General features: G+C 63.4%; 195 protein-coding genes, 1 tRNA gene and 1 pseudogene (2 of these 197 only partly in view). 117 read left to right on the forward strand and 80 right to left on the reverse strand.

From position 1 onward, the window contains the following. On the reverse strand, positions 1–391 hold the beginning of the coding sequence (rsmI, locus tag KEC45_RS04515) for a 16S rRNA (cytidine(1402)-2'-O)-methyltransferase (RefSeq protein ID WP_252171529.1). Its footprint begins 470 nt before the window's first position; the window shows 391 of its 861 coding nt (coding positions 1–391); it begins with the start codon at positions 389–391; the stop codon falls past the left edge of the window. Between rsmI and KEC45_RS04520 the strand changes: the two genes are divergently transcribed. Next, complete coding sequence (locus KEC45_RS04520; protein WP_368389962.1) at positions 375–1,589, forward strand: penicillin-binding protein activator; 1,215 nt, start codon at positions 375–377, stop codon at positions 1,587–1,589. The genes rsmI and KEC45_RS04520 overlap by 17 nt on opposite strands. Before the next feature lie 158 nt (positions 1,590–1,747). Further along, the gene (infC, locus tag KEC45_RS04525; protein ID WP_062182544.1) at positions 1,748–2,284 is read left to right on the forward strand and encodes a translation initiation factor IF-3; all 537 of its coding nucleotides are present in this window, start codon (positions 1,748–1,750) and stop codon (positions 2,282–2,284) included. A gap of 8 nt (positions 2,285–2,292) precedes the next feature. Here infC and KEC45_RS04530 read toward each other — a convergent pair whose 3' ends face one another. After that, positions 2,293–2,997 carry an NRDE family protein gene (locus tag KEC45_RS04530; RefSeq protein WP_252171530.1) on the reverse strand — a complete coding sequence of 235 codons (705 nt, stop codon included), beginning with the start codon at positions 2,995–2,997 and terminating at the stop codon, positions 2,293–2,295. Positions 2,998–3,085: 88 nt separating this feature from the next. On the opposite strand from KEC45_RS04530, the gene KEC45_RS04535 reads away from it, so the two are divergent. The 3 genes from KEC45_RS04535 to KEC45_RS04545 are packed head-to-tail and all read left to right on the forward strand — an operon-like array spanning position 3,086 to position 4,719. Continuing rightward, entirely contained in the window at positions 3,086–3,637 is a 552-nt protein-coding gene (locus KEC45_RS04535; RefSeq protein WP_252171531.1) for a DUF4287 domain-containing protein, read from the forward strand. 11 nt (positions 3,638–3,648) lie between these two features. Next, positions 3,649–4,257: a TetR/AcrR family transcriptional regulator gene (locus KEC45_RS04540; protein ID WP_252171532.1), complete on the forward strand. Its 609-nt coding sequence runs from the start codon at positions 3,649–3,651 to the stop codon at positions 4,255–4,257. A 24-nt stretch (positions 4,258–4,281) separates the two neighbouring features. Next, positions 4,282–4,719, forward strand: a complete 438-nt coding sequence (locus KEC45_RS04545; RefSeq protein ID WP_062182536.1) for a hypothetical protein — start codon at positions 4,282–4,284, stop codon at positions 4,717–4,719. Between the two features lie 41 nt (positions 4,720–4,760). Here KEC45_RS04545 and KEC45_RS04550 read toward each other — a convergent pair whose 3' ends face one another. The 3 genes from KEC45_RS04550 to uvrB all read right to left on the reverse strand — a co-directional run bounded on the left by KEC45_RS04550 (position 4,761) and on the right by uvrB (position 8,919). Further along, positions 4,761–6,269 (reverse strand): S10 family peptidase, encoded by a 1,509-nt coding sequence (locus KEC45_RS04550; protein WP_252171533.1) that lies wholly within the window; start codon positions 6,267–6,269, stop codon positions 4,761–4,763. A 98-nt stretch (positions 6,270–6,367) separates the two neighbouring features. After that, positions 6,368–6,709 carry an addiction module antidote protein gene (locus KEC45_RS04555; protein WP_368389967.1) on the reverse strand — a complete coding sequence of 114 codons (342 nt, stop codon included), beginning with the start codon at positions 6,707–6,709 and terminating at the stop codon, positions 6,368–6,370. Between the two features lie 23 nt (positions 6,710–6,732). Next, on the reverse strand, positions 6,733–8,919 hold the full coding sequence (gene uvrB / locus KEC45_RS04560) for an excinuclease ABC subunit UvrB (protein WP_062182527.1): 2,187 nt from the start codon (positions 8,917–8,919) through the stop codon (positions 6,733–6,735). 88 nt (positions 8,920–9,007) lie between these two features. Here uvrB and KEC45_RS04565 point away from each other — a divergent pair, with 88 nt between their 5' ends. The 11 genes from KEC45_RS04565 (at position 9,008) to KEC45_RS04615 (ending at position 19,353) form a co-directional block, all read left to right on the forward strand. Continuing rightward, complete coding sequence (locus tag KEC45_RS04565) at positions 9,008–9,523, forward strand: DUF3617 domain-containing protein (RefSeq protein ID WP_062182524.1); 516 nt, start codon at positions 9,008–9,010, stop codon at positions 9,521–9,523. 166 nt (positions 9,524–9,689) lie between these two features. Next, positions 9,690–10,283, forward strand: coding sequence for a hypothetical protein (locus tag KEC45_RS04570; RefSeq protein ID WP_252171534.1), 594 nt, complete (start codon positions 9,690–9,692; stop codon positions 10,281–10,283). Between the two features lie 406 nt (positions 10,284–10,689). After that, positions 10,690–12,456, forward strand: a complete 1,767-nt coding sequence (locus tag KEC45_RS04575) for a tetratricopeptide repeat protein (protein ID WP_252171535.1) — start codon at positions 10,690–10,692, stop codon at positions 12,454–12,456. Positions 12,457–12,487: 31 nt separating this feature from the next. Beyond that, positions 12,488–13,687: a serine hydrolase gene (locus KEC45_RS04580; protein WP_252171536.1), complete on the forward strand. Its 1,200-nt coding sequence runs from the start codon at positions 12,488–12,490 to the stop codon at positions 13,685–13,687. A 46-nt stretch (positions 13,688–13,733) separates the two neighbouring features. Beyond that, complete coding sequence (locus KEC45_RS04585) at positions 13,734–13,970, forward strand: acyl carrier protein (RefSeq protein WP_003039428.1); 237 nt, start codon at positions 13,734–13,736, stop codon at positions 13,968–13,970. A gap of 169 nt (positions 13,971–14,139) precedes the next feature. Then, a complete protein-coding gene (fabF, locus tag KEC45_RS04590) occupies positions 14,140–15,399 on the forward strand; it encodes a beta-ketoacyl-ACP synthase II (RefSeq protein WP_252171537.1) in 1,260 nt (419 codons plus the stop codon). A gap of 239 nt (positions 15,400–15,638) precedes the next feature. Beyond that, complete coding sequence (mltG, locus tag KEC45_RS04595) at positions 15,639–16,580, forward strand: endolytic transglycosylase MltG (protein ID WP_252171538.1); 942 nt, start codon at positions 15,639–15,641, stop codon at positions 16,578–16,580. Positions 16,581–16,610: 30 nt separating this feature from the next. Next, a complete protein-coding gene (locus KEC45_RS04600) occupies positions 16,611–17,747 on the forward strand; it encodes a kelch repeat-containing protein (RefSeq protein ID WP_252171539.1) in 1,137 nt (378 codons plus the stop codon). A gap of 4 nt (positions 17,748–17,751) precedes the next feature. After that, complete coding sequence (locus KEC45_RS04605) at positions 17,752–18,504, forward strand: alpha/beta fold hydrolase (protein WP_252171540.1); 753 nt, start codon at positions 17,752–17,754, stop codon at positions 18,502–18,504. Positions 18,505–18,729: 225 nt separating this feature from the next. After that, positions 18,730–19,215, forward strand: coding sequence for a 2'-5' RNA ligase family protein (locus tag KEC45_RS04610; protein WP_252172017.1), 486 nt, complete (start codon positions 18,730–18,732; stop codon positions 19,213–19,215). Between the two features lie 61 nt (positions 19,216–19,276). Next, a tRNA-Met gene (locus KEC45_RS04615) sits at positions 19,277–19,353 on the forward strand. A 240-nt stretch (positions 19,354–19,593) separates the two neighbouring features. Here KEC45_RS04615 and KEC45_RS04620 read toward each other — a convergent pair. Further along, complete coding sequence (locus tag KEC45_RS04620; RefSeq protein ID WP_238586693.1) at positions 19,594–20,559, reverse strand: LacI family DNA-binding transcriptional regulator; 966 nt, start codon at positions 20,557–20,559, stop codon at positions 19,594–19,596. 94 nt (positions 20,560–20,653) lie between these two features. Here KEC45_RS04620 and KEC45_RS04625 point away from each other — a divergent pair, with 94 nt between their 5' ends. The 10 genes from KEC45_RS04625 to KEC45_RS04670 all read left to right on the forward strand — a co-directional run bounded on the left by KEC45_RS04625 (position 20,654) and on the right by KEC45_RS04670 (position 40,316). Further along, entirely contained in the window at positions 20,654–22,177 is a 1,524-nt protein-coding gene (locus KEC45_RS04625; protein WP_252171541.1) for an MFS transporter, read from the forward strand. Between the two features lie 301 nt (positions 22,178–22,478). Beyond that, positions 22,479–25,886 carry a TonB-dependent receptor gene (locus KEC45_RS04630; RefSeq protein ID WP_252171542.1) on the forward strand — a complete coding sequence of 1,136 codons (3,408 nt, stop codon included), beginning with the start codon at positions 22,479–22,481 and terminating at the stop codon, positions 25,884–25,886. Between the two features lie 72 nt (positions 25,887–25,958). Next, on the forward strand, positions 25,959–27,509 hold the full coding sequence (locus KEC45_RS04635; protein WP_252171543.1) for a tryptophan halogenase family protein: 1,551 nt from the start codon (positions 25,959–25,961) through the stop codon (positions 27,507–27,509). Continuing rightward, positions 27,506–28,990, forward strand: coding sequence for a tryptophan 7-halogenase (locus tag KEC45_RS04640; RefSeq protein ID WP_252171544.1), 1,485 nt, complete (start codon positions 27,506–27,508; stop codon positions 28,988–28,990). Before KEC45_RS04635 ends, KEC45_RS04640 begins: the two co-directional genes overlap by 4 nt. Further along, complete coding sequence (locus tag KEC45_RS04645; protein ID WP_252171545.1) at positions 28,983–30,029, forward strand: cupin-like domain-containing protein; 1,047 nt, start codon at positions 28,983–28,985, stop codon at positions 30,027–30,029. Before KEC45_RS04640 ends, KEC45_RS04645 begins: the two co-directional genes overlap by 8 nt. Positions 30,030–30,061: 32 nt before the next feature. After that, positions 30,062–32,092 carry a glycoside hydrolase family 97 protein gene (locus tag KEC45_RS04650; protein ID WP_252171546.1) on the forward strand — a complete coding sequence of 677 codons (2,031 nt, stop codon included), beginning with the start codon at positions 30,062–30,064 and terminating at the stop codon, positions 32,090–32,092. Between the two features lie 843 nt (positions 32,093–32,935). Next, complete coding sequence (locus tag KEC45_RS04655; protein ID WP_252171547.1) at positions 32,936–35,290, forward strand: TonB-dependent receptor; 2,355 nt, start codon at positions 32,936–32,938, stop codon at positions 35,288–35,290. Between the two features lie 85 nt (positions 35,291–35,375). After that, positions 35,376–37,064, forward strand: coding sequence for an amidohydrolase family protein (locus KEC45_RS04660; protein ID WP_252171548.1), 1,689 nt, complete (start codon positions 35,376–35,378; stop codon positions 37,062–37,064). Positions 37,065–37,156: 92 nt separating this feature from the next. Beyond that, complete coding sequence (locus KEC45_RS04665; protein ID WP_062182480.1) at positions 37,157–38,791, forward strand: amidohydrolase family protein; 1,635 nt, start codon at positions 37,157–37,159, stop codon at positions 38,789–38,791. A 106-nt stretch (positions 38,792–38,897) separates the two neighbouring features. Continuing rightward, positions 38,898–40,316, forward strand: coding sequence for an amino acid permease (locus KEC45_RS04670; protein ID WP_062182477.1), 1,419 nt, complete (start codon positions 38,898–38,900; stop codon positions 40,314–40,316). Positions 40,317–40,326: 10 nt separating this feature from the next. On the opposite strand, the gene KEC45_RS04675 is transcribed toward KEC45_RS04670, so the two are convergent. Then, the gene (locus tag KEC45_RS04675) at positions 40,327–40,782 is read right to left on the reverse strand and encodes an Lrp/AsnC ligand binding domain-containing protein (protein WP_062182474.1); all 456 of its coding nucleotides are present in this window, start codon (positions 40,780–40,782) and stop codon (positions 40,327–40,329) included. 210 nt (positions 40,783–40,992) lie between these two features. Between KEC45_RS04675 and KEC45_RS04680 the strand changes: the two genes are divergently transcribed. Further along, positions 40,993–41,289 carry a hypothetical protein gene (locus KEC45_RS04680; RefSeq protein ID WP_252171549.1) on the forward strand — a complete coding sequence of 99 codons (297 nt, stop codon included), beginning with the start codon at positions 40,993–40,995 and terminating at the stop codon, positions 41,287–41,289. 213 nt (positions 41,290–41,502) lie between these two features. Here the strand turns inward: KEC45_RS04680 and KEC45_RS04685 are convergent, their stop codons facing one another. Continuing rightward, positions 41,503–42,381, reverse strand: coding sequence for a LysR substrate-binding domain-containing protein (locus KEC45_RS04685; RefSeq protein WP_252171550.1), 879 nt, complete (start codon positions 42,379–42,381; stop codon positions 41,503–41,505). Positions 42,382–42,561: 180 nt separating this feature from the next. Between KEC45_RS04685 and KEC45_RS04690 the strand changes: the two genes are divergently transcribed. Further along, on the forward strand, positions 42,562–42,879 hold the full coding sequence (locus tag KEC45_RS04690) for a cupin domain-containing protein (protein ID WP_062182466.1): 318 nt from the start codon (positions 42,562–42,564) through the stop codon (positions 42,877–42,879). Further along, the gene (locus KEC45_RS04695) at positions 42,876–43,784 is read left to right on the forward strand and encodes an MBL fold metallo-hydrolase (protein WP_252171551.1); all 909 of its coding nucleotides are present in this window, start codon (positions 42,876–42,878) and stop codon (positions 43,782–43,784) included. The genes KEC45_RS04690 and KEC45_RS04695 overlap by 4 nt, the downstream gene beginning before the upstream one ends. On the opposite strand, the gene KEC45_RS04700 is transcribed toward KEC45_RS04695, so the two are convergent. The 6 genes from KEC45_RS04700 to KEC45_RS04725 all read right to left on the reverse strand — a co-directional run bounded on the left by KEC45_RS04700 (position 43,762) and on the right by KEC45_RS04725 (position 52,574). Next, positions 43,762–45,843: a beta-glucosidase gene (locus tag KEC45_RS04700; protein WP_252171552.1), complete on the reverse strand. Its 2,082-nt coding sequence runs from the start codon at positions 45,841–45,843 to the stop codon at positions 43,762–43,764. The genes KEC45_RS04695 and KEC45_RS04700 overlap by 23 nt on opposite strands. 1 nt (position 45,844) lies before the next feature. Further along, entirely contained in the window at positions 45,845–47,260 is a 1,416-nt protein-coding gene (locus tag KEC45_RS04705; protein ID WP_252171553.1) for an MFS transporter, read from the reverse strand. A 76-nt stretch (positions 47,261–47,336) separates the two neighbouring features. Further along, positions 47,337–47,996, reverse strand: a complete 660-nt coding sequence (locus KEC45_RS04710) for a TetR/AcrR family transcriptional regulator (protein ID WP_252171554.1) — start codon at positions 47,994–47,996, stop codon at positions 47,337–47,339. A 73-nt stretch (positions 47,997–48,069) separates the two neighbouring features. After that, on the reverse strand, positions 48,070–49,446 hold the full coding sequence (locus KEC45_RS04715; protein ID WP_252171555.1) for a sulfatase: 1,377 nt from the start codon (positions 49,444–49,446) through the stop codon (positions 48,070–48,072). Next, complete coding sequence (locus tag KEC45_RS04720; protein ID WP_252171556.1) at positions 49,446–51,701, reverse strand: TonB-dependent receptor; 2,256 nt, start codon at positions 51,699–51,701, stop codon at positions 49,446–49,448. Before KEC45_RS04720 ends, KEC45_RS04715 begins: the two co-directional genes overlap by 1 nt. Before the next feature lie 225 nt (positions 51,702–51,926). Further along, on the reverse strand, positions 51,927–52,574 hold the full coding sequence (locus KEC45_RS04725) for a DUF4198 domain-containing protein (protein ID WP_252171557.1): 648 nt from the start codon (positions 52,572–52,574) through the stop codon (positions 51,927–51,929). Positions 52,575–52,757: 183 nt separating this feature from the next. On the opposite strand from KEC45_RS04725, the gene KEC45_RS04730 reads away from it, so the two are divergent. From KEC45_RS04730 to KEC45_RS04745, 4 genes are read left to right on the forward strand one after another with little or no spacing between them, the layout of a single operon-like run. Further along, positions 52,758–54,857 (forward strand): TonB-dependent siderophore receptor, encoded by a 2,100-nt coding sequence (locus KEC45_RS04730; protein WP_252171558.1) that lies wholly within the window; start codon positions 52,758–52,760, stop codon positions 54,855–54,857. 45 nt (positions 54,858–54,902) lie between these two features. After that, positions 54,903–55,211 (forward strand): hypothetical protein, encoded by a 309-nt coding sequence (locus KEC45_RS04735; RefSeq protein WP_252171559.1) that lies wholly within the window; start codon positions 54,903–54,905, stop codon positions 55,209–55,211. After that, on the forward strand, positions 55,208–56,770 hold the full coding sequence (locus KEC45_RS04740) for a PepSY domain-containing protein (RefSeq protein ID WP_062182442.1): 1,563 nt from the start codon (positions 55,208–55,210) through the stop codon (positions 56,768–56,770). The genes KEC45_RS04735 and KEC45_RS04740 overlap by 4 nt, the downstream gene beginning before the upstream one ends. Next, entirely contained in the window at positions 56,767–57,054 is a 288-nt protein-coding gene (locus KEC45_RS04745) for a DUF3325 domain-containing protein (protein WP_062182439.1), read from the forward strand. The genes KEC45_RS04740 and KEC45_RS04745 overlap by 4 nt, the downstream gene beginning before the upstream one ends. A 4-nt stretch (positions 57,055–57,058) precedes the next feature. Here the strand turns inward: KEC45_RS04745 and KEC45_RS04750 are convergent, their stop codons facing one another. Next, a complete protein-coding gene (locus KEC45_RS04750; protein ID WP_062182436.1) occupies positions 57,059–57,709 on the reverse strand; it encodes an NUDIX domain-containing protein in 651 nt (216 codons plus the stop codon). A 101-nt stretch (positions 57,710–57,810) separates the two neighbouring features. Between KEC45_RS04750 and KEC45_RS04755 the strand changes: the two genes are divergently transcribed. Both KEC45_RS04755 and KEC45_RS04760 read left to right on the forward strand, forming a co-directional pair. Then, positions 57,811–58,875 carry a bifunctional nicotinamide-nucleotide adenylyltransferase/Nudix hydroxylase gene (locus tag KEC45_RS04755; protein ID WP_252172018.1) on the forward strand — a complete coding sequence of 355 codons (1,065 nt, stop codon included), beginning with the start codon at positions 57,811–57,813 and terminating at the stop codon, positions 58,873–58,875. Between the two features lie 52 nt (positions 58,876–58,927). Next, positions 58,928–60,313, forward strand: coding sequence for a nicotinate phosphoribosyltransferase (locus KEC45_RS04760; RefSeq protein ID WP_062182430.1), 1,386 nt, complete (start codon positions 58,928–58,930; stop codon positions 60,311–60,313). Between the two features lie 82 nt (positions 60,314–60,395). On the opposite strand, the gene KEC45_RS04765 is transcribed toward KEC45_RS04760, so the two are convergent. From KEC45_RS04765 to KEC45_RS04785, 5 genes are all read right to left on the reverse strand, one after another. Next, entirely contained in the window at positions 60,396–60,644 is a 249-nt protein-coding gene (locus KEC45_RS04765) for a DUF1153 domain-containing protein (RefSeq protein ID WP_062182428.1), read from the reverse strand. Between the two features lie 171 nt (positions 60,645–60,815). Further along, positions 60,816–62,366, reverse strand: coding sequence for an alkyl hydroperoxide reductase subunit F (gene ahpF / locus KEC45_RS04770; RefSeq protein WP_062184150.1), 1,551 nt, complete (start codon positions 62,364–62,366; stop codon positions 60,816–60,818). A 126-nt stretch (positions 62,367–62,492) separates the two neighbouring features. After that, positions 62,493–63,056 carry an alkyl hydroperoxide reductase subunit C gene (gene ahpC / locus KEC45_RS04775; RefSeq protein ID WP_062182425.1) on the reverse strand — a complete coding sequence of 188 codons (564 nt, stop codon included), beginning with the start codon at positions 63,054–63,056 and terminating at the stop codon, positions 62,493–62,495. 145 nt (positions 63,057–63,201) lie between these two features. Further along, the gene (locus tag KEC45_RS04780; protein ID WP_152682393.1) at positions 63,202–63,495 is read right to left on the reverse strand and encodes a hypothetical protein; all 294 of its coding nucleotides are present in this window, start codon (positions 63,493–63,495) and stop codon (positions 63,202–63,204) included. A gap of 195 nt (positions 63,496–63,690) precedes the next feature. Then, positions 63,691–64,446 (reverse strand): helix-turn-helix transcriptional regulator, encoded by a 756-nt coding sequence (locus tag KEC45_RS04785; RefSeq protein WP_152682392.1) that lies wholly within the window; start codon positions 64,444–64,446, stop codon positions 63,691–63,693. A gap of 156 nt (positions 64,447–64,602) precedes the next feature. Between KEC45_RS04785 and KEC45_RS04790 the strand changes: the two genes are divergently transcribed. The 10 genes from KEC45_RS04790 to KEC45_RS04835 all read left to right on the forward strand — a co-directional run bounded on the left by KEC45_RS04790 (position 64,603) and on the right by KEC45_RS04835 (position 78,396). Next, positions 64,603–65,295: a helix-turn-helix domain-containing protein gene (locus tag KEC45_RS04790; protein WP_083435839.1), complete on the forward strand. Its 693-nt coding sequence runs from the start codon at positions 64,603–64,605 to the stop codon at positions 65,293–65,295. 220 nt (positions 65,296–65,515) lie between these two features. Continuing rightward, positions 65,516–67,492, forward strand: a complete 1,977-nt coding sequence (locus KEC45_RS04795; RefSeq protein ID WP_252171560.1) for a serine hydrolase — start codon at positions 65,516–65,518, stop codon at positions 67,490–67,492. A gap of 179 nt (positions 67,493–67,671) precedes the next feature. Next, positions 67,672–68,718 (forward strand): DUF1611 domain-containing protein, encoded by a 1,047-nt coding sequence (locus KEC45_RS04800; protein WP_238586688.1) that lies wholly within the window; start codon positions 67,672–67,674, stop codon positions 68,716–68,718. After that, complete coding sequence (locus KEC45_RS04805; protein WP_252171561.1) at positions 68,715–69,872, forward strand: hypothetical protein; 1,158 nt, start codon at positions 68,715–68,717, stop codon at positions 69,870–69,872. Before KEC45_RS04800 ends, KEC45_RS04805 begins: the two co-directional genes overlap by 4 nt. Beyond that, positions 69,869–70,948, forward strand: a complete 1,080-nt coding sequence (locus KEC45_RS04810; protein ID WP_252171562.1) for an alpha/beta hydrolase — start codon at positions 69,869–69,871, stop codon at positions 70,946–70,948. Before KEC45_RS04805 ends, KEC45_RS04810 begins: the two co-directional genes overlap by 4 nt. Before the next feature lie 46 nt (positions 70,949–70,994). Then, positions 70,995–72,620: an amidohydrolase family protein gene (locus KEC45_RS04815; protein ID WP_252171563.1), complete on the forward strand. Its 1,626-nt coding sequence runs from the start codon at positions 70,995–70,997 to the stop codon at positions 72,618–72,620. 4 nt (positions 72,621–72,624) lie between these two features. After that, on the forward strand, positions 72,625–74,064 hold the full coding sequence (locus KEC45_RS04820; protein ID WP_252171564.1) for a serine hydrolase: 1,440 nt from the start codon (positions 72,625–72,627) through the stop codon (positions 74,062–74,064). A 20-nt stretch (positions 74,065–74,084) separates the two neighbouring features. Beyond that, positions 74,085–75,095, forward strand: coding sequence for a dipeptide epimerase (locus tag KEC45_RS04825; RefSeq protein ID WP_252171565.1), 1,011 nt, complete (start codon positions 74,085–74,087; stop codon positions 75,093–75,095). Positions 75,096–75,121: 26 nt separating this feature from the next. Next, positions 75,122–76,408, forward strand: coding sequence for an amidohydrolase family protein (locus tag KEC45_RS04830; RefSeq protein ID WP_252171566.1), 1,287 nt, complete (start codon positions 75,122–75,124; stop codon positions 76,406–76,408). A 2-nt stretch (positions 76,409–76,410) separates the two neighbouring features. Continuing rightward, positions 76,411–78,396 (forward strand): serine hydrolase, encoded by a 1,986-nt coding sequence (locus tag KEC45_RS04835; RefSeq protein ID WP_252171567.1) that lies wholly within the window; start codon positions 76,411–76,413, stop codon positions 78,394–78,396. Positions 78,397–79,136: 740 nt separating this feature from the next. Here KEC45_RS04835 and KEC45_RS04840 read toward each other — a convergent pair. The 8 genes from KEC45_RS04840 to KEC45_RS04875 form a co-directional block, all read right to left on the reverse strand. Then, positions 79,137–81,845 carry a TonB-dependent siderophore receptor gene (locus KEC45_RS04840; protein ID WP_252171568.1) on the reverse strand — a complete coding sequence of 903 codons (2,709 nt, stop codon included), beginning with the start codon at positions 81,843–81,845 and terminating at the stop codon, positions 79,137–79,139. Positions 81,846–82,216: 371 nt separating this feature from the next. Further along, the gene (locus tag KEC45_RS04845; RefSeq protein WP_062182393.1) at positions 82,217–83,620 is read right to left on the reverse strand and encodes an efflux transporter outer membrane subunit; all 1,404 of its coding nucleotides are present in this window, start codon (positions 83,618–83,620) and stop codon (positions 82,217–82,219) included. Then, the gene (locus tag KEC45_RS04850) at positions 83,617–84,789 is read right to left on the reverse strand and encodes an HlyD family secretion protein (RefSeq protein ID WP_252171569.1); all 1,173 of its coding nucleotides are present in this window, start codon (positions 84,787–84,789) and stop codon (positions 83,617–83,619) included. The genes KEC45_RS04845 and KEC45_RS04850 overlap by 4 nt, the downstream gene beginning before the upstream one ends. Before the next feature lies 1 nt (position 84,790). Continuing rightward, complete coding sequence (locus tag KEC45_RS04855; RefSeq protein WP_252171570.1) at positions 84,791–86,455, reverse strand: MFS transporter; 1,665 nt, start codon at positions 86,453–86,455, stop codon at positions 84,791–84,793. 163 nt (positions 86,456–86,618) lie between these two features. Next, a complete protein-coding gene (locus tag KEC45_RS04860) occupies positions 86,619–87,572 on the reverse strand; it encodes an ornithine cyclodeaminase family protein (RefSeq protein ID WP_252171571.1) in 954 nt (317 codons plus the stop codon). Further along, positions 87,565–88,692, reverse strand: coding sequence for a dipeptidase (locus KEC45_RS04865; RefSeq protein ID WP_062182384.1), 1,128 nt, complete (start codon positions 88,690–88,692; stop codon positions 87,565–87,567). The genes KEC45_RS04860 and KEC45_RS04865 overlap by 8 nt, the downstream gene beginning before the upstream one ends. Then, positions 88,682–90,061: an amidohydrolase family protein gene (locus KEC45_RS04870; RefSeq protein ID WP_252171572.1), complete on the reverse strand. Its 1,380-nt coding sequence runs from the start codon at positions 90,059–90,061 to the stop codon at positions 88,682–88,684. The genes KEC45_RS04865 and KEC45_RS04870 overlap by 11 nt, the downstream gene beginning before the upstream one ends. An 84-nt stretch (positions 90,062–90,145) precedes the next feature. Then, the gene (locus tag KEC45_RS04875; RefSeq protein ID WP_252171573.1) at positions 90,146–92,281 is read right to left on the reverse strand and encodes a TonB-dependent siderophore receptor; all 2,136 of its coding nucleotides are present in this window, start codon (positions 92,279–92,281) and stop codon (positions 90,146–90,148) included. A gap of 299 nt (positions 92,282–92,580) precedes the next feature. On the opposite strand from KEC45_RS04875, the gene paoA reads away from it, so the two are divergent. Genes paoA through paoC form a run of 3 tightly spaced genes read left to right on the forward strand, consistent with a single transcriptional unit; the run spans position 92,581 to position 96,374 of the window. After that, positions 92,581–93,222, forward strand: a complete 642-nt coding sequence (gene paoA, locus KEC45_RS04880) for an aldehyde dehydrogenase iron-sulfur subunit PaoA (RefSeq protein WP_252171574.1) — start codon at positions 92,581–92,583, stop codon at positions 93,220–93,222. Further along, positions 93,219–94,169, forward strand: coding sequence for a xanthine dehydrogenase family protein subunit M (locus tag KEC45_RS04885; protein ID WP_252171575.1), 951 nt, complete (start codon positions 93,219–93,221; stop codon positions 94,167–94,169). The genes paoA and KEC45_RS04885 overlap by 4 nt, the downstream gene beginning before the upstream one ends. A 3-nt stretch (positions 94,170–94,172) precedes the next feature. Then, positions 94,173–96,374 carry an aldehyde oxidoreductase molybdenum-binding subunit PaoC gene (gene paoC, locus KEC45_RS04890; RefSeq protein ID WP_252171576.1) on the forward strand — a complete coding sequence of 734 codons (2,202 nt, stop codon included), beginning with the start codon at positions 94,173–94,175 and terminating at the stop codon, positions 96,372–96,374. Positions 96,375–96,390: 16 nt separating this feature from the next. Here the strand turns inward: paoC and KEC45_RS04895 are convergent, their stop codons facing one another. Further along, a complete protein-coding gene (locus KEC45_RS04895) occupies positions 96,391–96,969 on the reverse strand; it encodes a nucleotidyltransferase family protein (protein WP_252171577.1) in 579 nt (192 codons plus the stop codon). A 57-nt stretch (positions 96,970–97,026) separates the two neighbouring features. Here KEC45_RS04895 and KEC45_RS04900 point away from each other — a divergent pair, with 57 nt between their 5' ends. Beyond that, positions 97,027–98,022 carry an XdhC family protein gene (locus KEC45_RS04900; RefSeq protein ID WP_252171578.1) on the forward strand — a complete coding sequence of 332 codons (996 nt, stop codon included), beginning with the start codon at positions 97,027–97,029 and terminating at the stop codon, positions 98,020–98,022. Here the strand turns inward: KEC45_RS04900 and KEC45_RS04905 are convergent. The 5 genes from KEC45_RS04905 to KEC45_RS04925 form a co-directional block, all read right to left on the reverse strand. Beyond that, positions 98,019–99,089, reverse strand: coding sequence for a tetratricopeptide repeat protein (locus tag KEC45_RS04905; RefSeq protein ID WP_252171579.1), 1,071 nt, complete (start codon positions 99,087–99,089; stop codon positions 98,019–98,021). The genes KEC45_RS04900 and KEC45_RS04905 overlap by 4 nt on opposite strands. 189 nt (positions 99,090–99,278) lie before the next feature. Beyond that, on the reverse strand, positions 99,279–101,042 hold the full coding sequence (locus KEC45_RS04910) for a VWA domain-containing protein (protein WP_252171580.1): 1,764 nt from the start codon (positions 101,040–101,042) through the stop codon (positions 99,279–99,281). A gap of 112 nt (positions 101,043–101,154) precedes the next feature. After that, positions 101,155–101,691, reverse strand: coding sequence for an RNA polymerase sigma factor (locus KEC45_RS04915; protein WP_252171581.1), 537 nt, complete (start codon positions 101,689–101,691; stop codon positions 101,155–101,157). 151 nt (positions 101,692–101,842) lie between these two features. Further along, the gene (locus KEC45_RS04920) at positions 101,843–104,200 is read right to left on the reverse strand and encodes an EAL domain-containing protein (protein ID WP_252171582.1); all 2,358 of its coding nucleotides are present in this window, start codon (positions 104,198–104,200) and stop codon (positions 101,843–101,845) included. Between the two features lie 74 nt (positions 104,201–104,274). After that, the gene (locus tag KEC45_RS04925) at positions 104,275–104,688 is read right to left on the reverse strand and encodes a cupin domain-containing protein (RefSeq protein ID WP_252171583.1); all 414 of its coding nucleotides are present in this window, start codon (positions 104,686–104,688) and stop codon (positions 104,275–104,277) included. A 273-nt stretch (positions 104,689–104,961) separates the two neighbouring features. On the opposite strand from KEC45_RS04925, the gene leuC reads away from it, so the two are divergent. Continuing rightward, on the forward strand, positions 104,962–106,374 hold the full coding sequence (leuC, locus tag KEC45_RS04930; protein ID WP_252172019.1) for a 3-isopropylmalate dehydratase large subunit: 1,413 nt from the start codon (positions 104,962–104,964) through the stop codon (positions 106,372–106,374). Here leuC and leuD read toward each other — a convergent pair. Beyond that, positions 106,371–106,955 (reverse strand): 3-isopropylmalate dehydratase small subunit, encoded by a 585-nt coding sequence (leuD, locus tag KEC45_RS04935; RefSeq protein ID WP_252171584.1) that lies wholly within the window; start codon positions 106,953–106,955, stop codon positions 106,371–106,373. The two genes, leuC and leuD, sit on opposite strands and share 4 nt — an antisense overlap. A gap of 191 nt (positions 106,956–107,146) precedes the next feature. On the opposite strand from leuD, the gene KEC45_RS04940 reads away from it, so the two are divergent. Together KEC45_RS04940 and KEC45_RS04945 are read left to right on the forward strand one after the other, a co-directional pair. Next, positions 107,147–107,653 (forward strand): MarR family winged helix-turn-helix transcriptional regulator, encoded by a 507-nt coding sequence (locus tag KEC45_RS04940; protein WP_062182350.1) that lies wholly within the window; start codon positions 107,147–107,149, stop codon positions 107,651–107,653. Between the two features lie 67 nt (positions 107,654–107,720). Continuing rightward, positions 107,721–108,296, forward strand: a complete 576-nt coding sequence (locus KEC45_RS04945; RefSeq protein WP_252171585.1) for an NADPH-dependent FMN reductase — start codon at positions 107,721–107,723, stop codon at positions 108,294–108,296. Here the strand turns inward: KEC45_RS04945 and KEC45_RS04950 are convergent. Continuing rightward, positions 108,293–108,751 carry a MarR family winged helix-turn-helix transcriptional regulator gene (locus KEC45_RS04950; protein ID WP_252171586.1) on the reverse strand — a complete coding sequence of 153 codons (459 nt, stop codon included), beginning with the start codon at positions 108,749–108,751 and terminating at the stop codon, positions 108,293–108,295. The genes KEC45_RS04945 and KEC45_RS04950 overlap by 4 nt on opposite strands. 145 nt (positions 108,752–108,896) lie before the next feature. Between KEC45_RS04950 and KEC45_RS04955 the strand changes: the two genes are divergently transcribed. Genes KEC45_RS04955 through KEC45_RS04980 form a run of 6 tightly spaced genes read left to right on the forward strand, consistent with a single transcriptional unit; the run spans position 108,897 to position 115,574 of the window. Beyond that, a complete protein-coding gene (locus KEC45_RS04955) occupies positions 108,897–110,531 on the forward strand; it encodes a long-chain-fatty-acid--CoA ligase (protein WP_252171587.1) in 1,635 nt (544 codons plus the stop codon). 25 nt (positions 110,532–110,556) lie between these two features. After that, entirely contained in the window at positions 110,557–111,687 is a 1,131-nt protein-coding gene (locus tag KEC45_RS04960; RefSeq protein ID WP_252171588.1) for a lysophospholipase, read from the forward strand. A gap of 1 nt (position 111,688) precedes the next feature. Next, the gene (locus tag KEC45_RS04965) at positions 111,689–112,669 is read left to right on the forward strand and encodes a phosphotransferase family protein (RefSeq protein WP_252171589.1); all 981 of its coding nucleotides are present in this window, start codon (positions 111,689–111,691) and stop codon (positions 112,667–112,669) included. After that, a complete protein-coding gene (gene eno, locus KEC45_RS04970; protein ID WP_062182336.1) occupies positions 112,666–113,964 on the forward strand; it encodes a phosphopyruvate hydratase in 1,299 nt (432 codons plus the stop codon). Before KEC45_RS04965 ends, eno begins: the two co-directional genes overlap by 4 nt. After that, a complete protein-coding gene (locus KEC45_RS04975; RefSeq protein ID WP_252171590.1) occupies positions 113,961–114,881 on the forward strand; it encodes a 2-hydroxyacid dehydrogenase in 921 nt (306 codons plus the stop codon). The genes eno and KEC45_RS04975 overlap by 4 nt, the downstream gene beginning before the upstream one ends. Then, the gene (locus KEC45_RS04980; RefSeq protein WP_062182333.1) at positions 114,882–115,574 is read left to right on the forward strand and encodes an alpha/beta fold hydrolase; all 693 of its coding nucleotides are present in this window, start codon (positions 114,882–114,884) and stop codon (positions 115,572–115,574) included. Positions 115,575–115,683: 109 nt separating this feature from the next. Here KEC45_RS04980 and KEC45_RS04985 read toward each other — a convergent pair whose 3' ends face one another. Further along, positions 115,684–116,736, reverse strand: coding sequence for a cobalamin-independent methionine synthase II family protein (locus tag KEC45_RS04985; protein ID WP_062182329.1), 1,053 nt, complete (start codon positions 116,734–116,736; stop codon positions 115,684–115,686). 86 nt (positions 116,737–116,822) lie between these two features. Here KEC45_RS04985 and KEC45_RS04990 point away from each other — a divergent pair, with 86 nt between their 5' ends. Next, positions 116,823–118,388, forward strand: a complete 1,566-nt coding sequence (locus tag KEC45_RS04990; protein WP_062182326.1) for a long-chain-fatty-acid--CoA ligase — start codon at positions 116,823–116,825, stop codon at positions 118,386–118,388. 445 nt (positions 118,389–118,833) lie between these two features. On the opposite strand, the gene KEC45_RS04995 is transcribed toward KEC45_RS04990, so the two are convergent. The 7 genes from KEC45_RS04995 to KEC45_RS05025 form a co-directional block, all read right to left on the reverse strand. Continuing rightward, on the reverse strand, positions 118,834–119,427 hold the full coding sequence (locus tag KEC45_RS04995; RefSeq protein ID WP_062184131.1) for a VOC family protein: 594 nt from the start codon (positions 119,425–119,427) through the stop codon (positions 118,834–118,836). Between the two features lie 19 nt (positions 119,428–119,446). Next, positions 119,447–120,064: a glutathione S-transferase family protein gene (locus tag KEC45_RS05000; protein WP_062182324.1), complete on the reverse strand. Its 618-nt coding sequence runs from the start codon at positions 120,062–120,064 to the stop codon at positions 119,447–119,449. A gap of 61 nt (positions 120,065–120,125) precedes the next feature. Further along, on the reverse strand, positions 120,126–121,037 hold the full coding sequence (locus KEC45_RS05005; RefSeq protein WP_252171591.1) for an SMP-30/gluconolactonase/LRE family protein: 912 nt from the start codon (positions 121,035–121,037) through the stop codon (positions 120,126–120,128). Positions 121,038–121,048: 11 nt separating this feature from the next. Continuing rightward, the gene (locus KEC45_RS05010) at positions 121,049–121,696 is read right to left on the reverse strand and encodes a carboxymuconolactone decarboxylase family protein (RefSeq protein WP_062182318.1); all 648 of its coding nucleotides are present in this window, start codon (positions 121,694–121,696) and stop codon (positions 121,049–121,051) included. Between the two features lie 10 nt (positions 121,697–121,706). Next, the gene (locus KEC45_RS05015; RefSeq protein WP_062182315.1) at positions 121,707–122,102 is read right to left on the reverse strand and encodes a nuclear transport factor 2 family protein; all 396 of its coding nucleotides are present in this window, start codon (positions 122,100–122,102) and stop codon (positions 121,707–121,709) included. Positions 122,103–122,111: 9 nt separating this feature from the next. Next, on the reverse strand, positions 122,112–122,999 hold the full coding sequence (locus KEC45_RS05020) for an SDR family oxidoreductase (protein WP_062182312.1): 888 nt from the start codon (positions 122,997–122,999) through the stop codon (positions 122,112–122,114). Continuing rightward, positions 122,996–124,291, reverse strand: coding sequence for an MFS transporter (locus KEC45_RS05025; RefSeq protein ID WP_062182309.1), 1,296 nt, complete (start codon positions 124,289–124,291; stop codon positions 122,996–122,998). Before KEC45_RS05025 ends, KEC45_RS05020 begins: the two co-directional genes overlap by 4 nt. Before the next feature lie 107 nt (positions 124,292–124,398). Here KEC45_RS05025 and KEC45_RS05030 point away from each other — a divergent pair, with 107 nt between their 5' ends. Beyond that, positions 124,399–125,166, forward strand: a complete 768-nt coding sequence (locus KEC45_RS05030; protein WP_062182306.1) for an SDR family NAD(P)-dependent oxidoreductase — start codon at positions 124,399–124,401, stop codon at positions 125,164–125,166. A gap of 28 nt (positions 125,167–125,194) precedes the next feature. Here the strand turns inward: KEC45_RS05030 and KEC45_RS05035 are convergent, their stop codons facing one another. The 3 genes from KEC45_RS05035 to KEC45_RS05045 form a co-directional block, all read right to left on the reverse strand. Next, the gene (locus tag KEC45_RS05035) at positions 125,195–125,905 is read right to left on the reverse strand and encodes a glutathione S-transferase N-terminal domain-containing protein (RefSeq protein WP_062182303.1); all 711 of its coding nucleotides are present in this window, start codon (positions 125,903–125,905) and stop codon (positions 125,195–125,197) included. After that, the gene (locus tag KEC45_RS05040; protein ID WP_252171592.1) at positions 125,902–126,339 is read right to left on the reverse strand and encodes a nuclear transport factor 2 family protein; all 438 of its coding nucleotides are present in this window, start codon (positions 126,337–126,339) and stop codon (positions 125,902–125,904) included. The genes KEC45_RS05035 and KEC45_RS05040 overlap by 4 nt, the downstream gene beginning before the upstream one ends. Positions 126,340–126,410: 71 nt before the next feature. Continuing rightward, positions 126,411–128,675 carry a TonB-dependent receptor gene (locus KEC45_RS05045; protein WP_152682389.1) on the reverse strand — a complete coding sequence of 755 codons (2,265 nt, stop codon included), beginning with the start codon at positions 128,673–128,675 and terminating at the stop codon, positions 126,411–126,413. Positions 128,676–128,797: 122 nt separating this feature from the next. Between KEC45_RS05045 and KEC45_RS05050 the strand changes: the two genes are divergently transcribed. Next, positions 128,798–129,304: a DUF3237 domain-containing protein gene (locus KEC45_RS05050; protein WP_062182295.1), complete on the forward strand. Its 507-nt coding sequence runs from the start codon at positions 128,798–128,800 to the stop codon at positions 129,302–129,304. A 1-nt stretch (position 129,305) separates the two neighbouring features. Next, positions 129,306–130,031: a glutathione binding-like protein gene (locus KEC45_RS05055; protein WP_062182291.1), complete on the forward strand. Its 726-nt coding sequence runs from the start codon at positions 129,306–129,308 to the stop codon at positions 130,029–130,031. A gap of 871 nt (positions 130,032–130,902) precedes the next feature. On the opposite strand, the gene KEC45_RS05060 is transcribed toward KEC45_RS05055, so the two are convergent. Together KEC45_RS05060 and KEC45_RS05065 are read right to left on the reverse strand one after the other, a co-directional pair. Continuing rightward, positions 130,903–131,607, reverse strand: coding sequence for a glutathione S-transferase family protein (locus tag KEC45_RS05060; RefSeq protein ID WP_062182288.1), 705 nt, complete (start codon positions 131,605–131,607; stop codon positions 130,903–130,905). Positions 131,608–131,611: 4 nt separating this feature from the next. Then, a complete protein-coding gene (locus KEC45_RS05065; protein ID WP_238586684.1) occupies positions 131,612–132,781 on the reverse strand; it encodes a CaiB/BaiF CoA-transferase family protein in 1,170 nt (389 codons plus the stop codon). Positions 132,782–132,894: 113 nt separating this feature from the next. On the opposite strand from KEC45_RS05065, the gene KEC45_RS05070 reads away from it, so the two are divergent. Further along, the gene (locus KEC45_RS05070; protein WP_062182285.1) at positions 132,895–133,794 is read left to right on the forward strand and encodes a hydroxymethylglutaryl-CoA lyase; all 900 of its coding nucleotides are present in this window, start codon (positions 132,895–132,897) and stop codon (positions 133,792–133,794) included. On the opposite strand, the gene KEC45_RS05075 is transcribed toward KEC45_RS05070, so the two are convergent. Continuing rightward, positions 133,791–134,702 carry an EamA family transporter gene (locus tag KEC45_RS05075; RefSeq protein ID WP_252171593.1) on the reverse strand — a complete coding sequence of 304 codons (912 nt, stop codon included), beginning with the start codon at positions 134,700–134,702 and terminating at the stop codon, positions 133,791–133,793. The two genes, KEC45_RS05070 and KEC45_RS05075, sit on opposite strands and share 4 nt — an antisense overlap. A gap of 210 nt (positions 134,703–134,912) precedes the next feature. Between KEC45_RS05075 and KEC45_RS05080 the strand changes: the two genes are divergently transcribed. Further along, positions 134,913–135,935, forward strand: coding sequence for an acyl-CoA dehydrogenase family protein (locus tag KEC45_RS05080; RefSeq protein ID WP_252171594.1), 1,023 nt, complete (start codon positions 134,913–134,915; stop codon positions 135,933–135,935). On the opposite strand, the gene KEC45_RS05085 is transcribed toward KEC45_RS05080, so the two are convergent. Further along, entirely contained in the window at positions 135,932–137,062 is a 1,131-nt protein-coding gene (locus KEC45_RS05085) for an acyl-CoA dehydrogenase family protein (protein WP_252171595.1), read from the reverse strand. The genes KEC45_RS05080 and KEC45_RS05085 overlap by 4 nt on opposite strands. A gap of 49 nt (positions 137,063–137,111) precedes the next feature. Further along, a complete protein-coding gene (locus KEC45_RS05090) occupies positions 137,112–137,861 on the reverse strand; it encodes a helix-turn-helix transcriptional regulator (protein WP_062182271.1) in 750 nt (249 codons plus the stop codon). A gap of 139 nt (positions 137,862–138,000) precedes the next feature. Between KEC45_RS05090 and KEC45_RS05095 the strand changes: the two genes are divergently transcribed. Both KEC45_RS05095 and KEC45_RS05100 read left to right on the forward strand, forming a co-directional pair. Continuing rightward, positions 138,001–140,451, forward strand: coding sequence for a TonB-dependent receptor (locus KEC45_RS05095; RefSeq protein ID WP_252171596.1), 2,451 nt, complete (start codon positions 138,001–138,003; stop codon positions 140,449–140,451). Positions 140,452–140,465: 14 nt separating this feature from the next. Continuing rightward, a complete protein-coding gene (locus tag KEC45_RS05100) occupies positions 140,466–141,365 on the forward strand; it encodes an oxygenase MpaB family protein (protein ID WP_238586683.1) in 900 nt (299 codons plus the stop codon). Here KEC45_RS05100 and KEC45_RS05105 read toward each other — a convergent pair. Both KEC45_RS05105 and KEC45_RS05110 read right to left on the reverse strand, forming a co-directional pair. Then, the gene (locus KEC45_RS05105) at positions 141,362–143,065 is read right to left on the reverse strand and encodes an amidohydrolase family protein (RefSeq protein ID WP_083435832.1); all 1,704 of its coding nucleotides are present in this window, start codon (positions 143,063–143,065) and stop codon (positions 141,362–141,364) included. The genes KEC45_RS05100 and KEC45_RS05105 overlap by 4 nt on opposite strands. Before the next feature lie 22 nt (positions 143,066–143,087). Further along, complete coding sequence (locus tag KEC45_RS05110) at positions 143,088–143,711, reverse strand: helix-turn-helix domain-containing protein (RefSeq protein WP_062184122.1); 624 nt, start codon at positions 143,709–143,711, stop codon at positions 143,088–143,090. Positions 143,712–143,853: 142 nt separating this feature from the next. Here KEC45_RS05110 and KEC45_RS05115 point away from each other — a divergent pair, with 142 nt between their 5' ends. The 8 genes from KEC45_RS05115 (at position 143,854) to KEC45_RS05150 (ending at position 155,202) form a co-directional block, all read left to right on the forward strand. Then, positions 143,854–145,833, forward strand: coding sequence for a serine hydrolase (locus KEC45_RS05115; protein WP_062184119.1), 1,980 nt, complete (start codon positions 143,854–143,856; stop codon positions 145,831–145,833). After that, positions 145,833–146,837, forward strand: coding sequence for a dipeptide epimerase (locus tag KEC45_RS05120; protein WP_062182262.1), 1,005 nt, complete (start codon positions 145,833–145,835; stop codon positions 146,835–146,837). The genes KEC45_RS05115 and KEC45_RS05120 overlap by 1 nt, the downstream gene beginning before the upstream one ends. Positions 146,838–146,919: 82 nt before the next feature. Then, the gene (locus KEC45_RS05125) at positions 146,920–148,062 is read left to right on the forward strand and encodes a dipeptidase (protein ID WP_252171597.1); all 1,143 of its coding nucleotides are present in this window, start codon (positions 146,920–146,922) and stop codon (positions 148,060–148,062) included. A 4-nt stretch (positions 148,063–148,066) separates the two neighbouring features. Then, positions 148,067–150,247: a TonB-dependent receptor gene (locus tag KEC45_RS05130; RefSeq protein WP_252171598.1), complete on the forward strand. Its 2,181-nt coding sequence runs from the start codon at positions 148,067–148,069 to the stop codon at positions 150,245–150,247. Positions 150,248–150,270: 23 nt separating this feature from the next. Continuing rightward, positions 150,271–151,311 (forward strand): DUF1611 domain-containing protein, encoded by a 1,041-nt coding sequence (locus KEC45_RS05135; RefSeq protein WP_062184114.1) that lies wholly within the window; start codon positions 150,271–150,273, stop codon positions 151,309–151,311. After that, positions 151,308–152,447, forward strand: coding sequence for a hypothetical protein (locus KEC45_RS05140; protein WP_062182253.1), 1,140 nt, complete (start codon positions 151,308–151,310; stop codon positions 152,445–152,447). Before KEC45_RS05135 ends, KEC45_RS05140 begins: the two co-directional genes overlap by 4 nt. Beyond that, complete coding sequence (locus KEC45_RS05145) at positions 152,444–154,015, forward strand: serine hydrolase (RefSeq protein ID WP_062182250.1); 1,572 nt, start codon at positions 152,444–152,446, stop codon at positions 154,013–154,015. Before KEC45_RS05140 ends, KEC45_RS05145 begins: the two co-directional genes overlap by 4 nt. Beyond that, positions 154,012–155,202: a dipeptidase gene (locus tag KEC45_RS05150; protein WP_062182247.1), complete on the forward strand. Its 1,191-nt coding sequence runs from the start codon at positions 154,012–154,014 to the stop codon at positions 155,200–155,202. The genes KEC45_RS05145 and KEC45_RS05150 overlap by 4 nt, the downstream gene beginning before the upstream one ends. Here KEC45_RS05150 and KEC45_RS05155 read toward each other — a convergent pair. Together KEC45_RS05155 and KEC45_RS05160 are read right to left on the reverse strand one after the other, a co-directional pair. Then, positions 155,199–156,536 (reverse strand): sigma-54 dependent transcriptional regulator, encoded by a 1,338-nt coding sequence (locus KEC45_RS05155; RefSeq protein ID WP_062182245.1) that lies wholly within the window; start codon positions 156,534–156,536, stop codon positions 155,199–155,201. The two genes, KEC45_RS05150 and KEC45_RS05155, sit on opposite strands and share 4 nt — an antisense overlap. After that, entirely contained in the window at positions 156,533–158,329 is a 1,797-nt protein-coding gene (locus tag KEC45_RS05160; RefSeq protein WP_062184116.1) for an ATP-binding protein, read from the reverse strand. The genes KEC45_RS05155 and KEC45_RS05160 overlap by 4 nt, the downstream gene beginning before the upstream one ends. Positions 158,330–158,566: 237 nt before the next feature. On the opposite strand from KEC45_RS05160, the gene KEC45_RS05165 reads away from it, so the two are divergent. From KEC45_RS05165 to KEC45_RS05205, 9 genes are all read left to right on the forward strand, one after another. Continuing rightward, entirely contained in the window at positions 158,567–159,895 is a 1,329-nt protein-coding gene (locus KEC45_RS05165; protein WP_062184111.1) for a dicarboxylate/amino acid:cation symporter, read from the forward strand. Between the two features lie 48 nt (positions 159,896–159,943). Continuing rightward, a complete protein-coding gene (locus KEC45_RS05170; protein ID WP_152682386.1) occupies positions 159,944–163,036 on the forward strand; it encodes a TonB-dependent receptor in 3,093 nt (1,030 codons plus the stop codon). A gap of 1 nt (position 163,037) precedes the next feature. Then, positions 163,038–163,973, forward strand: a complete 936-nt coding sequence (locus KEC45_RS05175) for a DUF4886 domain-containing protein (protein ID WP_062182238.1) — start codon at positions 163,038–163,040, stop codon at positions 163,971–163,973. 389 nt (positions 163,974–164,362) lie between these two features. After that, on the forward strand, positions 164,363–165,121 hold the full coding sequence (locus KEC45_RS05180) for an SDR family oxidoreductase (protein WP_062182235.1): 759 nt from the start codon (positions 164,363–164,365) through the stop codon (positions 165,119–165,121). A 27-nt stretch (positions 165,122–165,148) separates the two neighbouring features. After that, entirely contained in the window at positions 165,149–165,574 is a 426-nt protein-coding gene (locus KEC45_RS05185) for a hypothetical protein (RefSeq protein WP_193749170.1), read from the forward strand. A gap of 28 nt (positions 165,575–165,602) precedes the next feature. Further along, a complete protein-coding gene (locus KEC45_RS05190; protein WP_062182229.1) occupies positions 165,603–166,061 on the forward strand; it encodes a carboxymuconolactone decarboxylase family protein in 459 nt (152 codons plus the stop codon). A gap of 107 nt (positions 166,062–166,168) precedes the next feature. After that, positions 166,169–166,753: a glutathione S-transferase family protein gene (locus KEC45_RS05195; protein ID WP_062182226.1), complete on the forward strand. Its 585-nt coding sequence runs from the start codon at positions 166,169–166,171 to the stop codon at positions 166,751–166,753. Positions 166,754–166,833: 80 nt separating this feature from the next. After that, positions 166,834–168,057 carry a bifunctional alpha/beta hydrolase/OsmC family protein gene (locus tag KEC45_RS05200; RefSeq protein WP_062182222.1) on the forward strand — a complete coding sequence of 408 codons (1,224 nt, stop codon included), beginning with the start codon at positions 166,834–166,836 and terminating at the stop codon, positions 168,055–168,057. Between the two features lie 89 nt (positions 168,058–168,146). Continuing rightward, positions 168,147–168,896 (forward strand): SDR family oxidoreductase, encoded by a 750-nt coding sequence (locus KEC45_RS05205; protein WP_062182218.1) that lies wholly within the window; start codon positions 168,147–168,149, stop codon positions 168,894–168,896. Between the two features lie 3 nt (positions 168,897–168,899). Here the strand turns inward: KEC45_RS05205 and KEC45_RS05210 are convergent, their stop codons facing one another. From KEC45_RS05210 to KEC45_RS05225, 4 genes are all read right to left on the reverse strand, one after another. Further along, on the reverse strand, positions 168,900–169,322 hold the full coding sequence (locus tag KEC45_RS05210) for a DUF1810 family protein (protein ID WP_062182215.1): 423 nt from the start codon (positions 169,320–169,322) through the stop codon (positions 168,900–168,902). A 10-nt stretch (positions 169,323–169,332) separates the two neighbouring features. After that, positions 169,333–169,617, reverse strand: coding sequence for a GNAT family N-acetyltransferase (locus KEC45_RS05215; protein WP_062182212.1), 285 nt, complete (start codon positions 169,615–169,617; stop codon positions 169,333–169,335). 98 nt (positions 169,618–169,715) lie between these two features. Continuing rightward, positions 169,716–170,378 (reverse strand): FMN-dependent NADH-azoreductase, encoded by a 663-nt coding sequence (locus KEC45_RS05220; RefSeq protein ID WP_062182209.1) that lies wholly within the window; start codon positions 170,376–170,378, stop codon positions 169,716–169,718. 11 nt (positions 170,379–170,389) lie between these two features. Then, positions 170,390–171,841 carry a PLP-dependent aminotransferase family protein gene (locus KEC45_RS05225; RefSeq protein ID WP_062182206.1) on the reverse strand — a complete coding sequence of 484 codons (1,452 nt, stop codon included), beginning with the start codon at positions 171,839–171,841 and terminating at the stop codon, positions 170,390–170,392. 274 nt (positions 171,842–172,115) lie between these two features. On the opposite strand from KEC45_RS05225, the gene KEC45_RS05230 reads away from it, so the two are divergent. From KEC45_RS05230 to KEC45_RS05250, 5 genes are all read left to right on the forward strand, one after another. After that, entirely contained in the window at positions 172,116–174,062 is a 1,947-nt protein-coding gene (locus KEC45_RS05230; protein WP_193749169.1) for a ferritin-like domain-containing protein, read from the forward strand. A gap of 28 nt (positions 174,063–174,090) precedes the next feature. After that, on the forward strand, positions 174,091–174,840 hold the full coding sequence (locus KEC45_RS05235) for an SDR family NAD(P)-dependent oxidoreductase (protein WP_062182203.1): 750 nt from the start codon (positions 174,091–174,093) through the stop codon (positions 174,838–174,840). 196 nt (positions 174,841–175,036) lie between these two features. Further along, on the forward strand, positions 175,037–175,684 hold the full coding sequence (locus KEC45_RS05240; RefSeq protein ID WP_062182200.1) for a response regulator transcription factor: 648 nt from the start codon (positions 175,037–175,039) through the stop codon (positions 175,682–175,684). A gap of 85 nt (positions 175,685–175,769) precedes the next feature. Then, positions 175,770–176,162 carry a response regulator transcription factor gene (locus KEC45_RS05245; RefSeq protein WP_238586681.1) on the forward strand — a complete coding sequence of 131 codons (393 nt, stop codon included), beginning with the start codon at positions 175,770–175,772 and terminating at the stop codon, positions 176,160–176,162. Between the two features lie 17 nt (positions 176,163–176,179). Further along, positions 176,180–178,189, forward strand: coding sequence for a PAS domain-containing sensor histidine kinase (locus tag KEC45_RS05250; protein ID WP_062184102.1), 2,010 nt, complete (start codon positions 176,180–176,182; stop codon positions 178,187–178,189). Between the two features lie 41 nt (positions 178,190–178,230). Here KEC45_RS05250 and KEC45_RS05255 read toward each other — a convergent pair whose 3' ends face one another. Beyond that, on the reverse strand, positions 178,231–179,202 hold the full coding sequence (locus KEC45_RS05255; RefSeq protein ID WP_062182197.1) for an alpha/beta hydrolase: 972 nt from the start codon (positions 179,200–179,202) through the stop codon (positions 178,231–178,233). A 241-nt stretch (positions 179,203–179,443) separates the two neighbouring features. Here KEC45_RS05255 and KEC45_RS05260 point away from each other — a divergent pair, with 241 nt between their 5' ends. From KEC45_RS05260 to KEC45_RS05270, 3 genes are all read left to right on the forward strand, one after another. Continuing rightward, positions 179,444–180,226 carry an alpha/beta fold hydrolase gene (locus KEC45_RS05260; protein ID WP_062182194.1) on the forward strand — a complete coding sequence of 261 codons (783 nt, stop codon included), beginning with the start codon at positions 179,444–179,446 and terminating at the stop codon, positions 180,224–180,226. 119 nt (positions 180,227–180,345) lie between these two features. Beyond that, positions 180,346–180,861: a hypothetical protein gene (locus KEC45_RS05265; RefSeq protein WP_062182192.1), complete on the forward strand. Its 516-nt coding sequence runs from the start codon at positions 180,346–180,348 to the stop codon at positions 180,859–180,861. Further along, positions 180,861–181,343, forward strand: a complete 483-nt coding sequence (locus tag KEC45_RS05270; protein WP_062182188.1) for a DUF421 domain-containing protein — start codon at positions 180,861–180,863, stop codon at positions 181,341–181,343. Before KEC45_RS05265 ends, KEC45_RS05270 begins: the two co-directional genes overlap by 1 nt. A gap of 11 nt (positions 181,344–181,354) precedes the next feature. Here KEC45_RS05270 and KEC45_RS05275 read toward each other — a convergent pair whose 3' ends face one another. Continuing rightward, a complete protein-coding gene (locus KEC45_RS05275; RefSeq protein WP_062182185.1) occupies positions 181,355–183,283 on the reverse strand; it encodes a patatin-like phospholipase family protein in 1,929 nt (642 codons plus the stop codon). A 150-nt stretch (positions 183,284–183,433) separates the two neighbouring features. Here KEC45_RS05275 and KEC45_RS05280 point away from each other — a divergent pair, with 150 nt between their 5' ends. Next, positions 183,434–185,491 (forward strand): transglycosylase domain-containing protein, encoded by a 2,058-nt coding sequence (locus tag KEC45_RS05280; protein ID WP_238586680.1) that lies wholly within the window; start codon positions 183,434–183,436, stop codon positions 185,489–185,491. Positions 185,492–185,500: 9 nt separating this feature from the next. Here KEC45_RS05280 and KEC45_RS05285 read toward each other — a convergent pair whose 3' ends face one another. The 4 genes from KEC45_RS05285 to KEC45_RS05300 are packed head-to-tail and all read right to left on the reverse strand — an operon-like array spanning position 185,501 to position 192,345. Further along, positions 185,501–186,694, reverse strand: a complete 1,194-nt coding sequence (locus KEC45_RS05285; RefSeq protein WP_252171599.1) for a DNA alkylation repair protein — start codon at positions 186,692–186,694, stop codon at positions 185,501–185,503. Continuing rightward, positions 186,627–188,027: an efflux transporter outer membrane subunit gene (locus tag KEC45_RS05290; protein ID WP_252171600.1), complete on the reverse strand. Its 1,401-nt coding sequence runs from the start codon at positions 188,025–188,027 to the stop codon at positions 186,627–186,629. The genes KEC45_RS05285 and KEC45_RS05290 overlap by 68 nt, the downstream gene beginning before the upstream one ends. Beyond that, entirely contained in the window at positions 188,020–191,184 is a 3,165-nt protein-coding gene (locus tag KEC45_RS05295) for an efflux RND transporter permease subunit (RefSeq protein ID WP_062182182.1), read from the reverse strand. The genes KEC45_RS05290 and KEC45_RS05295 overlap by 8 nt, the downstream gene beginning before the upstream one ends. A 6-nt stretch (positions 191,185–191,190) precedes the next feature. Continuing rightward, on the reverse strand, positions 191,191–192,345 hold the full coding sequence (locus tag KEC45_RS05300) for an efflux RND transporter periplasmic adaptor subunit (RefSeq protein WP_062182179.1): 1,155 nt from the start codon (positions 192,343–192,345) through the stop codon (positions 191,191–191,193). 111 nt (positions 192,346–192,456) lie between these two features. On the opposite strand from KEC45_RS05300, the gene KEC45_RS05305 reads away from it, so the two are divergent. The 7 genes from KEC45_RS05305 to rplA all read left to right on the forward strand — a co-directional run bounded on the left by KEC45_RS05305 (position 192,457) and on the right by rplA (position 197,846). Further along, entirely contained in the window at positions 192,457–193,092 is a 636-nt protein-coding gene (locus KEC45_RS05305; RefSeq protein WP_062182176.1) for a TetR/AcrR family transcriptional regulator, read from the forward strand. A gap of 83 nt (positions 193,093–193,175) precedes the next feature. Continuing rightward, positions 193,176–194,528: an MFS transporter gene (locus KEC45_RS05310; protein WP_252171601.1), complete on the forward strand. Its 1,353-nt coding sequence runs from the start codon at positions 193,176–193,178 to the stop codon at positions 194,526–194,528. A 158-nt stretch (positions 194,529–194,686) separates the two neighbouring features. Further along, positions 194,687–194,884: a preprotein translocase subunit SecE gene (secE, locus tag KEC45_RS05315; protein ID WP_062182171.1), complete on the forward strand. Its 198-nt coding sequence runs from the start codon at positions 194,687–194,689 to the stop codon at positions 194,882–194,884. Positions 194,885–194,918: 34 nt separating this feature from the next. Continuing rightward, positions 194,919–195,455: a transcription termination/antitermination protein NusG gene (gene nusG, locus KEC45_RS05320; RefSeq protein ID WP_037516051.1), complete on the forward strand. Its 537-nt coding sequence runs from the start codon at positions 194,919–194,921 to the stop codon at positions 195,453–195,455. Positions 195,456–195,508: 53 nt separating this feature from the next. Next, on the forward strand, positions 195,509–196,438 hold the full coding sequence (locus tag KEC45_RS05325) for an acyl-CoA thioesterase II (protein ID WP_238586678.1): 930 nt from the start codon (positions 195,509–195,511) through the stop codon (positions 196,436–196,438). Between the two features lie 273 nt (positions 196,439–196,711). Further along, complete coding sequence (rplK, locus tag KEC45_RS05330) at positions 196,712–197,143, forward strand: 50S ribosomal protein L11 (RefSeq protein WP_037516054.1); 432 nt, start codon at positions 196,712–196,714, stop codon at positions 197,141–197,143. A 4-nt stretch (positions 197,144–197,147) separates the two neighbouring features. Beyond that, entirely contained in the window at positions 197,148–197,846 is a 699-nt protein-coding gene (gene rplA, locus KEC45_RS05335; protein WP_056373862.1) for a 50S ribosomal protein L1, read from the forward strand. A gap of 270 nt (positions 197,847–198,116) precedes the next feature. On the opposite strand, the gene KEC45_RS05340 is transcribed toward rplA, so the two are convergent. From KEC45_RS05340 to KEC45_RS05350, 3 genes are read right to left on the reverse strand one after another with little or no spacing between them, the layout of a single operon-like run. Beyond that, positions 198,117–198,764, reverse strand: a complete 648-nt coding sequence (locus KEC45_RS05340) for a heme exporter protein CcmB (RefSeq protein WP_062182169.1) — start codon at positions 198,762–198,764, stop codon at positions 198,117–198,119. Next, positions 198,761–199,345: a heme ABC exporter ATP-binding protein CcmA gene (ccmA, locus tag KEC45_RS05345; protein ID WP_252171602.1), complete on the reverse strand. Its 585-nt coding sequence runs from the start codon at positions 199,343–199,345 to the stop codon at positions 198,761–198,763. The genes KEC45_RS05340 and ccmA overlap by 4 nt, the downstream gene beginning before the upstream one ends. Further along, positions 199,342–199,770, reverse strand: coding sequence for a metallopeptidase family protein (locus tag KEC45_RS05350; protein WP_252171603.1), 429 nt, complete (start codon positions 199,768–199,770; stop codon positions 199,342–199,344). The genes ccmA and KEC45_RS05350 overlap by 4 nt, the downstream gene beginning before the upstream one ends. A 51-nt stretch (positions 199,771–199,821) precedes the next feature. Between KEC45_RS05350 and KEC45_RS05355 the strand changes: the two genes are divergently transcribed. Continuing rightward, positions 199,822–200,109, forward strand: coding sequence for a 4a-hydroxytetrahydrobiopterin dehydratase (locus KEC45_RS05355; protein WP_062182160.1), 288 nt, complete (start codon positions 199,822–199,824; stop codon positions 200,107–200,109). Between the two features lie 671 nt (positions 200,110–200,780). Then, entirely contained in the window at positions 200,781–202,181 is a 1,401-nt protein-coding gene (locus tag KEC45_RS05360; protein ID WP_062182157.1) for an amino acid permease, read from the forward strand. Between the two features lie 75 nt (positions 202,182–202,256). Here the strand turns inward: KEC45_RS05360 and KEC45_RS05365 are convergent, their stop codons facing one another. The 5 genes and pseudogenes from KEC45_RS05365 to KEC45_RS05385 all read right to left on the reverse strand — a co-directional run. Continuing rightward, positions 202,257–202,466, reverse strand: coding sequence for a helix-turn-helix transcriptional regulator (locus KEC45_RS05365; protein ID WP_252171604.1), 210 nt, complete (start codon positions 202,464–202,466; stop codon positions 202,257–202,259). Beyond that, positions 202,466–202,990: a DUF2975 domain-containing protein gene (locus tag KEC45_RS05370; protein ID WP_062182151.1), complete on the reverse strand. Its 525-nt coding sequence runs from the start codon at positions 202,988–202,990 to the stop codon at positions 202,466–202,468. The genes KEC45_RS05365 and KEC45_RS05370 overlap by 1 nt, the downstream gene beginning before the upstream one ends. 90 nt (positions 202,991–203,080) lie before the next feature. Beyond that, a complete protein-coding gene (locus KEC45_RS05375) occupies positions 203,081–203,398 on the reverse strand; it encodes a DUF2218 domain-containing protein (protein ID WP_062182147.1) in 318 nt (105 codons plus the stop codon). Next, complete coding sequence (locus KEC45_RS05380; RefSeq protein WP_252172020.1) at positions 203,398–203,952, reverse strand: PadR family transcriptional regulator; 555 nt, start codon at positions 203,950–203,952, stop codon at positions 203,398–203,400. The genes KEC45_RS05375 and KEC45_RS05380 overlap by 1 nt, the downstream gene beginning before the upstream one ends. A gap of 246 nt (positions 203,953–204,198) precedes the next feature. After that, positions 204,199–204,570, reverse strand: a pseudogene (locus KEC45_RS05385) (acetyltransferase); the annotation flags it as partial. Between the two features lie 372 nt (positions 204,571–204,942). Here KEC45_RS05385 and rplJ point away from each other — a divergent pair. Beyond that, complete coding sequence (rplJ, locus tag KEC45_RS05390) at positions 204,943–205,458, forward strand: 50S ribosomal protein L10 (protein ID WP_062182141.1); 516 nt, start codon at positions 204,943–204,945, stop codon at positions 205,456–205,458. Between the two features lie 58 nt (positions 205,459–205,516). Then, on the forward strand, positions 205,517–205,888 hold the full coding sequence (gene rplL, locus KEC45_RS05395; protein WP_062182138.1) for a 50S ribosomal protein L7/L12: 372 nt from the start codon (positions 205,517–205,519) through the stop codon (positions 205,886–205,888). Between the two features lie 121 nt (positions 205,889–206,009). Here rplL and KEC45_RS05400 read toward each other — a convergent pair whose 3' ends face one another. Further along, a complete protein-coding gene (locus KEC45_RS05400; protein ID WP_252171605.1) occupies positions 206,010–207,071 on the reverse strand; it encodes a hypothetical protein in 1,062 nt (353 codons plus the stop codon). 287 nt (positions 207,072–207,358) lie between these two features. Here KEC45_RS05400 and KEC45_RS05405 point away from each other — a divergent pair, with 287 nt between their 5' ends. Beyond that, positions 207,359–208,387 (forward strand): phosphoribosylglycinamide synthetase, encoded by a 1,029-nt coding sequence (locus tag KEC45_RS05405; RefSeq protein ID WP_062182131.1) that lies wholly within the window; start codon positions 207,359–207,361, stop codon positions 208,385–208,387. After that, the gene (locus KEC45_RS05410; RefSeq protein WP_252171606.1) at positions 208,384–209,244 is read left to right on the forward strand and encodes an NTP transferase domain-containing protein; all 861 of its coding nucleotides are present in this window, start codon (positions 208,384–208,386) and stop codon (positions 209,242–209,244) included. The genes KEC45_RS05405 and KEC45_RS05410 overlap by 4 nt, the downstream gene beginning before the upstream one ends. Here KEC45_RS05410 and KEC45_RS05415 read toward each other — a convergent pair. Next, positions 209,165–210,607 (reverse strand): carotenoid oxygenase family protein, encoded by a 1,443-nt coding sequence (locus KEC45_RS05415; protein WP_252171607.1) that lies wholly within the window; start codon positions 210,605–210,607, stop codon positions 209,165–209,167. The two genes, KEC45_RS05410 and KEC45_RS05415, sit on opposite strands and share 80 nt — an antisense overlap. 86 nt (positions 210,608–210,693) lie before the next feature. Between KEC45_RS05415 and KEC45_RS05420 the strand changes: the two genes are divergently transcribed. The 10 genes from KEC45_RS05420 to KEC45_RS05465 all read left to right on the forward strand — a co-directional run bounded on the left by KEC45_RS05420 (position 210,694) and on the right by KEC45_RS05465 (position 226,351). After that, positions 210,694–211,305, forward strand: a complete 612-nt coding sequence (locus KEC45_RS05420) for a TetR/AcrR family transcriptional regulator (RefSeq protein WP_252171608.1) — start codon at positions 210,694–210,696, stop codon at positions 211,303–211,305. Positions 211,306–211,383: 78 nt separating this feature from the next. Next, a complete protein-coding gene (locus tag KEC45_RS05425) occupies positions 211,384–213,168 on the forward strand; it encodes a sensor domain-containing diguanylate cyclase (RefSeq protein WP_252171609.1) in 1,785 nt (594 codons plus the stop codon). Between the two features lie 301 nt (positions 213,169–213,469). Beyond that, a complete protein-coding gene (locus tag KEC45_RS05430) occupies positions 213,470–213,877 on the forward strand; it encodes a DUF350 domain-containing protein (protein ID WP_252171610.1) in 408 nt (135 codons plus the stop codon). Positions 213,878–213,891: 14 nt separating this feature from the next. Then, positions 213,892–214,296 (forward strand): hypothetical protein, encoded by a 405-nt coding sequence (locus KEC45_RS05435; protein WP_252171611.1) that lies wholly within the window; start codon positions 213,892–213,894, stop codon positions 214,294–214,296. A 6-nt stretch (positions 214,297–214,302) separates the two neighbouring features. After that, complete coding sequence (locus KEC45_RS05440; RefSeq protein ID WP_252171612.1) at positions 214,303–215,448, forward strand: glutathionylspermidine synthase family protein; 1,146 nt, start codon at positions 214,303–214,305, stop codon at positions 215,446–215,448. 4 nt (positions 215,449–215,452) lie between these two features. Beyond that, positions 215,453–215,869, forward strand: coding sequence for a potassium channel family protein (locus KEC45_RS05445; protein WP_062182110.1), 417 nt, complete (start codon positions 215,453–215,455; stop codon positions 215,867–215,869). A 72-nt stretch (positions 215,870–215,941) separates the two neighbouring features. Next, on the forward strand, positions 215,942–216,610 hold the full coding sequence (locus tag KEC45_RS05450) for a DUF4197 domain-containing protein (RefSeq protein ID WP_252171613.1): 669 nt from the start codon (positions 215,942–215,944) through the stop codon (positions 216,608–216,610). Positions 216,611–217,011: 401 nt separating this feature from the next. After that, positions 217,012–221,190, forward strand: coding sequence for a DNA-directed RNA polymerase subunit beta (rpoB, locus tag KEC45_RS05455; protein WP_252171614.1), 4,179 nt, complete (start codon positions 217,012–217,014; stop codon positions 221,188–221,190). Positions 221,191–221,245: 55 nt separating this feature from the next. Further along, entirely contained in the window at positions 221,246–225,529 is a 4,284-nt protein-coding gene (gene rpoC, locus KEC45_RS05460) for a DNA-directed RNA polymerase subunit beta' (RefSeq protein ID WP_062182100.1), read from the forward strand. A gap of 120 nt (positions 225,530–225,649) precedes the next feature. Beyond that, positions 225,650–226,351, forward strand: a complete 702-nt coding sequence (locus KEC45_RS05465) for a TonB-dependent receptor (protein ID WP_252171615.1) — start codon at positions 225,650–225,652, stop codon at positions 226,349–226,351. Positions 226,352–226,446: 95 nt separating this feature from the next. Here KEC45_RS05465 and KEC45_RS05470 read toward each other — a convergent pair whose 3' ends face one another. Together KEC45_RS05470 and KEC45_RS21855 are read right to left on the reverse strand one after the other, a co-directional pair. Continuing rightward, a complete protein-coding gene (locus KEC45_RS05470) occupies positions 226,447–226,716 on the reverse strand; it encodes a PspC domain-containing protein (protein ID WP_252171616.1) in 270 nt (89 codons plus the stop codon). Next, the gene (locus KEC45_RS21855) at positions 226,685–226,813 is read right to left on the reverse strand and encodes a hypothetical protein (protein ID WP_274520253.1); all 129 of its coding nucleotides are present in this window, start codon (positions 226,811–226,813) and stop codon (positions 226,685–226,687) included. The genes KEC45_RS05470 and KEC45_RS21855 overlap by 32 nt, the downstream gene beginning before the upstream one ends. A gap of 241 nt (positions 226,814–227,054) precedes the next feature. Between KEC45_RS21855 and recF the strand changes: the two genes are divergently transcribed. Beyond that, positions 227,055–228,164: a DNA replication/repair protein RecF gene (recF, locus tag KEC45_RS05475; RefSeq protein ID WP_252171617.1), complete on the forward strand. Its 1,110-nt coding sequence runs from the start codon at positions 227,055–227,057 to the stop codon at positions 228,162–228,164. Positions 228,165–228,176: 12 nt separating this feature from the next. Here the strand turns inward: recF and KEC45_RS05480 are convergent, their stop codons facing one another. Further along, entirely contained in the window at positions 228,177–229,061 is an 885-nt protein-coding gene (locus tag KEC45_RS05480) for a DMT family transporter (RefSeq protein WP_252171618.1), read from the reverse strand. Between the two features lie 83 nt (positions 229,062–229,144). Between KEC45_RS05480 and KEC45_RS05485 the strand changes: the two genes are divergently transcribed. Continuing rightward, positions 229,145–229,639 (forward strand): Lrp/AsnC family transcriptional regulator, encoded by a 495-nt coding sequence (locus KEC45_RS05485; protein WP_252171619.1) that lies wholly within the window; start codon positions 229,145–229,147, stop codon positions 229,637–229,639. A gap of 127 nt (positions 229,640–229,766) precedes the next feature. Here KEC45_RS05485 and KEC45_RS05490 read toward each other — a convergent pair whose 3' ends face one another. After that, positions 229,767–230,686: the 3' portion of a TonB-dependent receptor gene (locus KEC45_RS05490; protein ID WP_252171620.1), read on the reverse strand. The gene runs 865 nt beyond the window's last position; only the last 920 of its 1,785 coding nucleotides appear in the window; its start codon lies beyond the right edge, outside the window; it ends in the stop codon at positions 229,767–229,769.

The following is a 230,686-nucleotide window of genomic DNA, read 5'->3' on the forward strand; positions in this document are numbered from 1 at the left end:
ACAGCGTGATAGCGGCAATCGCGGCGCAGGGGCCGGGCAGGGTCGTCACATGCCGTCCCGCCGCACGCGCATCCCGGACGAGCTTGTAGCCGGGGTCCGAAATCAACGGGGTGCCGGCGTCCGACACCAAAACGACAACTTCTTGCTCCATTCGCGCAACCAGCGCGGCGCGGGTGCGTTCGTCGCTATGATCATGATAGGGGGTCATCGGAACACGCAAACCCAGATGCGACAGCAGTTTCGCGGTCACGCGCGTATCCTCTGCGGCGATCACGCCAGCGGAGGCGAGCGTTTTGGCGGCACGCGGGGTGATGTCGCCAAGGTTGCCGATGGGCGTCGCGACGATATAGAGACCGGGCAAGGGAGAATCTGAGATGTTCGAATCTGGCATGACGCTGAAAATGGCAGAAACTGTCGCCCAGCGCCAAAATAATGCACCGGCCCGCCGCCAAATGTTGCGCGGGCTGGGTGTGGCGGCGATGGCGGGTCTGCTCGCGGCGTGTCAGGTCGTGCCCAAGTCGAACGGCCCGGCGACCCCGCCGCCGCCGACAAACCCGGACGACAATGTCGGCCCCGGCCTTCCCACTGACACCGATCGCCATCGCGTTGCGCTACTCGTCCCGCAAACGGGCCCGAATGCTGACGTGGGTACGGCGATCGCCAATGCGACGACGCTGGCGCTGCTCGACTCGCGCACCGAACGCGTGCGCATCACCACTTATGACACCGCACTCGGCGCCGCCGCGGCGGCGCGGCAAGCGGTCGCCGACGGCAATAAGCTGATCCTCGGCCCCCTGCTCAGCGAAGACGTCACCGCAGTCGCGCCGGTCGCACGCGAAGCGAAGGTGCCGGTGCTAAGCTTCTCGAACGACAGCAGCGTTGCGGGCAACGGCGTTTTTATCATGGGCTTCGTTCCCGGCCAGTCGGTCGAACGCGTCGTCGCCTTTTCGCGCGCCAAGGGGCATCAGCGTTTCGGCGCTCTCGTTCCCAAGAATGTTTATGGCGACCGTTCGGCCGCAGCGTTCCGCGCTGCGGTGGCCCAGGCGGGCGGCACGCTCGTCGCGGTGGAAAGCTATGACCGCAGCGCGACCGCGCTGACGGGCGCGGCGCGGCGGATCGCCAACGCCGGCGCGATGGACGCGGTGCTGATTGCCGACAGCGGCGGCAATGCGATCCGCGCCGTTCCCGTGATCAAGACGACGGGGAACAAGCAAATCCTGGGCACGGAACTCTGGAACACCGACGCGGCGCTCGGCAGCAGCGCGGTGATGCGCGGGTCGTGGTTCGCCAGCGTCTCGGACGGCCTCTACGGCCAACTCGCGACCAAATATCGCACGCGCTTCGGAAAGGCGCCGTATCGGCTCGCGAGTCTCGGTTACGACTCGGTGCTGTTGACGGTACGCATCGCGCGCGATTGGAAACCGGGTACCAATTTCCCGGCGAACCGCTTGCTCGCTGCCGACGGTTTCGGCGGTATCGACGGCATTTTCCGCTTCAGCAATCGCGGGATCGCCGAGCGTGCGCTCGAGGTTAGCGAGATCGGCGCAGGCGGCTTCCGCGTCGTCGATCCCGCGCCGACAAAATGGTAGTGGCAGAGCAGCCACAGTCGGCCCGAAAAGCGTTATAAGGTGAGCGGCGCGCCCTTTACGACGGCGCTTTGATCACTATATGACCACCACGCGTGTTTTTGCGTCGATGCTGCACGCCTATTTTAAACGACCCAGGAGATACAGCTATACCACCGCCCATGACCCGTCGCCCAATGGCACCGATGCCGCCGAAAAACGGCCCGCGTTACAATGAATTCATCTCCTCTCCGAAAGTTCGTGTGATCGACGAGGAAGGTGAAAATCTGGGCGTAATGCTGACGGCCGAAGCGATCGAGCAGGCGGCCGAGGTGGGTCTCGACCTGGTGGAGGTCTCTCCGAACGCCGATCCGCCGGTGTGCAAATTCCTCGACGTCGGCAAGTTCAAATATGAGGCGCAGAAGAAGGCGAACCTCGCACGCAAGAGCCAGAAGACGCAGGAAATCAAAGAGATCAAGATGCGCCCGAACATCGACGATCATGATTTCGATGTGAAGATGAAGAAGGTCTTCGACTTCCTTGAGGAAGGCGACAAGGTCAAGATGACCATGCGCTTTCGCGGCCGCGAAATGAGCCACACGCAGCTTGGCCTCAACGTGCTTCAGCGTGTTGCCGAACTGACCGCCGAGATCGCGAAGGTCGAAGCGCACCCGCGTACCGAAGGCCGTCAGATGCTGATGGTGATCGCGCCGAAATAAGCGCTGGCTCAGCCGATACGAAATTCGAGGGCGGTCGTTCCAGCGGGACGGCCGCCCTTTTCGTATCGCCGCTCGATCATCCGGACGTCGCCGCCCGCCGAAACCGCGACGAGCGTCGAAGCGCGCGTGCCATAGACGTCGCCGCGCAGGAACAGTGCGGGGTCGTCTTCTTTCATCAGCGTATCAAGCAGGCTCTCCGGCTCGGCGCCCGCTGCGACCACGGCCTCCAGCGCGAGGCGCAGACGCTCGGCGCGCGGGCAGGGGGCGTCGACCGGCTCGTTGGCGAGCGCGTGGACGCCGGACTCCAGCGGGATGATCAACGGGACGGGGCGATTGGTCAGCAGCCGCGCGCCGCCGTCCACCGTGAACAGGTTGAACGCGTTGAAGCGCGGCAGGTCGTCGGCCGCAGGGTCGGCGAAGCGCCCTTCGCCGCGCAGCAGGTCGACCACCAGCGCGCCGCGCGACTCCTTGTCGGGATCGGGCATGGCGCCCCGCACATTGGTCACGACAACGACGCGGCCGCTGGGGCGGTGGACGCCAAGCCAGGTGCCGCCGGCCTGAAGATCGCGGCCAGCGATGATCCCGCTGCCGTCGCCCCATTCCGCGAGCGGCGCGGCGGGGCGCGCGTGGAACTCGTCGCGATTGCCGATGAGAATGAGGGGCCAGTCGGGATGGGCTTGGTGGGCGAGGGCGACGACACACATTGCGCGCATATCGGGGCTTGCCATCCTCTTGCCAAGTCTCTTGACAAAATCCTTGGTTGAATGTTCAATCAACTCATCTTGACGAGGGAGGACGCCGATGGCCGACGAATTCGAGAAGATGGGCGAAAGACTCCGTGCCAAGACTGGCAAGGGGCTGGACGAATGGGTCGCCGCGACGCGCGCGACCGGCATTTCCGGCCATATGGCACTGGTGAATCACCTCAAATCCGAACATGGCCTCGGGCACGGCTACGCCAATATGATCGTCCATGCCGCGAACGCGTCGTCATCGCTGTCGCAGGACGGCGACGCGTTGGTCGAAGCTGCGTTCGACGGCGCGAGGGCGCATTGGCGTCCGCTATATGACCGGCTGATCGCGCTCGTTCAGGGTTTCGGCGATGATGTCGAGTTGGCGCCAAAGAAGGGCTATGTCAGCCTGCGTCGCAAAAAACAGTTCGCGCTGCTCCAGCCGTCGACCAAGGATCGCTTCGACATTGGCCTCGCGCTGAAGGGCGAGGAACTGACGGGAAAGCTCGAACTTGCGGGGAGCTGGAACGCGATGGTCTCGCATCGCGTCCGTATCGCCGCCGACGAGGCAGATGACCGGGTAGCAGCCTGGCTCCGCGCCGCCTATGATCGCGCCGGATAGGAAGGGGCATCATGAACGCAGCCGACACGCGTCACCGCATCCTGATGACCGCGATGGAGCTGTTCTGGGAGAAGGGCTATCTCTCGACCTCGGTCTCCGACATATTGTCGCGCAGCCAGGTCCATTCGGGCAGCCTCTATCATTTCTTCCCGGGCAAGCAGGACGTCCTCGTCGGCGTACTCGAACTTTATCGCGACGGGATCGACGAGATGCTGCTGGCGCCGAACTGGGAGGGTGTGGACGATCCGATAGAGCGCATTTTTGCGCTGCTCGCCGGCTATCGCACGCATCTGATCGTCACCGACTGCACCTATGGCTGTCCGATCGGCAGCCTCGCTCTCGAGATTCACGAGCCCGACCCGGTGGTGCGCGACCTGATGGCGGCCAATTTCACCAACTGGTCCACCGCGATTGCCGGCTGCTTCGACGCTGCGGCAGGCCGGCTGCCGAAGGACGCCGACCGCAAGGCGCTCGGCGAATTCGTGCTGACGGTGATGGAGGGTGCGGTGATGCAGGCGCGCACATACCGCGACATCGGTTATTTCGATCGTAACATTGCTGTATTACGCGACTATATCACATCGTTGATGGCGACGGCAAAGGATGAAAGCTTCGCCTGATCTTTCTGGAGGGGGGAGACTGTTATGACGGAAGTTCGCAAAACGCCGTGGCACCTGTGGGTCGTCGGCGGAGTGTCGCTGGTGTGGAACGCTTTCGGCGCGCTCGACTATACAATGACGAAGATGGGCAACGCCGAATATCTCGCAGGATTCACTCCCGAGCAGCAGGCCTGGTTCGCCAGCTATCCCATCTGGGCAAATATCGGCTGGGCGCTCGGCGTCTGGGGATCGGTGCTCGGATCGGTGCTGCTTCTTGTGCGCAGCCGCCACGCGGTGACGGCCTTCCTGCTTTCGCTGGTGGGGCTTGCGATCAGCTGCATCTATCAGTTCGGTATGCATTATGCCGACCTGATGCGCATGTTCGGCACTTTTCCGATGATTTTCACCGCGATCATTTGGGCGATCCTGATCGCGCTCTATGTCTATGCGCGGCGCCAGGCTGCGGCGGGCATCCTGCGCTGAAACAAAAAAAGGGGGCGTTCGGCGACGCCCCCTTTTGATCCTTAGCGCGCCCGAATGAAGGCCCGGATATCCGCCGACAATTTATGGCGGTCCTCGTCGCGGATATACATCATGTGACCCGCCCCATAATAGGTATATTGGATGCGGTCCTGGGGGATGCCGGTGCGCGACAGCGCATATTCGGCGGCGAAAAAGGGCGTCGCGAAATCATAATAGCCCTGTGCGACCAGCACCTTCAGCCCCGAATTCTCGCGTAGCGCCTGCCCGATATAGGGCGCGACATTCAGATAGGAGTTGCTGTCGCGGTCGCCGATCCGCCAGTCCCATTGACCCCCGATCCGGCCGATCGATTGATATTCGCGGTCGGTCTTGAACCCCAGCCCGTCGCGGCTCCAGCTATTGATCGCCGCGGTATAGCTTGCGTCGATGCCATAAAAGCTTGGATCATTGTCGGGGCTTTCGCCCGCGCTGTCATAATCCTTGCCCGTGTAGCGGCTGTCGAGCCGGCCGACGGTCAGCCCGCGGTCGCGCAGCAATTCCTTGTAGAAGCGGCTGGGCGTGACGCGCAGGTCGGCATTTTCCAGGAAGGTTTCGGACAGGCCGGTAAAGCGCGACAATTCGCGGCGGATCGCGGCGCGTTCCTCTCCCTGCAATTTCTGGCCCTTGAGCAGTGCGGTGGCATAGGGGCCGATCGCCCATTGCCGTGCTTCCTCGGCAAAGGCTTCGGGCGACGAAGCCGTCGCCTTGCCGTGATAGAGGGCGGTCACGGCCATCGAGGGCAGATTGGTGATCGGCGACAATTCATTGCCCGGCGTATCGGCGCCCGCGGCAAAATCGAGCACGGTGGAGATCAGGATGATCCCGTTCAGCGCGACATCATTATATGTCTCGTTCATCAACTGGTTGGCGACCGCGGCCGAACGCGTCGTGCCATAGCTTTCGCCGCCAAGATATTTGGGGCTGTTCCAGCGGCCATTGTCGTTGAGCCAGCGGCGGATCACCTCGGCAACCAGCTTTGCGTCCTGCGTGACGCCGTAATAATCCTTTGGGTCCGCCTTGCCGATCAGGTGCGAGAAGCCGGTACCCGGCGGGTCGATGAACACGACGTCGGTGACATCGAGCAGCGCGTCGGGATTGTCGACGATCGGATAGGGCGGAGCGCCGTCGTCGGTGCCATTGCCGGGGATCGCCACGCGCTTGGGCCCGAACGCCCCCATCATCAACCAGACGGTGCCCGACCCCGGGCCGCCGTTGAACAGGAAGGTAATCGGCCGATTGGGATCGCGCGGTTCCTTGACGTATGAAGTGGTGACGACCGCGACTTCGGGCACGCCGTCCTTATTCTTGATGATCGTCTCGCCGATCGTTGCGGCATAGTTGATCCGCTGTCCGCCGAATGTCCCCGACAGCTTGGTGGTGCGAACCTGCGGTTCATAATCGGTGGGCTTTTCGGCCTTGGCCTTCTCGTCGGCAGGCTTGTCCTGCGCGTAAAGGGCGGCGGGCGCGGCGGCGGCAAGCGCCAGGGCGATAAGCGACAGACCTGTTTTCATTGATGGTTCTCCCCGTTGCGGGGCGGACCCTAGGCAGCCGAAACGGCGGGGGCAAGGACGCTTATCGGAAAACGTATACGTTTTGTCGAAGCATGGGATCAGGCAACCATGGGTTGTACCGATAATTGCAGGCCAAGCGCGTCAAGAACTGCTGTCAGCGTCTTCAGCGTGGAATTTCCGTTCTTGGAAAGCGCGTTGTAGAGCGCTTGTCTTCCGAGTCCGGTTTGCCGTGCGATTTCGGTCATTCCCTTCGATCGCGCAACATCCCCTAGCGCGCTGGCGATGTGCTTTGCATCATTTCCCTCCATCGCCGCCTCTAAATAATAGTGGATGTCCTCAGCGGCTTCGAGATAGTCCGCCGGGTCAAAGGGAGTGTTCCCCGTGCCATCATTTGCTTCCTTTGTCAGCGCCTTGGCTTTGACGCTAGGAGTTGGGGCCAGGGATTAATCCAAACCGGAGTAGCTCACCGCCCCCATTTGGTCTTGCTCTGCTTCCCAAAACGCCCCTTGCGTGTCCCCGGCTTGCCCTCGTTCGAGCGCCCGACGCGCGGCGCGACTTGTTCGTCCGCGGGCAGGCCGAGTTCATCGGCTTCGAGCTTGCGGATTTCGTCGCGCAGTCGGCCCGCTTCTTCGAATTCCAGGTCGGCGGCGGCGTCGCGCATCTTCTTTTCGAGCTCCTGGATGTACGCGCGCAGATTATGGCCGACCATGTGCGCGGGCTTGTCGTCGCCGATGTCGATCGTCACCTGATCCTTCGACGCGACATGCGCGATGATGTCGCCGATGTTGCGCTTGATCGTCGTCGGGGTGATGCCGTGCTCCGCGTTATACGCTTCCTGCTTTTCGCGGCGCCGGTCGGTCTCGCGCATCGCGCGTTCCATGCTGCCGGTGATGCGGTCGGCGTAGAGGATGACGCGGCCGTCGACATTGCGCGCCGCGCGGCCGATGGTCTGGACGAGCGAGGTTTCGCTGCGCAAAAAGCCTTCCTTGTCGGCGTCGAGGATCGCCACGAGCCCGCATTCGGGAATGTCGAGGCCCTCGCGCAGCAGGTTGATCCCGACCAGCACGTCGAACACCCCGAGCCGCAGGTCGCGGATGATCTCGATACGCTCGAGCGTCTCGACGTCCGAGTGCATGTAGCGGACCTTGAGCCCCGCTTCGTGAAGGAATTCGGTAAGATCCTCGGCCATGCGCTTCGTCAGTGTCGTGACGAGCGTGCGGTATCCCGCCGCCGCGGTCGCCTTTGCCTCGGCGATCAGGTCGTCAACCTGCTCCTCGACCGGCTTGATAAACACTGGCGGGTCGATCAGGCCGGTGGGGCGGATCACCTGTTCGGCGAAGACGCCCTGCGTACGGTCCATCTCCCACGTCCCGGGCGTCGCCGATACGCTCACTGTCTGCGGCCGCATCATGTCCCATTCGGCAAAGCGCAGCGGACGATTGTCGATGCAGCTCGGCAGGCGGAAACCATATTCGGCGAGGGTGATCTTGCGGCGATGGTCGCCCTTCGACATCGCGCCGATCTGTGGGATCGTCTGGTGGCTCTCGTCGACGAAGAGCAGGGCGTTGTCGGGCAGATATTCGAACAGGGTCGGCGGCGGCTCGCCGGGCAGGCGGCCGGTCAGGAAACGGCTGTAATTCTCGATCCCCGCGCAGCTACCGGTCGCGGCAATCATCTCCAGGTCGAAATTGGTGCGCTGTTCAAGCCTTTGGGCTTCGAGCAGTCGTCCTTCGGCTTCAAGTTCCTTTAGCCGCTCAGCAAGCTCGTGGCGGATCGCCTCCGACGCCTGCTTCAGCGTCGGGCCGGGGGTTACATAGTGGCTGTTCGCATAAACGCGGACATAGTTGAGATTTGCGATCTTCTTGCCCGTCAGCGGGTCGAATTCGGTGATTTCCTCGATCTCGTCGCCGAAGAAACTGACGCGCCACGCCATGTCCTCATAGTGCGAGGGGAAGATTTCGAGGCTGTCGCCGCGCACGCGAAAATTGCCGCGCGCGAATGCCTGATCGTTGCGTTTATATTGCAGCGCGACAAGCTTGCGAATGATTTCGCGGTTATCGGCGACCTGACCCTTCTTCAAATCGAAGATCATTGCCGAATAGGTTTCGACCGAGCCGATGCCATAGAGGCACGATACCGAGGCGACGATGATGACGTCGTCGCGTTCGAGCAACGCACGCGTCGCCGAGTGGCGCATGCGGTCGATCGCCTCGTTTACGCTCGACTCCTTCTCGATATAGGTGTCGGACCGCGGCACATAGGCCTCTGGCTGGTAATAGTCGTAATAGCTGACGAAATATTCGACCGCATTGTTCGGAAAGAAGCTCTTGAACTCACCATAGAGCTGCGCCGCCAGGATCTTGTTCGGCGCGAGGATCAGCGCCGGGCGCTGCAACTCGTCGATGACTTTCGCCATGGTGAAGGTCTTGCCCGAACCGGTGACGCCGAGCAGTACCTGATCGCGCTCCCCGTCGAGCGCCGTCGACACCAGTTCCTTGATCGCCGTCGGTTGGTCGCCGGCGGGCTCATAGTCGCTAACTAACTCGAATCGTTTGCCGCCTTCGACCTTGTCGGGGCGTGCCGGACGGTGCGGGACATAACCCTCGGCCGTATCGATTTCATCGAGCGATGTACGAATCTGAATTGCCATTGCTGCCAATATGGTATCGATGGGGCGGGTCCACAATCGCAATGAATCAAAACAGAACCCCCGAATGAATAGTCACAGGAGACAGGGTATGAAGAAATTTCTGACGGTAGCCGCCATTGGCGCGCTGGTCGCAGTGGCCGGTTGCAGCGGCAAGAGCGAAAATGCGAGCGGTCCGGTGAAGCGCGAAGCGGGTAACTGGAAGACCGACGTCAAGCTGGTGAAGTTCGAAGTCCCCGGCATGCCCGCCGAAATGAAGGACGGCATGGCGAAGATGATGGAAGGCGCCAGCGGCATGGACCAGTGCTTCACGCAGGAACAGGTCGACAAGGAAGATGTCGCGGCTGAACTCGCCAAGGGTCCGGGCAACGGCGGCGAGTGCAAATGGTCGAAGAAGGACGTCGCCGGCGGCAAGATCGACGTCGCGGGCACCTGCACGGCCAACGGCCAGACCGTCGACATGGCGATGGTCGGCACGATGGCAGCCAAGAAGACCGACGTCACCATCACGACCAAGGGCAAGGTCCCGACCGGCGGCGATATGGAAATGGTCATGCAGATGACCAGCACCCACACTGGTCCCTGCAAAACGCCGACCACGACGTAAGTCGGCGCGCCTTTTAGGAAAAATTTTGGAGCGCCGGTGGAAACCGGCGCTCCTTTCATATAGGTTGCACCTAGAGGGGGGTCGCAACCATGCTCTGTTATATTATTATGAGGGCCGCCTTCGACGGTAACGGGCATCGCGCGTTGCATATCGGTGCTGCCTGAACTTGACCGCTTGGCTCGATCGTCGTGCCACTCCGTTGCTGCTCGGCCTTGCTGCCGGGCTGCTTGCGGTAGCCGCCGGATTGCTCGCCGGAGCGGACGCTGCCGAACGCGCGGGACTAGCGGCACGATGGACCGCGCGGGCGGGACTGCCGCTGTTTCTTGTCGCCTTCCTTGCATCGACGCTCATGCGTCGCTGGCCTGGACCAGCGACGCGCGCGCTACTGCGCCGGCGACGGCAATGGGGGTTGGGCTTCGCGCTGGCGCACACGATTCACCTCGTCGCGCTCGGCATCAACGTCATCGTCTATGCGCCGGGGCGGACCTGGCAATCGCTGATCGGCGGCGGGCTGGCCTATGTCGTCATCTATCTGATGGCGCTGACCTCGACCGACGCCTGGCAGAGGCGGCTCGGCAAATGGTGGAGGCATCTGCACCGTTTTGGCGTCTATTATATATGGTTCATCTTCACCGCGAGCTATGCTGGGCGTGCCTTTGGCGCCGATCCGGAAAAGCGTGTCGTCGGCATTGTCTTTGGCAGCGTCATGGTCGCCGCGCTCGCGCTGCGGCTCTGGCCCGGACGGCGTGTCATGCGATGAGCGGTGAAGCGTATCGACTTGCCGGGCGACAGAACAGGTGGGGCTGTCGGGTCGCCCGGCGAAGTCTAAAAATGAGACCTGAGGGGGATCGAAGGGTGCCAGGGACCAGCTCGCACCTTTCGCCTTTTGGCCTCACACCGCATCATCGTAGGAATGACGCGATGGAGGAAAGAATGCCACAGTTTCGAAGCTGCGGCAGTTACAAGGGGTCACATGCCACGATGTTGCCATTTGATAACCAATTCTTAACCGGCTTTCGCGTTTTTCCTCGCAGATTGGCGCGGTGCTTTTCTTCTGATATGGCGTTCAGGCGCCTTGTTACCGTTACGTAGAAGTAACAATGGGTGGCCGCGCCAGTCGATTGGCGTATCTACCGCACCGCCCGCGAGGGGTATTTGAGGGTAGCATGGACCAGGCGAAAACGAACGAGATACAGGACCCCGCCGAGGTCGACCGGATCATCGCGGCGGAGCTTGAGAGCCTGCTCGATTCTCCGATGTTTACCCGCTCGCCCGTGCTGTCGCGCCTGCTGCAGTTCCTGGTCGAGCACCGCCTGCGCGGCGGACGCAGCTCGCCCAAGGCTTATGCGATCGCGACCGAGGCGCTGGGCCGCAGCGAAGATTTCGATCCGGCCGTCGACAGCTATCCCCGGGTCATGGTGGGGCGGCTGCGCAGCCTGCTCGATCGCTATTATGCCGATACGCCGTGGGTTCACCGCCTTCGCGTTCCCCAGGGCAGCTATGAAGTCGTCGTCCAGTATCGCTCGGCGCCGCCGGCAGCGCGGTCGGCGGAAGAACCATCGGCCGACGATGACGTCAAGACCGCAGGCGCCGTCGCCGGAGGCGCGGGCCGCGCGGCGGTTCCCGGCGGCGCCCGGCGCGCGCCGGACCGCGGTGCTCGCTTCGGCCGCTGGATTGTCGTCCTCATCCTTCTCGCGCTCGCGCTTTTCACGCTCTGGACGCTCCGCGGCGAGGCCGACCGGTTGTTCGTCGGCGATCCGGTACCGGTCCCCTTGATCGAAGTCAGCGCGCCCGTCGCAGGAAACCTGCCGGAATCTCGCGCTTTGGCGCGGGCACTCGACGGAAAATTGCGCGATGGGTTGCGTCGTTTCGACCTCGTCGACCTTTTGAGTGCGAAGGCGCCGGGCAGCGCGGCCGTCGGCAAAAGCGATTACCGGCTCGATACGTCGATCGTCCGCACGGTCGAGGGCAATACCGACGTCACGCTTGTGCTCAACCGCGTCGCGGATCAGCGCGCCATCTGGTCGCAACAATTGCGCCTGACGCCGGATGAAACGCCCGAATTCGTCGCCATCGAGCCGCTCATCGCGCAGCTTGCTGGGGACTATGGGGTCATCGTGCGCGATCAGGTTCAACGTCAGCCCGACAATTTCTCACCTGGCTTTCCGTGCCTCGCGCAGTTCAACCGGATGCGCCAGATGCGCAATGTGGCGAACGCGAAACCCGTCGACGCGTGTCTCCGCGCGACGGTCAAGGCCAACCCGCGCGATCCGGTCGCACTCACGGCGTTGTCGCTCGTGCGTTTCGGAGACTGGCAGCCCCAACGCACGACGCCTGCGGGGCGCGAAGCCTTTGCGGAAGCCCGGGCACTGGCGCAGCGTTCCTATGAAAGCAGCCCCAATTCGTCTGCGGGCCTGTTCGCAATGGCGCGCGCCAACTTCTATGCGGGCAACTGTGCCGGCGGCAACGCGATGGGCGACGCTGCGATCACGCTCAATCCCTATGATGCCGACATGTCCGGGTTTCTTGGGTTGTTCAAGATGACGTGCGGGATGGGAACCGAGGGCGAGCTGCTGCTCCGCCGGTCGCTGCAGCTCGATTCCTCCTATCCCGGCGTTCCCGCGGTCACGCTCGCCTTCACCCTGTCGCAGCGCGGCGAACAGGAGGAGGCGCGCCAGATCCTCGATCATATGCCGTCGCCAAGCAATATGGAGCCGCAATATATGATGGTGCGGGCGATCGTGCAGGCACGGCAGGGACAGGTGGCGGAAGCGCGTGCTCAGTGGCTGCGCCTGCTCGCCTATACACGCCAGCCCGCCAGTGCGACGCCCGAACAGGTGCTGGGCCGGTTCATCATCACCCCGGTCGTGATCCAGCGTGCCGCGACGGCGCTTCGCGAATCGGGCGTGGTTCCCGCGCCGGCGGCGCCTTGACGCTGCGCCGGGCGCTGCGCAAAATGCCGCCATGCTTTCGCTTCTAGCCCTGCTGACATCGGTCGCGTCGCCGGCCCCCGCCGCGGTGGCGGTGCATTTTGACCGCGAGGGAAAGGTCGAGGCGCGCGTCGCCGAGGGGCTCGCCGACCGGGCTAGCGGCCGCGCGGTCACACCCGACGACCCCGTCCGCGTGGCGTCGGTTTCGAAACTCGTCGTGGCGCTCGGCGTGTTGCGGCTGGTCGAGGCCGGTAAGCTGGATCTCGACCGCGACGTGTCGGATTATCTGGGCTGGCGGCTCCGCCACCCCGCGTGGCCCGACCGCCCGATCAGCCTTGCGCAGTTGCTGGGGCATCGTTCCGGCCTAAACGACGCCACCAATTACGCGCTGCCACTGGACGCCGACCTGGAGACCGCGCTCGCCGACCCCGCGGCGTGGGACAAGGCACGTCCTCCCGGCGGCGATTTCGCATATGCCAATTTCAATTACCCCGTCGTCGCGGCTGCGATCGAGGGGGCGACCGGCGAGCGTTTCGACACGGCCATGACGCGGCTCGTGTTTCGCCCGCTCGGTCTCGACGCCTGTTTCAACTGGCCGACTTGCAGCGACGCGGCGGTCGCACGCGCTGTCATACTCTACGATGCCGACGGCAATGTGGTGCGTGACGATCTGAAGGGAGCGCGGCCGGCCTGTCCGGTCGTGCCGGCGGCGGACGGCCGCTGCGACCTTGGCACCTATCGCCTCGCACGCCACGGCGCGGGGTTCAGTCCGCAGGGCGGGCTGCGTATCTCGGCGAACGGCCTCGCGCGCATCGGCATCATGCTGCTGCGCCGCGGCGACGGGTTCCTGAAACCCGAAAGCCTCGCCCGGCTCGAAGCGATGGCGCCGGTTCGCCCGACGAGCGGCGAGGGGACGGGCGGCGTTTTCTGCGAATATGGCATAGCTATGCACAGCACGGGCGGCCCGGCGCTGCGCGATCCTGCCTGCCGCGACGGCCTGTTCCGCGACGGCCGTCTGCGCCTCGGTCATTCGGGCGATGCCTATGGATTGCGTTCGGGTTTGTGGTTCGACCTTGAAGCCGGCGATGGCATTGCCTATTTCGTCACGCAGGTGCCGGAGGGGCAGAAAGGGACACGATCGGCTTACAGCGCTGCGGAGGAAGTCTTGGTCGATACGGCGCTTCGCCGCACGGCCGATGCCAGCCCTCTTGCCAGTCCCGCCCACGCGCACTAGGGCAATTTTCAACATTCACGACATAGTCAGAAAAAAGGAACTGTGCATGAGCGATTCGGCCGAAAAGGTTAAAAAGATCGTCGTCGAACATCTGGGCGTCGAAGCCGACAAGGTCACCGAAGAAGCAAGCTTCATCGACGATCTGGGCGCCGACAGCCTCGACATCGTCGAACTGGTGATGGCGTTCGAAGAAGAATTTGGCGTCGAAATCCCCGACGATGCGGCGGAAAAGATCGCCACCGTCAAGGACGCGATCGACTATATCGAAGCGAACAAGGGCTGATTTGGCTCTGTCCGGCCTGGCCGGACGCGGCGGCGACGCCGCCCACGCGTTTCCGGCTTCCCGGTCCCGAGCGTTCGCGCGCAGTGGCCGGGAAGCTTTTTTTATGGATATGCGTCTTCTCAAATGACGCGGCGCCCTGCGGGGGCAGGGGCCGATGAAAGGAATGACTATGCGCCGGGTTGTGGTGACGGGTTTGGGTTTGGTGACGCCGCTGGGCGCCGGTGTGGAAACCACATGGGCCAATCTGCTCGCGAGCAAATCGGGCGCTGGCACGATCACCCATTTCGACGCGTCAGACCAGAAGTGCACGATCGCGTGCGAGGTGAAGGGTCCTGACCATGAATATGGCTTCGATCCCGGAAAGCGCGTCGACCATAAGGTGCAGCGCCAGGTCGATCCCTTCATCATCTATGGCATCGACGCCGCGGGACAGGCGATCGAGGACGCGGGCCTCGAAGATATGTCCGACGAAATGAAGCTGCGCGCGGGCTGCTCGATCGGCTCGGGCATCGGCGGCCTGCCGGGCATCGAAAGCGAAAGCCTGTTGCTCGCCGAAAAGGGGCCGGGCCGCGTTTCGCCGCACTTCGTCCATGGCCGCCTGATCAATCTGATCTCGGGCCAGGTCAGCATCAAATATGGCCTGCAAGGCCCCAACCACGCCGTTGTCACCGCCTGTTCGACCGGCGCGCATTCGATCGGCGACGCCGCGCGCATGATCCGCGACGACGATGCCGACATCATGCTTGCGGGCGGCGCCGAAGCGACGATCTGCCCGATCGGTATCGCGGGCTTCGCGCAGGCGCGTGCATTGAACATGAGCTATAACGACCGCCCCGAACAGGCCAGCCGCCCCTATGACAAGGACCGCGACGGTTTCGTGATGGGCGAGGGCGCGGGTGTCGTCGTGCTCGAGGAATATGAGCATGCCAAGGCGCGCGGCGCGAAAATCTATGCGGAAGTCGTCGGTTATGGCCTGTCGGGCGATGCCTATCATGTGACGGCGCCGCACCCTGAGGGCTCGGGCGCGTTCCGCTCGATGGAAATGGCGCTGAAAAAGGCGGGCATGACACCCTCGGACATCGATTATATCAATGCGCACGGCACCTCGACGATGGCCGACACGATCGAGCTCGGCGCGGTCAAGCGCCTGTTCGGCAACGAAATCGCCAATGTGTCGATGAGCTCGACCAAGTCGGCAATCGGCCACCTGCTTGGCGGCGCGGGCGCTGTCGAGACGATCTTTTGCATCCTCGCGATCCGCGACCAGATCGTTCCGCCGACGCTGAACCTCGACAATCCCGACGAGGGTACCGAGGGCGTCGACCTGGTCCCGCACAAGGCGAAGAAGCGCGAAGTGAAGGCCGCGCTCAACAACAGCTTCGGCTTCGGCGGCACCAACGCCAGCGTCATCGTCAAGGCGATCGACTGAGCCAAAAAGCAACTTCGTTATTCCGGCGAAAGCGGGAACCCAGTGAGCAAAGCTTGCAACCGGGTATCCGCTTTCACGGGAATGGCGAGGTAAGAGGGCGCTGTAAAAGCCTCTTTCCTACATTGCGCGGCCATGCTCTATCACCTTGTCGCAGGGTCGGCCTAAAGTGACAAAGGAGACATTCCGGGCGCGCGCGTCCGTATCTTTTGTCTCCTTTAGGAGCCGAATAGGAGAAAAGCGTGCATCCGTTCCGCTGGCTAACGATCACGATCCTGGCCCTGCTCCTCGCCGCTTGCTCGGGCGGCGCGCCCAAGGATGCGGAAATCGTCATCCCGCCGGGCGCGAGCATCGCGAAGGCGGGCGAAATCCTCGAAGCCGCCGGCCTCGTCTCGGCGTCCAGCTTTCGCAATGAAGCGCGCTTCTTCGGCTCGGACGATCCGATCAAACCCGGCGAATATAAGATCGAAAAGGGGATGGACGCAGGCGACATTCTCGAACTGTTCCAGTCGGGCAAGACGATCCAGCGCATGGTCATGATTCCAGAGGGCATGCCCTCGATCATGGTCTGGGAACGGCTGATGGCCGAAAAGCGGTTGAAGGGCGAAATCCCCGTGCCGGCAGAGGGCAGCATTCTGCCGAACAGCTATGCCTTCACCACCGGCGAAAGCCGCGCCGCGGTGGTGAAGCGGATGCAGGACGCGATGGACAAGGCGTTCAACGAACTCTGGGCGAAGCGCACGTCGCGCACCGCGGTCAAGGACCGCAACCAGGCGATGACGCTCGCCTCGATCGTTGAAAAGGAAACCGGCGTTGCCGCCGAGCGCCGCACCGTCGCGGGCGTCTATACCAACCGCCTCGCCGTCGGCATGCGGCTGCAGGCCGACCCGACGATCATCTATCCGATCACCAAGGGTAAGCCGCTGGGGCGGCGTATCCTCCGCTCCGAGATCCAGGCGGTGAACGGCTACAATACTTACAGCATGATCGGCTTGCCACAGGGCCCGATCGCCAACCCCGGCAAGGCTTCGATCGCCGCGGTGCTCGATCCCGAGGCAAACGATTATCTGTTCTTCGTTGCCAAGGGTGACGGCGGGCACATCTTCGCGCGCACGCTCGCCGAGCATAATGCCAATGTGCAGAAATGGTATGCGCTCCGCCGCGAGCGCGGGGAGATGGAATAGCCGCCCGCTGGCGGTTCATGGGAGAGGGCGATGCGAAATCTTCCGTTCTATATGCTGCTTTCGCTGGCGATGACCGCCTGCATGGCGAATGGCGGCAGCGCGGCCAAACAAGCCGGCGGCGTCCATATCGAGAGCGGTCCCCGGCTGGGCGCACCACGCGCGACGCATCAGTTGGTTTCGACCGGAAAGGGCCAATTGCTCGCGATCGGCGGCTGCGTGCGCGCAGGCTGCGAAGCGGGGCCGGCGAGCGCCACCGTCGATATAATCGATGCTTCGACCATGACGGTTTCCGGCACCGGCCACCTGCTCGCCGGGCGTATCCAGCCTTCGGCGGCGGCGCTGCCGGATGGGCGCGTTCTCGTGCTCGGGGGATGGGTCGGGGGCCGCGTTTCGGCGACGACCGAAATTTTCGACCCCGTGACCGGCAAGTCGACCGCCGGGCCGACCATGGCAGGCGCGCGCAATGCGCCCGCGGTGATCCGGCTCGCCGACGGCCGGATCCTCATCGCGGGCGGCTATGACGGTGTGGATGTGCGCGCCGATGCCGAAATCTTCGACCCTGTCTCGGGACGCATGACGGCCATCGGTTCACTCGGAACCGCGCGGAGCGGCGCGACGGCGACCCTGCTCGCCGACGGCCGGGTTCTCGTGACCGGCGGCGGGCGCCCCGATCGCGAACCGCGGCGCGCGCTGGCGAGCGCCGAGCTGTTCGATCCCGATACGCAGCGCTTCCTCCCTGCCGGCGCGATGGCGCAGGGCCGATACAAACATGGCGCGGTTCGATTGGCGAATGGCGACGTCCTTGTGCTCGGCGGCTCGGACGAGCGCGACTATGGCGGCAAGCTTCGCTCGGTCGAGCGCTTCGATCTCGCCACCGAACACTTTGTCGCCGCCGGCAATCTGGCCGATCCGCGCTTCAAGATCGCCGACGGCCTGTTGCTGCTTCCCGGTAACCGGGTTCTCGTCGCGGCAGGCGACAGCGCGCCAGAGATTTTCGACGTGGCCGGCGGCACCGGCACGCGGCTCGATTATGATCTTGGCGGGCAGTGGAATTATATGACGCTGGTCCGCGCCGACGCGCACACCGCGCTGCTCGCGGGTGGCTATCGCGAGGGGCGGATCGAGCCGACCGACCAGAGCTGGATCATCCATTTGTCGAAGGGCTGACATCATGCCGACCGCCAAGCTGTTCCTCCATGGCGTTCCCGACAGCCCGCTCATCTGGCGGCCGTTGCTGGCGGCGCTCGACCTCGGCGATACGCCGGTTGCCGTTCCTGCCCTCCCGTGTTTCACGGGTCCCTTGCCGGCCGGTTTTGCCGCGACGAAGGAAGCCTATGCGGACTGGGCGGTGGGTGAGGCGGAGGCGTTGGTGGCCGTACACGGCCCGATCGATATCGTCGGCCACGACTGGGGCGCGCTGATCGCGCAGCGCGTCGCGATGCTGCGTCCTGACCTGATCCGTAGCTGGGCGGCATCGAACGCGGTGATCGATCCCGATTACCGCGGCCATCGGATCGCGCGCATCTGGAACACGCCCGTGCTCGGCGAGATCTTCATGGCGCTCAGCAAGGCCGACAAACTCGCCGAGGGGCTGGCGGCGCAGGGCATGCCCGCGGACATCGCGCGCGAAGAGGCTGAGCAGTGGAAGAACAAGGACAAGCGCCGCGCGATCCTGAAACTCTATCGTTCGGCCAATGGACTGAGTTTCGAGCATGACTGGGCGCGCGACATCGATAAGCTCCCCGCAAACGGTGCGCTGGTCTGGGGCGAGGGTGACCCCTATGTCGAACTGGCGGTGGCGCGGCGTTTCACGGCGAACACGGGCACCGCGCTGACGGTTATCGAAGGGGCGGGGCATTGGGCGATTGCCGAGCGGCCGGTGGACGTCGCGGCGGCGCTCCGGGCTTTCTGGGGCGGGCTTTAGGAATTTGCCGGTTAATCGCTTTGGGCAATCATTCTAAGCCGATTAATCGATTGGAGCGCGCCGAGCGTTTCGGGCATTGGTTGTGGCAACGAGAAAGGGCGTCCCATGGACGACGGCAAATCTCCCCCGAAACTGCCTCGTCCATCCCTTCTCGTATCAGCCGGCCCGGGCTTCCCCCCTCCCTACCGGACCGCTGGCGCCGTGCCCATCATCGTGACTGCGACGATGGGTGCGGCGGACCAGCGTTTTTTCGACAATCTGCGCGCCGCGCATTTTCCTCCCGAGCGCAATCATCTCGCGGCACATATCACGTTGTTCCATCAGCTACCGCCATCGTGCCTCAACGAGCTCGACCGGCTGATTCATTGCATCGCCGCCGACACGCCGCCTCCGGCAGCGAGTTTGCGCGAAATCTATTCGCTTGGCGGCGGTGTCGCCTTTCGCATCGACAGTCCGGACCTGTTGGCGATCCGTCAGCGCATCGCCGATCATTTCGTCGGAGCATTGACGATGCAGGATCGGGGAACGCCGCGGCTCCACATCACAGTCCAGAACAAGGTGCCGGCGGCCGCGGCGAGGGCATTGCTGGTGGAACTGGCCGCCGATTTCCGGCCGCGTGCGCTGACCATAGCGGGACTCGCCGCCCATCATTATCTCGGCGGCCCGTGGCAACCGGCCTTCGCACGGAATTTTCGCGGAGCGCGCACATGATATTGACCAAGGGCGGCGCCCTGCCTATAGGCGCTGCTCGCCCGTCGCGGCGACCCTTCGGGGCGGAGTAGCTCAGCCGGTTAGAGCAGCGGAATCATAATCCGCGTGTCGGGGGTTCGAGTCCCTCCTCCGCTACCAAAAATCAATTTTTATCGCTTTGTTGGCGCAGCTCAAAAATGTGTTGAGTGCGAACTTGTCCAAGAAGTCGGGTTTTACAGCGGATTTTTCTGCCTAGATTTTAAGGCTTCAAAGAAAATGATGCATCTTCAAATATTTACGTGAAGCCGCGATCCCTCCGACTGGTGTGAATCGGGAAATTCGCGTGAATTTGGAACTTGATCTCGTGGTCGTCGCTCAAACCTAGACAGAGGCGGCTGGTCACGCGCCGCAGGACTCGCGGACGATCAGGTGAGTCGGCAGATAGTCGAGAAACTGTTCGGAATGTGCGTCCATCACCTGTGATACCAGCCGTCGGCCCGCCTCCAGCGTGTCTTGCTGGATCGTCGTCAGTGCCGGGGTGCTCAGCCGCGCGAGCAGCATGTCGTCATAGCCGACGACCGAGACGTCCTTGGGGACCGAGAGGTTGGCCTTGCGCAATGCGCGAATGGCGCCGAGCGCGATGAGGTCGCTTGACGCGATGATGCCGTCGAACTTGCGCCCGCGCGCGAGTAGCTGGCTGAGCGCGCGTTCGGCGGACTCGAAGCCGAAATCGACACGAATATCGAGCGCGGGATCGGCTTCCAGCCCGTTTGCTTCCAGCGCTTCGAGATAGCCCTGGCGGCGCTGCATCGCCTCTGGGTCGCTGCTGCCGAGGAAGGCGATGGCTTTACGGCCCAGTCGCGCGAGGTGAAGCGTCGCGCGGCGGCCACCGAGCACATTGTCCGACCCGACCGAGCGATATTTCTGCCCCGGCAGGTGCGCGCCCCATACGACAAAATTGCTATTCGTGTCCGCAAGCTGGTTGAAGCCGTCGTGGAGCATGCTCTGGCCGAGGAAGATTACGCCGTTGGCGCGACTGGTGGTCATCACCGCCATCAGGTCGTCGACGTCGCGCGGTGCCGTGTGGCTGACAGTGAAATCGCAGTCGCGCGCGCGCGCCGCCTCGCCGATACTGGCGAGCAGTTCGAGGAAGAAGGGGTGCGAGAGTGGCAGCGGGCGGCCGTGCATATGCGGCGTGACGACGACGATCGACCCTTCGGATCCCACCGGCGCCGCGGGCATGTAGCTGCGGAACGGATAATTATGCTCGCGGGCGAGCGCCCAGACTTTCTTCTTGGTATTCAGGCTGATCAGCGGATGGTCGTTTAGCGCGCGCGATACGGTCGAGATCGACACACCGGCCATCCTTGCCAAGTCTTCCAATCTCGTATTGTTGGTGCTCATAATGATGCCATCCGTGCCTGACGTCGGGATGCGATAGCACAGGAAGGGGGAGGTAATGCAAGATTTGCATGCCGACGCCCCGCCAAAGAGCGGGGATGGGGCTGCGTCGCGCGGCTTTGCTGCGACGAATTTGCACATCTGGAATATGTGTTTTGCATTGTTTGGCATCCAGATCGTCTGGGCGCTGCAGAATGCGAACACGACGCGTATCTTCCAGACGCTGGGCGCCGATGTCGCGGCGCTTCCCGTGTTGTGGATTGCGGGACCGATCACCGGGCTGATCGTCCAGCCGATCGTCGGCCATCTCAGCGACCATTCGCGCTCGCGCTTCGGCCGCAGACGTCCGTTTCTGATTATCGGGGGGATGCTCACCGCAATCGCGCTGTTCGTCATGCCCAATGCGGCGACATTATGGGCGGCTATCGCGGCGCTGTGGTTGCTCACCGCGTCGATCAACATCGCAATGGACCCGTCGCGTGCGTTGGTCGCCGACAATCTGCCGCACGCGCAGCGGGCCAAGGGTTATGCGGTACAGGTCTTTTTTATCGGCACTGGCGCGGTCTTTGCTTCATCGCTGCCGTGGATGCTGGTGAACTGGTTCGGGGTCGCGGGCACCGCGGAGGGCGGCGCGCTGCCGCCGTCCGTGCGCTATGCCTATTATATCGGTAGCGCGTGCCTGTTGCTGTCCGTGCTGTGGACCGCCCTGTCGACGCGCGAGCAGTCTGCGACCGGGTCGGTTGCTACGGAAGATCGGCCGGCGGCCCCGCCCGGGCCGATCGTTCGCTTCAGCCTCGGCGGCTGGACGCCGGCGCTGGCCGGCGCGGCGCTGCTACTGCTTGCGCTTTTACTGCGCTGGCAATGGGAGGTAATCGTGCTCGCATCCGCCGCGCTGCTGGGAGGCGTCGCCCAACTCGCGGTCGGCCGTCGACGGGCCCGCGGCGACCGCTCGCTCGGACTGCTCCAGATCGGCGAGGATTTCCAGCGCATGCCGGCCCCGCTGCGGCGGCTGGCGGCGGTGCAATTCTTTACCTGGTTCGGCTTGTTCGCGATGTGGATCTATGCGGCGCCTGCCGTTGCGCAGCGGCATTTCGGAGCCACCGATCCGACCTCGGCACCCTATGCCGTCGCCGCTGATTGGGTGGGCATCCTGTTCGCGACCTATAATGGTGTCGCCGCGATCGGCGCGCTCGCGCTCCCGGCAATATCGGCGCGGATCGGCGAGCGCGCGACCTATGCGTTGTGCCTGCTCGGTGGCGCGACGGGAATGGCGGGGCTTGTCCTGGCGCCAGGGCTGGAATGGCTGTGGATCGCCGCGGCCGGTATCGGCGCCGCCTGGGCGGCCATCCTGTCGCTGCCTTATGCCATCATCGTCAACGCCGTGCCGCCGGGCAAGGTCGGCGTCTATCTCGGCATCCACAATATATTCCTCGTCATTCCGCAGCTGGTTGCCGCGATCTGCCTCGGTCCCATCGTCCACCATCTGTTTGGCGGCGAGCCGGCGCTCGCCCTGGCACTGGCGGCCCTTTTCCTTGTGTTGGCCGCGCTCGCTGCGCTGCTTATTCCGCGCGCGGAATCCTGACGATATCGGGCGCAGCCAACGAAAAGACGAATTTCCTGAAGTCATTTGTGCAAATAATTGCATAAAGTAATTGCGATGCAAACGTATGCGGATGGCACGCGCATCTAGGCCCATTGCACTGGATACGCGAATTAAAATCCTGATATATCGTCATTTTATTGAGCATATTTGATCCTCGAAAAGAGTCTTGCCATTTGTGCAACAATACGCAAAACCATGCAAATGGTCGGCGGGCGTTTCCGCTTTGCACCGCTAAAAGGAAAAGCCCCGCAAAAGGGGTGTCCGTGGGAAGGGGAGAGCGATGAGGCTCAAGGGATTCGCGAAAAGTCGTGGGCGCATGCTGTCGGGTGGCGTCTCGTTGTCGGTATTGACGGTCGGCCTGTTGATGACGTCGCCGGCGATCGCGCAGGACGCGCCCGAGGGCGCTTCGGGCAATGACGAGATTGTGGTCACCGGTGTGCGCGCCGCGCTGGAGGATGCTGCGGGTCGCAAGCGCGATGCGCTGACCGTCGTCGATTCTGTGACAGCGACCGACATCGGGGCCTTTCCCGACAAGTCGGCGGCCGAGGCGCTGCAGCGTATTCCGGGCATCACGGTCAACCGCCTGCAATCGGCCGATGACTCGACGCACCCGTCGGGAGAGCCGACTGACGTACTCATCCGCGGCCTGACCAACGTCCGCACCGAAATCAACGGCCGCGACAGCTTCTCGGCCGACGCCGCGCGCGGGTTGCAGTTCAACGATATCGCGCCCGAGCTGCTCGCCGGCATCGACGTTTACAAGAACCAGACTGCCGACATGATCGAGGGCGGGATCGCAGGCTCGGTCGATCTGCGCACGCGCGTGCCGTTCGACCAGAAGGGGCTCGTCGTCACGGGAACCGTCCGAATCAATTATGGCGATCGCTCGGGGCGCTGGACGCCCGAATTCTCGGGGTTGATCAGCAACACCTGGGACACCGCGATCGGTCGCTTCGGCATTCTCGCCAGCTACGCGCAAAGCCATGTCGTCACGCGGACCGAGAGCGTGATCATGGACAAGATCGATACTTATTGCACCGCGGGTTTCGGCGCGGCGGGTCCCGATGGCGTCGTGCGCGCCACGCCCGGCGCAGATGGCAGCCTGGGTTGTACCGCCAATCCGTTCGGCGGAACCGGCTGGGCCTATGCGCCCGACGGCATCCGCTATTCGCAGGTCGATTATGACCGCAAACGGCGCGGCATCGCGGGCGCACTGCAATATGAAAATGAAACGGGCAGCTTGCGGGCGACGATCCAATATATCGACTCGCATTACACCAATGCCTGGCTTGAACGCGCCAGCCACGCCATTCTCGACGGCAACTATTTCGGCACGCGCGCATACAACCCGCGCACCGGATCGCTCATCGCGGGAAGCAGCGGGCTGACTTTCGGCCCCGACGGCATGCTGACCGGAGGAATCCTGACCCAGCCGCACGGCAGTTTCAGCGGTACGACAGAGAGCGTGCAGGCGGCGATCAATGCGGGTTCGGCAGTGCTCGGCCAGCCGTTCGTCAATTATTGCGGACCGGGTCCGGGCGGCAATTGCGCGACGCAGCGCGACGGGCTGTATTTCCAGAACGAGGCGCGCAACTTCGACCATCGTGAAGGAACGCGCGATCTGTCGGCAAATATCAGCTGGGACGCGAGCGACCGGCTGCACTTCGATCTCGACGCGCAATATATCGATGCGTCGACCTATAATAACGACATATTGGTCGCGACCGGCTCGATGGCCAATTACGATTATAGCGTGAACGGCGACGGCACTCCGCAGGTGACCTTGCTCCCCGGATCGAACGTCAATTACGCCCAAGGCGGTCTCGCCAATGCGCACAATTACTGGATCCCGTTCATCCAGGGCCATGTCGAGGACAATGACGCCAACGAACTCGCGCTGCGCGGCGACGCCGAATATGATTTTCCCGACAGCGACTGGCTAGATTCCCTGAAGGTCGGCGTGCGTTATGCCGATCGCAAGCAGACGGTGCGCTATTCGACGTTCAACTGGACGCCGATTGCCGCCAGCTGGAACTGCAACGGTCCGGGCTTCAACGCCGACAATACGACGGGCGGCGCTTATCCGACCAATACAGGCAATTGCGGCGGCAACGCCGGTCATGCGCCCTTCCAGGGCTATGGCGCGGGTATCTGGGAATCGCAGAGCCTCGGCGACTTCTATAACGGCAGCGCCTACCCGAATGGACCGCTCGTCTTCCTTAATCGCGACACGCTTCGGGATTTCCCGCGCCTGATCCAGTCGCTGAGCGGTGCAACCACCGGGTCGCCGCTCGGCACGGGCTATACCGCGATCTGCGATCGCCCGGAGGCGACCGTCGACGAATGTTTCACGCCCGGTGAAAAGCTGCGCGTTCGCGAACAGACCGAAGCCGCCTATGCCATGATCAAATTCGGCGGCGGCGACAAGCTGATGCTCGGCAGCGTCAATCTGCAGGGCAATGTTGGCCTGCGCGTGGTGCGCACGAAGATCACAAGCACCGGTAGCGTTGCGTTCCCTGCCGCGAACATCTTCGACAATCTGGTACCATGCAACACGCCGCTGACCGGCAACAACGTCGTCAATCCGCGCTGTTATCTGACGCCGGAGATCATCGCCTTCGCCAACGGCGCCGCGGCGGAAGATCGCTATAAGACGACGCGCACAGACTGGCTGCCGAGCCTGAACCTGCGCTTCGGTTTCGATGATAAGACCTTCGTTCGCTTCGCTTATTCGCGGGCTATCTCGCGGCCGCAAATGGGTTTCCTGCGCAACACGCTCGCGATCAATGCGCCTGTTATCAATACGACCGCCGATTCACCCTATGTCGTGTATAATTCGCCGACCGCGGCGCACACGCCGGCGAATGTCACGGGCTATAATTTCGTGTTCCTGGCCAATTCGGGCAATGCGGCGCTGAAGCCGCTGCGCGCGGACCAGTTCGACCTGACCTTCGAGCGCTATATGGGTTCGAACAGTTCGATCACGGCCGGGGTCTTCTACAAGAAGCTGACGAACGCGATCTCCTTTGGCCAGTTCGGCCGCGACGTCTCTAACGGGACATCGACCCAGACGGTGCAGATCAGTGGGCCGAGCAATGTCCGGAAAGGTGGCGAGATCTGGGGCGGCGAAGTGGCCTATCAGACCTTCTTCGACTTCCTGCCTGGCCTGCTCAGTGGGCTCGGCATGCAGGCCAACTATACCTATGTGCATCAGTCTGGGATCAACAACTCGAACCTGTTCACTGCTTCGTCGAGCGGCGACGTGGGCGCGTTCGGCGCGGGCCAGCAGTCGCTGGGCGGTACCGGGTACGTCCTCGACTCGCACAAGCTCGCAGGAATATCGAAGCACACGTTCAACCTCGTCGGACTATATGAAAAGGGGCCGGTCGGGCTGCGTGTCGCCTACAACTGGCGGTCGCGTTACCTGACACAGAACCTCGACTGCTGCATCGGCTTGCCGGTGTTCCAAAAGGCGGCTGGCTTCCTCGACGCTTCGCTGCGCTTCTCGCCGACGAAGTGGTTGGAGCTTTCGGTTGACGGCACGAACCTGCTCAACACGACGACAGTCTATGAACAGCAGGTGTTCGGCGACTCCCCGCAGACGCCGGGGGCGGCGGCGAAATATTTCGACTCGGCGTGGAGCCGCGTCGACCGCCGCTTCCAGTTCAGTGCGCGCGTGAAGTTCTGATCCTCCACTGGGACGCGGCCGTTCCCTTGCGGCGGCCGCGTCTTCGTTTCCAAAGGGAGTAAGGAACCGCTCATGGCCGCGCACGCACCCTATCGTATCGTCATTTTGGGCGGCGGCACCGCAGGCTGGATGTGCGCATCGGGGCTGTCGGGCCTGCTGGCGGCGGCCGATTATGACATCACGCTGATCGAGAGCGACGAGATCGCCACGGTTGGCGTGGGTGAAGCGACGCTGCCGCATATCAAGACCTTCAACGACATGATCGGCATCGACGAAGCCGAATTCATGCGCGAGACGGCCGGCACCATCAAGCTGGGCATCGAATTCGTCGACTGGTTGCGCCCCGGGGTGCGCTATATTCACCCGTTCGGTACCTTCGGCGATCGCTGGACCAACGCTGACTTCCAGCATCATTGGGCCCGCGCGCGGCTTGCGGGAACCGACAGCCGGTCGTTGCAGGATTACAGCTTCGCGGTCGCGGCGGCGCTTGCCAACGGTTTCGAGCACCCGAACAGCGATCCGAAATCCATCCGCTCGACCTATAGCTATGCCTATCATTTCGATGCCGGGCTGTACGCCGCTTATCTGCGCAAATGGGCGACCGCGCGCGGGATTCGGCGGATGGAGGGCAAGGTCGTCGACGTCGTCCGCGACGCCGAAAGCGGCGATGTCGCGAGCCTGACCCTCGCTTCGGGCGCGGAGATTTCGGGCGATCTATTCATCGACTGTTCGGGCTTTCGTTCGTTGCTGCTGGGGCAGACGATGGGCGTGCCGTGGATCGATTGGAGCGAATGGCTGCCGTGCGACCGTGCGTTCGCGGTGCCTTGCACGGGCGTCGATCCGCTCACGCCCTATACGCGCGCGACCGCGCAGCGCGCGGGTTGGACCTGGCGCATCCCGCTCCAGCACCGGATCGGCAACGGCTATGTCTTTTCAAGCCGCTTTTGCAGCGAGGAGGAAGCCCGGCAAACCGTGCTCGGCGCCATCGACGGGGATGCGCTCGACGAGCCGCGCCTGCTCCGCTTTCAGGCGGGGCGCCGGCAGGTGGGCTGGGCGGGCAATTGCATCGCCGTCGGGTTGGCGAGCGGATTCCTCGAGCCGCTGGAGTCGACCAGCATCTTCCTTATCCAGGCGGCGACGATCGACCTTGCCGGCTTGATACCGCGGCGTGGCGAAAAGATCGATCCGCGCATGGTGCGCGAATTCAACCGGCTATTCGCTGTCCACTACGACCGCACGCGCGATTTCCTCGTCCTCCACTACACCGCGAACGAGCGTGTCGGCGAACCGATGTGGGATCATGTGCGCAACATGCCGCTGCCCGACAGCCTCGCGCACAAGATGGCGCTGTTTCGCGAAAGCGCAGCGGCGCCCGAATATCGGCTTGGCCTTTTCTCGCGCGACAGCTGGCTGTCAGTGCTCGAGGGGCAGGGCGTTCTGCCGTCGGCGGCAAATCCGCTAACCCATCGTCTGTCGGCGGCAGATTTGCAGGCACGGCTCGACGATCTGGCGGAACGGATCGCGGTCAACGCGGCCGACATGACGCCGCACGCCGAATTTCTTGCAACCTATTGCGCGTCGGAGGCCAAGGCGCGGCCCGGTATCCCGGCGAACGCGGCATGAGCGCGGTGCGCGATATCACCTTGCTCGGCCGCGATGCGCCGCTGTGGCTCGCTGCGGCAGCGTTGCGGCGCGCGCTGGCGCCGGCGGGGGTAACGGTCAGGGCGGTGGCGCTCCCCGATGAAAACGGCCCGGCCGATCTCTACGCGACTCTCCCCGCGATCGAAGCGCTCCACAACCAGATCGGAATCGACGAGGCGGCGCTGCTGCGCGGAGTACGCGGCGCCTTCACGCTCGGCCAGAATTTCGTCGATGCGAGTGGGGCGGGGCGGGCGCCCTTTCTCCACAGCTATGGCGCGTTCGGCACCGGTATCAACGGCGGCGATTTTTTTCCGCACTGGGTGAAAGCGCGCCGACATGGGCTGGGCGTCGGGCTCGACGATTTTTCTCTGACGGCGACCGCGGCGCACAATGGCCGCCTGTTCCTCCCCGACGAGGCCAGCGAGATCTATGGGCGTAGCGACTATGGTTATCACCTGCCGGCTGCGGCTTATGCGAAAAGCCTGAAGGCGATCGCGCGGCACTTGGGCGTCGAGATATTCGAGACAACCGGCGTAATGGTCGAGCGCGGCGACGACGGGATCGTTGCGCTATTGCTCAATGATGGCGGCCGGGTTGAAAGCGCCTTGTTCGCTGATCTGACGCGCGAGGGCCTGCTGCGGGAGGCAACTGGCAGCGCGTTCGAAGCTTGGACTATGCCCGGCGACCGGATGCTGACCGCGCTAGCCCCGCGCTCTGCTGCGCTGCCAGTCTGTGCCGAGATTCGCGCGGGCGTGGACGGTTGGACCGGCCTGTTCCCGAGCCTGACCCACATGCATGTCGCGCATGTCTTTTCGGGCGCTGCGACAAGCGACGATGCGGCGCTGCAAGCCGCAGCGACGACGAGCGGGCTGACCTTGGATGCGGTGACGTTCCGCACGTGCACTTCCGGTATGGCGAGCGAACCATGGGTAGGTAATGTCATCTGCCTTGGTGAGGCGGCCTGTTCGTTCGACCCAAGTCACGGACTGGCGTTGCACGGGCTGCAACTGAGTATCGTGCACCTGCTCGGCGTTTATCCGGCCGAAGGTAACAGCTATGTGGCACGGCGCGCCGAATATAACCGTGTCATGCGCTCGCACTTCGCGCGCGTCGCCGATTTCCAGGCCGCGCACCTTACGTTGCAGGATTATGCCGGTCCTTTCTGGGATACGGCGCGTACGTTGCCGATTTCGGCCGAGCTGGCGCATATGATCGATTTCTTTCGCGCGCGTGGCGAACTGGCGCCGCAAGAAGACGAAAGCCTGCCACCGGACAGCTGGCGCGCGCTGTTCATCGGACATGGCATTGCCCCCGAAAGCTGGCGTCCGGCGGTCGACCGGGTGCCGCCGCATGAGGTGAATGTCCACTTCCGCAAGATGCTGGGCTTTGTGCGCGAACAGGTGCTGCGCCAGCCGACGCACGACGCCTATCTCGCACCCATCATGCAACGCCCGCATGGTTGAGCCCGCGCGTCTCGGTGCCGCAGCCGCCCGGCGATCACCGCTCGACGCGCTGCCGCACGTAGCAGCGCGGGGCGCGCCGGCGCCCGCCGATTTTGCCGCGCTCGTGGCGACCGAAACACCCGTCGTCATCAAGGGGCTTTTCGACGGCTGGGTCGCACTGGCGGCCGGGCGACATTCACCCGGCCGCCTCAACGCCTATCTTGCTGGCATGGACTGCGGCGTAGCCGTACCGGTAATGGAAGCGCCCGCGCGTGCCGACGGACGCTTCGCCTATCGCGCAGACATGCGCGAATTCACCTTCACCAAGCGCCAAGCGCCGCTCCGCGATGCGCTGGCGCGGATCGAGGGGCTGATCGGGCAGGAGAATGCGCCGACCGTCGCGATCCAGATGCTGCCGCTCGCCGATGCGCTGCCCGAATTCGTGCGTCAGAATCCCCTGCCGTTGCTCCCCGCAGAGGTTGGTCCGAAGCTATGGCTCGGCGGCGCGGTGAAGACGCAGACGCACAATGACCGCGACCATAACCTGGCATGCGTGATCGCGGGACGGCGGCGGTTCACGCTGTTCCCGCCCGAGCAAGTAGCCAATCTTTATGTCGGTCCGCTCGACAATCCGCCACCGCTGTCGCTCGTCGATCCTGAAAATCCCGATTTTGATTGCTTTCCGCGTTTTCGCAAGGCGATGGCTTCGGCGCGCGCGGCGTGGCTCGAACCCGGCAATGCGATCTTCATCCCAAAATATTGGTGGCACCATGTCGCGTCGCTCGATCCCTATAATGCGATGGTCAATTATTGGTGGGGCGACACGGCCCGGGGGATCGAAAGGCCCAACGACATCTTCCTCGCGGCGCTGCTCGCGCTCAGGGATCTGCCGCCGGGCGAACGCACCTATTGGCAGGCGATGTTCGACGCGCATGTGTTCGGCGATCCCGACGCCGCATCGGGACATATCCCCACGCCCATCCGCGGAGCGCTGGGGACGATGAGCCGCGAAGAACGCGCGGTGCTGCGCCGGCAATTGATTTCGGCTTTCCAGAAATAGTCCACGCCTCCCCAGCAAAAGAGAAGAATGAGATGATTCCTAGAACGTCCCTATTGTTCGGCCTGTCGATGCTGGCGATCGCATCGCCCGCCGCAGCGCGCGAATGTACGAAATCGCCGGACAAGCGGCTCGAACTGTGCGTTTCGGTCGTGAACGGCGAGGCGCTTTATGAAGTCAAACGTGGCGATGTGACTGTGATCGCGCCGTCGCGACTAGGACTGCGCTTTGCGGGTGAGGCCGATCCGCGCTTTACAGCGGTTGGGAATGCGAAGCGGTTGTCGGTCGATACGACGTGGGAACAGCCATGGGGCGAGCAAAGGCTGATCCGCGACAACCACAACGAGCTGTCGGTAACGCTGGCAGGAGACACAGCGCTGAACAAGGCGGTGGGCGTCATCTTCCGCCTGTTCGACGACGGATTCGGCTTCCGATACGACTATGCGGCTATTCCGAACGGAAAGGCGGTATCGATCACTGCCGACGATACGCAATTCCGCACCGTCGGCGCCTATCAGGCTTGGTGGTATCAAGGGCTCGGCCAGGAACGCGACGAATATCTCTATACCCAGACCGACGCGCGCCGAATTACTCTCGCCGAAACGCCGCTGACCCTGAAAGGCGACAACGGCTTGTATCTGAGCTTCCACGAGGCGGCGCTCGTCGATTTTCCCTCGATGCTGCTCGAGGGCAATGGCGCCGGCACCTATGGCGCTTGGTTGATGCCCTGGCCCGATGGGGTGCTGGCGAAGAAGACTGGGCCGTTCGCGACGCCTTGGCGCACCGTGCTCATCGGCGAAACACCCGGCGTGCTCGCGGACAGCCGCATCACGCTCAACCTCAATGAACCGAGCCAGCTTCCCGGCATCCGCAAATGGTTCAAACCCGGAAAATATGTCGGCATCTGGTGGGAAATGCACCTTGAGAAGTCGACCTGGGGCAGCGGGCCGACGCACGGGGCGAACACCGCCAACGTGAAACGCTATATCGATTTTGCTGCCAAATACGGCTTCGACGGCGTGCTCGTCGAGGGATGGAACAAGGGCTGGGACGGCGACTGGATCGCAAATGGCGACAAGTTCAGCTTCACCGAAGCCTATCCCGATTTCGACCTTCCCGAGATCACGCGCTACGGCAAGGCGAAGGGCGTGAAACTGATCGGCCATCACGAGACCGGTGGAGCGATCGAAAATTACGCGCGCCAGCTTGATGCGGGATTGAAGCTCTATGCCGATAATGGCGTGTCGCTGATCAAGACCGGCTATGTCCGTCACAGCGGGACGATCGTCGACGGCGAGGGCGAGCAGCAATGGTTCGCGGGCCAATATGCGGTGCGTCACCATCTCGAGGTCGTGAAGCGCGCCGCGAAACTGCATATCGCAATCAACACGCATGAGCCGGTGAAGGATACGGGACTGCGCCGGACCTGGCCGAACTGGGTGAGCCGCGAGGGCGCACGCGGGCAGGAATTCAACGCGTGGGGCAATCCGACGAACCCGCCCGAGCATATGACGATATTGCCCTTCACGCGGATGCTGGCGGGACCGATGGATTTCACGCCGGGCATCTTCGACATAGCGCGGAGCGGCAAGGAGTTGACGCGGCGGGTGCAGTCGACGCTGGCGACCCAACTCGCCGAATATGTCGTCCTCTATTCGCCGATCCAGATGGCGGCCGACCTTCCGGAAAACTATGAAGCGCAGCCGGGCGCCTTCCAGTTCATCCGCGACGTGCCCGCCGACTGGGAGCAATCGAAAACGTTGCAAAGCGTAATCGGCGATTATGTGGTCGTCGCGCGCCAGCCGCGCGGCGGGGGCGACTGGTACATGGGCGCGATCACTGACGAGGAAGCACGCAAGATCACGCAGCGGCTCGATTTCCTTGCACCGGGCAAACAGTATGAAGCGCAAATCTATGCCGACGCTCCGGGCGCTGACTATCGCACCAATCCGTCGGCGCTGACGATCCGCAAGCGCAAGGTGACGAGCACCGACGATCTCGATCTGGACATGGCGCCCGGGGGCGGAGTTGCGATCCGTTTCAAGCTGCTGGGTCCCCGTCGATAATTCGGTGGGGCTGTAATCCGGGCCGCCGGAAAAGCTACGCTCGATAACCGATCCACGGAAATCTTGAAGCAAGGCCGCTCGGCCGAAAATATGCCTGAAGGCGATTTGGCTAAAATCCCCGGTTCTTTCCCATATCGTTGTCGATGGGGCAGTTGCTGCGAACTATAGCCCTTATCTCGCGGCCCTTGATTAAAATTGGGAAGCGTTAGGACTTGTTTGGTCGCGGTAAACGCGAGAATTATCGCGAGCATATTGGGTTCACATTTGCGGACGGCCGGGGCTTTTGTCGTGGCGCAAGTCGCCATGCCTCATAGCGGGCGTGATGACGCTCGGCCGTGAAGCTTAGTATTCTATGAATTGATCGGTGCTGCTTTCGGGACTTTATGTCCAAGATGAAGCGGGCGTTTGCGGTCGGGCCTCATTTTTGGTCGCTTCATCTTCGCGTGCGACGGGCCCGTCTGTGCAGCGGTGCGATCCGAAGATTATTCATTCCACATGCGATAATCGGATCATTTTATCATAGGCTATTTATTGTCCTTCTCAGGCTATGGCATTTCCTCTCTTTGATGGGGCTATGTCCCTGATGTCGAATCGCCATATTCTCGATTATTTTCATGTGGATATATCTGATTCTTCCATCGTCTCCGGGAGCGTCGCCGTGGGATGGCCGCTTACAATGCTGTAAGCCCGATGCCCCCTGTCGAAGATATGACGAATAATACGCCAAAACTCGAATAACCTTCGATATTGGGGCGGAAAAACCACGCACCTTCGGGGGGGCGGATGTTAGCATCCAAAAATTGCAAAAAGGGGTCCAAGGCTAAAAAAAAAGGGGAAGATTGAATGCGTAAGCTTGGAATAAATGTTCGTAAGCGCGCTTGGGCGGCGCGCACTGCGCTTCTTATGTCGGGCATCAGCCTATTGGCCGCCTCGCCGGCCATGGCGCAGGAGGGGCAGAGCACCGAAGACGCAGAGGGTGCACATCAGGCCGAGGATACGACCCATACTTCGGGCGGCGAAATCGTCGTGACCGCGCTGAAGCGAAACACGCGCTTGCAGGATACGCCGTTGGCCATTTCTGCGGTGACGGGGGACTCGCTTGAGCGGGCCGGGACGACCAGCTTTACCGAGTTGACGCAAAACACCCCGAGCCTGCGGATTGTCGACAACGGGCCGGGCAACCGCCGCGTCATCCTGCGTGGTGTCGTCGGCGCCGGCGAACCAACCGTGGGCGTCTATTATGACGAGTCTCCGGTTGCTGGATCGGTTGGGACCACCAGCGACGCGGCAAGCAGCACGCCCGATTTCCGCGTTTTCGATGTCGAACGGGCAGAGGTGTTGCGGGGGCCGCAGGGCACCCTTTACGGTTCGGGTTCGATGGGCGGCACGGTTCGCATCATTTATGAAAAGCCGAAGACGGATCTTCTGGAAGGGGCCGCCAGCGTCAATCTTTCGGCCGTAAAGGGCGGAAGCCCCGGCGCGAGCGTCGACGCCATGATCAACTTGCCGATCGTTTCCGATAAGTTGGCGCTGCGCGTCGTTGGTAGCTACCAGCAGTTCGCGGGCTATATCGACAACAGCTATTATGGCACGAAGGATATCAACGACGGATACAGCTATAGCGGCCGCGCGTTGCTGCGTTTCACCCCGACCGATGATCTGACGATCGATCTCGGCGCCTACTACACGAAGGTGTCGACCGATGCGTCTCGTTGGTTTTTCGAAACAGGCGAGCGTCATACGACCAACGCGCGTTCGGAATCGGGCAATTATGACGAAAACCGGATTTACAGCGGTACGCTTCGCTATGACTTCGGATCTGTAGCGCTGACTGCCGTTTCAACCTATTTCGATCGTGACCGCATCGTGGTCGGCGACGTGAGTGACAATTTTAATGGCCGGAACAACGCGGCCGGTTGCGCACGCTATCTGCTCGGCAATACCGCGGGAGTTTGCACACCCGGTCAGCTCAGTTCTTATCTTGACCTGACCAACGCCATCCTGTTCTCCAGCCTTTATCAGCCGCAAAGCGTGAAAAACTGGTCGAACGAGGTGCGCCTCTCATCGACCGGCAGCGGCCCGTTCAACTGGACCTTTGGCGGCTTCCTCGAGGATCGCAAGTCGAAGGTGCGCTCGACGCTGCTAAGCGCCAGCCCGCTTTCGGGTGAACTCAACCCGTTCGTTCCTGCGAACATCTATTATGACCGCACCATCAACGACCACCTAAAGCAAAAGGCTTTGTTTGCGGAGCTGTCCTATAAATTCTTCGACAAGTTGACCGCTACCGTCGGCAGCCGCTGGTATGAATATGACAAAACTGTCGGCGGTATCGTCCAGCAGGGGCAGATTCACTACGCCTCCGTGCCGTCAGCATACACCGAGGCGCAAACCACTGAAAACGGCTTCGTGCATAAGTTCAACCTGTCATATGAATTCAGCCGCGACCTGATGATCTATGCGCAGGCGGCCGAAGGCTTCCGCCCGGGCGGGGTCAATCAGGCCATCGGACTGCCGGTCGCCTTGACCGGATATAGCGCCGACAGCCTCTGGAATTATGAAGTCGGCGTCAAAAGCCAACCGATCCAGGGCGTGTATCTGAATCTGACCGGCTATCAGATCGACTGGAGCAACATGCAGGTATCGGCACGTACGGCCGGGACAGGGTCGGTGTTCGGCCTGATCTCGAACGTTGGTGCCGCGCGCATCAGGGGCGTCGAGGCGGAACTGAATGCCACGCCGATCCAAGGCCTCTCGTTGATCGCCAACGTCGGCTACACAGATGCAAAGCTGTCCGAGGATCAGGTCAGCAGCATCGTCGTCGCTGCCGGCCGCAAGGGTGACAGACTGCCCTTCGTGCCCAAGTGGAACGTCAGTGCGTCGGCCGAATATATCTGGGGTCTGAGCGATACGCTTGAGGGTTCGGTGCGGATCGACGGCAGCTATGTCGGCTCATCCTATTCGACGCTTGCCGCCACCGACGTATTCCGCCGCAAGGTCGACGATTATGGCGTCATCAATGCGCGTATCGGCGTCCAGGCACCCGACGGCAACTGGAGCGCGCAGCTCTATGTGAACAATCTGTTCGATGCACTTGCGATCACGACGAAATCGACCAGCGCCAATACCGGCGGCCTGACAGTCACCCACGGAACGCCGCCGCGGACCATCGGGCTCAACCTCATCAAACGATTCCGTTGATGACAGGTGGGGCGCGGCGGGCATCCGCCGCGCCCCACCATTTATGCCGATTTTCGATTTAGGGGTTTTCAGGGGAGAGCTTACAATGGAAAGATTGCGCTTGGCTGCGTGGCGGACGCTGATGGTTGGGACCGCCGGCCTGTTATGTTCCATTCCGACCGTGTCGGGGCAGACGCAGGATGCCGCACCCGCCGCCGAACCGGTGAAACCGCGGGCGGGAGCCGTCGCGGCGCCAGCACGTCAACCCGGCGAAGGCGCAGGCCCGTTTCGTAAAATGGTCATCCGTGGCGTTACGCTGATCGACGGCAGCGGCGCGCCGCCCCGCGGGCCGGTCGACGTCGTGGTCGAAAATAATGTCATCACGTCGATCGAGGCGGCAGGTACGCCTGGGCTGCCCCTGGTATCGGGTCGCGCGCCGCGCGACGCGGACTATGAACTCGACGCGACGGGCATGTTCATGCTCCCGGGTTTCATTGACATGCACGTTCACGGGTCGAGCGACGACAAGGCGCCCGACCTCAGCTATTCCTACAAGCTGTGGCTGGCGCATGGCGTCACCTCGGTACGCGGCGTCGACCTGGCGCCGTTCGAAATCTCGCTCAGCGAACGCGCGCGTTCGGCACGAAACGAGATCGCGGCGCCACGCATCTTTTCCTATCATCGTCCCGGAACGGGGCGCGGCTGGACCGGAGGGGCGACAAACACTCCCGAAAAGGCGCGCGAATGGGTGCGCTGGGCCGCCAAGGCCGGGATCGACGGCATCAAGGTCACCGCCGATCCAAACCAGCCGCCCGAAGTGCTGGAAGCGATCTATGACGAAGCGAAGAAGCAGCAGATCGGAACCGTCGCGCACCTCTCGCAGATCGGTGTCGCGCGGATGGATGCCAAGCATGCCGGCGACGCGGGGCTTGGAACCGTCACTCATTTCTACGGGCATATGGAATCGCTGCTGAAGGAAGGCCCGGTCCAGAACTGGGATCCCAGCTATAATTACATGGACGAGCAGGATCGCTTCAGCAACGTCGCCAACCTGTATCGCGAAAGCTTCGAACCCGGCACGGATGAGTGGAGGGACTATCTCGAAAGCCAGAAGAAGAACGGTGTCACCTTCGATCCGACGATGACGATCTATGCGGCGTCGCGCGATCTGATGCACGCGCGCAATGCCGATTGGCACGGAAAATATACGATGCCGCAGCTGTGGAATTTCTTTCAGTCGTCGCGCGAAAATCACGGTTCCTACTTTTTCGACTGGACGACCGAGAAGGAAGTGCGCTGGCGGAATTTCTACAAGAAATTCATGCATCTGATCAACGACTACAAAAATATCGGTGGACGCGTGACCGCCGGTTCGGACTCGGGTTTCATCTTCAAAACCTATGGTTTCGGCTATGTCGAGGAACTCGAACTGCTTCAGGAGGCCGGATTCAATCCGACGCAGGTTGTACAGGCCGCGACGCTGAACGGCGCGCTCACGCTGTACGAACCTAAGGGAAATGTGGCGCCGCCGATCGGCACGGTGCGCGTCGGCAAACTTGCCGATATGGTGCTGGTGAAGGAAAATCCGCTCCAGAACTTCAAGACGCTTTACGGCACCGGGGCTCTGCGCCTCAACGAGCAGACGCAGCGGCTCGAGCGTGTCGGAGGGGTCAGCTACACGATCAAGGACGGTATCGTCTATGACGCGAAAAAGCTGCTCGCCGACGTCGCCGAAATGGTGAAGTCCGAAAAGCGGCGGATGGGGCTTCCCGAAGAGGGCGTTCCGCTGCCCTGACGCGATAGCCGGAGCGGCGGCGTAAATGCCGCTCCGGTTAGCGAACCGCAATGAGTGCAAAAACGATCAATCGAAACGGGGAAACGGGTCCAATGAAGTTGAAGATAACCAAAATCGCGCTGGCGGCGGCGTTGCTCGCCGTGCCTGCGACCGCGCATCAGGCCGGCGACAAAAAGGCGGCCGCTACCGCCGAGGTCTTCCCGGTCAGCGCCGGCGCACCGGCGCGCAAGCCGGGCGAAGGGGCTGGACCGTTTCGCAAGATGGTGATCCGCAATGCCACGATCATCGACGGGACCGGCGCGCCGCCGCGCGGTCGCTTCGACATCGTCGTCGAAGGCAACCGGATTTCCTCAATCAAGCAGGCGGGCTGGCCGGGGTTGCCTTCTGCGGCCAACCGCGCGCCGAACGATGCCGATTATGAAATCGATGCGACCGGCATGTACGTGCTTCCCGGGTTCACCGACATGCATGTCCACCTGCCCGGCGCCGACAAGGCACCCGATGCCAGCTATGCCTACAAGCTCTGGCTCGCGCACGGTGTGACGACGGTCCGCGGCGTTCCGCTGGGCGCGCCTGCGGTTGCCAGCCGCGAGAAGGATCGCTCGGCACGCAACGAGATCGTGGCGCCGCGAATTTTCAATTACCAGACGTTGGGTGCGGGCTGGACAGGTGGCGTCGTCGACACCCCGCTCAAGGCGCGTGAGTGGGTGCGCTGGGCTGCCAAGAACAACATCGACGGCATTAAATTCTTCAACCGCGAGAATGAGACGCCCGATGTTTTCTCGGCTGCTCTCGATGAAGCCAAGAAGCTGGGCCTTGGGACGACCGCCCACCTCAGCCAGATTGGCGTGGCCAATTTCAATGGACGCCAAGCGGGCGACGCGGGGCTCAATACGATCACGCATTATTACGGGCATATGGAATCCCTGCTGAAGGACCGGGCGATTCAGGATTTCCCGTCGCATTACGACTATAACAACGAGCAGGATCGCTTCGGCGAAGTCGCCGAAATCTGGGATCAGGTTTATGGTCCCGGCACGAAACAATGGCAGGAATATCTGGAGGCGCAAAAGGCGAACCACGTCACATTCGATCCGACATTCAATATCTACGCCGCATCGCGTGATCTGATGCGTGCGCGCAATGCCGACTGGCACGCCCGCTACACGACCCCGCAGCTCTGGAATTATTTTCAGTCGACCCGCGACAATCACGGCTCCTATTTCTTCGATTGGACTACCGAGAATGAATTCGCGTGGAAGAAATTCTACGGCCTCTTCATGCGTTTGATGAACGATTACAAGAATATGGGTGGCCGGGTTACGGTCGGCACCGATTCGGGCTTCATCTGGAAGGTCTATGGCTTCGCCTATGTCGAAGAACTGGAATTGCTGCGCGAAGCCGGTTTCTCGCCGCTTGAGGTTGTCCGTGCCGCGACGATGATGGGCGCGAAGACGCTGTACGAACCGCGTGGCGAAACCCCGCCGATCGGTGCAGTGAAGGCGGGTATGCTCGCCGATCTCGTGATCGTCCCGGAAAATCCGCTGCAAAATCTGAAGACGCTTTACGGGACAGGGTTCCAGCGCCTGAATTCCGAAACGAACAAGCAGGAGGTCGTCGGCGGGGTGAAGTTCACCATCAAGGACGGGATTGTCTACGACGCAAAGCAATTGCTCGGTGACGTCGCGGCGATGGTCGAAAGCGAAAAGACCAAGCTGGGCCAGTAGACGGCTTTTCTCCAAAATACCGGCGCCTGCCTGACCGATTTCGGCGGGCACGGCGCCGGTCACCGATATTGACCCCCGACCATGGCTGATCGGGCAGGGGACCTTCATGTCTTTCTTTACCAGACGAAAATCGATCGAAACGGTCGCGGCCGTGAACGAAGCGCAACGCCTGCACCGGACACTGGGGTGGGGGCACCTCGTTGCACTGGGCGTCGGGGCGATCGTGGGCACGGGAATATATACGTTGATCGGCGTGGGCGCCGAGCGCGCCGGTCCGGCCGTTCTTCTCGCTTTCATCGTTGCCGGGCTGGTATGCGTGTGCGCCGCTCTGGCTTATGCGGAACTCGCAACGCTGATGCCTGTTTCGGGTAGCGCCTATACCTATAGCTACGCCGTGATCGGCGAAGGCGTCGCCTGGGTTATCGGCTGGAGCCTTGTCCTCGAATATTCGGTCGTGTGCGCCGCTGTGGCTGTCGGATGGTCGGGCTACGCCGTCGGCTTCCTGCAAGCCGCAGGAATAGACGTCCCGCTCGCGCTGGCGGCGGGACCCCATGCCGGGGGTGTCATCAATCTGCCGGCCGTCCTTATCGTGGCGGGTGTGGCGGGCATGCTGCTGGTCGGGACCCGCGAAAGTGCTTCGGTGAATGCCTTCCTTGTCGTGCTGAAGCTTGGCGCGCTCGCCGCCTTCATCCTGCTCGCCCTGCCGGCATTCGATGCGGGGAACTTCAAACCCTTCATGCCTTATGGTTTCGCTGCACATGAGGTGGACGGACAGGTGCGCGGTGTTATGGCAGCGGCGGCGATCATCTTTTTTGCATTCTACGGCTTCGATGCCGTGTCGACGGCGGCAGAAGAAGCGAGAAATCCCGGGCGCGACCTCATCATCGGAATCGTGGGGTCGATGATTGTGTGCACGATCGTCTATATATTGGTCGCCGCAGCGGCTGTGGGCGCGATGCCATTCCTTCAATTCTCGCAGTCGGGCGAACCGCTCGCGCACGTCTTGCGCACGCTGGGCCACCCCGGGGTCGCGACGCTGATCGGCGCGGTTGCGGTCATTGCCTTACCCACGGTGATCCTGGCCTTCATGTTCGGGCAAAGCCGCATCTTCTTTGTCATGGCGCGCGACAGGATGCTGCCCGAACGCCTCGGCCGGCTGAATCGACGCGGCACGCCCGTCGCGGTTACGATCGGCACCGCAATCGTTGTGTCCGCGATCGCGGGCTTTTTCCCGCTTTCCGAAATTGCCGAGCTGGCGAATGCAGGAACGCTTGCAGCATTCGTCGCTGTCGGCTTTTGCCTGATCATCCTTCGCGTACGTCGACCGGACATGCCGCGGGTGTTTCGTGCGCCGATGCCGTGGGTCGTCGGGCTCGTGGCGATATTCGGCTGCATCTATCTGTTTATCAGCCTCCCGGCGATCACACAGAGCCGTTTCCTGCTCTGGAATCTGATCGGGCTCGCCGTCTATCTGGCTTATGGCGCGCGTAAGAGCCGATTGGCCACGGCGGGCGATTCAAAGTGACTGGCTGATGTTACAACGGCAGGCTGGTCACATTCTTGACTTCGTCGAGGACCGCATAGGTCCGCGTCTCCCGGATCCCCGGCATATGCACCAGCGTATCGGCAAGAAAGGTTCGATAGGCCGCCATATCGCGGACGCGGACCTTGATCAGATAGTCGAACCCGCCCGCGACCATGTGGCATTCCAGGATCTCCGGCATGGCCGACACAGAGGCTGCAAACTCCTTGAAAACGTCGCCCGTGGTTCGGTCCATGAGCACCTCGATGAAGATCAGCAAAGATCGGTCGAGCTTGTTCGGATCGAGCAGGGCGTGAAAGCCGAGGATATATTCCTGCTCGCGCAAGCGCTTCAGGCGGTCGAAGCAGGCGGAAGGCGAAAGGCCACAGCGATTTGCCAGCTCCTGATTGGTAATCCGGCCTTCCGCCTGAATGACCTTGAGGATGCGATGGTCTGCTTCGGTAAGCATCGAAGATTCTCCTGAGAATTTTTGATTCGGGATAGAAATATCATCGATCTTATGCGGGTAATTTCAGAGATTATGCGGAAAATATGGAAGTTGGAGCGATAAAATTTGGATGGTGTGACGGCGTGCGTCTGCAAGAGAAGGGCTGCGCATTGGGTCCCGACCACACGGTGCCGGGCAATAGCCCGTACATGGACTGGAGGAGAATTTGCAGTGACTGAGAGCAAGCAACGTATGTGCGTGGTCAATCCCGACCTGGTGGACGAAATCGGCCCACTTGTCGGCGGGCAGTGCGAGATCATGACGCGGGTCGGCATAAGTTGGAACAGCTGGATCAAAATTACCGGCGGCTTGCCGGTCCGGCTTTCGCTCGCGCATCGGTTTAAGGCCCGCGTGCTTGCCGACGCGGACAGCATCGAGGGCTTCTATCGAAAATTTCCCTTGCCCGGCGGTGGCCTCGATCATGCGGCTCTCGATAATGCGTTTCTGCTGCCGGCGCCTCGTACCTGAAAATGAATGTGCTGAAGCCGCGACCTCGCCTCGATTTCGTGCAAATGTTCGGCTGTTTTCCAAGCGTCGCAGAAGCCACCCGCCTCCATCGGTCACGCCTATGATGCTAGGTCCGCTCTTGTCGCCATGCGATCAAAGGCAGATTGCACGCAATCGGCCAATGCCACTCTATGCCATCCAGCGGTTTTTGGCTGTCCGTCGGCGCGCGCACAGCTACTTGACCTGCGCGTTGAAAATTTGAGCGGCGATTTCGGGAAAGGCCCCATTGAAATGCGCCGTGGCTTCGGCGCCGATGGACCTCAATTCGTCGACCAGCGCGAGTATGTCCGGACGGCGTTCGCCCGCGCGGACGGCGAGATAATGTCCCCGCGTGCTGGATATGGCCGGCAAAGGCAGCGCCTGCAGGCTTTTGTCATAAAGTGCCGATGCCGCCATCGGCACGCGCAGCAAGATCACGCCAAGTTCCTGACGGGCGGCTTCGATCGCGACATCGTGATCAAGGAATTGGCGCTTCGATCCCAATAAGGCTCTTTGTACCCCCGCACGACGACCCCATTCCTGCCAATCTGAGCTGTCGCCGTCGATTAGCAACGTCTCTTTCATCAGATCCTGCGCTGAAATCCCGACCAACCGCGCCGAGAGTTCGGGTGCAGCGGCGGGAATCGCGATGTCGGGAAAAAGGGGATGAGTATCGACACCGGGCCACGATCCGGTGCCATACCGCACAGCGATGTCCATATCGCGGTTCTGGACTTGCGCCATACGATGTTCGGGAATGATTTCTATCGCGCGTCCGGGCGCGATCGCTTCGAGGCGGCGTAGCCGCGGCATCAGCCATAGCCTGACCATCGATGGAAGCGCGGAGATGCGGATGGCGCCGGGATCGCGCCGGCTACCAAGTTCGGATCGAAGTGCTTCGATCGCGTTTAGCGATCGTTCGGCGCGGCGCAGGAAGATAATGCCCTGGGGCGTTGGTCGAACGCCGCGGCCGAGCCGCTCGAATACCGGCGTTCCAAGCCACTGTTCAAGTGAGAGTATCCGGCGACTGACGGCGCCATGCGTTATTCCCAGCAGTTCCGCCGCAGCTGTCATCGAACCTGTTCGAGCGGCCTCTATCGCAGCGATCAACGCCTCCGAGGTTGGGATATTCAACAACTTCTACTCCTCAGCCCGATGATAAGCGGTGAGTTTCATGCACAGAAGCATATCGCCCGATAAACTATCTCGATGATCGCACGATACATAAAATGGCGGCGATCGGAGGAGAAATTGATGTTCCAGCCAAAAGGGCTCAGGCCCGTATCATTCGACAGTTGCGAAGCGATCCTTATCGGCCCGGGGTGCACCCGTCGCGATCTGCCCTCGCGTCCCGGCGTCCGCACATGGATTGTCGAAATGGCGCCCGGCAGCGAGTGGCCTCACGTCGACCATCATGGCGATGGCGGTGAGGACGTCTTCATTCTGGATGGGGAAGTCATTGAGGGCGACCAGCGGTTCGGTGTCGGTACTTATCTTCATTTCGATCCCGACAGCCAGCACCAGCCGCGGACGGAAACGGGCGTGCGGCTTATCGGGTTCAATCTCCTGTGACCTTGTCCTCGTCATTCCATATCGGTGAAAGCTCAAGCCGTCGGCAAATGATCTGCGGCGTGATTGCTGCGGCAGCGAGCGTCGCATCGTTAGGGCGCATTGCAGCGCGCGCGGCGGCACCGCCGCCGCCGCAGTTGCGCGTTCAACGTCTGGCCTGGGCAGGCATGCGCCTTCAACTGCCTGCCGCGACGTTGTTCATCGACCCGCTGATCGATCCGACCGTCTGGGGATCCGCCCTTTCCGACAAGCTGATTGCCGTGGATGATCCGGTGGGCGAGAGTGTCGTCCTGATCACCCATAGGCATTCGGATCATGGCGACGCCATCGCCATTGCAGCAGCGCTGAAAAGCGGAGGGACGTTGGCATATGCCGCCGGCACGCCCCCTTTCGGCGGGCTGCCCGCCAATGTGCGCCAGCGGCCGTGCCCCCTTTGGGAGCCGCAAATCTTCGGGGACTTTACGGCGACTCCCGTTCCTGCATCCGATGGCTATGGCGATCTTCAGGTTTCATGGGTCGTATCGGGCGGTGGACGCAGAATATTCCATGGCGGTGACACGATGATGCACGGTGGCTGGTGGCGGGTGGGCCGACAGTTCGGTTCTTTCGACGCTGCGTTCCTGCCCATCAACGGCGCTACCTTTTCGTGGCGCAAGCCGGCGACGGACGAACCTGCCGTGCTCACACCAAAACAGGCTGTGGCGGCCGCCACAATCCTCGGCGCAGAAAGGATCGTGCCGATCCATTACGGCGTTGTTGGCGCCGACGGATACTCGGAGGTGCCCGATCCTCTTGGCGCTTTACAGGACGCCAGCTGGCACGGCGGATCCTATGTGGCGGTCCTGAAACCGGGCGAGTGGCTGAATTGGCAAGAACGGCAAACCGCTAGAGCCGCACCGATGCCTTAAGGTCGGCTTCGATGCCGCCGGATATGTGAATTTGATATTCCCCGGGCTCGATTTTCCATTCGTGATCATGTTCGTCACGATAGCGAAGGTCGGCGATTTTGATTTGCATCGCGATCGTTCGCGTCTCGCCGGGGGCGAGCGAAACGCGGGAAAAGGCTTTCAGCGCCAGCGGCCAGCGCTCGATCGCGCCGGGATATTTGATGTGACAGAGGACAGTCTCGTCGCCGGAGCGTTCTCCGACATTGGCTACCGCGACCGAAATACCCACGCTGTCGCCGGAAACCGAAGCCCGCAATGCGCGACGGGCGAAGCGCGTGTAGCTGAGGCCATGACCGAAGGGGTAGCGCGGCTCGGTGCCGTCGCGCGCCAGCTTTGCATAGCCGTGCCAATAGTCATAGGTGATCGCGTTGGCGTCGCGATCGAAATGGGGATAATCGCCGGCATCGCGCGCCACTGTGAAGGGGAGGCGGCCGGAGGGGCTGACGTCGCCGAACAATATGTCGGCCAGCGCATTGCCGCCTTCCATGCCTGCGTAGAATGTCTGGAGGATCGCCGACGCTTGCGCGCGCCAGCCCTCGACTAGCACGGCGGAGCCCGCGACAATCGCAACGACGACGGGCGTTCCCGTCGCCGCGACGGCTTCGATCAGGGCGACCTGTTCGGCGGGCAGTTCGAGCGAGAGGCGGTCGCCACCGATCGCCGGACGCCCACCGCGGCCGTCGTCTTCCTGTCCCAGCGTGATGTCGCCCGGGATATATTCGCCTTCCTCGCGCGCGGTATAGCCGGCGACGATCAGTGCGACATCGGCGGCGCGCGCTGCGGCCACCGCGGCGTCGATGTCGTCCTCGTCACCCGTTTGGATGGCATCGGGGCCGAGCCTGGCGCGGAGCGCATCGAGCGGGGTGACGACATAGGGCGGACGCACGCGGCTCGATCCCATGTCGCCGGTATTGGGAAGCTCGGCCAGCCGGCCGAGAACGGCGATCCGGCGCAGTTTGCTACGGTCGAGTGGCAGCACACCGTCATTTTCGAGCAGGACGATCGACTTTTGGGCGGCTTCGCGCGCGAGCGCGACATGCTCGGGCGATGCGACCAACTCGGCGGGATATTCGGTCAGCGGATCGGCGGCGCAGGCGAAGCGATATTGCGTGCGCAGGATGTTGCGGCACGCGCGGTCGATCACGAAGGGGGCGACATGGCCTGCCTCGACCGCCGCAATCAGCTTGTCGCCCAGGATTTGCGGTTCGGGATTCTCGATGTCGAGTCCGGCGGCGACGGCATAGGGTTTGTAGAGGCCCATCACCCAGTCCGAATGGACAAAGCCCGAAAAGCCCCATTCGCCGCGCAATATGTCGGTCAGCAGGCCGTGGTGCTGACCGCAATATTCGCCGTTAAACTTGTTGTACGCGCTCATAACGGTGGCGACGCCCGCATCGAGCGCGGTCTTGAAATGCGGCAGATAGATTTCGTGGAGCGCACGCTCGCTCACCTGCACATCGACCTTGAAGCGCGCATTCTCCATCGAATTCAGTGCGAAATGCTTGACCGTGGCGATCACATTTTGCGTCTGGATGCCGACGCCCAGTGCTGCGCCCATCGCGCCTAGATGATGCGGGTCTTCGCCATAGGTTTCCTGCGCGCGGCCCCACGCGGGATGGCGCAGGATATTGATGCAGACGGCGCCCGAAAGGTCGCAGTCCTGCGCACGGATTTCCTTGCCCATCGCCTCGCCGATCCGCATTTCGAGGTCGGTGTCGAAGGTCGCGCCGCGCGCCATCGTGCAAGGGAAACAGGTGCTCTGGCCGCGCGCAACGCCGCGCGGGCCGTCGGTGAACCACAGGGGCGGGACGCCTAGACGCTCGATCCCGCTGCCAGCGCGATAGGGGCGTGCGCCCCACAGCCGGTCGTCGGCCATGAATTCCTGGAAAAAGCCACGGCCTGACAGCATGCCTACTTTTTCGGCGAGCGTCGCCTGCGCCATGATCGCATCGACCGTGTCGGCGATCCATTCGTCCGAAGCGCCGCGGCGGGGCGCGAAATCAAATTGCTGATCGCTCATGTCATTTGTCCATATTTGTCGTGGAGGGGCCCCCGCGGCGGCGTGCATTGCGCCATCCGATCGCACGGACGAGGCGCGCGTGGGTACGCGTGTCGAGGGGATAGAAATGGATGAACAGCCCGGCGCCGATGGCCATCATCGCCGGAACGATCGTGGCGAAACCACGGATGCTGGTCAGCGCCTCGGGAGTTTGCGGTGCGTTGGGAACATAGCCGATGATGTCGAGCAGGATGCCGATCAGGCCGGTACCGACACCCAGCGCCACCTTCTGGGTAAAGGCGAGGAAACCGACGAGAGCACCCTCTGCCCGCAGGCCGGTTTGCCATTCGCCGACCTCGACCGTGTCGGGTAGCATCGACCAGAAGGTCAGGACGAAGGCGGCGTTGCCGACCCCAGTGAGTCCGAGCAGGCCATAAAGTAGTGGTCCCGCCTTTGGCGCGAGGGCGAAGATCAGGATATTCGCGGTCGCGCTGATCGCGATCCCGCTGAGCCACACCGCGCGTTTTCCGATGCGCTGCGTCAGCTTGACCCACAACAGCATCGACAGCGCGGCGGCCGCCAATGAAACCGTCAGGCCGATCGTAATCGTCTCCTCCGATCCGGCATAATATTTCATGTAATAGAGGAGCGCCTTGCCGCCCATCGCATAACCGATCGAACCCACCAGCGTCGCGCCGAGCAGCAACAGGAACACGCGGTTCGACCGCACCGCGCCGAGCATCGCGCCAAAGGTCGGATGTGCGTCGGGCGCCTCGCCGATCGCTTCGCGGGTTTTCCTGAAGCAGTTGAGCAGGACCAGTGTCGCTATGGCCGCGTAAAGCGCCGCAACCCATAGAAACCCTTCGCGTCCGCCGCCGAAGCGGGCGACGAGCGGCAACGTCGCGGCGGCGAGGAACAGTCCTGTCAGGATCGCGAACAACATGCGCGCGCCGGCAAGACGCGACCGCGCGAGCGAGTCAGCGCTCATCCGGGCTGACAGTGCCACAAAGGGGATGTTCACGACGGTGTAGACTGTGCGGAACAGGATATGCGTCGCGAGGCAGAAGGCGGCGAGGGCGTTGCCCGACAGTCCCAGCGGCAGGAACATCGCTATAAACGCAAATGCGAGCAGCGGTGCGCCGAACAACAGATAGGGGCGATAGCTGCCGAAGCGGCTGCGCGTGCGACTGGCTATCACGCCCATCGCGGGGTCGGTGATACCTTCCCAGACGAGCGCCGCCATGATGATCAAACCGGCGACCGAGGCCGAGAGCCCGAGCACGTCGGTGTAGAAATAGAGCAGGAACAGCGAGCAGAAGGTGAAGTAGAGATTGAAGGCAAGGTCGCCCGAACCATAGGCCACGACCTCTCCGGTCGATAGGCGCGGCTGTTCCATGGAAGCGGGCGGTCTTACCGTCCCGCCGCTGACATCGGCCATGATTGTCTCTCCCTCTTTTTTCGGGAGCTTATCGCAACGAAATTCGCCTGTCTCTAATTTTTATCCAGATGGATAATTATTTTTGACCGGACTTTTCGATCGCCTTCAGGCCGGGCATGAACAGCGAGACAATGGCGTCGGAATAGGCCTCTATCGTCTCGTTCGACAGCGCGTCGATCCCGTGCGTCAGCTTGGCTTCGGCGGCGAGATTGAAGATCGACTGGGCGGCACCTGTCATCGCATAGACCATCAACGTGGGATCCACCCGCGGCATCGTCCCGTCGTCCATCAGCGCATTCCATCGCGCGAATATCCGGTCGTGGCTGGGGCGAATGAAGCTCTCCGACGCCCAGGCCAGCCGTTCGTTGTCGCGAAAGGATTCCTGAACCATCAGCCGCGCATGTTCGGGATGCTCGGCGCAATAGCGGACATAGCGTCGAAGCGAGATTTCGAACGCCTTATATGGCGGCAGATCGGCCTCGCCGGGCTCGGCGCGCAAAATCTCGCTCATCCGGGTGAACAGCAGCCGGACGGCCTCGCGCCACAGCTCATCCTTCGTGCCGAAATGATATTTGATCAGCCCGTGCTGGACGCCGACGCTCTCGGCAATTTCACGTATCCCGACGCCGTCGAAACCGTGGCGTGAGAATAGTTGCAGCGCTTCTTCGACAATTTTCTGCCGCGTCGCGACACCGCGGTCCTGGGCTTTTCTTTTCGGTCCCGTTTTCGACTGCAATCTGTTTGCCCCGGATTTGAATCAACTGGATACCAATACCAGCGACGGGCCGGCACAGGCAATGACGGATGGATCAGGGCAGGGTCTTCCCGCCGGGAAGCCGGTCGGGCTCCTTCTTGCGCCCCAGCGGTTCGTACGTCTGACGATATTGGTCGAAGCGTGCGCGCATATCCTTCACGACATCGGGATGGCGCGTCGCCAGATTATAATCCTCGCTGGGGTCGCTGCGCACGTCGAAGAGGAGGTTGGCGCCGATGCGCGCGAGTGGCAGGTCATATTCGCGGTAGTAACTGCGCGCGACGAATTTCCAGCGGTCGGTGCGGATTGCCGCGACCTTTTCATTATCGAACAGGATCAGCGCGTCATGGGGGCTGGCCGCGCCCTTCTGCCACACTGCGCTGATGTCCTTGCCGTCGACGATCAGCCCCTTGGGAAGCGGCTTGCCGGCAAGCGCTGCGAAGGTTGGCAGCAGGTCGAAATTCATCGTGATCGCGTTGCTGCGACTGCCTGCGGGAATGCGGCCGGGCGCCCATGCGACGAAGGGAACGCGGTATCCGCCGTCCCATCCCGCGCCGCCCTTGCGATCGCGCAGCGCGCCCGCTGATCCTTCGAACCAAGGGCCATTGTCCGAGGTGACGATGACATAGGTGTCGTTCTGAAGGTTCAGCCGCTCGAGCTGCTCGCGCAGACGGCCGAGCTCGGAATCGACCTCCTCGACGACGTCGCCATAATCGCCCGCGGGCGAATGACCGGCATGTTCCTTGCTCGGATGAAGCGGAATATGCGGCGCGGTCAGCGCCAGCATCAGGAAGAAGGGTCGGCTCTGGTTCGTTTCGACGAAGTCACCCGCACGCGCGAAGAAGCGTCGCGTCAGCGCTACCATGTCGACGTCTTCCTGCGTGAATTCAACGCCCTTGCCCGCAGTGTAGAGCGACAGCGGCTTCATGTCGTGGCTGTAAGGGAGTCCGAAGAACAGGTCGAAACCCTGCACCGTCGGCGGCCAATAGGGCGGCGTGTGGCCGAGGTGCCATTTGCCGATCAGCGCCGAGACATAGTCACGGCCGAGAACCTCGGGGATCGTCACCTCATCGGGCGGCAGGCCGTTGGTGTCGTTCGCCTGGATCACCTGCCAGGCAAGACCGGTGCGGATCGGATAGCGGCCGGTGAGCAGGCCGGCGCGCGACGGGGTGCAGATATTGGCCGACGCATAGGCATCGGTCATCAGCAACCCGTCGGCGGCAAGCCGGTCGATGTTCGGCGTGCGGATCGCGCGCGAGCCATTGGCGCCGATGTCACCATATCCAAGGTCGTCGGCGAGGACGACGATGAAGTTCGGCGGGCGCTTACGCGCCGCCGGGGCTTTCGACTTCGCGAGCGCGAGGGTCGAAACACCCCCCGCGCCCGCCAGCGCCAGTGCGGCCAACAGGCTGCGGCGATCGAGCGTGTTCATCAGAACCGATACTCCACGGTGGCGCCGAACTGGCGCGCGGCGGTTGACGGGAAGAATTGCGACTGGCCGCCGGTGTCGAGCGGCGTGTCATAGATCAGCTCGACGAAGCTCTTGTCGGTCAGATTCTTGCCCCAGATCCACGCCCGCATCCGGTCGCCGGGCAGCGCGAAGCCCAGCTGCGCATCGAGCAACCCATAAGCCTTTTGCACCGATTTCGGATCAAGGTCGAGCGCGGTAAAGGTCTTGCCGCGATAGGCGTATGACAGCTGGCCGAACACGCTCGCGCCCGCCGCCGTGACCTCGGTTTCGTAGCGGGCCGTGGCGTTCGCTGTGACCTTGGGCGCGTTTGCGAGTTCCTTGCCGGTGAGATTCTGCCGCGCCTGGCCGCCCGAAACGATGCAGCCCTGCGCCACCGTCTGGCCGAAATAGCAGGGCGCGCCCGCAAAGTCGGTATATTCGGCTTTGGTGTAGGCCGCGCCGCCCATCAGCGTGAACCCGCCCCCTGCTTTGATGTTGATGTCGGCCTCGACACCGCGCGTGCGCAGCGAACCTGCGTTGATGACGTCGAACACCAGCGTTCCGGTGTCCGAAACCCCGATCGCCTGCGCCTGGAAATCGTCGAAATCGGTGCTGAAGAAGGCGATGTTGAAGCGGACGCGGCGATCGAACAATTCGGTCTTGGCGCCGATTTCATAGGAGGTCGGGATTTCGGGTTCGACCGTGCGCAACACGGTTGAGTCCTGCAGCGCGTTGAAGCCGCCGCCCTTGAATCCGCGCGCGACGCTGCCGTAGAGCGTAACCTCTTCGGTGGGGCGGAACTGAGCGCCGAGGCGCCAGGTCCACGCGCCGTCGACGCGCTTCGACTTCTGGTCGACGCGCGGCCCCAGCAAGACCGTGCCCGGATTGGGGAAGCGACGGAAATGCGTGTTCAGCCGCTCGACGGTGTATCGCAGTCCGCCAAAGACGTTGAACCGGTCGCTGAGGTGATAGGTCGCATCGGCGAAGGCCGCGAAATTCTGCGTATAGTTCTCGACCAAGATAGCGCGCGACAATTGGACGCCGGGAGGCAGGGTCTGATCGAACGTCCCCTGCTGCGAATTGCCCAGTTCATAGTCCTGATTGAACAGGAACAGCCCGCCGACCCATTCGAGCGGCTGGCCCGAGGGTGAGGTCAGGCGCAGTTCCTGCGTGAACTGACGCTGATGGCTGTCGCCATTGTTGATGTTGAGCGCCGGCGTCGGGCGCTGGTCGGCGTCATTATTGTCGACGGCATCCCACCAGCGCAGGCCGGTGATCGACGTCAGCGTGATCCCGCTTGCGCTTTCGACATCGACCTGCACCGATCCGCCATAGGTTTCCTGCCGGATGAAGGTGTCGCCGTCGAGCGCAACCTCGCGATTGTTCGGGCCGGGGACGATGCCCGCGGCGGTCACCTGGGTCCGGACCCGCGCATTGTTGCCGAAGCTGCGGATCGTCCACATGCAACACGCAGCATCGCGCGACGAATAGTCGCCCGCCACGAGGACGCGGATATTGTCGGCGGGCTCCCAGAGCAGCTTGGCGCGACCGCCCCATTCGTCGCGATCGTTGAGCTTGCTGTCATCGAAGACGTTGCGGATATAGCCGTCGCGCTTGGTCAGATAGGCCGACGCGCGGAAGGCGAGATTCTGGGTGATGCCGCCGGTGACCGTCCCGCGCAGCACGAACTCGTCAAACTCGCCATAGGTCGCCTGCACCCGCCCGCCCCAGGTGTAACTGGGATCGGTGGTGACGATATTGAGTACGCCGGCCGACGCATTCTTGCCGAACAACGTGCCTTGCGGACCGCGCAGCACTTCAACGCGCTGGATATCGAACAGGTCGGTCATGCCCGCGCCCTGTCGCCCGATCGGTACGCCGTCGATGACGATCCCGACCGAACCCTCGATCGCCGAGGAGAAATTGTTCGTGCCGATGCCCCGGATCGCAATCCCCGCGCCGCGCGGGTTGTTGCTGCCCTGGAACGAGAAGTTCGGGGTCGTCGTCTGAAGCTGCGAAATTTCGGTGATGTTGCGGTCGCTAAGCTGCTCCCCGCTCAAAACGGCAACCGATAGCGGAACGTCCTGCAATGACTGTTCGCGCTTTTGCGCGGTCACGACGATCTCGTCGCCGCCGGCAGCTTCGGCCGCCGGATCGGGCAGCGGAGCGCTTTCTTGCGCATAAGCCCCGCTTGCGAGCAGCGTCGACCCCATCAACGCCACGATAATGCTCTTCATCGACATCCTCCCTTTATATTTATCCAAGTGGATAATAATTTGAGGACGGTGATGTCAAGAGCGTTTCAGGAAATCGGGCGGCGGCTTCATCCATGTTGAGGGCCGCGCAATATGCGCTTGAGCTTGTGATACGGCTGCCGATCAAAAAATCGGGGCGGCGCAGGATCGCTGCGCCGCCCCGACGATGTATCTTTCGGCCCGCACGCTGCGGGGCCTGCCCGGACCTCAGGGTGTGACGAAGGTCAGCGTGGAGACATGCACCGTGCTCGCGACGGTCTTGCCGCCCAGCGTGCGTTCGCCTGCGACCTCGTTGCTCGTCGACAGCAGATAGCGGCCTTTGCCGCGTGCGGGTGCGGTGATGACGCCCTTGTCGTCGGCCACATAGGCTTTGGTCCAGCGATCGGGATCGATCACCGTCAGCTTGGCGCCGGGCAGGGGCTTGCCCTGCCACAGGACCGCGAAACTGTTCCCGTTCGCCGTGACCGGGACGATTTCCAGGTCGAGCGCATGGCGCGTTTCGGATCGTCCAGCGCGCGCGTGATAAACCACGCCCTGCAGCTTGCCGTCTTCGCCGGCCCAGGGTTCGAAAACATTCTCGTCAACGAGTCGGAGGTCGCCGGTCCCGCTAACCGCAGCCTCGATATGATTGGCGCGGCGGACGAGCGACGCGGGGCGGTCGCGGCTTTCGGCGAAGAGCGTCGGCGTCTTCAGCTTGGGGAATTCGGGGTCGCCGCTTTCAGGAACGGCCTCGGCCGGCTCGCCGAGATAGATGCGAGCGGGCGCATTGCCGTCGCGCTCGATCCACACTTCGTGCGCGGTGGCGGGTGCGGCAAGAAAGCCGAGGACCATCAGAGCTGCAAAAGTCTTTTTCATTAGGGACATCCCTCTTTCCGGATGGAGCTGAAAGGTGATGCCGGGTCGCAGAGCACTCCGGCGCAAGCGTTGTGTGGCGGCCGGGGTCGGTTATTGCAAACGATTATTACTAGCTTGCTATTGCGAACCATTCGCTATAGCGGCCGCTCCCGATTGCAACAAAGATGCAAAAAGGGAAACGCCATGACCGTCCGAATGATCGCGCTTTGCAGCGCAGCCGCGCTCGCTTTCGCCACCAATCCGGCTTGGGCGGCCGATAGTGCCGAAGATGCTGCGTCGGCTGGCGGGAGCGCCGCCGACGCCGATGCGGCCGCCGCCGAGGACCCTATTGTCGTCACCGGATACACCGGGACCAAGACCGATACCGCGCTGGCGGAACTGCCGCAGCCGATCAAGGTCATCACCGCCGAACAATATGAGGCGCAGGGCGCGATCAGCATCAGCGACACGATAAAATATGCCGCGGGCGTTGCCGCCAACCCCTATGGCCGCGACACGCGCGTCGACGGCTTCAACGTCCGCGGGCTCGACGCGTTGCAGTTCCGCGACGGCATGCGCGACGTCTTCTCCTATTATGCGTCGATCGCCTCGGACCCGTATAATTTCTCGCGGGTCGAGATCGTTCGCGGCCCGGCCTCCGTGCTGTTCGGCCAAGGGTCAATCGGCGGCCTCATCAATCTCGTCAGCAAGACGCCGGATTTTGCGACGCGCGGCGAAATCAGTCTCGTTTACGGCAGCTATGACCGCAAGGAAGTGCTTGGCGACGTCAATGTCGCGCTCGCTGACGATCTCGCTGTCCGCTTCGTTGGCCGCGCCCGCGACGCGGGCACCTATATCGACCACGTACCCGACGACCGCGTGATGTTCGCGCCGTCGATCCGCTGGCAGCCGACCCCCGATACCGACGTCATATTGACCGGCCTGTATCAGGAGGATGATACTGGTTCGACCTCGCAATTCCTGCCGATCGTCGGGACCTTCCGGCCCAACACGGTCGCTGGCAAGCAGCTCGATCGTTACACCTTCGTCGGCAAGGCCGGCTGGGATCGCTACGCCGGCCGTTTGCTTCAGGGCGGCGGATCGGTGACGCACCGCTTCTCAGATAATGTGAAGCTCAGCCTGAAGGCGCGCTATATCGATAGCGACCTTGAATATAATACCCACTATGCCGACAGCTATACGAACCCGGAGGATCCCTATTCGGTTTACGGCACCAGCGGTCGCATGATCGGGCTTACCGCCGACGCCAGCGACGCGCGGATGAATGTGTTTTCGACCGACAATAATCTGCAGTTCGATTTCACTACCGGCGCCAATGTCGAGCATAAGCTGCTCGTCGGCATCGATTATAGCTGGAACAAGGTTCAGAAACGCTATGCTGGCGGCACCGAGCTCGTCGACCTCTATGACATCGATTATGATGCGCTGCTGACCTATGATCCCAGCGGTCCCTTCACCAAGGAAAGCCAGAAGCAACTGGGCGTTTATGTCCAGGACCAAATCCGCTTCTTCGACCGCGTCTCGGTTGTACTTGGCGCGCGCCGCGACCGCGTTACCGGCTCGTCGGGCCAGAAGGACAACGCCACGACCTTCCGCGCCGGCATCATCGGCGAGATCGGTGCGGGCATCTCGCCATTCTTCAGCTATACCGAAAGCTTCCTGCCGGTCGCCGGCCGGATCGACAATGGCGACGGCACCTTTGGCGATCCCTATCGGCCGCAGACCGGCACGCAATATGAAGCGGGCATCAAGTGGCAGCCGACGCCGAATACCCTCGTCACCGCGACCGCGTTCAAGATAAAGGAACGCAATCGCGTCCTCTATCTTGCCGCGGGTGGCACCACCCAATCGGGCGAACTGAACACCAAGGGTTTCGAGATCGAAGCCAGCCATAGCCTCCCGGGCAATTTCGAACTGCTGGCCAATTACGGCTATTCGAAACTCAAATCGGAAACCAACACCAGCCTCGATTATATGCCGCGCCACACGGCGTCGATTTGGTCGACCAAGACATTCGGCCTTGCGGACGAAGCGCAGCTGCGTCTGGGCGGCGGCGTCGTCTATAGCGGCAAGAGCATCTCGACGAGCGATGTCTGGTCGATCGTCACCCCGTCGCGCACGACGGTCGATGCGCTGGCCGAGATCAACTGGAACAACTGGCGCTTCGCGGTCAACGCGACGAACCTGCTCAACAATAAATTTTTCGCGTCCTGCCTCGCGCGCGGCGATTGCTTCATCGGCGCACCGCGCAACGTGATGGGCACGATCGGCTATCGCTTCTGAGTGCGGGCTATTGCGAGTCACTCGCAATGTTGCGATAGGGACGCCATGAGCAGGGCGGTTGATATTTTACACGGTGGAAGGTGGCGCGATATTGCGGCACGTGTGCTGGCTGCGGTGCCGCTCAACTATGCGGTGACCAGTGCGCTGACCATGCTGATCGCGCGGCTTTTGCCCGGCGGCGCCCAGCAGGCGTCGGTAGGTGCGACGCTGATGTCCTTCCTTATCTTCGCCGGCCTTGCGATGACCGCATTCGCCGTACGCTCGGTTTCGCGGCTGTGGGCCGGGTTGATCGCGACTGGCGTGATTGCGGCGCTGGCCGACTGGTGCCTTATTGACTGGGGAGGCCGCCTGTGAAGAACGGCTTTCGGCAATCGATGGCGTGGCTTCACACCTGGACCGGGTTGTTGCTCGGCTGGCTGCTTTTTGCGATCTTCGTCACGGGTACCTCCTCCTATTTTCAGGAAGAGATTACCGCGTGGATGACGCCCGAGATCCGCAGCGTTCCAGCGGACGGCCCGACACGCTTCGCCGCGGCGACGCGTTGGCTCGAACGCGAAGTACCGGGGGCCAGCGAATGGTCGGTGTATTCAGCGGGCAAGCGCGCCGCGGGCCTGCAACTCTATTGGGTCAACGGCCCCGATGCACCGGCGGATGCGCCGACAGATGCACGCCTCGACGGGGCCGGACGTAAGGCGGACGCACGCGAAACAGCAGGCGGGGATTTCCTCTACCGCTTCCACTACAACCTTCATTATATCAACTGGTACTGGGCCCGTTGGATCGTTGGGATCGCTGCGATGGCGATGCTCGTTGCGATCTTCTCTGGCATCGTCACGCACAAGAAGATCATCGCCGACTTCTTCCTGCTTCGTCTAGGCAAGGGCCAGCGGAGTTGGCTCGATGCCCATAACGCGTCGAGCGTGCTGTTCCTGCCGTTCATCCTGATGATCACCTATACCGGCCTGGTAAGCCTTGCGACGCACTATATGCCGTGGGGGATCGCCGCCAACTATGCGAACGAAGAGAAATTCTTCGAGGCGACCTTTCCTTGGCCGGCTCCCGCCGAAAAGGTAGGGCCAGCGCCGCTGATCGCTGTCGCGCCGCTGGTCGAGCACGCCGAGCGCACATGGGGCGCCGGCGCCGGAAGCGTGCGCATCCTCAATCCAGGCGACCGGACGGCACAAGTCATCGTGTCGACCGCCCCCGACGCGAGCATGTCGGTCCGGCCGCGGTCCATGACGTTCGACGGCGTGACCGGGAAGCTGATTTCCGCGCACAATCCGTCGGGCGCCGCGACGGCGACCGAAGGCACTATGATCGGCCTGCACGCTGGCCGCTTCGCCAGCGGGGTGCTGCGCACCCTCTATTTCCTATCGGGCGTTGCGGGCTGCGTCATGGTCGCCTCGGGCCTGATCCTGTGGACGGTCAAGCGGCGCGCAAAGCTGCCCGATCCCGATCGGCCGCATTTCGGATTTCGCCTTGTCGAAAAACTTAACATCGGCGCGATTGGCGGACTGCCCCTCGGGATGGCCATCTATTTCCTCGCCAACCGCCTTTTGCCCGTCGAGGGGGCAGGGCGAAGCGATCGTGAGATCGCCGCACTTTTCATCGCATGGGGCGGCGTATTCGTCTGGGCGGCGGTCCGTCCATCGGCGCGCGCGTGGATCGAGGTTCTCGCGGTGACCGCCGCTGCATTCGCATTGGTGCCGGTCGTCAGCGCGCTCACGACCGATCGCTCGCTGATCGCCAGCTTGGCCAACGGCGACATGGTCTTTGCCGGTTTCGACCTGTCGATGCTGTTGGTCGCGGCCGGCTTTGGCTGGGCAGCCGCGAAGGCGAAACGCCGCGCGACAAGCCCGAAGGCGGGCGTGCGCAAGCGCACGGCCGGGTCGCCGGTGACCGAAGCCGCATGACCCATTTGCTGCTCCTGTTCCTTGCGACCCTGGGCTTCGCGCTTCTGTGCGTTTCGCGCGCGCGGCATCAACGCGATCTGATCGGCCGCAAGCTTTCCGAACGGACGACGGATTTTGCACGCTGGTGCGGTGTCGCGATCCTGGCCCTCGCATATCTGCTCGCCGGATATCGTTTCGGATGGGCAGTCGGAACGCTGGAATGGCTGGGCCTGTCGAGCATAGGCGCGGTGCTGACGATGGCGATGCTTTCGCACCGTTCGGGGCAGAATTCGTCGCCGCGCTGACGCCTCAGGACTTGACCCGGAACAGTTCCGCGGGGCGAAAGGCGCCGCCTGCTTCGCGCTCGCCCGTGCCTTCGATCCAGCCCTTGTCGAGCATGCGGCGACGGAAGGCCGGCTTGTTGAGCTGAATGCCGAGGATCGCCTCGTGAACGTCCTGCAGGGCGCGAAGCGTGAAGCGCTGCGGAAGGAGCGCAAAGGCAATTGGGGAATAGTCCAGCTTGCCGCGCAGGCGCGTTACGGCATGATCGACGATCGCATCATGGTCGAAGGCAAGTTTCGGGATGGCGTCGATGGGCGCCAGCATCAGATCGTCCCGGCCCGGCAAGGCAGCCGCGAGTTCGTCGGCGGGAAGCAGAGCAAAATAAGCGATGGTGACGATCCGCATCCGGGGGTCGCGGGCCGGATCGCCAAAGCTGTAAAGCTGTTCCAGCCAGGCATCCGAAAGGCCCGCCTTGTCGGCAAGGATGCGCTTTGCCGCGTCGTCGAGGCTTTCCGCCACCCCGACGAAACCGCCTGGAAGCGCGTGAACGCCTTTGTGCGGTGCTTCACCGCGTCGTTGCAGCAAAACCCTCAAATCGCCGTTCGCGACCGTCATCAGGACAAGGTCGACGGTAACCGCGAGAGGCGGGAAAGCCGCAGGATCATAGGTTTCGGACATGGCGCAAACTTATATCTTGACTAGATATATGTCAAATGCATATAAGTGAGTCGTGCCGGGGAGTCCGGCACATGAAATTCAGGTCGAGGGAGTCTCGCGTGATGGAAAAGGCAGATTTCGGTGTCTTCATCGGACGCTTTCAGCCGCTGCATATCGGGCATGAGCATGTCATCCGGCAGGCGTTGGAACAGGTCGGCCGGCTGATCATCCTCGTCGGTTCGGCGAACGTCGCGCGCGACCCACGCAATCCCTTCACCTTCGACGAGCGGGCCGCGATGCTGCGCGCCGCCTTTCGTCACGAAATGGCCGAGGAACGGCTGATCGTCGAACCGCTCGACGATCATCTCTATTCGGACACCGCCTGGGTGACCGAGGTGCAGCGCCGCGTGAACCGCATCATCCTCGACGTCGGGAACGGCCACGGCTTTGGCAGTCACGGGCTTTCCGACTTTAAGGTTGCGCTGACGGGCTATGGCAAGGACGCCTCTTCCTATTATCTCCGCCTGTTTCCCGAGTGGGACAATATCCAGATCGACAGCCAATATGGCACCTTCAGCTCGACCGACGTGCGGCGGCGCTATTTCCAGCGCATCCCCGAAATGCCGGCATCGATCCTGACGGCCGACGTCGCGGCCTGGCTCGATGCGTTCAAGCTCGGCGAGACGTTCCGCACGCTGCTCGAAGAGAGCGAATATCTTGCGGCATATCCCGCGCAATGGGGCAAAGGGCCGTTCGTCACCGCCGACGCGGTGGTCGTGCAGTCGGGGCATATATTGCTCGTCGAACGCGGACGACTGCCTGGCAAGGGGCTGCTCGCGCTGCCTGGCGGCTTCGTCGATGCGGGCGAGCGCATCCGCGACGCCGCGATCCGCGAACTGCGCGAGGAGACGGGGATAAGCGACGGCAAGGGGCAGATCCCGCCCGCAATGCTGGGCAGCTTCATCGAGGATCATCGCACACGCGTGTTCGATGCGCCGAACCGGTCCTTGCGCGGCCGGGTGATCACCCACGCCTATCTGTTCCGCCTGCCGGAGCGTCGCAAACTGTTCGCTGTGAAGGGCGGCGACGATGCAGCGCATGCGCGCTGGTACCGGCTCGGCGATCTCAGCCCCGAGATGTTTTTCGAAGACCATTGGTCGATCATCGAAGAAATGGCCGACCTGTAATCCGCGGCAGGGGAGTCCTGCCGAACCCAAGCGAATGTGAGGAGTTCACATCATGAAAAACCTGATCCTGGCGACCGACAGCTACAAGCAGAGCCACTTTCTGCAATATCCGCCCGAGGCGCGCGTAATCAGCGCCTATGTCGAGGCGCGGCCAAACCCCTTTTCCGAAGAGATTGTCTTTCTGGGTCTCCAGCCGCTGCTGGTCGACTATTTCAGCCAGCCGATCAACGCGGCGGATATCGACGAGGCCGAGGCGATCTGCATCGCGCACGGCGTTCCGTTCAACCGTGCGGGGTGGGAGGCGATCGTCGCCGATCATGGCGGTTATCTGCCGCTGGAGATCAAGGCGCTGCCCGAAGGCGCGATCGTGCCCGCGGGCGTGCCGCTGGTACAGCTCGAAAATACCGACCCGCGCATGCCCTGGCTGACGACCTTCATAGAGACGGCAATGCTGCGTGCGATCTGGTATCCGACGACGGTCGCGACGCTGAGCTGGAAGTGCAAACAGGTGATCCGCGCGGGGCTCGAAAAGACGTCCGACGATGTGGAGGGCCAGCTTCCCTTCAAGCTCCACGATTTCGGCGCGCGCGGGGTTTCTTCCGCCGAAAGTGCGGGTCTGGGTGGGCTCGCACATCTCGTCAATTTCCAGGGCACCGACACGATGGAGGCGCTGGTCGCGGCGCGGCGCTACTATGGCGCCGACATGGCGGGCTTTTCTATTCCCGCCGCCGAGCACAGTACAATGACGAGCTGGGGCCGCGACCGTGAAGAGGATGCCTATCGCAACATGCTCGACCGGTTCGAAGGCGAGGGACGCATCGTCGCGGTCGTCTCCGACAGCTATGATCTCGATACGGCGGTCACCGACATCTGGGGCGGCAGCTTGCGCGAGAAGGTGCTGGGGCGCGCGGGCACGCTGGTCGTACGGCCCGACAGCGGCGATCCGATCGAAACGCCGCTGCGCACGGTGAAAACGCTGTGGGAAAAGTTTGGCGGCCATGTGAACGGCAAGGGCTATCGCGTCCTCGATCCGCATGTCCGCGTGATCCAGGGCGACGGAATGACCGTCGACAGCATCGGCCGGCTTGTTCAGCGGATGATCGAGGAAGGTTTCGCGATCGACAATATCGCTTTCGGCATGGGCGGCGGGATGCTGCAGCACGTCAACCGCGACACGCTGCGCTTCGCGATGAAGGCGAATGCGATGCTGGGCAGCGACGGCGTGTGGCACGATGTCTTCAAGATGCCGAGTACCGATCCGGGCAAGGCGAGCAAGGCCGGACGGCAGGCCGTCGTGCTGAAGGACGGCCGGATGGCCGCAGCGCGGCTCGACAGCGTCGCGGTGGGCGAAGATCTGCTGGTGCCGGTATGGCGGAATGGCGAACTACTCGTCCGCCACGACTTCGACGCGGTGCGGAAGCGGTCCGAAGGCAGGTGATGGCCGACCCGCCGGTAAATCCTCTGCTCCGGCTTCGCGTCCGGGTGGGCCCGATCCGGGGCGCTACTCGGTTATTGATCGATCAACCGATCGTCTGGCTCCGATACCGTTTGAGTTTGGTGACGCGAAGGCCGGGAAGTCCGGCACGATCGAGCGATCGCCGCCAGTCGGCGATTTCCTCGGAGCTCAGCCGGTATCTTTCGCGGGCGTCCTGCAGACTCAGCAATCCGCCATCGATCGCAGCCAGCACTTCGGCCTTGCGGCGGCTGACCCAATAGGTCGTGGCGGACGACGGCAAGTCGTCGATCGTCAATGGCCCCAGCGGCCCCATGACCGAGGACGGCCTTCCATGATATTCGAGCACCGCGAACTCTCCATTCGCGCGGCTGGCGCCGCTTTGTGTGCCCCCCGCGCAAAACCTGCGCCACGAGGGTTAACAAATGGTTGCGAATGCGGTGAGATGAGGCAGGCGGCCGGGCATCGGATGCCCGGCCGACGTTGCTCAGGCCCGGATAAGGTGGTCGAACGCCGAAAGTCCGGCCTTCGATCCTTCGCCCATCGCTATGACGATCTGCTTATAGGGCACGGTCGTCACGTCGCCGGCGGCGAAGATGCCGGGCTGGCTCGTCGCGCCGCGCGCGTCGACCTCGATCTCGCCACGGTCGCTGAGCGCCACGGCGCTGCCCAGCCATTCGGTGTTCGGAATGAGGCCGATCTGGACGAAGATGCCGTCGAGTTCGACGAGGTGCTCCTCATCCTTGTTGCGGTCGCGATAGCGCAGGCCGACGACCTTTTCGCCATTGCCGAGCACCTCGGTGGTGAGCGCCGACGTAATGATCGTGACGTTCGGCAGGCTGCGGAGCTTCGTCTGGAGCACCGCGTCGGCGCGAAGTTGGCCGTCGAACTCGATCAACGTCACATGCGCGACGAGTCCGGCCAGATCGATCGCCGCCTCGACACCCGAATTTCCGCCGCCGATCACCGCGACGCGCTTACCCTTGAACAGCGGACCGTCGCAATGCGGGCAATAGGCCACGCCCTTGTTGCGATATTCGGCTTCGCCCGGGACGCCCATCTGGCGCCAGCGCGCGCCGGTCGACAGGATCACGGTCTTGCCCTTCACGCTCGCGCCGCTCTTCAGCTTCACTTCGTGCAGGCCGTTCGCACCGCCGGGGATCAACTCTGCGGCTTCCTGAACATTCATGACGTCGACGTCATAATCCTTCACATGTGCTTCCAGTTGCGCGGCGAGCTTCGGACCCTCGGTGTGCTGGACCGAAATGAAATTCTCGATTCCCAGCGTGTCGAGCACTTGTCCGCCGAAGCGTTCGGCGACGATGCCGGTGCGGATGCCTTTGCGTGCGGCATAGATGGCGGCTGCGGCGCCGCCGGGCCCACCGCCGACGACGAGCACGTCGAACGGCTCCTTTGCGGCGATCTTCTCGGCGGCGCGCGCGACGGCGCCGGTGTCGAGCTTGGCGACGATCTGTGCGAGGTCCATGCGGCCTTGCCCGAAGGGTTCGCCGTTCAGGAACACCGCCGGAACCGCCATGACCTTGCGGCGCTCGACCTCGTCCTGAAACAGCGCGCCGTCGATCGCGGTGTGGCGGATGTTCGGGTTCAGCGCGGCCATGATGTTGAGCGCCTGCACGACGTCGGGGCAATTCTGGCATGACAGCGAGAAGAAGGTTTCGAAGACGAAATCGCCTTCCAGCGCACGCACGGCGTCAAGCAGTTCGGCCTCTTCCTTCGGCGGGTGACCTCCGACGTGAAGCAGCGCGAGGATCAGCGAGGTGAATTCATGCCCCATCGGCAGTCCCGCGAACACGGCTTCGGCGCGGCCCTCATCGGCACGGATCGCGAAGGAGGGCCTCCGCGCGTCGTCGCCATCGAAACGCGCGGTGACGAGGTCCGACTGCGCCGCGACCTCTTCGACAAGCGCGCGCATCTCTGCCGATTTGGGCGAGGCATCGAGGCTCGCGACCAACTCGATCGGACGGCGAAGGTTGCCGAGATAGGTTTTGAGCTGGGCGGTCGTGTTGGCGTCGAGCATCGGCATGGGGAGAGCCTTTCGGACAGGAGCAAGGGTTCGCCGTGGGGGGGCGGCGTCAGAATCTTGTTTTTTTAGAATGCGAAGACCGGGCGAGCGCCGCCCGCCCGGTCCTGCAAATCGGTCGGCTTAGATCTTGCCGACGAGTTCGATCGAGGGAGCGAGCGTTTCGGCGCCTTCTTCCCACTTCGCCGGGCAGACCTGGCCGGGGTTGGCGCGGACATAGACCGCCGCCTTGATCTTGCGGACGAGTTCCTCGGCGTTGCGGCCGACGCCTTCGCTGGTGATTTCCATCACCTGGATCACGCCGTCGGGATCGACGACGAAGGTCGCGCGGTCGGCGAGGCCCGAATCTTCACGCAGCACGCCGAAATTATTGGCGAGAACGTGGTTCTGGTCGCCCAGCATGTGATAGTTGATCTTGCCGATTGCCGGCGAGCTGTCGTGCCATGCCTTGTGGCTGAAATGGGTGTCGGTCGACACCGAATAGACTTCGACGCCGAGGCCCTGAAGCGTCGCATATTGGTCGGCGAGGTCTTCGAGCTCGGTCGGGCAGACGAAGGTGAAGTCGGCCGGATAGAAGAAGAAGACCGCCCACTTGCCCGCGGTATCGGCGTCCGTCACGGGGACGAACTTGCCCTGATGGTACGAAGTGGCGTTGAACGGCTTGATCGAGCTTCCGATGATACCCAAGGGAGAGTGTTTCCTTTGATTGCTGCACTGCAAAATGATTTGCAGGGCGCCAGCTATGCGGACTGGCGCACGCACTCAACCCCAATTTTCCGGGCACACTTATCGGGTAAATCGATCAACACGCCGCTTTCACGCAAAACTGCGATTAACGGCCGATGCCCCCGGCTCCTGCGAGCAGGTCGATCACTTCGGCATCGAAATCGTCGGGTGCGCCCGGCGTGATCTTGCGAAAGCGGCGCGCGCAATAGGCGGCGCGGGGGCCGAGGTCGGGGACATCTCGGAACTTCAACGCGGTTCCCGATTGTCCGCCGACAAGGTCGGGCATATCCGTCCACACGGTCCGCACTGTGAAAACGGCGCCCGGGCGCACCTCGGGCGGGTAGCGCTCGTGCCGGCTGATGCACAGCGCCAGGTCATCCACTCGCCAATCGTCCGTCATAATCAACCTCGTGGTTGTTACGCAGCGTTGGGCGCAGTTTAACATATCCGGTAACGGCTGGCCAATCGTCCGTGACTGCCCATTATCGCGGGCGACGAAGCCTTCGTTCCAAAGTTTGCGATCGCTTTCCGAATTGGGCCTTGGCGGAACAACCGCTGCGGGGATGCAATCCGCGGCAGAGGGCGTTCGTCAGGTTCAGGCCGTTGCTTCGCGCCCGCGCATCTTGGTCGGCGCCATGCCGAAGCGGCGGGCAAAGGCGCGCGTGAAGCTCGCGTTGCTCATATAGCCGCAATTATACCCGATGCTCGATATCGGAAGATCGCTCTGCGCGAGCAACTGGCGCGCGCGTTGCAGCCTCCGCTCGCTCACCGCCTCGGCGACGCTGCATTGGTAAAGTTCGCGAAAACCCCGCGTCAGCTTCGCCTTGCTGAGCCCACAACGCCGCGCGACATTGCCGACGGTCAGCTTTTCCTGCCATTTTTCGTTGACCAACTGATGCGCGGCCGCGACGCGGGTGATGTCGAGTTCGCTCAGCGACGTGCGGCCGCCCACCTCGACCATGCGGTCGGCGGCAAGTTCGGCGAAAAGCTGGCAGAGCAATTCCTGGCTGCGCGCGCTCCGCAACATGTCGTCGACTTCGCTATCGCCTTCGACGGCGACCACCGCACGGCCGAGACCGCGAAGACTGGCGGGAAGATACCAGCGCCCATCCGCCTTGGGACGGAGCGCGAACAGGCGGTCGCACGCCGCGCGGCTGATCGCGAGCACGACCAGATGATCGTCGGCGGGTCCCGAGACGTCGGCGGGTAGAAGCATCGAAACCGCGGGCTCGCCAATGTCGCCAAAGCCGAAGATGAGGGCGTCCGGCGGCAGGAACGCGGCATCGCAGGGGCCGCGGCCGACGAAGCTCGTAAACTCCGGAGAAATGCGAATGGATAGCTTGTTGGTCATCCTGTCATCCCAGCGAATCGCCGCATCAGTGGCGACGCGATATCCTATGTGCAATCGTCCCGGCCCTATCCGATACGCAAATTTTCTTTGCCGATTGTTCCAACAGATTGTGCAGTCCGGCTTGATCGATGCGAAAAATGCGCAAATATATGCTAGATGAGAAAAAAGATCGAAGGGACACAGATGCCGGCAATGCGCCAGCCCATTCCGACCACCGGCGATCGGCGGACCGCCGTCGACGGCAATCCGGGCGTATTCCTTCGCGAACTGCGGATCGAAAAGGGCTGGACGCTTGCCGAGGTGAGTGAACGCACGCGCATCCCGGTTTCAACTTTGTCAAAGATTGAAACCGGGAAGATGTCGCTCAGCTATGAAAAGCTGCTTCGTCTGAGCCAAGGTCTCGAAATCGATATCACGCAGCTTTTCGCCGCCGCGACGTCGGTCCCGGCCGCCACGCATACCGCCACCGGTCGACGCAGCATCACGCCCGCCGGAGAGGGGCCCTCGATCAAGACGGCGACGTACAACTATACTTATCCGTCGGCGGATCTGCTCAACAAGACGCTCAATCCGATGATCATCGACATCAAGGTGCGGTCGATCGACGATTTCGGAGATCTGATGCGCCACTCGGGTGAGGAATATGTCCTCGTGCTCGAAGGCGAATGCGAGTTTCACACCGACATGTACGCACCGTCGCGCCTGAAGACGGGTGATTCGGCCTATTTCGACGCGTCGATGGGGCATGGTTATGTCGCTGTGGGGGAGGGGCCGTGCCGTATCCTGTCGGTCTGTTCGGCAACCGATGCCGATCTGAAGTCGGTACTTCATCCGGTCGAAACCGAATGATCGCCTAGCGCCGCGCGCCCGGTAATCGGTTCGCGCCGCCGCTTCTGAAAAAATCCGTCGTTCTGAAATTTGTTCGCGCTGCAGCGCCGCGGCTGCGCGGTCGCGTCTGCCATTGACAAATTTCCGTTCAGGATGCCTATATCAAGAATTGAAAATATTTCAAAAAGTGAAACTTCGATGTCAGGGCCTGGTGAGTGGCCTAGTCGAAAGGGGAGGACGAATGCGGTTCATACGGTCTTGCGCGATGCTGGTTGCGGCGATGCTGGTTGGGGTGATGGCGCCAGCCGTGAGCCCGTCCGCCGCACAAACGGCCACGAAACCGCAGACGAAGCTGCGCGGCCCAAGTCCGTTGCCCGCCCCCGCGATGGTCAAGAGCGACGTCGACGCCTGGCTCGACGGCTATATGCCCTATGCCCTGTTGCGCGGCGACGCGGCCGGCGCGGTCGTGGTGGTCGTCAAGGACGGCAAGGTGCTGACGCAGCGGGGTTTCGGCTATGCCGACGTCGGCACGCGGCGGCGCGTCGATCCCGAAACCACGCTCTTCCGCCAGGCCTCGGTGTCGAAGCTGATCACATGGACCGCGGTGATGCAGCTCGTCGAGCAGGGCAAGATCGATCTCGACCGCGACATCAACACCTATCTCGATTTCAGGATTCCGCCCTTCGGCGGCAAGCCGGTCACGATGCGCAACCTGATGACGCACACCGGGGGATTCGACGAGGTGCAGCGCGGGCTCAACAGCTATGATCCGAAGAAGATTCCGTCGCTCGGCGATGCACTCAAGCGCCAGGTGCCGTACCGCATTTACGCGCCCGGAACGACGCCGGCCTATTCGAACTATGGCACCTCGCTGGCGGGCTATATCGTCGAGCGGGTGTCGGGGCTCCCCTATAATGATTATGTCGAGCGCCACATTTTTGCGCCCACGGGCATGACGCGATCGACTTTCCGCCAGCCGCTTCCCGCGCGGCTGCAGCCCTTGATGGCGAGCGGCTATATGCTGGGATCGGGCAAGCCGGGGCCGTTCGAGCTCAGCAGCCTCGCGCCATCGGGCGCGATGACCGCATCGGGCGCCGACATGGGGCGCTTCATGATCGCGCATCTGGGCAAGGGCGGACCGCTAATGAAACCGGCAACCGCGGCACAAATGCACGATACGATCCTCCGGCTGATCCCGCCGCTCAACGGCATGGCGCTCGGTTTCTATGAGCAGAATATCAACGGTCGCAGGGCGTTGTCGCACGCTGGCGACAGCCCCAATTTCCACAGCCAGCTCTGGATTTTCCCCGAGGAAAATGTCGGCATCTATATGTCGATGAATGCCGCGGGCACGCAGAATGTGTCGGGCCCTATCCGCAGCTATTTGTTCGAGGCGTTCGCCGATCGCTATTTCCCGTTCGAACAGCGCGACGGCCGGGTCGATGCCGCGACCGCGCGCGAACATGCGCGCATGATGGTGGGCACTTACAACAAGACCCGTCGACTGGAAACGAGCTTCCTGAAGGCGATGGAGCTGGCCGGGCAGACGAAGGTCTCGCTCGATCGCGACGGCGGAATCCGGCTTAACGCGGTGCCGGGTATCGGTGGTCAACCGCGCAAATGGGTCGAAATCGCGCCGTTCGTGTGGCGCGAGGCCGGCGGCAGGATGCGCCTCGCCGCCAAGGTCGAAAATGGCCGCGTCGTTCGCTTCAGCGTCGATTCGGCGTCGCCCTACATCGCGTTCGATCGGGTGCCCTGGTATCTGTCGGCCGCCTGGCTCACGCCGGCGATGCTCGGCAGCCTCGTCGTGCTGCTGCTTACTGCGATAGCCTGGCCCGTCTCGGCGCTCGCCCGTCGCTATTATGGCGTGAAAGCCGATCTGCCGTCTGCCGCGCTCAAAAGCTACCGGCTGACCCGCGGCTTCGCGGCGCTGGCCGTGACGGTAATGGTTGCGTGGATCCTGTTCGTTTCCACGCTGCTCAGGGACTTTTCGTCGGTCAGCGGCGAGTTGGACTGGGCACTGATCACGCTCCAGGTCGTGACGCCGATCATATTCCTCGGCCTCCTTGTGAGCGCGCTCTGGAATATCCGGCACGTCTGGACGGGCAAGCGCGGTCGGTTCGCCAAATTCTGGAGCCTGCTCCTGTTGATTAGCGCCGTGGTGCTCCTGTGGATTGGCGCAGGCTTCCACCTGATCGGCTTTGGAACCCGCTTCTGACCGGGGCAGCGGGGCCGACCGGCATAGCGGTCCCGCCTGCCGGCAAAGAAAACTTCTCCAATCATATTGCAATTATCAAAATTTGAAAATAATGTCCCAAACAGGTCAACAGGAGTGATCGCAGGATCAATGTCGCGAAGGCGGCCGATTCAGCGCCACTCCGGAATTTGGTGAGAGACGTGAACATTCAAACTTCCCTCGATGTCGCTGGCGGTGCCTTGCAGCTTCCGCAGCCCTATCTGCTGTTCCTCGGCGACACGACGATCCGCGGTTATGCGAAGACCGCTTTCGGTCTTCGTGACTGGGCGCCCGAGAAATGCGTCGGCGAATATGCCTTGCCGGGTGCGACGGTCAGCGCAGGGCTGGAGCAACTTGCACCGGCTGACGCGAAAGCACGCGGCGCGCGCTCGCTGCTCATCGGCGTCGCGAACAGCGGCGGCGTAATTCCCGAAAGCTGGATGCCGGCTCTTTTCGAAGCGCTTGAGGCGGGGCTCGATATCGTCAGCGGCATGCACATGCGGCTGGCCGATATGCCCGAACTCGCCGCGCGGGCAGAGCGTCTCGGTCGCCAACTGATCGACGTACGCCATCCGCCCAAGAATCTCCCCGTCGGCACCGGCCGCAAGCGGAGCGGCAAGCGATTGCTCACGGTCGGAACCGACTGCGCGCTGGGCAAGAAATATACGGCCCTGGCGCTTGCGCGCGCTTTCGCCGAGCGCGGCGTCGACGCCGATTTTCGCGCGACCGGGCAGACGGGCATCATGATCGCCGGCGGCGGCGTGCCGATGGACGCGGTGGTTTCGGATTTCGAGGCCGGTGCGGCGGAGACTGTGAGCCCCGACGCGGCGGACGATCATTGGGATGTCGTCGAAGGGCAGGGATCACTGTTTCACCCTGCCTATGCGGCGGTATCGCTGGGCCTGCTGCATGGCAGCCAGCCCGACGTCATCATCGTATGTCACGAACCCGGCCGCGAAGAGATATTGGGTTCTCCGGGCTACCGCTTGCCGAGTGTCGAGGAGACGATCGATCTCAACCTGCGGCTGGGTGCACGGACCAACCCCGCGATCCGCTGTGCGGGTGTTTCGTACAACACCTCGCACCTAGGCGAGGAAGAGGCCGTCGCATTGATGGCGGCCGAAAGCGAGCGGCTGGGATTGCCGGTCGCCGACCCGATCCGCGGCGGCGAAGCCTTCGCCCGTCTGGTGGATAGCTGCCTCGCATGAGCGCAGCGGCTACCCCGGCAGCAGCGGCGGGATCCTCTTGGTTCCAGCGTTTCCTGTTGCCGGGTTTCGCGTTCAAGGCGGTTGTCATCGGTGGCGGATACGCGACCGGACGCGAGCTTGCGGAGTTTTTCCTGCCAAGCGGACCGTGGGGCGGATTGGCCGCCATGCTGCTCGCCATGCTGCTCTGGAGCGTCATCTGCGCCGCGACCTTCTCGCTCGCGCGGGTGATGGGGGCGTTCGACTACCGCAGCTTTTTTGAAGGACTTCTGGGGCGCGGCTGGATCCTGTTCGAGGTCGGCTATGTCCTCCTGGTGACGCTTGTGCTTGCGGTGTTCGGCGCCGCGGCGGGCGAGATTGGCGCGTCGATCTTCGGCTGGCCGCCTCTTGCGGGGACGGCATTTCTCGCTGGATCGATCGCGCTGTTCGTGACCTTCGGCAACGCGTCGGTCGAGGGGCTGTTCAAATATGTCTCCTTCCTGCTCTACGGCGTCTACGCGCTGTTCATGGTCTTTGCGCTGAGCAGTTTCGGCGATGCGATCTCGGCGCGTTTTGCCATTCCGGCACCGTCGGACGGCTGGATCCTCGGCGGGCTGACCTATACCGGATATAACGTCATCGGCGCGGTGGTGATCCTGCCGGTGATCCGTCATCTGACCAGCCAGCGCGATGCTGTAGTTTCGGGCTTGATCGCGGGTCCGCTCGCGATGGCGCCTGCCATCCTCTTCTTCGTCGCAATGATCGCTTTCTATCCAGGCATCATGGATGAGACCTTGCCGTCGGATTTCATGCTGCGGCAACTCGAAATGCCGCTGTTCCATTTGCTGTTCCAGTTCATGATTTTTGCCGCTTTGCTCGAAAGCGGTGCGGGCTCGGTGCATGCGATCAACGAGCGTGTCGACGCAGCACGTCGTTCGCGCGGAGGCGCGCCGCTTGGCAAGCGCGCGCGAGCCGGCATCGCCGCGGCGCTGCTGATCGGCTGCATGTTCCTTGCCGACCGCTTCGGGCTGGTGACGCTGATCGCCAGCGGCTACCGCTTTCTGTCCTGGATATTCCTCGCCGTCTATGTCGCACCGTTGCTGACCGTCGGCCTGTATCGGCTGGCTCGCAGCCAGAAAAAACAGCTTCAACCAGCCGTGCAGGGGAATGTGACGTGACAAAAGTGACTGGCTGGGCGCGGTTTCGGCGCTGGATGAAGCGCATCTTGCTGGGCCTGCTCACATTGTTGGTACTGCTCGTCGTCGTGGGTTCGATCTACGAGGCGCTGGGGCGCAAGAATGCCGCGGCGAACTACCCGCCGCCTGGAAAGCTCGTCGACATCGGCGGGCGCAAGATGCACATCGATTGCCGCGGCACCGGATCGCCGACGGTCATCCTGGAATCGGGCCTCGGCACCGGCGGGACGACCGACTGGACTCTGGTTCACGACGAGATAGCCAGCTTCACGCGCACCTGCGCCTATGACCGCGCGGGCATCATGTGGAGCGATCCCAAGGACACGCCACAGGACGCCGCGGCGGTGACCGAGGATCTGCACAAGCTGCTCAAGGGCGCCGGAATATCCGATCCGCTGGTGCTCGTCGGGCACTCGATCGGCGGCCCCTACACGCGGACATATGTGGGCAAATATGGCGAACAGGTCGCCGGGCTGGTGATGGTCGATCCGTCGCACCCCGACCAGATCGCGCGGCTCGGGAAAGTCGTGAGCATCGACGTTCATCCCAAGCGCGCATCGACGCTGATCCACACGGCGAAGGCATTGGCGTGGACCGGCATCGTCCGCTTCGTCATTGCGCGCGGCGAAAAGCCGAAGATGCGGACAGAGGCCGAAACGAAGAGGCTCGGCGACGCGCTGACCAAATCGGCCGCCTACGCCAGTACTTCGATACGGGGTTCGGCCTCCGAACTCGATGGCTTCGATCGCACGATGGATCAGGCGCGCAAGGTTCACAGTTTCGGAAACCGGCCGTTGATCGTGCTCACGGCGATGGCGCCGATGAAGCCCGATCAGCTTAAAGGCCTGGGACTGAAGGCTGAAGAGGGCGGACGCTTCAAGCAGGAATGGAAGACGCTCCATACCGAGCAGGCGGCGTTTTCGACCCGCGGCCGCCAACAGATCGTGCCCGACGCGACCCACTATATCCAGATCGATCGCCCCGAAGTCGTGATCGCCGCGGTCCGCGAGGTCGTGGACGAAGTGCGCGCGGATGCGCAGGCGGCCGCCAAGAAATGAAAGCAAGGACCGTCAGCCCCCACGGCTGCCGGCAGGGAGAATGAAGATGAAGCGTAAGATCCTCTTAGGTGCCATGTCGATGCTGCCGTTGCTGCTCGCTGCGAACACGCCGGCGCCCGAATATGACATCGTGATCCGTGGCGGCCGCGTGCTCGACGGCGCGGGGAGCCCCTGGGTCAGCGCCGATGTCGCGGTCAAGGACGGCCGCGTTGTGAGGATCGGCCGCGTTACGGGACGCGGTACCAAGGAAATCGACGCAAAGGGCCGCTATGTCTCGCCCGGCTTCATCGATATGATGGACCAGTCGGGGCGTGTTCTTGTCAAGAACGGCGCGGCTGAGAACAAGCTGCTGATGGGCGTGACCACGGTAATCGCCGGCGAAGGCGGTCCGCCGGCCGAGGCGGCGGAGATTCCGGCGCATTTCAGCCAGCTTGAAAAGCAGGGCATTTCGGTCAACTACGGCACCTATTATTCGGCGACGCAGGCGCGTGTGAAGGTGATGGGCGACGGCGCCGGGCAACCGACCGCGGCGCAGCTCGAAGCGATGGGCCGCGAGGTCAAGATCGCGATGCAAAATGGTGCGTTCGGCATCACCAGCGCGCTCATCTATCCGCCGAGCAGCTTCCAGACCACGTCTGACCTCGTCACGCTGGCGAAGGTGGCGGCGCAGTGCGACGGCTTCTATGCGACCCACATGCGCGACGAGAGCGAAGGCCTCGTCAAGGCGATCGAGGAAGCGATCGAGATCGGCGAAAAGGGCGGAGTGAAGGTCGAAATCTTCCACCTGAAAGCTGCCTATGCTCCCAGCTGGGGCAAGCTGATGCCGCAGGCGGTGGCGACGATCAACGCGGCGCGCGCGCGGGGCGTCGATGTCGCGGCGGATCTTTATCCCTATACGGCGGGCGGCACGGGGCTCGAAATCATCGCGCCGAGCTGGGTGTGGGCCGACGGGGTGCAGAAGGGGATCGAGCGGCTGCGCGATCCCAAGGTGCGCGAGCGGATGAAGAAGGAAGTCGCCGCAGGCTCGATGCCCGGCTGGTCGAACCTCGTCCACGCTTCGGGGGGCTTCGCCAATGTGCGCCTCGCCAACGGTTTCAGCGACAAATACCGGCCCTATCACGGCAAGAGCCTCGCCGAGATCGGCAAGGCGCTGAACCGCGACCCGGCCGACGTGGCGTGGGATATCTTGCTCGAAGGTCTGCCGAACCGCTCGGTCGCGCTCTATTTCATGATGAGCGAGCAGGACATCGAAACCGCGATCAAGCAGCCGTGGGTGAGCATCGGCAGCGATGCCGCGGCTTCCGAAAAGGCGGGCGAGATGGACGCGCTCGGCCTGCCGCACCCGCGCGCCTATGGCACTTTCCCGCGCATCATCGCCGAATATGTGAAGCGCCGCCCGATCCTGTCGCTGGAGGATGCGGTGCGCAAGATGACCGGCTGGCCGGCGCAGCGCATGGGGCTGACCGATCGCGGGCTGATCCGCGACGGAATGCGCGCCGATATCGTCGTGTTCGACCTCGACAAGCTGGATGACGTTGCAAGCTGGGAAAAGCCCACGGCATCGCCGACGGGGATCGAAACGGTGATCGTCAACGGCGTCGTCACGATCGCGAACGGCAAACATACCGGGGCCAAGGCAGGCTCAGTGCTGCGGCATAGCTGCGGCGTCTGAGCATATGCCCCGGAAAATTTCGAGCCTTTGCCTCACCGGTCTTGCACTCGTGGCGGCGGCGCCGGCCTTTGCCGCCGCCCCGGCGATTGCGAAGCCTGAAGACCTTGGCACCGCGGTGTCGGCGCAAATTGCGTGCGCCAGCATCTTCGTCGCCGAGCGCGCGGAGGCCGATGTTCTGCGCGACGACATCCATGCGTTCGCGCCGTTCATGACGGCGGTGACGCTGACGGTCGACCGCAACGCGCGGACCGTTACCGCATCGGCGCCGGGTGCAGCGACGCGCACCGCGCTGTTCCGGCCCGTTGCCGGTTGCACGCTGCTGACGGGCGATGTTTCGGCGGCGACGCTCGACGCGCAGGCGGCGAAGCTTAAGCCGACACGCGGGAACGCCGCGAAGCCTTGGCCGATCGGCGATGCTCCGGTGGCCAAGCTTCAAGCGGCGGCCGAGGCGAAACTCAACCGCGTCGCGCTCGACAAGGCGGTGAGCGCCGCCTTCGACGAACAGAATAAGGGCGGCTATCCCGACACGCGCGCGATCGTCGTCGTGCAGGGCGGGGCGATCGTGGCCGAACGCTATGCGCCGGGGTTCGACCGGAACACTGAACTGCTCGGCTGGTCGGCGTCGAAGAGCATCATGGGAACGCTGGTCGGCCTGTTGGTCGATGACGGCGTGCTCAAGCTCGACGAACCCGCACCCGTCCCCGAATGGCAAGGCGAGGGCGATCCGCGGGCGAAGATCACGCTGCGCCAGTTGCTGACGATGTCGAGCGGCCTGACCTTTTCCGAAAGCTATGTCCCCGGCAACGATTCGATCAAAATGCTGTTCGAGGCGGGCGACATGGGCGCGATGGCGGCGGCGAAGCCGTTGCAGCATGAGCCCGGCACGAACTGGAGCTATTCGTCGGGCACGACCAATATCTTGTCGCGCATCGTGTTTCAGGCGACCGGCGGGACGCTGGAGGGCATGACGCGCTTTGCGCAGAAGCGCCTGTTCGAGCCGACCGGCATGACCAGTGCGCTGATCGAACCCGACGAAGCCGGCGTGCAGGTCGGCAGCTCCTACGCCTATGCCACCGCGCGCGACTGGGCGCGCTATGGGCTGCTGCATCTCAACATGGGCCGGGCCGGGGGCAAGCAATTGCTCTCCAAGGAATGGCTCGATTTCGCGGTCGCGCCGACCAAAGCCGCGCCGCGCCCCGTCTATGGCGCGCAGCTTTGGCTGAATCATGCCGAAGCTGACGGCGAACACCGGAAGCTCTACCCGGACCTGCCCGAAGACACCGTCATGGCGCGCGGCCATAGTTTCCAGATCGTCGCCGCGATCCCGTCGCAAGATGCCGTGATCGTCCGCCTCGGCTGGACGCCCGAGGGGCAGGCATTCGACTGGAATAAATATTTGTCGCAGATCGCGGCGGCACTCGCGCCCGCTGCTCCAGCGCCCTGAACGACTGAAGGACAATTTCGATGACGACCAACGCTCCCCTCTCGCTCGATCTCGCGATTGAATCGCTCCCGCTCGCCAAGCCGTTCCGTATCTCGGGGCATGTCTTCACCGACACGCCGGTCGTGCTCGTCACGCTTTCGGACGGCGAACATAGCGGCCGCGGCGAGGCGTCGGGGGTCTATTATCTCGGCGACGACGTGCCCGCGATGACGGCCACCATCGAAAGCGTGCGCGGCGCGGTCGAGGCAGGGGTAACGCGCGAGCAGTTGCAGGCCCTGCTTCCCGCCGGCGGCGCCCGCAATGCCCTCGACTGCGCGCTATGGGAATTGGAAGCCCGGCGCCGCGGCGTTCCCGTCTGGGAACTCGCCGGCCTCGCCGAACCGCGCCCGCTCCGCACGACCTTCACGCTCGGCGCCGACGATCCCGAGGTGATGGCTGCGGGTGCGCGCCATTATGCGCAAGCGCGCGCGCTCAAGCTCAAGCTCACCGGCGATCTCGACGTCGATATCGCCCGCGTACAGGCGGTGCGTGCGGCGCGCCCCGAATGCTGGATCGGGGTCGATGCCAACCAAGGATTCGCGATCGGCGATCTCGACGCGCTCGTCGCGGCGCTGGTCGCCGCCGACGTCAAACTGCTCGAACAGCCGCTGGCGCGCGGACGCGAAGCCGACCTTACCGGCTATCAGTGCCCGATCCCGATCGCGGCGGACGAGAGCGCGCTGACGCTTGGCGATATCGACGGGCTGGTCGACCGCTTCGACGTCGTGAATATCAAGCTCGATAAATGCGGCGGACTGACCGAGGGCCTCGCCATCGCCAAACGCGCCCGCGAACTCGGGCTGGGCGTGATGGTCGGCAATATGGTCGGGTCCAGCCTCGCGATGGCGCCTGCGTTCATCGTCGGACAGCTCTGCGACATCGTCGATCTCGATGGGCCGATCTTCCTTGCGGACGATCGCCAGCCCTCGATCGAATATGTGGACGGCAACGCATGGTGCGGCGAGGCGATCTGGGGCCGCGAAGTCGGCTGAATGATAAAGGGACAGGGAGAGGCACAATGAAAAAGACAATATTTGCCGGTTTGGCATTGGTCGCGCTGATCCAGCCGGCCGTAGCGCAAGAATCGACCGCGACTTACATCCATGCCGGCCGCCTGCTTGCCGACCCGGCGAGCGGCCGGGTCGAAACGAACAAGACGATCGTCGTCGAAGGCGGCAAGATCGCCGCAATCCGCGACGGCTTCGTCGGCGAGGGCAAGGTCGTCGACCTCCGCGACCAGTTCGTGATGCCGGGCTTCATCGACAGCCACGTCCACCTGACCTTTGAATCGAGCCCGACGAGCCGCCTCGACGCGGTGACCAAATCGACGGTCGATCAGGCATTCGACGGCGTCGTCTTTGCCAAACGCACCGTGCGCGCCGGGTTCACGACCGTCGTCGACCTCGGCGCCGATCCGCAGGCGATCAACGCGCTGCGCGATGCGACCGCCACGGGCAAGGTGGTCGGGCCGCGCATCATTGCCGCGGGCGGCGTCGCGGCGCACGGCGGACACGGCGACGTTCACGGCTATCGTCAGGAAATCATCGACCTGTTCCGCTCGCCGACACTCTGTTCGGGCGCCGACGACTGCGCGCGCGCGGTGCGGCTTGCGGTGCAGCAGGGCGCCGATGTCATCAAGACCGCCTCGACCGGCGGCGTGATGTCGAACACCGCGGCCGGGCTCGGCCAGCAGATGAGCGACGCCGAACTGATCGCGATCGTCGACACCGCGCATCGTCTGGGCCGCAAGGTCGCGGCGCATGCCCACGGCACCGACGGCGTGAATGCCGCTCTGCGCGCCGGCGTCGATTCGGTCGAACATGGTACCTATCTCGACGCGGAATCGATCCGGCTGTTCAAGGCGAAGGGAAGCTATCTTGTTCCCACCCTGCTGGCCGGCGACACCGTTGCGCGGCAGGCCGAGGAAGCCGAATGGATGCCGGCAGCGGTCCGGGCCAAGGCACGCACCGTCGGCCCGCTGATGGTCGACGCGCTGCGCCGCGCGCATCAGGGCGGCGTCCGCATCGCGTTCGGAACCGACAGCGCGGTGTCGAAGCACGGCGAGAATGCCCGTGAATTCGCGCTGATGGTGAAGGCTGGGCTGACCCCGCTGGAGACGATCAAATCCGCGACCGTCTGGGCGGCAACGCATGCCGGGCTCGAAGCCGAAATCGGTACGCTTGCCGCCGGCAAGTCGGCCGACATCATCGCGGTGAAGGGCGATCCGCTGACCGACGTGCGCAGCCTTGAAACCATGGGCTTCGTCATGGCGCGTGGTGCGGTCGTTCGGGCGGCGGGAGAGTGACGATGCGCTCGGTCAAATTATTCGCGCTGCTTCCGCTCGTCATGATGCTCGGCACGGCGGCTTCGAAGCCCGCAACGCCGCTAGCGCCCGCGATCGCGCCCAAACCGGCGGCCGAGGCGCAAAAGCTTGCGCCGCCAGCCCAGACTCCGCTCGCGCCACCGGCAACACTGACGAAACAGGATGTCGATAGCTGGCTCGACGGCTTCGTCCCCTTCGCGCTCAAGCGCGGTGATCTTGCAGGCGCGGTGATCGTCGTGGTCAAGGACGGGCAAGTGCTGACGCAGCGCGGGTTCGGCTATGCCGACGCAGCCAAGCGCACTCCGGTCGATCCCGCGCGCACTCTGTTTCGCCCCGGTTCGGTGTCGAAGCTGTTCACCTGGACCGCGGTGATGCAGCAGGTGGAGGCCGGCAAGATCGACCTCGACAAGGACGTCAACACCTACCTTGATTTCAAGATTCCCCTGAAGGATGGCAAGCCCGCGACGATGCGCCAGTTGATGACGCACACCGCAGGGTTCGAGGAACATGGCAAGCTCACCATGTTCGAGGACAAGAAGTTCCAGATATCGCTCGGCGACTATGTGAGGGGCGGGATTCCGAACCGCATCTATACGCCGGGCACGACGCCTTCCTATTCGAACTATGGCACCGCGCTCGCCGGCTATATTGTCGAGCGCGTGACCAAGATGTCGTTCGACGATTATGTCGAGCAGCGCATCTTCCAGCCGCTCGGCATGGCGCAGTCGACCTTTCGTCAGCCCTTGCCCAAGGCGTTCGCGCCGTGGATGGCGACGGGATATCGTCAGCTTTCCGCTGGCCCCTCGAAGTTCGAGATCGTCGGACCGTCACCTGCGGGCGGCCTCTCTTCGACCGGCGCCGACATGGCGAAATTCATGATCGCGCATCTGAACCAGGGCGCGGGGCTGATGAAGCCTGAAACCGCGCGGATGATGCACGACACGCCGCTGACGATCCTGCCGCCGCTCAATCGGATGGAACTCGGCTTTTTCGAAACCAACATTAACGGGCGCCAGGTGATCGCGCATCTGGGCGACACGCAGTTGTTCCACACCGCGCTCCACCTGTTCACGAACGAAAATGTCGGCATCTATATGTCGTTCAACGCGACGGGCGAGCAAGCGTCGGTCGGCCCTGTGCGCCGCGCTTTGTTCGAGGATTTTGCCGATCGCTATCTTCCCGGCAACGAAATGCCTGCCACGCGGATCGATGCGAAAACCTCGGCCGAACATGCGAGGATGCTCGCCGGAAACTGGCTGAACAGCCGCCGCGCGGAGACGAATTTCTATGCGATCGCCTCGCTCCTCGGACAGGTGAAGATCAGCGTCGGGCCGAAGGGCGAACTCATTGTCCCCGCCGGGCGCGACCTCAACGGCAAGCCCGCGAAGTGGGTCGAGACCGCGCCGTTCGTCTGGCACAATGTCGACGGGCATGGCCGGCTCGCTGCGCAGGTCGTCGATGGCAAGGCCGTGCGCTGGAGCATCGACGGCATCTCGCCCTTCATGGTGTTCGACCGCGCGCCGGCGTCGAAATCGGCGGCATGGATCATGCCCGCGATGTACGTCAGCCTCGGCATCCTGCTCCTCACCCTGCTTCAATGGCCGGCCTCAGCGCTGATCCGCCGTCATTACAAGGCGCCGCTGACGCTCGAACGCCGTTCGCTGCGTATTTATCGCGGCGTCCGCGTGGCTTCGGGACTGGTGCTCGCGCTGGTCGCCGCGTGGGTGATCAGCATGTCGAAACTAAAGGCGCTGCCATCCTATGACCCGTGGCTGTGGTTCCTCCAGATCGCGGGCTTGGTCGTCCTCGTCGGCGGCACGCTTCTCGCGGCGTGGAACCTCCGCCTCGTCCGCCAGGAAAAGCGCGGCTGGTTCCGTACCCTTTGGGCGCTTCTACTGCTCTTCGCGGCAATCATGCCGCTCTATGTCGCATGGACCTTTGGCCTGATCTCGATGACGGTGAATTACTGACGGCATAGCTTGAATGGGGGGTAGGCCCGGCCGAGCCTCTCCATCGGCGCTCCACCCTGTCACCTCCCCGTCGCCGCGCGACGGGGAGGTTTTTTGTCCGCGTCACGTCGCACGCGATCCATAATGCAACCGTCGCTATGGTACGGCTCGAGCCGTGATGACGGTAGGCTGCTATTCGACCGATTGCTGCCCTCTCCATATCGTCACCCCGGACTTGATCCGGGGTCCCGCTTGATGCCGAAGCCGGTAGATGCGGAAGAAAAGCGGGATCCCGGGTCAAGCCCGGGATGACGGAAGGTGGGTAACGAGCGGGAGTTGGCGATAGGGATGTGCACCCCAAAACAAACATCGCCTTCAAATAGGTCTTTCCTACATTATCCGGCTGTGCCAGCCCTCATCTGGCTCTTTCATTCAGTGAACAAAAAGCGGTCGCTGCCTGCTTGCGGGTGAGACCATGATCAGAAGTACCGCGCATATTCAGCACTCCGCGACTTCCAAATCGGGGCGCTCATAGGGCTGAACTTTCCTGAACTTTGGAATATTGCGCGGCCCTTGCCCTGACCCGATCCCGGATCCAGCCGGCTCGGGATGGCAAAAGTTGGCCTTAAAGCCACAAAGGACACAAAACCGATGCGTGTATGCGGTGCTTTTGTCGCTTTAACGGCTTCACCCCATCGCCACAAAAAAAAGGCAGCGGTATCGTCGATACCGCTGCCCCCGGGACTATCTGGGTATGAGGTTTAGAAGTTCAGCTTCACGCCGCCCGAAATATAGCGGCCGATCACGTCGAAATTCGGACTGGTATAGGGCGTGATCGGCGGATCGCGGTCGAACAGATTGTTGACGTTGCCGAACAGGGTGAAGGGGCCGGCCTTGAACTGGACGCCCAGATCGACATAGGTGCGGCTGCCCACCTTGTTGTTCACGATCTCCACCGGAACACCGTTCACGACCGTCAGCGGGCGGTCGAGCCCGCCGTCGACATAGCGGACGCGCAGGTTCGCGCCGAAGCTGTCGTTACCAAAGGCGATCGTGCCCGTGCCGCGCCATTTGGGGGTGGAGAAGGCGGTGTCGCCGCCGACATAGCCCGACACGTCCGCGCCGTTGATCTTCAGGTTGAAGACATGGTTGGCCAGCGCGCGGAACGACAGGGTCCCGTCGCCCAGCGGCACGCGGTACGACGCCTCGATATCCAGGCCCTGCGTGCGGTAATTGGCCAGATTGCGATAGCCGTTCGTGATCGATCCGATCGTCCCATTTGCTTCGCGGACAATGATGCCGCCGCAGGTGGGGTCGTTCGGTGCAGCGACGAAGCATTGTTTGAGCAGGTCGTTCGCCGTGACGGTCGTGATCACATTGTCGATGTCGATGTCATAATAATCCACCGACAGGCGCAGGCCGCGAGCGAAGGATGGCGAATAGGATCCGCCGAGCGTCAGCGTATGCGAAATCTCGGGCGTCAGGAGTTTGTTGCCGCCGCCATAGACGACCACATTATTCTGCACCGTGCCGTTCTGACCCTGGAACGGATCGAAGACCGTACCGATGTTGGTCGAGCGGTTGAGGAAATATTCGGTGATGCTGGGCGAACGGATATCGCGCGAATATACGGCGCGCAGCAGAAGGTCGTTTGCGACGCGCAGCGTGCCGCCTGTTTTCCACGACCAGATCCCGCCGCTGGTGCTGTAATCCGAATAGCGGGCAGCGCCGTTGACTTCGAGCTTCAGCGTGTCGGTGATGTCGAGCAGGGGGACGTTCACTTCGGCGAAGGCTTCCTTGACGTTGAAGCTGCCGTTCGTGGTCGACGAGTTGAGCGTGCCGAGCGCGTTGGCGAGCGACAGCGGGTCGACATAGTTGGTGACCTGCTTTTCCCAGCGGAAGTCGGTACCGAAAGCGATGTCGACGGGGCCGGCCCAGGTCGAGAAGGGCTGACCCGAAACGCTGGCGCCCGCGGCGTCGAGCTTGATCGTGTAGATAAGCTGCGAACCGCCAAACGCCCAGGCGGCCGCGGCGTCCGAAATGCTGCCATTGCCGAACAGGTTGATCGGGACGCAATTGGGGTCGTTGTTGGTTGTCGAGGCATCGGCGTTGATGCGGCACGTCGGCGTGCCATTCACAAGGACGGCATCGACGCCATTGGTGAAGCGCGATTTGATCCGCTGGTTGTTGAGCTGCTGATCGAGCCGGATTTCGCCATGGTTGTAATAGGCGTCATATTTCCAGCCGTCGCCGAAGCTGCCATCGAGCCCGATCGCACCTTCCAGATTGCGGCGGCTGTACTTGAACTTCATCACCCCGTCGGCGCCGACGTCGTCCATGACGCGCCCCAGCAGGAACGGACCGGCGACCCCCGCAGCGGCGAGCTGATTACGGTTCGCCTGCGTCAGGAACGCATTGTCGGGCATGATGACGACCGCTGGGGTCTCAGGGAAGAAGCTATAGTTCGCCGACATGCGGTTATAGCTGAAGTTCGCCCAGATTTTCAGCGTGTCGGTGATGTCATAGCTGGCGCGGGCGAAAGCATTGACGCGTTCATAGGGGGTGCTGACCGCCACATAGTCAAAGATGTTCTGGCCGCCGCCGCCGATGGTCGTGACGCCGGTTGTGGTGCTACCGAGCGGAAAGGCGCCGATATTGCCGTCGGGGTTGAACACCAGATTGCGCGGAGCGCCGGTGAGGGTGAGGATCGAGCCGCCATTGTAAAGCTGCGTCGAATTCGGGTCGCGTACCAGTTCGAGCTTGTTGTCGGCGCGCTGGAACAGGCCGGCCTCAAGATTGGGCCGATCGTCGCGGCTGAGCGCGCCGCGCTCGTTCATATATTCGCCGGCCACCATGAAGTGACCGCGACCACCCGCGAAATCCGTGCCCCATGCGATGTCGGCGCCATAGCGTGCGGCGTCGCCGCGCGACGAGATGCCGGACTGCACGCCCATCCGCCAGCCGTTGAAGTCATCGTCGAGGATGATGTTGACGACGCCAGCAACCGCGCCGGAGCCCCAGGCGGCCGATGCGCCGCCGGTGACGACGTCGATGCGCTTGACCAGGCTTTGCGGCACGATGTTGAGGTCGTTGGCGCCGGCAAAGCGGTGGCCGTTGAGCAGGGTGAGGGTGCGTACCGATCCAAGGCCGCGCATGTCGGCGGTCGATACGCCGCTGCTGGTGTTGCCGGGCGTCGTCGAGGGTGTCGAAGTGGCGCGAAACTGGGGGGCGTCGTTCAATACCTGCGCAATGCTGGGACGGTTGCCGAGGGCCAGTTCGGCTTCGCCGATCACCGTCGTCGGGGTCGGGGCGTCAAAGCCCTCGCGCTGAATGCGGGAGCCGCTGACCACGATTTCCTCGTTCGAAACGACGTCGGTCGCCGCGTCATTTGACTGCGCATATGCCGGGTTCAAACTGACCATCATCGACAGTGCGGTGCCCGCATACCAGCCGGATCGAACGAATTTCATAATTATCCCCTTCGCCTGCGGACGGCAGTTATGCGGTCCGGTGTTCGCTTATGTTTTACCCTGAGGTGCCTGCGGTCCTCGGGTTTGCGATTTTCTATAAAGTCGGATTTTTTTGAAAAATCAACCCCGATCAAGACATAATTTTCAATTATGGAAAATTATTCGATCGAGTGCACCGCGATTCGGCTCGATATCCCCATGATTTAGGGAGATTTTACCCAAAAAGCCATGTTTCAAATCGGAATTTCGCTTAGCCGCCAGCTTCATCGGCCCGCAAAGGGTCCGACTGTGGTCTGAGGCGTGGCTCCACAGCGCTGCCGGAACGGGCAAGTCGCGGCTAACGGGGTTTGGGGTTCGACTCTACCGGAGCGTCAAGGGACGGAGGCGCATGCTTCAGGAACTTCGCAGGTCGTCCAGCCGCCACCCATCGCCTGAAAAAGCTGAACACGCGCCGAGAGCGCATCGGCGCGAAGCTGGATCAACGATAGCTCGGCGCCAAGCAGTCCGCGCTGGGCGTCGAGCTGTTCGAGATAGGGCGAATAGCCTTCGCGATACCGATTGGTCGCGAGCCGCAATCCCTCGGCCAGCGCGTCGCGTTGCGAACGGGCGAGCGCGATCTGCGCGTCGATCAGCGTGACGGCAGCGAGTGCATCCTCGACCTCGCGAAATGCGGTCAGCGCCGTACGGCGATAGGCGAAGGCCGCCTGGTCGCGCTGCGCACCCGCGACTTCGGCCTGCGCTGTCAACCTGCCGCCCTGAAAGATCGGGGCAAGGATGCTGCCGCCAACCGACCAGATCGAAATCGGGTCGCCGATCAGCGTCGAAAAGGCTGCACCGGCTGCCGAGGTCAGGCGGACTTGGGGCAGGAAGCGCTTGCGTGCCGCGGCGAGGTTCTTGTCCGACGCTGCGAGCTGATACTCGGCTTGCGCGACGTCGGGACGGCGACGCAGCAATTCGGACGGCAGGCCTTCGGGGACTGCCGGGACGGTGAGACGGTCGAGGGACGTGCCCCGATCAATTGCCCGAGGCGTGTCGCCGACCAGCACGCTCAAGCCATCCTCGGTCCGTGCGATGGCGAGTTCGATTTGCGGTACGATCTGGGCCGTCGCATCATATTCGGCCTGCGCCTGCTGAAGTTCGAGCTTGGGCGAATAGCCGCGCCCGACGCGCGATTTGGCAATCCGCAGCGATTCCGATCGCGCGCGTACCGTTTCGCGCGCAACCTCCAGCCGCGCATCGAGGCCGCGCAGCGTGACATAGTTGCTAGCCACCGCGGCGGCGATCGACAACTGCACGGCATCATGGGCGGCTTCGCTCGCAAACCATGAATCGCGTGCGGCCGATTTCTGGTCGGCGAGGCGGCCGAACAGATCGACTTCATAGGCCACCTGGATTTGCGGCTGCGCGAAATTCTGTTCTGCGGGCTGGCCGAACGGGTTGACCGAGCGTGAGCGTCCGCCGCTGATCGCCGCGTCGATCGTGGGCAGAGTTTGCGCCCGGGCAAGCGCGAAATTGGCGCGTGCTTCGCGCACGCGCGCTGCCGCGACGCCGATGTCGCTGTTGTTGGATAGCGCCTTGTCGACCAGCGCAGTGAGCGTCGCATCGCCGAACGACTGCCACCAGTCGCGTTGCAGCGGAGCAGCGGGATTGGCGTCGGTTCGCCAGGTTACCGGCGGGTCGACCGGCGCCACGCTGGTTGTCGCGACGTTCGGTCCGGCGCAGGCGGTGAGCCCCGCCATAATCGCCGCTGCCAGCGTGAGCCGTGCGCGCTTCATCGCTTCGATCCGCCGCGCGTGTCGATACGAACCTCGACCGACATGCCGGGCCGCAGCCGCTTTGCAAGCGGTTGCTTGTCGTCGATCTTGATTCTTACCGCGATACGCTGCGCCACCTTGACGAAATTACCGGTGGCATTGTCGGCCTTGAGGACGGCGAATTCAGAGCCGGCCGCCGGCGACAGATTCTCGATCCGCCCGGTCATCTCGGCACCGCCCAACGCGTCGACGCTGAACCGCGCCGGCTGGCCGATCGCCATGCCGCCCGTCTGCGCTTCCTTGAAGTTCGCGATGACCCAGACATGATGCGGGACGACCGACAGCAATTGCGTGCCGGCGGTGACATAGGCACCGACACGCACCCCGACTTCGGAGAGCTGGCCGTCGGCGGGGGCGCGGATGATCGTGTTGTCGAGATCGATCTGCGCGAGGCGAAGCTGTGCTTTCGCCGATTCGACAGCGGCTTCCAGCCCGGCGCGTCCGACGACGACGGTGCGGACGTCCTGCGTTCCGATTGCGCGGCTCGCGCGCGCCTGTTGCAACGCCGCTTGCGCCGCGAGCAGCGCCGCACGCGTCTGGTCGAATTCGCGGGTCGAAATCGATCCGTCGGCGACGAGAGCGCGCGCGCGGCGCATGTCGGCGTCGGCCTTGGCGAGTTGCGCTTGCGCGTTGGCGATACCGGCATTCTGGCTGTCGGTTGCAACCTCGCGAGAGCGCTGCGCCTGCGCCGAATTGGCCAGCGCGGCCTGCTGCGCTGCTACGTTCGCCTCGGCCTGCGCGACGCGGGCGCGATAGATGCGGTCGTCGATCGTCGCGAGGATCTGCCCCGCTTTGACCTCGGCGAAATCCTGAACCGGCACACGCGTGACATAGCCGCTGACCTGCGGGCTGATGATCGTCACGCGCCCGCGGACATAGGCGTTGTCGGTGCGCTCCGCTCTGCCGGCGAAGGGCGGCAGGTCCCACGCGTAGAGGATGGCTAGGATCGCGAGCACGGCGGCGACGATGATGACAATGACGGTCGTGCGCGTCTTGTCCGGCGGCCGCCAGGCCGACGGCTGTGCGTCGACCTGCGGATCGGAGGGAGGCGCCGCTTCGGGCGTGGCGGGCGGCGGGACTGCCGTTTCGGATTCCGGTTTCGGCATTTTGGCCTTGGGCTCGTCGCTCATCCTATTGCCCCTGTTGAGCTTGTGCCTGCGCCTGCAGGCGCTGCACCAATAATATCACCGGTGATGGCTCGTTTCGCCGCCGGATAGACCGGCTGATCAAGAAGCCCCATATCGTCGTCAAGATCGCAAGTACCCCGACCAGCAGGAATACGTCATTATACGCAAGGATATGCGCCTCACGCGTGACTTGTTGGCTCAGCAGCGCAGCGCCCTCTGCGCTGCGCAGAGCCGGATCGCCGATCGTGCCTGCAACGACACGGCTGCCTGCGCCCAGCCGCGCAGCGACCAGCGGATCGCTCGCGACGATATTCTGGACCAGTTCGTGCGAATGATATTTTTCGCGCACCGTCTGGAACGTTCCGAGCAAGGTGCCACCGGCAAGGCCGCCGATGCTCTGGCTCATGCTGAACAGCACGACGAAGCTGATGAAATTCTTGCCGCCCGCGAGCAGGGTCCGCGCGATGCCGATCACCATCGCCTGCGCAAGGAAGAGCAGCGAAGCGAAGCCGATCAGGGCCTGACTCACATAGAATTGGCTGGACCGCGTCAGATTATTAGCCTGCGCGTCCAAGAAAGATCCGATCACGATCAACACGACCGCGATGATAATCGGCCTCGACAGATTGTCGGGGCGGAACGTCAGCACCGCCGTCGCGAGGCCGGCGATCGATGCGAACACGACGATTACGTTCAGCGTGACCAGCTGGTCGTTGATCAGACCCACAGTGCTAAGAAAGCCGATCGATCCGAACGCCTGTTCGGAAAGCAGAATGCGGATCGACGCCGCCACGGCAAAGAGACGCAGCATCTCGCGCGTGCCGAGCCAACGCGTGTTGAGCAGCGGGTTTTTGCGATGATGTTCAACGAGTATGGCCGCGGCGATCAGCGCGACGCTGGCGGCTAGCGACCAGCCCATCCACGCGCGTTCGGTCCACCATTGGATCCGTCCCTGCGAAAGCACCGCGACCAATAGCCACAGGCCCGGCGCGAGCAGTCCAAAGGTCAGGAAGTCGAGCGGTTCGAACACTTTTTCGCGCTCGCTGGGGGGCAGGGGCTGCGCGATCACCGCGGCGAGCGTCGCCAGCGCCATCCCGAATTCGAACCAGTAGAGATTGTGCCAGTCGCCCCAGATGAGCAGCCCCGGCGAAAGCACGCGCGCGAGCGGCGTCGCGATCTGCGGTATACAGATGCCGATCATCACCGCGGCGAGCCGCTTCGATGCGGGAAGCGCCTGAAAGAAATAGAGAATGGTGAGCGTGGAGAGGCCACTCGCCGCGATCCCGCTCATCGCGCGCACCGCGACCGAGGTCCAGAAATCATGGATGAACAGGTGCATCAATGTCGTCACCGCATAGGCGACGAGCGTATAGCGGATAAACGGTTGGAGCCCGAATTGCTGGCGATATTTGACGAGCAGGAGGTTCGCCGTGACATTGGTCATGAAATAGGCGGCGGTCAGCCATGCCGCCTCGTCGCTGTTGAGCCCCAGCGTGCCTTGCGCGAAATTGAGGTTGACGGTCACCAGCGCATTGCCAAGCCCGCCGGTGATCCCGATCAGGCAGCCGATCAGGAAATGGCGCACCATGCGCGGGGTCGGGTGATCGGGATTGGCGGGCGACCCCGGAAGCGTAGGCCGCTCGTGCGGTTTGAAGACATAGTCCGCCATGGCGGGGTCAGGCCGGCTTCGCGGTTATGGACGCGCCATGATCGGAGCGAGTCGGTTCGATCGTCATGATTTTCCTTACCGCATCACCGGGGCGCATGCAGCCTATTCGGTGGAATAGGCGCTCCGCGACGCGGGCATAGCGCCAGGGCGATCTTACGGATTTTCAATCGCCGTGCGTTTTCCAGAGCCATGCCGCGCAGGCGAGGTCCTGAACGATCGAGCCCAGCGATTTATAGATGGTGACGTCCGAAGCCGCGCGGCGACCCTGCACGGTGCCCGAGAATATATTTCCGATCTCGGGCAGGACATGCGCTTCGTTGATCAGTCCGGATGCGCTGGCGCGCAGATATTCGGCTCCCTGTGCCAGAACGCCTTCGCGATGGTCGGGCACGAAACGCGCCCGCGCGACAAGCGCTTCGTCGATTTCGGAGGGGCCGGCCCGGCTGGAGCCGACGGCATTGATGTGCGTTCCATCCGCGATCTGCGCGTCGAACAGCACCGGTTCGGCGGCGCCTGTCAGCGTGCAGATGATGTCCGCGCCGCTCGCAGCATCGGCGACCGAGGCTGCGACATGCGCTGGGAGGCCCAGGTCGCGGACGACCCGATCGACAAGGTCTGCCGCCTTTGCGGGCGAACGGCCCCATATCCGTACGTCATCCAGCGGGCGGACATGGCGGATCGCCGCGACGTGATGCCAAGCCTGCTCGCCGGTTCCCAATATCGCGAGGCTACGGGCGTCGGCGCGCGCGAGTGCGTCGGTCGCTGCGGCCGACGCGGCGGCGGTCCGGATCGCGGTGACTTCGCTGGCGTCGATCACGCAAACGGGCGCGCCGCTCGTGCGGTCGAACAGGATGATGACGCCCTGATGCGAGCTGCCATGAGCGGCGGCGGCGGGAAAAATGCTGATGATCTTTGCACCGAAGCCTGCGCCGTCGAGTGCGCCGGGCATGACGCCGAACAGGTCGCCGCCGTCGAGGTCGATGATGCCGCGCAGCAATTGCCGACTTCGTCCCTCGGCCAGCGCGATCATCGCACCCTTCATCAACTCGATGCATGTCGCATGGTCGAGCCGCCGGTGGACCTCGGCCGCGTCGATGAAACGGATTGCCTCAGCCACCCCACACGCCTTCGGCGTGGCGCACGAAATTGAGCCCCATGATCTTCTCGATCCGGCTGCTCGAATATCCGCGCGCGGCGAGCAGACCGATCAGTTTCCGGAACTGGTCGGGCCCGCGCAGGTCGACGACGAAGGGATAGGTATCGGGCCGCTCGCCGACCGCACTGATCCCCGCCGCACGGCGCTCGGCGATCTCCTTGGCGAGTACCGCTTCATAGGCCTGAAGATCGTCGATCTGTCCGATATGGCCATCGGTGCCGATGCCCACATGATCCTCGCCGCAGATGTTCACGGCATGGTCGATATGGCGGACGACGTCCTCGGCGCGGGCATGGCCTGAAATGTTGAGGAACGGCATGAAATAGATGCCGACAAACCCACCTTTTTCGGCAACCAGCCGCAGTTCGGCATCGGTCTTGTTACGCGGCAGGTCGGTGACGGCGCGGCAGCCGGTGTGATTGATCGAGATCGGTGCCTTTGACGCGCGCGCGGCCTCGAGGCAGGTCTTCTCGCCGCTGTGCGACAGGTCGACGATCATCTTTTGCGCATTGAGACGTTCGATCACCTCGCGCCCAAAGGGCGTCAGGCCGCGATTGTCCGGCGCCATCGATCCGTCGCCGAGCTGGTTCGCGGGATTATAGGTGAGCTGGAAGATGCGCACGCCCATGTTGGCAAAGATGTCGACGCGGCCCGCGTCCTTGCCCATCATCGCACCATTCTGGAAGCCATAGATGATCCCGATTTTCTTTTCGGCCTTGGCGCGGCGGATGTCGGCGGCGCTCAATATCTTGATCAGGTCACGCGGATAGCGGCGCAGCAGCATGTCCATTTCGGCGACGTCGGCGACGCTTTTTTCGAACGGATCTGCCGGACCCGCGACATAGCCGAGCGTGCAGTTGATCGCGGTGATCCCAGAGGCATGCCCCTCGGCCAATACGCGCGGCGAAAAGGGGTCGGGGGCATCGCGTATGTTGGGGTCGGCAAGCCCGCCGAGCGCATTCACGATCACCCATTTGCGGCTGTCTGGTGCCGCGGCGGCGCGCGCCGCAGCAGCAGGCAGCAACGATGTCGCGGCGAGGCCCGCCGCACCTGCCAATATTGCGCGCCGGTCAATCGTCATTTCCAAGCTCCTTCGCCGTCGGTGCGACATAGTCGGCGCGCCGATATTCGCGGCCGCGCTTCACCGTCATTTCGATTTGTTCGATATTGTTGATATCCGCGAGCGGATCGGCCGCGAGCACGACGAAATTCGCGAGCTTTCCGGGCTCGATCGATCCCATATCCTTGTCCCGGCCCGCCGCGCGCGCGCCGACGAGCGTCGCCGAATGAATGACCGCGATCGGCGGCATGCCGACGTCGTGCGCCAGATAACGAAGCTCGGCATGGACTTCGGGCCAGGGATTGCTGGCGGGATCGACGAAATCGGTGCCAGTGGAAATCGGCAGGCCCGCCCGCCACGCCTGCTGGGTCAGGCGGATCGTCTGCGCGCCGCTGCAGCGGAGCGGTTTCGCTTTCGGATCGGCCTTGCGCGCGGCTTCGAATTTCACGAACAGGCTGCCGGTCGCGTCGAGGATCGTGCCTCGCCTCAGCATCGCGTCGAAGAGGCGGGCGACGACCGGATCGTCGCCGTTCGCCGCGAGGCGTGCCTCGTCGACAGGGGTGCGGTCCTGATAGGCAGCGAGCATTTCAGGCTGCGCTTCGTAACCGAGGTAACAGACATGGCTGATCGAATCGGCGCCCGCCGCGATGACGTCGGCGGGGCGGGCAGGGAAGACCGCGCTGTGCGCCCAGATCATCAGCTTCTGGCGATGTGCTTCGGTAGTGATCGCCTTGACGCGCTCGGCGGGCAGGTTGGCGTAAATCTTGATCGCGCTCGCCGACGTGCCGCGCGCCAAGGTGACCGCCGCGCGCAGATCGGTCTTTTTGTCGATCGCCTGCATCCAGGGTGCCGTGCCCGGCGTGAAACCACGGCTGACCGCAAGAACGCGGGGATCCTCGAAAAAAGATGGCCCGGCCATCAACGCGGCATAATAGATGTCGGGCGCGGGTATTTCGCCGACCAGCGACGCGCGCGAAAGCTCGCCCACCGCGCGCAGGTCATCAGCCATGTCGCGCACCGCGGTCACTCCGCCATAGAGCTGGCGGCGCAGGATCGCTTCGGCGCGCACGCGGTTGGGCGGGGTCGCGAGATGGACGTGGCTGTCGATCAGCCCGGGAATCACAAAGCGGCCTGACAGATCGACGCGGCGGGCGCCGCTCGCCTGCGACGCCAGAGCGCCATGCGCGCCGATTGCCACGATCCGTTCGCCGTCGATCAGGATATCCTGATCGCGGCGGGCCGGACCACCGGTGCCATCGATTACCGTCGCATTGGCATAAATGATCTGTTCGGCCGCCGCCGGAGGCGTCGCCGCAACCAGCGAAGCGGCAAGGCCAAGCGACTGAAAGGCAGCGACGAGCGCCGGCGAGCGTGAGCGGACCGATGTCATGCGCTCGTCGCTAGCGTCCTCATTTCATGTCCGCAATCGCCGGGCATCCGCAATCGGCGAAAAGCGATCTTCGTCGCCCTTTTCTCAGAATGCGTATCTCAGGGTCACTCGCGCATTTCTCGGTTCGCCATAGACGAAGCCAGGGAACCAGACGTTGCCGCTGAAAAAGCGCTTGTCGAAAAGATTGTCGACATTGACCTGTAGCGACAGTGCCTCGGTGAGGTCGTAGCGCGCCATGATATTGGCGATGGCATAAGCTGGCTGACCGATCCGCTCCTCGACATTCGTGCCGGGATTGACGGCGGTCACCGGCGGGCGGCTTTCCCATTTTACCGCGCCGCCGACGCTCAGGCCGTCGAGCGTTCCGGTAAAATCATATCTGGTTGCGAAGTTGAACGCGCGGCGCGGTTGATGCGCGAGTACCTGCGCGCCATCGGCGTCCTTTGCGCTATAGTCGCTCCAACCGGCGCTGACGTCCCATTGCGGTGTGATCTTGCCGACGATTTCCAGCTCATAGCCTTTTGCGACGGTTCCCTTCATGCCGCGATAGGCCGTGAGGGGAGTGCCGGGGATCAGTCCGTCGGCGACCGCAAGATTGTCCTGTTCGATACGATAGACCGAAACCGTCGCAAGGAGCTGGCCATCGAGCAGCAGAGCCTTCAGTCCGGCTTCATAGTTGCTGCCCTCAAGCGGATCGATCAGGCGGTTGTTGCGGTCGCGCAGATTGCCCTGCGGCTTGAAGATATTGGTGTAGCTTGCATAGGCGGACAGATTGTCCGTGACGTTATAGACCAGTCCGACATAAGGCGTGATCTGGCCCTTGTACGACAGGCTATAGGGCGAACCAAATTTGCTCTCATGCTCGTTGCGCTTGTAATAGCTGACGCGCCCGCCGCCGATGAGCTTCAGCCCGCCGATCAGGCTGATCCGCGTCGAGGCATAAACCGCTGCCTGCGTGGTGTTGCCGAATCCGGACATGTCGTAGCGCTCGCCCCATTCTGGCTCGGCGAGCCGGCCATCGAAGCTGTTGAAGTCGTCGATCGGGTCGATCGCGATCGGATCGCGGTTCGTCCAGCCGTCATCGACCCGGCTCGCCATCGCGCCGAACGCGAGGTCGTGCTGGCCGCCCAGCAGCGCGAAGCTGCCATTGGCCTGGATGCTGGTGTGCCATTGTTCGGGGCTGGTCTTGTACCAGTAACCCGACGTGCCGACGCCTGCGCCGGTAATGCGGTCCGGTAGGCCGTCGAGCCACAGCAGCTTCGAATTTTCGATTCCCTTGTGATAGGCGATGTCGCCGCGGATTTCCCAGTCGCCGCCCAATTTATGCTTCAGCGTGGCAAAGGCAGAAATCTCGGTGGTATTCCAGAGCCCCCAGTCGGTGCCCGTGGTCTTGGAGCGCGGCCAGTCGGTGCGCGTGCCGTCGCTGTACCAATAGGGTAATTGCGCCCACATGATCCCGTCGCGCTCGTCGCGCTGATAGCTTGCGCCGATGGACAGGGTCGTACGGTCGCCAAGATCGGCGTCGATCACGCCATAGAGAAGGAGGCCCTTCTTCTTTTCCAGATCGACGAAACTGTCCTGCGTATAGGCCTGAGCAACAGCGCGCGCACGCACCGTCCCCGCCGCATTGAGGGGCGATTGGATGTCGAGGGTAGCGGCGAAGCGGTCCCATGATCCGGCTTCAAGGCTGATATTGCCCGCGAATTCCTGTTCGGTGGCATGTTTGCGGATCAGGTTGACGACCGCCGACGGATCGCCAGCCCCCTGCATCAGACCCGCGGCGCCGCGCACCAGGTCCACGCGCTCATATTGCGCCGTGCTGGTCTCGCCAAAGCCGACATTGCCGTTGGCGAACGGTGCGCCATCGAGCTGGAAATTCTGGACTTCGAAACCGCGGGCGGTGATTGCGCTGCGTCCACGATCAACGTCCTTCTTGGAAATGCCGACGGTAAAGTCGAGCGCATCGTTGATCGTGTTGAACGCCTGATCCTTCATCTGTTGCTGCGTGATGACGCTGATCGTTTGTGGCGTTTCAAGCGGCGAGAGCGGAAGCCCCGTCGCGGCGGTGGGCTGATCGGTCCGGCCATAGCCAGTCACGACGATGGTATCGTTGGTCTCGTCGTCGGTCGGCAGGGGCGACGTGTCTTGCTGCGCGAGGGCAAATGTCGAGGTGCACAGAAATGCCGATCCGGTCAGCAGAAAACGAATGGAACGGCGCATCTTTTTCCCCTTTGTTGGCGGCTGGGCCGCGTCGGTGATGCGCCACTAGTGAGATTAACTCGCATTTGCAATATCGGAGAGCCGCGATTTTTAGGCATGCGTCCCGCGCTTGCGTTGGTTCTGACAGGCCAAAGGTCTCGGCGGACGCCTGTTAAGCCGTGCGTTAATATGATACCGGTGGCATTCGAATCCGAAATTTTCTGAGCCGACGCGGCCATAAGTCGTGCGGCATGACTGCCTGATCTCCCCCGTGGGCGCCCGCGCCCATCGGCAAACAGAAACAGAAACGGAGGACCATGATGCAAACTCCAGAAGAATATGAGCTGTCCCGGCGTGGCGTGCTGGTGGGCGGTGCGGCATCGGTCGCCACGGTGACATTCGTCCCAATTGGAACGGCGACCGCAGCCGGATCGGCGGCCAAGGCTCCGCCGACTGCCAAAGTCGCCTTTGAGGTCAACGGCGCGGCGCGCGAGCTCGATCTCGACACCCGGACATCGTTGCTCGACGCGCTGCGCGAGCATCTGCACCTGACGGGGACGAAGAAGGGATGCGATCACGGCCAGTGCGGCGCATGTACCGTGATCGTCGACGGGCGGCGGATCAATAGCTGCCTGACGCTCGCAGTGATGCATGAGGGCGACAAGATTACGACGATCGAAGGTCTCGGTACGCCGGATAAGATGCACGCTATGCAGGACGCATTCGTGACGCACGACGGCTATCAATGCGGCTATTGCACCCCGGGCCAAATCTGTTCGGCGGTCGCGGTGCTCGACGAGATCAAGGCGGGCATTCCGAGCCATGTCACGGCGGACCTGGGCGCCGCACCGACGGTGACGAAGGTCGAACTGCGCGAGCGGATGAGCGGCAATATCTGCCGCTGCGGCGCCTATTCGAATATCATCGATGCGATCACCGATGTGGCGGGAGTGAAAGCATGAAAAGCTTTACCTACGAACGCGTCGATAGCGCGGCTGCTGCAACAGCCGCCTTTGCCCGGACGCCGGGGGCGCGTTTCATCGCTGGCGGAACCAACCTGCTCGACCTGATGAAGCTCGAGATCGAAGCACCGCAGCACCTGATCGACGTCAGCCGCGTCGCGCTCGACAAGATCGAGGCGACGCCCGAAGGCGGCATCCGCATTGGTGCGATGGTGCGCAACACCGATCTCGCGAGCGACGCCCGCGTGCGACGTGATTATGGTCTGCTGACGCGCGCGCTGGTCGCAGGCGCGTCGGGGCAATTGCGCAACAAGGCGACGACCGCGGGTAATCTGCTCCAACGGACTCGCTGCCCCTATTTTTACGACACCAATCAGCCGTGCAACAAGCGCAAGCCTGGCAGTGGCTGTGCCGCGATCGGCGGCTTCAACCGGCTGCATGCGGTTGTCGGCGCCAGCGACGCTTGTATTGCGACGCACCCCAGCGACATGGCCGTGGCAATGCGTGCGCTCGATGCTGCGATCGAGACGGTCGACGCGGCGGGCAAGGTGCGCGCGATCCCCATCGCCGATTTCTATCGGGCGCCGGGCAAAACGCCGCATCTGGAGACGGTTTTGGCGCCGGGTGAGCTGATCACTGCGGTCACGCTGCCGAAGCCTGTCGGCGGCACGCATATCTATCACAAGGTTCGTGACCGCGCGTCCTATGCCTTTGCGCTGATTTCGGTCGGAGTGATCGTTCAGCCAGACGGCACCGGGCGCGTCGCTCTCGGCGGGGTCGGTTACAAGCCGTGGCGCGTCGAAGCGGCCGAGGCGGCGCTACCGCGCGGCGCGAAGCCGGTTGCGGGCGGACTGCTCGCGGGCGCCAAGACGACGCACGAAAACGCCTATAAGCTGCCCCTTGTCGAGCGCACGCTCGCCGGGGTGCTGGCGCAAGCGAGGGGCTGAGCCATGAAATTCGACACGCCCGCAACGACCAACCCGATCGATCAGATGAAGATCGTCGGCAAACCCACCAACCGCATCGAGGGCCCGCTAAAGACGACCGGCACCGCGCCCTATGCGTATGAGCGCCACGATGTCGCGGCGAACCAGGCCTATGGCTATGTCGTCGGATCGGCGATCGCCAAGGGGCGGATTGCGTCGATGAACCTCGATGAAGCCAAAGCGGCGCCGGGCGTCGTCGCGATCGTTACCGCCGACAATGCGGGCAAGCTGACGAAGGGCGATTTCAACACCGCCAAATTGCTCGGTGGACCCGCGGTCGATCATTATCATCAGGCGATCGCGCTGGTGGTCGCCAACAGCTTCGAACAGGCGCGGGCCGCCGCTTCGCTCGTTCGCGTAGAATATGCGCGTGAAAAGGGCGCTTTCGATCTCGCCGCCGCGATCGATACCGCGATCAAGCCTAAAGCATCCTTCGGAACCGAGCCGGACAGCGCCGTGGGCGATTTTGCCTCAGCTTTTGCCGCGGCGCCCGTTCAGCTCGATGCGCGCTATACGACCCCCGATCACAGCCATGCGATGATGGAGCCCCACGCGACGATCGCTGCGTGGGAAGGCGACAAGCTGACCGTGTGGACGTCAAACCAGATGATCGCCTGGTCGGTCGGCGACATGGCGAAGACGCTTGGCATGCCGAAAGAGAATATCCGCTTCGACTCGCCCTATATCGGCGGCGGTTTCGGTGGGAAATTGTTCAATCGCGCCGACGTGCTGCTCGCCGCGCTGGGTGCCAAAATAGCAAAAAGGCCTGTGAAGGTCGCGCTTCCGCGGCCGCTGATGATCAACAACACGACGCACCGCCCAGCGACGATCCAGCGCGTTCGGCTCGGCGCGACGGCGGATGGCAAGATGACCGCGATCGGGCACGAAAGCTGGTCGGGCGATCTGCCCGGTGGCGGCCCGGAAACTGCGGTAGCGCAGACACGCCTGCTTTATGCCGGCGAAAATCGCATGACCGCGATGCGTCTGGCGGTGCTTGATCTGCCCGAAGGCAATGCGATGCGCGCGCCGGGCGAAGCGCCGGGACTGATGGCGCTCGAAATCGCGGTCGATGAATTGGCCGAAAAGCTGGGCATGGATCCAATCGCGTTGCGCGTTCTGAACGACACGCAGGTCGACCCCGAAAAACCGAGCCGCCCTTTTTCACAGCGCCAGCTCAATAAATGCCTGGAGACCGGCGCCGAAAAGTTCGGCTGGAGCAAGCGCGCCAAGCCCGGTGCCACGCGCGACGGCCGGTGGCTGGTCGGCATGGGGGTCGCCGCGGCGTTCCGTAACAACCTCAACGGACCATCGGCGGCGCGTGTCCGCCTTGCTAAATCGGGGATCGTCACGGTTGAGACCGACATGACCGATATCGGTACCGGCAGTTATACGATCATTGCGCAGACCGCCGCCGAAATGATGGGCGTGCCGCTCGAAACGGTCGTCGTGAAGCTCGGCGATTCCGCCTTTCCCGTGTCGGCCGGTTCGGGGGGACAGTGGGGCGCGAACAGTTCGACCGCCGGCGTCTATGCCGCCTGCGTGAAACTGCGCGAAGCCGTGATTCAGAAGCTCGGCCTGTCATCCGACGCGGTCTTCGCCGATGGCAAGGTCAAAGCCGGACGGCGGAGCATTGCGCTCGGCGATGCGGCGGCCGGCGGCGAACTCGTCGCCGAGGACAATATGGAATATGGCGACCTCGCCGAGAAATTTCAGCAATCGACTTTTGGCGCGCATTTCGTCGAGGTGGGCGTCGATGCGATGACCGGGGAAATCCGCGTCCGCCGGATGCTGGCGGTCTGCGCCGCCGGTCGTATCCTCAACCCCAAGGCGGCACGGAGCCAGGTGATCGGCGCGATGACGATGGGCGCCGGTGCAGCGTTGATGGAGGAACTCGCGGTCGACAAACGCTTCGGCTTCTTCGTAAATCACGATCTCGCCGGCTATGAAGTCCCCGTCCATGCCGACATTCCGCATCAGGAAGTGATCTTCCTAGACGAAGCCGATCCGACGACGTCGCCGATGAAGGCGAAGGGCGTCGGCGAACTCGGCATCTGCGGTGTCGCCGCGGCGGTCGCGAACGCGGTTTATAACGCCACGGGTGCGCGAGTACGCAACTATCCTATCACCCTCGACAAAATCATCGACAGACTGCCGGAGATGACGTGATCGCGATGTGGTGCGATCAGTGGCCGGGCAGATCGTCCGGCCGGTCGATATCGAGCAGTTCGTCGGCGCGGGCATGGACGAGTGCGGCCTCGGCCAGCAGGGCTTTTCCGCCGCGGTCGCCTTCGCCAGCGCATAACCGGTCGAACAGCGCACGGGCGAACAGCGCAGGCGGCATCGTCGCTTCGCCGTCGGTCGATGCCACCACCGGAGCTGCTGACGGATCGAAACGCGCGACGACATCACGCAAATGGCCCGTGCTGACGAAGGGCATGTCGGCGAGGCAAACCAGCGCGGCTGTTTCCGGTCCTCGCGCAGCTTCGGCGATCCCGCATGACAGCGAGTGCGACAACCCGCGTTCAGGATACGGATTGACGACAATCTCGAAACCCCGCGACGCAAGCAATTCTGCGAGCATTCCGTGGTCATCCGGGCAGACGGCGATGCGCCGTCCTGGCGTGAGTTCGACGATCCGCCGCGCCGCGTGCAGCGCCAACGGCTCGCCCGCGAACGTCGCCAGCAGCTTGTCGGCTGTCCCGAACCTTCGCGATGCCCCTGCGGCAAGCAGGATGGCGGCGATGTCGCTTGCGTCGCTCACAAATCACCTCCCGTTCGGCGCCTCTGGTGCATCCGGAGACTTCAAAGCAAAATACGCATGATAGCAACAACGCCGACGGACATATTGCGCTTTATCCTGCAGCGGGCCGAGGAAGAGGTTGCGACGATCCTTGTGACCCTGACTGCAATCGAGGGCTCCTCTCCGCGCGCGATCGGCGCCCAGATGGCGGTCGCGGAGGACGGCCGGTATGTCGGGTCCTTTTCAGGCGGCTGCATCGAGGCGGCGGTCGTTGCAGAGGCGATCGGGACGCTTGCCGACGGACGCGCCCGGCTCGTACGGTTCGGCGTGGGGTCGCCCTATCTGGACATCCGCCTCCCTTGCGGCGGCGGTATTGATCTCCTGTTCAATCCGCGGCCAGATCGGAAAGCGATCGCCGAAGCGCTGTCGCGGCATGGCCGCCGTGAAATGGCCGTTCTGCGGCTGGCCGAAGATGGCGTGTGTTCGGATAGTTCGGTCGTCACGCATGCGATCGCCGGCTGGGACCGCGGAAGCTTTCGTGTCGGTTATGCACCGCCGCTCCGCATCGTCGCGATGGGGCAAGGCGAAGAGCTTACCGCGCTGGCGCGTCTCGCGGCGGCCTTTGGCGCGGAAGTCAGCGTGCTTTCACCAGACCAACGGGCGCTGGCAGACCTCGATGCCGAGGGTTTCGACACCGTCCGACTAACCACGCGGACGGACTTGCCGTCCCTCTTTACCGATCGGTGGACCGCGATCATTTCGGTCTTTCACGACCGCGACTGGGAAGAGGAGTTGCTGCCACGCGCGCTCGACCTCCCTTCCTTTTATGTCGGAGCGATCGGTAGCCAGCGGACGCAGGACGTCCGGCAAAGCGCCTTGCGCGACGCGGGCGTGCCCGAGGAGCTTCGCCGCAAGCTTCGCACGTCGGTCGGGCTGATCCCGGCGACACGCGACCCGGCCACACTCGCGCTGTCGACCTTGTCGCAGATTGTGCAGGACTATCACCGGCTAGGAGTTGCCGGCGACGATGACGACCATCCGTACAGGAATCGAAGCTTAGTCGGCCTCGCTTAGTCGCGCTCCCGCGGCTGGCGTATCGAATCATATCGGGGGTCGAGATTGATCGCGCGCCGTTCGTCCATGTCGGCGCGCTTCGTGTCGCCCCGCTTTCGTAGCAGAAGGCTGCGGTTGTAATAGGCACGCGCGGATTGAGGCGCGTGCTGGACCGCCCGGTCGAGGTCGGCGATCGCTCGCGCGCTTTCCCCCTGTCGATCGTAGGCAAGGCCGCGATTGAGATAGGCCACCGACAAATCGGGCGCGACGGCAATCGCCTGATCGAACGCCGAGATCGCGCCATCCAGATCGCCCTCCCACGCCTGTGCCAGCCCGTCGGACAGATGCGCGTCGGCTTGCGCGCGAACCGCCTTCGCGCCCTTGTTCGCCAGCCTTTTGCATCGTGACAGCGTTCGGCTGGGGTCGTTCACCGTGCAGGCGTTCCAGTCGCCGCGCCTCGGGGCACCGCGCGCCGCTATGCGCGTTCCTGTGACGACGACCGTATCTTCAGCGACATCGCCGGAAATTACCGTAATGGCGCTCGGCGCGTCCTGTACCGGGCGCGCGGCGCGCTGGGCCGTGACGGTGATCGCACTGCGTTCTTCGACTTTGGCGGCCGGCGCAGCGGTCTCCGCCCGCGCAATTTCGACGGGTTTCGCGGCCGGAGGCGCAAGGGCGGGCTGGATCGCGGGTGGGGCGATGTTCCCACTCTCGGGCACTTTCGCGGGCGACGGGGAGGGCGCGATGGCTACCGGGGCGGGAACTTCGACGGTGTCACGCGCGACGACGGGCGTCTTTGCCGGAACATCCCGCAGAACCCGTTCGTCGGCAGCCGGAGAGCTGTGTTCAAGCGTCGTCCATGCAAAGGGCAGGCTGATCGCGGCGACGAGCGCGGCGGCCGCAAATATACCGGCCTGCGGACGCGCCAGATTGGCCCAACAGGATGCTCTTCCGGGCCGGGTCGCAACGGTCGGCGCAGGCGCACCGTCGAAGCGGGCAAGCGCCTCGGAAATCGCAGCTTCGCGCCGTTTCGGCGCAGGTGGCGGCGGATCGGGCAGGAAGGCTTTCAGATCGTCATCGCCCGTCATGGCCGCGATGTCCCCGACGCGGCCCGGCGCGCTGTCGAGCGATGTCGAAACGGCAGGCGCAAGGAAAGGGGCATGAACATCGTCGGACCTTATACGCACAATATCGCAGCGGTCGAATATACCGATTGCCCGATCAAAACGGGCAGGGCGGATGCGGCGGCGGCCTCGTTGAACCGCCGCCGCGCCATGTTAGCGTTCCAGCTTTGCCATCGATCCGGCCGTCCTGGCGGCGCGGACCATCTGGACCAGTTCCATGCGATATCCAAAATCGTCGGTGCCGCGCGCCGCGCCGACGATCTGGAGCACATCGTCATAGGTCATCGAGCCGCTGTATTTTCCGCCGCGGAGCAACTCGGCAAAGGCCGCGACTCCCGTCGCGAAGCGCGCATCCTGCGGTGCGTCCGCAAAACGGGCGAATTCGATGCGGCGGTCGATCGGCGTAGAGATCAACTGGCTGCGGTCCGATTTGGGCAATTTGTAACGGATCTTCACAAAGCCATATTCGCTGGACGCCGCAGCAACGGTTCTTGGAGCAGGCTTGCTGTAGCGCAGATCGCCCATCGTCCGCGGTCCGCCGACGGGAACAATCTCGTAAAGCGCCGTCACCGTCTGTCCCGAACCGACATCGCCCGCATCGACCTTGTCATTGTCGAAATCGTCGCGGTTCAGCATCCGCGTTTCATAGCCGATGAGCCGATATTCGGCGACTGTCGCCGGGTTGAACTCGACCTGAATCTTCACGTCCTTTGCGATCGGGAAGAGCGTCGAAGTGGCTTCGTCGACCAGCGTTTTGCGCGCTTCACCAAGCGTGTCGATATAAGCCGCGGCGCCATTGCCGTTCTGGGCCAGCGTCTGCATCAGCGCATCGTTGTAATTGCCCATGCCAAAACCGAGAACCGAGAGGAAAATGCCCTTGCCGCGCTCGCGCTCGATATAGCCTTTCAGTTCATTCTGGTCGGTGATGCCAACGTTGAAGTCGCCGTCGGTGGCCAGGATAACGCGGTTGACGCCGTTCGGATCGCGGTTGCGTTCGGCCAACGCATAGGCTTGGCGGATGCCCTCGGCGCCCGCCGTGCTGCCGCCCGCGCCGAGCTGGTCGATCACCGCCAATATCCTGTCTTTCTGGCTCGCCGGGGTCGGCTCGAGCGCAGTGCCCGCGCTGCCGGCATAGGTCACGATCGACACGCGGTCGTTGCGATCGAGTTGGTTGAGCAGCAGTCCGAGCGATTTCTTGACGAGTGGCAGCTTGTTCGGCGCGTCCATCGACCCCGACGTGTCGATCAGGAAGACGAGGTTCGCGCGCGGCCGCGTCGCACGCTCGATTTCATAACCTTTGATGCCGATGCGGACGAGCTTGCGGCCCACCGTAAACGGGCTGGGGAAGACTGCGACGTTCGAGGAAAAGGGCTGCTGCGCGCTGCGCGGTGCGGCATAGTCATAGGGGAAATAGTTGATCAACTCTTCGCTTCGTACTGCGGCCGGCTGGGGCAGCGCATTGTTGTTCAGCGAGGCGCGGACAAAGGAATAGGATGCGGTGTCGACGTCGATCGAAAAGGTCGACACAGGCTCGTCGCGCGCGATCTTGAACGGATTTTCCGAAGTAGAGGTGAATTTGTCCCGGCCGACATCCTGATAATAGGGTCTGATCCGGTCGGGGTGCGCCGCGCGCAGGGCGGTCCCCGTCACGACAATATTCTGCGTCGACGCCGGGGGCGGCGCTCTGCGGCTTTCCGAACTGATCACCGATATCGGCATCGGCGCGTCCATGACGGGCGACGCGATCTGCCGGCCCGTCACGACGATTGCCGAGGCGTCTTCTTCCAGTTCGGCTTTCGGTGTCGGCGCCGAGGTGTCGGACGATGGCGAGGCGATATCGGGTTCGTTCGATTGCGAGCAGGCGGTGATTAACGTCATCGACAGGCCCGCGGTGAGCATCAGACGGAAACGGGACATGACATGTCTCCCTTGGCAACAGCGGCGCACAATCGCCCGCATGTCCCTGTGACGCCGGGGCGCGGGAAATCCTTGGCGGCCTCTGAAAAATAATTCGAAACGCCCGGCGCGATCAGTCGTCGGGGTCGGCCTTCGGGGCGATCTGGCGCCGAATCTCGTGCATTCGCCACGATATGGTTGCTTCTGCGACGCCCAATATCTGTGCGGCTTCGGCGTGCGAAAGCTGCTGTCCGGCGATCAGGATTGCGGTGTCGCGAAGGTCGGGTTTCAAACGCGCGATCGCGCTTTCGATCCAGATGGCATCGTAAAGGTCGCGGCCGTCGGGGCCGCGCGCCAATCCGGTCATGATACTCAACCGGCCGGCGAAACGCGTGAAGGCCGATCGGCGTCGGTGAAAATCGCGGCAGGCGTTATAGACGATGCTGCACAGCCAGGTCGTGAACTTCGCATCGCCGCGAAAGGCGGAGAGTTTCTCGGCGAGAATGCAGCACACATCCTGCGCGATATCGTCGGCATCGGCACGCGATCCGGTCAACTGCCAGGCAAGGCCGTGGATGCGATCATAATGGTCGCGAAGCAACGCTTCGAATGCGTCGCGGTCGCCCGCGGCAGCAGCGGCGATGATATCCGCGTCGGTAGCGCCCGCCATGGGTCAGATGCGCCTGCACGGATATGGAGGGCGTTCCGGTCCTTCGGCGGACTGACGGTCCGTCACCGGCCAAACTGATCCCCCGCATCCTGCCATCGCGATGGTTTGTGCCTCATTCGCGGCACGAAGGCCATCGCCGACTTTCGAAGGCTTAGCCTTCGGCGTCGCGGATTTCGATGTCGGGCGCGGCGAGTGGCCATGTTTCGGACTGGAAGGGATCGGGCGCCGGACGGCCGAAATAATATCCCTGCGCCTGTGGGCACCCCTCGTCGAGCAACATCTGTCGCTGCTCACCGGTCTCGACCCCTTCGGCCACGATCGGCATGTTGAAGCTTCGGCCGAGCCCGATGATCGCCCGCACGATCGACCGCGCCGCCTCGTCATCGGGGATCGAGGCAACGAAGCTCTTGTCGATCTTGATCTTGTCGAACGGAAAGGCCTTGAGATTGCTCAGCGACGAGTAACCGGTGCCGAAATCATCCATCGCGATCCGGACGCCGAGAGCACGGATTTCGTGGAGTGCTTTCAATGCGCTGTGTTTGTTGCGCACAAAAGCGGTCTCGGTGATTTCGAGTTCGAGCCGGTGCGCCTCAAGGCCCGATTGCGACAAAGCGTCGCGGACGACGGCAGGCAGGTTTGGTACCTGAAACTGGATGGTCGACACGTTGACGGCGATCGAGACATTCTTCGGCCAGTTTGCCGCGGCCCGGCAGGCTTCGCGCAGCACCCACTCGCCGATCGGTACGATGGCGCCGATTTCTTCCGCGACCGGGATGAAATAGTCGGGCGGAACGTCGCCGCGTTCGGGATGCTCCCAGCGAAGCAGCGCTTCATAACCGACGACCGAAGCGAAAGCGGTCGCGACGAGCGGTTGATAGACGATGCGAAGCTCGTCGCGGGCGATTGCGTGCCGCAGGTCATGCTCTAGCGCCCGGCGTTCGCGTGCGAGCGCGTCCATCTCCTGATCGAAAAAGGCGGCGTTGCCCTTGCCGTTGTTCTTCGCGCGATAGAGCGCGGTATCGGCATTGCGCTGCAGTACCTCGGCATCGGTTCCGTCTTGCGGAAAGAGCGCGACGCCGATGCTTACCCCGACCGCCATCGGATCGCGGGCGACATCCATTTCGATCGCAAGCGTATCGAGAATGCGGGCCGAAAGCTTGCGGGCATCGTCAGGGCTTGAAGCACCGGTCTGGATCACAAGGAACTCATCGCCCCCGATACGCGCGACAACGTCGTCCGCACGCACGGCGGATCGGAGGATGTCGGCGATGCGGCACAGGATTTCATCCCCGGCTCCGTGGCCGAATATGTCGTTCACCGCCTTGAACCGGTCGAGGTCGAGCGCGAGCAGTGCGAAAGGTTTCTTCGCACTGATTGCCGCGTCGAGCGCCCGGCCGAAGTGAGCCCGGTTCGACAGGTCGGTGAGGGCGTCGTGCGACGCCAGATGCTCGATCGCCCGCTGCGCGCGCTTTCGATCGGACAGGTCGCGGATCGCAAGAACCTGGCAGCTTCGTCCACGATATTCGATCGTCTGCGTCGCAATTTCGAGGATATGATCTTCGTCGATGCTGGTGCGCAGGCGCGCTTCGGCGGAATGGCCGTTCGGCGGTTCGAAGGCTGCGCCGTTGCTGGCGACGAACCAGTCGGACGGCGTGCTACCGGCGATTGCGCCGCTGCTGACGCCAAGGAGCGTGCAAAGCCGCGCGTTCACCTCGATGATCCGTCCGTCATATGTGATCGCAAGCGCCTCGAGCGTCGCGTCGGCAAGGCCATGTGCGTCGGTAAGCCAGCGGTCGACGAGCGATCCGGTGAGCGCGAGGGCTACCAGCGCGACATTGGCGATGACGATCGCGGGAACCAGCCAGTCGCGGCTGCTCGTTGCCCCGGGAATGCTGCCACGTGTCGGATCGGGGACGAGTGTGGTCGCCGACATCGCGGTAAAATGCAGGACGACGATGGCGAGCACGGCGAACGCTGCAGGCAGTGCAATCTTCTTCCAGCCCTTCGCCCGCGCGAAGGCAAGAAACGCGGCGAAAAAGCAAAATCCCGACAGCGGCACCGAGATGAGGATCGGTGCCCAGTCGTAGGCGACTCGCGCGGGGGCGATGATCGACGCCATGCCGATAAAGTGCATCGCCGCGACGCCGATTGCCGCCCCCACCGCCGCGAGCGCGCAGCGACGCGCGTCCGGCGCCTTGCCCAGCCAGCGGAAACTGCACCAAAAAAAGGCGATCGCGATGGCGACCGACAGGATGGTCAGGCCGACGTCGAAGCGAATCGGCATCGATCCGCGATAGGCGAGCATCGCGACGAAATGCGTCGCCCATACCCCCATGCCTTCGGCCACCGCGGCGACCACAAGCCAGTGGCGCCGGCGGGCGTCGACGCAGTGCGTCGAGCGGTTCAGAACGACGAAAAGGCTGATATTCCCGAGGATGCAGACCAGCGCGGCGATCAGGACAAAACGCAGATCATGCTGATGGACCACGCATTCGAGGACGCTGAACATGCATTCTCTCCCTGGTCCCCGCCGTTCTTGTGCCTTTCAATTCTAAATATTGCATTATTGGCCGGTCGCCGGGGTCAGGGTATTTGGATATCCTTGGCCGGGACAAGAAGCGGCTTGCCTTTTTCGACGATATAGGTCGCGAGTTCGGCGCCATTATTCGCGGTACGATTGCGTGCCATATGTGCGACGCCGGTCGGGACGAACAGCACGTCACCGGCTTTCAGCGTGACGGGCGCCTCGCCCTCAAGCTGATATTCGAGCGTGCCTTCGAGGATATAGATCACCTCTTCGCCGGGGTGGCGATGCCAGGGCGCTACTGCGCCGGGCGCGATATCGATGCGCGCCTGGACCGTTTCGCGGCCCGGTATCGAAAGGTCGTGGCGCTGGAGATCGGTTCGGGTGGTGCCCTGCGGTGCCGGGGCGGCCGCAGAAGCGGGACCGGCCAGCATGAGTGCGGCGGCAAGCACGGCGGGAATATGTCGGATCATGATGCTGTCCTTCTGGGGTTTGTCGCAGTCGCGGTCTTCGCAAGCTCAGTCGGTGTTCGCCGCCAGAAGCGTCGAGGTTACAGAAAGGGAAAGCGCAGCGTCCGGGCGTTCGACCGGCAAGGCCGCGCCGGAAACCCCGAAAATTCTTGCTCCGCTCTCCGTCTCGCGATAATAACTTAGATATCTAAGTATATATGCGGACGATGTTCGGGGGTAAGTGGTGACGGAATTCGACGATCGGACTTTGAGGGCAGGGTTTTGCACAGAATGACAATGCCGCCCCCGCGCACCCTCTATGACAAGATTTGGGACGCGCATGCCGTCGCCGACGACGACGGGGAAACCCTGCTCTACATCGATCTGCACCTGCTCCATGAAGTGACTTCGCCGCAGGCCTTTGCCGGGCTGGCGGCTGCGGGCCGAACGGTGCGGCGGCCGGAACGGGCGCTGGCGCTGTCCGATCATAATGTGCCGACGGCCGGCCAGACGGCAGGACTGGCCGGCGTGACCGATGCGGAGGCGCGGGCCCAACTCGAAGCGTTGGTCGACAATACCCGGCGGTTCGGGATCGAGAATTTCCCGATGGGCGATCCGCGCGGCGGTATTGTTCATGTCGTCGGACCCGAACAGGGGCGCTCGCAGCCGGGAATGACGATCGTTTGCGGCGACAGCCATACCTCGACGCACGGCGCTTTCGGCGCGCTCGCCTTTGGAATCGGGACATCGGAGGTCGAGCATGTGCTGGCGACGCAGACGATCCGCCAGCGCCGGTCGCGCAACATGCGCGTGATCGTCGATGGCACGCTTGCGCGGCATGTCCATGCCAAGGATCTGGCGCTCCATCTGCTCGGCCTGATCGGGGTCGACGGCGCCGGCGGGCATGTGATCGAATATTCCGGGGCGGCAATCCGTGCGCTGTCGATGGAGGGACGGATGACGCTCTGCAACCTCAGCATCGAAATGGGCGCGCGCGCGGGGCTCGTCGCGCCCGATGCGACGACCTTCGCATATCTCGCGGGCCGCCCGGCCGCTCCCCGCAGCGATAGCTGGGATGCCGCACTGGCCCGGTGGAGCGCTCTCACCAGCGACGACGGTGCGCTTTTCGACCGCGAGCTTGCCATCGATGCACGCGACGTTCGGGCGATGGTAAGCTGGGGGACGAATCCGTCACAGGTCGTCGCGATCGACGGCCATGTGCCCGATCCCGCAACACTAGCCGACTCCGATGCGCGGGCATCGGCCGAGCGGGCCCTTGTCTATATGGGGCTCGCGCCGGGGACCCGGGTCGCGGGTCAACGGCTCGACCGGGTCTTCATCGGCAGTTGTACCAACAGCCGGATCGAGGATTTGCGCATCGTCTCCGACGTTGTTCGCGGCCGCCGTGTCGCGCCACATGTTCGCGCGATGGTCGTCCCGGGGTCGGGGCTGGTCAAGCGGCAGGCTGAGGCGGAGGGCATCGCCGACACTCTACGCGACGCGGGCTTCGACTGGCGCGAACCGGGTTGCTCCATGTGTGTCGGTATGAACGCCGACCGGCTGCAGCCGGGCGAGCGCTGCGCGGCTACGTCGAACCGCAATTTCGAGAACCGGCAGGGGCGGGGTGGACGCACGCATTTGATGAGCCCCGCGCTCGCCGCCGCAAGCGCGATTGCGGGCCATATCGCGTCGCCCGAAATGCTCGGCTAGATCGCCGCTTCGAACCGCGCGATCGCATCGGCGTGGCGCAAGCTACGTTCGATATCGTCAAGCCCCTCCATCAGGATGCGGCGGTCGTCGGGATCGATGTCGAACGCGATCGTTTCGCCCGACGCAAGGCGGATCTGCTGCGCCGCCAGATCGACCTCGATCGGCGCATATTGCGCAAGCGCGATTTCTTCCCGCAGGCGCGTACATGCTTCGTCGGGCAAGCGGATCAGCAACAGGCCGTTCTTGCGCGCATTGCCGGCGAAGATGTCGCCGAAACTCGGCGCTATGACACAGCGAAAGCCAAAGTCCGTGAGCGCCCACACAGCATGTTCGCGCGAGGAGCCACAGCCAAAATTGCGATCGGCGACGATGATTTGCGCCTTTCGGCCCTGCGGCTGATTTAGGATGAAGTCGTCCCGCTCCGCGCCGTTCCGATCAAACCGCAACTCCTGAAAGAGGTGCTTGCCAAGGCCGGAACGGGTCAGCGCTTTCATATATTGCGCCGGGATGATCATGTCGGTGTCGACATTGGCGAGCGGCAAGGGCACCGCACCAGCTCGTATCCGGATAAATTCCTGCACGCTAACTCCATTCACTTAGTATTCTAAGTAAGTGAGTCGCTCGATCTTGTCCAACATTATCGCGGGGTTGGAAGGGGGATACGATCCAAGATGGCGATGAAGATGGTTGCCGCGCGAATCTTCGCGTCCTAAGGTTCCCTCTTGCGCGGGCTGGCGCCCGGTGTCGGAGCTCGCGACAGGGGAGCAGGATTTTGGTAAAGAAAACACAGGATTATCGGCATCCGGCCGAATATTATACCGATCCTGAGAACAGCATCGGATATCTGGCGCGCGTCGTCTTTCGTTCCTTTTCGCGGCTCCTCGAACGGCGCACGCTGACGCACGACGTGTCGGCGGGGCAGTGGCGTTTCCTGCGCCAACTGTGGCGCGAGGACGGGATCACGCAGCGCGAGCTCAGCGAGCGCGTGGGCATGCGTGAGCCGACGACGGTCGTCGCGCTGAAGGGGCTGGAGAAGGCCGGGTTGATCACGCGCAAGAAGACGACCGACGATCGCCGCAAGACCTTCATCCATCTGACTCCGCACGCCAAGAAGCTCGAACTGATTCTCGCCCCGATGAACGCCGAGATTCACGAGATCGCGACCAAGGGGATGACCGACGAGGAGGTCGAAGTGCTGCAAGGTCTGATGCGCCGTGTGATCGGCAATCTGGCCGAAGAGACGCAGAAACTGTCGGTACTGTCGGACATCAAGGCCTGACGGCTTGCAACTTGCCTCGCGAAGCGACAATAGGTTAGTATTCTAACTATATTGCTCGGGAGGGAAAATGACCAGCATTGCCGTCATCGCGGGAAGCATCCGCGAAGGATCATTCAACCGCGCCTTGGGCGACCTCGCCGCGGCCAGTCTCGAATCTCAAGGCGCGAACGTGACGCGGGTCGATCTGGCGGCGTTCGATCTGCCGCTCTATTCCGCCGCGCTTGAGGCCAATGCCTTTCCGTCCGACGCGCTGAGGCTTAAAGAGCTGTTCGCGGCGCAGGACGGGCTGCTCTTCGTCTCTCCCGAATATAACGGCTCGCTATCGCCGCTGCTAAAGAATGCCATCGACTGGGCATCGCGCCCAACCGGCGACGAGGGGCTTGTCGCGCTGTCTGCCTATCGCGGCAAGGCGGCGGCGATCATGTCGGCCTCGATCAGCCCGTTCGGGGGGCTGCGCGGCTTGATGCACCTGCGCCAGATCCTGTCGACGATCCAGATGCTCGTGATTCCCGAACAGGTGGTGGTACCCAACGCCCACGCCGCCTTTGCCGAGGACGGCGGCTTGAAAGAAGCGCTTCCCGCATCGCTTGTCGACATGACTGCCGGGCGTCTGGTGGCGGTGGCGAAAGCGCTCGCTGCCTAGGCTTTGTGCGTAGTCCGGGAGGCGGGGGCAGGTTCGATATTGTCGCCCCAGTCGGCCTCGAGCGCGGCGAGGAGCGCATCGAACCTGTCCTGCCCCAGCCGCGCGGCGATCTGTGCGGTGAGCGCGTCCATCGAGCGCTGCGCATCCTTGCGCATGCGCGCGCCGAGGCCGGTCAACGAAACGATCATATGGCGGCGGTCCTCGGGATCGACCTCGAGCTGGACGATGCCCAGCTTTACCATCTGGCCGATCGTGCTGTGGATCGCCTGCCGCGATACGCCGAGGTTGCGCGCAATGTCCGACGGGCGCACGATGCCGCTGACGATATTGGTCATGACCATCGATTGCGGGCGGTTGACGTCGGGCCAGCCGTGATCGTGCAGCCGCGCCTGAAGCCCCTCGTCAAGCCAGCAGAAGCGTTGAAAAAGCGCGATGATAAGCTGGTTGGTGCGCATATGACGCTATGTTGGCCCCGTTGCCGGCGGGATGCCGACGGCGCCACGCTAGAAGAGCGGGAAGGCCGAAGCAAGGCAGAGCGGCGTTGCAATCGGGAAATACTTAGCATACTATCTATTAAAGCGATAAGGGAGAGAGGATCGCATGGACGGGTTGATGCAGAATGTGCCGCTGACGGTCGACCGGATCATCGACCATGCAGCGAACTGGCACGGCGCGCGCGAGATCGTGTCGCGCGATGCGGAGGGGCACGTAACCCGATCGACCTGGGCCGATGTTCATGCCGATGCGAAGCGCGTGTCGAATGCGCTGGCGGCCGAGGGAATCAAGCGCGGCGACCGCGTCGCGACGATGGCGTGGAATGGCGGGCGTCATCTGGCGGCCTGGTATGGTGCGGCGGGGATGGGAGCGGTGCTTCACACGCTCAATCCGCGGCTGTTCCTTGAACAGATCGCCTATATCGCAAACCACGCCGGCGACCGGCTGCTCATCGCCGACCCCGCTACCGCCGAGCTGGTCGAGCAATTGCTGCCGCAGGTGCCGTCGATCGAGAAGGTGGTCTTTTTTTGCGACGCCGCGTCGATGCCGCAAACCAGCTTTGCCGCGACCGCCTTCGACGACTGGATCGCCGGTCAGCCGTGCGAATATATATGGGGCGGGTTCGATGAGAATGCGGCGTGCGGGCTTTGCTATACCAGCGGCACGACGGGCAATCCCAAGGGCGTGCTCTATTCGCACCGTTCCAACTATATCCATGCGCTGATGACGTTGCAGCGCGACGCGCTCGCGCTCTCGGCGCGCGACACGGTGCTGCTCGTCGTCCCGATGTATCATGCCAATGCATGGGGCGTCGTCTATTCGGCGCCCGCGGTCGGCGCCAAACTGGTGCTGCCGGGGCAGCGAATGGACGGCGAATCTATCTATAATCTGATCGAGCAAGAGGGCGTGACCTATTCGGCCGCCGTGCCAACAGTGTGGCAGATGCTGCTGCAATATATGCAGGAAAATGGAAAGCGCTTCACCACACTGGAGCGGGTGACGATCGGCGGTTCGGCATGCCCCGAGTCGATTATCCGCACCTTCCGCGACGATTATGGCGTCGATGTCATCCAAGGCTGGGGCATGACCGAAACCTCGCCGCTCGGTACGGTATCGGTGCCCAATGCCGCGGTCGCTGCGAAGCCCGAGGGTGAGCAGATGGCATATAAGCTGAAGCAGGGCAGGCTGCTCTGCGGGCTTGAGATGAAGCTTGTCGACGATGCCGGCAATCGCCTGCCGCACGACGGCAAGACGCCCGGGCGACTGATGGTCAAAGGGCCGACGATCGCGGGCGCCTATTATGGCGGCGAGGGCGGCGATGTGCTCGATGCCGAGGGATTCTTCGACACCGGCGACGTCAGTACGATCGACGGCGAAGGCTATATGCAGATCACCGATCGCGCGAAGGACGTCGTTAAGTCGGGGGGCGAGTGGATCAGTTCGATCGAGATCGAGAATATCGCGATGGGGCACGATGCCGTCGCCAATGCCGCGGTCGTTGGCGTCGCGCATCCGAAATGGGACGAGCGGCCGATCCTGCTCTGTCAACTGAAGGACGGCGCCGATGCCTGCGCCGACGATCTCAAAGCGTATCTCGACGGCAAGATCGCGCGCTGGTGGATGCCCGACGATGTGCTGTTCGTCGAGGAGATCCCGCTTGGGCCGACAGGAAAGATCGACAAGAAGGCGATCCGCGCGGGGCTGGACGGTTACACGCTGCCCTTCGAAGTGACCCGCTGAACAATATCTATAATCAGGAGAGATGATGATGGACCCGAACGGGATCGAGGGACTGGACGCGCGATTTGTCGGGCTGGTGTCGCCGACGGCGCCGAGGATTCAGGCGGGCGGACACCCGTGCCAGGGCGTTTACTGGACCGAGGCGGGGAAGCGCCCGAAGGTCGCGATCATCGCGACGCACTATAATGTCGATTTCGCCGAACATTATATCGCTCCCTATTTTGCGCGACAGGGCTTCGGCTTCCTGGGCTGGAACACTCGTTATCGCGGGTTCGAGGATCAGTTTTTGCTCGAGCACGCCGTTCTCGACATCGGCGTCGGCATGAAATGGTTGAAGGAGGAGGCTGGGGTCGAGCAGATCGTCATCCTCGGCAATTCGGGCGGCGGGTCGCTGATGGGCGCCTATCAGGCCGAAGCGATCGCGCCGACGCTGACGGACCGGCTGCCGTCGGTAGGGCAGGATGCGCTCGCAAGCCTTATCAAGGGCGATCTCTACATCAGCTTCAACGCGCATCAGGGCCGCCCCGAGGTGCTCACCGATTGGATGGACGCGTCGGTGATCGACGAGACTGACCCGACACTGACCGATCCCGAACTCGACCCGTTCAATCCCGATAACGGTCCACCCTATTCGGACGCGTTCATCGCAAAATATCGTGCCGGCCAGCGCGCGCGCAACCAGCGCATCACGGATTGGGCAAAGGCTGAACTCGCACGGCTGAATGCCGCCGGCATCCCCGATCGCATCTTCCCCATGTTCCGCTGCTGGGGCGATATCCGCTGCGTCGATCCGGCCATCGACCCGTCGGACCGCAAACCCAATTGGTGCTATCGCGGCGACCCTGCAGTCGCGAACCGCACGCCGAGCATCGGGCGCGCGAATACGCTGAAGACCTGGCTCAACATGTGGAGCCTCGAAACCTCGCCGTGCCAGGGGCAGCCGCACCTCGCCAAGCACGACACGCCCGCGCTGGTCGTGCAGGGCCTCGCCGACACCGGCGTCTTTCCAAGCGACGCTCGCAAGATTTTCGACTTCCTTGGCTCGACCGACAAGAAGCTCGAACTGATACCCGGCGCGCATTATTTCGAGGATTCGATCGCCGAACGCCAGAATGCGGCCGAACTTGTCGGCGCCTGGATCAGGGAGAAGCTGTGACGTGACGGCCGACGTCGACATCGTCCGTGAATTGCGCGGCGCCGGACTGGCGGGCGAGGGCGATGTCGTTCTCGAACCGCTGACCGGCGGTGTGTCCTGCGACGTATGGAAGGTCGAGACGCCGTCGGGCCCAATTGTCGTCAAGCGCCCGCTGCCGCAGCTTCGCGTCGCCGCCGAATGGCACGCGCCGATCGAACGCGGTCAGGCCGAAGTGCGCTGGCTGAAGCGCGCGCGGGATGTCGACCCGCGGATCGCGCCCGAAGTGCTCGCCGAGCTTCCCACGGGTCATGCCTTCGCGATGCGCTTTCTGCCTGATTGCCCGGTGTGGAAAGACGAACTGGTCGCGGGCCGCGTCGATGGCGATTTTGCTGCCGCGGTGGGGCGCGGGATCGTGGCCGTGCATGCCGCGACCGCGAACAACGCGGCCGACCGCGATGCCTTTCCGAACGACGAGATGTTCCGCGCGCTGCGCGTCGATCCCTTCCTGCTACATGTCGCACGCAAGGACACCGAATTGGCGCCCGCGCTGAACGCGCTCGCCGACGATCTCGTCGCGCGCAAGGTTGCGCTGGTGCATGGCGACGTGAGCCCCAAGAATATCCTCGTCAGTCCCGACGGGCCGGTCTTCCTCGACGCCGAATGCGCTGTCTACAGCGATCCGGCGTTCGATCTCGCTTTCTGTGCGACGCACCTGTTGCTCAAGGCGGTATGGCTCGACGATCTTCGGCTGGAGCAGGCGGCCGGCCTGCTCGTCGATGCGTATCGGGCGGGGATCGATTGGGAAGACGCGGACGGCTTGCTGAAACGCGCCGGCGGGCTCACCGCCGCGCTGTTGCTCGCGCGCGTGGAGGGCAAGTCGCCCGCACAATATCTGACCGACCCCGAACATCGGCGCATCGTGCGCGATCAGGCGCGAGCGCTCGTCCTCGCGCCGCAATCGATCGACGCGCTCGTCGCCAACTGGAAAAGGAATCTTGCATGACTTCGCGTATCGCCTCCGTCACCGGCCGCCAGCTCTGGGACTCGCGCGGCCGCCCCACCGTCGAGGCCGAGGTGGTGCTGGAATCGGGCGCGGTGGGCCGGGCGATCGCCCCGGCGGGCGCCTCGCGCGGCGCGCATGAGGCAATAGACCTGCGCGACGGCGGCGATGCGTTTGGCGGCTTCGGCGTCAATCGCGCGGTCGCCGGGATCGGTTCGGAAATCGCCAGCGCGATCGCCGGCATGGACGCGCGGGAACAGGCTTCGGTCGACGCGGCGCTCTGCGCGCTCGACAACACCCCCAACAAGGCGCGGCTTGGCGCCAACGCCGTCGTCGCCGTGTCGATGGCGGTCCTCCACGCTGCCGCTGCCGATGCGCGGTTGCCTTTGTGGCGCTATCTCGCGGGCGACGCCAAGGTGCGCATCCCTCTCCCCGAAATCCAGATATTCGGGGGCGGCGCTCACGCCGGGCGGCGCACCGATGTGCAGGATTTCATGATCATGTGCCCGAAGGCCGGAAGCTTTCGCCGCGCGCTTGAAATCACGGACGATGTGTATCGCGCCGCGGGCAAGCTGATGGAGGCGAAAGGTCCGCTCTCGGGCGTCGCGGACGAGGGCGGCTGGTGGCCGAACTTCGCGTCGAACGAGGATGCTCTCGACACGCTGACCAAGGCGATCGAGGCGAGTGGGCATCGCGCCGGCGATGAGGTGTTCATCTCGCTCGACATCGCGGCGAACGAGCTTGGCGATGCCGACGGCTATAACCTCGCGCTCGACGACGGGCGCCTCTCGGGACAGGAGATGGCGGCGCGCATCGTCGAATGGGCGGGGCGCTATCCGATCCTGTCGATAGAGGATCCGGCGGGGCAGGACGACTGGACGACGATGGCGGCGGTCACTGCGGCCATCGGCGATCGCGTCCAGATCATCGGCGACGACGTACTCGTCACCAACGCCGCGCGCGTCGAACGCGCGGGCGAGGCGGCGGTGTGCAACGCGGCATTGATCAAGGTCAATCAGGTGGGAACGGTGACCGAGGCGAAGGCGGCACTCGATGCCGCGGTCGCTCTCGGCTGGGGCGCAATCGTCTCGGCGCGGTCGGGTGAAAGCGAGGATGTCACCATCGCGCATCTTGCGACGGGTTGGAACGCGGGGCAGCTCAAGGTCGGCAGCTTCACCCGGTCCGAACGCATGGCGAAGTGGAACGAGATGCTGCGGATCGAGGAAGCGATGGGCGGCGACGCGGTGTTCGCCGGCTTCTCGGCCTTCGCCGGATCGATCGGGGCCGTGGCGGCATGATTGTCCTGCACGCCCGCCCGAGCCCGGGGTTTCGCGAGGCGGTCGACAGGATCTTCGGCGCCGGCGTGGTGACGCATGTCGACGAGGCCGCATCGCTCGACGAGGTCGCGGGCGCGATCACCGCGCTGCTCCATGTGCTCACGCCGGTCACGGGCGATTTCATCGCTTCGGCACCGAAGCTGAAACTGATCCAAAAGCTCGGTGTCGGCGTGAACACCATCGCGCTCGATGCCGCCCGTGAACATGGCGTCGCGGTTTGCAACATGCCGGGGACGAACAGCCAGGCGGTCGCCGAAATGGCCTTGTCGCTGATGATGGCGGTGCTGCGGCGGACCTGTTTTTTCGATGCGCGGACGCGGCTGGGGGAGGGGTGGACCGCCGACCCTTCCGAACTCGACAGCGTCGGCGAAGTCGCGGGGCGAACGGTGGGACTGGTCGGGTTCGGCAATTCGGCGCAGCGGCTGGCGCCCGTCCTCGAAGCGCTGGGCGCGAAGGTCGTCTATACCGCGCGCAGCCCGCGCGACGTGGCTTATGAATTTATGCCGCTCGATCGCCTGCTCGCGACAAGCGACATCGTCTCGCTGCACATCCCGCTGACCGACGACACGCGCGGATCGATTGACCCGTTCGCGATGAAGAAGGGCGCGATATTGGTGAACACGGCGCGCGGCGAACTGGTCGACGAAGCGCGGTTGATCGAAGCGCTGACGACGGGGTATTTGCTCGGCGCAGGGCTCGATGTGTTCGGCGAGGAACCGTTGCCGCGGGGTAATCCGCTGCTGAGTCTGCCAAATGCGGTGCTGGCACCGCACATCGCCTGGCTCACCCCCGAAACGCTGGTGCGCAGCCTTTCCGTTGCGCATGAAAATTGCCGCCGCCTCGCCGCAGGCGAAGCGCTACTTCATCAGGTGGTCTGAATGTCGCTTCCTATCGTTTTGATTACGGGTCAGCTTCTGACCGATGCCGTGTGGCAGCCGTTGCTGGACCAATGGCCGGGCCGCGACGTGATCGTCGCCGACAATAGCCGCGACGACACGATCGAAGGCTTTGCGCAGCGCCTGCTCGACAACGCACCGCCGAAATTTGTGCTGGTCGGTCACGCGATGGGCGGCTTCGTCGCGTTCGAAGTGATGCGCCGCGCGCCGGAGCGTGTGGCGAAGCTCGCGCTGATCTCGACGCTCGCGTCGGCGGATGGTCCGGCGCAGACCGCGCGGCGGCAGGGCTACATCGACCTCGTGACAAACGGTCAATTCGATCAGGTCGTCGAGGAACGGATTCCGATCCTGTTTCCAGAAGAAAGGCGGCACGACGAACGATTCCTGACCATCGCGCGGACGATGGCCGCCGATACCGGCGCCGACACTTTCCTTGCGCAGCAGCGCGCGATCATGGCGCGCATCGACAGCCGCCCGCGGCTGGGTGAGATTGCCGTGCCGACGCTGCTGATCTGGGGCGAGAAGGATGGCATCACCAGCCGCGCGCATCATGACGAAATCTTGGACGCAATCCCGGGCGCGCGGCTGGAGGTCGTACCGGGCGTGGGGCATTTGCCCACGGTCGAGGTGCCCGAGGTGGTGGCTGAGTTGCTAAGCCGGTTTTTCGACGCCTAACCGCCGTCATTGCGAGCGAAGCGAAGCAATCCAGGGCGGTCAACGCCACTCTGGATTGCTTCGCTTCGCTCGCAATGACGAACTAAATGCTCAAATTGTCGGGTAAGATTTATTTCAACTCCGCACGCACCATCGCCGTCCCATCGACCATCGCCTTCAGCTTCGCCTGGCTATGCTCCCGGCTGTGGTATTTCATCCCGCAATCGGGCGCGATCCAAAGTCGTTCGGCGTCGACATAGCGCAGCGCCTCGCGGATACGTCCGGCGACGACTTCGGGTGTTTCAACCTCGGGAATCGACAGGTCGAGCACGCCGTACATGATCGTCTTGGTCGGCAGTTCGGCGAGGATCGCGGGGTCGAGCCCCGGCTGCGCCGCTTCGATCGAAATGACGTCGATCGCCGACGCTTCCAGTTCGGCGAGGAAGTCATAAGCCTTGGGCTTCGGCCCCGTCGCACCCGCGCCATGATGCACCATCGCATAGCCGAAGCAGATGTGCAGCGCGGTCGTGCCGCCGACGCCATCGAGCGCGCGATTGATCGCCTCGATCGCATAGCTGTTCGCCTCGGCGGCACGCGCCTGCAGATAAGGCTCGTCGAGCTGGACCACGTCGACGCCCGCCGCGAACAGATCCTTCACCTCGGCATTGACCGCATCGGCATAGTCCATCGCCAGCGACCGCAGATCGGGATAATAGCCGTTCTCGGCCTGCTGAGTCATTGTGAAGGGGCCGGGCAGGGTAAGCTTTACGGGCTTGGCCGAGTGGCGGCGGAGGAAAGCGGCATCCTGTGCTTCGATCGGCGCGACGCGGCGGATCGGACCCGAAACGAGCGGCACGGGATTCGCGTTGCCGGTACGGTCGATCGCCGTCCCATGCTTATCCCGGTCGATCCCCGACAGCGCGGTCGCGAGCCGGTTCGAATAGCTTTCGCGGCGCATTTCGCCGTCGCCGACGATGTCGATGCCCAGCTCTTCCTGATCGCGAATAGCCATCAGGGTCGCCGCTTCCTGCGCGTCGGCGAGCCAGGGTTCGGGGATGCGCCACAGCGTCTCGGCGCGCACGCGCGGAGGCAGGCTGGCCTTCAGCCGCTCGCGGTCGATCAGCCAGTCAGGCTGGGGGTAGCTTCCGACGATAGTTGTCGGCAGGATGGGGTGGTCGAACAAGGCCGGTCCTCTCGAATTTTTAGCTGGCCAAGCATTTGCTTAGTATTCTATCTAATTCAAGTCGAAACGACGATTGGGAGAGCAAAATGATCGATCTGGAGGCCATCCGGACGTTGGCGGACATTCCCGCGGCGCAGGCACGCGTGCGGGGACAGGCGACCGCGGTGAAATTCGGGGAACGCGAGACGAGTTTCGCCGAACTCGATGCGCGGTCGAATCGTATTGCGCGCGCGTTGATCGCATCGGGCTTGGCGCCGGGCGACCGCGTCTCGGCGCTGACCAAGAACCACGATAGCTGGTATCCGCTCTTCTTCGGTTCCGCGCGCGCGCGCGCCTGTTTCGCACCGATCAACTGCCGCCTCGCGCCTGCCGAAATCGGCTTCATCCTGAGTGATGCCGGGCCGAAACTGCTTTTCGTCGGCGAGGATTTCTTCGACTGCGCGCTCGCGGCGATCGCCGATCTGGCCACACCGCCGCGCCTGATCGCGCTTTATGGCGAGCATCCGGCGTTCGAGCCGCTCGGCGCCTGGCTGGGCGCGGCGTCCGATGCGCCGCTGGCCGATCCGCCGCAGCTCACCGACGACGTGCTCCAGCTTTATACCAGCGGCACGACGGGTTTGCCCAAAGGGGTGGTGCTCACCAACGCCAATTACCGCACCTTCCTCGAAGCTGCGACCGAGGTCGACGGCTTTGCCTATGGCGAGGATGAGACGGTGATGATCGTCATGCCCTTGTTCCACGTTGCCGGCACGAACGTCAGCTTCTCGGGTCTTGCGCAAGGCGGACGTCTTGTCCTCGTCAAGGATTTCACCGCCGCCGATGCGGTACGCATGATGCGCGATGAGAATGTTGCGCACGCTTTCCTGGCGCCTGCGATGATCCAGATGATGCTGCTTCAGCCGACAGCGAACGACGGTGCCTATCCGCACCTCAAGTCGATCGCCTACGGCGCGTCGCCGATCGCCGAAGATGTATTGCGCCGCGCGCGTGCGACCTTCGGCTGCGATTTCGTGCAATTCTACGGCATGACCGAATCCGCCGGGGGCGGCTCATATCTCTCGCCAAGCGCGCATGACATGCCGGGCAAGCTTACGTCGTGCGGCAAACCTTGGCCCGGTGCCGCAATGGCGATCCTCGACGGCGAGGGCCGCGAACTGGGCGAAGGCGAGATCGGAGAGATCGCGATCCGTGGCGGCATCGTGATGAAGGGATATTGGAACCGCGCAAAGGCGACCGAAGAGACGCTGGCGGGCGGCTGGCTCCACACGGGCGACGTCGGCTATCGTGACGCCGACGGCTTCTACTATGTCCACGACCGCATCAAGGACATGATCGTGTCGGGCGGCGAGAATGTCTATCCGGCTGAGGTCGAGAGTGCGATCATGGGCTGTCCGGGCGTCGCCGACGTCGCGGTGATCGGCGTGCCCGACGACAAATGGGGCGAGGGCGTCAAGGCGCTGATCGTGCCCGCCGCGGGCGCAACACTCGATCCCGCTGATGTCGTGGCCTGGGCACGCGAGCGGATCGCGGCGTACAAGGTCCCGAAAAGCATCGAATTCATCGACGCGCTACCGCGCAACCCGTCGGGCAAGGTCCTCCGCCGTGAATTGCGCGCACCCTATTGGGAAGGACGCGACCGCGCTGTGGGATAGGGTGTTTCTGCTTTGGGGTGGTGAGCGGACGTTGCCCGATTTTCCTTCGTCATCCCGGACTTGATCCGGGATCCCGCTTTTTGACGGCACCGGCACGCTTCACGAAATAGCGGGACCCCGGATCAAGTCCGGGGTGACGATGATGGAGAGGGCAGCAATCGGTCGATTCCGGCCAGAACCTCGCCGGACAAAAAACGGCTTTCCTAATATATCGGGCGATGATCTACCCTCGTGGATGACCGCATCGATTATCCTGCAGAGCATCCCTTCGACACTCCGCGCCCGTCATCGCCTTAAAGCGACAAAGGAGACATTCCGGACGCGTACGTCCGTATCTTTTGTCGCCTTAACGCCGATAATCGACATCCCGACTCCCACCCAAAAAAGAACCCGGCCAAAAGCCGGGTCCAGGAGGAGTTCCCAATGGGTAATTGATTGGGAATGTCTATTCGGCGGGCACCGGCGTGCGGCCGACGATGAAGCCTTCGCGCTTCGTGCCGTCGGCCTGGACCGGATCGTGCGCCACGTCGCTTTCGTCGAACTCCTTCGTCCACGCCGCGAATTCGAGGCAGACACCGTCGGGGTCGAAGAAATAGACCGAGCGGACGAAGACGCCGGGATGCAATTCGGCCGAGGCCTGCATCGGGCTGTCGTCATGGTTCAGCACCGGTGTTACCTCGATGCCCTTCTCGATCAGGCGGTTGTAATATTCATCGAACTTGTCGGCGCGGACGTTGATCGCGATATGGTTCATCGAGCCGTGTGCCGAGACAAAGCTGCCCTGCGTCGGCAGCGCGGCGGGGGCCGAGATGCCGGGGACCGCTTCGGGCGCGTTCGGGAACCAGAAAAAGGCGAGGCTATCGCCATTGCCGATGTCGAAAAAGAAATGCTGGCCGCGACCGCCGGGCAGGTCGATCGTCTTGGTCAGCGGCATGCCCAGCTTGTCGCGGTAGAATTCGACCGTCCGCGCCATATCCTTGCACACCAGCGCGAGGTGGTTGACCCCGCAGAATTCGAATTCGTTATTTGCTGCAGCCATCATCCGTCTCCTTATGTCTTCAGTTCGAACTTACGCTGGGGCGACTTTTCATCCGCTCGTACCAACGCACAACATTGGTGCAGGCGGGGTCGATCGGCTGACCGACCGACGCGCCGAAATCGAGGAAAGCGAACAGCATGATGTCCGCGAGACTGAATGCGTCACCCGCGATGAACTCGCGCCCCGCGATTTGCCCGTCCAGCCATTTGACCCCGTCCTGCGCGGTGGCTTTCAGCCCGGCGGCGGCTTCGGGCAGGCAGCGCAGCCGCGGCTCGAACAGCGGCAGCCCTTCGGCAAAGCGGAAGCCGTTGGTCAGCGGTTCGCAAATTTTGAGGTCGACGCGGCGCGTCCACATGCGCGTCGTCGCGCGCTCTTCGGGTGTCGAGCCGATCAGCGTCGGCTCAGGAAACCGCTCGTCGAGATATTCGCAGATCGCGGTCACTTCGCAGACGAAATGGCCGTCGTCGAGTTCGAGCGCCGGCGTTTGTCCGGCCGGATTCACATCGACATTATACGGCGCACGGCGGTTCTCGCCGCCGCGAAGGTCGATGCTGACCTCGGGGATTTCAATACCCTTTTCGGCCATGAAAAGCTTCACGACGCGCGGGTTCGGACCGACGCTATTATAGAATTTCATCCTATCCTCTCCCACGAGTCTTATCATTTTACGGCACAACCGTCAATTAAGTTGACGGTTGCTATAGGCGGAGCCCGGAACGCGGCCAACGCATACGATAGAGCGTGCCGGTGGTCGAAGCGGTGATCCAGGCGTCGCGTCGGTCGGCACCGCCAAAGGCGATGTTGGTGATGCCAATGTCGGGAAGCGGCACAAACTCAGAACCGCCGCCATCGGGCTCGAAAATCGTGATCCCGCCCTCGACCATCGTGCCGACGCAGATCCGGCCACTGTCCTCGATTGCCATGCTGTCGAGCAGGCGAAAGGCGGGCGGGGTGCCGACGAAGCGGCCGGGTGCCCATGGTGCCGGCGGCGCCAGTTCGCCGGGCGCGACGACATCCATCGCCCAGATGCGGGCGGTCATCGTCTCGCTGACATAGAGCGTCTTGCCGCTCGGCGAGAGGCCGATGCCGTTCGGTCCCATCATGCCGGCCCGCTGGCGGCTGATTTTCGATCCGTCGGCGGCCGCATAATATATCGCACCATGGTCGCGGCCGGTGTCGCGTACCTGTCCGTGATCGGTGAACCAGAAGCCGCCGGCAGCGTCGAAGACGATGTCGTTCGGTCCTTTGAGCCGCTCGCCCTCGAAGCTGTCGTAGAGCGTCGTCGCCGAGCCGGTCGCGAGGTCGACGCGCTGGATCGACCCGCAAGGCTCGGCATGCGCGGCATGACCGGGAAAGAGCAGGCCGCCCGCCTCGGTCCACTGGAACCCGCCATTGTTGCAGACATAGGCGGCGCCGTCCGGGCCGATCGCCAGCCCATTCGGTCCTCCGCCGAGTTCGGCGACGACCGAGAGGCTGCCGTCGGGCGCGACGCGTGTCAGCGTGCCGCGCGCAATCTCGACGAGCAGCACCGAGCCGTCGGGCATCGGCACCGGGCCTTCGGGAAAGCGCAACCCCGTCGCGACGGCTTCGGGGGCGCCGTAACCGCTCATCCGTCCCTCGCTCAGCCCTGCGCCGGACGTGGCGCGCTGAGGAAGTCGGCGGCGCTGAAGCCTTCGGGCGCTGCCACCTCGACGATCGGGTCTTCGCGGGCGTCATATTCCATACGCAGCGCGCGGGTGATCACCGCATGCATGTCATAGAGGCAGGTGATGTAGGTGAATTCGAAAATCTGCTCGTCGTTCCAGAAGGTCTTGAGCTTGTCGAACACTTCGAGCGGGACGCGCCCGCCGGCCTGCGCGAGGCAGTCGGCATAAGCGAGGACGGTGCGTTCCTGTTCGTTATAGCAGTCCGCGACTTGCCAGTGAGCGATCGCGGCAATCTTCTCCTCGCTGACACCAAGGCCGCGAAGCGACTTGCAATGCTGTGAAAAGACGAACTGGCTGCCCTTGACCCAGCCGGCGCGCGTTTGGCCGAGCTCACGCAGAACCGGATCGATGGTGCGCGCGGGGTTGCGATAGACAGCGAAACCCTTGACCGCATGTTCGAAGATGTCGGGGGACAGCGCGAACACCGTCCACCAATCGCCGGGCGTACCGGTTGCAGTGCCGGGCTCGGCGACGGGATCGCGCTCGCCGAACAGGCGGTTGTAATAGGCTAGGACGGTCTCGTCGGTGACTTCCGAGCGGGGAACCTGACGCAGGACGGGCATGATTTACTCCTCAGGCGTTCGCAAATTTGCGGAATTCGGCGACGTGCGCGCTATCGAAATACTCATCGAGCCGCGTGATCTTGCCATTTTCCACCTTGCACACGATCGCGCAGGGCAGGCGGACGGGGCCGTCGTCGTGGACGCGCACGCCCTTCAACACATGCTGCTGCACAAAGCCGCCGGGGAAAGTGGTCAGCCGGCGGTCGGCATATTCGCGGTCCTTGATCCGCGCGACCATGCCGGTCAGCGTCTGTGCGGTCTGCGCGGGGGTGACGATCAGCTCGTCGGTGTTGTGCCAGATCTCGGCGTCGGGCGTGAAGCTGTTCTGCATCGTTTCGATGTCACCTGCCTCGATCGCGTCGAAGAAGCGCTGCGCCATCGCGCGAATGTCATCCTGCTCTGCCATGTCTTTCTCCTATTTCTTCGCGCCGAACATGCGACCGCCATTGGCGGCGATCAGCCCGTCGATATCGTCGCCTTTGTATGCAGGATCGGCCGAGGAGCCGAAGGAGGACAGCATGTCCTGCGTCACCAACTCGGCCATGGCCTTCCATTCGGGGTGCGTGAAAATCCAATATTCGCCGGCCTCAATCGCCTGAACGACACGCGCGCCGATCTTGTCGGGCGACATGCCGCCCGCGAGCACACCCTGCATCGCCTGGCTAGTCGCCGCTGCCTTGCCGACCTCGACCTCGACGGGGCGTAAGTCGCGCGTCGTCTCGACTATCCGCGTCGCCGACATGCCGGGCATCAGCACCGAGATGTCGACACAGCTTTCAGCGAGTTCGTTGCGCAGCGCCATCGCGATGCCGAGCGTTGCATATTTGGAGCTGATATAAGCGACCGAAATCGGTGGCGGCACGATCGCCACCATCGAGCTGGTAAGGACGAGGTGGCCCGGCTCGCCACTCGCTTTCATGTCACCCAGAAAGGTGCGGCAGGCATAGAGATGCGCATGTGCGTTAACCGCATAATTCCAGCGCCAGACGTCGGTGTCATATTGCTCGAACGGCCCTGATCCGCCGCCGACGCCGGCGTTGCTGAACAGGATACGGACTGGGCCGAATGCCTGTGCTTTCGCGCCAGCCTCGGCCCAGCTCTCCTCACTTGTCACATCGAGCTGCAGGCCGAGCGCGTTCGCGCCCTCGCTGCGCAGCGACGCAGCCGCATTTTCGGCACCCGCCGCGTCGATATCGGCAAGGATCACCGATGCCCCCTTGGCGGCGAGTGCCCGGGCGGTGGCGAGCCCGAGCCCGCTCGCGCCGCCAGTGATGAAAGCGGTCTTGCCCGCGACGTCGGTCATTCAGCGAAATCCTTTTCGAGATAGCGCGTCATTCGGAACTGGGCGATGCCCGCGGCAGCGGCGAAGGGCATCAGCGCCATCAGCGCCCACCGAAGGCTGCCGTCGCCATATTCGGGCTTCAGGCTGTCGCTGACGATCCCGGCGAACAGCGGGCCGAGGCCGAGGCCGATGATGTTGAACATCAGCATCAGCACCGCCGCGGCGGTCGCGCGGCTTCGTGGCGGCGTCAAATTCTGCACCAGCGCGAGCGCGGGCGCGACATAGGCGGTGCATGCCGCCATCGGGATCAGCATCAGCGCGAGCGAGAGCTGCCATGTGTCGACAAGCAATGCGGCGATGAAGGTCGGGATCAGCACAGCGGTCGCGAGCGCCGGGATGGTGCCATAAGCGCGCGCCGATACTTTCGCACGGTGGCTGACAAGCCAGCCGCCCCCGAGAATGCCGATGCCAAAGGTGATGCCTGCGGCGGGACCGAAATAGGTCGCCATGGCGTCGAGCGGCATCTTTTGCGTCCGCATCAGGAACGCCGGAATCCAGTTGAGCATGCCATAGCTGGTGAAGGCGGCAAGACCGCTGCCGATCATCACCATGCGCAGCGACGGGCGGCGCCAGAACATCGCGAGGCTCTGGCTGAAGGGCAGGGCTTCGTCGGCCGCCTTTTGGGCATCCATCTGCCCGCGCGCGGGCTCGCGGACCAGCCAGATAAGGATTGGGGCGACGATGACGCCGACGACACCGATCATTATGAAAGCATTGCGCCAACCGATATTGGCGGCCGCCCACGCGCCGAAGGTCGCGCCGACGAAAACCCCGAACGGGCCGTTGAGCGTGAACAGTCCGATTGCCAGCGGGCGCCGCGCGGGGGGGTAATAGTCGGCAATCACCGACAGCGACGGCGCGGTACCGCCCGCTTCGCCCGCACCCACGCCAAAGCGCATCAGCGCGAGCTGCCAGAAGTTCGACGCCATGCCGCACGCCGCGGTAAAGCCGCTCCAAACGATACAGGCGATGCCGATCAGCTTCACGCGATTCCAGCGGTCGGCGATCATAGCGACGGGCACGCCCATCGCGGCATAGAAAAGCGCGAAGGCCAGCCCGGTGAGAAGCCCAAACTGCGTGTCGCTGAAATCCATGTCGGCACGGATCGGCTCGACGAGTACCGACAAGAGCTGGCGGTCGACGAAGTTGATCGTGCCGACCACGAACAGCATCGCGAGCGCGACGTTGCGACGCAGCGCGAGGCCGCTGTCGGACGCGGCGGCGCCTCCATTGAGGGCGGTGGCGTCTGTCATAACTCTCCCCAGATATGCGCGAGTCTTCCCGGCCAAAAATACTTAGGTATTTAAGTTTATTTGTCAATGTGCTTTACGGTAGCCCGATAAGAAGCGGGAGAGAAGAGATGGATATCAACGGCAAACGCGCCATTGTGACGGGTTCGGCGGGCGGCATCGGCCGCGCAACCGCGGCGATGCTCGCGGCGCGCGGTGCGGCAGAGATCGCGCTCGTCGACGTCAATGAAGCGGGGCTTGCAGAGACGGCGCGGCTGGTCGAAGCCCAGGGCGCAAAGGCGAGCTTCCACCCGCTCGACCTCTCCGACATTGCTGCGACCGAAGCCTGGTTCAGCGCGCATGGCGACGTCGACATTCTTCACAACAACGCGGGCGTTGTGTCGGGATTGCCGCAATTTCCCGATGTCGATGCCGCGCGCATCCGCTGGATCATCGACGTCAATATTACCTCGCTCGTGACGGCGACGCAGATTGCCGTGCAAGCTATGAAGAAACGCGGGGGCGGGGTGATCGTCAACACGGTGTCGACGGTCGCGCTGGGCACCGGATTCTATGACGCCATGTATGCGACGACGAAGGCCGCAGTGATGATGTTCACGCGCTGCTGCGCGCCGCTGAAGGATGAGTGCAATGTCCGCGTCGCGGGGATGTTGCCGGGGCTGGTCGACACGCCGATCCTCGACACGACGGGTGCTGGCGGCAAGTCCGAATGGATGAAGACCGTGCTGGCGAACAATGAGGCGTGCAAGCCCGAAGATATTGCGCGTGGCGTGGTGACGCTGATCGAGGATGACAATCTGGCGGGCGGCGACTGGGTCGCTGTGCGGCGGCTGGACGGCAAGATCGAATATCAGTGGGGGCGCGCCGATACGGTGTGAACCGCTGCGACGATCGAGAGGGGGGAGGTCAGCGCGCCGGCGCCTGAAGCATGTTCTTCCCGAACAAATTCGACCATTGTTCCTCGGTTAGCACTGGGCGCGCACTCGAGAGATTTGCTGCATTCTTGACGTCGGTCCCTGCTGTCACCGCGGGTCGCTCGCCGATCCGCGCGAACCAGTCCGCGACTGCGGGATAGTCGTCGAGCGTCAGCCCGATCGCACGGATCGCGCGCGTCCACGGCCACGCCGCAATGTCGGCTATCGAATATTCCTCGGCCAGATATTCAGCTTCGCTCAGCCGCCCGTTGAGCACATGGAGCAGGCGGAGCGTCTCGTTGCGATAGCGTTCGACCGGATAGGTCTGGCCTTCGGGAGCGTAACGGATGAAGTGATGCGCCTGGCCCTGCATCGGGCCGAAACTTGCCATCTGCCACATCAGCCATTGCTGAGCCTGACTGCGCCTGCGCGGGTTTTCGGGCAGCAATTGTCCGCTCTTCTCGGCCAGATACAGAAGGATCGCGCCGCTCTCGAACACTGGCAGTGGGGCGCCGCCGCCCATGGGGTCATGGTCGACGATCGCTGGCAGGCGGCCGTTCGGGTTGATCCGGCGATATTCGGGGGTCAGATGGTCGCCCTCGAGCATGTTCATTGCGATGAGTTGGTGCGGCAGCCCGACCTCTTCGAGCATGATCGAAACCTTGTGGCCGTTCGGCGTCGGCGTGAAATAGACGTCGATCATGCGGAATTTCCTTCGGCGAAAATGGCGCGCGCGGCGGCGAACGCGGCTTCGAATGCCTCTTTCCCGGCTGGATAGGCGACGACGGTGAGCGTTACCCCCGCAATTTTCCACCCGCCTTGCCGGACCAGTTGGTGCGTGTAGCGGCCGATGAGGTCGCCGAGCAGCGCCCGGTCCTCGACGCCGACGACATGGACGGCATCGACGATGCTCGTCACAGTCGCACGGTCGCCTTCGATCGTCGCAATGATGTTGTGGAGTTGATGCGCGGTCGCGTCGAAGCCTTCGAGCGCCCGGCAACGGTTCGTCCAATCGTCGGCCGCGACGGTCGCGACGAGTGAGCCGATCGAGCCATAGTCGATCGCGATTTCGTCGGTGAACAGCGCGCGATAGGCATGCCAGTCGCGCGCATCGAGCGCCGTCGTATAACGGGTCACGGCCGCGGCTGCCGCTTCCCTGTCGAGGAGAGCGTCAACCGCGGCCGATCCCTGGGACATCGGGTTCGAACCTAGAACTTGATCCCGGCCTCGACCGAAATGTTGCGCGTGGGTTCGAGGTAAAGGATCGCGCGCGGTGTCGCGGTGATCGGCGAAGGCAGGTTGAAGGCGCTGCCGATCGTCTTTTCGTTCGTCAGATTCTTGCCGACGAGCGCGACGTGCCAGCTGTCATCCTGGTCAGCAAGCTGGACGCGAAGGTCGAGCTTCGCATAGCCGCGCTGGACGCCGAAGATCGGGCTCTGATTGTCCGAGTTGAAATATTTCGACCGCGCCGATGCGACACCGGTGATGTCGAATTTCAGATCGCTCGACAGGTCGAACCGAGCGTGCGCCGTGACGCTGCCGGTGTATTTCGACGAGTAAGCGACGGGATAACCAGCCAGATTATTGTTCGCGACGTGGTTCGGTTGCGTCCGATCGGTCTGTGCGGGATTGCAAACCGACAACGGCTGGCTGGCGAGGCAGGCGGCGCCGGGATAATTGTCATATTTGATATCCGAATAGGCGGCCGACGCGCTGATATCGAAATTGGGGATCGGGAAGATGCTGAGCGACCCTTCGAGACCCTTCGACGTTGCTGCGGCGGCATTCCCGGTCAGATAGCTCGAGATTGCGGGCTGATACACGGAAACCTGTAGGTCCTTGAACTTCGTGTGATAGGCTGAGAGGTTCGCGACGACTTTGCCGTCGAACAGCGTCGACTTGATGCCGGCCTCGAAGTTCTCCGACCGTTCGGGCTCAAAGGTGAATGTCGCGCTTGTCGTACCGAGCGTGTTTGAGACGAAGCCACCCGACTTCGAACCGCGACCCCACGTCGCATAGACCATGATGCGCGGCGCGATATCATATTGCAGCGTCACCGAGGGATCGACATTGCCTTCGCTGATCGAGCCCGTCGCGCTCGAAATCGGACGAAGTGCAAAGGGGCCATAGACCAGTCGCGACGCGAAATCGCCGTCCTTCTTGGTGTGACTGTAACGCAGGCTGCCGATGGCGCGGAACGCATCGCTGATGTTGAACGTCGCCTGGCCGAACACCGACCAGGATTCGGCCTTCTGCCGGAACAGACTGTCGATGCGGCCGAAATAGTTCAGGCTGGCGATGTTGAAGCCCTGAAACTGCTCCAGTGTGTAATCCGACTTGTCATAATAGGCGCCCGCGATGAACTCGAAGGTCTTGCCCGTGGGCGACAGGATGCGAATTTCCTGCGAAATCTGGTCAAAGCGTTCGGGGAAGGCGTTATATACCGAGTTCGGAACGAACGCGCCGCCGCTGTTCGGGATCGTCTGGTCAAACCCGTTGACGATCTTCGACTTGAACCAGCTATATCCGGTGACCGACGTCAGCGTGAAGTCGCCGAGCGCGAGGTTGCCGACGCCCGAGATCATCACCGACTTGTTGTCGTTGCCTTCGTCGCCGAGCGCCGAGCGCTCGAGATAACGCGTGGTCTGCGGGTCCTGACCGCTGGTCAGCGGGCTCGACACGGTTATGCCGCCGATGACTTCACGATTTCCGTACTCGACCTTCGCGGTGTAATCGAAATTGGCCGACGGTTCCCACTTCACAGTGAGGCGCAGCAACTGCGACTTGATTTCGGGATCGTCGTGATCGGTGGCGCGGTTATAGATATAGCCGTCCTGATTGACGATCTTGTACGCAAAGCGCGCGCCCAGCGTGTCGGTGATCGGTCCCGACAGATAGCCCGAGAAATCGGTGCCCTTATGGTCGAAGTTGTAAAGGCCGGTGATCGCGCCTTCGAACTCCTTCGTCGGCCCCGCCGACACGACGCTGACCGCACCCGCCGCGGTGTTCTTGCCGAAGAGCGCGCCCTGCGGTCCGCGCAGCACTTCGACGCGTGCGAGGTCGAAAAAGGGCGCCTGCGCCTGACGGTTGCGGCCGGCATAGATGCCGTCGACATAGAGCGAGACCGACTGGTCGAACGCGAAGTTCGCCGGCGGCGAACCGAAACCACGGATATAGATAACGTCGTTGCCCGCAGTCGACTGGACGAAGACGTTCGGCGTGTAATTCATCACCGCCTTGATATCGCTGGTGTTGAATTCGGCGAGCTTGGCGCCGCTGACGACTTCCATCGAAATCGGCACATTCTGCAGATTCTGCTCGCGCTTTTGGGCAGTGACGATGATTTCGTTGCTATTGCTGTCGTCGACACCCGCCGTGTCGGCTGGGGCGGCCTGCGCCATTGCCGGTGCGGCATTGGCAAGCATCGCGATCGCGGCAACGCCGGACAGCAGGAACTGGTTATGCGCCTTCATCTTCACCCTCCCATAGAGCTTGTTGTTGCGGTCCCGGAATGGCTTCCGATCCGTCAATCTGATTGACCCTTAGTATACTAATGGTTTTATGCTTGTCCATAGGCTGGAAGAGGATTCGCATCATGAACGAAGAAAATCCGCAAAGCGCGCCGGTGTCGCTGGCGACGCGTTATCTGTGCACTGTCGAGTTCGAGGTCGGGGGCGGGATCATCGGGATCGGCGCGTCGCCTTTCGGCGACCAGCGACTCGGCTACATCAGCGGGGGGAGATTTTTCGGCCCACGTATCAACGGTATAGTGCTGCCCGGTGGCGGGAACTGGTCGCGCAGCGGGCGGCTCGGCGACAGCGCATCGGTCGGTACCTTCGACGCCCGCGCGGTGTGGCAGGCCGACGACGGCGACCTCATCTATCTGAGCTACACCGGTCGCAACATCATTCCCGACGAGGTGCGCGCGACCTTCGTCGATCCCGCCGTCCCCGACGCTGATCCGTCGCGCTATTATCTGCGAATCGCACCGGTGTTCGAAACCGCGAGCGCGAAATATGGCTGGCTCAACGGTGTGCTCGCGGTCGGGGTGGGCGAGCGCACTGATTTTGGCGTCCGCCATGTCATCCATGAGGTGCTTTGAGATGATCGATCTCCATTATTCCGCGACTCCGAACGGGCAAAAGATCGCAATCATGCTCGAGGAAATTGGCGAGCCCTATCGCGTCATCGCTTATGACATCTTCGAGGGTGACCAGTTGACGGCGGAGTTCGGACGCATCAACCCGAACCACAAGCTGCCAGCCATCGTTGACGATGCGCCGATGGAGGGCGGAGTCCCGGTCGCCGTCTTCGAGTCCGGCGCCATTCTTCAATATCTGGCCGAAAAGAGCGGGCGTTTTCTGCACACGTCGGGTGCCGCGCGCGCCGCTACCCTGTCGTGGCTGACCTGGCAGGTTGCGGGGCTGGGGCCGATGGGCGGCCAGGCGAGCCATTTCCTCCGCTATGCGCCGGCCGGGCAGGATTATGCTGTCGAGCGCTATACGAAAGAGCTCACGCGCCTGCTCACCGTGCTGGAAAAGCGGCTTGAGAAGAGCGCCTATGTTGCGGGCGACGATTATAGCATCGCCGACATGGCGATCTGGCCCGGCCGCGCGTCGGCATTCGTGATGGGCATGGGGCTCGACGAATGGCCTGCTATGCATGGCTGGTTCGAACGGATCCGCGAACGCCCGGCAGTTGCTCGCGCCATGGCGCGCGAGGATCTGAAGGCCCCGGCCAAATATGTCGGGCGACACCAAAAGCTGGACGACAAGGAATGGTCGAACATGTTCGGCAACGCGAACCACGCAGCGGTGAGGGGCGATTGAGGCCAAGCCCGAGATGACGAAAGGCGGGAAACGGCCTTAACAGGTGGTGGACGGCGGAGGGGCGCTCTGCGGGACGATCGATGCGGTCTCCATAAGGGTAGATCATCGCTGGATTTAGTAGGAAGGCGGTTTTTGTCGTGCGAGGTTCTGGCAGCTTTCGACCGATTGCGGACACTCCACCCAATCTAAACCGTTCGCATCGAGCGCAGTCGAGATGCCCATCGGGCTGGGCGTTTCGTCGATGGGTGTCTCGACTTCGCTCGACACGAACGGAGAAAGGGCGGAGCTCAAAGCGACCGGTTGCAGACCTTAAGTGCCTCCCTGCGGCGCAGCCGTGGGGAGGGGGACCGCCGCGAAGCGGTGGTGGAGGGGCCGCGACATCGCGCTAGAAGCCCCTCCGTCAGCGCTGCGCGCTGCCACCTCCCCATCGCTGCGCGACAGGGAGGATACTACACTTCGTCACCCCGGACTTGATCCGGGGTCCCGCTTGAGGTCCAAGCCAGCGAATGCGTCAAAAAGCGGGATCCCGGGTCAAGCCCGGGATGACGGAAGTGGGTGACGGAATGTCAGCTCACCACCCCAAAACAGACATCGCCTTCAAATTAGGTCTTTCCTACATTATCCGGCTGTGCCAGCCTTCATCCGGCTCTTTCATTCGGTGAACAAAAAGGTGGTCGCTGCCTGGCTTACGGGTACGACCACGATCGGACGTGCCGCGCACATCCAGCACCCCGCGACTTTCAAATCGGCGCGCTCATCGGACTGAACTTTCCTGAACTTTGAAATATTGCGCGGTCCTTGCGCCGTTCCGATCCCGGATCCAGCCGGGGATGTCCAAAGAGGGCAACGACAGCCCACTTTGCCGCCGGTCTTAGCGCTTCGCGTGCTGGCGGTCGCCCCACAGGATCGCGCGATGTTCGTCGGTGAAGCCCGTCAATCCGCCTTCGATTGTCTCGGCGCGCGCGACGCCTGCTTTCATCCCCTCAGCAACCGCGGGGCGTGCAAGCATCGCCGCCCCCCAGCGGTCGACATTGGGGAAACGCCCGGCCTTTTCGATGAGCTGGCGGCGAAGATAGGGCAGGGTTGCCATATCGGCGATCGTGTAATCTTCGCCCGCCAGCCACTCGGTTTCGCCGAGGCGCTTGTCGATTACCATCATCAGCCGGTCGACCTCGCGGCTGTATCGCCCGATCGCATATTCGTGCCGATCCTTGGCATAATGGGTAAAATGCGCTTCCTGTCCGAACATAGGGCCGACGCCCGACACCTGGAACATCAGCCATTGCCAGCAGATCGCACGCTTCACCGGATCGGTAGGCATGAAGCACCCGGTCTTTTCCGCGAGATAGAGAAGGATCGCGCCTGTTTCCCAGAGCGTAAAAGGCACGCCATTTGGGCCATGCTCGTCGACGATCACAGGAGTCTTGTTGTTCGGGTTGAGCGCGAGAAATTCCGGCGTGAGCTGATCGCCCGCGAGGATGTCGATATATTCGAGCCGCCATTCGAGGCCCATTTCGAGCAGCGCGATCGCGATTTTGCGCGCATTGGGGGTCGGGCCGCCATAGAGGGTGATCATCGCGTCAAACCTCCCGTCCCAGCCAGCGTTTCAGAACATCTGTGCCATCCTGTCCGACCGTCAGAGGAGCAGGGCGACGGACGCTGCCCGGAGTTGCCGACAATTTGGGGAAGACGCCCTGCATCGTCACTTCGCCCAACTCTTCGTCGGCGACTGTCACCAGCGCCTCCCGCGCCGCGAAATGCGGATCGGCAAGCATGTCCTCGGAGTCATAGACGCGGCCTGCGGGCACGCCGGCGTCGACCATCTTCGCTTCGAGTTCTTCGATCGTTAGCGTCGCGGTCCACTCGCCGATCAGAGCGTCGAGTTCCTCCTGCCGCGCGCCGCGCGCGCGGTGCGTCGCATAACGCTCGTCGCTGGCGAGTTCGGGGCGCCCCATTGCGGCGGCGAGGCGTGCAAAGACGCCATCCTGGTTGGCACCGATCAGATATTCGCCATCCTTGCACGGATAGACGTTCGACGGCGCGATAGCCGGAAGCGTCGACCCGGTACGGCGGCGCTTGGTACCACTGGTCGAATAGTCGGACACGGTCGATTCCATCACCTGCAGCACAGCTTCGTACAGCGCAGAGTCGACAATCTGGCCCTCGCCCGTCTTGCTGCGGTGGTGGAGTGCGGCGAGCGCCCCCATGCACCCGTAAGTGGCTGCGAGCGTGTCGCCGATCGAGACGCCCATGCGCGCTGGCGGCAGGTCGGGATAGCCAACGATACCGCGCCATCCTCCCATCGCTTCACCAATGCCGCCGAAGCCCGCGCGAGCAGAGTAAGGGCCCGTCTGGCCGTAACCCGACACGCGCACGACGATCAGCCCGGGGTTGGTCTTGCGCAGCTCGGCGGGGTCGAGATTCCATTTCTCGAGCGTGCCGGGGCGGAAATTCTCGATGAGGATGTCGGCCTTCGCGATCAGCTCGCGCGCGAGCGCCTGACCTTCTTCCGAGCGCAGATCGACCGCGACCGAATATTTATTCCGCGCGATCACGCGCCACCAACTCGGTTTGTCGCCCTGGCCCCAGTTGCGCATCTGGTCGCCGGTCACCGGCGGTTCGAGCTTGACGATTTCGGCGCCCATGTCGCCGAGGAGCTGGCCGCAAAAGGGGCCCGCGATCAGCTGCCCCATCTCGACCACCCTAATGCCTTCCAGCGCTCCCCCGCTGCCTGTCTCGCTCATAATCATTCCTTTCGCGGCCGACTCTGGTAAGACGACCTGCTTCGCCCATGGCCATTGTATACTTAGAATGCTATGTAATTTTCAACCTGCTAAATGACTCGGGATAATCGGGACGCAAGATGTTGAAAAACAATGCCGTAGAATTGGTCGAGGTGGGTCCGCGCGACGGATTGCAGAATGAATCGACGATCGTATCGACCGCCGACAAGCTGGTGCTGATCCGCCGCGCGATCGATTATGGCGTGCGGCGGATCGAAGTGACAAGCTTCGTCAATCCCAAGAAGGTTCCGCAGCTCGCCGATGCCGAGGAACTGGTGACGATGCTGCCAGAGCGCGACGATGTGACCTACATCGGCCTAGTCCTCAATCGCCGCGGTGCCGAGCGTGCGCTTGCGACCGGGCGCATCGACGAACTGGGGGCGGTGTGCGTGACGAGCGACAGCTTCGGCATTCGCAATCAGGGCCAAAGCTCGGATGAATCGCTGAACGCCGCAATGGAAATCGTCGGGCTGGCGAAAGAGAGCGGGCGCAACGCGCAGATCACCATCGCCACGGCCTTTGGCTGTCCGTTCGAGGGTAGGGTGGCGATCGACCGTGTCGTCGAAATGGCGAAGCGCGCCGCTGATGCGGATCCGCGCGAAATTGCACTTGCCGATACGATCGGCGTCGGCATTCCGGCGCAAGTGTCGGAGATGGTGGGCCGCGTCGGCGAAGCGATAGGCGATCTGCCCGTGCGGGTCCATTTCCACAATACGCGCGGGACCGGCATTGCGAATGTGTGGGCAGCGGTGGAGGAAGGGGCGGCAACGGTCGATGCGTCGCTCGGCGGACTCGGCGGTTGCCCCTTCGCGCCTGGCGCCGCGGGTAATGTAGCGACAGAGGATGTGATCTATATGCTCGAAAAGAGCGGAATCGAAACGGGCATCGCGCTGCCACAAGTTGTCGAGGCCGCCGGCTGGTTGACGGGTGTTATGGGCCGCCCACTTCCGGCGATGGTTAGCAAGGCGCCGGCATTCTAAAATGTTGCCAGCAGCGCCATAACCACGCCGCCGACAACGAGCAGCAATCCGACAATTTCATGCCACCGCACCGGCTCGCGCAGATAGAAATGTGCAAAGCCGATCGTGAAAACGACCTCGACCTGCCCGACAATCCGCACCAGCGCCGCGGGCGCTGCGGCAAAGCCGATGTACCAGCAGGCCGAACCGAGCGCCGACAGTAGCCCGACCTGGCTCGAATTGTGCCAGGTCCGGAATACGGCACGCAGCGTGTCGCGGTCACGCAGTACAACCCAGAACATGTGAAGTCCGGTCTGGATCGCCATCACGACGACGAGCGTGACGAGCGCCGAGCCGATCAGGTCGACGCTGCTGAGTTCGGCGGTCGCAAGCTTCACCGCGATTGCGGCAAGCGCGAACATCGACCCGGCACCGAGGCCACAGAGCGCAGCGGGTTGACCCAGCGCACGCCATATTTCGCGCCCGGAAACCCCGCGCCCGGCGAGCGCGAGCACCAGCACTCCAGCGACTCCAGCGACGATCCCGATCCATGCGAGCAGCGGTAGCCGCTCGCCTAGAAATAGCGCGGTGACGAGCGCGGCCTGTACGGCTTCGGTCTTTGAAAAGGCGGTGCCGACAACGAAACCGCGATGCCCGAACGCCATGATGAGCAGGATCGTGCCCGCCATTTGTGTGATCGCCCCGGCGACCGCGAAACCGGCGAAGGCGGTCCCGAGCGCCGGAACCGCTTCACTCCGGATCGTCAGCCAGACGGCAGCGAAAATGAAGGCAAAGGGCAGGCCATAAAGATAGCGCACCAGCCCAGCGCCGCTAATGCTGAGTTCGGCGCGCAGGCGCTGCTGCAACGCGGTGCGCCACGCCTGGAAAAGGCCGCCAAACAGCGCGGCAGGAAGCCAGATCGGATTCATCCGATCCTCCCGGTCTGTCTGTTTCTCTCGACTCGTCCCGCGCTATTCATGCCGCCCCATGCAATAGTTTTATTGCTAAGTATATGGCGCGCTCCGATCGCCCCGGCCAACCTGTTACGCCAATCAGCTAGACCTGCGGAACGGTAGGTTGCAGGAAAGATGTGGGAGAGCAAATGACGCATATATACACCGCTGGGCCGGCGATCTGACATGGCCGAACTCGACCTGCCGCTTTCGGACGAGCAGCGGATGCTGCGGGGCAGCGTCCAGCGTTTCCTAGCCGATCATTCCCGTCCCGGCTGGCGCGAACTCTGTGAATCGCTTGGCCTTGCCGGTATCGCTCTGCCAGAAAGCGTTGGAGGATTTGGCGGGGGCCCGATCGATATTGCTGTCGTGATGGCCGAATTGGGGCCGGCGCTTGCGGGCGCCGACTGGCTTTCGCACGTCGCGGCAATCGTGCTGCTGGCGGGCGTCGTACCCGACCATCCGGCACTGGTTGAACTCGCGGCGGGTAGCCGCCGGATCGCGGTCGTCTGCACAGCCTCGACAGCGGCGATGCCGGTCGTCGATGGCGAGCTGGTCCGTGGCAGCGCGGCACTGGTTGCGGGCGCGGCCGAAGCCGACTTTCTCCTCCTCGCAAGCGACGAGGCGCTGCTGCTCATTTCCGCGGATGGTAACAAGGTTGAGCAGCGACATCGCATCATGCACGACGGCAGTGTCTCCGCCGACCTCGCCTTCACGCTCAAGCCGGGCGACGTCAGGCTGCTGGCGAGTGGTGAGGGCGCGCGCGCGTGGGCCGACTATGCGAACGACCTGATCCTCGCCGGCCGCTGCGCTGAGGCCGTTGGGCTGATGCAGCGGATGATCGCGGACAGCATAGACTATCTCGGCCAGCGCAAGCAGTTCGGCACTGCGATTGGCCGATTCCAGTCGCTACGCCACCGCGCCGCCGATATGCAACTCGCGGCGATGAAGGCTGCGGCGCTGACCGAGGAAGCGATCCTTGCTGTCGATCGGGATCGCTCCGACCGCGCGCAGGCGGTCAGCGCGGCGTGCATCGAGGTCGGCGACGCGGTCCGCATCGTGGGCGAGAGCGCAGTCCAGATCCACGGCGCAATGGGGCTGACCGAGGAACTGAGCCTCGGCGGCCATTTCAAGCGCGCGCTTGCAATCGCGGCGGCATTCGGCCCGCGTGCCGGTCACTTCGAGCGCTTGGCTGGGGCGGCGGCTTAGCCGAGCAACTGACGCGCGATCAGGTCGCGCTGAATTTCGTTCGACCCGGCATAGATGGTTGCCGCGCGGTCGTTGAGATAACGCGGCACCGCGACCGCCAGCTCTGCCGGCGTCTGCCCGTCGGCGTCGGCCCATGCGGCATGGCCCGCAACCTCGCATGCCAGCGTGTCGATACGCTGCGCGGTCTCGGTGCCGAGAATTTTCAGCGCCGATGCGTAAAGCGCGGCGCTGCCGTCGACGCCGCGCATTGCCTTCATCTCAAGCGCCTGTAGCGCCTTCAGCGTTACCGACTCGCGGTCGAGCTGCGCGCGCAGCACCGGGTCGATGTCGTCGCGCGCGCGCAGGCGTTCGAGCCGCCCGATCAATCCCGGCGCATATTTGCCGCCGCGTTCGAAGGTGAGCAGATGCTTCGCGACCGACCAACCCTCATTTTCGCCGCCGAGCCGGTTCGCCTGCGGCACGCGGACTTTGTCGAAAAAGACCTGATTAAATTCGTGGTCGCCGGCTAGCGTGCGGATCGGCTCGACGGTGATGCCGGGCAAACCCATGTCGAGTAGCAGGAAGCTGATCCCCGCCTGCGGCTTACCCTCGTTCGACGTGCGCACCAGTGCGAACATGCGGTTCGCGAAATGCGCGTGGGTGGTCCAGATTTTGGAGCCGCTCAGAATATAGTCATCGCCATCGCGTGTTGCGCGCAGTTGCAGCGCTGCGAGGTCTGACCCAGCGCCGGGTTCCGAGAAGCCCTGGCACCAATAGTCCTCGCCCGAAAGGATGCGCGGCAGATAATGCGCGCGCTGTTCGGGGCTGCCGTAATGCATGATCACCGGCGCGACCATCTTGAGCCCCATCGGCGCAAGGTTAGGCGCCCCGGCCCCGGCACATTCGGCGGCGAAAATATAGCGTTCGGTCTCGCTCCATCCCGGACCACCGAACTCGGCCGGCCAGTCGGGCGCCGCCCAACCGCGCGCATGGAGGATGCGTTGCCATGGCAGCGAGATGTCGGGGTCGATAAAGACGCTCGTAGCACGCGCCGCGGCACGGCGAATGTCGTCGGGCAGATGTGCCGCGAGAAAGGTACGAAGCTCTTCGCGAAAAGCCGCCAGCGCCGGATCGTTCAGCATGTCCATGCGCCCGGTTTAGGGCCTCGTGCGACGCCCGGCCAAGCTGGCACCTGCATCAGGCCGCGCGTGCGCCGACGAAGCCGAGCCCCGCCGCTATCTGGATCGACTGCGCGCGTCCCGTCGCGCCAAGCTTTCCGGCCGCGTTGCGCAGGTGAAAACGCACCGTAGATACCGAAAGCGAAAGGATGATCCCGATCTCGCCGTCGGTCTTTCCCGCCGCCGCCCAGCGCAGGCATTGCACCTCACGCCGCGTCAACGTCTGCGGCACCGTAGCATTGCGAGGACGCCCGCGCGCCTCGTTATGTGTTGCCACCAATCTGACCGCCAGATTGTGCAAATGCCCCGCTTGTTCCGCGAAGATGGTTTCGACCCCGACGGGTTCGCGCGAGCACCAGAAAACGGCGCCGACCAGCCCGCGCGGCAGATGCACCGGCGCGATGATCGCTTCGCCGAAATTGGGGGTGTTGCGCGCCTGCGAGCAGTCGACCTCGTCGAGCAGATGCGTCGGGCGCCAAGTGCCGAGGCGGCCGTCGCTATAATAGAAGGGCTCGGCGACGAGGCGGGCCGCAGTCAGGAAAGCGAGTTGCAGCGCCAGCTTTCGATCGCGCCAATAGGCATAGCTCGGGTCGATCCAGTGGAAGGTGGTTTCGGCGTAGGGATGGCCTTCGCTGTCGCTCATCGGTTCGGGATCGCCGAGGTCGGCCTGCGCCGCGACATAGGGGAGGCCGACTGCGTCGCCGGCGGCCTGCACCGCCGTGACCAGCGCGGGCATTTCCGCCCAGCATTCGGCCTTCTGATCGGTCACGCGCTCGTCCCTCCGTTATCCTGACACAGGTGTCAGCTTGTCCGCCCGGCCGCAATCCTTTGTTCTGTCACGGTCCGGTTTCGCATGACGCTCGCACAAAGACGAGCCCGGCGGCAAGCCGTTTGAGGGAGGATGAGTGATGAAGGCAATGCGTATTTTCCTGGCCGCAGGTTCGGCGATGGGCTTCGTGCTGGCGGTGCCCGCGTTCGCCGCCGAGGAAGCGCCTGCCGATACGGTTGCCGCCGAAGGCGACATCATCGTCACCGCACAGCGCCGCGCCGAATCGATGAATGACGTCGGCATGGCGATCCAGGCCGTCGACGGCAAAACGCTGGAGAATCTGCGCGTCACCGACATGCGCGACCTGACGACGGTGGCGCCGAGCTTCACCGTTTCGCAAAGCTATCAGGGCGTGCCGACCTATACGTTGCGCGGGATCGGCTTCAACACGATCAACCTGTCGGCGACATCGACCGTCGGGACATATGTCGACGAAGTCGCCTACGCCTATCCGATCATGAACACCGGCCCGGTGATGGATCTCGAACGCGTCGAGGTGCTCAAAGGCCCGCAAGGAACGCTCTATGGCCGCAACACGACCGCGGGCCTGATCAACTTCATCACCGCCAAGCCAACCGACAGTTTCGAAGGCAGCATCAAGGCCGACCTCGGTAATTACCAGACCTATAATGTCGACGGCTTCGTCTCGGGCCCGCTCGGTGAAGGCATATCGGCGCGCATCGCGTTCCGCAGCGAGAATAGCGACAAGGGCTGGCAGGTCAGCAACAGCCGCGGCGAACGGCTCGGCGAGGTCGAGAAATATGGCGTCCGCGGCGCGCTCGCGATCGATCCCGCGCCCGGCGCGCATTTCGATTTGTCGGTTACTTATTGGCGCAACAAGTCGGACACCGTCGCGGGGCAGGGGATCGGCTTTACCCCCGCGACTAACCCGACGACGGGCACGAGCAACTCGCGCTTTTTCAATGCGCCGGGGCTCGCCACATATCTGGCGAATAATTTCCCGACGAAGGCGAGCCAGGCCGACTGGGCGCCAGAAGCGGGGCGCTCGGCCGATATCGGGACCGGGCTCGGCCTCGATGGCCCGCTCGCCGAAAACAACCGCTTCTGGGGTCTGAAGCTGCGCTGGGATCAAGATCTTGGCGACACGATGAAGCTGGTTTCGCTCACCAGTTACAATGACTTCAAGCGCAACGCTTTGTCGGATTGGAGCGGCGCCCCGTTCGAGATATTGCTTCAGAACACCGTCGGACGGATCAAGAGCTTCGCGCAGGAATTGCATGTCGAAGGCGAGACGGGCGCCGTGAACTGGCTCGTCGGGGGCTATTATGCGAACGACCGCATCCTCGATTCAAACCGCACCTTGCTTGGTCAAAATGCCAATGTCGGACTGATCCGCGCTGCGGGGGCACCGCTGCTCGCCAGCCCGCTGTTCAACTCGGCCGGATACACGCCGCTGCAACTCAGTCAGGCCTTCCGCACCTATGAGGATATCGGCCGGATCCGCACCACGACATGGAGCCTCTTTGCCAATGCCGATGCCGAATTGACCGAACAGCTGAAGCTGACCGTCGGCGTGCGCTATACCGAGGACAAGCAGCGCTACAATGGCTGCTCGCGCGACTTCAACGGCAATATGCTGCCGAACGTCAATGTCGTGAACCGCGCGCTCTATCTGCAAACTTATGGCGTGCTCGCGCCGCAGATCGCGCAGGGACAGTGCAACACCTTCGATCCCGCGACGGGAACCTTTGGCGAGGTGCGGTCGCTGCTCAAGGAAAATAATGTCGCTTGGCGTGTCGCGCTCGACTGGTCGCCGAACGACGACACCTTGCTCTACGCATCGGTCTCGCGCGGGTATAAATCGGGCACCACGCCGATTAACGCCGCGAACCTCGCGCGCCAGAATGCGCCGGTGAAGCAGGAAAAGCTGACCGCCTATGAAGTGGGCGTGAAGGCGACGCTCGCCGATCGCCTGGTGCAGGCCAATCTCTCGGCCTTTTATTATGATTATGGCGACAAACAGATCAGCACCTATTTCGCCGATCCGATCTACACCGCGCTCTCGCGGCTCGACAATGTTCCCGATTCCAAGGCTTATGGCGTCGAGGGCGAATTGACGATCCGTCCGGCGACCGGGCTGACGCTCGCCGCCAATGCGCTGTATCTCAAGACGCGGATCAATGATTACAACGGCACCAATGCGGCGGGCCAGCCCGAGAATTTCGACGGCGCCGAGTTTATTTACAGCCCGAAGTTCCAGGGCAGTCTGACGCTCGCTTATGATACGCCGGTGAGCGATACGCTGAATCTCACCGGAGCCGTCAGCGCGCGTTATCAGAGCAAGTCGAACACCATCTTCGAGGATATCGATCTCTACAAGGTCGATGCGTATGGCACCGTCAATGCCAGCCTTGGCCTAAAAGACGAAAGCGGCTGGTCCGTGTCGCTGTGGGCGAAAAATCTGTTCGACAAATATTATTGGTCGGCGGTCGCCAGCAACGCCAATGTCGTCGTGCGTTTCGCCAATCAGCCGCGAACCTATGGCCTGACGCTGGGTTATGATTTCTGAAGGAGGCGATAAGCGTGGTGCGTCCGCCGATGCAGGATGAATATCTGGGGACGGCGATTGATTTCGCCGCCCCCATCGGCGAGCCCGCGTTGCTCGCCCCCGATAGCGTCCAGTGGCGCGTCTATAAAAACCCGATTGCGCTCGGCATCGGGGGGATCGCGGCGGTGCTGCTCGAATTTGCCGAGCCGCGCATCCGGTCGGGGGTTTGGGATCATTCGACGTACAAGGTCGACCCGATCGGCCGCTCGCGGCGGACCGGGCTCGTCGCGATGCTCGCCTGCTACGGTCCCGCAAGCAACGCCAAGGCGGTGATTGGGCAGGTCAACCGCCTGCACGGCAAGGTGAAGGGCGAAACGCCCGCGGGCGACAAATATCGTGCGCTCGACCCCGTGCTGCTCGACTGGGTTGCGGCGACCGCCTCTTATGGTTTTCTGATGGCCTATGATCGCTTCGTCCATCGGATCAGCGATGCCGACAAGGACCGCTTCATGCGCGATGGCGATGCGATCGGGCGCGAGTTTGGCACACGGCATACGCCGCCTACCGTGGGCGCGTTCATGGCGATGATGGACGATCTGGAACCGCGCTTCGAACCGCATCCGATCATCTTCGAATTTCTCGATATCATCCAGTCGGGCCGCGCTGCGCCGGGCGTTCCGCGCTTCCTGCATCGCGCGATTGCGCGCGCGTCGGTTTCGCTGTTGCCCGGCCATATAAGGGCGCGGCTCGACCTGGGGTCGAAGTTCGATCTAACGCGGTTCGACCGCTATGCGCTGCGGCTTGCCGGACGGCTGGCCGACCGCCATGTCGATCGCAAAGCGCCGCATTGCAAAGCAAGCGTGCGGATGGGCCTGCCGCATGACTTTCTGTTCAAATCAGCCGCCGAGCAAAAGCGCCTGTTGGCGGCGGTCTAGGAGCAGCGGTTCCAGCCCGCACCGCGCACCGCACGGCCCGGCGTCGCGCCGCTATGCTCGCCATCTTTCAGAACCGCGACGCCATTGACGAACACATCGCGCATCCCGACCGAATATTGGTGCGGCTTCTCGAAGGTCGAACGGTCGCCGATCGTCGCGGGGTCAAAGACGACGACATCGGCGTAGTAGCCGGGCTTGAGCGCGCCGCGATCCTTGATGCCGAGATTGGTCGCGGGAAGCGTGGTGAGCCGGTAGACTGCCTGTTCGAGCGAAATCAGCTTCTCGTCACGAACATAGCGACCGAGCAAGCGCGAGAAATTGCCGTAGGTGCGCGGGTGCGCGCCCGATTTCAGGAATACGCCCTCGGTCGACTGCGACGCGGCGTCCGATCCAAAGCTCATCCAGGGAAGCTGGATCTGCTTGCGGACATTATCCTCGGACATCAGGAAATAGACGGTGCCGACGCGCGAGCCATCCTCGACGACGAGGTCCATGGCGACTTCCTCGGCCGGCTTTCCGCGCATTGCCGCGACTTCGGCAAGCGTCTTGCCGGTCAGCGGCTTGAGCGCGTCGCTCTTGAAGCCCGACAGGATCATCTTGTCGGCGCCCGCACCGAAATAGAGATTTTCCCAGTCGCTGCCCGGCTGCTTCATCTCGGCGGCAACGCGCGCGCGGATGGCGGGGTCCTTGAGCCGCTTGATCCATTCTTCCAGCCCGCCCGCCTGCACCCAGGTTGGCATCGCGGCGTCGAGCCCAGTCGCGCCCGCAGTATAGGTGTACATGTCGGTCGTGATCTTCAGCCCTTGGGCGCGCGCGTCCTCGATCTTCTTCACGATCGTGTCGAGCTTGCCCCAATTGCTGCGTCCGGCCATTTTGAGGTGATAGATTTCGGCGGGAGCGCCCGATCGGCGCGATATTTCGATCAACTCGTCGACGGCCTCCTCGATCCGGTCGCCTTCCGAACGCATATGGCTGATATACATGCCGCCGCATTTCGCGGCTTCGCTCGTCAGCGCGACAAGCTCGTCGGTTTCGGCGTAGGAGCCTGGGGCATAGATGATCGAGCTGCCGACCCCCATCGCGCCTTCGTTCATCGCCTGCTTCACGAGCGCACGCATTCGCGCCAGTTGGTCGGGATTAGGGTCGACATCGCCTTCGCCCAGTTCGTGGACGCGCACCGTCGCGGCGCCGATGAAGCTCGCGACATTGGTCGAAACGCCGCGCTTTTCGAGGTAGGTCAGATATTCGCCGAGCGTCGTCCACTCGATCGGAAATTTGATGTCGCCCTGCCGCTCGGTCTCTTGGCGTTTCATCGTCGCGTTCACCGGACCCATCGACCAGCCTTCGCCCATGACCTCCAGCGTCACGCCCTGGCGGATGTCGCTCTGGCTCTTCGGGTCCGCAATCAGCGACTCGGTCGCCCAGCTCAGCATGTTGATGAAGCCCGGCGCGACCGCCATGCCCTTTGCCGCGACTTCGGTCTTTGCCGTTCCATCGACTTTGCCGACCGCGACGATACGGTCGTTCTTGATCGCGACATCGCCGACGACCGGCGCCTTGCCCGATCCGTCGTAAATCGTTCCGCCGCGGATAATCAGATCATACGCGGGCGCCGCGGTTTTCGCGGCGACCGATGCAGAGAGCAGCATCGAACTGCACAGCAGCATCAGGGAAGGGGCGAACGACCGACGCAATGCCATCTGTTTCTCCGCGAATGTGGTTTCAGCCGTGCAGGCTCATCAAGCTGTCCATCAGCCCGTCGTCGGCGCTCGAACAGACGCCGAGCACCAACGCCTCCTCAAATCCCTCTGCGACGACATAGGCGTGGCCCATCGACGAATCGATGTAGATGCCCTGGCCGACCTCCAGCGTGACGGGGTCGTAGAATTCGCTGTGCACCTCGATCCGGCCTTCGAGGACGTAGATGAACTCTTCGCCCTGATGATGGACGAGTTCGCCGAATTCGCGCGCGCTGTGGGCGCGGATGCGCGTGATGATCGGGATCATCCGCTTTTGTCGCAAATCGGTGCAGAGATAATGATAATCGTAATTGTCGGTCGTCACGCGCGCCGCGCGCTCGATCGTCCCGATGCTTCGGCGCCCCGTCACGCGCGGCGTCATGTCCTCTTCGTCCTCGGCGAACAGGTCGGACATGCGGAGGTTCAGCCGCTGGCTTAGCTGCTGCAATTTGTCATAGCTCAACGTCAGCCGGTCATGTTCGACCTTCGACAGCGTCGATACCGGGATCCCCGATTTCGCGCTCATTTCCTTGAGCGTCCAGCCGTTCCGGCCCCTTATACCCTTCATCACCGCGCCTAGCGTCGGCGGGGTTGCCCCATCCGCCATCAATTTTTCCATTCCATATTTGACAATTTTCTAATCAGGATCATTATGTCCGTATCGGGCCAATAGATGTTGGTCCCTTGGTAAGGGGTCGCGCGGCTTGCTGCAAGATGTGACAGGCCGCGAAAATGAAAAGGGGAAAGCGATGCGTTTCATCCGAAAGGCGATGATCGGGCTGGCGGCTTTTGCCGCGCTGCCGCTGGCGGCGCAGGGGCCTGTGCCTGCACCGGCCGTAAAGAAAGTCGAAGCCGCGGCCGTTCCGGCCGCAAAGACCGCTACTGCGCCCGTCGCGCTGGACGCGAAAGACCTTGAGGCCTGGCTTGACGGCTATCTTCCTTATGCGCTCGAACGCGGGCGCATTCCGGGTGCGGTCGTCGTCGTCGTACGCGGCAATCAGGTCGTGCTGGAAAAGGGCTATGGTTTCTCCGACGTCGCCAAACGCGCGCCGGTCCTGCCCGAGACTACGCTGTTCCGCCCCGGATCGGTCTCGAAGCTTTTTACCTGGACTGCGGTGATGCAGCAGGTCGAGGCGGGCAAGATCGACCTCGACAAGGACGTCAACGCCTATCTCGATTTCAAGATTCCGGCCTATCAGGGCAAGCCGATCACGATGCGCAACATCATGACGCATACTGCGGGCTTTCAGGAATCGGTGCGCTATCTGATCAGCAGCGATCCCAAGGCGGTGATGACGCTGAAGAAGCAGATGCCGCTGGCCCTGCCCGATCGCGTCTTCGCGCCGGGAACGACGCCGGCTTATTCAAACTATGCCACCGCACTCGCGGGTTATATCGTCGAGCGTGTCAGCGGCGAGCCCTTTGACGACTATATCGAAAAGCATATCTTTAATCCGCTGGGTATGGCGCATTCGTCGTTCCGCCAGCCGCTCCCCGCCAATCTCGCGCCGCATATGTCGAAGGGTTATCCCGACATCACGCAAAAGGCGCAGCCGTTCGAACTGGTCATTCCCGCTCCCGCAGGCAGCCTGTCGGCCAGCGGTGCGGACATGGGCAAGTTCATGATCGCGCATCTCAATGACGGCGCCGGGCTGCTCAAGCCCGAGACCGCGAAGCAGATGCACGATTTCAAGGCGCCCGGGGTCGGCCCGCTCAACAGCATGGCGCTCGGTTTCTACGAACAGTGGGTCAATGGTCACCGCGCGATCGCGCATGGCGGCGACACCGTCTGGTTCCATAGTTATCTGTGGCTGTTCCCGGACGCCGACATCGGCGTCTTCATCTCGATGAACAGCGCGGGCAAACAGGGCGACGCGGGCGCCGTGCGCAGCGCATTGTTCCACAAATTCGCCGACCGCTATCTGCCCGGTACCGAAAAGCCTGGCCAGGTCGATGCCAAGACGGCGACCGAACATGCACAGATGATGGTCGGAAACTACATCAGCAGCCGCGGATCGTTCACCAACTTCATGAGCCTGTTCGGCCTGCTCGGGCAGACGACGATCTCGTTGACCGAAGATGGCAAGATCACGCTCCCGGCGCTCGACGGGCTTGGCGCCGGTGCGCGCGATTGGGTCGAGGTCGAGCCGTTCGTCTGGCGCGACACCGGAACGAACGAGCGCCTCGCTGCCGAGGTCAAGGACGGCCGTGTCGTGCGCTGGAGCGTCGATGGCGGTTCGCCCTTCATGGTCTTCGAACCCGCTCCGGCAAGCGTCAATGCGGCGCTGCTCAATCCGGCGCTGATCTTTGCCTTCGCGATCATCCTTCTCACGGCCTTTGCCTGGCCGGTGCGTGCGCTGGTGCGGCGTAATTTCAAGGCCGAGTTCGCGGTGCAGGGCAAGGCATTGCGCGCCTATCGCCTGTCGCGCGTCTTCGCCTGGCTGGCAATCGCGGCGCTCGCCGGCTGGTTCGGGCTGATCGCGGCCTTCTCGGCCGATATCGGCAGCATCGGTGGCCCGCTCGACTGGCTGATCCAGTTGCTGCGCGTCATCACGCCGCTTGCCGCCTTTGGCCTGCTGATCACGGCCGGTTGGCATCTGTGGCTCAGCATCAAGGACAAGCGCTGCTGGACGATGAAGCTGGGTGCGGTGTTGCTGATCCTCGCCGCCCTGGTGCTCGTTTGGGTGACTTTGGTCTTCCACCTCTACGGCTTCGGGATGGTCTATTGATGGCGACGCAGAGCATAAGGGAATTAACGCTCGACCTTCGGGTCGAGCGTTTTCCCTATCACCAGCCCTTCCGCATTTCGGGGCATGTCTTCACCGAAACCGCGCTGCTGGTCGCCGAACTTTCGGACGGCACGCATGTCGGGCGCGGTGAGGGGGCGGGGGTTTATTATCTCGGCGATGATATCGAGCATATGCTGGCCGAGGCGACACGCGTCCGCGATGCGATCGAGCGCGGCGCGACGCGCGACGACCTGCAACATATTCTTCCGCCGGGCGGCGCGCGTAATGCGCTCGATTGCGCATTCTGGGATCTCGAGGCCAAGCAGTCGGGGCGCCCTGTCTGGGAGCTTGCCGGGCTGAGCCCGCCGAGAGCGCTGCGTTCGACGCTGACTCTCGGTGCCGATCGCGCGGAGACGATGGCTAAGGCCGCGCTTGCGATCGATCCGGAGGCACCGGTCAAGGTCAAGCTTACCGGCGACCTGGCCGACGATATCGCGCGTGTCGTCGCGATCCGCACCGCGCGGCCACACGCGTGGATCGGGGTCGATGCCAATCAGGGCTATGATATCGAAACGCTCGCCGAATTGCTCCCAGTACTCGTCTCGATGCGCGTCGCACAGCTTGAACAGCCGCTGAAACGCGGGCGCGAGGCCGATCTTGACGGCCTCAAGCGCCCGCTGCCGTTCGTCGCCGACGAAAGCGCGCTGTCGCTCGCCGACACAACCTCGCTTGTCGGGCGGTTCGATGTCGTGAACATCAAGCTCGATAAATGCGGGGGATTGACCGAAGGCCTGGCGATCGCACGGCAGGCGAAGAAGCTGGGCCTCGACGTCATGGTCGGCAATATGATGGGCACCAGCCTGTCGATGGCGCCATCCTATCTGGTGGGCCAGCTTTGCGACATCGTCGATCTCGACGGGCCGACCTTCCTAGCGCGCGATCGCGATCCGGGTGTCAGCTATCGCGATGGAATGATCCATTGCCCCGCCGAAATTTGGGGATGATGACAAATTTATGTCCTAAACCGGTTGACAATTTTCTGATTGGGACAATAGTCGAAACTGAAACTAATAAAGGGAGGATGGGATGACGGCGTCATTCCCGATGACGCGCCGTGCCGCACTGGCGGGCGCGATCGGTACCGCATTGTCCGCGCCGATGATCGCCAGGGGCAGCTATGCCTTTGCTGCGGCTCCGGGAAAAAGCTATTCGCGCCGCGCCGTCGATCTGGTCGCTTCGTCCCTCGTCATCGACATGCTCGCGCCGCTCAAGATCACATTGGACGAGAATTATGTCGCGCACCGGCTGACTGACGCCGAAGCGGCCGAGTTCCGTGCGAGCGGCATCACCGGCTTTCACAACGCCTACGGCCTTGGCGGTCCGGACGCGAAGGCGCAGGCGATGGAGTTCCTCGCGGGCTGGCAGGGCTTTGCCGGGCGCAATAGCCATGTCTTCACTCTCGTCGACACCGTCGCCGACCTCGATCGCGCCAAGGCCGACAAGAAATGCGCAGTCATCATGGGCATCCAGAATGCTGAACATTTCGAGCGGATCGCCGACGTCGCGCTGTTCCGCCGCCTGGGCCTGCGCTGCGCGCAGCTTACCTATAACAGCCAGAACCGCATCGGATCGGGTAGCACCGAACGCGTCGATGGCGGCGTCAGCGACTATGGCGCGGCGATCATCGCCGAAATGGAAAAACAACGCATGCTCGTCGACGTCTCGCACTGCGGCGACAAGACGACGCTTGATGCGATCGAAATAGCGAAGGGGCCGATCGCGATCACCCACAGCAACGCCCGCGCGCTGGTCGATCATCCGCGCGTCAAGACCGACGCCGCGATCAAGGCTCTCGCGGCGAAGGGTGGAGTGATGGGGATCACCGGGGTGCGGATGTTCGTGCGCACGACCGACCCGACCAATGTCGGGCATATGGCCGACCATATCGACCATGTCGCGAAGCTTGTCGGTATCGACCATGTCGGCATCGGATCCGACGCCGACCTGCACGGCTATGACGATATGAAGCCCGACGAATATGCCGCGCTCAAGGGTAGCTACAAGGGCAGCTATGCCTTTCGCGACAAGATCGACATCGACGGTTTCGACCATCCGCTCAAAACTTTCGACCTGACCGAAGAGCTAATCCGCCGCGGTTATTCCAACGAAAACATCCGGGCCGTGCTCGGTGGCAATTTCCGCCGCCTGCTGGCCCAAGTCTGGGGATAAGACGATGAAACAGGGACTTTTTATCGCAGGAAGCATGGTCGCATTGATGGCGGCGATGCCGGCACAGGCGCAGGAAGCAGCGGCCGTCGAGGCAGAGGGCGAGGTCATCGTCGTCACTGCGCAAAAACGTGTCGAAGCGCTCCAGGACGTTCCGATCTCGATCACCGTCGTCAATGGCGAGGCGCTGCGCGAGCAGGGCGCCGGTTCGCTGGTCGATTATGCCGGTTATGTTCCCGGGATGACGGTGATCAGTTCGCAGCCGGGCACATCGATCATTTCGCTGCGCGGTATCGCGCCGGTCGGATCGGCTCAGGCAGTCGGCATCTATCTTGATGATGCACCGGTAGGATCGAGCAGCCTTTATGCCCGCAGCGCGACCTATTCGCTCGATTTGATGCCGTACGATATCGCGGGGCTGGAAATTCTTCGCGGACCGCAGGGGACGCTGTACGGTGCAAGCTCGATCGGTGGATTGCTGAAGTATCGCACGGTCGCGCCGAGCACGACGGATTTCAGCGTGAAGGCCGGCGGTGAACTCTTCACGATCGACGAGGCCGGCAATCCGGGCTGGGCCGCACAGGTGATGGTCAATGCCCCGATCATTCAGGACAAGCTTGGCATCACCGGCAGCTTCTCGTGGCGCAAAACGCCCGGCTATGTCAGTTCGGTCAACAATCCCGCGCTGAACGACGCGAACGACGTCGAACAGCGAGGCGGCCGAGTGAGCCTGCTCTGGAATGTGACAGAGGATTTCACGGTGCGCCTGGGCGGCATCTGGCAGACGATCGACGCGAATGCGACCAACGCCGTCATCTCGACCGCCGCGGGGGTCCCGCTCGGCGATGGCTGGTCCTACAATTCATTCCTGCCCGAACCCTTCCGCAAGAGCATCGATTATTATTCGGCGGTGCTCGATTATGATCTTGGCTTCGCGACGCTGACATCGGTCAGCACGTATAGCGAGACGAGCACGGTCAGCGTGCAGGATGCGTCGTTGGTCTTCGGGATCGCTTTCCCGGCGCTGACCGGCGGGGCCGTGCCCGCGGGCCTCGCGCCATTCAGCGTCGCGCTCGACCTGGAGAAGTTCACGCAGGAAATCCGTCTGGCCTCGCCCAGCAACGATCGCTTCGAATGGCTGATCGGTGCCTTCTATACGAAGGAAGAGAGCGAGAACCATCAGTTGGTTCGCACATTCGACTTCTCCGGCGCGCCGAACGCGCTTGACCCCGGCGCCGTCGTTTCCCTGCCGTCGACCTTCAAGGAAATGGCGGTATTCGCCAATGCGACCGCCTATTTCGGCGACATGTTCGCCTTGTCCGGGGGCGTCCGTTACGCGAAGAACAAGCAAAACTTCCAGCAGATCAGCAGCGGGCCGTTCATCGGCGTTGCGAATTTCACCGGGAAGTCGGACGAGGATGTGTTCATCTATAGCGTCAGCCCGCAGTTCCACATCAGCAAGGACGCGATGCTCTATGCCCGCGTCGCCAACGGTTATCGTCCCGGCGGTCCGAACGTTGTGTTCCCCGGCGTCCCGCCGCAGGTGAAGGCCGATACGCTGGTCAATTACGAAGTCGGTTTCAAGGGCAATCTGGGCCGCGCGTTGTCGGTCGAACTGGCCGGTTTCTATATGGATTGGACCGACATCCAGGTCGTTCAGCCTTTTGGCGGTGTGACGGGGCAGGCGAATGGTCCGTCCGCTGTCAGCAAGGGCGTCGAAGGCACGATGACCTGGCGCCCGGCGCCGGGGCTGTCACTGGTTGCCAGCGCGTCTTATGCCGATGCCAAGCTGACGGCGGACGCCCCCGAAATCTCCGGCGTCGATGGCGCGCGTCTGCCCAGCGTTCCCAAATTTACCGGATCGGTGCAGGCCGATTACAGCTTTGCGATCGGCGGCGACGCGACGGGCAAGGTCGGTGTGGGCGTACGGCATTCGTCGAAGCTGGCGTCATTGCCATCCAGCAGCCCGGATAATTTGTGGTCGGACGCCTATACGGCGCTCGACGCCAACGCGGCCGTCACTTTCGACGATCATTGGACCGTCCGCGTCTACGCCCGCAACCTGACCAATGAACGGGCGTCGACGCAGCGATCCTATACCCTCGACGCGTTCGGCACGCAGGCTTATCAGACGAACATTCCGCTGCAACCGCGGACGATCGGCGTCGCGCTCGACATGGCCTTTTGAGCGGCGGATTGGAGTTGGACAAGATGAACGTGCCTATCGGCAGGCTGGAGGGCAGCCTGACCCTGCCGCAGCCCTATCTGCTGTTCCTCGGCGACACAACGAATGCGGCCTATGCCAAGACCGCCTTTGGCCTTGCCGACTGGGCGGGCGATCGCTGCACGGGCGAATGGGCGATCGACGGCTGTACCGTTTCGACCGGCCTGCCGCGCCTGTCGCCCGCCGAAGCGCGGGCAGCGGGCGCTCGCTCGCTGGTGATCGGTGTCGCCAATCAGGGCGGCATCATCGGCGCGGCGTGGGTCGCGGTGCTCGTCGAGGCGATGGAGGTGGGGCTCGACATCGTCAGCGGGCTCCACACCAAGCTGACGAGCGTTCCCGCGCTTGTCGAGGCGGCTGCGCGCACAGGGCAGCGCCTTATCGACATCCGTACTCCGCCGCCCGCGATCCCGGTAGGAACGGGGCGCAAACGCACTGGTAAGCGGTTGCTCACCGTCGGAACCGATTGCGCGCTCGGCAAGAAATATACCGCGCTTGCATTGCACCGGGCCTTCGTCGCGCGCGGCGTCGATGCCGATTTTCGCGCGACCGGCCAGACGGGCATAATGATCGCGGGCGGCGGTATGCCGATGGACGCGGTGGTTTCGGATTTCGAGGCAGGGGCGGCCGAGATGCTCAGCCCCGATGCGCCGGACACGCACTGGGATGTGATCGAGGGGCAGGGGTCGATCTTCAACCCCGCCTATGCGCCCGTGTCGCTCGGCCTGCTTCACGGCAGCCAGCCCGACGTGTTCGTCGTCTGTCACGACCCGACGCGTAGCGTGATCCTGGGCATGGAAAGCTTTGCCCTGCCTTCGGTGGAGGAGGTAATCGACATGACGATCCGCCTTGGCAGCCGAACCAATCCCGCGATCCGTTGCGGCGGCGTCAGCTTTAATACGTCAAGCTATGACGCCGACGCGGCCGAAGCGCTGATGGCGGACGAACGGCAGCGGCTGGGACTTCCCGTCGCCGATCCGATCCGCGGTGGCGCGGCGTTCGATGCGCTCGTCGAAAGCATTCTCGCGTGAGTGTGGGCGAGACGGGCAGCGGGTCGAGCTGGTTTCAGCGCTACCTGCTGCCCGGTTTTGCGCTGAAGGCCGTCATCATCGGCGGCGGCTATGCGACGGGGCGCGAACTGGCCGAATATTTCGTGCCGTCGGGGCCGTGGGGCGGGCTGTCCGCGATGCTGCTCGCGACTTTGATCTGGAGTGTCGTCGCCGCGCTGACCTTTGCGTTGGCGCTCAGGCTTGGCGCCTATGATTATCGCAGCTTTTTCAAAGGACTGCTCGGACCTGCCTGGGTCGCGTTCGAGGTCGCCTACATCATCTTCGTCGTCCTGATTCTCGCGGTGTTCGGCGCCGCGGCGGGGGCGATCGGTGCGGCGACCTTCGGCTGGCCCGAACTCATGGGCGTGGTGTTGCTTGCGGTGTCGATCGTCGCGGTCACCGCCTGGGGCACCGGAGCGGTCGAGCAGATGTTCAAATATGTCTCGATCCTGCTCTACGCGGTCTATGGACTGTTCCTGGTCCTCGCGCTCGCGAGTTTCGGCGGGCTGATCGGTCAGGGGTTCGCGAACGCGCCGCCGCCTTCGGGCAATTGGATGGCGGGCGGGCTGACCTATGCCAGCTATAATATCGTCGGCGCGGTGGTGATCCTGCCCGTGCTGCGGCATCTGAGGCATCAGCGCGATGCCGTCGTCGCCGGGTTGATCGCGGGGCCGCTGTCGATGCTGCCGGCGATCCTCTTCTTCGTCGCGATGATGGCCTTTTATCCCGCGATCGGCGACGAGACCCTGCCGTCGGACTTCCTGCTCCGCCAGATGACGGTGCCGGGGTTCCATGTGCTGTTTCAGGTGATGATCTTTGCCGCCCTGCTCGAAAGCGGCGCGGGATCGGTCCATGCGATCAACGAGCGCATTTCGGGCGCGATCGAGAGCCGCGGGCGGCCGCCGCTCTCGACCGGAGCGCGCGCAATCATTGGCGCGGTGATCCTGACCGGCTGCATGTTCGTCGCGGGCGAGATCGGCCTCGTCGACCTGATCGCGAGCGGATACCGCTTCCTCGCCTGGCTTTTCCTCGGCGTGTTCGTCCTGCCGCTCATCACCATCGGAACCTGGCGCCTGCTGCGCCCGTCTACCGCTCCCCATATGGAGGCTTTGCCATGAAACGCCTGCTTGCCCTGTCGCTGATGTTGTCGGTCGCCGCGCCCGCATGGGCCGAACCGCCCGCCGATATCGGCGAAAGCGTCGAGGCGCTGCGCAAGAAAGTCGGCGCGGCGGGCGTGTCGATCGCGATCGTCGAGGATGGCAAGACGACGCTGTCGCGCGGCTGGGGTGTCCGCAAGATCGGCGAACGTGCGCCGGTCGATGGACAGACGATCTTTCAGACCGGATCGACCGGCAAGGCGATGACCGCCGCGGCGCTCGCGATCCTCGTCGATGAAGGCAAGATCGCGTGGGACGATCCCGTCATCAAGCATATGCCGTGGTTCCGCATGTATGACGCGTGGGTCACGCGCGAGATCACGATCCGCGACCTGCTCGTCCACCGCAGTGGGCTGGGGCTCGGGCAGGGCGACCTGATGTTCGTGCCGCGCACGCACCTTACGCGCAAGCAGACCGCCGAACGCGTCGCGTTTCTGAAACCCCAGACGAGTTTTCGCTCGGCCTATGCCTATGACAATATCCTCTATGCCGTCGCCGGCCAGTTGATCGAGGAAGTCACAGGGCAGACCTGGGAAGACTTCATCCGCGCGCGCGTCCTGCGTGCGGGGGGCATGAAGAATGCGACGAGCGACAGCGAAGACCGTTTCCGCATTCCCAATCGGTCGTGGCCGCATGCGCGGCTGTCGGGCCCCCTGCGCGGCCTCGGCCCGCAGGCGGCGCTCAACGAGCGCGACGAACTTGGCCGCAACGGTGCGCCTGCGGGCGGCCTTGCCCTCAGCGCCGACGACATGGCGGCGTGGCTCAAGATCCAGCTTGCGCACGGCGCGCTGCCGGACGGAAAACGCCTGTTCAGCGAGAAGCAGGCGGCTGAAATGTGGGCGCCCGTCACCCCGATGCCGATTTCGCCGCTTCCCGATCAGCTCAAGCCCGCGCAACCGACGCAGCAGGCCTATGCGCTCGGCTGGCAGGTGCAGGATTATCGCGGCCACCGCATCATTCAGCATGGCGGCGGGGTCTTCGGTTCGATCACGCGCGTCGTGATGATCCCGGACAAGAATGTCGGCTTCGCAATCATGATGAACAGCGAGGACAGCGGCATGCTGCTCGGCCTCACCTACGACCTGCTCGACCATTATCTCGATCAGCCCGACTATGGCTGGATCGCGAAATGGGAGGATTGGTATCAGTCGCGGCTCGCAGGCGGCGTCGAGTATCTGAAGCAGGCAAAGGCGTCGCCGGCGCAGAGCGGTCCCTCGCTTGAGTTGGCGCGCTATGCGGGCCGCTACCGCGATCCCTGGTATGGTGACATCGTGATCGGGCAGGCATCGACCGGCCTGACGATCGATTTCACCTCGACCCCGCGGATGGCGGGGCGGCTCAAGCATTGGCAGTATGACAGCTTCGTCACCGATTTCGACGATCCGGCGATCGAGCCCGCCTATGTAACCTTCGCGCTCGATGCCGAGGGCAAGATCACCGGCGTGACGCTGAAGGCGGTAAGCAAGATCGCCGACTTCAGCTGGGACTATCACGATCTCGACCTGAAGCCTGTGGAGGACAAGAAGTGAAGCGTTTCGCCATCCTGCTGACCGCGACCGCGCTCACCGCCTGTTCGCCGGGCGGAGACAAGCCCAAAGCGGCCGAAGCGCCGCTGCACAGCCGGATGCTCGTGCTCGACACGCATCTTGACACGCCGCTTCATTTCGAGCGCGCGGGCTGGAGTTTTGCCGACCGCCACGCGCTTGCCGACGACATGGCGCAACTCGACATTCCGCGGATGAAGGACGGCAATCTCGATGGTGGCTTCTTTGCCATCTATACCGATCAGGGGCCGCTGACGCCGAAGGGCTATGCGGATGCACTGGCGTTCGCGCGCAAGCGGTCAGACCTGATCGACAAGACGATCGCCGCTAATTCGGCCGTGATCGCGCCCGCTTTGACCGCGGACGACGCGCTGCGGCTGAACAAGGAAGGCAAGCTGATCGCCTTCAAGTCGATGGAGAACAGCTATCCGCTCGGCGAAGACCTGTCGCTGCTGCAGGAGTTCTACAACAAGGGACTCCGTCTTGCCGGTCCCGTGCATTCGAAGGACAATCAGTTCGCCGATAGCGCAACGGGCGAGGGGCGCTGGAAGGGGCTGAGCCCGCTCGGCAAGCAATGGGTCGTCGAGATGAACCGCCTTGGCATCGTCATTGATGCGAGCCATTCGTCGGACGCCGCATTCGATCAGATATTGGCGTTGTCGAAATATCCGATCCTGCTGTCGCACTCCAGCCTGCGCTCGGCTTTCGACCATCCGCGCAACCTCGACGAGGGGCGCTTGAAAGCCCTCGCCGCGAAGGGCGGGGCGATGTGCATCTCGACGATCTTCATGTCGCCGATGAACATGTCGCCCGCGCGCGCCGAATTGTTCGGAAAATATGAGCATATCGGCCAGATTACGCCCGCCGAGCAAGCCGATCTCAATCGCAAGTGGCGCGAACTCGATAAGACCGAGAAGCTGTGGGCAGCCGATTTCGACGCCTATATGAAGATGGTGCTGCGCGCGATCGAGGTCGGCGGCGTCGACCATATCTGCTTCGGTGCGGACTGGGACGGCGGCGGCGGTCTGCCGGGCATCGAGGATATTTCAGCGTTGCCCAAGGTCACCGAACGGCTGAAGGCCGCGGGTTATTCGGATGCCGACATCGAAAAGATGTGGAGCGGAAATATCCTGCGCGTGCTCGCGGCGCAGGGGAAACCGGCGGCGCGTTAGGCGCGGAAGCTCTTGGGGTCGATCCCCAGCTTCTGCATCTTGTCGTAGAGCGTCTTTCGCGGAAGACCCAGCCGCGCCATCGTCTCGGCGATATTGCCGCGCGTCTGCGCCATCGTGTCGTGAATGATCGTCGCCTCGAACCGGCGCACGCGCTCGGCAAGCGGTGCGTCGGCCGGCATTGCCGACAGGCCGGGGTCCGACGGCAGATCGAGCACGACGCTATAGGCGAAATTCTTGAGCTCGCGGACATTGCCGGGCCAGTCGTGCTCGACGAGGTGACGGCGGATGCCGTCGTCGATCTGGAACCCGGTCATGCCCATCTTCGCCGCGGCTTCGTCGAGGAAGAAGGCGAAGGTTTGCGGAATATCCGAGCGGCGTTCGCGCAACGGCGGAATGCGCAGTTTGACGACGTGCAGCCGATAATAGAGATCCTCGCGGAAATCGCCGCCGCGCACCGCATCCATAAGGTCGGTCTTGGTCGCCGCGACGACGCGCAGATCGACGGGCTCGGGCGCGCTGGCGCCGATCGGCTGCACCTCGCGCTCCTCGATTACGCGCAGCAATTTTGCCTGCACCGCCGGGTGCATCGTATCGATCTCATCGAGGAACAGCGTGCCGCGGTGCGCGCTCCGGATTCGTCCCGCCTGACCGAGCTTGCCGCTGCTCCGGTCGATCAGGTCGCTGCCGAACAGCTCGGCCTCGGCCAGTTCCTGCGGCAAGGCGGCGCAATTCACCGCGACCAGGGATGCCCCGCTCCGCCGGCTCTGGCGATGGAGCATGTGCGCGACGAGTTCCTTGCCCGTCCCCGTCTCCCCCTCGACGAGCACGTCGATATCGGCCTGCGCGAGCTGTGCGATCGTCTCGCGCAGCCGCATCATCGCCGGGCTCTCGCCGATCAACGGACTGTCGATTGCTGCCGCCGCCGCGGTCAGTCGCCGGTTGTCGAGGATCAGCGCGCGGTGCGCCAACGCCCGCCGCGCGACGCCAACGAGATGATCGGCGGCAAAGGGCTTGGCAAGGAAATCGAACGCGCCGTCGTGCAGCGCGCGCACCGCCATCGCGACATCAGCGTGGCCGGTGATCAGGATGACGGGGATGTCGGGATCGATCGCATGGATCGCAGCGCGCAGTTCGAGCCCGTCCATCCCCGGCATGCGGATGTCGGTGACGACAATACCGGGAAAGCCAGCCCCGATACGCGGTAAGACGCTCTGCGCGTCGGGAAAGGCCTCGACGGCAAGCCCCGCCAGATCGAGCGTCTGAACATTCGCTTCGCGCAGCGCCGCATCGTCGTCGACGAAGAAGATCGCCTGCTCGTCGGTAAAAAAGCTCATGCCGGCCTCAGCGTCAGGCGGAAACCCGCGCCACCCAGCGGGGAGGGAATCAAGGTCAGCGTGCCGCCGAATTCGGCCATGATATCGCTCGCGATCGCAAGCCCGAGCCCGAGCCCGTCGGGCCGTCCGGTGACGAAGGGTGTGAAGAGCTGCGGCAACAGTTCGGCCGGAACGCCGGGGCCATTATCGCAGACATCGATATGGACAGGATCGCTGCCATGCGCATGGAGCGCGACGCGCGCATTCTTCACGCCTTGCACCGCATCGACCGCATTCTGCAGAAGGTTGACGAGCACCTGTTCGAGCCGGACGCGGTCGGCGTGCACCGTCGCGGCTGGATTTTCAATTCCGACATCGAGCGCGATGCCTTGCGCGCGCAGCCGGTCGCCGATCAGGAGCAGCGTGCCGTCGACCGCCGATTGTACTGCGACGGGGCCCAGCGGTGTCGGCTTGCGGCGCGCAAAATTTCGCAGCTCGTTGGTGATGGCGCCGACGCGCGCCGTCAGTTCGACGATGGTGTCGAGGTTGCCGCGCGCCTTGTCGGGCTGCGCGCGCTCCAGATAGCGGAGGCTGTTTTCGGCGAAGGTCCGGATCGCCGCGATGGGCTGGTTGATCTCGTGCGCCACGCCCGCCGTGATCTGTCCGATCGATCCCAGGCGGCTGGCCTGCGCCAGTTCCTCGCGCGCGGCGCGATAGCGGCGGTCAGTTTCGGTCTGCCGTTCGGACGCTAGACGCAGTTCATCGTTCGCGTTCCGCAAGTCGCGCGTGCGTGCCGCCACCTCGCGTTCGAGCGCCTCGTGCGCCGCCTGACGCAGCGTCTGCCGTTCGACGACACGCAACAGCGTGATGATCGCAGCTCCGACAAGGATCAGCAGTACCAGGAAGGCAACGCGCGCGGTTGCATTGGCGCTGGCTCGAGCTGGCTCGGCGGGCTGGAGGAGGCGGAGGGTGCCGCCGGGAAAGGATACGCGCTCGTCGGCCTCGCGGAACAGGTCCGCGCCGATGCGGATACCGTCCCCGGCGCGGCTGACCGGCAACGGGTCGAGCCGCGCCTCGCCATAGCTGCGCGTCGCCCGAAGTCTTTGCTGTGTCTCGGCTGAAATGGGAGCGAAGGAACGGAAGCGCCAGCGCGGCTCACTGCTCATCACGACGATCCCGGCAGCGTCTGTGACGAGCGTCGCCGCGGCGGAATCGGCCCAGCGGGTTTCGAGCTTGTCGAACTCGACCTTGAGCACGATGACGCCGAGTTGGCGACCGCCGACATCGACACGGCGCGCGAGGTAGAGGCCCGGGCGTCCGCTGACTGTGCCCAATGCGAACAACTCCGCGTCGCCGCGTCTCATCGCGCCCTGGAAATAGGGGCGAAAGCGATAATTTTCGCCCACAAAACTCGTTGGGGAGCGCCAGTTGCTTGCCGCGATCGTCATCCCGCTGGCGTCGATGACGTAGATCACCGTGGCGTCGGTGCGCGCCGCGAGTTGTTCGAGTTCGCGGTCGAGCCGACGCGAGGCAGCGTCGCTCTTGTCGGCGAGCGCGGCGCGGACGTCGGGGAATTCGGTGAGCACGCGCGGCAGCAGGCGGAATTTCTGCAGTTCGCTTTCGAGCAGGCTTGCGTGCGCGCGTGCATTCTGTCGCGCCTCGACCTCGGCCTGCGCGGCAGCGCGACCTGCGGCCCATTGCGCCAGGCCGAACCCCGCGACGAGCAGGATCGCCAGCCCCACCGCAACCGCGACGAACAGGCGTTCGCGGCTGGTGTTGGGGCCGATCAGAGGCGAATCGCTTTGCGAGAGCATGTGCGGATTATTGCACAAATGCATGGGATCGTATGCGGTATTTTGCACGATTTGGATGATGTGGGGCAGGCCCGTTCCACAATATTATAATTAAAACAACAGTTTGAATGAGTTTTCTATGTCGTTTGACGATGATTCCATCGCGCCCCTATTTTTAGCCAAAGGCCGGGAAACACCCCGGGCTGCGTCGAGCCGGACGCAAAAGATGGGGAGAGGCTGGTGGCAGCCACGATCGACATGAATGCGACGCACCTGCCGGCGAAGACCGGTCCGTGGTGGTCGCATCTCTATGTGCAGGTGCTTGCGGCGATTGCCGGCGGCATCCTGCTTGGCCATTTCTGGCCCGAAGTCGGCGTCAAGCTGCAGCCGCTCGGCAAGGGTTTCATCGACCTCGTCAAGATGATCATCGCACCGGTGATCTTCCTTACCGTATCGACCGGCATCGCTTCGGTCGGCAGCGGCAAGACGCTCGGGCGCCTGACGGCCAAGACCTTCGCCTATTTCCTCTTCTTCTCGACGCTCGCGCTGATCATCGGGCTGATCGTCGCCAATGTGGTGCAACCGGGCGCAGGGATGAATATCGATCCCCGCACGCTCGATCCGAACGCGGTCGCCAAGATCGCTGAATATGATGCCAAGGCGCATGACACGTCGCTCGTCGGCTTCCTGCTCGCGATCATCCCGACGACTTTCGTTTCGGCGCTGACTTCGGGCTCGATCCTGCAGGCGCTGTTCGCGGCGATCCTGTTCGGCATCGCGCTGTCGCACACCGGCGCCGCGGGGGCGCAGGTGCTTGGCATGCTCGAAAAGCTTTCGAGCGTCTTCTTCTATCTCGTTGGAATGTTGATGCGTTTTGCGCCGATCGGCGCGTTCGGCGCAATGGCTTTCACGATCGGCGAATATGGCGTCGAATCGCTCGTCAATCTCGGCGCGTTGATCGCGACCTTTTACCTGACCTCGATCCTGTTCGTGGTGGTCGTCCTCGGCGGCATGGCGCGGCTCTGCGGCTTCTCGATCTTCCGCCTGATCGCATATCTCAAGGCAGAGCTTCTGCTCGTGCTGGGCACCTCGTCGTCCGAAGCCGCGCTGCCCAGTCTGATGGACAAGCTCGAAAAGGCGGGCTGTGCCAAGCCCGTGGTCGGCATGGTCGTGCCGACCGGCTACAGCTTCAACCTCGACGGCACGAACATCTATATGACGCTCGCGGCGCTATTCGTTGCGCAGGCGACGGGCGTCGACCTCAGCCTTGGCGATCAGGTCGCGCTGCTGCTCGTGGCGATGGTGAGCTCGAAGGGGGCGGCGGGCGTCACCGGCGCAGGCTTCATCACGCTCGCAGCGACGTTGACCGCGGTTCCGACCGTACCCGTCGCGGGGCTCGCACTGATCCTTGGCATCGACCGTTTCATGAGCGAGTGCCGCGCGCTCACCAACTTCATCGGCAATGCGCTCGCCGCGATCGTCGTCGCGATGTGGGAAAACGCGCTCGACCGCGATGCGCTGAACCGCGCGCTCAGCGGAGAGCCCGCGCCGCTCGCGGCGGCACCGGTAGAGACCGACAGCGATTGAGGCCGGCAAGGCCCGGAAATTTAAACAATAAAATTGGGGAGAGTGAAAATGAGGCGCACAGTTGGAACAATGCTTCTGGCGAGCACGGCGATCTGCCTTCTCGCGGGCGCACCCGCGCAGGCCCAGACGGCCGAAGCCGAAGCGACTACCGAAGCGGCCGACGCGAACGAGCCGCAGCCCGATGGGGAAACCGCCGGCGATATCGTCGTCGTCGGCACCCGCATCGAAGGCGCGCGCGTTACCGAGGCGCTTCCCGTGGTCGTTGTCAATCAGGACAAGCTCGACGCGATCGGCGCAGTCAGCGGTGACGAGTTGATCCGCAACATCCCGCAGATGGGCGACGTCAGCTTCAACCCCGGCAACAATGCCCAGACCAGCAACGCCGCGCGCGGCGACGTCGGCTCGGTCAACCTCCGCTCGCTCGGAGTCGGCAACACGCTGGTGTTGCTGAACGGTCGCCGTATCGTCACCCACCCGGCGAGCCAGGGGTTGTCGGACACGGGCACCGTGCCGGTCCTGAGCTATAACTCGAACGCGATCCCGACGACGGGGCTCCAGCGGCTCGAAGTCCTGCTCGACGGCGCCGCCGCGCTCTATGGCTCCGATGCCGTCGCGGGCGTCGTCAACACGGTGCTCAAGGACAATTACGACGGCCTTCGGATGCAGGCGCAGTATGGCGGTGCCGAGGGAACGCATCTGCGTGAGTTCCAGGGCAATATCCTCGCCGGCAAGAGCTTCGATCGCGGCAATGTCACGCTGTCGTTCGAATATACCGATCGGTCGGCGCTGCGTGCGGAAGACCAGGATTTCACCGCTTCGGCGAACCTCCGCCCGCTGTTCGCCGACTATCCGGACTTCGCGGATTCAACGACGCCCGACGCGCGCGCGACGCGCGGCGCCTGGCCCGCGCTTCAGGTCCCGGTAACAGGTGGCCGGCCGCGCCGCGGCGCGACGAACCTCACCACGGCGGCGGGCGCGTTCACCGTTCGCCCGACGCGTCTCGGCGGATGCACGCAGGCGCTGACCGCCGATCTCTGCCTTGTGAACACCGCGCTCGCGACGAACAATGCGTTCCGTGACCTGCGTTTCGACACAGCGGTCGGCACGACCGTGATGCCGAGCGTCAAGCGCTACAATGCCTTCATCAACGGCCACTACGACCTGACCGACGATCTGACTTTGTTCGGCGAGTTCGGATATTATCGTTCCAACACGACGCGTATTCAGCCGCCGGTGATCAACCTCAACCAGATATGGATCCCGGCCTCGAACTATTACAATCCGTTCGGCGCGACGACGATCAATGGTCAGCCCAACCCCAATCGCATCCCGGGACTCGTCAACGTGCCCGCAGCAGGCCTGCCGGTGCTGCTCACCACCTATCGCTTCGTCGATACCGGGCCGCAGGCGGTGAAGGTGAGCGGCGAGCAACTGCGCGGTCTGATCGGGGTTCGCGGCGAGGTTGCGGGTTTCAAATGGGACAGCGCCTTCGTTTATTCCGAGGCTTCCGCAGTCGACAGCAGCCTCGCGGTACGCAGCTCGGCGCTTCAGCAGAGCCTCGCGCTTGCGACGCCAGATGCCTATAATCCGTTCAACGGCGGCTGCATCGACAGCCTGAGTTCGGGCGATTGTACCCCCAGCTCGCAGGCCGCTATCGACGCGATCACGTTCCAGTTGCGGCGCCGGTCGAAGACGACGCTGACGATGGGCGATTTCCGCGCCTCGCGCGCCGATCTCCTGACACTGCCCGGCGGCGACGTCGGCGTTGCCTTCGGCCTCGAAGTGCGGCGTGAAACGCAGCGCGACGATCGCGATTCCGCGGTCGACGGATCGAGCCCCTTCATCGACGCCGTGACGGGCGCGGTGACGATCAGCGATGCCGCAGCGGTCAGCGACAATCCGGATACGTACGGCAAGCGTACCGTCGCCGCCGGCTATGCCGAACTCGCCGTCCCGCTGGTTTCGGAAGAGATGAACATCCCGCTCGTCCGGCGCTTCGATGTGCAACTTGCCGGTCGTTTTGAACATTATAGCGACTTCGGCAGCGTCGTGCGGCCGAAAGTCGCTGCGGCATGGGACGTCGTCGACGGTATCCGCTTTCGCGGTTCCTTTTCGCAGGGTTTCCGCGCGCCGAACCTCGAACAGGTCAATGCGGTCGAATATGCGCGCCTTGCGACCAGCCAGGATTTCCTGCGCTGCGAGGTTGACCTGCGCGCCGGCCGGATCGCCAACTTCAACGCGTGCGGAAACAATGTCGGCTATTCGCGCCGCGTCTCGGGCAACCCCGACTTGAAGCCCGAAAAGAGCACCAACTATAATCTCGGCGCGGTGTTCGAGCCGACGTTCATTCCGGCCGATCTCGGCCGTATGACCTTCACCGTCGACTATTGGTCGATCAAACAGAAGGGCATCGTCGGCATTCTCGGCAACGATACCGCCGTGGCGCTCGACTATCTGCTCCGCCTCCAGGGATCGTCGAACCCGAACGTCATTCGCGATGCCGCCAATGCCGACGATCTCGCGGCGTTCGCGGGTACGGGCATCACGCCGGTCGGCCGCATCACGACGGTGCGCGACCAGTTCATCAACCTGCAGCCGCAAACCGTCCGCGGGCTCGATTTCGCATTCTATTGGCAATCGCCCAAGACCGACATCGGCAAGTTCGATTTCTCCGTCAACGCGACACGGCTGCTCAAATTCTCGCGCGCGCCTGGCGATGCGGTCGACATGCTCGTTGCGGCCCGCGCGGCCGGCGACATCAACGCCGCGACTCCCTTGCCCGAGACCCAGAATCTGATCGAGGCGAATGGCCGCCCGAAATGGCGCGGGACGGCGTCGCTGACATGGTCGCTCGGCCAGTTCCAGATCGGGGCCTTCGCGCGTTATACCGGCGCGGTCGACGAAACCGCGTTCGTGGATAGCGAGGGCAACCCGTGGCGCGTCAAGTCGCAGGTTACCGGCAATCTTTATGCGCAGGTGCGTATCAAGGACGCAGGCGGTCTGGGCGGCGACATGCGCTGGCGTGTCGGCGTGCGCAATATCACGAACGAGAAGCCGCCGCTGTCGTCCGAGGGCTATCTGGGGTCGCTCTACAACCCCTACGGCCGCTACTGGTACACCTCGGTCACCACGGAGTTCTGATATGAAATACGGGCACGGCATCTGGTTATCGATCGGCGCTGCCGCGCTCGCGGTCGCGCCGGCGGCAACGGCAAAGGAACGCGCGCCCGCGCCGACCGCCGCCGCCGGCGCGGCCCCCTCCGCACCGCAAAAAGCCGCACCGAAGACGATCCTCTTCATCGGCAACAGCTTTACGCAGGGGGCGCATTCTGCGGCGCGAAACTGGCGCGCCGGCACGGTGACGGATCTCAACAATGCGGGCTATGGCGGCGTGCCCGCGCTGTTCAAGCTGTTCGCCGAGCAGGCTGGGCTCGACTATGCCGTCAGTCTCGAGACGCAGGGCGGCAAGTCACTCGGCTTCCATTATGACGAGCGGCGCCAGCTTTTCGACCGGTCGTGGGATATCGTCGTGCTTCAGGAATTCAGCACGCTCGACCGCGCAAAGCCCGGCGATCCCGCCGATTATTTGCGCAATGTCGACCGGCTGGCCGCGCTGTTCAAGGCGCGCAATCCCGCCGTCGACATCCGTCTCGCCGCGACCTGGACGCGCGCGGACCAGACTTATCAATCCGGGGGGCATTGGTACGGAAAGCCGGTGACGGCGATGGCCGATGACCTCCGCGCCGCGGCCGACCGCGCACGCGCCGCCAATCCGTCCGTGGCGGGGATCGTGCCGGTCGGCCAGGCCTGGAACCGCGCGATGACCGAAGGTGTCGCCGACCCCAATCCCTATGACGGCATCGGCTATGGCCAGCTCGATCTGTGGGCGTACGACCATTATCACGCGAGCGTCGCGGGCTATTATCTCTCGGCGCTCGTCACCTTTGGCGCGATCACCGGCATCGATCCGACGACGCTTGGTGCAAAGGAAAAGGGCGCCGACGAACTCGGGCTCTCGGACGCGCAGGCGGCGGCGCTGCAACGCGTCGCGCGCGACACGCTCGCGAACCGGCCATAGGTCGTTCGGGAAAAAAGGGAGCCGGACAGGTAGGATGCTCGCCTGCCAATTCGTTGGCCGCAGGGAGAAACCGGAAAAACCCCTGCGTTCATCATCTCTGTCACGTCCGATTAACACGGCTCCACGAAGTTCCGAAGCATCAGCCGATGCGGTCGAGACGGGCTGCGCGGGGAGGGGTAGGGAGCGCAAACCGTCTCGATGGGTGGATTAGAACAGCGCCCGCCGGTGCGCGGAAGGTTCGAGATTTGAACGCCCGATTGTACCAACGGGTCTGAAACACTCGATGGTACACTGGCTTTCGCACCTCTCAGGTCTGCATCGGCGCGGGTGACACGCCTATTCCAATGGCAACGGACGCAAGGTGCGTCGTCGCAGGGAAAGGCAGTGGCATGAAGATCGTCGTGATTGGCGGAACCGGGCTTATCGGCTCGAAAGTCGTCAGCAAACTCAATGCTCTGGGGCATCAGGCTGTCGCCGCGGCGCCCAATACCGGCGTCAACACGCTGACCGGCGAAGGACTTGCCGAAGCGCTGGCGGGTGCAGAGGTCGTCGTCGACCTCGCCAACTCGCCGACCTTTGACGAGGCCGCGATCGATTTCTTCAAGACTGCGGGCCAGAATGTTGCCGAGGCCGAGAAAGCTGCGGGCGTTGGCCATCATATCGCGCTGTCGGTCGTCGGCACTGAAAAAATGGGGGTCAGCCCTTATTTCCTCGCCAAACAGGCACAGGAAAAGCTGATCCGCGATAGCGGCATTCCCTACACTATCATCCACGCGACGCAGTTCATGGAATTTCTTCGCGGTATCGGCCAATCGGCGGTCGTCGGCGACGAGGTTCATCTGTCGCACGCCTATATCCAGCCGATGGCCGCCGAGGATGTCGCCGACGCAGTGACGGCCGTTGCGGTCGCCGCGCCCGCGAACACCATCGTCGAGATCGGCGGGCCCGAGAAATTCCACCTCGACGAGATCATCGGCAAGGTGATGGCGTTCGACGACGACACGCGCCCGATCGTGGTCGATCCCGAAGCACGCTATTTCGGGCTGCGGCTCGAGGATGATTCGCTGATCCCTGGCCCCGGTGCGAAGCTTGGTTCGACGCGCTTCGACTGGTGGCTCGAAAACGTCCCGCCGCCGCCGAAAAAATAATCATCCGCGACCCAAGGGGAGATCATCATGCTCAAGACGATTTGTATCTGGACCGCCGTCATCCTCGGCATCGGCGCCGAAGCGAACGGGCTTTTCATGCTCTGGTCGCCCGGCGACTGGTATCTCGCGGTTCCGGGCGTCACGACAACCGGGCCCTTCAACCAGCATTTCATTCGCGACATCGGGCTGATCTTCCTTTTCGTGGGAACGTCGCTCCTCATGGGCGCCTTCCGTCCTCAATATCGCGTGCTGCTGTGGACGACCGCGACGCTGTGGCTCTGGGGCCATGCGTTCTTCCATTTCTGGGAAGTTGCGGTCGGCATATGCGGTCCGGACGCGATCGCTCGCGATTTTCCGGCGGTTACTTTGCCCGCGATCCTCACGGGATTGCTCAGCCTCTGGGCCATCGCCGACGCGCGAAAAGAGCGGTCAAGCACCGCTGGCGCCCTCTGATTTTCCACGAAAAATAAGGAGAAAAGCAATGACTCCCCGTATGAATATCTTCCAGGCCGCCCCCGATGCGATGAAGGCCATGCTGGCCGTCGAAGCCACGTTCGAAACCTCGGGCCTCGACCACAGCCTGATCGAATTGGTGAAGCTGCGCGCATCGCAGATCAACGGCTGCGCCTTTTGTATCCACATGCATGTGACCGATGCGGTGAAGCATGGCGAAAGCCACATGCGCATCCATCTGCTGGACGCCTGGCGGGAATCGCCGCTCTACACCGACCGCGAACGCGCCGCGCTGAACTGGACGGAATCGTTGACCGGCATTGCCGAAACGGGCGCCCCCGACGAGGATTACGAGCTGCTGAAGGCGCATTTCGACGACAAGCAGATCGCCTATCTGACGGTCGCAGTCGCCGCGATCAATTTCTGGAACACGGTCCAGATCAGCCTTCGCGCCGTCCACCCGGTCGAACAGGCGGCCGCGGCGTAACGAGCCCCCGGGCGCTGGACCTACCGACCCGGCCGTCCAGCGCCGATCCCGGCCGCCGGGACATCTCCCTCCGATGTCCCGGCGGCTTCCCGTTCAGGAGACGATCGATGAAACTCTATTATTGCCCATGGGCGTGCAGCCTTGCCGCCCATATTGCGCTCCACGAAGCTGGCGCGCCGTTCGAGAATGAGAGCGTCGACATCAAGACGAAGATCACAGCGAGCGGCACCGATTTCAACAATGTAACGCGCAAGGGCTATGTCCCGGCGCTTGAACTCGACAATGGCGAGATCGTCACTGAAAATATCGCTGTCCTCGACTATCTGGCGGGCGTCTATCCGCAGTTGGGGGTCGAAGGTCCGCTTGGCCGAACACGGCTGGTCGAGGCGCTCGCCTATATTTCGACCGAGATACACAAAAGCTACAAGCCCTTCTGGCACAACGGCACCGACGAGCAAAAGGCCGTCGCCAGTGCCTATATCACTGCGCGGATGCGTTACCTTGGCGACACGATCAAGGGCGACTATCTGTTCGGGGACCGCCCGACCGTCGCGGATTTCTATCTGTTCGTGACGACGACATGGGCTGGCCGCTTTGGCGTCGACGTTCCGCCCGCGATTGCCGCGCTCCACGAACGGCTGAAAGCGCGTCCCGCGGTCCAGGCGACGCTGAAGGCAGAGGGGCTCGCCTGACGATCGTGTCATGCGCCTCTTGCCTTCGGGCATTTTATGCTACGCCCGACGAGCCTTGTTAACAGCGACCGGAGATAGAGATGCCGACGCGCCCCTTCGATTTTCCCAATGGCGATGGCGAACGCCTGTCGGGTAGGCTTGAGCTCCCGGTCGGATCGACCAAGGCGTGGGCGCTGTTCGCGCACTGCTTTACCTGCGGAAAGGATAATAAGGCTGCGGTCCGGATTTCGCGGCGCCTTGCTGGTGCGGGCATCGGCGTGCTGCGGTTCGACTTCACGGGCCTTGGTGCCAGCGAAGGCGATTTTGGATCGGCGGGTTTCAGCCACAATGTCAAGGACCTGGTCGCCGCGGCCGACGCGATGACCGCGGCGGGCATGCCGCCGATGCTGCTCGTCGGGCATAGCCTCGGCGGAGCGGCCGTGCTGGCCGCCGCGGGGTCGCTGCCCGGAGTCCACGCCATCGCGACGATCGCGGCGCCGTTCGACGTCGAACATGCGCTCCACCAGTTCGATCCCGAGGGATTGGAGACGATCGAGCGCGAAGGTCGCGGCGTCGTGGCGATCGGCAGCCGGCCCTTTACCGTCCGCAAGGAGTTCGTCAAAAGTCTGCGCGAGCAGGATCAGGGCGCGCGCGTGGCGTCACTTAAGCGGCCCTTGCTGCTGCTTCACTCGCCGATCGATCAGGTCGTCGGGATCGAGAATGTGACCAGCCTCTATCTCGCGGCAAAGCATCCCAAGAGTTTCGTCTCGCTCGACGGCGCCGACCATCTTTTGACCGATGCGCGCGACGCCGATTTCGCCGCCGACATGATTTCGGCGTGGGCCGGCCGCTATCTGCCCGCGATGCCGCCGACTGCCGCCAGCCAGTTCGACGCGGAAGCGGAGGAAACGCGCCTCGGCAAATTCCAGCTCGCCATGCGGGCAGGGAAGGCCGCCTTCATCGCCGACGAGCCCGAGAGTGCGGGCGGTCTGGGTTCGGGCCCGACGCCCTTCAACCTGCTATCCGCCGCGCTCGCTGCCTGCACGACGATGACGCTCCGCCTCTATGCGGATCGCAAGGGGTGGCCGGTCGACCGCATCCGTACCGGCGTGACGCACCGCAAGGACAAGGGTTTCGATAAACCCGATATCTTCAGCCGCCGTGTCGAGATCACGGGCGCGATCGACGATGCGCAGCATGCCGAACTGCTTGGCGTCGCCGACCGCTGCCCCGTGCATCGCACGCTCGAAACCGGATCGCGCTTCGAGGCGACCGAAGCGGGATGGGCCGATGCCGGCCCGACCGGAGACCAGACGCCCGCTTAGTGCAGGGCGATTGTCGCGTCTCGGTTCTGCCGTGCTTCGCTCCATCGGCTTAGGCTGTGGGGACGAAATGCATCGCGGAGTGAAGCGCCATGAAAATCACTGTCATCGGAGGAACGGGCCAGATCGGTCGCCGCCTAGCCGCGCGACTGCGCGAAGATGGGCATGAGGTCGTCGTGGCAGCCCGGTCGACCGGCGTCGACACGGTCAGCGGCGAGGGGCTGGTTCAAGCACTCGAAGGCGCCGACGTGGTCGTCGATGCATCGAACTCGGGTTATGGCGACGCCGCCGATATGCGGCGTTTCTTTGCCGCTTCGAGCGATAATATACTCGCCGCTGCCCGCGCTGCGTCGGTCGGGCACGTCATCGCGCTTTCCGCTGTCGGCGCGGACACGCTGAACGGCGGCTATTTTCTCGCCAAGCGCGATCAGGAGGAGCGGATTCTGGGCGTCGGCGTCCCGTTCACGATCGTCCGATCGACACCCTTTTTCGAGTTCGTCTACAAGATCGTCGACGCGAGCGGCGATGGCGACCGGATGCCGCTTGCGCCCGTCACGATGCAGCCGGTGGCCGCCGACGACGTCGTCGCGGCGCTGGCCCGCCTCGTCACCGAAGCGCCGGTGAATGATATCGTCGAGATTGCCGGACCCGACACATTCGGTCTTGCCGAACTCGCGACCGAAATCCTCACCGCCAATGAGGATATGCGCTGGATCTCGGTCGACCCGGACGCGCTGTATTTCGGCGCGCGGTTCGATGGCGAACCGCTCACCTGCAATCGTCCGCGCCTCGCACCGACACGGTTCGACGACTGGCTACGCGAATGGATCGCTTTTGCCTGAGGGTCAGCGGTCGTTGTCGATGCGGACGATCGTCGCCTCGTCGACCATATTGTCGAACCAGGTGATGAGCACCGAACGCAGCAGTACTTCGTTCGACGCCTCGGCGAACAGGGTGAGCGAGGCGTGGAGCTTTGCGGCATCGACTTCGCCGAACACTTCGCGCGCGCTTGTCTGGACCAGCCGAAAGAGTGTTTCGACGCACTCGCGGTAACGGCCGCCGAGCGGAGCGAAATCCAGATAGGCGCGCGCTTCGTCGAGCGACGAGAGCGCATAGACGTTTCCATCGTTGTCTTCGATACCCAGGCGCGGGAAGATGAAATCCATGTAGGGCGTGCACATCGCGCCGCGGCGCAGAATGTCGATCGCGTCGTCATAGGCTTCGGCCTGCGCGGCAACGAAGCGTTCGAGATGATATTCGTCGATCATGATGGCCTCGCTAGCCGGCGACGACGTCGGCGAATTCGGGATGGCGGCCGAAAAAGTTGACCATGAACTGGCAGCGCAAAACCGCCTTGCGCCCCGTCTGCCGCATCAGGTGGAAAGCGCCCTCTGCGAGTTGCGATGCGATGCCCATGCCCCAGAATTCCGACGGAACCTCGGTGTGAATCAGGACCAGTCGCCCCTCTTCGTCGACCCGGTAAAAGGCGGCCGCGGTCGAACCGTCGGGCAGGTCGAGTTCGAAACAGCGCTTTTCGACATTGTCGACAACTTCGGCGTCCATGGCAGCTCACCTTTCCTTTGAGAGAGACGCGAACAGCCTACGCCAGCGGCACGACCGCAACAGACCCAAGGGCTGGAGATATGATTGTACCGTAAGGGCTAGCCCGCCCGCGACAGCGCGGCGCGCGGCTCGATCACCCCCCATGCCTCGGCGAGCGCGGAAAGTTCGGTCCTGGCGCGCCGCATCGCGGCGGCCCGCTCGACCTCGTGCGCGAACTGCATAGGCTGCGCATCCACGAAAACGGGGTCATCGACACCGATGAAGCCAAAGGCCGCACGAAGCGCCGGCGTCAGCGCGTCCATCGCCGCAAAGGGCGTGCCGGGGCGCAGGTCGACGCCGCGCGTCGTCAGGAACAGCGTCTTCTTGCCGCCGAGCGTGCCGACGTACTGTCCTTCGTCGGTTACCACGTAAGTCAGGCCACCGCGCACGATCGTATCGACGAACGCCTTGAACGCCGCGGGCATCGTCCAATTGTGCATCGGCATCGCAAAGAGCAAGGCGTCGGCGCCGAGCAGGCGCGCGCACAGAGCATCGGACACCATCAGCGCCTCCTTCATCTCTGCCGTGCGTTCATCGGCGCGCGTGTAGGTCGCGCTTGCGAACAACTCGGTGATCGGGGGCAAGATCTCCACCGCAAGATCGAGATAGTCGACCGACAGCGTCGGGACTTGCGCGCGCAGCCGATCGACGAAAAAGCGCGATAGAGCGCGCGAGCCGGAATTTGCGCCTTTGGGGCTCGCATCGACATGCAGCAGTTTCATCTTCGTCTCCTTTACGCCGCCTGCGCCGAAACCGGCGCGGCGACGCCTTCGTCGATCAATGTCGCCAGCGTGTCGCACGCCTTGCCCAGAATTTGTTCGCGCAGGTTGGTGACGCACAGCACCAAACCGGGCTGCGCCGCGGCGGGGTTCGCGTACCAGATCGACAGCGGCGCCGGCGCGATGCCCAGTTCGGGCGCGCGCCTTGCCAGCGCGACATCGTCATAACCGCGCGGCAGATGAACGATCACCGCCAGCCCGGCGAAGGCATCGACCGCGATATCCGGATCGAGCCGTGCGTGGAGCGCGTCGCGCCGTTCGCGATACAGGCCTTTCATGTGGCGCAGGTGGCGCAGGAAATGGCCGTCGGCCAGGAAGTCGGTAAGCGCGAGCTGCGTCGTCACATTGGGCGCGGGGTTGAGACAGCCCGCAACCTCGCCAAATCGCGCGGCGAGCGCGAGCGGGGCGACGACAAAGCCCAGACCCAGCGCCGGGCTGATTGTCTTGCCGAAGGTGCCGATATGGATCACGCGGCCGGCGGGGTCCTGCGCCGCCATCGCTGGCGCGGCACGGCCGCCGAGCTGGAGTTCGCTGAGATAATCATCCTCGATGATCCACGCGCCTTCGCGTTCCGCCCAGGCGAGCAGCGCGGCGCGGCGCTCGGGCGACAGCGTGACGCCCGTCGGCGCCTGCTGCCCCGGCGTGACGATGGCCAGCGCGGCGTCGGGCGCGGCGCGCACGCCCATGTCGACGCGGATGCCCTTGGCGTCGACCGCGATCGGGACGGGTTTCAGCCCGGCAATTTCCAGCCCTATGCGCGATATCGGGTAGCAGGGATCTTCGACCCACGCGGTGCGTCCCTGCACGCCGAGCGCCATCAGGGTCAGGCAGAGGCCGTTCTTGTAGCCGGTGGTCAGGATGATCTGGTCAGGGTGGCAACAGATGCCGCGCGTGATCGCGAGCTGTGCCGCGATCTGCGCGCGCAGTTCGGGCTCGCCGCGCGGATCGGGCGGGCCGACCGGGGCCATGGCATTCGCGCGCACCGCGCGGGTACGCAGCCGCGCCCATAATTTCGCGGGAAAGGCATCCTGCGCCGGCACCCCCATCTGAAAGGGCAAGGGGCGAAGCGAGAAGCCGCGTTCGAGATTTTGCAGCGGCCGCGGAATGTCGACCCGTTTCGTCTCGACCGGCTTCGGCGCGGCCCGTTCGGCGACGCGCGTGCCGGCGGCCCCTGCCGAAAAGACCAGCAGCTCGTCGGCCAGCGCTTCATAGGCGGCCTTCACCGTCCCGCGCGCGACGCCAAGCTGCGAAGCCATGTCGAGCCACGATGGCAGTCGCGTTCCGGGTCGAAGCCGGCCGTCCATGATCGCGGTGCGGATTGTCGCGGCGATCTGGGCGGTAATCGGTGTCGAATGCGAGCGATCGATCTGGAAGGAGAGCCGTCCGGCGTCCCATGATGCATTCATCTCGTCACCTCATGGTACTGTTAAAACGCTGTCGATGGACCAGAGGCTATGCCCCTTGCGCCGGGTCTGTCGAGACGGGGGCGACCTATGCGAAGGTACAGGATGGGCTGCCTTGCCGGTTAGGCCGGATGACAATCACCCCGCATTTCAATCCCGCGGGCGAGCGGTTTGGTACAGGCGGCTTGTCAACTCTCGTGCCTGCCCCTGATGGCAGCGCAGACTATCCTGTCCGCTTCACCCGCCGCCCGGCGGCGGTCGCAGGAGGGTTATGAAGATGGACGGCAAAACCGCCGTGAGCCGCGAGAAGATATTGCACGCGCTCTATGAAGCCGCGGAACTCGAGCATAATCTGATGTGCACCTATCTCTATGCCGCTTTCAGCTTGAAGGATGGCGAAGGCGAGGGGTTGAGCGGCGCCGAGGCCGAAGCGGTTGCGCGCTGGCGCCGCGCGATCCTCGACGTCGCGATCGACGAGATGAGCCACCTTGTTGCGGTGTGGAACATCACCGTGGCTCTAGGTGGCGCGCCGCGTTTCGGACGCACCAACTTTCCGATCGAGCCCGGCCGGCTTCCGGCAGGCATCGCGGTAAAGCTCGCGCCCTTCGGCGAGGCTGCGATCCAGCATTTCCTCTATCTCGAGCGCCCTGAAACCTCGGCTGAAGGCGACGGGGCGGGCTTCGCGGCGGACAAGGCCGCGCCGCGGACGCCGCGGACGTTCCGCCTGACCCCGACCGGATATGATTATGCGACGATCGGCGCCTTCTATCAGGTGATCGAGACCGATTTGCGCGCGCTGGCTGGCGCGATCGGCGAGGCGGCACTTTTCTGCGGCGATCCCGCGCTGCAACTGACGCCCGAGGAAGTCGGCTTCAAGGGCGCGCGGCCCGTCACCAGCCTCGACAGCGCGCTCGCCGCGCTCGCTGAGATCATCGTCGAGGGGGAGGGCGCGCCGACCGACAGCGACGATTCGCATTTCCGCCGCTTCGTTGCGGTCCGCGACGAGATGCAGAGCCTCGCCGCCGCGAACCCCGACTTCGCCCCCGCGCATCCCGCGGCGACCAACCCCGTGCTTCGCAAGCCGCCGTCGCCCGAGGGGCGCATCTGGCTTGAAGACGCCGACGCCGTGGCGACGGTCGACCTCGCCAATGCCATCTATGTACTTGCGCTTCGCCTGCTCGCCGCCGGCTATGCGATACCTCGCCCGAACCCCGACAAGGCGCTCTATATCGGTTCGGCTATCGGGTTGATGCACGCGCTCACCGCAGTGGCGGAGCGCGCGGCACGCCTTCCCGCCGGCCCATCGAACCCGGGCTGCAACGCCGGTATATCGTTCACCGCGCTGCGCGAGGCTGCATCGCTGCCCGCGGGTGCAAGCGCCAGGCACGTTTATCTTGAGCGTATGGAGGAACTGAGCGCCGTCGCCGAAGCGATGGACACTGCCGACCCTCGCTGCGTCCGTGCCGCGCGGATTTTGCAGAAGCAGGCTGCGCGGCTGCGCGACGCACCAATTGGCGAGGCTGCGCCAGCAAGCACCCCCGACGCAGCGCCGCCGCCCGCAGCGCCCTCAGCGTCGCCAACGACCTCGGCCGACGGTGTCGACCGGGCCGAGGGCAAGGACATCGCCGTGATGTTCGACGGCAAACGCTGCATCCATGCGCGCTTCTGCGTCACGCAGGACCCGGCGACATTCCTCGCCAATGTCGACGGCCCATGGATCATCCCCGACGCGACCGATGTCGAATATCTCTGCGGTACGATCCGCCAATGCCCGTCGGGCGCGCTGACTTATGAGCGCCGCGACGGCCAGGCCGAACCGGTGCCGCCGGTCAATCTGATCACGCTGCGCGAGAACGGTCCTTATGCAGTGCGCGCCGATCTCGCGCTCGATGGCGAGAAGGTGGGTTTTCGCGCGACGCTCTGTCGTTGCGGTGCTTCAAAGCGAAAGCCCTTCTGTGACAAGTCGCATAAATATATCGGCTTCGAGGCGACCGGTGAGCCGCCGACGAAGGATGGGCCGAAGCTCGCGGTTCGCAATGGCCCGCTGACCGTCGAGCCCCAACTCGACGGACCGCTGCAGATACGCGGCAATCTTGAAATTCTCAGCGGGACGGGGCGGACCGTCGCCGCCGTCGAAACGGCGCGGCTCTGCCGCTGCGGCGCATCGAAGAACAAACCCTTTTGCGACGAAAGCCACCGCCGGATCGGCTTTCGCAGCGCATGACAAACTCTCCCAGGAAAGAAGGCAATTTATGACAAGCTTGAACGGAAAGGTCGCGGTAATCACCGGCGGCAACAGCGGCATCGGCCTCGCCGCAGCCAAACTCTTCGCCGCCGAGGGCGCGCAGGTCGTCATTACCGGCCGCCGCCAGCAGGTCGTCGACGACGCCGTACGCGAAATCGGATCGGCGGGTTTCGGGATCCAGGGCGATGTCGCCGATCCCGATCATCATCGCGAGGTCGCGGAGATCGTCCGCGAGCGCTTCGGCCATGCGGACATCTATATGGCGAATGCGGGGGTCAACACGATCAGCCCGTCGCACGACGTGACCGAGGCCGAATATGATGCGCAGTTCGCGATCAACGCGCGCGGGACCTTTTTCGGGGTGCAGAAGATCGCGCCCATCATGCGGGACGGCGGCTCGATCATCCTTGTCGGCTCACTTGCCAGCGACAAGGTGCTCGAAGGGCACGCGGTCTATGCGGGGACGAAGGCCGCGATCAACGCCTTCGCCCGCGCATGGGCGCTCGAGTTCAAGGCACGCGGCATCCGCGTCAACATGCTGAGCCCCGGGCCGACCGAGACGGCGATCCTTGAGAAACTGGGCGTGGCGCCTGAAGATCATGACGCGTTCGTCGAAATGATGGCGGGCGCAATTCCGCTTGGCCGGCTCGGCCAGCCTAGTGAATTGGCAAGCGCCGCACTCTTCCTCGCCTCTGATGCAAGCAGCTTTGTTACGGGCATCAATCTGCGCGTCGATGGCGGCATGGCGCTGCTTTGACGACTTGCGGCTCTTCGATCGAAACGGCGCGCTGTCGTACGGGTTTCGGAGCAAGGAAAGCCCTTGCTCCGAAACCCGCGGGCACATAGACTTTGCGCGCCTGCCGACATGACCGGGACGATCTCTTGCCTTTCGGTCGCAGGATGTCCGCGGGAAGATGGCCGTTCGCGACGACACCGCTTACCGGGGAGGGGTAATGACCACGACCGCCGATTATGAACCGCCGCTTGTCCTGATCGTCGACGACGACGAAGAGGTGCGCACGGCGATCAGCGAATTGATGCTGTCGGTCGGGATGGAAGCGAACTGCTATGGCTCGACGCGCGAATTGCTCGAATCGCCGCTGCTCGAACGCGCCGGCTGCCTCGTCCTCGATGTGCGCATGCCGGGATCGAGCGGGCTAGACCTTCAGCAGCATCTGGCCGCCGCCGGCATCGCGAAGCCGATCGTCTTTCTGACCGGACACGGCGACATCCCGATGTCGGTGCAGGCGATGAAATCTGGCGCCGTCGATTTTCTGACCAAGCCGGTGCGCGACCAGACGTTGCTCGACGCCGTCGTCGCGGGTGTCGAACGCGATGTTGCGGATCGCGCGAACGCCCGGATCGTCCGGCAACAGGTCGAACGTTTCGCGACGCTCACCCCGCGCGAGAGTCAGGTGATGCGCGAGGTCGCCCGCGGACGGCTCAACAAGCAAATCGCCTATGACCTCGGTATTTCGGAAATTACCGTCAAGCTTCACCGCAGCAATGTGATGAAGAAGATGCAGGCGGCGACCGTCGGCGAATTGATCCGCGCGTGGGAGAAATTGCCCGCACAATTGCGTGAAACCGGGGGAGCCTAGACTTTGGTATGGTTACAAAGCTTTACAAGCTGCGCGACTATGGCGTTATTGGCCGTCCCGGTCGTGAGAAAAAGGGCCAAATCGCTTGCCCAAAACGCCTCTTGTCGCAGTTGTGGATGATGACGAAGCCATCCGCGAAGCATTGTGCGATCTGTTGATGGTTACCGGACTGGAGTGCAGCACCTTCGATAGTGCCCCGGCGTTCCTCGATAACGTGCAAAATCATTTCGATTGCCTGATTACCGATGTGCGAATGCCCGGGATGAGCGGGATCGACCTGCTCGAACGGATGCGGGCCGGCGGGTCGGACCTGCCCGTCATCGTGCTGACGTCGGTCATCGATTCCAGCGTCCGGGCGCGGGCGCTCGACCTCGGCGCGCAGGCCTGGCTGACCAAGCCGGTTGCGGACGATGCGCTTCTCGATCAGCTGAAGGCGGCGATCGGGGCGGAGGATTGGCCCGACGGGCCGGAGCAGTGAACGCCGGACCGCTTCAAGTGACGACGCAGGTGTCCGAACCGGATATCGCGGACTTCGCATCCGAAAGTGTGGTCATTTTCGATATCGAAGGTGCGGTCCATTACTGGAATCCGGCGTCGGAAGCGCTCTATGGCTGGCCCTCGCTCACGATGGTCGGTCGTGGTATCGGCCATCTGTCGACGCGCAGCGAGAACGAACGCGAGCATTGGCGCATGCTGCTTCAGGAAGGAACGTGGCAGGGCGTGGTCAGCCGGCGCACCCCGTCGGGTATCCATATCGCCGTCGATATCCGCCAATATGTCCGCTTCGCGCAGGACGGAACCCCGCGCGACGTCATCGAATATGGCCGGCAGTCGCTCAGCGACGGCGCCGTACCGGGGGCGGACTGGCACATTCCCGACCGGTTGATGGCGGCGAGCTGGGAAATCGACGTTTCGGCGTCCGAAGCGTTGATCGCCGAGATCGCGCGGCTGCGCGGCGAAGCCGACGCCGAAGCGCAGTTGAACGCACGCCATAATGAGTTGGTGAAGGCGGCACGGATCATCAACGTCAACGAACGGACAATGCGTCTCGTCGGCGGCAATCGTGGACGTGACCTTATGATCGGCCAGCCGGTCGCCGGTTTCTGGCCGCTCGAGAGCCGCGCAACGCTGGGCGAATTGATCGTTGATGCGATGACCGGAAAAACCGAGGATGCGACCTACCGGCGGCAACTCCCGTCGGATGGCATCCTGCGCGATCCACTGGTCACAGTTTGGCGGGCCGAAACGCCGGGCCGGATTTATGCCGCGGTCAACGGGGCGGTCGATGACGACCGTTCCTATGTCTATCTTCGGGCGAGTGAGGCGCGATACCGCAAACTCGTCCATCATATGCCGATCGCGCTGTGGCAGGTCGACGCCAGCCATATGGGGCGCATCTACAACGATATCCGCGCGACGGGCGTCACCGACTTTGGCGCTTATCTCGACGAGCATCCCGAGTTGGTAGAACTCGCCGCGACGACGGTTCAGATCACCGACGTCAATCGCGCCGCGGTTCAGCTGCTCGGCGGCTCCAGCGCGCTCGATTTGATGCGGCCGGTCGGATATCTGTTTACGGTCAATCGCAGCTCGCTTCGCAACGTGATGATCGGACGTTTCAACGGGCAGACAAGCCACGAAGAGATCACGAAGATCGAGACCTTCGACGGCCGGGTGCTCGACGTGCGCATGTCGGTGACCTACCCGAAGGTGCTCGCCGAGCTCGACGTCACGATCTTCAGTTTCGAGGATGTAACCGACCGTATGAGCATGGAGGCCGAGATCCGGCAGCTTCAAGCCGACTTCACCCACGCGGCGCGAATCTCGACGCTGGGCGAACTCACGACCTCGATAGCGCATGAGATCAACCAGCCGCTCGCTGCCATCGTCACCAATGCCGAGACCAGCCTGCGCTGGCTGTCGCGCGACGACCCCAATGTCGAGAAGGTGAAGGCGCTGACCGCGCGCATCGCCGCGAGCGGACGGCGTGCTAGCGATATCGTGCAGCATATCCGCGGCATGGCGTCAAAACGCCAGCCTGAACGCGTCGCGACCGATCTCAACGAGATTGTGCAGGAATCGCTGATCTTCATCCGTCACGAAATCGAATCCCAATCGATCGGTATTACGACCGACCTCGCACGCGCGCTTCCGAACACCATGGCGGACCGCATTCAGTTGCAGCAGGTGGTCGTGAACCTGCTGATCAACAGCGTCCAGGCGGTCGAGGCACAGGGCACGGGAACGCGTGAGATTTATATTGGCACGTCTTTGACCGAAAGCGGTGCGCTCGCCTTTACGCTTCGCGATACGGGGCCCGGGATTTCGCCCGACGATCTCGACCGAATTTTCGAGGGCTTCTTCACAACGAAGGAGGCAGGGATGGGGATCGGGCTCGCCATCTGCCAATCGATCATTTCCGAACATGGCGGGGTTATTGCCGCATCCAATCATCCGGACGGCGGCGCGCAATTCCGCTTCGAGATTCCGGTCGAGACACCCTGACGATTTGCGGGAGGCGGCGCATCGCCGCCTCCCGCCTCGCATCACGCACCCGCCGCAAGGACCTTGCGCAAATAGCCGATCGCCTGCCCGATCGCGCCGCGCGCGGCCGGGGTTTCGGTGATCGGGTTGAGCATCATGAAATCATGGATCGTCCCGTTATAGCGCACCGCGACGACCGGCACGCCGGCTTCGGCGAGCTTGCGGGCATAGGTTTCTCCTTCGTCGCGCAGCACGTCATTCTCATCGACGATGATCAAGGTCTGCGGCAGGCCGGCAAGCTGCTCGGCCGACGCGTTGACAGGCGATGCGAGGATCTCATTGCGACGCGCAGCGTCGGGCAAATATTGGTCCCAGTACCAGGCCATGGCCTTTGCGGTGAGCCACGGACCGTCGGCGAACTGTTTATAGGATTCGCTCGACATCGATGCGTCGGTGACCGGGTAAAAGAGGAGCTGCGCACGAAAATCGGGGCCGCCGCGTTCCTTTGCCATCAGCGTCACCGCCGCAGCCATATTACCGCCGACACTGTCGCCCACGATCACGATGCGCTTCGGATCGGCGCCGAACGCGCCGGCATTGTCGGCGACATGGCGCGCGACGGCATAGGCCTGTTCGATAGCGCCAGGATATTGGCTTTCGGGCGAGCGGTCATAGTCGACGAAGACGAGCACGGCGTTGGCGCCCACCGCGAGTTCGCGAACCAGCCGGTCGTGCGTCTGCTTGTCGCCGAGCACCCAGCCGCCGCCATGGATATAGATGATCGCGGGAAGCGTACCGGTCGCGCCGGCGGGGCGCACGACACGAATGTTCGTCTTGCCCGACGGGCCGACGGGAAGCGTGCTGTCCTCGCTGTCGACTGCCAGAAGCGGAACGGTGACCGACTGCTGGACGGCGGACAGGACGCCGCGGGCGTCGGTTGGCGTCAGCGTATAGATCGGCGGGCCGTCGGGCAGACCGCCGACAAATGCGCCGGTTGCGGGTTCGAGCGGGGAGGGTGCGATATTCTTCGTCATGTCGATCCTTTCGGTTCCGGACGGGAATGCCCCCCGCCTCGCTCAAAGCATGTGCCAGCGCGGCCACCGGACGAGCTATCGTGCCGAAGCAGGTTCGCGGCTGTCGAACCCGCGTGGCCGCCCTATCCTTTGGTGTGGGGAGTGATATGATCGCAGGACGGGAACAGATACTTTGATGTGATATGCGCCGCGGGCCCGCGGGTGCATCTCTTGCCTATTCAACAGCCAAGAGGATGATGACATGTATCGTTCAATTCGTTCGGCGGCGCTTGCCGCACTGCTTTTCTCCGGCACCGTCGGCGCGCAGGCCGAGGATATGGCCGCCAAGCCGACCGTCGTGCTGGTCCATGGCGCCTTCGCCGATTCCTCGGGCTGGAACGACGTGATCGCCCGGCTCGAGAAGGACGGCTATCCGGTAATCGCAGCCGCGAACCCGTTGCGCAGCGTTGCGGGCGATGCCGCCAGCGTCGCGGCGGTCGTCCGGTCGATCCCGGGCCGTGTCATCCTTGTCGGCCACAGCTATGGCGGTGTCGTCATCACCGAAGCGGCGAAGGACAATCCCAATGTGAAGGCATTGGTCTTCGTCGCCGGATTCCTGCCCGACACGGGGGAATCGGCGCTGACGCTTTCGGCCAAATTCCCCGGCAGCACGCTGGGTGACGCGCTGTCGCCGGTCAGTCTGCCGGGCGGCGGCACCGACCTTTATATCCAGCCCGCCAAATTCCATGCGCAATTCGCGGCCGACGTGCCCGAAGCGCAGGCGACGCTGATGGCCGCGACGCAGCGTCCGGTGACGCAGGGGGCGCTGACCGATGCCTCGCAGGCGGCGACGTGGAAGACCCTGCCGAGCTATGTCATCTATGGCGGCGAGGACCGCAACATTCCGGCGGCGACGATGAAATTCATGGCCGAGCGCGCACATGCCCGCAAGACCGTCGCGGTCGCAAGCGGCTCGCACGCACTGATGGTCTCGCATCCGGTCGAAGTCGCCGAACTGATCGAGAATGCCGCCGCCGACCGCTGAGGCGGCGGAACGAACGGGCGCGCCAAGCGTCAATTAAGCGCTCGCCCGCGGCCAAAGCGGGCGAGCGCTCCTGGCCTTTTATGTGGCCTGAGAGCGTTGCAATCAGGCCGGAGGATCGGATGCAGGCGCTGGAAGGACTCGATGCCAAGCCAACGCACCAACGCCTCTGGGATCGGCACGCCAGCCCGATCTCGATCCTCCTTCTCGGCGGCCTCTTGTTGGCCGCAGCCCTCGGTTTCACCGGCGGACAACCGAGCCCGCCCCGCACGGCCGATCTAGGCGACGCGCGCCTGACGGTAAAAACGCCGACCGTCATTCGCAACGGCGAGTTTTTCGAGACCGATATTACCCTGACCGCAAAAGCTCCGCTCGATGATGCGGTGGTCGCCGTATCGCCCGCGCTCTGGCAAGACATGACCGTCAACACGATGATCCCGGCGCCCGCCGAAGAGTGGTTCGAGGACGGCCGTTTTCATTTTTCCTACGGCCCGCTGCGCGCGGGCGACAGCGTGCACATCAAGGTCGACGGCCAGATCAACCCGCCGCTGTTCGCGGGCACCAGCGGCGAAATCGCAGTCTTCGACGGCAAGCGGCGCATTGGTGAAATGCCGCTTCGCATCAAGGTGCTGCCCTGATGGATATCGTGCTTCGCGCCACTGTGATGTTCTTCATCCTGTTCCTGCTGATCCGGCTGCTCGGCAAGCGCGAGCTAGGCCAGATGACGCCCTTCGAATTCGTCGTGCTCGTCGTGCTCGGCGACCTCATCCAGCAGGGGGTGACGCACAATGATTTCAGCCTGACCGGGGCGACGCTCGCCATCTGTACCTTCGCTTTCTGGGCGCTGGTACTAAGCTGGACGGCATATCTGTTCCCGCGTGCCAAGAACCTGCTCGAAGGCGCGCCGCGGGTGATCGTGCGCGATGGCGAGATATTGATCGAAAATCTGCGGCGCGACCGGCTGACGCGCGACGAGATACTCTCCGAAATGCGGCTGGCCGGGATCGGGCAGATGTCGGAGGTCGCATGGGCGATCCTGGAACCGCAGGGCAAGATGAGTTTCATCAAAAAGGACGATCATGCCTCGCCGCAACAGGACCGCGACGATCCCGCGAACTAGGGGGGCTGACCCTAGTAGATCGGCGTGATTTGCATCTGGGGCAACGGCCGCGGCGTACCGTCGCTGAGGTCGGGGCCAAGGTCGGCCCATTCCTCGCCGCGTGCCACCAGGTCGGCGAACAGCGCTTGCGCGGCGCTTTGCGCTTCGGTCGACCGGAATTTGTATGAAACTGCCGGCGGCACTCCTGTGCGCACTGTCGCAAAGGCTGCCTCATAAGCGGGAATCGGCGGCACGACTTTCGCGCTGGCCGCAATCCGGATGGTGTAGCGCTGAAGGCCCGATGCGACGTTCCGCCAGCGTACCCAATAATGATTGTCGAACGAGAATTGATACAGGCGCTCGCCAGCGACCGTGCCTTTCAGCGAAATGCTGTCCAATATGTCCTGCGACATGTCGAGGTTCATCCCGCCCTCGACCTTGTCGAGCGCGACGTGGACGATCCGGTCGCGTTGCCCCGGCGCGCGCGATTGCAACAGATCGCGCCAATTCTGCATCGTGCTGATGATACCGAATATGAAAGCGGAAACCTCCGCCAGCGCAAGGGGCCGGGCGATCGAGTTGTAGCTGCGTTGCCATCCGCGATTATTATGCAGCGGCAACCACACCGCGGCTTCGGCCCGGTCCTGCGCACATTGGGGTTCAGGGTTGTCGACCGGCGGGCTGTCGTCGCTTTGGGGATAGACGAGGTTGATCGCAAAGGTCGGCCAGCGCGGCAGCGGCGCGTCGAACAAATGGAGCGGGAAATTGCTTGAAACCCCGCCGTCCGAGAACCAGCAGATACGAAAACCCTCGATCAGCGAAAGCGGAGCCTCGCCGCCGGTGGCCAAGCTGTCGGTGCTCTGGCTGAGCGTCGTTTCCTTGCGATCTTCGCTTTCCCCCGACGTCTCGCCTTCGGTCTCGCCGCGAAGCGTGCGCCTCGCCGCCGGCTCGTGCAGCGGCACAGCGCTGATCAGCAATGGAAAGCTGAGGCTCATCCGCATCGCCACGAGCACCGGCATCCGGCCCTTGCCGGGAAGGCGATAATAATCCTTTCCGTCGACGCGGTCGGGCGCACCCGCCATCGCCACCATCGCGTCGACGACGGTTTGCGGGAACAGCAGATCGAATTCCTCGCGCAGGAACCAGAAGGACGCATCGGTGAAGGGCAGCGTTCGCGGTTCACGATGCGAAACGCCGGTGGTGATCATCTGAAGCGAGATTGCTGTTTCGGTCCGCGGTTCGCCGGGATAACGGGGCGCGTCCCACAGGTCGTCGAACAGCAGCGGTTCGGCGATATCCTTGCCCGACAAGGATTGCAGAACCCCGTGAAGCCAATCGGTCAGCGCCGGTTCTGCCGCATCCTTACCGCTGCTCAAACCCGAGCAGAGGCCCAGCAGATTGCGCCGCGTGACGCGCGCGACACGTAAAGCCGCGGCGATTGCTGCGCCAAGATAGGCGCAAACCGCCGAGGGCAGCAGTACGGCTGCCGCCCCGGATGGCCCCGCAATCGCATAACCAAGCGCAAGGAACAGGCCGAAAAGGAGCAACGCTTCAAGCGGGGCGATGGCGACGACTGCGATCGCTGCCGTGCAGGCCTTGCGGAGCGCGCTCGCGTTTCCGGTGAGCGTGACGATCAGGCGATAGGCGCTTCGCCCGCCGCGCGCGGGCTGAAACAGGCCGAAGATGAAGCCCCGCGACGAAAGCTGTGCCGCGACGCGTTCGAGACCGGCGAAGCCAAGCGTCGAGGGGCAGGGGGCGGCCGACCCCGATGCGACATGTTTGCGGTCGCCCAACGCGGCGGCGGCGGTGGCTGCCGCCGCGATCGCGCCCGCCGAGGTTCCACCGATATTCTTGAACCGGAAGTCGCGCGCGAGCGCCAGAACGGCGTTGGGATAGACGATGCCGCTCGTGATGCCGCCCTTCATCACCAGGTCGCAATAGCGGGTGGCTGTTTGGCTCATGTCGTCGCTCTCCGGATGGACGGGGCTTCTTCTTTTCTTATCGCGACACGCCGATCAAGTCGCTGTCCTTCTTGATGAATGGAGCCCATCCAACGCACCATATAACGCAATTGCTTATGCTGTGTTGGGGCTGTAATACGGGCGCTGCGCATGAAATGGTTCCGTAAACCCGAAGGCCCCGACCCCACCCTAGCCGCGACGCCGGGTGGCCCGTTCGCCGACATGGCAGCGCCGCCGCCGCCCATCGTTCCCGAGACGCGCGGGCGCAAATGGATGCGCCGCATCTCGCGCGGCTTCGCGATCTTTTGCGTGATCTTCATACTGCTCGTCGGCTGGCTCGCGCTGACCGCGCCGCTGTCGAAATCGCTCGAACCGATCGCTCCGCCGCAGATCACCTTGCTCGCGTCCGACGGCACCCCGATCGCGCGCATCGGCGCGATCGTCGACACGCCGGTGAAGAGTGCGGATCTGCCCAAGCATGTGACCGGCGCCTTCCTGGCGATCGAGGATCGCCGCTTTTACAACCACTGGGGCGTCGATCCGCGCAGCATAGCACGCGCCGTCTGGAGCAATGTCACCGGCGGGCGGACGCAGGGGGGCAGCACGATCACTCAGCAGCTCGCGAAATTCACTTTCCTGACGCCGAAGCGCACGCTCGGGCGCAAGGCGCGCGAGGCGCTGATCGCCTTTTGGCTCGAAGCATGGCTGACCAAGGACGAGATTCTCGAACGTTATCTGTCCAACGCCTATTTCGGCGACAACACCTATGGCCTTCGCGCCGCCTCGCTCCATTATTTCTATCGCCAGCCCGAAAAGCTGACCCCCGCGCAGGCGGCGATGCTCGCGGGGCTGGTGCAGGCGCCGTCTCGGCTCGCCCCCACCAAAAACCCCGATCTGGCCGAAAAGCGTATGAAGCTGGTGCTGGATGCGATGGTCACGACGGGCTATCTCACCGAACAGGAGCGAAAGGCGCTCCGCACCCCGCGCATCGACGTGCGCACGCGCAACACCTTGCCGACCGGCACCTATTTCGCCGACTGGGCGCTGCCCGAGGCGCGCAAGTTGAGCGATGTCGGTTATTCGCGCCAGACGATCGCGACCACCCTGGATGCGCGGTTGCAGGGGATCGCGCGCCGTGTGACGAGCCGCGCGGGGCTGGGCAAGGCGCAGGTCGCGCTTGTCGCGATGCGCCCGAATGGCGAGGTTGTCGCGATGATCGGCGGCAAGGATTATGCCGCATCGCCCTTTAACCGCGCGACGCAGGCGCGGCGCCAGCCGGGGTCGACCTTCAAGCTCTTCGTCTATCTCGCCGCGCTTCGCGCCGGTTGGGATCCGGGCGATATGATCGACAACAGTCCGATCGAGACCGGTTCCTATCGTCCCAAGAATTCAGGCGGCGCCTATTCGAAGCAGATCAGCCTCGAAGACGCCTTTGCGTCGTCGAGCAATGTCGCGGCGGTCCGACTGCTCCGCGAAATCGGCGACGACAAGGTGATCGACATGGCGCGCGACCTTGGTGTCACCGCACCGATGGCGAAGGGCGATCCCAGCCTTGCGCTCGGCACGTCGAGCATGACGCTGCTCGAACTCACCGCCGCCTATGCCGCGGTTGCGGCGAACAGCTATCCGGTCGAACCGCACGCGTTCGAGGCCGACGAAAAGGGTTGGTTCGAGAATCTGATCTCGGGCCCGTCGCGCTTCGGGTCGAGCGAGCACGAGGATATCGAGCAAATGCTGCGCGCCGCGGTCAATCGCGGGACCGGCCGCGCCGCGCGGCTGCCACAGGCCAATTTCGGCAAGACAGGCACCAGTCAGGACAATCGCGATGCGCTGTTCGTTGGCTACGCGAACGGCCTTGTCGTCGGGGTGTGGATCGGCAACGATGACAATACGCCGCTGCAGGGCATTTCGGGCGGCGGTTTGCCGGCGCGCATCTGGCGTGACTTCATGACCGGGGCGTCAGGCAAGAAAGCGGCGTCGCAGCCCAAGAAGATTGTCGATCCGACCGGCCCGGTCGAGCCGCTCGATGTCCCCGACGTCGGCGCGATCCCGATCGGAGAGGGCACGCGGATCGGGATCGAGCGCGGCGATGCGGTGATCTCGACCGAAATCAATGGCAGCCCGATCGACCTGCGCCTGCCGATCCAGGATCGCACGCCAGAGCCCGCCGTGCCCGCGCCGCAGCCGCAGCCACCGCCGGGAACCTGACAGGTCGCGTCAGCCGGGTAAGAGGTCGAAGGCGGCTTCGGCCATTGTCTGCCCGTTGACGATCAGCTCGATGCGGTGTCGGCCGGGATGATGGCGCCGGGTGCTGAAATCGCGGATGGTCTGCGAGATCGCCAGCGCGATCACTTCCCCGGCGGCGAGGTCGAATGTCTTGAACTTGAAGACCTTGGGTGCGGTCTTTCCGCCGGCGCGGGCGTAGTGGATGCGATAGTCGACGACCAGCGGCTGGCGTTCGCGCGAGTCCGATGCGAGCTCGACCGCGATCGAGATCCGGTCGCCAAGGCGCACGGTTTCAGGCGCGATCGCAAAGCTCCGCACATTTACCGCGGCACCATGGCCGACGCCGATCAGCGCGAGCGCGCGTGGCTCGCCCTGCTTGATCAGCGTGCGCAGCGCATGGCGGACGATCCAGATCGTGCGCGGATCATCCTGTGGCCAGTCCGCGAGGCGATCCAGCAGCCAGTCGGGCCGATCCTTCGCGATGTCGTTCAAATGGTTCGCGACGGATTTCCGGACATAGAGGCTGGAGTCGGCTTTCAGCGTCTCCAGGATCGACGCCGCGAGTGTCGGGTCCGCCTTCAGCGCGGGAACGCGCGCCGCCCAGGGCAGGCGCGGCCGGGCGCCCTCGCTCGCGAGGCGGCGCACATGTTCGTCCGCGCTGCCCGTCCAGCGCATCATCGTCGCGAGTGCGCGGGGCGTATCCGCCGCTAGGAAAGGGCGGATCGCAAATTCGGCCGAACCGAACCGCGTCAGGTCGGCAAGGGCGTCCATCGACCGATCGAAATCGTCGAGCCCATAGCGTGCGACATATTCGGTGACCGCCATCGCCTGAAACCCGTGGGTCAGGCGCGGCCCCATCGCGCGGACGATATGGAGCGCGTCGGGATAGTTTTGCGGCAAGGCGGTATGGAGCGCGCTCGCAATATGACGCACGCGTTCCATGATCGACAGGGCGTCGAGCCCATCCGCAGCCGCGCGCATAAAGGCCGCGCGATCAAAGCGCGGCGACGCGGCCTCCCCCGCGTCGGCGATCGTTTCCAGCGCCGGAGGCCCCAGAATATCCTTGAGCAGGGCAGGGGACGCGGCTTCGCCCGTCATCGCGGTTTCGCCGGGCGCCTTAGCGACGCTCGACCAATCCGCCGCCGAGCGCGACATAGAGAGTGACCAGATTGTCGACCTGTGCACGACGAAGCTCGATGAGCGTCTGTTCCGAAGCGAACAGGTTGCGTTCGGCGTCGAGCACTTCGAGATAGGTCGACACACCCTCGCGGTATCGCTTGCGCGCGAGATCGGCGATGCGACGCTGTGCCAGCGTGCCGCGTTCCTGTGCCTCGACCTGATCCGCGAGGTAACGGCGTCCGGCGAGTGCGTCGGCGACTTCGCGGAAGGCCCCCTGTACCGTGCGCTCATAGGTCGCGACGGCGATATTCTCGCGCGCCTCGGCGACGGTCAGATTGCCCTTGTTCCGCCCGAAATCAAAGATCGGCAAGCTGATCGACGGGCCGAAGCTCCAGCCGAACCCATCGTTGCTGAACAGATTGTCGAGCGAGCCCGAGGCGAAGCCAAGGTTGCCGGTCAGCGAGATCGAGGGGAAGAAGGCAGCACGCGCGGCGCCGATATTGGCGCGCGCGGCGCGAAGCCGTTCTTCGGCCGCGAGCACGTCGGGACGCGCGACGAGCAGGTCCGACGGCAGGCCGGCGGTCAGCGTCGGCGATTGTCCCTGCTGGACGAGCGGCAGCGGCGCAGGCAGCGGGCCGGCAACGGGGCCGCCGGTCAGCACGGCGAGGAAATTGTCGGCTTGCGCCTTCGCAAGCTTCAGGCTCGCCAGCTGCGTCTCGGCCTGCGTCAGCAGCGTTTCGGACTGGCGATAGTCAAGCGCCGAGGTCACCCCCGCGTCGAGGCGCCGCTTCGCGATGCGCAACCCCTCCTTGCGGCTCGTCACCGTCGCTTCAGCGAGCGCGATCTGTTCGTCGGCACCGCGCGATGCGAAATAGGTGGAGGCGACGTCGCGAACGAGCGCGAGGCGGAAGGCGCGTTCGGCCTGTTCGGTCGCGAGATATTGGCTGCGCGCCGCCTCGGACAGATTCTTGACGCGGCCCCAGAAATCGAGCTCGAACGAGGTCACGCCGACGCCGACCGAATAGCGGTTGGTCGTGTCGGTTCCCGGCCCCGTCAGTGACGGGCCGCGCGTTCGTGTCGCATCCGCGCTCGCACCCACGGTCGGCAGGCGATCGGCATCCTGAATGCGATAGAGGCCGCGCGCCTCCTCGATCTGCGCGATCGCGACGGCGAGGTCGCGGTTGCGCTCGATCGCCTGCGCGATCAGCACTTCGAGCTGCGGGTCGGCGAAGAAGTCGCGCCAGGCGACATCGGTTGCCCGCTGCCCGAGCGTGACGTCGCCCGCGAATTCGGCCGGATAGTCGGCGGCGGTCGAGAGCGGCGGACGCTCGTGCTTTGGCGCCATGTTGACGCATCCGGCGAGCGTCATCGCCGCGAGCAGCGCGATCAGGTTACGCATGGCCGGGTTCCTCATGATGGCCTTTCTCGGCAGGGGCAGGGGGCCGCTTGCGGCTGAGCCATTTGCGCACCGACAGGTAAAAGAGCGGAATGAAGAAGATGCCGAGCAACGTGGCCGCGATCATTCCGCCCATCACGCCAGAGCCGACCGCGATGCGGCTGGCGGCGCCGGCCCCGCTTGCAATCACCAACGGCACCATGCCGAGGATGAAGGCCAGGCTGGTCATGATGATCGGACGCAGGCGCAGCTTTACCGCTTCCATCACCGCGTCGAACGTCGACTTGCCTTCGGCTTCCTGTTCGATCGCGAACTCGACGATCAGGATCGCATTCTTCGCCGCAAGACCGATGATCGTGATCAGGCCGACGTTGAAGTAAATGTCCGCCGACAGGCCGCGGAACATCGAGAAGAGCACCGCGCCCAGCACGCCCAAGGGCACGACCAGAAGCACCGCGACAGGCACCGACCAGCTTTCATAGAGCGCCGCGAGCAGCAGGAAGACGACGACGAGCGACAGGCCGAGCAGCATGCCGATCTGGCCGGCCGACTGCTTTTCCTCGTAGGAGATGCCGGTCCATTCATATGCGAAACCGGCTGGAAGCTGCTGCGCGAGCCGCTCCATCTCGGCCATCGCCTCACCGGTCGACTGGCCTGGCGCGGGTTCACCCGAAATCGTCATCGCGGGATAGCCGTTGTAGCGCTGGAGCTGCGGGGCTTCGGCCGACCATTCGGCCTTGCTGAACGATCCGAAGGGAACCATGTCGCCATTCGCGCTGCGCACGCGCAGTTCCAGCACGTCCTGCGGCGTCATCCGGCTCGCGGCATCGGCCTGAAGCAGCACGCGCAGCACGCGGCCCTCGCGGGTGAAGTCGTTGGCATAGGCACTGCCGAAGCTGATCGCGAGCGTCGCATTGACGTCGCCGATCGACAGGCCGAGCGCACGCGCCTGAATCCGGTCGATATCGACCTTCAGCACCGGCGCATCCTCCTGCCCCTCGGGGCGGACGTTGGCGAGCAGCTTGCTCTGCATCGCGCCGCCCAGCATCTGGTTGCGCGCGGCGATCAGCGCATCGCGCCCGTTGCCGCCGCGGTCCTGCAGCTTGAAGGTGAAACCGCTCGACGTACCGAGTTCGGGGATCGACGGCGGGCTAAGCGAGAAGGCAAAGGCTTCCTTGATGTTCGCATAGGCGCCCATCGCCTTGCCCGCGATCGCGTCGGCGCTGTCGCCGTCGCCCTTGCGCTCGTCCCACGGCTTCAGCGGCGTGAACATGATGGCATTCGCCTGTCCCTGGCCGAAGAAGCTGAATCCGTTGACCGACACGACATTCGCGACCTGCGGCTGTTCGGCGAAAAAGGCCTTTACCTGTTTCGTCGCCTCGTTGGTGCGCTGCGTCGTCGCGCCCGGGGGCGCCTGGATCACGGTTACGAGATAACCCTGGTCTTCCTGCGGCAGGAACGAACCCGGCAGGCGGGTGAACAGGAGCGCGGTGATCGCGACCATCGCCACGAACACGCCGAGCCAGCGGAGCGGGGCGCCGAGCATCTTGCCGACGCCGCCCTGATAGCGGTCGGTCGTGCGGCCGAACCATTCGTTGAACCGCCCAAAGAAGCGGTCGAAGAAGGCACCGATGCGTCCCTTGCGCTCGCTATGGTCATGCGGCTTCAGCAGCGTCGCACAGAGCGCGGGCGTCAGCGTAAGTGCAAGCAACGCCGAGAAGGCGATCGAGATCGCGAGCGTCATCGAGAATTGGCGATAGATGCCGCCGGTCGAACCGGGGAAAAACGCCATCGGGATGAATACCGCGATCAGCACCAGCGTGATGCCGATGATCGCCGAGGTGATCTGCCCCATCGCCTTCACCGTCGCTTCATAGGGCGACAGATGCTCTTCATTCATGATGCGCTCGACATTCTCGATCACGACGATCGCGTCGTCGACGAGGATGCCGATCGCGAGAACCATGCCGAACAGGGTCAGCACGTTGATCGAGAAGCCCGCCATCCAGAGGCCGAGACACGCGCCGGCAAGAGCGATCGGCACGACGACGGTCGGGATCACGGTCGCCCGCCAGTTCTGGAGAAACAGGAACATGACCAGGAAGACGAGCAGCATCGCTTCGCCCAGCGTCTTGACCACCTCTTCGATCGACAGGCTGATGAAGGGCGTCGTGTCGTAGGGGATCGACCATGTGATGTCGGGCGGGAAGCCCTTTGACAGCTCGTCCATCCGCGCGCGAATGCCGTCGGCGGTCGACAGCGCATTGGCGCCCGGGGTCAACTGGACCGCGAGGCCCGCCATCGGTTTGCCGTTGAGTTCGGACGAGAAGAGATAGCTCGCGGCGCCCAGTTCGACACGTCCGACATCGCCCAGCGTGACCGCCGACCCGTCGGGGTTGGCGCGCAGGATGATGCTCTCGAACTGCTCGGGCTTGGTAAAGCGGCCCTGCGTCGTGATGACGGCGTTGAGCTGCGCGCCCTTGGCGAGCGGCTGGTCGCCGAGCTGCCCGCCCGGCGTCTGGCTATTCTGTTCCTGCACCGCGCCGAGCGCTTCGGCCGGCGACAGATTGTGCGAGGCCAGCTTTTGCGGGTCGAGCCAGATGCGCATCGCATATTCGGGCGCGAACGCCTGAACATTGCCGACGCCGTTCACACGCCGCAATTCGTCGAGCACGCGTGTGTTGGCGAAGTTGTTGACCTCCATCGGGTCGGTGTTGCCGCTTTTCGACGTGATCGCGACGATCAGCAGGAAGCCTGAATTCGCCTCGGTGACCGAAATGCCCTGACGGCGCACATCTTCGGGCAGGCGCTGCTCGACACGGCGCAGGCGGTTCTGGACCTCCATCTGCGCATTGTCGATGTCGGTTCCTGCCTCGAAGGTCAGGGTGATCGATGCCGTGCCGTTCGATTCGCTGGTCGAGGCCATATAGAGGAAGCCCTCGACCCCGTTCAGTTCCTGCTCGATGACCTGCGTGACATTCTGTTCGAGCGTGCTCGCGTCGGCCCCCGGATAGGTGACGCCGATCGTCAGCGACGGCGGCGCGACCGACGGATATTGCTCAACCGGCAGGCTGCGCAGCGCGATGATGCCCGACAAGAGGATGCCGATGGCGATGACCCAGGAGAAGATGGGCCGGTCGATGAAGAAGCGGGGGGTCATGTCAGATCAGCGCTTTGCCGCGGGGGTCGAGGCGGTTCCCTTTGGCTGTGCGACGCGCACCGGCTGGCCCGGCTGCACCTTTTGCAGCCCGTCGACGATCACCCGGTCGCCGGGTTTCAGCCCATCGAGGATTGCCCACTGGCCTGCGACCATCGTGCCCAGTTTCACCGGGCGCGGCGTCGCGATATTCTTGGCGTCGAGCACCATCACGCTCGCAGCATCGGCGGCCAGCTTGACCGCGCGCTGAGGGATCAGCACGCCGTCCGAACGGTTGCCGGCGAAGATGCGGGCACGAACGAACTGGCCGGGGAGCAGCGCCGAGTTCGGGTTCGGGAACTCCGCTCGCAGCGCTGCGGTGCCCGTCGCCTCGTCGATCGAGAGGTCGAGGAAGTCGAGGTGGCCGACAACCGGAAAGGCGGTGCCATCCTCAAGGATCAACTGCACTTCGACACGGTCGAACTGGGGTGCGGTCACCTTGCCCGATCCCATGTCGCGGCGGTTGGAAAGCAGGTCCGAACTCGACTGTCCGAAATTGACATAGACGCGGTCGATCTGTTCGATCGTCGTCAGCAGCGTGCCTTGACCCGCGCTGACGAGCGCGCCTTCGGTAACCTCGGCACGGCGCGCGCGGCCCGAAATCGGCGCGGTAACCGACGCATAGCCAAGGTTCAGGCGCGCCGATTCCAGATTGGCCTGCGCCTGTTGTACATCGGCCTCGGCGGTGCGCTGAGCGGCGACCGCTGCGTCATATTCCTGCTTGCCGATCGCCTGGTCGGCCAGCAGCGGCTGATAGCGGCCGACGACCTGCCGCGCATTGGCGGCGGTCGCCTGCGCCCGGGCAAGCTGCGCGCGCGCCGCATTGGCGGTCGCGGTCAACTCGCGCGGGTCGATCCGGAACAGCGGGGTCCCGGCGCGGACATAGCTGCCTTCGTTGAATAGCCGCCGTTCGACGATGCCGTTGACGCGCGCGCGCACTTCCGACGTGCGATACGCCTGCACGCGGCCAGGCAATTCGATCACATTCGGTACTGCCTGCGTACGGATGGTCACGATATTGACCTCGGGCGGCGGCGGCGCGGGCGGCGCTTCCGACGAGCAGGAAGCCAGCAACAATGCCAGCGCAGCGCCGGCGGCGCTGCCAAGAGGACGAAAGCGACTCATAAGGACCCCTGAAAAATCGCAGTTGTGCGGGAGTTGGTTATACGCAAAAGCTTGCGCTCAGGCGCCGTGTAATTTAAATTACAGAAAAGAGCAAGTGAGAGGAACTGCAAATTGAGCACGCCGGAATCGGATTTATGTCAGATAGATAGGCCGTCGCCGCGCGAACGGCGGCAAAGCGCCATTCTGGACGCGGCGGAGTCGCTGTTCCTCGAACAGGGTTATGAACGCACCAGCCTTGCCGAAATCGTCAAGCTCTCGGGTGGGTCGCTCGCGACGCTTTACGAACTTTTCGGCAACAAGCAGGGGCTGCTCCATGCCATCGCGACGCGTTGGTGCGACGAAGCGATGCTTCGGTCGCTCGACGACGAGGCGACGCGGACCTTGTCGAGCGTCGAGACGCTGAAAGCCTATGCGCATCGCCAGAGCGAATTGATGGAATCGCCGCGCGCCGTCGCGCTGATGCGGATGCTGATCTCCGAAAGCTTGCGCGACCGCGCGTTTGCGCTTCAGATTTACCGCGACCTCCATGTGCCAGCGCTCGATGAATTGACCGCGTTGTTCGCCGAGTGGGCGGCGACGGGCAGGGCGGAATTCGATGATCCCGAAGCCGCCGCGCGGCTGTTCTTCGATATCGTCGTCGGCGATTCCATGCTGAACACTTTGATGGGGATCGAAGAGACCTGGCTCGATCACGACCAGATCGACTGGCGCCTCCAGCCCTTTATTTCTCACTTCAAGGTCCGATAAGCGCGGCCGCTCCGGAGTGCGCCTGTTGACATGATTGTCAATAACTGAAAGCGTGGGACTTCCTGTTTCGGGAGCATCGCGCTTTGGCCAGTACTGCCCTGCCTTCGGCCGCGGATGCCGACGAAAAGCCGGGGCTGCGCTCGCGTACCGTTGCCGCTTATGCCGCGACAGCCGGGCCGACCGTAATCCTCGGCCTGCCGTTCAGTGTCTATCTGCCGCCCTATATCGCCGAGGGCGGTGTCATTTCGGTGGCCCTCGTCGGGCTGCTCTTCTCGCTGACGACCATCTGGGACGGCGTCGTCGATCCGCTGATCGGAACGATGGTCGACCGCGTCCGCACCGGACTTGGCGCGCACCGGCGCTGGATGCTGATCGCGCTCATACCCCTGGCGCTGCTGCTCTTGGCGCTGGTGACCGTCGGCGACCGGCTTCCGTTCGCGGCGCTTTTCCTGATGATGATCTTCTTTTATTCGAGCTACAGCCTCTACGAAGTCGCGCAGCTTTCTTGGGGTTCGGCGCTTGTGCGATCTCCGGCGGACAGCGCGCTCCTTTATGGAATGCGCGACTGGTTCGCGAAGATCGCGCTGATCCTTGCCTTTGCCGCGCCCGCTGCGGCACAGCTTCTGATCCCAGGGATCAGCTTGCAGGGGCGGATCATGGCCTACGCCAGCCTGTTCCTGCTGATGGTGCCGATCGCGCTTTTTGCGATCCGCCGCGTTCCGGCGCGTGCGGTGGTGGCCGAGCCTGGCATCGGCTGGCGGCACGAGATTCGCGCGTCGCTGTCCTTCCCGCCGCTGATGCTGTTGTTCGGGGTGCAGTTCCTCAACAGCTTTGCCTTTGGGTCGCTGACCTCGCTGTTCGTCTTCTTCGCCGCTGCGGTGCTCGATCTCGATGGACAGAGTGCGGTGCTGCTCTTCGCAAGCTTCATTGGTGGGGCGCTGGCCTCGCCGATCTGGACGCTGCTTGCGCGCCGCTTCGGCAAGCCGCCGATGATGATGGCCATGGGGCTGCTGATTTCGGGCCTGCTCGTCACGACCCTTGCGCAGGAACCGCGCGGGCTGGCGCAGGCCGTCGGCTTTTCGCTGATGCTCGGGACGGGCTTTGTCGGGCTGCTCTTTACTTACTCGATGCTTGCCGACCTGATCCCGCAAGATGCCGGGCGCTGCGGTCGCAATCGGTCGGCTTTCCTCTTTGCGCTGCTCAATCTGATGCAGAAGTTCGGGGTCGCCGCCGCGATTGCGGTCAGCTATCTTCTGCTCGACGTCGTCGGCTTCGATCCCAAGAATGGAGCGGCGGCTGCGCGCGAACTGCACTTGATCTTCGCGCTGCAGCCGACGGCGAGCTGGATCGTCATGGTAGGCCTGCTTATTCTCATGCAGCGCGAACTCGCCCGTGCGCCAGAGCCCGCACTTGCAATCGCCGCACGGCCCAAGTAAAGGCCGCTTTCATTCGGACAGATGCGCCGTTTTCCTTCCGCCTTTCGCCGACACGCTCGGGGAGGGTGGGCGGACTATTGCCCGAAGCGCGCTTGACGCGCAGGGGGCGGCAACCCATCTGGCCCGGATCATTGACGTAAAGAGACAGGACGATCGACATGGCGAAGACCAGCCCGGCTGAGTTCATCAATCAGGTGCGTACCGAAGCCCGCAAGATCGTGTGGCCGACGAGCCGCGAAACGGTGCAGACGACGATCATGGTGCTCATCATGACGACGATCCTCTCGCTGTTCTTCTTTGGCGTCGACACGGTTTTCAACGCGATCGTCAGCTGGCTGACGTCGCTCGCGCGCTAACGCCCGCGGTTACAGGGACAGGATACGGACACACATGGCGCGCTGGTACATCATTCACGCCTATTCGGGTTTCGAGAACAAGGTTCGCGATTCGGTGCTTTCCGAAGCCGAGCGCATGGGCCTCACCGATTTCGTCGAAGCGGTCGAAGTGCCGGTCGAAACCGTCACCGAGGTGAAGCGCGGCAAGAAGGTCCAGGCCGAGCGCAAATTCTTCCCGGGCTATGTTCTCGCCAAGCTGACGATGACCGACGATGTCTATCACCTCGTGAAGAACACGCCGAAGGTCACCGGCTTCCTCGGCTCGATGGGCAAGCCGCAGGCGATCAGCGAAGCCGAAGCCGCGCGCATCCTGAACAGCAAGGAAGAGGCTGCGGCCCGTCCGAAGCAGGAAATCCGCGTCGACTACGAAATCGGCGATCAGGTCAAGGTGCTCGACGGTCCCTTCGCCAGCTTCAACGGGCTGGTCGAGGAACTCGATTTCGAAAAGGCGCGCGTCAAGGTGTCGGTGTCGATCTTCGGTCGCGCCACCCCGGTCGAGCTCGACTTCGAACAGGTCGAACGCTTCAAATAATATCGCGGGGCGCCTCCGATGGCGCCAGCGAAATCCACTGAATGGAACGCGTCATGAGCCTCACTCCCGAAGAGATGCAGGCTCGTGCCGCCCATGCGCGCGAAATCTACGCCAGCGTCGATCGCGAGCGGCTCGTCCGGCATATCGTCCATCTCTTCGATCTCGAAGCGGCGGACGAGCCCGACGAATTTACCTATCCCGCTTTCACCAAGCCGCGTCGCCAGCGCATTTTCGGCGGACAGGTGATCGCGCAGGCGATGGTCGCCGCAGCGCGCACCGTCGATCTCGGCAAGAGCGTCCATTCGCTTCACGCCTATTTCCTGCGTGGCGGCGACGAGGCAAAGCCGCTGCATTTCCGCGTCCATCGCGACTTCGACGGCCGCAGCTTTGCGAACCGGCGCGTCGTCGTGCGACAGGACGGCAAGGTGATCTTCAACCTCACCGCCTCGTTCCAGGCGCCTGAAAAGGGCCTGTCGCATCAGATCCCGATGACGGGCATCCTGCCGCCCGAGGAATGCTGGGACTTTGCCGACTTCATCGCGGTCGATCCCAAGATCAGCGACCGGCGCATCGAGCATATGGCGCGCATGCATCCGTTCGAGGTTCGTGCGGTCCGCCCGCCGCCGTCCGAAAAGGCGACGATGCAATATGAATGGTTCCGCATCTCCTCGCCCGTCGGCGACGACCCGCTGATCCACCGCGCGCTGCTTGCCTATGCATCGGACATGGGGCTGCTCTCGACGACGCTGCTGCCGCACGGGATGACCTGGGACACGCCCGGCCTGTTCTCGACCAGCCTCGACCATGCGATGTGGTTCCACGACGACATCCGCGTCGACGAATGGTTCGTATATGTCATGGACAGCGACTGGAGCGGCGGCGGACGCGGGATCAACCGCGGCCGCATCTATCGCCGCGACGGCACGCTGATCGCCTCGGCGGTGCAGGAAGGGCTGATCCGCTACGACCCGTCGGCGGAATAGCCGCGGTCCTATTTTGCGCCGCTGTGCTTCGATGACGGTGGCACAATCGGACCGCGATCGTGATTTGCGAGTGAAGTTAGGCAGTTTTCTGCGAATTTCTCGACTCGCCCCGCTGCTGCCCTTGCTTTTTTCTCCATGCGGAGGTAGGGGCGCCACTTCGCGTCAGATACGGGCGTGATTCCGCGCGGGAGGAAGGGGTGATGCCCTTCTGTTTGACCGCTAATTTTGAGGTCTGCCGGAAACGGCGGGCCGACAGAAAGATAGGAGGCCATCATGGCTAAGAAGATTAGCGGCTACATCAAGCTGCAGGTGCCCGCCGGCACCGCCAACCCCTCGCCGCCGCTCGGGCCGGCACTGGGTCAGCGCGGCGTGAACATCATGGAATTCTGCAAGGCGTTCAACGCCGCGACCGACGGCATGGAAAAGGGTACGCCTACCCCGACCATCATCACCGTGTTCGCCGACAAGAGCTTTTCGTTCGTCACGAAAACGCCGCCGGCAACCTATCTGATCAAGAAGGCCGCGAACCTCAAGTCGGGTTCGAAGGAGCCGGGCAAGATCAGCGGTGGTAAGATCGCACGTTCGAAGCTCGCCGAAATCGCCGAGATCAAGATGAAGGATCTCAACGCGAACGACATCGAACAGGCAACGAAGATCATCGAGGGCAGCGCCCGCTCGATGGGCCTCGAAGTGACGGAGGGCTGAACCGATGGCAAAGCTGACCAAGAAGCAGAAGGCCCTCGAGGGCAAGGTTGATGCGCTGAAGCTGCACACCGTCGACGAAGCGCTGAAGACCGTTCGCGAACTGGCCTCGGCCAAGTTCGACGAAACGCTCGAAATCGCGATGAACCTCGGCGTCGATCCGCGCCACGCCGACCAGATGGTCCGCGGCGTCGTGACGCTGCCCGCCGGTACCGGCAAGGACGTCAAGGTTGCCGTGTTCGCACGCGGCGACAACGCCGACAAGGCGCTGGCTGCTGGCGCCGACAAGGTCGGTGCCGAAGACCTGATGGAAGACATGCTCGCGGGTAACCTCGACTATGGCCGCGTCATCGCGACGCCGGACATGATGGGCATCGTCGGCCGCCTCGGTAAGACGCTGGGTCCGAAGGGCCTGATGCCGAACCCGAAGCTGGGCACCGTGACCCCGAACGTCGCCGAAGCCGTGAAGGCCGCCAAGGGCGGTCAGATCGAATTCCGCGTCGAAAAGGTCGGTATCATCCACGCTGGCCTCGGCAAGCTGTCGTTCGGCGAGGAAAAGCTTCGCCAGAACTTCGACGCTTTCGTCGATGCGATCGTCAAGGCCAAGCCGGCCGGCGCGAAGGGCAAATATGTCCGCAAGATCGCGCTGTCGTCGTCGATGGGTCCGGGTGTGAAGGTCGATACGGCCGACGTCACCGGCGCCTGATAGGCACGCACTGAATTAGGGAAGGGCCGGGGGAAACTCCGGCCCTTTTCTTATGAGCGGTTATGGGGTGAGGAGTTGCCCTTCGGCCCCCACTTCCGTCATCCCGGGCTTGACCCGGGATCCCGCTTTTTTGACGCGCTCACTGACTTCGACCTCAAGCGGGACCCCGGATCAAGTCCGGGGTGACGATGATGGGGAGGTCCGCTTCCGGCCGGAAGCTGTCATTCCAATTTGCGAAACTCGATCAAATATGCGCCGCCGACTGGCGTATCATTCGCGAAGACCCCGCAGCGCCGCTCCCGCGGCAAACGGCCCGATGACCGTCAGCAGCAGGCTCGTCGCCGCCAGCAGCTTCACCGCACCGCGCCCCGACGGGTCCAGCATGCCGGCGCCGAAAATCAGCATCGGCACCGCGAGGGGAAGGACCAGCAGGCCGCCGATCGCGCTGCCGCCCTTGTGGTTCGCGGTCAACGAGGCGCTCAGGACGGCAAGCGACGCGAGCGCCGGAATGGCGATTGCGATCCCCGTCGCAAGCAGTGCGACACGCGACGCGTCTTGCGCCAGCAGAGCCGAGGCAGGGAAGAGGGCGATCATGAGCGGCAAGCCGAAACCGATCGCGTGCGCGACGATTTTCACGGCTGCGATCACCTCGTCGGCAAAACCGCGCACCGCAAGCTGGTCGAGGACGCCCATATCCTTGTCAGGGCGGATCAGCCGGTCGATCGGCAGGAGCGCCGCGAGCAGCGCGGCGACCCACACCATCCCGCCACCGGCGCGGCGCAGCAACGGTGCGTCGGGACCCACGGCGAACGGGAAGGCGGTCGCGACGAGCAGGAAGAAGAGCACCGGCAACCACAGCGCCCCGCTGCCCCAAGCGCGCCTGAGGTCGCGCCAGAAAAGGGCAATGAGTGCGGTCATGCGAGCGCCCCCATATTGAGTTCGATGAGGTCCGGTACCCCGAGCGCGAAATGCGACGCGAGGAGAACGGCGCCGCCATTCGCGCGGTGTTTTGCTACCGCCGCGACAAGCCGGGCCTGCGCCGCGTCATCCATGCCGTTCGCGGGTTCGTCGAGCAGCCAGATCGGTGCGCCGCTGGCGATGACGCGCACCATCGCGGCGCGTTTGCGCTGACCGGTCGACAGCATTGCAACCGGTACCTCGGCGAGCGGCGCCAGCGCCATCTCGTCCATCGCGCGGTCGACGCTATGGCCATCGACGGTGTCGACGCGCGCCCAGAAATCGAGTGCGCGGCGGAGCGGCAGTTCGGCGTCGAGCGCCGCCGCCTCGTCGATCAGCGCGACGCGTTCGCGGCGCAGGACGGTCCCCGCCGCTGGGCGCAGCAGTCCGGCGGCAAGGCGGATCAGGCTCGACTTGCCCGCGCCATTGGGACCGCGCAGCCACAGCGCGTCGCCGCGCTTCAGCACCAGCGACAAATTCTCGAACAGCAACCGGTCGCCGCGAATGCACGCCACGCTGTCCAGCCGCAGCAATTCGGTCACGCCATATCTTCCAGCGCGTGCATGTCGTCGTCCGAAAAGCCGAAATGATGCCCGATCTCGTGGATCAGCACATGGCGCACCAGCGTGTCGAGCCGCTCGCCGGTCTCGATCCATTCGACGAGGATCGGGATGCGATAGAGCGTGACGCGATCGGGCATGCCGCCACTTTCGCCGATGCTGCGCTCGGTCAGCGGGCGGCCCTCGTACAGGCCGGTGAGGTCATAGGGATGCTCGATATCGAGCGAGGCCAGCATCTCGTCGTCGGCAAATTCCTCGATCGAAATCACCACATCCTCGATATGTGGCGCAAAGACCGCCGGCATCGTTGCCAGCGCTGCCTCGGCCATTGCGAACAGCGCATCGGCGTCGGGCGGGCCGCCGGTCCAGCCGGCGGGCAAATCGGGAAGGGCAGGCTTGTCGCTCATCGCGCCCTTCCTTATGGCGAGCGCGACACATTGACCAGCGGGAGATAAAACATGGTCCAGAAACTCGACGAAGACGCCCGCACCGCGCTGCTCGCCCGTTTTCCCGAATGGGCCCACGAACCGGTGCGCGACGCGATCACCCGCCAGTTCAAATTCGATGATTTCGCGCAGGCGTTCGGCTTTATGGCGAGCGTGGCGATCATCGCCGAAAAGATGGACCATCATCCCGAATGGTCGAACGTCTATAATCGCGTCGATATTTTGCTGACGACGCACGATGCCGACGGATTGTCGGAGCGCGACGCGAAACTCGCCGAGGCGATCGAGGCGCTGGTCTGAACGCTGGCAAGGACGGCCGTCGACCGATTGCGACCCTCTCCATATCGTCACCCCGGACTTGATCCGGGGTCCCGCTTGAAGTCGAAGGCGGTCGATGCGAGGAAGCGGGATCCCGGATCAAGTCCGGGATGACGAGAGCGAAGAAACGACCGGAAACTAACGACGGTAATGTGTGCCCCGGCGAAGGCCGGGGTCCAGGGCGGCAATCCGCACAGCTCGGCTTTCCAGAGCCCTGGGCCCCGGCCTTCGCCGGGGTACAACATAGTAGCAAACGTCCGCTCCCCACCCCAAACAGACATCGCCTCCAAAAAGGTCTTTCCTACATTATCCGGCCGTGCCAGCCTTCATCCGGCTCTTTCATTCGGTGAACAAAAAGGTGGTCGCTGCCTGGCTTACGGGTACGACCACGATCGGACGTGCCGCGCACATCAGCGCTCTACAACTTGCAAATCGGGGCGCTCATAGGACTGAACTTCCCTGAACTTTGAAATATTGCGCGACCCTTGCGCCGATCCGATCCCGGATTCAGCCGGGCGATGGCCAAAGAGGGTAACGACAGCTCCCCACCCCAAACTGGCCGTCCATTTCTCCAACTGCGCGACTTGCGCTGCCGATCCGCGACCTTACAAGCAGCGGCCAGCACAGCATAATATCCCAGGGAGCCTCACCGCATGACCGACAGCCTGTTTCGCCGCAAACCGATCGTTCCGGAACGGCGGGAGGGTGAGCAGGCACTCGCGCGGACGCTCGGCTGGCCGCACCTGATTGCGCTTGGCGTCGGGGCGATCGTCGGAACCGGCATCCTCACGCTGATCGGTGTCGGCGCCGACAAGGCTGGCCCCGCGGTCATCCTCTCCTTCGGCATTGCGGGCCTGATCTGCGCCTGCGCCGCACTCGCCTATGCCGAAATGGCGACGATGATCCCAGCCTCGGGCAGCGCCTATACCTATAGCTATGTCGTGATCGGCGAGTTGCTTGCGTGGATCGTCGGGTGGAGCCTGATCCTCGAATATTCGCTGGTGGTCAGCGCGGTCGCGGTTGGCTGGTCTGGCTACGCCGCGCCCTTGCTGGAAGCCTGGGCGGGCTTCCCGATGGCATTGATGCAGGGGCCGGAACTGGGCGGCATCGTCAACCTTCCGGCGATCGCCATCATCGCCGTCGTCGCGGGCCTGTTGCTCGTCGGTACGCGCGAAAGTGCGACGCTCAATGCGGTCCTTGTGCTGGTGAAGATCGTCGCGCTGGTCGTGTTCGTCGCGGTCGCGCTCCCGGCGTTCAACGCCGCTAATCTCGAACCCTTCAGCCCCTATGGCTTCCCCAAGCATATCGGGCCCGACGGCGTCGAGCGCGGCGTGATGGCGGCAGCGGCGATCATCTTTTTCGCCTTTTATGGCTTCGATGCGATTGCGACCGCGGCCGAGGAGGCGAAGAACCCCGACCGCGACCTGAAGATCGGGATTGTCGGGTCGATGTTCGCGTGCGTCGTCATCTATATCGGGGTTGCCGTCGCGGCGGTCGGGGCGGTCGCTTACACCCGTTTCGCCAACAGCCCCGAGCCGCTGGCGCTGATCCTGCGCGAACTCGGCAGCCCGCTTGCGGCGCAATATCTTGCTGTATCGGCGATCATCGCGCTGCCGACGGTGATCCTCGCATTCTTCTATGGCCAGAGCCGCATCTTCTTCACCATGGCGCGTGACGGGTTGTTGCCCGCGAGCCTTGCCAAGCTGTCATCGCGCGGGACGCCGGTGCGGATCACCATCTTTACCGCGCTGGTCGTCGCGGTGCTTGCGGGCTTCATCCCACTCGGCGAACTCGCGGCGCTTGCCAACGCCGGAACGCTGGCGGCGTTCACGGCGGTGTCGATCTGCATGCTGATCATGCGTCGCCGCGCGCCCGATGCGCCGCGCACTTTCCGCACGCCCTTGCCGTGGGTGGTCGGTGGGATCGCGGTGCTCGGCTGCATCTATCTTTTCTTCAGCCTGCCGATGCAGACCCAACTCTGGTTCCTGGTCTGGAACGTTGGCGGGCTCGGCGTCTATTTCCTCTACGCCCGCCGGAACGCCGTCGTCGGCTGACCGGCCGCGCAATGAAGAAAGGCCCCGCTCCGACCGGGGAGGCGGAGCGGGGCCGAGTTTTACGCCGCGCTGTTTTCAGCTATCGGCTTCGAAGGTCAGCAAGTCGCCGGGCTGGCATTCCAGCTCGGTGCAGATCGCCTCGAGCGTCGAGAAACGGATCGCCTTTGCCTTGCCCGTTTTGAGGATCGACAGATTGGCGAGCGTGATGCCGATGCGGTCGGAGAGGTCGGTCAGCGTCATCCGCTTTGCGTGAAGCAGGTCGTCCAGCTTTACGACGATCGCCATCAGACGGTCCCTTCCAGCTCGTCGCGCATCGCCGCGCCGCGTTCAAAGACCGCTGCAAGGACGAAGGCGAGCAGGATCGCGAGGAGGCCCTGCAGGTCGAGGCCGCCCATGTTGGCGAACGTGCTGGTCGATACCGCGATGTTGCTGGCCACCCAGCCGAGCGGGAAGGCGAGAAGCTGCGTTGCGACGAGCGCCCAGCCGATGCGGCGAAGGCGGAGGGCGTTGGTAGGAATGAAGGGGTCGCCCGCCGCGCTCGTAACGAGTGCCTGTAGTTGACGCAGAATGTAGACGGCGGCCGCAAGTATGGCTGCGAGGATTCCGAATAGCGCAAAGAGTTGCGGGCGCATCGTGTCGACGTCGATGAAGACGCTGTTGTTCTTCGCCTCTGCCGCGATGTCGGGCCACATCACGACCAGCGCGCCGCTTGACGCGACGATGACCAAAAGGGCGACCGCGACCAGCGCCAGCATCAGCCAGAGCAGGCCGCGGGTTACGCCCAGCAAGGTCGAATGATTGGTAGGCATATCGTTCTCCGATAGGTTGATTATCGAAAAACGATAATTGGCCGTGAGCTGGCCGACAGCGCATCGCCGCCATGACGATGGGAAGGGGCCTCAGGCCGCCTGCCAATCGAATGCCAACGGCGCTTCGCGAAAGGCAAAGCGGTCCAGGTGCCTTGCGACGACGCCCTTCATCGCCTCGACATGCTCGTCGCTGCTGGCGTCGATGCGGACCGACAATGCGTCGGTGCCCGCGTCGAATGTCACGAGCGCGTCGCCTGCCCAGGTGGCGCCACGCGCATCCTTGGGGAAGGTCACGGTGCCATGTTCGGGGGTGAACTCGACGGCAAGGTTATGCTGCCAGTGTTTGCAGAGCTGCTGGAGATATTTGCTCGCGTGCGCCGTGGGCGTATTTGCGATCACGCTCACCATCACAGGCGCTCGATCTTTTGCGCGGCCTCGTCGATCAGCGCGACGATATCGTGCAGTGTGTCACTATCGAGATCGCGGTCGCCTAGCCGGTTCATCAGAACCTGCCGCAGATTGCCCATCGCGCGGCGGACCGACGCCGAGTCCGTGCGCTGCGTTTCTTCGCCCACCGCGGTCAGGCGGGCGAGAGCGGCCTCGACGATCTCGCTATTGGATTCGAGTTCGGTACGGCCGGCGTCGGTGATCGCGAACAGCTTTTTCGCGCTGTCGCTCTGCTGCGCTTCGATCAGGCCCATGTCGTCGAGCATCGTCAGGGTCGGATAGATAACCCCGGGGCTCGGCGCATAGCTACCGCCGGTCAATTCCTCGATATGGCGGATCAGGTCGTAGCCGTGGCGTGGTTCGTCGGCGATCAGCTTGAGCAGTACGAGCCGCAGCTCGCCGCCGTCGAACATCCGCCGGCGTTCACCGCGCTCGCCTCGGCCGCCGCCGCCGCGACGGCCACCGCCGAAACCGTGGCCAAAGCCATGTCCGAACCCGCGACCACCGCGATGCATCGCGTGCCGTCCGCCGCAACCGCGGCCATCCATTCTTACGTGAAAAATCATCATTTCATTCCTTAGAGTGATTCTAGATGCGTCTAAGATATATCTTATGGCGAAGTTTGCAAGAGGCCGATGTCGCGTTACGCGGCACTTTCTACAACTTCCGCCGCGCGCCTGCGCTTTTGGCCAGATTTGCGAACCGAAGCGCAGGTGGATCAGGGGATAGGCACGGCCCTGGCCGTCGAGTTCCGACCGGCCGACGGCGACGAAGCCCAATCGCTCGTAAAAGCCGACAGCCTGTCCGTTCTGCTCATTCACTTCGGTCGTGAGCACCGGGTAGCGGTCCAGCGCATGCGCCACCAGCGCCCGCCCGACCCCGGTGCCGCGATGGGCCGGATCGATGAATAGCGCTTCCATGCTCGATCCGTCGAGCAGCATGAAGCCCACCGGCCGGTCGTCGGTGTCCACCGCTAGCCAGAGCGGGGCTGCGGGCAGGAATGAGCGGACTTCGGTTTCTATCGCGGCGCGATCGCCGACAGTCAGAAAGTCGTGCGTCGCATCAACGGCGTCGCACCAGATCTGAACGGCGCGTTCGCCATCGGCGGGTGTCGATTGTCGGATACGGATCATGGACGGGGCCTTTAGTCGATCATAAGCGGCTGCGCCAAGCGGGGAAACACGACGGAAATCGTGGATCGGCCTTGACTCCGCGCCTGTCGACGCTATTAGCGCCCCCGTGTTGTCCGGGCCTCGGCCTTGGCAATTCCGTCCGAGACAGTTGGTGAAGGGGATTTGCCCTTCTTAATTTCCAGCCGAGACGGGGAACAGTCTTTTTCGGTCGCCCGCCTGTTTTCAGGCGACGCGTCTTGACCGACCCCATCGGACATCGTTGCGCAAATGCAGGTGAGCCTTGGCTCGCGTCGGCATTTGCGTGTGTTAGCCGCCCGGCGGCGTGTGCGTTTCGGCGCGTCACGCATCCGGGCAGATGAGTGGAGTATAGGCATGGATCGTACGGAAAAGGCCGAAGCCGTATCCTCGCTGAACGCTACGCTGGCATCAGCTGCCTCGGTTGTGGTCGTCCGCAACCTCGGCATGACCGTCGCTCAGTCGACGGTGCTGCGCCAGCAAATGCGCGATGCAGGGGCCGACTTTCGCGTCACGAAGAACCGTCTTGCCAAAATCGCGCTCGATGGCACGTCCTACACCGGTATCGGCGAACTGCTGACCGGTCCCACGGCCCTCGCGACCTCGACCGATCCGGTCTCGGCTGCGAAGATCGCCGTGGAATTTGCCAAGACCAACGACAAGCTTGAAATCGTTGGTGGCGGCATGGGCGACGTGGTCCTCGACGTAGATGGCGTCAAAGCGCTTGCTTCGCTTCCCTCGCTCGACGAGCTCCGCGCCAAGATCATCGGTCTGGTGCAGGCTCCGGCCACCAAGGTTGCGCAGATTGCCGCAGCCCCGGCGGGCCAGTTGGCGCGGGTTTTTGGCGCATATGCCGCCAAAGAAGCAGCGTGATTTCGAACTAACCTTGAAACTTACTGCCGGGATTTCCCGGTTCTGATGGAGAATGAACATGGCTGATCTCGCAAAGATCGTTGAAGACCTGTCGGCGCTGACCGTTCTGGAAGCTGCTGAACTTTCGAAGCTGCTCGAAGAAAAGTGGGGCGTTTCGGCCGCCGCTGCTGTTGCTGCCGCTCCGGCCGCTGCCGCTGCTGGCCCGGCTGCTGAAGAGCAGACCGAATTCGACGTCATCCTGACCGGTGACGGCGGCAACAAGATCAACGTGATTAAGGAAGTCCGTGCGATCACCGGCCTGGGCCTGGGCGAAGCCAAGGCGCTCGTCGAAGGCGCACCGAAGGCCGTCAAGGAAGGCGCCAGCAAGGCTGAAGCTGAAGAGCTGAAGGCGAAGCTGCTCGCCGCCGGCGCGACCGTCGAACTGAAGTAATTCGGTTCGGTGGGTTCCGGCCGGCCTGTCCGGCCGGGTTCCAGCGAAAAGAAAAAGGGCGGTGCCGCAAGGCACCGCCCTTTTTGCTGTGCGGTGAGGGGACCACCGCGGTTTGTCGGGCTTAGCTCTTGGAATAGCCCGGACGGAAGCTGGTGGAGGTGCGGACACGCGCGGGCTCGGGGCGGCGTACCTCCTGCTCCTGCATCGTCGGCGCAGGGCGCTGGGCGATTTCCCAGGCGCTGACCGGCTTGCGGGTCATATCCTTCTGAGCCGCAAGCGTTTCGTCGTAGGCTACACGTTCCTGGCGATCGAGGAAGCGTGCGCGCTTCAAACGCTTGCTGAGCGTGGCGAAGGGATTGTCCTCGGTCGGACCCGCCATTGCCATCGCTTCGTGACGCCCCATGCTGCCGCTGGGTGCAGCGGCAAAGGCGGGGACGCTAGCGGGCGTTTCGACCCGCTCTCGGGGCACATAGGCTGGTGTGACCCACTGTTGGGTCTCGCCTGCATCAGTTCGGGCGGCCATGGCGGGCGCTGCAACGACCGGTTCGGCCGCAATGGGTTCATAGTCGTCTTCGACATATTCGCGTTCGACGCGGCGGCGGCGGGCGAAAGCCAAGCCCATGCCGCCGACGATCAGCAGGGCAGCAGCACCGCCAGCGAGTTCCCAAGGGAAATCATTGCCGGCCGGAGCAGCCTTTTCTGCGGGCAGCGGCGCGGCCTCGGCAACTGGTTCGGGTGCCGTCGTCATGGGTGCGGCAATCGGCGCGAAATCTTCGGCCGGTGCGACATCGGCGACCGGTGTAGTCTCTACAGGTGCTGAGGCCACCGGTGCGGCCGTAGCTGCACGAGCCCGCGGCGTCGCGCGTTCGGCCCGGGGCGGAGCGGCGGCGCGTTCGGCGGCCTTCGGCGCTGGTGCGGTCTCCGCGGGGGCAATGTCCAGCGGAACCCGGATGACAGGCTTCGGCGCCGGCGGCTGTGCAGTCTGCGGCGCGGCGACCGGAGCAGTGGTGCTCGGTTCGGCGACGGTGGGCGGCGTCTGCGGGGTCGGTGCAGCCACGGGGGGCGTCATCGTGACCGTCGGCGCGGCCGGCGTTTCCTGCGCAAATGCGGCGGGGGTGGAGAGGGCCAGGAACGCGGCAATCGCGCTCGTGGCGGGGCGGGAGAGGGCGATATTTTTCATCATAGTGAAGGTCGAACGAACCGCCCGCAAAATTTGCTGCCTGATGATGCCGATTTCCACGATGAAACGTTTCTGCCGAACGGCGCAGCGAAGATTCCGATGCCATTCGTCGCTGTCGGGCACCGGTTTTGCGATCGGTCCTACGGCGGCAGGGAGGGCTTCCTCCATGGTTGGAGAGGTCCGACTTTCTGTGATCTTTGGGCGAATAGTGACAGGGATTTTGCGCTTTGGTGTCGGTGGGGTCACTAAAACGTCATTCCCGAGCAACCTTCGCGTGGTCAACGCCGCGCATGAAAACGACCGATCTCGTCCCGACCCGGCTGCCGTCGCATCTGCGCGAAACCCGGCGGATGCTTTTCATTGCCAAGCATGCGCGCTGGACCGGCGGACTGCACGCCGATGATGGCAATCACGCGATCTATCACCGCGAGATGCGCGAGACGCTGGAAGGGCTTGGCATCGCTTTGCTGGTCGCCGACAGCTATGCCGCGCTGTTCGACCGGCCGGCAGCCGATTTCGTCTTTCCGTTGCTCAACCGCGGTGGCTTCTTCAATTCCGAAATGCTGCTGCCGCTGCTTTGCAACCAGCATGGCCTGCCATATCTCGGCGCCTCCCCGATCGTGCGCGGCCTGTCCGACGATAAGCATCTGACCAAGCTGGAGGCGGCGGCGCGCGGCGTACCTACCGCGCCTTGGGCGTTATTTCGCCGCGGCGCTCCAGTCGATGTTTCGCGCTGCCCGCCGGCGCGGCGCTGGGTAATCAAGCCGAACAACAGCTCCGCATCCTGGGGTGTGCGTGACGCGCATGACCGGGGGCAACTTGCGCAGGCGGTCGCCGAAATCCACGCGCTCGACCATGATGCGCTCGTCGAACCCTTTATCGACGGCAGCGACATCGAGGTGCCGGTGATCACTTTGGACGGCGAGCCGGCGATGCTGCCGATGATGATTTTCGAACAGGCCGATCCAACCCAGCTTCGCACCTATCAGGAAAAGCGCGACCTGGTCGGCAACGTCGGATACAGCATCAAGCGGTTCGACGACCCGGCGATCGCTTTGCAGATTGTCGAATATACAAAGCGGATGGCCGATGTCTTTCGGCCGTTCGACTATGGCCGGTTCGAATTCCGCGTCGATCACACGACCGGCGATGTCCGGCTGCTCGAGGTCAATCTCAACTGCAATCTCTGGTCCGAAAAGCTGTTCTCGCGCTCCGCCGTCGCGGCGGGTTTCACTCACGCGTCGCTGATCGAAACGATCGTAGCCGAAAGCATGCTCCGCCAGATCGCGCCGGCAGCGGCACAGCGGAGTGCCGCGTGAGCGGTTCGATCCTGATCCTCGCGGGACGCCGCCCAGGAACGGTCGATGCGCTGGCCGCCGCGCATGGCGTCGCCGACAAATGCCTTGTCCCTGTCGCGGGGCGGCCCATGATTGCCCATGTTCTGGAAAGCGCCGCCGACAGCAGTGCCCGGCAGGTGTTCGTTTCGACGCATCACGCGATGTTGCTCGCCGAGTTGGACGATCCGGTCGTCGATCTTCTCGGCGACCGTCTGATCGTCGTTCCCGCCGCTGACAATCTGGCGGATTCGGTTCTCGCAGTCGCCGGGGTGGCGCGCTTCCCGCTGTTGATCACGACGGCCGACAATTGCCTGCTCACCCCTGCAACGATTGCAGAGATCGAATCCGAGGCGGAACGGCTGGGTGCCGATGCCGGGGTCGCGTTGGCGCGGCGTGAGGATGTGCTGGCGGTTCATCCCGAAGGCCAGCGGCGCTTTTATGAATTTTCGGACGTCGCGGTGTCGAACTGCAACGCCTATTGGCTTGGGCATCCGAATGCACAGCGTGCGGCAGAGGCGTTTCGCGGTGGCGGACAGTTCGTTAAGAAGCCCTTTCGGGTGATGCGGGCGTTCGGCCTTATCAACCTGCTTCGTTTCAGGTTCGGCCTTGGTCCGATCCATCACATCTTTCAGCGCATTTCGCGCCGTCTGGACGTCGAAATCGCCCCGCTGCTGGTGAGCAACGGGGCGACGGCGATCGATGTCGACAATGAAAGGTCGCTGCGGGTGACCGAGGCGCTGATGAAGCGCCCCGATATCGTCAATCCGCGACCCAGTTCCCGTGAAAGCCGGGAGGAACGCGGTGCGGCAGATGCACGACAGCTTGCGGTGACCCGCTAAAGTCATCGGCGTTGAGGATCACGAGCGCGGTCGTCTCGTCGTTCATGTTCACGACCAGCCCGATCAGCCAGCCGTCATCTTCAGCGCCGATTTCGCTCCGCGGGACGAAAACGAACTCGCCGGGATGACGGCCGGGGCCGAAATCGTGGATGGCTGTCGTGCCATTCTCCAGGTCATGCTTGAACAACCGAGTGTCTGCCAGCGCCCACTCGGCTGACACTCCGTCGGGAATTGCGATGGTGTATGTGTAGCGGTAGGGCTTTGTCGTCAACCGTTCGTCGTAGCGGGGGAATTCCTGCGCGTGGTCGTGGATGACGGCGCGTCGCGTGGTGCCGGCTGCCGGATCGATGGTCCAGCGCTCCATCCGCGACTTTTCGCTGTCGGGGCCGCGCTTCGAACTTGCGAACATCGTCTCGTGCGCGACGACGTCGACGATCACCTTGCCGTCGGCCGTTTCATAGGCGTTGGCCGGGTGGAAGACATAGCAAGGCTCGACCGGCACCCAGATGATGTCGTCGCCGCTGCCTTTCCTGGGGAGGAGGCCAACGCGGGCCTGATGCGCGTCATTCCACGCATAGGGGAAGCGATATCCGGACAGCAGCATCTTCATCGAGAAGGTGACGGGCAGGTCGAAGACGAGCACATAATTTTCGGTGATCGCGCAGTCGTGAATGGATGGGCCGTCGCTCACGGCAATTGCTTCCTCGCGGATCACCTGCGCGTGGCTGTCGAGAACGACGTGCCAGACCTTGTTCTGCTCGTCGCCGCGATAGGTGATCGCGTGCATCTCGTCGGTCACCGGGTCGTGATGCGGGTGCGCGGTGTAAGAGCCGGCGAGCGTGCCGTCGAACGGGTTGTGCGCAATCGTGTTCAGCTCATAGCCGAGTTCGACAGGTTTGCCGCCCGCTTCGACGATCGCAAAGGTGCGGCCGGCGAGGCCGACGACATTGGTGTTCGGGGCATCGTTGCCGTCGGCGCGCGGCCCTGGGGGGAGTTCTTCGCCGAGCACGGCGCAGGCTTCGCTGCCGCGGACCCAGCGGTTGCGATACCAGTCGGCCTTGCCGCCCTCGATGCGGATGCCGTGGACCATGCCGACGCCGGTGAACCAGTGATAGCTGGCTGGATCGGGCGCCGCGGCGGGGTTCGGCCCGTTGCGAAGATAACGGCCGGTCAGGCTGACGGGAATTTCGCCCTCGACGCGCAGTCCTTCCAGCGTGACCTCTTCGGTCATCGGTTTGTGGATGCCGGAGAGGAACGGGTGCGCGTCGGTGGGGCGGGGGAGGCGCTTGCGGTTGAAGTCGGCGACCTTGCCGATGCCTTTGACAACCGCGCCGCGGATCAGGGTTTCGACGTTGCTTGCCATGATATTGCTCCTTACGGAAGTTGGCGAAAGTGTCGCGTAGCGTAGGGCTTGTGCGGACGACTCGAAATGTTTACAGTGACAACATGATGGCAAACAAAGATAACAGTGTCAACATAAAAAGCGACGGCGCCAAGGTGGCCGGCGCCTATCATCATGGCGACCTGCGCGCGGCGGTGATCGCGGCGGGGCTCAAGCGGCTGGGCGAGGGCGACAGCGCCGAACTGGGCCTGCGCGCGCTCGCCCGCGATGTCGGGGTCAGCGCGACTGCGCTATACCGGCACTTCCCCGACAAGGAGGCGCTGCTCGACGCGCTTGCCGACGAGGGGCTGCGGCGGCTGGGCGCGCTTCAGGCGCAGGCCTGGCTGAAGGCAGGCGGTGGGATCGGGGGCTTTAAGGCGACGGGCATCGCCTATGTCCGCTTTGCCCATGACGAGCCGGCGCTGTTCCGCCTGAGCTTCACGCGCCAGATGCCCGAACGCTGCCCCGATGGCAGCAACGACGGCGGCGAGGTCGCCTATAATCTGCTCCGCGCCGGAGTGGGCGAGGCGCTTCCCGGCGTCGAAGACCCGGATACTGCGGCGCTGCACGCCTGGGCGCTGGTCCACGGTCTGGCGATGCTGATTCTCGATCGGCGCATCGAATGGGATGAGGCGAAGGTCACCGAAGTTGTCGGCCTGACCTTTGGCGGGGTTGGCTGACGACCGCGGCCGCGACCGCCCGCGCGGGTGGGTATTAAAATTAGCGGTTTATTTTTCCCTTTTCGGTTAACTGATCGCATGACCCAGTCGCTGACCCCCAGAGTCGAAGCGGTCTTTTGGTTCCTGCTGACCGTAACGGGATATTTCCTGCTTGCGAGCCTGTCGCTGCACGCCACGAAGGGCGCCGACAATATCGCCGCAGTATGGCCGCCCAGCGGCTATTTTCTGGCGCTGCTGATCCTGATGCCGGCGTCGGCGCGGATATCGGCTTTTGCGGGGATGGCGACGGCAAGCCTGGGCGCCAATCTTTATGGCGGCGCACCGCTCGCCTCCTGCCTGGCCTTCACATTTTCCAACGGCTGCGAGGCGGCGCTCGCGCTGTGGATATTGCGCCGCCGCGAACCGGACGAACTGTCGTTCATGGTGCCGCGGTCGGTCGTCAGCTTTTGCATAGCGGCGTTGACCGCCAGCATCGTCAGCGCCGCCATTGCGTGGGCGCTGACGGGCAGAGGCACGGACTTTTTCCTGTCGTGGCTGACGACGGTGCTGCTTGGCATGTTGATCGTGACCCCACCGGTTGTGATGCTGGCGCGGATGGTCGGCACAAGCGCAATGGCCAACGCAACGATGCGGATGAAGGCCGAAGCTGCCGCGATCCTGACCGTCACGGGGCTGGTGACCATCCTGTCCTTTTCGCAGGCGCAATTTCCCATCACCTTTCTGCCGTGCATCGCGGTCATCGCCGCAGCGTACCGGCTCGGTCCTTTTGGCGCGGCGGCGGGGATGCTGATCGTGACGATCATCGCGTCGCTGCTGACGGGGCAGGGCTATGGGCCGATCGCGGCGATCGAGGGCGTGCAGAAGACCCGCGTGCTGTTCCTGCAATTCTATCTGCTTACGCTGTTGTTCACGACGCTGCCCCTCGCGTCGCTGCTGATCGGGCGCCAGCGGCTGGCGAAGCGGGTCGAACAGAGCAATCGATGGCTTTTGCAGGCGGAGGCGGCGGCGCTTGTCGGGCATTGGCGCGTCGACCTAGTCACCTGGACGATCACCTGGTCGGACCAATCCTATCGCGTCCACGGGCTGGAGCCGGGGGCGCCGGTCGATGTCGATTATAGTGTGAGGCAATATGTGGCCGAGGACCGGCGCGCAGTCCGGAAAATCCTGGCCGACGCAGTCCGCACCGGCGAGCCCTTTGAGTTTCAAGGGCGGATATTGCGGACCGACGGCGAAATCCGGCATGTCAAATCGCACGGGTCGATCGAGATCGGCCGCGGCGGCAAGGCGGTCGGCATCTTTGGCACCGTCCAGGACGTGACCGAGACGGTTGAGAATGCTCGGATCCTCGAGGCTGCGCGCAGCGCGGCGGAGCGTGTGGCCAATACGGATATGCTGACCGGCCTGCCCAATCGCCGCCACACGCTGGCATTCCTCGAAAGGGCGCTTGCGGGCGCGCGCGAACATGGTGCGCCGCTTGCGGTGGCGATTTTCGACATCGACCATTTCAAGCGGATCAACGACACGCATGGCCATGCGACGGGCGATCAGGTGATCCGCCGCGTCGCGCTGCGCGCCCGGGCTGCACTCCGCGACGAGGATATGGTCGGCCGCATCGGCGGCGAGGAATTTGTCTGCATCCTCCAGCGATCGAGCGCACAGTCCGCCGAAATCGTGGCCGAACGCGTCCGTAAGGCGGTCGAGGCTGGCACCGCCGCCGAAGACGACCTGCCGGATGCAACGATCAGCGTGGGGCTGGCGGTCTATGATGGCGAGGCCGATGTCGAGGAACTGCTGCACCGCGCGGACAAGGCGCTTTATGTCGCGAAGCGCGAAGGGCGGAACCGGCTGCGCAGCGCGGCCTAGGGGCGGGAGCCTGGGGAGCATCGAATTCGAGGCTAATCCGTTTCTGCAGGGATCGTTTTGCGCGGCCGCCGAGGTTTCTGAAAGTCTATTGCGGAGTTCCCGAAAGACCGGCAGAAGCATGGCCGGAAGTCGCGAGAGGGATTTCAGGGGTAGGGGCACGCGGCAACGCGCCAATCTGAAGTTTCGGTGAAGTCACTTGCGCGACCCGGCCAATAACTGTGCCTGCGATCATTCGTCGTTGGCGGGTGTTTTTGCCAAATGACTGATTTCCGGTACATCCGGAATAATAAGGGGGAGTTCGATGTTTTCATATTTCGTGGAAACGGTTCCGCATTTTCTGGCCTATTTCGGCGCAGCCGCGCTTCTGGCGGTCGCTTTCCTGACTTTATATGTATTGATCACACCGCACCGCGAATTTGCGCTTATTCGTGAAGGTAACAGCGCCGCTGCGGTGCAGCTTACCGGAACTTTCCTGGGATTTGCGGTGCCGGTGGCGGTCGTCATCGGCCATTCGGTCAGTATCCCCGACATGTTGCTCTGGGGCGGGGTCGCGGCACTGGTCCAACTCGCGGTTTTCTTCGTCATCTCGCGCTTGCTGTTCAAGGCGATCTCCCAAAAGATCACCGAGGCCTGCGTCGCGTCGGGCATTTTTGTCGGTGGCATGGGGCTTGGCTTCGGCGTGCTTCAGGCCGCCTGCATGGTTCCTTAAAGGAGCGTGCGGCGATGAAAAAGCAATTGAGCATGACGACGGCCATGGCGGCCGCGTTGACGGGCCTGTCCGGCTGTTCGTCGACCAACGACTGGGACGACGGCTATGCCTATGCCGACCGCGATACCGCGGTTTGTGTCGACCAGAATGGCCAGCGTGTCGATGACGATCAGTGCGACGACCGCCGCTATCGCAGCTATGGCGGCAGCTTTGTCCGCTATTATTATATCGGGCGGGGATCGGCGATTCCCTTTTACGGCGATACGATCGACGACGCGCGGTACAAGGGCTCTTTTGCGCCCCAGGCTGGCGCGACCTATTATCCGAGCCCGGCCGACACGCGCATGACCCGGTCGCAGGCGGTTTCGCGGGGCGGATTGGGATCGAGTTCGCGATCGTTCGGAAGCGGAAGGTCCTGACCCACAGTGGATCGGCATGCGATTGCGCCGCGCCACGGATGGCCCGCCATTGTCGAATCCCAGGGCCTGCTCTGGCATAGCGAGGACGGCCAGTCCTATTGGGACGAGAGCGGTTATTACAGCTTTCCGCTGGAGGAGATCGAGCGGATCGAGGACGCGGCCGAAGAACTTTATCGGCTGTTCCTTGCGGCGGGCGAAAAGATTGCGGGCGACCCCGATCTGCTCAACCTGTTCGGTATCCCCGCCTATTGCCATCGCGCGATCCGGGACGCGTGGCGAAACGAACCTCCGGCGCTGAACTATGGCCGGTTCGACCTCGGCTATCATGGCAAGGGTGAGCCCAAGCTTTTCGAGTTCAACTGCGATACGCCGACTTCGATGCTGGAGGCCGCGGTCATCCAGTGGGAATGGAAGGAAGATCGTTTCCCCGAACTCGACCAGTTCAACAGCCTGCACGAAAAGCTGATCGACCGCTGGGCCGCGATCGGCGGCCGTCTGTCCGGCAAACGCGTCTGGTTCACGCACACGGCCGATATCGCGCATGAAGACACGATCACCACCACCTATATGCGCGACCTTGCCGCGCAGGCCGGGCTGGAAACGCATGCCGTGGTGATCGACGATATCGGTGTCGATGCGCAGGGGCGCGTGGTCGATCGCGAGGATCGGCTGATCAGCGCCATCTTCAAGCTTTATCCCTGGGAGTGGATCGTCAACGAGGCCTATGGCCCCGACATCGTTCGCCACCTGCCCGACACGGTATGGATCGAACCGATCTGGAAGATGATCTGGAGCAACAAGGCAATCCTGCAGATATTATGGACGATGTTTCCGGGGCACCCCAATCTGCTGGCGGCGTCGGTCCGGCGCGAGGATATCGGGCCGGACTTCGTCGCCAAGCCGTTTCTGGCGCGCGAAGGTTCGAACATCGAGGTCGTCGCGCGCGGAGCAACGCTGGCAAAGACCATGGGCGCATATAGCGATGGCGCGACGCTGTATCAGGAACTTTACCCGCTCCGCGATTTCGGCCGCGGTTATCCGGTGCTTGGCTGCTGGATCGTCGACGGCCAGGCCGCGGGCATGGGGATCAGGGAGGACGGGTTGATCACCGGTAATCGCGCGCGGTTCATCCCGCACGTCATCAGGGGGTAGGGACATGATCAAGCTTCACGCTGCGACCGATACGTTGAAGGAACTGGCCGTCATATATTCGGCGATGCTGTTGATCAGCGCAGCGTTATATGCGGGGTTGGAAGGGCGAACCTTTATAGACAGCCTGTATTGGGCGGGTACGACCGCGACGTCCACCGGCTATGGCGACGTCATTCCCCAGACGGTCGGCGGACGGGCGCTCGCCTTTGGATTGATGCACCTGTCGATCTTTGGGGTCGCTCCGTTGATCGTCGTCCGGTTGATCGACCGCATGAACCAGGATCGCGACGCATTCACCCATGAGGAGCAGGAGCAGATCCTTGTCGGGTTGAAGCGGATCGAAGACGCGCTGGCCCGCGCCGGAATTGCCGTGCAGGGCGCGGAAGGGGTCGATGCCGCATCGGGGCAAGGCGAACGATAGGGCAGTCGCTTTGTCCGTGACCATTTTCCTGTTAGGCTTTGGCCCTGGATCGCAGGGTAGCGGAGGAACGTCATGGGAGCGGATGAGGCAATGATGGCGCGGCGGATGCTGCTTGCGGGCATCGCCGGAATCGCGGCGCTCGGGCAGGCGCCCTGGGCCTTGGCGAAGCTGCCGAAAAGCGGGGTAAAGGGGCTGATCGCGGGCGCGTCCGACGGTGCGCTCGACAAGCTTGCGCAGCCTGGCGCCTTTTATCGCGATACTGCGGTGCGCATCCTGCTGCCTGGGGCGAGCGGCAAGTTGGCCTCTAAGCTGTTCGGCATGGGCGACAAGCTGGGGCTCACGACCAATTTGACCAAAAGCCTGAACGACGCCGGCGGCAAGGCGGCGGGCGAGGCGAAGCCCGTGTTTCGCGCCGCGATCGACAATCTGCGCTGGACCGATGCGCCCGCGCTTGTGACGAAGAATGACGGCGCGACGCGCTATCTGCAGACGAGTGCCGGCGATGTGCTGTTCACCAAAGTGTCGCCGCTGATTGGATCGGCGCTCGAGAATGTCGGCGCCTATCGCCAACTCGATCAGCTTTCGAATGGCAATCAGCTGTTCGCCTCCGCCGGGCTGACGCGCGACGGGCTGACACGATCGGTGACCGAGCAGGCGCTGAAGGGCATCTTCCATTATATGGCGGGCGAGGAGGCGGCGCTCCGCCGGAACCCGGCGGCGCTGCTCAAGGGTGTTTTCTAAGGCGAGGGCGAGCAGAGGCTTCCACCTCCTTATCGTCACCGCGGACTTGATCCACGGTCCCGATTGAGATCGAAGCGCGCCGGTATCTTCAAAAAGCGGGATCCCGGGTCAGGCCCGGGATGACGAAAGTGGGCGAGTTAACGTGCGCTCTTTATCTTCGTGCCGTCGGTCCCCATCGCTTTGCCGCGCTGCCGTTGACACTGTGCACCCCAAATCCTATATCGCCGTCACACCCCATCGTCCGAGATAGAGCCTGACTTTGCGCGGCAGGCTGTACGGATAGGTCGGCGGGGATTTCGAGATGCGTCAATAAGCTGCGGTAAACCGGCAACGGTTGCTTGCGGCCTTTTTGCGTCTCTATCGCGTTCGCGACTTAATTTATCAAGGCGAGACAATCACTTATGGCGACCAAGGCGAAGTCGGTGGGCAAGGCCCTCGAAGCAACCGCAAGCAAGCGGATCCGTAAGCTGTTCGGCAATATCCACGAAGCGGTGGAGATGCCCAACCTGATCGAGGTGCAGCGCGAATCCTACGAACAATTCCTGCGGTCCGACCCCTCGGTCGGCTATGTTTCGGGCCTCGAAAAGACGCTGCGCAGCGTTTTTCCGATCCGCGATTTCGCCGGCACCGCCGAACTCGACTTCGTTCACTACGAACTTGAAGCGCCCAAATATGACGTCGAGGAATGCCGTCAGCGCGGCATCACCTATGCGGCGCCGATGAAGGTCACGCTGCGCCTGATCGTCTTTGAAGTCGACAGCGAAACCGACACCCGTTCGGTCCTCGATATCAAGGAGCAGGACGTTTACATGGGCGACATGCCGCTCATGACCGATAACGGCACCTTCTTCGTCAATGGTACCGAGCGCGTTATCGTGTCGCAGATGCACCGTTCGCCGGGTGTGCTCTTCGACCATGACCGCGGCAAGACCCACTCGTCGGGCAAGTTCCTGTTCGCCGCCCGCGTCATTCCGTACCGCGGTTCGTGGCTCGACTTCGAATTCGACGCCAAGGACATCGTCAACGTCCGTATCGACCGCAAGCGCAAGCTGCCGGTCACCAGCCTGCTGTACGCGCTGGGCATGTCGGGTGAGGAAATCCTCAACACCTTCTACGACCGCCTTGTCTTTGAGCGCGCGGAAAACGGCTGGAAAGTACCGTTCGTCGTTGAAAACTGGCGCGGCGCGAAGCCCGCGTTCGATGTCGTCGACGCCAAGACGGGCGAAGTCGTCTTCGCCGCCGGCCACAAGATCAGCCCGCGCCTTGCCAACAAGGCGGCGAAGGACGGTCTCGACACGCTGCTGATCCCGACCGAGGAAATCTTCGGCCGTTACTCGGCCTATGACCTGATCAACGAAGCGACCGGCGAGATCTACATCGAGGCCGGCGACGAAGTGAGCGCCGACAATCTGGAAAAGATCGACGGTGCCGGTCTCGACAAGCTCGTCCTGCTCGACATCGACCACAACAACACGGGCCCCTGGATCCGCAACACGCTGAAGGCCGACAAGGCCGAAGACCGCGACCAGGCGCTTTCGGATATCTATCGCGTCATGCGCCCCGGCGAACCGCCGACGCGTGAAACCGCGGAAGCACTGTTCGGCGGCCTGTTCTTCGATCCCGAGCGTTACGACCTGTCGGCCGTCGGCCGCGTCAAGCTCAACATGCGCCTTGGCCTCGATGCCGAGGACACGGTCACCACGCTGCGCAGCGAGGACATCCTCGCCGTCGTCAAGGAACTGGTGAACCTGAAGGACGGCAAGGGCGAAATCGACGATATCGACAACCTCGGTAACCGTCGTGTCCGTTCGGTCGGCGAACTGCTGGAAAACCAGTATCGCGTCGGCCTGCTCCGCATGGAGCGCGCCGTGAAGGAGCGCATGAGCTCGGTCGACGTGTCGACCGTGATGCCGAACGACCTGATCAACGCGAAGCCGGCCGTCGCCGCGGTTCGCGAATTCTTCGGCTCGTCGCAGCTCTCGCAGTTCATGGACCAGACCAACCCGCTGTCGGAAGTGACGCATAAGCGCCGCGTTTCGGCGCTCGGGCCGGGCGGTCTGACGCGCGAACGCGCGGGCTTCGAAGTCCGCGACGTTCACCCGACGCACTATGGCCGTATCTGCCCGATCGAAACGCCGGAAGGCCCGAACATCGGTCTGATCAACAGCCTCGCGACCTTCGCGCGCGTCAATAAGTACGGCTTCATCGAGACGCCGTACCGCCGCATCATCGACGGCAAGGTGACCAATGAGGTCGTCTATCTGTCGGCGATGGAAGAGCAGAAGCACACGGTTGCGCAGGCGAACGCCGATCTGAACGACGATGGCAGCTTTATCGACGAGCTGATCTCGGCACGCGAAGCGGGCGAATTCCTGATGGCCCCGCGCGATCAGATCACGCTGATGGACGTGTCGCCGAAGCAGCTCGTTTCGGTCGCGGCATCGCTGATTCCCTTCCTGGAAAACGATGACGCCAACCGCGCGCTCATGGGTTCGAACATGCAGCGTCAGGCTGTGCCGCTGATCCGGGCCGAGGCTCCGGTCGTCGGCACCGGCATGGAAGAAACCGTTGCGCGCGATTCGGGCGCAGCCATCGCGGCGCGCCGCGGCGGCGTGATCGACCAGGTCGATGCGACGCGTATCGTTATCCGTGCGACCGATATGGTCGAACCCGGCAAGTCGGGCGTCGATATCTATCGCCTCCAGAAGTTCCAGCGTTCGAACCAGAACACCTGCATCAACCAGCGTCCGCTGGTGAAGGTGGGCGAGATCGTCCGCGCTGGCGACATCATCGCCGACGGTCCGTCGACCGAACTCGGCGAACTGGCTCTCGGCAAGAATGTGCTCGTCGCGTTCATGCCGTGGAACGGCTATAACTATGAGGATAGTATCCTCATCAGCGAACGCATCGTGAAGGACGACGTCTTCACCTCGATCCACATCGAGGAATTCGAAGTCACCGCACGCGACACGCGCCTTGGGCCCGAAGACATCACGCGCGACATCCCGAACGTCGGCGAGGAAGCGCTTCGCAACCTCGACGAAGCGGGCATTGTCTATATCGGTGCCGAAGTCGGCCCGGGCGACATTCTGGCCGGCAAGATCACCCCCAAGGGTGAATCGCCGATGACGCCGGAAGAAAAGCTGCTGCGCGCGATCTTCGGTGAAAAGGCCAGCGACGTGCGCGACACCTCGCTCCGCCTGCCGCCGGGTGTGTCGGGCACGGTCGTCGAAGTCCGCGTCTTTAACCGTCACGGTATCGACAAGGACGAACGCGCGATCGCGATCGAACGCGAAGAGATCGAACGTCTGAAGCAGGACGCCGACGACGAACGCGCGATCCTTAATCGTGCGACCTTCTCCAGCCTCAAGGAACTGCTCATCGGTCAGGCGACCAGCGCAGTGCCGAAGGGCCTGAAGAAGGGCGACGTCGTCACCGAAGAGATGCTCGTCGAACTCGACCGCGCCGACTGGTGGAAGCTGGCCGTTGTCGAAGACAATGCCCAGGCCGCCCTGGAAGCGATCAAGGCGCAGTATGACGAAGCGATCAAGCGGATCAGCGCGAAATATGAAGATCGCGTCGAAAAGCTGCAGCGCGGCGACGAACTGGCACCGGGCGTGCTCAAGATGGTCAAGGTCTTCGTTGCCGTGAAGCGCAAGCTTCAGTCGGGCGACAAGATGGCCGGCCGTCACGGCAACAAGGGCATCATCAGCCGTATCCTGCCGATCGAGGACATGCCGTTCCTCGAAGACGGGACGCATGTCGATTTCGTGCTGAACCCGCTGGGCGTGCCGTCGCGCATGAACGTCGGGCAGATTCTCGAAACGCACCTCGGTTGGGCATCGCGCGGTTTCGGCCGTCAGATCACCGCGGCGCTCGAGGATTGGCGCGTGGCGAATCCCGACCCCGAAGCGGGAGCCCCGCCCGAGGCGGTTCGCGAAGCGCTGCTTCAGGCCTATGGCGATGAATATGCCGACGAAATCAAGGCGCGCAGCGCGGATGAAGTCGTCGAACTCGCCGGAAATCTGTCGGTGGGCGTGCCTTTCGCGACCCCGGTGTTCGACGGCGCGCGCGAAGGCGACGTGTCGGCGATGCTGGAACGCGCCGGTCTCGACCGCTCGGGTCAGGTCGATCTTTACGACGGCCGCACCGGCGACCGTTTCGACCGCAAGGTGACGGTGGGATATATGTATATCCTGAAGCTGCATCACTTGGTCGACGACAAGATCCACGCGCGTTCGATCGGGCCGTACTCGCTTGTTACCCAGCAGCCGCTGGGCGGTAAGGCGCAGTTCGGTGGCCAGCGCTTCGGTGAAATGGAGGTCTGGGCACTCCAGGCCTACGGCGCTGCGTACACGCTGCAGGAAATGCTGACGGTGAAGTCCGATGACGTGATCGGCCGCACCAAGGTTTACGAAGCGATCGTCAAGGGCGACGACACCTTCGAGGCCGGCATTCCCGAAAGCTTTAACGTGCTCGTCAAGGAAATGCGCTCGCTGGGCCTCAACGTCGAACTTTCTTCCTATGCGGAAGAAGACCCCGACGAAGGTCCGGAAGCCCTTCCGGAAGCCGCCGAATAATGATTTTCCTCACCCCCTTCGCCCGCGGCGAGGGGGGAAGAGTGGAGCTTAGAATATGAACCAGCTTACCAACTTCATGAATCCGGTCGCGAAGCCCGAAACCTTCGACATGATCAAGATCGGCATCGCGAGCCCGGAACGTATCCGCTCGTGGTCGTTCGGCGAGATCAAGAAGCCGGAAACCATCAACTACCGCACGTTCAAGCCCGAGCGTGACGGCCTGTTCTGCGCGCGCATCTTTGGCCCGATCAAGGATTATGAATGCCTTTGCGGCAAATATAAGCGCATGAAATACAAGGGCATTGTCTGCGAAAAATGCGGTGTCGAAGTCACGGTGACCAAGGTCCGCCGCGAGCGCATGGGCCACATCGAGCTGGCCGCGCCCGTCGCGCACATCTGGTTCCTGAAGTCGCTGCCGTCGCGCATCGGCCTGCTGCTCGACATGCAGCTCAAGCAGCTTGAGCGCGTCCTCTATTTCGAAGCCTATATCGTTCTTGAGCCCGGCCTGACCCCGCTCGAGAAGTTCCAGCTTCTGACCGAAGACGAACTGCTCGATGCGCAGGACGAATATGGCGAAGACGCTTTCTCGGCCGGCATCGGCGCCGAGGCGATCCGCGTGCTCCTCGAAAATCTCGATCTGGAGCAGGAACGCATCGATCTGATGGAAGATCTGGCGACGACCAAGTCGGAGCTGAAGCCCAAGAAGATCATCAAGCGCCTTAAGGTTGTGGAATCGTTCATCGAATCGGGCAACCGTCCCGAATGGATGATCCTTGAAGTCGTGCCGGTCATTCCGCCCGAACTGCGCCCGCTGGTGCCGCTCGACGGTGGCCGCTTTGCGACGTCGGATTTGAACGATCTGTATCGCCGCGTGATCAACCGTAACAATCGTCTCAAGAGGCTGATGGAACTGCGCGCGCCGGACATCATCGTCCGCAACGAAAAGCGCATGCTTCAGGAAGCCGTCGACGCATTGTTCGACAACGGCCGTCGCGGCCGTACGATCACGGGCGCCAACAAGCGTCCCCTGAAGTCGCTCTCCGACATGCTGAAGGGCAAGCAGGGCCGCTTCCGTCAGAACCTGCTCGGCAAGCGCGTCGACTATTCGGGCCGTTCGGTCATCGTGACCGGTCCGGAACTCAAGCTGCATCAGTGCGGCCTGCCGAAGAAGATGGCGCTCGAACTGTTCAAGCCGTTCATCTACGCGCGCCTCGACGCCAAGGGTCTGTCGATGACCCTGAAGCAGGCGAAGAAGTGGGTCGAAAAGGAACGCAAGGAAGTCTGGGACATCCTCGACGAAGTCATTCGCGAGCACCCGGTCCTGCTGAACCGCGCTCCGACGCTTCACCGTCTTGGCATCCAGGCGTTCGAACCCGTGCTGATCGAAGGCAAGGCAATCCAGCTTCACCCGCTGGTCTGCGCCGCGTTCAACGCCGACTTCGACGGTGACCAGATGGCCGTTCACGTTCCCCTGAGCCTCGAAGCCCAGCTGGAAGCGCGCGTGCTGATGATGTCGACCAACAACATCCTCAGCCCCGCGAACGGCAAGCCGATCATCGTTCCGTCGCAGGACATGGTTCTCGGTCTCTATTATCTCTCGATGGAGCGCGAAGGCGAGCCGGGCGAGGGCATGTTGCTCGCCGACATGGCCGAAGTGCATCAGGCGCTGTTCACCGGCGCGGTCACGCTGCACACCAAGGTGGTGAGCCGCGTCCCGCAGACCGACGAGCAGGGCAATGAGTATCTCAAGCGTTTTGAGACCACTCCGGGCCGCATGCTGATCGGCGAATGCCTGCCGAAGTCGCACACCGTGCCCTTCGACGTCGTCAACCGCCTTCTCACCAAGAAGGAAATCGGCGACGTGATCGATCAGGTCTATCGTCACACCGGCCAGAAAGAGACCGTGCTGTTCGCCGACGCCATCATGGCGCTGGGCTTCCGCAACGCGTTCAAGGCCGGCATTTCCTTCGGCAAGGATGACATGATCATCCCCGAGTCAAAGGAAGGCATGGTCAACGAAACTCGCGCCCTGGTTAAGGATTTCGAGCAGCAGTATCAGGACGGCCTGATCACGCAGCAGGAAAAGTACAACAAGGCGATCGACGCCTGGTCGCAGTGCGGCGACAAGGTCGCGAACGCGATGATGGACGAAATCCGTGCCGAGCCGAAGGATCCGAAAACAGGCCGTCTGGCCCCGATCAACTCCATCTATATGATGGCGCACTCGGGTGCTCGTGGTTCGCAGGCGCAGATGAAGCAGCTTGCCGGCATGCGCGGCCTGATGGCCAAGCCGTCGGGCGAGATCATCGAAACGCCGATCATCTCGAACTTCAAGGAAGGCCTGACCGTTCTCGAGTATTTCAACTCGACGCACGGTGCGCGTAAGGGTCTGGCCGATACGGCGCTCAAGACGGCAAACTCGGGTTACCTGACCCGCCGTCTGGTCGACGTGTCGCAGGACTGCGTCGTGATCGAGGAAGATTGCGGCACCGAACGCGGTATGGAAATGCGCGCGATCGTGCAGGGCGGTTCGACGATCGCTTCGCTCGGCGAGCGTATCCTTGGCCGTACGACGCTCGAAGATGTGGCCGACAAGGACGGTAACATCATCGCGCCCGTCGGCACGCTGCTTGACGAAGCGACGACGCAGCGGATCGAGGATGCCGAGGTTCAGTCGGTCAAGATCCGTTCGCCGCTGGTCTGCGAAGCGACGCTGGGCGTTTGCGGCAAATGCTATGGCCGTGACCTTGCGCGCGGTACGCCGGTCAACATCGGTGAAGCTGTCGGCGTTATCGCCGCACAGTCGATCGGTGAGCCCGGCACGCAGCTGACGATGCGTACGTTCCACATCGGTGGCGCGGCGCAGGTCAACGAACAGTCGAACGCCGAAGCGATTTCGGACGGTACGATCGAATATCGCGACATGGCGACGATCGTCGACCAGCGTGGCCGCCGTCTGGCGCTGTCGCGTTCGGGCGAAATCGCGATCATCGACAGCGAAGGCCGCGAACGCGCGACGCACAAGCTGCCCTATGGTGCGCAGATCATGCACAAGGACGGCGAGAAGGTGAAGAAGGGCGACCGGATTGCCGAATGGGATCCGTTCACCATGCCGCTGATCACCGAAAAGCAGGGCGTCGTGAAGTATCAGGATTTGGAAGACACCAAGACCCTGATCGAACAGGTCGACGAAGCGACGGGTATCGCCCAGCGCGTCGTGATCGAATATCGCTCGGCAGGCCGCGCCAAGAAGGAAGACCTTCAGCCGCGCCTGACCTTGCTCGACGATCAGTCGGGTGAAGCGGCACGCTATCTGCTCGCGGTCGGCACGATGCTGTCGGTCGAGGACGGTCAGGAAGTGCAGGCGGGCGACGTTCTCGCACGTGTCAGCCGCGAAGCGTCGAAGACGCGCGACATCACCGGCGGTCTGCCGCGTGTTGCAGAGCTGTTCGAAGCGCGTATCCCGAAGGACAATGCGGTGATCGCCAAGATCAGCGGCCGCATCGAATTCGTGAAGGACTATAAGGCGAAGCGCAAGATCGCGATCGTTCCGGAAGAAGGCGATCCGATCGAGTATCTCATTCCCAAGTCGAAGGTCCTCGAAGTGCAGGAAGGCGACCAGGTCAAGCGCGGTGACGCGCTGATTTCGGGCTCGCCGAACCCGCACGACATCCTCGACGTCATGGGCGTGGAAGCGCTGGCCGAATATCTGGTCGCGGAAATCCAGGAAGTCTATCGACTGCAGGGCGTGAAGATCAACGACAAGCACATCGAGGTGATCGTTCGCCAGATGCTGCAGAAGGTCGAGATCACGGCTGGCGGCGACACCACGTTGCTGCCGGGCGAGCAACTCGATTATCTGGAGATGATGGAGTATAACGCCAAGCTGCCGAAGAACGGCGTCCCCGCGGAAGGCCGTCCGGTCCTCCTCGGCATCACCAAGGCGTCGCTGCAGACCCGCAGCTTCGTTTCGGCGGCATCGTTCCAGGAGACGACCCGCGTCCTTACCGAGGCTTCGGTGCAGGGCAAGATCGACTCGCTGCAGGGCCTCAAGGAAAATGTCATCGTCGGCCGCCTTATCCCGGCGGGTACCGGCGCTGCCATGAACCGTGTCCGCGTCACCGCGTCGAGCAAGGATGCCGCCCTGCGCGCCTCCATGCGCGCCGCGAACCAGGAGCATCTGATCGCTCCGAAGACCGCTGCCGAAGAGCATGCCGCCGAACTGGCGCAGGGCCCCGAAGCGGCGATCGGCGACGATCCGCTGGGCGCCGTCGAAGGCGAAACCCACGGCAGCGATGCCGATGCCGGCGATTACCTGATCAAGGACGAAGAGGCGTAAGCCCTTCTTCCGAATTCGGGTAAAGCCTGAACAGATAAGCCCCGCCGGAGCGATCCGGCGGGGCTTTTTCTTTGGCGACAAGCTGATAGCCTGTTTGCTTCAACGGGAGGGAGACGGGCGATGCGAGTCTATTTGTTCGGCGCGGCGCTGCTGGCCGGCGTGCTGCCGGCCGGGGCGCAGGACAACAGCAATATCCAAGGCGAGGTGGTCGTGACGGGGCAGCGCGCCTCGGCCGACTATCTGTCCGACGAGCAGACCGTGGTCGGGTTGCGCCGCCCCGCCGATAGCGCGATCCAGCCGGTGAAATTCACCTCGGATTCGCGCGACGAAGCGGTCCGCAAGCGCGAGATTCACGCGATGATCGAAGCTGCAATCCGCCGCGCCGATGCTGCGGGGGTCGAACTGGTCACCGGTGAGTTCGAGCTGACAAAGGTGACCGCCGCCAATTATCGGGACCTCGTTTTTTCGGGCGGCGGCCGCCCCGACACCAGCGAGATATCGGTGTTCGTGAAGGCGAAGCTTGCGGGGTCGGTCGGTAGCGCGCAGTCGCGGATCGACAATTTCATCAAGGCGGTGCCTGCCGAGGGACGGGCGTTGATGGAACGGCGCGGCGGCATCACGCTGACAATCATCAACCCCGACCAATATCGTCCCGAAATCATCAAGCTGGTAGCTGCGGAAGCGCTCAAGACCGCGGGGGCGTTTGGAGCCGACTATGGTGTCGAGGTCGCGGGGCTGAACGAACAGCTTATCTGGGCTCAGGCGAGCGCGACCGAGGTATTCCTCTATATCCCCTATCGTTTCTCGGTGCGGCCCAAATAGAAAAGGGCCCACCGGTCCGGCCGGTGAGCCCTTGGTCCTGGGAATGTGCGGGCCGGTGCGACTGCGCTTCGAAAGCGGCCGGCCCTTAGCTGTCCTTAAGGCGCGAGGATCGCGACGGCCAAGTACAGCAGCAGAGGCAGGCCGAAGCCCAGAAGCGTCAGGGCGACAAAGCCGACGCGCGTCCACAAGACGTCGATGCCGAACTGGTCCGACATTCCGGCGCACACGCCGAAGATCATCCCGTCGCGACGATTCTTGCGAAAACCCTGTTTCATTTCTTTCCTTTCCATCCCGGCGATCAGGCCGGCGTTATTGGTTGGCCGTGGGGGCTGGTCAGGCGACCAGCCCACCGAAATGTGCAGCATTCGGGCCAACAGCGGCGAGGAACATCATCGAGCAGTAAAGCGATGCAACGGCGGCAACTGCGTAGCTCTTGAACGAGTCGATATTGAAATGGGCCATGATTTTATCCTTCCTTGAACCTTCCATCCGGGCCATCCGGTGGATGCCGACACTATTGCAGGGACCGTGCCAATTTCATTCATCGGCAGTTAACCGCGGTTTTTTGGATTGCGACAGATTGTTTCGTCGCGAAAAATGCGCTAAGATGGGGAAAATCACCGATAGTCGGAAAATATTCAATGGAACCCATGTTGGTGTTGGGCTGGAATCGCGCGAGGGGCTGGGGTAGGCGGACAGGCAGATGACGCTGACCCGCCTTTCGCTGACCGATTTTCGCAATCATGCCGGCGCGGACATCGCGGCGGCTGCGGGGCTCGTCGCGCTGCACGGCGACAATGGCGCGGGCAAAACCAATATATTGGAGGCGATCTCGCTGCTCGCGCCCGGGCGTGGGCTGCGCCGTGCGGCCTTGTCGGATATGGTGCGCGACGGAGCGAGCGGCGGCTTTGCGGTTTTCGCCGAAGTTCAGGCCGGTGCCGACCTGGCGCCGGTGGCGCTGGGAACGGGGATCGAGGCCGCGCAGCCCGGCCGACGGATCGTGCGCATCAACGGCGCGACCGCAGCAGCGACCGCGCTCGGCGACTGGCTGGCGGTACTGTGGCTGACCCCCGCGATGGACCGACTATTTGTCGAGACTGCGGGCAACCGGCGGCGCTTCCTCGATCGCCTTGTGCTCGCGCTCGACCCGCGGCACGCGCAGCACAGCAATCGTTATGATGCGGCGCTGCGCGCACGCGGGAAACTGCTCGCCGACCTTGGTAGCGCCGATCAGCAATGGCTGACGAGCCTGGAGGCCCAGCTTGCCGAGCATGGCGCGGCGATGGATAGGGCTCGTCAGCATATGTTGGCCGGGCTGGCGGCGGAACTGGCGGAGCAGCCCGATGCGCCGTTCGCTCGGCCATTGTTGACGCTGGTCGACAGCGACGGGGCGGTGCGCGAGGGCCCGCACGACGTCGAGGCGCTGAAGGCGCTGTTCGCATCGCGGCGACGGATCGACGCCGCGGCGGGACGCGCGACCGCGGGGCCGCACCGCGACGATCTGTCGGCTGTCCATGCGGTGACGGGCCGCGCGGCGGCGCGATGTTCGACCGGTGAGCAGAAAGCCATGCTGCTCTCGCTCGTCCTCGCGCACAGCGACTGCGTCGCGCGGTTGCGCGGACAGCGTCCGGTGCTGCTTCTCGACGAAGTGGCGGCGCACCTGGACCCGCTGCGGCGCGGGGCGCTTTATGAGCGGCTGGCGGGGCAGGGCGGGCAGGCCTGGCTGACGGGAACCGAGGCGGCGCTGTTCGACGACATGCCGGGGCCGGTCACGCGGTTCCGGATTGCGGGCGGGCGCATCGCTGCGGGCTGATACCCGGGCCGTTCAGGCTTCGGTCGCGGCGGGCGGCCGTGACGCCGCGAGCGAGCTGCCGACCGACGACACGATGATGCAGCAGATGGCGAGCCATTGAAGCGGCGTCAAAAGCTCGTCGAGGATGACATAACCGACGAGCGCTCCGACTGCGGGTGAGGCGCCAAGCAGCATGCCGAACACATGCGCGGGCAGCCGGCGCATCGCTTCCATCTCCAACGAATAGGGGATGGAGCTCGACAAGAGGGCGATACCCGCACCGATCAGCAGGAAGCCCGGAGAGAATAGCGCGGCGCCCGTCGTGGCAAGCCCGATCGGCAAGCTCAGCATCGCCGCGACGAGCATGCCCCACGGCGCGGCGTTGCTGCCCAGCGTGCCGGAAACGCGCTTTCCGAAGATGATGTAAAAGGCCCAGCAGGCAGCGGCGCCAAAGGCGAAGGCGATCCCGACGGGATCCAGCCCGTCATTGTGGCGAAACGGCAGGAGCAGGACGAGCCCCAGAACGGCCAGCGCGAGCCACAGAAAGTCCTGCGGACGGCGCGACGCGAGAAGCACGACCGCGAGCGGCCCCATCACCTCGATCCCGGTGGCGATCCCGATCGGAATCCGGGCCAGCGCCTGATAATAGGACAGGTTCATGATGCCCAGCATCGACCCATAGACGATCAGTGCGGGGATGGCGTCGCGCGCGATCGGTTTGCGCCAGGGGCGATACAGCAGGAGGAGCATCGCCGCCGCGAGGCTGATGCGAAGCGATGTCACGCCATAGGCGCCGATCAGGGGGAATAGTTGCTTGGCGAAGCCGGCCCCGACATTCATCGAAATCTGGGACAGGAGGGCCGCAGCAACGCCGGTCACGGCGGCTTGTTGGGTCGAGGTCGATCGCATATCCATCATGGCGACGATGAATAATCTCGTTTAGGCGGGGCGTGCGCGCAATATCGGGCGCCCAATTGCAACAATGGCTCGGAGAGATAGCGGTGGCCGGATCATCCACTCGTGCGGGTCGGGGAATCGATGATTTCGATCGTGCGATTCTTCGCATCATCCAGCACGACAACAAGACACCGCAGCGCCGGATCGCCGAGGCCGTGAATCTGTCCGCTGCCGCGGTGCAGCGCCGGATCGCGGCGATGGAAGCGGCGGGCGTGATTGAGCGCAATGTGGCGGTGGTTTCGCCCGATGCGCTTTCGCTGGCAATCACCGCGATCGTCGAAGTGCATTTGCGCGACGAGCGCGCCGCGACCGTCGACAAGGCCAAAGCGCTATTCGCGGGCGAGCCGGGCGTGCAGCAGGTCTATTATGCCACCGGCGGCGTGAGCTTCGTTCTGGTCATCATCTGCCGCGACATGCGCGAATATGAAGCGCTGACCCGCCGGATATTCTCCGAAAGCGACCTGGTCGGCAATTTCCGGACGCTGGTCGCGCTCGACCGGGTAAAGGCGGGGAGTACGCTCGCGATACCGTTTACGTGAACTGAGGTTCGCCAGTATCAAATACCGCACCGACGCACACCAACGCGGCGAAACCTAACTGGAGCTTGGCGCAAGAGAAAAGGGGCGAGCCTTCGCCCGCCCCCAATCTTGTTCGGTTCGACTTCGATCAGAAGGCGAGCTTGGCCGAAACGGTGTAAGCCCTGCCGATCACGTCATAAGTGGTCGGCATGGTGTTCCCGTTGTTGAACGCGGTGCCTGCGACGCCGGCACCGACCAGCGGCGGCTTTTTGTCGAACAGGTTTTCAACGAGGAAGCCCAGTTCGAAATCGTCGTTGACGTCGAAACGCACCGACAGATCGAAATAGTCATAGGCATCGATCTGGCGGAAGGCGGGCAGGATGCCATTCTGGCAAATACCCGCCGCGTTGCGGGTGGTGCAGAACGGGTTCGGCCCGCCCGGTGCCGGGGTGTTGAGCGGAGTACCTGCAGGACGTACCCGCTCAAGCTGGACCGAACTGACATGGTTCCACATCAGCGACACATCGATCGGGCCGTCGCTATAGCCGATGCGGCTGTTCCATTTCCACTCGGGACGTGGGTTGGTGCAACTCGTGCTGTAATAGCCCGCGCATTCACGATTCACCGATTTCGGCGTCGCCTGAATCCGATAATAATCGAGCCAAGTGGCGTTGAACCCAAACCGCAACTTGCCATTGCCCGACCCGAACACCTCGTCGAGCGGCAGGGTATAGTTCATGCCCAGGTCGACCCCTGCGGTTGCCAGTTTACCGAAGTTGGAGCTCGCCAGGATCACGCCAAGAGTTTCGCCCGCTCCGTTGAGGCTGCCAGTTAGCGGGTTGCGCGAGATACGTGCACAGAATTCGTTAGGAGTCTGTGCCGGGTTAAGCGCCGTCGAGTAGCAACCGTTCAGAACGTCGTTCTGCGACGGTGCGCTTATCAGATCGTCGATCTTGATATTGAAATAATCAAGCGTGACCGAGAAGCGCGGCACAAATGTCGGCTGGAACACCAGGCCGAGCGTATAGGTTTTGGCGCGTTCGACGTCGAGGTTGGCGTTGCCTGAGG

It is taken from the genome of Sphingopyxis sp. USTB-05 (assembly GCF_023822045.1).
Lineage (GTDB): Bacteria > Pseudomonadota > Alphaproteobacteria > Sphingomonadales > Sphingomonadaceae > Sphingopyxis.

Bases quoted from the DNA above. Each gene is read 5' to 3' on its own strand.
- KEC45_RS04520 (WP_368389962.1), top strand. From the start codon at position 375: ATGTTCGAATCTGGCATGACGCTGAAAATGGCAGAAACTGTCGCCCAG.
- infC (WP_062182544.1), top strand. From the start codon at position 1,748: ATGACCCGTCGCCCAATGGCACCGATGCCGCCGAAAAACGGCCCGCGT.
- KEC45_RS04530 (WP_252171530.1), bottom strand. From the start codon at position 2,997: ATGCGCGCAATGTGTGTCGTCGCCCTCGCCCACCAAGCCCATCCCGAC.
- KEC45_RS04535 (WP_252171531.1), top strand. From the start codon at position 3,086: ATGGCCGACGAATTCGAGAAGATGGGCGAAAGACTCCGTGCCAAGACT.
- KEC45_RS04540 (WP_252171532.1), top strand. From the start codon at position 3,649: ATGAACGCAGCCGACACGCGTCACCGCATCCTGATGACCGCGATGGAG.
- KEC45_RS04545 (WP_062182536.1), top strand. From the start codon at position 4,282: ATGACGGAAGTTCGCAAAACGCCGTGGCACCTGTGGGTCGTCGGCGGA.
- KEC45_RS04550 (WP_252171533.1), bottom strand. From the start codon at position 6,269: ATGAAAACAGGTCTGTCGCTTATCGCCCTGGCGCTTGCCGCCGCCGCG.
- uvrB (WP_062182527.1), bottom strand. From the start codon at position 8,919: ATGGCAATTCAGATTCGTACATCGCTCGATGAAATCGATACGGCCGAG.
- KEC45_RS04565 (WP_062182524.1), top strand. From the start codon at position 9,008: ATGAAGAAATTTCTGACGGTAGCCGCCATTGGCGCGCTGGTCGCAGTG.
- KEC45_RS04575 (WP_252171535.1), top strand. From the start codon at position 10,690: ATGGACCAGGCGAAAACGAACGAGATACAGGACCCCGCCGAGGTCGAC.
- KEC45_RS04580 (WP_252171536.1), top strand. From the start codon at position 12,488: ATGCTTTCGCTTCTAGCCCTGCTGACATCGGTCGCGTCGCCGGCCCCC.
- KEC45_RS04585 (WP_003039428.1), top strand. From the start codon at position 13,734: ATGAGCGATTCGGCCGAAAAGGTTAAAAAGATCGTCGTCGAACATCTG.
- fabF (WP_252171537.1), top strand. From the start codon at position 14,140: ATGCGCCGGGTTGTGGTGACGGGTTTGGGTTTGGTGACGCCGCTGGGC.
- KEC45_RS04600 (WP_252171539.1), top strand. From the start codon at position 16,611: ATGCGAAATCTTCCGTTCTATATGCTGCTTTCGCTGGCGATGACCGCC.
- KEC45_RS04605 (WP_252171540.1), top strand. From the start codon at position 17,752: ATGCCGACCGCCAAGCTGTTCCTCCATGGCGTTCCCGACAGCCCGCTC.
- KEC45_RS04610 (WP_252172017.1), top strand. From the start codon at position 18,730: ATGGGTGCGGCGGACCAGCGTTTTTTCGACAATCTGCGCGCCGCGCAT.
- KEC45_RS04620 (WP_238586693.1), bottom strand. From the start codon at position 20,559: ATGGCCGGTGTGTCGATCTCGACCGTATCGCGCGCGCTAAACGACCAT.
- KEC45_RS04625 (WP_252171541.1), top strand. From the start codon at position 20,654: ATGCAAGATTTGCATGCCGACGCCCCGCCAAAGAGCGGGGATGGGGCT.
- KEC45_RS04630 (WP_252171542.1), top strand. From the start codon at position 22,479: ATGAGGCTCAAGGGATTCGCGAAAAGTCGTGGGCGCATGCTGTCGGGT.
- KEC45_RS04635 (WP_252171543.1), top strand. From the start codon at position 25,959: ATGGCCGCGCACGCACCCTATCGTATCGTCATTTTGGGCGGCGGCACC.
- KEC45_RS04640 (WP_252171544.1), top strand. From the start codon at position 27,506: ATGAGCGCGGTGCGCGATATCACCTTGCTCGGCCGCGATGCGCCGCTG.
- KEC45_RS04645 (WP_252171545.1), top strand. From the start codon at position 28,983: ATGGTTGAGCCCGCGCGTCTCGGTGCCGCAGCCGCCCGGCGATCACCG.
- KEC45_RS04650 (WP_252171546.1), top strand. From the start codon at position 30,062: ATGATTCCTAGAACGTCCCTATTGTTCGGCCTGTCGATGCTGGCGATC.
- KEC45_RS04655 (WP_252171547.1), top strand. From the start codon at position 32,936: ATGCGTAAGCTTGGAATAAATGTTCGTAAGCGCGCTTGGGCGGCGCGC.
- KEC45_RS04660 (WP_252171548.1), top strand. From the start codon at position 35,376: ATGGAAAGATTGCGCTTGGCTGCGTGGCGGACGCTGATGGTTGGGACC.
- KEC45_RS04665 (WP_062182480.1), top strand. From the start codon at position 37,157: ATGAAGTTGAAGATAACCAAAATCGCGCTGGCGGCGGCGTTGCTCGCC.
- KEC45_RS04670 (WP_062182477.1), top strand. From the start codon at position 38,898: ATGTCTTTCTTTACCAGACGAAAATCGATCGAAACGGTCGCGGCCGTG.
- KEC45_RS04675 (WP_062182474.1), bottom strand. From the start codon at position 40,782: ATGCTTACCGAAGCAGACCATCGCATCCTCAAGGTCATTCAGGCGGAA.
- KEC45_RS04685 (WP_252171550.1), bottom strand. From the start codon at position 42,381: ATGACAGCTGCGGCGGAACTGCTGGGAATAACGCATGGCGCCGTCAGT.
- KEC45_RS04690 (WP_062182466.1), top strand. From the start codon at position 42,562: ATGTTCCAGCCAAAAGGGCTCAGGCCCGTATCATTCGACAGTTGCGAA.
- KEC45_RS04700 (WP_252171552.1), bottom strand. From the start codon at position 45,843: ATGAGCGATCAGCAATTTGATTTCGCGCCCCGCCGCGGCGCTTCGGAC.
- KEC45_RS04705 (WP_252171553.1), bottom strand. From the start codon at position 47,260: ATGGCCGATGTCAGCGGCGGGACGGTAAGACCGCCCGCTTCCATGGAA.
- KEC45_RS04715 (WP_252171555.1), bottom strand. From the start codon at position 49,446: ATGAACACGCTCGATCGCCGCAGCCTGTTGGCCGCACTGGCGCTGGCG.
- KEC45_RS04720 (WP_252171556.1), bottom strand. From the start codon at position 51,701: ATGAAGAGCATTATCGTGGCGTTGATGGGGTCGACGCTGCTCGCAAGC.
- KEC45_RS04725 (WP_252171557.1), bottom strand. From the start codon at position 52,574: ATGAAAAAGACTTTTGCAGCTCTGATGGTCCTCGGCTTTCTTGCCGCA.
- KEC45_RS04730 (WP_252171558.1), top strand. From the start codon at position 52,758: ATGACCGTCCGAATGATCGCGCTTTGCAGCGCAGCCGCGCTCGCTTTC.
- KEC45_RS04735 (WP_252171559.1), top strand. From the start codon at position 54,903: ATGAGCAGGGCGGTTGATATTTTACACGGTGGAAGGTGGCGCGATATT.
- KEC45_RS04745 (WP_062182439.1), top strand. From the start codon at position 56,767: ATGACCCATTTGCTGCTCCTGTTCCTTGCGACCCTGGGCTTCGCGCTT.
- KEC45_RS04750 (WP_062182436.1), bottom strand. From the start codon at position 57,709: ATGTCCGAAACCTATGATCCTGCGGCTTTCCCGCCTCTCGCGGTTACC.
- KEC45_RS04755 (WP_252172018.1), top strand. From the start codon at position 57,811: ATGGAAAAGGCAGATTTCGGTGTCTTCATCGGACGCTTTCAGCCGCTG.
- KEC45_RS04760 (WP_062182430.1), top strand. From the start codon at position 58,928: ATGAAAAACCTGATCCTGGCGACCGACAGCTACAAGCAGAGCCACTTT.
- KEC45_RS04765 (WP_062182428.1), bottom strand. From the start codon at position 60,644: ATGGGGCCGCTGGGGCCATTGACGATCGACGACTTGCCGTCGTCCGCC.
- ahpF (WP_062184150.1), bottom strand. From the start codon at position 62,366: ATGCTCGACGCCAACACGACCGCCCAGCTCAAAACCTATCTCGGCAAC.
- KEC45_RS04780 (WP_152682393.1), bottom strand. From the start codon at position 63,495: ATGACGGACGATTGGCGAGTGGATGACCTGGCGCTGTGCATCAGCCGG.
- KEC45_RS04785 (WP_152682392.1), bottom strand. From the start codon at position 64,446: ATGACCAACAAGCTATCCATTCGCATTTCTCCGGAGTTTACGAGCTTC.
- KEC45_RS04790 (WP_083435839.1), top strand. From the start codon at position 64,603: ATGAGAAAAAAGATCGAAGGGACACAGATGCCGGCAATGCGCCAGCCC.
- KEC45_RS04795 (WP_252171560.1), top strand. From the start codon at position 65,516: ATGCGGTTCATACGGTCTTGCGCGATGCTGGTTGCGGCGATGCTGGTT.
- KEC45_RS04805 (WP_252171561.1), top strand. From the start codon at position 68,715: ATGAGCGCAGCGGCTACCCCGGCAGCAGCGGCGGGATCCTCTTGGTTC.
- KEC45_RS04815 (WP_252171563.1), top strand. From the start codon at position 70,995: ATGAAGCGTAAGATCCTCTTAGGTGCCATGTCGATGCTGCCGTTGCTG.
- KEC45_RS04820 (WP_252171564.1), top strand. From the start codon at position 72,625: ATGCCCCGGAAAATTTCGAGCCTTTGCCTCACCGGTCTTGCACTCGTG.
- KEC45_RS04825 (WP_252171565.1), top strand. From the start codon at position 74,085: ATGACGACCAACGCTCCCCTCTCGCTCGATCTCGCGATTGAATCGCTC.
- KEC45_RS04830 (WP_252171566.1), top strand. From the start codon at position 75,122: ATGAAAAAGACAATATTTGCCGGTTTGGCATTGGTCGCGCTGATCCAG.
- KEC45_RS04835 (WP_252171567.1), top strand. From the start codon at position 76,411: ATGCGCTCGGTCAAATTATTCGCGCTGCTTCCGCTCGTCATGATGCTC.
- KEC45_RS04840 (WP_252171568.1), bottom strand. From the start codon at position 81,845: ATGAAATTCGTTCGATCCGGCTGGTATGCGGGCACCGCACTGTCGATG.
- KEC45_RS04845 (WP_062182393.1), bottom strand. From the start codon at position 83,620: ATGAAGCGCGCACGGCTCACGCTGGCAGCGGCGATTATGGCGGGGCTC.
- KEC45_RS04850 (WP_252171569.1), bottom strand. From the start codon at position 84,789: ATGAGCGACGAGCCCAAGGCCAAAATGCCGAAACCGGAATCCGAAACG.
- KEC45_RS04855 (WP_252171570.1), bottom strand. From the start codon at position 86,455: ATGGCGGACTATGTCTTCAAACCGCACGAGCGGCCTACGCTTCCGGGG.
- KEC45_RS04865 (WP_062182384.1), bottom strand. From the start codon at position 88,692: ATGACGATTGACCGGCGCGCAATATTGGCAGGTGCGGCGGGCCTCGCC.
- KEC45_RS04870 (WP_252171572.1), bottom strand. From the start codon at position 90,061: ATGACATCGGTCCGCTCACGCTCGCCGGCGCTCGTCGCTGCCTTTCAG.
- KEC45_RS04875 (WP_252171573.1), bottom strand. From the start codon at position 92,281: ATGCGCCGTTCCATTCGTTTTCTGCTGACCGGATCGGCATTTCTGTGC.
- paoA (WP_252171574.1), top strand. From the start codon at position 92,581: ATGCAAACTCCAGAAGAATATGAGCTGTCCCGGCGTGGCGTGCTGGTG.
- KEC45_RS04885 (WP_252171575.1), top strand. From the start codon at position 93,219: ATGAAAAGCTTTACCTACGAACGCGTCGATAGCGCGGCTGCTGCAACA.
- paoC (WP_252171576.1), top strand. From the start codon at position 94,173: ATGAAATTCGACACGCCCGCAACGACCAACCCGATCGATCAGATGAAG.
- KEC45_RS04900 (WP_252171578.1), top strand. From the start codon at position 97,027: ATGATAGCAACAACGCCGACGGACATATTGCGCTTTATCCTGCAGCGG.
- KEC45_RS04905 (WP_252171579.1), bottom strand. From the start codon at position 99,089: ATGACGGGCGATGACGATCTGAAAGCCTTCCTGCCCGATCCGCCGCCA.
- KEC45_RS04910 (WP_252171580.1), bottom strand. From the start codon at position 101,042: ATGTCCCGTTTCCGTCTGATGCTCACCGCGGGCCTGTCGATGACGTTA.
- KEC45_RS04915 (WP_252171581.1), bottom strand. From the start codon at position 101,691: ATGGCGGGCGCTACCGACGCGGATATCATCGCCGCTGCTGCCGCGGGC.
- KEC45_RS04920 (WP_252171582.1), bottom strand. From the start codon at position 104,200: ATGTTCAGCGTCCTCGAATGCGTGGTCCATCAGCATGATCTGCGTTTT.
- KEC45_RS04925 (WP_252171583.1), bottom strand. From the start codon at position 104,688: ATGATCCGACATATTCCCGCCGTGCTTGCCGCCGCACTCATGCTGGCC.
- leuC (WP_252172019.1), top strand. From the start codon at position 104,962: ATGCCGCCCCCGCGCACCCTCTATGACAAGATTTGGGACGCGCATGCC.
- KEC45_RS04945 (WP_252171585.1), top strand. From the start codon at position 107,721: ATGACCAGCATTGCCGTCATCGCGGGAAGCATCCGCGAAGGATCATTC.
- KEC45_RS04950 (WP_252171586.1), bottom strand. From the start codon at position 108,751: ATGCGCACCAACCAGCTTATCATCGCGCTTTTTCAACGCTTCTGCTGG.
- KEC45_RS04955 (WP_252171587.1), top strand. From the start codon at position 108,897: ATGGACGGGTTGATGCAGAATGTGCCGCTGACGGTCGACCGGATCATC.
- KEC45_RS04960 (WP_252171588.1), top strand. From the start codon at position 110,557: ATGATGGACCCGAACGGGATCGAGGGACTGGACGCGCGATTTGTCGGG.
- eno (WP_062182336.1), top strand. From the start codon at position 112,666: ATGACTTCGCGTATCGCCTCCGTCACCGGCCGCCAGCTCTGGGACTCG.
- KEC45_RS04975 (WP_252171590.1), top strand. From the start codon at position 113,961: ATGATTGTCCTGCACGCCCGCCCGAGCCCGGGGTTTCGCGAGGCGGTC.
- KEC45_RS04980 (WP_062182333.1), top strand. From the start codon at position 114,882: ATGTCGCTTCCTATCGTTTTGATTACGGGTCAGCTTCTGACCGATGCC.
- KEC45_RS04990 (WP_062182326.1), top strand. From the start codon at position 116,823: ATGATCGATCTGGAGGCCATCCGGACGTTGGCGGACATTCCCGCGGCG.
- KEC45_RS04995 (WP_062184131.1), bottom strand. From the start codon at position 119,427: ATGGCTGCAGCAAATAACGAATTCGAATTCTGCGGGGTCAACCACCTC.
- KEC45_RS05000 (WP_062182324.1), bottom strand. From the start codon at position 120,064: ATGAAATTCTATAATAGCGTCGGTCCGAACCCGCGCGTCGTGAAGCTT.
- KEC45_RS05005 (WP_252171591.1), bottom strand. From the start codon at position 121,037: ATGAGCGGTTACGGCGCCCCCGAAGCCGTCGCGACGGGGTTGCGCTTT.
- KEC45_RS05010 (WP_062182318.1), bottom strand. From the start codon at position 121,696: ATGCCCGTCCTGCGTCAGGTTCCCCGCTCGGAAGTCACCGACGAGACC.
- KEC45_RS05015 (WP_062182315.1), bottom strand. From the start codon at position 122,102: ATGGCAGAGCAGGATGACATTCGCGCGATGGCGCAGCGCTTCTTCGAC.
- KEC45_RS05020 (WP_062182312.1), bottom strand. From the start codon at position 122,999: ATGACCGACGTCGCGGGCAAGACCGCTTTCATCACTGGCGGCGCGAGC.
- KEC45_RS05025 (WP_062182309.1), bottom strand. From the start codon at position 124,291: ATGACAGACGCCACCGCCCTCAATGGAGGCGCCGCCGCGTCCGACAGC.
- KEC45_RS05030 (WP_062182306.1), top strand. From the start codon at position 124,399: ATGGATATCAACGGCAAACGCGCCATTGTGACGGGTTCGGCGGGCGGC.
- KEC45_RS05035 (WP_062182303.1), bottom strand. From the start codon at position 125,905: ATGATCGACGTCTATTTCACGCCGACGCCGAACGGCCACAAGGTTTCG.
- KEC45_RS05045 (WP_152682389.1), bottom strand. From the start codon at position 128,675: ATGAAGGCGCATAACCAGTTCCTGCTGTCCGGCGTTGCCGCGATCGCG.
- KEC45_RS05050 (WP_062182295.1), top strand. From the start codon at position 128,798: ATGAACGAAGAAAATCCGCAAAGCGCGCCGGTGTCGCTGGCGACGCGT.
- KEC45_RS05055 (WP_062182291.1), top strand. From the start codon at position 129,306: ATGATCGATCTCCATTATTCCGCGACTCCGAACGGGCAAAAGATCGCA.
- KEC45_RS05060 (WP_062182288.1), bottom strand. From the start codon at position 131,607: ATGATCACCCTCTATGGCGGCCCGACCCCCAATGCGCGCAAAATCGCG.
- KEC45_RS05065 (WP_238586684.1), bottom strand. From the start codon at position 132,781: ATGATTATGAGCGAGACAGGCAGCGGGGGAGCGCTGGAAGGCATTAGG.
- KEC45_RS05070 (WP_062182285.1), top strand. From the start codon at position 132,895: ATGTTGAAAAACAATGCCGTAGAATTGGTCGAGGTGGGTCCGCGCGAC.
- KEC45_RS05075 (WP_252171593.1), bottom strand. From the start codon at position 134,702: ATGAATCCGATCTGGCTTCCTGCCGCGCTGTTTGGCGGCCTTTTCCAG.
- KEC45_RS05080 (WP_252171594.1), top strand. From the start codon at position 134,913: ATGGCCGAACTCGACCTGCCGCTTTCGGACGAGCAGCGGATGCTGCGG.
- KEC45_RS05085 (WP_252171595.1), bottom strand. From the start codon at position 137,062: ATGGACATGCTGAACGATCCGGCGCTGGCGGCTTTTCGCGAAGAGCTT.
- KEC45_RS05095 (WP_252171596.1), top strand. From the start codon at position 138,001: ATGAAGGCAATGCGTATTTTCCTGGCCGCAGGTTCGGCGATGGGCTTC.
- KEC45_RS05105 (WP_083435832.1), bottom strand. From the start codon at position 143,065: ATGGCATTGCGTCGGTCGTTCGCCCCTTCCCTGATGCTGCTGTGCAGT.
- KEC45_RS05110 (WP_062184122.1), bottom strand. From the start codon at position 143,711: ATGGCGGATGGGGCAACCCCGCCGACGCTAGGCGCGGTGATGAAGGGT.
- KEC45_RS05115 (WP_062184119.1), top strand. From the start codon at position 143,854: ATGCGTTTCATCCGAAAGGCGATGATCGGGCTGGCGGCTTTTGCCGCG.
- KEC45_RS05120 (WP_062182262.1), top strand. From the start codon at position 145,833: ATGGCGACGCAGAGCATAAGGGAATTAACGCTCGACCTTCGGGTCGAG.
- KEC45_RS05125 (WP_252171597.1), top strand. From the start codon at position 146,920: ATGACGGCGTCATTCCCGATGACGCGCCGTGCCGCACTGGCGGGCGCG.
- KEC45_RS05130 (WP_252171598.1), top strand. From the start codon at position 148,067: ATGAAACAGGGACTTTTTATCGCAGGAAGCATGGTCGCATTGATGGCG.
- KEC45_RS05135 (WP_062184114.1), top strand. From the start codon at position 150,271: ATGAACGTGCCTATCGGCAGGCTGGAGGGCAGCCTGACCCTGCCGCAG.
- KEC45_RS05145 (WP_062182250.1), top strand. From the start codon at position 152,444: ATGAAACGCCTGCTTGCCCTGTCGCTGATGTTGTCGGTCGCCGCGCCC.
- KEC45_RS05155 (WP_062182245.1), bottom strand. From the start codon at position 156,536: ATGAGCTTTTTTACCGACGAGCAGGCGATCTTCTTCGTCGACGACGAT.
- KEC45_RS05160 (WP_062184116.1), bottom strand. From the start codon at position 158,329: ATGCTCTCGCAAAGCGATTCGCCTCTGATCGGCCCCAACACCAGCCGC.
- KEC45_RS05165 (WP_062184111.1), top strand. From the start codon at position 158,567: ATGAATGCGACGCACCTGCCGGCGAAGACCGGTCCGTGGTGGTCGCAT.
- KEC45_RS05170 (WP_152682386.1), top strand. From the start codon at position 159,944: ATGAGGCGCACAGTTGGAACAATGCTTCTGGCGAGCACGGCGATCTGC.
- KEC45_RS05175 (WP_062182238.1), top strand. From the start codon at position 163,038: ATGAAATACGGGCACGGCATCTGGTTATCGATCGGCGCTGCCGCGCTC.
- KEC45_RS05180 (WP_062182235.1), top strand. From the start codon at position 164,363: ATGAAGATCGTCGTGATTGGCGGAACCGGGCTTATCGGCTCGAAAGTC.
- KEC45_RS05185 (WP_193749170.1), top strand. From the start codon at position 165,149: ATGCTCAAGACGATTTGTATCTGGACCGCCGTCATCCTCGGCATCGGC.
- KEC45_RS05190 (WP_062182229.1), top strand. From the start codon at position 165,603: ATGACTCCCCGTATGAATATCTTCCAGGCCGCCCCCGATGCGATGAAG.
- KEC45_RS05195 (WP_062182226.1), top strand. From the start codon at position 166,169: ATGAAACTCTATTATTGCCCATGGGCGTGCAGCCTTGCCGCCCATATT.
- KEC45_RS05200 (WP_062182222.1), top strand. From the start codon at position 166,834: ATGCCGACGCGCCCCTTCGATTTTCCCAATGGCGATGGCGAACGCCTG.
- KEC45_RS05205 (WP_062182218.1), top strand. From the start codon at position 168,147: ATGAAAATCACTGTCATCGGAGGAACGGGCCAGATCGGTCGCCGCCTA.
- KEC45_RS05210 (WP_062182215.1), bottom strand. From the start codon at position 169,322: ATGATCGACGAATATCATCTCGAACGCTTCGTTGCCGCGCAGGCCGAA.
- KEC45_RS05215 (WP_062182212.1), bottom strand. From the start codon at position 169,617: ATGGACGCCGAAGTTGTCGACAATGTCGAAAAGCGCTGTTTCGAACTC.
- KEC45_RS05220 (WP_062182209.1), bottom strand. From the start codon at position 170,378: ATGAAACTGCTGCATGTCGATGCGAGCCCCAAAGGCGCAAATTCCGGC.
- KEC45_RS05225 (WP_062182206.1), bottom strand. From the start codon at position 171,841: ATGAATGCATCATGGGACGCCGGACGGCTCTCCTTCCAGATCGATCGC.
- KEC45_RS05230 (WP_193749169.1), top strand. From the start codon at position 172,116: ATGGACGGCAAAACCGCCGTGAGCCGCGAGAAGATATTGCACGCGCTC.
- KEC45_RS05235 (WP_062182203.1), top strand. From the start codon at position 174,091: ATGACAAGCTTGAACGGAAAGGTCGCGGTAATCACCGGCGGCAACAGC.
- KEC45_RS05240 (WP_062182200.1), top strand. From the start codon at position 175,037: ATGACCACGACCGCCGATTATGAACCGCCGCTTGTCCTGATCGTCGAC.
- KEC45_RS05255 (WP_062182197.1), bottom strand. From the start codon at position 179,202: ATGACGAAGAATATCGCACCCTCCCCGCTCGAACCCGCAACCGGCGCA.
- KEC45_RS05260 (WP_062182194.1), top strand. From the start codon at position 179,444: ATGTATCGTTCAATTCGTTCGGCGGCGCTTGCCGCACTGCTTTTCTCC.
- KEC45_RS05265 (WP_062182192.1), top strand. From the start codon at position 180,346: ATGCAGGCGCTGGAAGGACTCGATGCCAAGCCAACGCACCAACGCCTC.
- KEC45_RS05270 (WP_062182188.1), top strand. From the start codon at position 180,861: ATGGATATCGTGCTTCGCGCCACTGTGATGTTCTTCATCCTGTTCCTG.
- KEC45_RS05275 (WP_062182185.1), bottom strand. From the start codon at position 183,283: ATGAGCCAAACAGCCACCCGCTATTGCGACCTGGTGATGAAGGGCGGC.
- KEC45_RS05280 (WP_238586680.1), top strand. From the start codon at position 183,434: ATGAAATGGTTCCGTAAACCCGAAGGCCCCGACCCCACCCTAGCCGCG.
- KEC45_RS05290 (WP_252171600.1), bottom strand. From the start codon at position 188,027: ATGCGTAACCTGATCGCGCTGCTCGCGGCGATGACGCTCGCCGGATGC.
- KEC45_RS05295 (WP_062182182.1), bottom strand. From the start codon at position 191,184: ATGACCCCCCGCTTCTTCATCGACCGGCCCATCTTCTCCTGGGTCATC.
- KEC45_RS05300 (WP_062182179.1), bottom strand. From the start codon at position 192,345: ATGAGTCGCTTTCGTCCTCTTGGCAGCGCCGCCGGCGCTGCGCTGGCA.
- secE (WP_062182171.1), top strand. From the start codon at position 194,687: ATGGCGAAGACCAGCCCGGCTGAGTTCATCAATCAGGTGCGTACCGAA.
- nusG (WP_037516051.1), top strand. From the start codon at position 194,919: ATGGCGCGCTGGTACATCATTCACGCCTATTCGGGTTTCGAGAACAAG.
- KEC45_RS05325 (WP_238586678.1), top strand. From the start codon at position 195,509: ATGAGCCTCACTCCCGAAGAGATGCAGGCTCGTGCCGCCCATGCGCGC.
- rplK (WP_037516054.1), top strand. From the start codon at position 196,712: ATGGCTAAGAAGATTAGCGGCTACATCAAGCTGCAGGTGCCCGCCGGC.
- rplA (WP_056373862.1), top strand. From the start codon at position 197,148: ATGGCAAAGCTGACCAAGAAGCAGAAGGCCCTCGAGGGCAAGGTTGAT.
- KEC45_RS05340 (WP_062182169.1), bottom strand. From the start codon at position 198,764: ATGACCGCACTCATTGCCCTTTTCTGGCGCGACCTCAGGCGCGCTTGG.
- KEC45_RS05350 (WP_252171603.1), bottom strand. From the start codon at position 199,770: ATGAGCGACAAGCCTGCCCTTCCCGATTTGCCCGCCGGCTGGACCGGC.
- KEC45_RS05355 (WP_062182160.1), top strand. From the start codon at position 199,822: ATGGTCCAGAAACTCGACGAAGACGCCCGCACCGCGCTGCTCGCCCGT.
- KEC45_RS05360 (WP_062182157.1), top strand. From the start codon at position 200,781: ATGACCGACAGCCTGTTTCGCCGCAAACCGATCGTTCCGGAACGGCGG.
- KEC45_RS05365 (WP_252171604.1), bottom strand. From the start codon at position 202,466: ATGGCGATCGTCGTAAAGCTGGACGACCTGCTTCACGCAAAGCGGATG.
- KEC45_RS05370 (WP_062182151.1), bottom strand. From the start codon at position 202,990: ATGCCTACCAATCATTCGACCTTGCTGGGCGTAACCCGCGGCCTGCTC.
- KEC45_RS05375 (WP_062182147.1), bottom strand. From the start codon at position 203,398: ATGGTGAGCGTGATCGCAAATACGCCCACGGCGCACGCGAGCAAATAT.
- KEC45_RS05380 (WP_252172020.1), bottom strand. From the start codon at position 203,952: ATGCATCGCGGTGGTCGCGGGTTCGGACATGGCTTTGGCCACGGTTTC.
- rplJ (WP_062182141.1), top strand. From the start codon at position 204,943: ATGGATCGTACGGAAAAGGCCGAAGCCGTATCCTCGCTGAACGCTACG.
- rplL (WP_062182138.1), top strand. From the start codon at position 205,517: ATGGCTGATCTCGCAAAGATCGTTGAAGACCTGTCGGCGCTGACCGTT.
- KEC45_RS05400 (WP_252171605.1), bottom strand. From the start codon at position 207,071: ATGATGAAAAATATCGCCCTCTCCCGCCCCGCCACGAGCGCGATTGCC.
- KEC45_RS05405 (WP_062182131.1), top strand. From the start codon at position 207,359: ATGAAAACGACCGATCTCGTCCCGACCCGGCTGCCGTCGCATCTGCGC.
- KEC45_RS05415 (WP_252171607.1), bottom strand. From the start codon at position 210,607: ATGGCAAGCAACGTCGAAACCCTGATCCGCGGCGCGGTTGTCAAAGGC.
- KEC45_RS05420 (WP_252171608.1), top strand. From the start codon at position 210,694: ATGGCAAACAAAGATAACAGTGTCAACATAAAAAGCGACGGCGCCAAG.
- KEC45_RS05425 (WP_252171609.1), top strand. From the start codon at position 211,384: ATGACCCAGTCGCTGACCCCCAGAGTCGAAGCGGTCTTTTGGTTCCTG.
- KEC45_RS05430 (WP_252171610.1), top strand. From the start codon at position 213,470: ATGTTTTCATATTTCGTGGAAACGGTTCCGCATTTTCTGGCCTATTTC.
- KEC45_RS05435 (WP_252171611.1), top strand. From the start codon at position 213,892: ATGAAAAAGCAATTGAGCATGACGACGGCCATGGCGGCCGCGTTGACG.
- KEC45_RS05445 (WP_062182110.1), top strand. From the start codon at position 215,453: ATGATCAAGCTTCACGCTGCGACCGATACGTTGAAGGAACTGGCCGTC.
- KEC45_RS05450 (WP_252171613.1), top strand. From the start codon at position 215,942: ATGGGAGCGGATGAGGCAATGATGGCGCGGCGGATGCTGCTTGCGGGC.
- rpoB (WP_252171614.1), top strand. From the start codon at position 217,012: ATGGCGACCAAGGCGAAGTCGGTGGGCAAGGCCCTCGAAGCAACCGCA.
- rpoC (WP_062182100.1), top strand. From the start codon at position 221,246: ATGAACCAGCTTACCAACTTCATGAATCCGGTCGCGAAGCCCGAAACC.
- KEC45_RS05465 (WP_252171615.1), top strand. From the start codon at position 225,650: ATGCGAGTCTATTTGTTCGGCGCGGCGCTGCTGGCCGGCGTGCTGCCG.
- KEC45_RS05470 (WP_252171616.1), bottom strand. From the start codon at position 226,716: ATGCTGCACATTTCGGTGGGCTGGTCGCCTGACCAGCCCCCACGGCCA.
- KEC45_RS21855 (WP_274520253.1), bottom strand. From the start codon at position 226,813: ATGGCCCATTTCAATATCGACTCGTTCAAGAGCTACGCAGTTGCCGCC.
- recF (WP_252171617.1), top strand. From the start codon at position 227,055: ATGACGCTGACCCGCCTTTCGCTGACCGATTTTCGCAATCATGCCGGC.
- KEC45_RS05480 (WP_252171618.1), bottom strand. From the start codon at position 229,061: ATGATGGATATGCGATCGACCTCGACCCAACAAGCCGCCGTGACCGGC.